The following is a 216526-nucleotide window of genomic DNA, read 5'->3' as shown; positions in this document are numbered from 1 at the left end:
GCGCGGCATCATCACCGTGGTCGATGGTTCGCAGGCCGTGCCGCACCGCAAGGTCGACGTGGCTGCGATCGGCTGCGACTTCTACGCCCTCACCGGCCACAAGATGTGCGGCCCGACCGGCACCGGCGTGCTGTGGGCACGCCGCGAGCACCTCGACGCCATGCCGCCGTTCCTCGGCGGTGGCGAGATGATCAAGGAAGTCAGCTTCGACGGCACCGTGTTCAACGATGCCCCGCACAAGTTCGAAGCCGGCACCCCGAACATCGCCGGCTTCATCGGCCTGGGCGTGGCCGTGGATTACCTGCAGGGCCTGGGCCTGGAGCACGTGGAAGCGCGTGAGGCCGAGCTGCTGGCGCACTTCACCGAAGAGCTGCGCAAGGTCGATGGCCTGCGCATCCTCGGCGAAGCACCGGAAAAGGCCGCCGTGGTGTCCTTCCTGATCGACGGCGCGCACGCGCACGACCTGGCCACCCTGCTGGACCTGGAAGGCGTGGCCGTGCGTTCAGGCCAGCACTGCGCACACCCGCTGCTGCAGTATTACGGCGTCGCCGCCACCTGCCGTGCCTCGCTGGCGTTCTACAACACGCACGCCGAGATCGAGCGCTTCATGGCTGCGCTGACCAAGGTACGGAAGCTGCTGGGCTGAGCCCGCAGACCGGGGTCAGATCCCTTTCGCACCGCGAAAGGGATCTGACCCCATCAACGTCCCAGCGATCCGCCGCTGCGACTGCACCGCCTTCCGTATCGAAGCGAGATCCTGCGCAGGAATGCCCTGCTCGATGAACTCGCCATAGCGCCTGCGCCGCTCATTCACATCAGTGGCAATCAGCTCAAATGCCGAGTGCGGCACGAGCAGCGCATTCGCCCTTCCGTTCGCATTCGCGCGATAGCTTGACCAGCGATAGTCCCCGGGATGCGCAACCATCCCCGCCCGCACCGGGTTCAGCTCGATATAGCGCTGGCAGGCCAGCAGATAGCGATCCGTATCCACCAACGTGGAATGGAAGCGCCCTTCCCACAGGGTTCCCGTGCGCTGCTGCCGTACGTTCACCCGTCGAACGTACGCACGGTTCACCGCCTGCATCATCCGTGACAAGCCAGCGGGAGCATCCGGTGTCACCAGTAGATGCACGTGATTGCCCATCAGGACATAGGCGTGAATCCGGCAGTGATGTTCGATCGCACAGTCGCGAAGCAGTCCCAGGTACAGCGCAGGATCAGCGCTACTGAAGAAAACTGCTTGCCGGTTGTTGCCACGCTGGACGACGTGTTGCGGGTAGCCAGGTGCATCGATACGACGCGGGCGAGGCATTGGCGTCTCCGGAAGCAAAGGGGGTCAGAGCCTTTGCTGCGCAAAGGGATCTGACCCCTAGCATCTGCCGGTGTCGCGTGCGCCGCAGTCGGGCTATTGCCTGGCGCTGGGTAGGTAGATGGGGTCAGAGCCCTTTCGCGTCGCGAAAGGGATCTGACCCCGCCCCCGCGCCTTCCCCACGCTGCCACGCTGCCACGCGCGTGGCGTGCAGCCCATCTGCGTACGGAACGCCTTGCTGAAGTGACTCAGGCTGGAAAAACCCACCGCCAGTGCGGTGTCGGTAACGCTGTGGCCGCCGTGCAGCATCCGGCCGGCGGCCTGCAGCCGCACTTCGCGCAGGTGGCCGTGCACCGACGTGCCCACCAGCGCGCGGAACCCCGCCTGCAACCGTTTCTCGCCGAGCCCCACTTCGCGCGCCAGCCGCTCCAGCGGCCACTCCTCGCCGAAGCGCGCATCCAGCAGGGCGCGCGCCTGCAGTACCCGCTGCCGCTCGCGCGCCGCTATGCGTGCAGGCCCCTGGCCCGCGGCCTGCAGCTGGCCCAGCACGATGGCCAGCGCCTCCAGCGCCTTCGCACGCAGGTACAACGTACGCACCACGTCGTCCTCGAAGCGGCAGCCCAGCACATCGGTGGCCACCCGCAGCAGCTCCGGCGGCGCCGGGAAACCGCCCATCAGGCTGTCCGAGCCCGGCACGCTGCAGTCCTGCAGGAAGCCGCCCTGCAGGGCCAGCAATGGTCGCCCACCCGCACGCTCCAGGCCTTCCAGGGTAAAGCGGATATCGACCAGGCGGATGGCACTGCCGCCGCGCATGCCGAAGCTGCCGGACACCGGCCGCTGCGCGGTCTGCACCACGGCGGTACCGGGCCCGGCCTGCAGCGGCGGGCCGCCATCGAGCGCCATCCACGCCTGCCCCTCCAGGAAGATGCCGATGCAGAACATCACCGGGCCCTGTGCGGTGACTTCCAGGTCGCGCTGCGGCCGCCCCTGCCAGCAGGCCAGGGTGATGTCGCCCAGATCGTCATGCACCTGCAGCAGCCGCGACCAGTCCTCCGGCAGCTGCACCACCGGCGACAGCGGATGGGCGTGCACAGCAGCAAGCGCGGGATCGTGATCGAGGGACATGGTGATTTGTTCCGGAAACCGCGCATCGGGGCGCGCGAACGACAGCAGGAGAATGCTTGTTTGGGAATAGTTCCCATTTGCATCCTAGAGACTTCCCCCCATGCCCACAATCCATGCCACCCGCGCGCCACTTGCCCTGGCCCTCGGCCTGGCGCTGTCCAGCACCGCCCTGGCCGGATCCACGCCCCTCGATGCACCGGCCACCGACCTGCCCAGCGTCGTGGTCAGCGCCAGCAAGCGCGAACAGTCGCTGGCCAGCGTCGATGGCAGCGTCCATGTGCTTGAGCGCAGCCAGCTGCAGGCCGCGCAGGTGCACGACACGCTGGATCTGGCGCGCCTGCTGCCCGGCGTGCAGGCGTCCTCCAGCGGCTCGCTGCTGTTCCCGATCTTCAGCGTGCGCGGCATCACCTCGGCGCAGGATTTCTACAACCCCGCCCTCACCGTCTACGTTGATGGCATTCCGCAGCTGCCGGTGTTCGCCAGCCAGGCCCTGCTCGGCGCCGAGCGCGTGGAGCTGCTGAAGGGCCCGCAGGGCACGCTGTACGGCAAGAGCGCGCAGGGCGGCATCATCAACGTCATCAGCGCTCCCGCCGACGACACCGCGCACCTGCGCCTGCGCGCGGGCGTGTCCAGCCGCGGCGGCGAACTGCTGCAGGTCGATGCCAATGCGCCATTGAAGGCCGATCTGCTGCAGGCCGACGTCGCCCTGCTGCACAACGATGCACCGGGCGACCTGCGCAATCCGGTCACCGGCCAGGACCACCAGGGCGGCACGAAGACCGACGCCGGCAAGCTTCGCCTGCACCTGGCCCCATCGGGCGCAGCGTGGTCGGCCGATGCCACCTTCGCGCGCGATTGCAGCACCAGCAGCCAGGATGCCTACGTGCCCTCCGATGATCCGGGTGCGGGTGACATCTTCCTCTCGCCGGGTACGCCGGCCGAGTACGCCGGTTTCCACCAGCGCCGCTGCGGCAACAGCAGTTCGCTCGGCCTGCGCATGGATATCGGCCAGTGGCAGCTGAGCGCGACCGGCGGCTGGCAGACCATCGACATCGAGCGTTCGTTCGCCTCCGGCCCGTATTTCTCGGTGCAGCCCGAGCAATGGCGGCAGAACACGCAGGAACTACGGCTGGCCTCGCAGGGCGCCAACCGCGCATGGGACGGCGTGTTCGGGCTCTACCGGCAGGACAGCACGCAGGCACGCGACTACCGCAATTTCCTGCCGATGTACGGCGTCGACGCCGTGCAATCGCATTCGGACAACCACAGCGTCGGCCAGGCCGCCTACGCCGATGTGACCTGGCACATGACATCGCGCTGGGACCTGTCCGGCGGCCTGCGCGCCTCGCGTGACCGTGCGCGCACGCAGTTCAACGGCTACGCCCTCGACTTCAGCGCGCTGCAGCCGCTGCCCTTTGCCGGCAGCGCGCGCACCGAAGGTGACCATGTGCTCGGCCGCGTGGCCCTCGGCTTCCAGGCCAGCGATGCCTGGCGCCTGTATGCACGCGTGTCGCAGGGCTACAAGCCCGGTGGCTTCAACCTGGCACCGACCAGCCTGGCCGACGCGGAAGCCTATGGCCGCGAGCGATCCACCAGCCTGGAACTGGGCGCGCGCGTGCAGGCCGGCACCGTGAGCGGCAGTGTGGCGGTGTACCAGATCGACCTGCGTGATGCACAGCTGTACAGCACCAACGAGGTCGGCTACGGCCACCTCGCCAACGTCGGCGATACCCGCTCGCGCGGCCTGGATGCGGATGTGCAATGGCAGTTCGTGCCGCAGTGGCGGCTCAGCGCGGCAGTGCAGTTGAACGACGCCACCTTCCGCCGCTACGCCAACCCGATCGGCTGCGGTGACTGCCAGGGCAACGATGTGCCGTTCGCACCGTCGTTCAGCGGTGACCTCGCGCTGGAAGGCGCGCTGGACAGCAGCATCGGCCAGTGGCGCCCGCGCCTGGCCGTGCGCCACATGGGCAGCCACTATTTCGATACCGCCAACCTGCTGCACCAGTCGGCCTACAGCGTGGTCGATGCCAGCCTGGCCTGGCAGCCGCGCGCAGGCTGGGAAGTGGCGGTGTACGCGCACAACCTGGGCGATCGCCACTACCGCACCTACGCCTTCAACGGCGGGCCGCTGGGCTATTACGCGCAGCCGGCGCTGGGCCGCACCGTCGGCATGACCTTCGGCGTGGAGTTCTGAGCATGGCCCCGCACACCCCACACGCGCTGATCAGCGGCGCCGGTATCGCCGGCCTGGCCGCCGCCTGGTGGCTGCAGCGCATCGGCTGGCGCTGCACCGTGATCGAACAGGCACCCGGCCTGCGCGATGGCGGCCACATGCTGGGGCTGTCCGGCCCCGGCCTGGCCACCGCGCGGCAGATGGACCTGGTCGATGCGCTGCAGGCCGTCGCCTTCCCCGACATGGGCCTGCACGTGTACCGCGACCGCAACGACCGCGAGATCCTGCGCATGGATTACCGCACCCTGCTGCGCGACATGCAGTGGATCACCCTGGGCCGCGGCGATCTGGTGCGCACCCTGTACCAGCGCGTGGCCGACACGGTCGAGATGCGCTTCGGCCAGCGCATCACCGCCGTCGCCCAGGATGCGCATGCCGTGCAGGCCACCCTGGACGATGGCAGCGTGCTGCACGCCGATCTGCTGCTGGCCGCCGATGGCGTGCATTCGTGGCTGCGCCAGCAGCTGTTTGCCGCCGATGCCCAGGCGCTGCAGCCACTGGGCTACCGCTATGCGTCCTACGAAATCGACGATCCACAACAGCTGGCCGAGCAGTTCGTCTCCTACCCCGAGCCGGCGCTGCAGAGCGAGTACTACGCACTCGGCCACGGCCGGCTGGCCGCGCTGCATGTGTGGCGCAGCGCGGACTGCGGTGAGGTGGCCAGCCCGGCGCGCGTGCCACTGCTGCAGCAGGTCACCGCACGCAGCAACCGCTTCGTGCGCTACGGCCTGCAGCACGCGGCCAGCGACAGCCCGGTGGTCATCGACGATCTTGCCCTGGTCACCCTGCCGCGCTGGCACAACGGACGCGTGCTGCTGATGGGCGATGCCGCGCACAGCCTGTCGCTGATCTCCGGCCAGGGCGCCGGCATGGCCCTGGCCTCGGCCAGCGTGCTCGCGCAGGAACTGCAGCGGGTGGCGGACCTGCCGCAGGCCGAAGCCATCGCCGCCGCGTTGGAACGGCATGACCAGCGCCTGCGGCCGACGGTCCTGCGCCTGCAGCAGCGCAGCCGCCGCCTGGCCCCGGCCTTCGTGCCGGCCAAGGCCTGGTCGTTCCACCTGCGCAACCTGGCGCTGCGGGCGATGCCCGACGCCATGCTGCGCCGGTTCTTCCTCAACGGGCTGAAATCCGAGGCCGAGGCGATGGCCGCACTGGCCTGAATCCAGCTGGGGTCAGATCCCTTTCGCACCGCGAAAGGGCTCTGACCCCATCACGTGCAGAACCCGGCCGCGCGCAATCGTCTTTCCCTCCCACAGCGAGACATCCGCGCCCACGTTCACCGTGGCAAGCGCCTCCTCCGGGCACAGGAACGCAACGGGAAGTTCGTAACTCTCCCCAAGCACGGCTCGTCCCTCCTGCAACAGCAGGCGGCACTCAAATGCACGGCCCGCCACGAACAGCGGGCAGGCGTATACCTGCCCCACGATGTCACCCTGCCTCCCACCCTCGACGCTCGACAGAAAGCGAACGGAGACAACGGCATCGAATCGCATGGTCATGCCCTCAAGATCCTCCCAGGTTCCACGTACCTGCAGTGGCGTCATTTTCCGGGAACGCCGCAGCAGGACGCAGCGGCATTGCACAGGCGTGCCGCTGGGCAACAAGGCTCGTCCGCCTAGGGCCCCAGGTCAACGCCTTCCATCAGCCCCATTCGATCCACATCCAACGGATCAATCTGCGGACGAACAGCACCATCGCGATTCCAGTGAAATCTGCCGGTAACCCGCATGAGTTGCCCGCCATCCCCAACTGAAGAATGCTTCTGAAAGGCAGCCGGACTCGATTGCGGGTACGCCACCAATGAGCTGAATGAATCTCGTGCTTCCAAGGCATCGGGCGATGGGAAGAACAACATGGCGCCGTTGATCTGATCCACCCTGGCGTAGAAAGAGACGAGGCGACCATCGAACCGCCCCGGCTGCGACAACAGCGCAGACATCGTGGTCATGCACGTTTCAGCTCCTGCCTGGTTGCCACGAAGCTTGCAGGCCCCCGCGATATCCGCCTGACCCTCATCCCGATTGGATGAAGTGCCCCCAACTTCCCTGATGCGACAAACGCCGCCCCCCACGTCTGCCTCGACCTTCACATAAAGGTTGTTCGTGAAATACACATCCCCGTCGCAAGCCACCTTCCCACCGTTCTCAACGTAGGTGATGCGCAGAGAGGAATCCATGGTGACTTCAGGACTGGCCCGTATCTTCTTCCCCGCGGAGATTGATTCGACCGCAATCACCCCGCCCCCGACCTCCAACGCGACATCATGGATCTCGGCAGCCCCGACATTTCTCACGACAATCACCGGGTCCGAGAACCACGTGCAACCCTGCAGCCCCACTCCAAGCACGAGAAACACCAGGCCAAAACAGGGGCGACGGCCCGGCATGCCTGATGGCCAGGCATCTGATTTCCCCGCGAGAATCAGCGCGTCGCGCGCTCTCCTACTCATATGAAGATCCTCCCTGGATCCACGCCCCTATGCTATAGCAACTTTCGCCCGGTCCCCATCTACGCTGCGCCGGCCGATGACCCCGAGGTCAAGCTGCTGGCCGTGGCTCACATCTCCAACACGCTGGACACGATCATCCCGGTGCGCGAGATCTGCCGTGAAGCGCGCATGCGCGGCATCATCACCGTGGTCGATGGTTCGCAGGCCGTGCCGCACCGCAAGGTCGACGTGGCTGCGATCGGCTGCGACTTCTACGCCCTCACCGGCCACAAGATGTGCGGCCCGACCGGCACCGGCGTGCTGTGGGCCCGCCGCGAGCACCTCGACGCCATGCCGCCGTTCCTCGGCGGTGGCGAGATGATCAAGGAAGTCAGCTTCGACGGCACCGTGTTCAACGATGCCCCGCACAAGTTCGAAGCCGGCACCCCGAACATCGCCGGCTTCATCGGCCTGGGCGTGGCCGTGGATTACCTGCAGGGCCTGGGCCTGGAGCACGTGGAAGCGCGTGAGGCCGAGCTGCTGGCGCACTTCACCAAGAGCTGCGCAAGGTCGATGGCCTGCGCATCCTCGGCGAAGCGCCGGAAAAGGCCGCCGTGGTGTCCTTCCTGATCGACGGCGCACATGCGCACGACCTGAACCCCGTGGCCCGAACCACCAGAACTAGAAAATATCTAACAACACCCGCAGATCCGGCCATACAAACCTCGAACTAGACAAAAATTTAGCTCAGGATAAAACAGATGAATCAACGACAACATCATCATAGTCTAGGCTGGCAAATTCAGCTGTTGAAATCTCCCCCTTAATCCGCAAAAATCCAATATAGGCCGCCTTGGCTTGGAGGGAATTCACATCACTCGAACCAATAACCGTCCTGAGCCAACTACCTATGGAAATTGCATCAAGCTTCCCTCGCAAGGTCGCTGATACTAGCGACTCCACCATAAGCCTCCGATTATCATCGACAGACTCCAGCCCCACTGTAATCGCGCCGATAAAGCAAGAAAGAATTAGCGGATCCGCCCAGCGCAATCCGCCTATGAATATAGCCCTCTCTCGAACATCCTGATCGCAATGAAATAATGCCCTAGATACCAACGCATAGCTCGAGGAATCAGGCTCAGCCGTAAGAATACCCGAGATCCTATAAAGTCTTTCGAGCAGCAATTTATCTTCCACCACCTAGAGTCTCCTACATTTTCCCAATATTCTCATCAGCCCTGTCAAGCGCCCTTTGAATCCTAGCACGCTGCCCCCTAGATAGACTCGGATTGCTCAAACTACCCCTCAGACTCTTCGCCGCGGAGCTCAGCCCTTTCAGTGAATTTTGCATTTCGGTCACATGATCAAAGCCCGTCTCAATCCCTCGAAGGTTCTTGGCGACCCCTTCAAAATCGTGCGGCTTTGCGTTGTTATCAACTATATTATTTATCTTTCTGATTGCTTGCTGCTGAGGACGCGTTAGGGCCGCGACGCGACTTGAGACATTGATGAAGGCGTTTTTTGCGCCTCCAACTGCCGCTGCGGTCGCTGCGGGAATGCGACTGGCGGATAAGATAGCCACGCCTGCCGCAGCCCCGGCCGCTCTTGCCTCCTGACGAGATCCGCGCTCGTCAAGCCCCATTTCGCCGTTAATCACAGCCAGATCATCTCTCATCATCTGGCACGTGGACACGCTTTCGCATCGACCGTCGGGGTCTACATGACCGTACGGATTTCCAAGTGCATACTTGTAACGATTAAAGTTGGATGAAGTGTGGCCGTTGGCCTCGACTGGATCAGCGCTTATAAAGGCGCCAATAGCCGGATCATAGTACCGCTGCTGCATGTAACTCAGCCCGGTCCCCGAGTCCGTCACATGCCCCGTGTATCCCGGCCCATCCTTCAGCGGCCGATTGACCACGGCCCCATAGGGCTCGTACACCGTGCGCTCGATGACATTGCCGCTGGCATCTGTAATCGCCACCGGCGAGCCAAGTGCGTCAGTATGAATGTACTCGTGGCATATACGACACACCAAGCAAAGCCAGTCGAATCCATGGCCTCCCCGCTCGCCCCCAGCCCGCCTAAAATGCGCCTATGAGCACCCTGACTTTCCGTGCCGCCACGTCGGCCGACATCCCTGCCCTGATCACCCTGGTCACCTCGGCCTACCGCGGCGACGCCAGCCGCGCCGGCTGGACCACCGAGGCCGACCTGCTGGACGGCGCCCGCATCGATGCCGAGGGCATCCAGGGCGACCTGGACCGCCCGCGCTCGACCATCCTGCTGGCTGAACGCGACGGCCGACTGGTCGCCTGCGCCCACGTTGCCGATGTCGACGGCAAGGGCTACTTCGGCATGTTCTCGGTCGACCCGGCCCAGCAGGGCGGTGGCGTCGGCAAGCAGCTGATGGATGCGGCCGAAGCCCATGCCGCGCGCGAGTGGAACGTGCCGGTCATGCAGATGACGGTGATCGACGTGCGCGACGAACTGATCGCCTTCTACGAGCGCCGCGGCTACCAGCGCACCGGCATCAAGAAGCCGTTCCCCTATGGCGACGAGCGCTTCGGCATCCCCAAGCGCGACGACCTGCGCTTTGAAATCCTGGAAAAGCCGCTGGCCGGGGCATCGGCATGAGCGAGGCCTGGACCTTCGTCTGCGCCGGCGCCGAGCTGCTGCCGGGCGAAATGAAGAGCGTGTTCGATGAAGTGACCGGCACGCCCATCGTGGTGTTCAACCTCGACGGCGAGCTGTATGCGCTGGAAGACCAGTGCACGCACGAGGAATTCGAGCTGTCCTCGGGCGAGTTCAACACCGCCGAAGGCAGCATCGAGTGCGTGCTGCACGGCGCGCGCTTCGATGTGCGTGATGGCCGCGCCCTGTGTGCCCCGGCCTATTCGCCGGCGCCCAAGTTCCCGGTGAAGCGCGAACACGACGCCATCTGGACCCGCGACGACCGCGAGTGATCCGAGCGGGGGCGTGGCCGCGCCCCCGCCCCGTCCACACCGACCTTCATCCACCCATGGGGTGGATCTACTGCAGATTGGCCACCCGCGCCCTTTGTGCGCCCTCCCAGCACCCCTGCGCGCCGCCCAGCCGCCCCTGCCAAGTGCGCAGATGCGAATCATTATCGTTGGTGTTATCCTGCGCGCCTGATTCGTAACGGTTTGTAACGGACCGCACCGTGGCTTCGCCCGCACCCATCGCCGCGTTGTGCCTGCTCGCCCGTCAGGGGTGGCCGCTGCTCGTGGCCGCGCTGCTGGCGCTGTGGCTGGGGTGGTCGGCGCTGCAGGAAGGCCGCCGTGTATCCGGGGATGCAACCCTGTCCCCGTCTGCAGCGGCGCTGGATGAACACGCCAGCGGGCGTGCCGGCGAATCACCACCACCCGAGCCCTTGGCCCCGCGCATCGAATCCGGCCCAGAAGGCAGCCACGGCGACAGCCCGCCCCTGCTGCACCGCCTGTGCCTGCTCGTCCCGCTGTCGGGCCCGCAGACCCTGCGCCTGTCTGTGCGCGCCGCAGCAGCGGTACGCCTGGCGGGCCGTCGTCAGCCGCCCTCGCACGCACCGCCAGCCCTGCTGAGCTGAGCCGCTGCGCCGACACCGGCGCCGCCCCCCGCGTTTCCGTACCGGATTCCCCCCGCGCCAACCGCCCTGCCGACCGCCGCGTCGACGGGGCCTTCCTGCCCCCGGCAAAGCCCATCCCATGACCTCGATCAAGAGCCGCAAGCACGCCTCCCCGCTTCGTTCACTGCCCCTGGCCACCGCCAGCCTGGCCGCCGGCCTTGGCCTGGCCGCGCTGCCCGCCGTGGCCCTGGCAGACGCCACCGACAATGCCCGTACGCTGGACAAGATCGACGTGCACGCCACCCGCGGCTACAAAGCCGACAAGGTCGCCTCGCCGAAGTTCACCCAGCGCCTGCAGGACACGCCGCAGACGATCCAGGTCATCACCAGCGACCTGTTCAACCAGCAGGGCGCCACCACCCTCACCGAAGCGCTGCGCAACAGCCCGGGCGTGGGTACTTTCTATGCCGGTGAGAACGGCAACACCACCACCGGCGATGCGCTGTTCATGCGCGGCTTCGACACCTCCAACAGCCTGTTCGTGGACGGTGTGCGCGATCTAGGCTCGATCTCGCGCGATGTCTTCAACATCGAACAGGTGGAAGTGACCAAGGGCCCGGCCGGCACCGACAACGGCCGCTCGGCGCCGACCGGCGCGATCAACCTGGTCAGCAAGCAGGCCAACCTGCAGGATGCGACCTCGGCCAGCGTGTCCGTCGGCAGCGACCAGCAGCGCCGCGCCACCGCCGACTGGAACCAGTCGCTGGGCGCAACCAGCGCGCTGCGCATCAATGGCATGTGGCAGGACAGCGACCAGCCTGGCCGCGACCACGTGCAGAACAAGCGCTGGGGCATCGCGCCGTCGCTGGCCTTCGGCCTGGGCACCGCAACCCGCTATTACCTCAACCTGCTCTATGTGAAGCAGGACAACGTGCCCGATGGCGGCGTGCCGACCCTGGGCCTGCCCGGCTGGACGCCACAGCCGACGCTGGAAGCGCTGGCCGGCCATCCGGTGGACCCGGAAAACTTCTACGGCACCCGCGCCGACCACGACGACGTCACCGCGAAGATGGCCACGTTCCGCTTCGAGCACGACTTCAACGACAACGTGCGCCTGACCAACACCGCCCGCTGGGGCCGTACCGAACAGGACTACCTGCTCACCGCCTTCATGGGCACCGGCGTGCGCGGCGCCAACGGCCGTCCGACCGGCAACATCACCTATACCAACGCAGCGGATCTTTCGACCTACGCGATCGCGCGCAGCCTGCCGACCTTCAAGGACCAGCGCAACACCATCCTGACCGACCAGCTGAACCTGCGCGCCGACTTCAACACCGGTGCGGTGGGCCACGCCCTCAGTGCCGGACTGGAGTTCACCCGGGAAGAACTGGACAGCTACGGCCAGGCCGCCACCGGTGGCAGCAGCTGGCCTGCCGCGAACCTGTACAACCCCGATTGGAACGTGGCTGGCCTGAGCTGGGCACACAACGGTGCCGACGCGCACGGCAAGACCACCACGTCCTCGGCCTACGTGTTCGATACGTTGTCGTTTGGCGAGAGCTTCCTGCTGACCGCAGGCGTACGTGCCGATCATTACAGGACCGAGTACGCCAGCGCCTCGGTGTGTGGCGGCCGTGGCGGCCCGGTGTGTGGCAGCAACCCCACCGGCACCGTACTGCGCAATCCCACGCTGGAAGCCTCCGATACGCTGCTGAACTGGAAGCTGGGTGCGCTGTACAAGGTCGGTGACACGGTCAGCGTCTACGCCAACTACGCCATTTCGCAGCAGCCTCCGGGCGGTGCCAACTTCCAGCTGAGCAGCTCGGCCAGCAGCGCCGACAACCCGAAGCTGGATCCGCAGAAGGCCAAGACCTTCGAGGTGGGCAGCAAGTGGGCCTTCATGGAAGATGCGCTGGCCGTGAACCTGGCGCTGTTCCAGACCGATGTGGAAAACGAAATCAACACCACCGTGTTGGACGACGCTGGCAACCCGACGCAGACCGGCAGCAAGCGGGTGAAGGGTGTTGAGCTGTCTGCCGTGGGCCGCGTGTCCGAGAACTGGTCGATCAGCGCAGGCTACAGCCACTTGAACACCGATGTGAAGGATGGTGCCAAGGTGGCCGCCGATGGCACGAACAACCTGGTCTATACCCCGGACGATACGTTCACCGGCTGGACCAGCTACGTGCTGCCGCATGGCATTACCGTGGGCGGCGGCGTCCGCTATGCCGCCGGCATGCACCGCGGTACCGACGGTGCCGTCGGCACGCCTGCGTTCACCAAGTCGTATGTGGTCTATGACGCGGTGGTGTCCTGGGCGATCAACGAGAACGTGTCGCTGCGCTTGAACGGCTACAACCTGTTCGACAAGCAGTACGTGGCCAGCATCAACAAGAGCGGCTACCGTTACACCCCGGGCGCCCCGCGTACCTTCCTGCTCAGCGCGGACGTCCGTTTCTGATGCACCTGCGCGGGGGAGCCTGACTCCCCCGCGTATCGACGAGGAACCGCCATGCTGCTGCATATACCCAACGTGCTTGCACCGGAAGAGGTGGCACAGATGCGCCAGCGGCTGGATGCGGCCGATTGGGCCGACGGTCGCGAGACCGTCGGCGCCCAGGGCGCGCTGGTGAAGCACAACGAGCAACTGCCCGATGCCTCGCCATTGAAGGCCGAGCTCGGCCAGGGCGTGCTGGCCGCGTTGCGGCGCAACCCGCTGTTCTTTGCGGCCACGCTCCCGCTGAAGATCCTGCCACCCCGCTTCAACCGCTACAGCGGCGGTGGCACCTACGGCTTCCACGTCGATGGCGCGGTGATGAACCTGGCCCACGGCGAACAGCTGCGCTCGGACATCTCCTGCACCCTGTTCCTGTCCGCGCCGGAGGAGTACGACGGCGGCGAGCTGGTGATCAGCGATACCTACGGCGAGCACGAAGTGAAGCTGCCCGCCGGCGACCTGATCGTGTACCCGTCCAGCAGCCTGCACCAGGTCAACCCGGTAACGCGCGGTGCCCGCGTGGCCTCGTTCTTCTGGGTGCAGAGCATGGTCCGCGACGATGTGCAGCGGCGCCTGCTGTGGGAGATGGACACTTCCATCGAACGCCTGCGGCAGACCGGCGGCGACGCTGCTGCGGTGCTGCAGCTGACCGGCGTGTACCACAACCTGCTGCGGCGCTGGAGCGAAGTCTGAGGCCGGCGCAGCGGCCCTGCGACACTTTGGCAATCATTCTCATTTGCAACCGCTAACAGCTCTCATTACAATCACGCCCCGTTGACGCCGGATGGTCCGGCGTACGCCCAGGGGTTGCCTGCCTTGCGTCGCCCGTTCCGCCCTCGCCCGCTTCGCCTCGTGCAGTTCGGTACCGCCATGCGCGGTCATCGCCCTGCACTGGCCAGCCTGTTGGCGTGGGTCGCGATGCTGGCGTTGCTGCTGGGCACGCTGCCGCTGCTGCCGCACGACGCGACTGATGCCGCCGCGCAGGCCTGGCAGCAGCCCCTCGAAGGCCGCGGTGGTGAAGTGCCGGTGGAAGAAGACGCGCCGGCCAAGCTGCGCCGTTGCGTCTGCACGCCGACCAAGGCCGCCGACAAGGCACCGCCGCCGCCGCTGCTGCTGGCCAGCCAATGGCTGCGCAGTGAACTGGATCTGATTCCCCTCGCCCCGGTCCACGCCGGGGCCCGTCCGCACTGGCCGCTGGCCACGCCGGACACGCCGTGGGCCGATGCGCCCGGGCGCCGCCAGCAACGCGGCCAGGCGCCGCCGCTGGCCTGATCTCCGGCCCTTCGTGACCGCGCCTGCGATCGCGCCTGCGCGCCGCTGCCTGCTTCATCCCCTGCTGCATCCCTGCTGCCCCTGACCGGGGCTCCCCGTGCATGCCACGCGTTCCGCGCTGGCATCGCACCACCCTGCATCCTTCGAGGTTACTGCCATGGCCCAGCGCCATCGTGTCCGTTCGTCCCTGTCCCGCCACCTGCTGACCAGCGCCGTGCTGGCCGCCTTCGCCAGCCCCGCCTTGGCCCACGGCGAAGCCGCCGCCCCGCAGACCCTGGACAAGGTGGTGGTCACCGCCTCCGGCTTCGAACAGAAGGTGGTCGATGCGCCGGCCAGCATCAGCGTGGTCAGCCGCGAGGAACTGAGCAAGCGCCCGTACACCAGCCTGGTCGATGCGCTGCGCGACGTCGAAGGCATCGACGTGGGCCTGGAAGCCACCGACAAGAACGGCCGCGCCACCATTTCCATGCGTGGCCTGCCCTCCGAATACACCCTGGTGCTGATCGACGGCCGCCGCCAGAGCAATGTCGGCCAGCTTTACCCGAACAACTTCGGCGGCGGCCAGTTCTCGTACCTGCCGCCGCTGGAGGCCATCGAGCGCATCGAAGTGGTGCGCGGCCCGATGTCCACCCTGTACGGCTCGGATGCCATGGGCGGCGTCATCAACATCATCACCCGCCGCAACCAGGACAGCTGGCACGGCTCGCTCAGCCAGGGCTTCACCGTGCAGCAGGACGATCAGTTCGGCGATGCGCGCACCACCGATGTCTACCTCAGCGGCCCGCTGCTGAAGGACCGCATCAGCATGGCCGTGCGCGGCAGCTACTACGATGCCAAGGCGTCCAATCCCGAATGGGATGCGCTGACCCTGCCCGATGGCACGCTGTGGGAGCGCAGCATCGGCTTCGGTGGCGGCGGCAAGTCGGTGGCCAACACCAACTGGAACACCGGCCTGCGCCTGGATTTCCGCATCAACGACGACCACGAGCTGTGGCTGGACTACGACGTCTCGCGGCAGAAGTACGACAACAGTGAAGGCCAGACCGGCACCCTGGACAGCCTGGCCAGCCTGTGGCGCGTCGGCAACGCGGTCATCCCCAACCCGAACGGCAGCGGCACGATCACCCGCCGCGTGGTGCAGCCGCGCGTGGGCTACACCGCCTACCAGCGCTACGAGCGCGACCAGCTGTCGCTGACCCACCAGGGCCGCTACAGCTTCGGCACGTGGCAGACCTCGCTGACCCACAGCAAGAGCAACAACCTCGGCCGCTCGCTGCCGCTCACCCTGGACGAGCGCGCCAACCTGCAGACCCTGTGGAACGACGTCTGCCAGCGCACCGGTGCCGCCAACAACTGCGCCGCCGGCCGCAGCAACGCACTGGGTGCGCTCAACGCCGAGGAGATGGCGCGCCTGCAGGCCTTCCTGCCGCGCCCGCTGCGCACCATGGAACTGGAAGGCTACGTGCTGGACACGATGCTCGACCTCGACTTCGGCGCGCACAAGCTGACCGTCGGCGGCCAGTACAACGACACCGACATGATCGACGGCGTGTTCGGCATGGACGGCGCCGGCTACCGCAGCAACACCAAACAGAAGCACCGCATGTGGGCGCTGTTCGCCGAGGACAACTGGTCGCTAACCGACACCCTGACCGCGACCTTCGGCCTGCGTTACGACGACCACAACGTGTTCGGCAGCCATGTCAGCCCGCGCGGCTACCTGGTGTGGAATGCCAGCGACGCCTGGACCCTCAAGGGCGGCGTCAGCACCGGCTACAAGACCCCGCGTCCGGACCAGCTGTTCCCCGGCATCAGCGGCTTCGGCGGCCAGGGCGTGCTGCCGCTGGTGGGCTCGCCCAACCTGAAGCCGGAAACCAGCACCAACTACGAGCTGGCCGCGTACTACGAAGGCCAGCGCTGGGGCATGAACGTCACCGGCTTCATCAACAAGTTCGATGACAAGATCGCCAGCGGCGGCACTTTCCCGAACTGCGAAGTGGCGCCGGCCGGCAGCGGCTACTGCGTGGACATCGGACCGGGCTGGGCGGAACTGGGCTACAGCACCTTCACCCAGAGCGTGAACATCGACAAGGCCGAAACGCGTGGCGTGGAAATGGCCGCGCACGTCGATCTGCTGCAGAACCTGCAGCTGCGCGGCAACTACACCTGGACCAGGAGCGAGCAGACCAGCGGCGCGCAGAAGGGCCTGCCGATCGCCGGCACCACCCCGGCCAAGCACATGGCCAACGCCAGCCTCAACTGGCAGCTCAACGATGCCATCAGCCTGTCGCTGATCGGCGAAGGCCGCTACGACCGCTACCGCGACACCATCCTCGATGCCAGCGGCGCCAGCCACAACCGCTACTACCAGGACTACACGATCTTCCACCTGGGCGGCAGCTGGGATGCCACGCCGTGGCTGACCCTCAATGCACGCGTCAACAACCTGCTGGACAAGGACTTCGTCTCGCAGTCGTGCCTGCTGATCAGCCAGAGCGAGTTCAACTGCGTGGATGACTATGCGACCAAGGACCAGCGCCGTAGTTACTGGATCTCGTTGAACGCGAAGTTCTGACCAGCATCCACGCATGGCGTGGATCTACTGCACACCGGTAGTGCCGGCCGCTGGCCGGCATTGCGCTGCTGTGGCATCCACGCATGGCGTGGATCTACTGCACACCGGTAGTGCCGGCCGCTGGCCGGCATTGCGCTGCTGTGCCATCCACGCATGGCGTGGATCTACTGCACACCGGTAGTGCCGGCCGCTGGCCGGCATTGCCCGGGTTCCTCCCACACGGGATACACAACGACACCTAATTGCGAGCCATTCTCATTAATGCTGTAATGGGTAGTCTTCACCCGCCCCGAAAAACACCGTGAGCCGTCCCGTGTCCTCCACCGTGCAGCAGCAACAGAGCCGTGGCTTCTGGCTGCGTACGCTGCACCAGTGGCACTGGATCAGCTCGGCGGTGTGCCTGATCGGCATGCTGCTGTTCGCGGCCACCGGCCTGACCCTGAACCACGCGGCGAAGATCGAAGCCAAACCGCAGGTGCAAAACCAGAAGCTGGAACTGCCGGCTGAGCTTATTGGCGCGCTGGGTGACCGCGAAGACGGCAACGCCCCCATTCCGCTGCCGGCCCGGCAATGGCTGGATGCGCAGCTGAACATCGGCATCGGCGGGCGCCCGGCCGAATGGTCGCCGGAAGAAATCTACCTGTCGCTGCCGCGCCCCGGTGGCGACGCCTGGCTGAGCATCGACCGCGAAAGCGGTGCAGTGGAATACGAATCGACCTCGCGCGGCGTGGTGTCCTACCTCAACGACCTGCACAAGGGCCGCAACGCGGGCCCGGCGTGGGGCTGGTTCCTGGACCTGTTCGCGGTGGCCTGCCTGGTGTTCTGCATCACCGGCCTGTTCCTGCTGCACCTGCATGCGCGGCAGCGGCGCATGACCTGGCCGCTGGTCGGCCTGGGCCTGATGATCCCGCTGCTGATCGCCCTGCTGCTGATCCACTGACTTCCATCCGTTCCCTCCGGAGCCGCCCCATGCGCGTCACCCTCACCATCGCCCTCAGCGGCCTGCTGGCCACCTCGCCGGCCTATGCCGCCACCCTCGACATCAACGTCGAAGTGCCCAAGCTCAACGTGGCCGAATACCACCGCCCGTATGTGGCCGTCTGGCTGGAAGGCGCCGACCAGAAGGTCGCCGCCAACCTGTCGGTCTGGTACCAGCAGACCAGCAACAGTGAAGGCCATGGCACCAAGTGGTTGCCCGACCTGCGCCAGTGGTGGCGCAAGAGCGGCCGCACGCTGCAGGTGCCGGTGGATGGCGTGACCGGTCCGACCCGCCCGGCGGGCAAGCACGCACTGTCGTTCAACGACCAGCAGCCGGCCCTGAAGCAGCTGGCCCCGGGCAGCTACACCCTGGTGGTGGAAGCGGTGCGCGAAGTCGGCGGCCGCGAACTGCTGAAGATCCCCTTCACCTGGCCGGCCACCGCCGCGCAGAACGGCAAGGCGCAGGGCGCCACCGAACTGGGCCAGGTCACCCTCGCCGTCAAACCGTAACTGCATGACCCCCGGGTCGGATCCCTTCCGCAGGAAGGGCTCTGGCCCCACCACCACCCCTGGAGTCTTCCGCATGAAGCGCACGCTCGTCCTAGCCGCCGCCCTGGCCGCTGCCCTTCCGTTCTCCGCCCTGGCCCACAAGGCCTGGCTGCTGCCCTCGCAGACCGTCATCGCCGGCAACGCGCCGTGGATCACCGTCGACGGTGCGGTCTCCAACGACCTGTTCTATTTCAACCACGTGCCGCTGCGCCTGGAATCGCTGGTGATCACCGCGCCGGACGGCAGCAGCGTACAGCCGCAGAACGCCGCCACCGGCAAGTACCGCAGCGTGTTCGACATCGAGCTGAAGCAGCAGGGCACCTACCGCATCGCCTCGGTCAATGACGGCCTGTTCGCCACCTACGAACAGAACGGCGAGCGCAAGCGCTGGCGTGGCACCGCCGCGACCTTCAGCGAACTGCCCAAGGATGCGAAGAAGCTGGAAGTGAGCCAGTCGGTGGGCCGCGTGGAAACCTTCGTCACCAACGGCGCGCCGAACGCCACCGCGCTGAAGCCGACCAACCGCGGCATCGAGCTGGTGGCCGTGGGCCATCCGAACGATCTGTTCGCTGGCGAGGAGTCCACCTTCCGCGTGCTGGTGGATGGCAAGCCGACCGCCGGCCTGGAATTCGAGATCGTGCGTGGCGCCACCCGCTACCGCAACGCGCAGGACGAGCTGAAGCTGACCAGCGATGCCAAGGGCGAGATCAAGGTGACCTGGCCCGAAGCCGGCATGTACTGGCTGGAAACCGGTACCGAAGACAACAAGACCTCGGTGAAGCAGGCCGCCAAGCGCCGCCTGAGCTACGTCGCCACCCTGGAAGTGCTGCCGCAGTAACGTGGACCGCGGTGCCGGGCCCGTCCCGGCACCGCGCCTGCAACGCCCCGCCATGACCGATTCCCTGCTCGACATCGCCCGCCTCGGCGGCACCACCATGGGCACCACCTGGAGTGTGTCGCTGGTGGCGCCTCGCCGGCGCGACCTGCACCCGCTGCACGCCGGCATCCAGGCGCGCCTGGATGAGGTGGTCGCGCAGATGAGCACCTGGGACGCCGGCTCGGACCTGGCCCGCTACAACCGCGCCGCCGCCGGCCAGTGGTGCCCGCTGCCGGCCGAAACCCGCCACGTGCTGGCCGCCGCGCAGGCGATTGCCGCCACCAGCGACGGCGCATTCGATCCCACCCTGGGCCCGCTGGTCGCGCTGTGGGGCTTCGGTGCACAGGCCGGCCCACGACGCGTGCCCGACGCTGCCACCCTGCAGGCCACGCGTGCGCGCTGTGGCTGGCAGCAGCTGCAGTGGCGCGCTGACACCCTGCTGCAACCTGGCGGCCTGGAACTCGATCTCTCTGCGATTGCCAAAGGCTTCGGTGTCGACCACGTCGCTGCCTGGCTGCGCGCGCAGGGCATCACCGCGGCACTGATCGAAGTGGGCGGCGAACTGGCCGGCTACGGCCGCAAGCCCGACGGACAGCCGTGGCGCGTCCTGGTGGAGTCGGCCCCGGAAGAAGACGCGCGCGGCGATACGCCACCGCGCGTGCTGGCGCTGGATGGCAAGGCCGTGGCCACCTCGGGCGACCGTTGGCACCAGTACCACGCCGATGGCCAGGCCTACAGCCACAGCCTGGACCCGCGCACCGGCATGCCCGTGCGCCAGGTGGCAGCGGCAGTGACCGTGGTCGCCGACGATGCGATGCACGCCGATGCCTGGGCCACCGCGCTGACCGTGCTCGGCCGCGAACAGGGCCTGGCCCTGGCCGAGCGCGAAGGCCTGGCCGCACGCTACCTGGAACGCGCGATCGACGGTCCGCGCGAACATCTCAGCAGCGCCTTCCAGCGCCTGCTGGACGAGCAGGCCGCATGAGCCGCCGGCCAACGCGCGCCGTGCTCGGCAACCTCATCGTGATGGTGCTGCTGGCCGTGGCCGGCTACGCCCTGCTGCGCCTGCACCTGGGCGAAGCCTGGTGGCAGGGTGCCCCGCCCACGCGCCACTGGCAGGGCGCCGTGCTGGCCATCGCGCTGTATGCGCTGGCTTGCACCGCAGTGTGGTGGCGTGGGCGCCCGCGCGATGACGCCGCCAGCGGTGATGTCGTACCGCTTCTGCTGGTGTGGTCCAGCCAGACCGGCTTCGCCCGCGAACTGGCCGAACGCAGCGCCGAGGCCCTGCGTGCCGCCAGCCTGCCGGTGCGCGTGCGTGGGCTGCATGAAGTCGACACCGCGCTGCTGGCGCAGAGCCAACGCGCACTGTTCATCGCCAGCACCACCGGCGAAGGTGATGCTCCCGATCACGCCCTGCCCTTCCTGCGCCGGGTGATGTGCACATCACCCTCGCTGGGCCACCTGCAGTTCGGCGTGCTCGCGCTGGGTGACCGCAGCTACGGCCATTTCTGCGCGTTCGGCCACCGGCTCGACGACTGGCTGCGCCAACACGGCGCGCACCCGATGTTCGATGCGATCGACGTCGACAACGCCGATCCGGCCGCGCTGCGCCACTGGCAGCAGCTGTTGGGACAGATCGGCGGCGGTGTGAGCGAGCTGCCTGACTGGAGCCCGGCGGAGTACCAGCCGTGGCCGCTGCTGCAGCGCGAACACCTCAACCCCGGCAGCCTCGGCGGGCCGGTGTACTGGCTGCGCCTGCAGCCACCGGCCGGCAGCGATGCGCAGTGGCAGGCCGGTGACATCGCCGAAATCGGCCCACAGCACGCTGCGCCAGCCACGCGCGCGTGGCTGCTGGAGCGCGGTTTCGATCCGGATATGCGGCTGGACGATGGCGTCGCCCTGCTGGATCGCGTCGTGCGCTCGCACCTGCCCAGCCTCGTCGCACCGGGCGACCTGCCCGGGTTGCTGGCGTCACTGCAGCCGCTGCCGCATCGCGAGTACTCGATTGCCTCGGTGATGGCCGATGGCGCGCTGGAACTGCTGCTTCGCCGCCAGCTACGTGCCGACGGCACGCCCGGCATCGGCAGCGGCTGGCTGTGCGACCACGCGGTGATGCAGGAGCCGGTGCAGCTGCGCCTGCGCCGCAACCAGAATTTCCATGGCGTGGCCGCCGAGGTACCGCTGCTGCTGATCGGCAACGGCACCGGCATTGCCGGCCTGCGCGCGCACCTGCACGAGCGCGCCCGCAGCGGTGCGCGCCGCACCTGGCTGCTGTTTGGCGAACGTTCGGCCGCGCACGATTTCCATTTCGGCGAGGAGCTGCAGACCCTGCTGGCCGACGGCACGCTGGCGCGGCTGGATGCGGTGTTCAGCCGCGATGGCGGCGCCCACCGCTACGTGCAGGACCGGCTGCTGGCCGAAGCAGCGACGCTGCGGCAGTGGGTGGAAGAAGGCGCCACGATCCTGGTCTGCGGCAGCCTGCAGGGCATGGCCCCGGCGGTGGATGCGGTGATCGAACAGGTGCTCGGTGCCGAGGGCAAGGAAGCACTGTTGATGGCCGGTCGTTACCGCCGCGACGTGTACTAGCGTGGATGGCGCCCCACCACGCCGGGCATGGCCCGGCGCTACCCGGCGCGCGTTACCCGTATCGCCAACAACTCACCGCCGCCCTGCGATGCATGGCGTTGCCTTATCCACGCATGGCGTGGATCTACTGCGCTGCTCGTTGCCCAGTAGATCCACGCCATGCGTGGATGACGCCCCATGACACCCCACCACGCCGGGCATGGCCCGGCGCTACCCGGCGCGCGTTACCCGTATCGCCAACAACTCACCGCCGCCCTGCACCGCCTGGCGTTGCCTTATCCACGCATGGCGTGGATCTACTGCGATGCTCGTTGCCCAGTAGATCCACGCCATGCGTGGATGACGCCCCATGGCGCCCCACGATGCCGGGCATGGCCCGGCGCTACCCGGCGCGCGTTACCCGTATCGCCAACAACTCACCGCCGCCCTGCACCGCCTGGCGTTGCCTTATCCACGCATGGCGTGGATCTACTGCGATGCTCGTTGCCCAGTAGATCCACGCCATGCGTGGATGACGCCCCATGGCGCCCCACGATGCCGGGCATGGCCCGGCGCTACCCGGCGCGCGTTACCCGTATCGCCAACAACTCACCGCCGCCCTGCAATGCATGCCGTTGCCTTTCACCAGCACCCAACCACGCGGTATCGCCGGCCTGCATCCGTGGCAGCCCGCTGTCCGCGCTGAATTCCGCATGCCCGGCCAGCAGGTACAGCGCCCAGGCCACGCCCGGCTCGCAGAAGAAGAACATCGACCCCACCAGCGGCCGGTGCAGCAGTTCGGCCTGCAGTAGCCCGCGCTTCCACATCAGGTTGAAATCGTGGGTGGTGCCATCGACCAGCTCGCCGTCCAGCGCTTCCTCACCGGCAAAGCGCACGCGCCCGTGCGGTGGCAGTACCTCGGCCACGCGGCCATCGGCGAAACGCAGGCGCACGCCATTGCCCTGCAGCAGCACCAGCTCGCGCTCCACGCCGGGGAACGCCGAAAACGCGGCGTCCTGCTCGATCTCGGCCACCGACAGGCGCAGCGCCCAGTGATCACCCTGCGCGGGCAGGCGCAGGATCTCGCGGGTCCAGCCCAGGCCGTTGCGCCAGCGTTCGCGGCGGTAATCCAGGCTGGAGATCACCTGGCTCGGGGTGCGCAGCAGAGCATCTATGTCCATGCGCGCATTGCATCATGCCGCGCGCGATCGCGCATCACCGCGCAGCAACGCCGCCCGCTTCGCCACACTGCGGCGACAGCAGCTGCGAATGCTGCAGCCATTGCGGGTCGGGATAGTAGGCGAACACCAGGGTGCCGCCACGCAGCGAATCGATCAGAGGCCGCGACACCGACAGGCGTACCGCCGGGCAGCCGAGGCTGCGGCCCAGCCGGCCCTGCAGGCGGGCCATCGTCGGGTTCACATAGGGCGCACCGTGGATGACGATCGCGCGGTCACGTGCCTTGTCGTTGAAGCCCGGCTCCAGCCCGTCCAGGCGCAGCGAATAGCCGTTGCCGCCCATGTAGGTTTCCTGCGCGGTGAACGCACCGATGCTGGACATGAAGCTGCCATCGCGGTTGGAGAAGTGCTCGGTGCGGTTGCCGCCACTGTTGCGGCCGTGCGCCACCCATTCCTCGAACAGCAGCCGCTGCCGCGCCAGGTCGAACACCCACAGGCGCTGCTCGGTGGACGGCCGCGAATAGTCGATCACGCCCAGCCGCTCGGCCTTGATGCCCAGCTCCGGCCGCTGCAGGGCGCAGCGCAACGCCGTCGCCGCCAGCTTCAATACGTGGCGGTCGGCGTTGGGTGCCGTGCGCGCCAGCAGCGCGGTCAGGTCGTCGGTGCTGGCGGTGGCGGGCGGCGCTGCGGCGACAGCGCTGCCGGCGGCGACCAGCGCGAGCAGGCCGCAGGCGGCCTGCCAGCGCGTGCGTGAAGCAATCATGGGCACACGGTATTCACTCAGGACTTCTTCGACGTGGGCGTGGCAGGTTCGGATTCCAAGACCGGCTGCAATCCCGATTCAGCCGCGCTTGGGCGCACCGCGGGCAGCGAGGTGACCAGCAGGGTCGTGCCCGGCACCAGCACCTGGTACAGCTGGCGGGCGAAATCGGCCGGCAGCGCCATCGGCAACGACGGCGTGGCCAGCAGGTCCGGGGTGGCCTGCGCGCGGTCCTGGCCCAGCAGCGGGTAGGCGGTCCACTGGTGCAGGCGCTGCTGCGTGTCCAGCGGGCTGGGCGTATCGCTGAAGCCCTGCCCCATCACGAACAACGTGGTGCCCTGGAACGCCGGCAGCGCATCGGCCCGCAGCGGCGATTCGCCGATCATCACGCCATCGCGCAGCACGTACAGGCGCTGGTCGTGCAGGCTGACCAGGATGCCGACCTGGCCGCTGGGGGCGACCGCATCGTCCCACCAGGCCTTGGCCGGGCTGGCGCCTTCAGTTTCCGGCAGAGCCTGGCCACGCGCGTTCACCGGTGCCAGCACCGCCGGGTAGGCCAGGGTCATCGGCGCACTCTTGGCGTCGGCCACCACCACCGTATCGCCGCGCTGGGTTGCGCTGAACAGCTTCTGCGCGAACGCCTGCGGCAGGCGCACGCAGCCGTGCGAGGCCGGGTGCCCGGGCAGGCTGCCGCCATGCAGGGCAATGCCATCCCAGGTCAGCCGCTGCATGTAGGGCATCGGTGCGCTGTTGTAGAGGTTGGATTTGTGGTCCTTGTCCTTCTGCAGGATCGTGAACACGCCCGTGGGGGTTTCGTGCCCGGCCTTGCCCGAACTGATCGTGCTCAGGCCGATGGCGATGCCGTTGCGGTACACGTAGGCGCGCTGCTCATCCAGGCTGACCACCAGCACGATCGGGCCGGCCGGCGATACTTCCGGGTGCCACAGGTACTCACCGGGCTTCAGATCGGTCGGGCCACGCACTTCGGCGGTAGCGGTGGCGGGCGTGGCGGCCTGGGCCGCCAACGGCAGGGCCAGGGCAAGGGCGAGCATCAGGGGCAGGCGGGGCAGGCGCATCCAGCAGGTTCCAATCCGTGGGGAACCTCCAACCTACACCATTGGCGGTGCAGCGCCGTGCCAGAACGTGCCCGCGCCAGAAAGCGAAATGCCCGGCGACACAACCATGTGTCGTACCGGGCACTCGTTACGTCCTTGTCGGCCTGCTGCCACCCCCTCGCATCCTGCGCTGTGGGGGCGGCGTTGCATCCTGCACGCGGCCGCGTTCGTCCTGCTTGTATCTCAGCCCCTTCCACAGGTCTGTGATGCCACCATCCTGGTGATTGGTGCCGCATCCCTGCGACGGTCGGTGGGCACGTCCTTCCTGTCCGTGTCCGATGAACCAGCCTCCTGCCGGTCCCGACGATCCTGCTGTCAACGCCTGGGTACGGAGCGCACCGGTACCGATCCGGGTACCGGATCCGCTGGCAACATCGTGTTGCCGACGGTGATCCGCTGTCGATTCCGTTCGACGATTGCTGTCCCTATCCCCTTCACCTGCGTCAGGTCCTCGACGCGATGAAATGGGCCGTGTCTGCGCCGGTGCTCGACGATTGCCGCTGCCTTTACGGCCCCGACCATCGTCAATCCCTGCTGCAGCGCCTGTGCATCGGCCCGGTTGATGTCAATCGGCTCGGCGGCTTGCGCCCCCACCATCCACATCCCCAGTACCAACACCCTGAACACGACTGACCAAGGCACGACGTGTATCTCCTTGTGGTTCTGGCCGTCCCTACCGGCAATCCCGTCGGTCGAAACAGTGTCCGTCACCACATGCACACAGACTATCGGTTTCCGGGATTTCTAAAAGCCAGCCAAATACCCGACGTGCTGTAGGAAAAACCCTACCCCCGGCACAGGCGTAGAATGGCCGCATCACACGCCCATGCAACCGGAGTTTCAGATGGACAGCGCCAAGCTCGGCCAATTCGTCAATGACAAGTGGGACAGCGAGATCGTCCCGCAGTTGGTCGACTACATCCGCATCCCCAACAAGTCGCCGATGTTCGACGCCAACTGGGTGCAGAACGGCTACATGGAACAGGCGGTCACCCTGATGGAAAACTGGGCCAAGGCCCAGGAACTGCCCGGCCTGAAGGTCGAGGTGGTCCGCCTGGAAGGCCGCACGCCGCTGATTTTCCTGGAAATTCCGGCCACCGGCGCCGAGACCGGCGACGACACCATCCTGCTCTACGGGCACCTGGACAAGCAGCCGGAAATGACCGGCTGGGACGAGGACCTCGGCCCGTGGATCCCGGTCCTGCGCGGCGACAAGCTGTATGGCCGCGGTGGCGCCGACGACGGTTACGCCATCTTCGGTTCGCTGGCGGCGGTGCTGGCCCTGCAGGCCCAGGGCCTGCCGCACGCCCGCTGCGTGGTGCTGATCGAAGCCTGTGAAGAATCCGGCAGCTACGACCTGCCCGCCTATGTCGACCACCTGGCCGACCGCATCGGCAAGCCGTCGCTGGTGGTCTGCCTGGATTCGGGCTGCGCCAACTACGACCAGCTGTGGTGCACCACCTCGCTGCGCGGCCTGACCGGCGGCAACTTCACCGTCAAGGTGCTCAATGAAGGCGTGCATTCCGGCGATGCCTCCGGCGTCATCCCGTCCAGCTTCCGCCTGCTGCGCCAGATCCTGTCGCGCATCGAGGACCAGGACACCGGCCGCATCCTGATCGACGGCATGAACGTGGAGATCCCGGCCGAGCGCCTGGCCCAGGCCAAGCGTGCCGCCGAAGTGGTCGATACCGAGATCTTCGAGAAGTTCCCGATGGTCGACGGCCTGCGCCCGATGAACGAAGACCTGACCGAGCTGGTGCTCAACCGCACCTGGCGCCCGGCACTGTCGGTGACCGGCGTGGGTGGCATGCCGCCGCTGGAATCGGCCGGCAACGTGCTGCGCCCGCAGACCTCGGTGAAGCTGTCGCTGCGCCTGCCGCCGACCGCCGACGGCAAGACCTGCGGCGAACTGCTGAAGGAAGCGCTGCTGCGCGATCCGCCGAACGGCGCCCAGGTCACCCTGGACCTGGAAAAGGCCTCCACCGGCTGGAACGCCCCGGCCATGGCGCCGTGGCTGACCCAGGCCATCGACGACGCCAGCCAGGCCTTCTTCGGCAAGCCGGCGATGTACATGGGCGAAGGCGGCTCGATCCCGTTCATGGGCATGCTGGGCGAGAAGTTCCCGGGCGCGCAGTTCATGATCACCGGCGTGCTCGGCCCGCACTCCAACGCGCACGGCCCGAACGAGTTCCTGCACATCCCGATGGGCAAGAAGGTCACCGCCTGCGTGTCCAAGGTCATCAGCGAGCACTACGCCGCCAGCCTGCGCGGCGAGACCAGCGGTTCGCCGGTGGCAGCCGACAGCGGCACCCGCCACGGCGACCACGGCTGCTGCTGATCGCACACCCGTGACGGACGCAGCCTGGCCTTGCTAGGCTGCGTCCACCCCAAGCGGAACGCATGCACATGAATGGTCTGTTCGGCAGCAGCAGCTGGCTGTACATCCTGCTGGTCGGCTTCTTCGTCGGCCTGCTCGGGCGTTTCTTCATGCCCGGCAACAACCGCATGGGCTGCCTGCTGACCATCGTGCTCGGCATCGTCGGCGCATTGGTGGCCGGCTGGTTCGGCCAGTACATGGGCTGGTACGCCCCCGGCGAGCCGGCCGGTTTCCTCGGCGCCGTGGTCGGCGCGGTGGCCGTGCTGGCGCTGATGCGGCTGTTCACCCCACGCCGCTGACACACCTCTTCCCTCTTTTCCCCCTGAGCGTGGCGCGCCTGTCGCGCCCGGAACTGCCTGCATGACCGAACCTGCCTCCGATCCCCAGCGCAGCGCGCAGCGCCTGCAGTGGGCCCGCACCCAGCTGGACGACGCCAACACGGTGGTCGAGCGCGCCTCGGTCGACGCCGGCCTGCGCAGCTATTGGCGTACCACCAGCCGCGGCGGCAGCCACATCGTGATGGATGCCCCGCCCGGCCTGGAAGATCCGCAGCCGTGGTTGCGCATGCGCGGCCTGCTGCACGACCACGGCCTGCGCGTGCCCGCCCTGCTCGCCCAGGATCTCGACGCCGGCTTCCTGCTGCTGGAGGACCTCGGTGGCCCGACCTTGGCCAAGGTGCTGGACGAACGCAATGCCGATGCCTGGTTTGGCCGCGCCATCGACCAGCTGCTGCGCCTGCAGGCGATTCCCGTGCCGGATGATTTCGGCCGCTTTGGCGAAGCCCTGCTGCAGCGCGACGCCGGCCTGTTCGACGAATGGTTCCTGCAACGCCACCTGGGCATCACCCTGGAAGCCGCCGAGGCCGAAGGCCTGCAGCAGGCGCAGCGCCTGCTGATGGACAACGCGCTGGGCCAGGCCCAGTTGATGACCCATCGCGACTACATGCCGCGCAACCTGATGCCGGTCGACGATGGTCCGGCCATCCTCGATTTCCAGGACCTGGTGCGTGGCCCGATCGCCTACGACGCGGTGAGCCTGTTCAAGGACGCGTTCCTGAGCTGGCCGCTGCCGCGCGTGGACGCATGGCTGGCGCAGTACCACCAGCGTGCGCTCGACGCCGGCCTGCCGGTGCCTGACCGCGCGACCTTCCTGCGCGACGCCGACTGGATGGGCATCCAGCGCCACCTGAAGTGCCTGGGCATCTTCAGCCGCCTGCGTTACCGCGACAACAAGGGCCACTACCTGGACGACGTGCCGCGCTTCATTGGCTACCTGGACGAAGTGCTGCCGCGCTACCCCGAACTGGCCCCGCTGCAGCAGCTGCTGGACGTGCGCATCAAGCCGGCTGTGGCCGAACTGGCCGCACCGATGCGCGTGGTGCGCTGATGAAAGCCCTGATCTTCGCCGCCGGCCTGGGCGAGCGCATGCGCCCGCTGACCCTGCACACGCCCAAGCCGTTGTTGGCGGTGGCCGGCAAGCCGCTGATCGTCTGGCACCTGGAGCGGCTGGCCGCACTGGGCGTGCGCGAGGTGGTCATCAACACCGCATGGCTGGCCGGGCAGTTCCCGGCCACGCTGGGCGATGGCAGCCACTGGGGCCTGCAGCTGCACTTCGTGCACGAAGGCGGGACCCCGCTGGAAACCGGCGGCGGCATCCTCAACGCGCTGCCGCAGCTGGGCGATGCGCCGTTCCTGGTGGTCAACGGCGATATCTGGACCGACTTCGATTTCGCCACCCTGCCCCGCGAGCCGCAGGGCCAGGCACACCTGGTACTGGTGGACAACCCGGCGCAGCACCCGGAGGGCGACTACCGCCTGGATGCGCAGGGCCTGCTGCACCACGACCGCGCAGGCCCGTGCCTGACCTATGCCGGCATCGGCGTGTACCGCCCGTCGATCGTGGCGGACTGGCGCGCAGTGATCGGCGATGCGCCGGGCAGCGAGCGAGACCCGCCGAAGTTCTCGGTGGTGCCGCTGCAGAAGCATTTCATGGCGCAGGGGTTGATGACCGGGCAGCACCATCGCGGGCGCTGGACCGATGTCGGGACGGTGGATCGGCTGCGTGCGCTGGACGCGGAGTTGGCAGCGAACGGCTGAGCCCCTCGTGGCTGGCAGCGTGGTCGGTAGAGTCGAGCTTGCTCGACTGCAAAGCCGTGCTTGGCCGGGCGGGATGGCTACACGGGGGACGCCGTGAATCCATCCATGGAGGCTTGTCCGCGGCATCCATGCCGCAGACACCCCCGCGTAGCCATCCCGCCCGGCCTCTGACAGTTTCCGTGCGCGTCCAGCCACGGAAAAGAAAAAGAAAAGCAAAAGCGGATCGCGTCGCTACGCTCGCTCACTTGCTCCTGTAGAGCCGAGCCCACGCTCGGCTGCCTTTGGCCGATTGCCCCCATGCAAGAAAGCCGAGCATAGGCTCGGCTCTACAGGAAATTCATTCCCGCGTGGTGTCGACCAACGGTCGACACCCACCAAGAGCCGCGGGAACCTGTCGAAGGCGGGGCGCTGTGGGCTTGCGGGGTGTGAGCCGCATGGATGCGGCGACCAAGCCCCCATGGATGGGTTTACGGCGTCCCCGCAAACCCACAGCGCCCCGCCTCCCCTCAGGAAGCCAGCACTTGATCTTGACGTTGCTCCAGCGGGTGCAGGGCGGCAGCCCTGCAAAGAAAAACCTACCCCTCAGTAGCGAGGGCGGCCTTCTTCCAGCACCTGGCGCAGGAACGGCACCGTGATCCGCCGCTTCGCCGCCAGCGATTCCCGGTCCAGCCAGTCCAGCAGCGTGATCAACCCACCCAGCTCGCGCCCGGTGTGCGACAGCAGCCACTCGATGGCCGCCTCGTCGATCGCCAGCCCGCGCCGCAGCGCGCGCTCGCGCAGCACCGCCGCGCGGCCTTCCTCGTCCAGCGGCTGCAGCAGCACGCGCACGCACTGGCCCAACCGCGAACGCAGGTCCGGCAGCACCAGACCCAGCTCGCCCGGCGCACGCTGCGCCGTGTACAGCACCGTCACCCCCGCCGCGCGCGCGCGGTTGTGGAAGTCGAACAGCGCGATCTCGTCCTCGCGATGGCCCGCCACCGCATCCAAGCCATCCAGCGCGACCAGCTCGCGCTGCTCCAGGCCATCCAGCGCCGCCGCCACCCGGCCGACCGCACCGGCCAGCGGCACGTAGGTCGGCAGGCGCCCGGCCTGCTGCGCGCTGGAACACATCGCCAGCGCCTGGTGGGTCTTACCCGTACCTGCCGCACCTTCCAGGTAGACCCAATCATGGCTGTCGCCCACCGCGATCGCACGCAGCTGCGCCAGCGCGCCATCCGGCGCGCCGATGAAGGTCTCCAGGCGCTGGTCCCGCGGGTAATGCAGGGCCAGCGGAAGTTGCGGCACACCAATCACTTCGGGTCCGGGCCGTTCTCGTAGGGGTCGAGGATGATATGGGGCGCATCGATCACGCCATCAAGCACGATCGCCGGCTTTTCGCCGACGTACAGCTCGCTCTGGCGGTAACGCTGGTGCGCATAGCGCAGCAGCACGTTGCTGACCGCCGCCACCGGCAGCGCCAGCAGCATGCCGAGGAAACCGAACAGTTGGCCACCGGCCATCACCGCGAAGATCACCGCCACCGGATGCAGGCCGATCTTGTCGCCGACGATGCGCGGGGTCAGCACGTAGCTCTCCAGCAGCTGGCCCACGGTGAACACCACGCCGACCAGGAGCAGCAGCTTCAGGTCGATGCCCTGTGCCTGCACCAGCGCTGCCACCACTGCCATCACGATGCCGGTGGTCGCGCCCAGGTAAGGGATGAAGCTGATCAGGCCAGCCACCAGGCCGATCAGCAGGCCCAGCTTCAGGCCGACCATCGACAGGCCGGCGGCGTAGATCACGCCCAGCGCCACCATCACCAGGAACTGGCCACGGATGAACGCGCCCAGCACCTCGTTGGATTCGCGGGCCAGGTTGGTGATCGTGCCGATGTGGTTGCGCGGGATCACCGAGGCCACGCGCTCGACCAGCTTGTCCCAGTCACGCAGGAAGTAGAACGCCAGGATCGGCAGCAGCGCCAGGTTGACCATCCAGGTCACCACCGTAAAGCCCGAGCGCGAGACATAGCCCATGAAGGTCGTGGCGAAGCCGCCGGCCTGCTGCCAGTGGCTGCGCACCCACTCGATCAGGCGGTCCGGGTCCATCCACTGCATCACTTCCAGGCCGGTCTTCTGCTCGAACCAGGGGATGCCGGTCTGCATCAGCCAGGCCTGGGCCTGCGGCACGGCGGCCATCAGCGTGGTGATCTGGCGCTCGATCATCGGCACCAGCACCAGCAGCAGCGCGGTGATGACCAGCACCATGGCCACGAACACCAGCACCACGCCGGTATTGCGCGAACGGCCCGTGGCCTCGATGCGGTCGACCAGCGGGTCGCCCAGCCAGGCCAGCGCCAGGGCCAGCACGAACGGGGTCAGGATGGGGGCCAGCAGCCACACCACCCAGCCGATCAGCAGGGCGACGGCCACGTACTTCAGCCGTCGCAGGAACTGCGCGATTTCCGCTTCCGGGGCCTGGATCATCGCAGTCGGTACTCGTTGCTGACCGGGGCCGGCTGCGGTGCGCCGGTGCTGTCATCGATCGGCGCCGGCAGGGCCGGCAGGGGCGCCGAAGGCACCAGTACACCGTTGTCACCCAGCATGCGGTTGAAGCCGGCCAGGCCGGTGGTCATTTCCAGGTTCAGCTCCAGGCGGTCGCCCGTCGCCCGCAGCGGGGTGACGTTGCGCACCACCGGCACCTCGCGCAGGCCGGCGGCCAGGCGCAGGTACTCATCGGCGCTGTTGATGCCGGTCACCACCACGCGGTAGGCACCGGCTGCACCGGTGGCCGCGCCGGCCTTGGCGTAGCGCTTGACCAGGGCATCGGCGGCGCCGTCGGCACCGGCCGCCATCGCGCGCATGGCGTTGGCGTCCTTGGTGGTCCACTTGTTCAGCTCGCGGCCGTTGTCGACGAACACCCAGTCCGCCTGCCAGCCGCCATTGGCGCGGTACAGCTTGCCGATCAGCTGCATCGGCGGCGAGTAGCGTGACGACGCGCGGGCCACCGCAGCGCTGTCCTGGCGCCAGATCGCGCCGGCCAGGGCCTGTTCGGCGGCGCCGCCACTGGGCAGGCCCAGCTTGTAGCCGCGCTCGATGGCCCGGTTCAGCAGCGGGCGCGCGGCATTGGCCTGCTGCACGCTGACCAGGCGCGGGCCACTGCCGTCGTCCACCGCCAGCCAGACCACCGGCTTCGGCCGCGGCTGCGGCCACAGCGGCAGCCCCAGGGCCGACACCAGCGCATCGACGTCATCTTCGCGGAAACGGGCCACCAGCAGGGTCCGGTAGCTGGGTGCGCCACTGGCGCCCACGCTCTGGTCCTGCTTGAAGTCATAGCTGGCCACGTAGTCCTTGGCGTTGCGCAGGGCCTGCGCGACGCCCGGACGCGACATGACGCTGCGGTCACCGGACAGCTTGCCCAGGACCACGCTCAGGGCACGGGCCAGGCCACCGTTGCGGTCGGCCTCGGCCTGGCTGTTGACGGGCACTTCGGCCTCGTAGGCACCACTGGCGGTGGCGACATCTCCCTCGGTGCGAAGGCCGCTCTGGGCCATCGTGGCCACCGGCAGGCACAGCGCAAGGAGCAGGGTGGGAATAAGGCTGCGGCGCATCAGGACATCCATTGGCTCGACGTATCCGGGGGGAATTGTTGCCCGAATACGGACTTTGCGCCAATGCGGCCTGTTAAAATCGCCCGTTCAACCCCTGCCAGCGCCGACGCCCGTGACCAACACCCCGTCTTCCGCCCCCTCCCCCCTCACCTACCGTGATGCGGGCGTCGACATCGACGCCGGCAACGAACTGGTCGAGCGGATCAAGCCCCTGGTCAAGCGCAGCTTCCGCCCGGAAGTGATGGGCGGCCTGGGCGGCTTCGGCGCCCTGTTCGACCTGTCCAACAAGTACCGCGAGCCGGTGCTGGTGTCGGGCACCGACGGCGTGGGCACCAAGCTGAAGCTGGCCCACCAGCTGAACCGCCACGATACGATCGGCATCGACCTGGTCGCCATGTGCGTCAACGACGTGCTGGTGCAGGGCGCCGAGCCGCTGTTCTTCCTGGACTATTTCGCCACCGGCAAGCTGGACATCGACACCGCCGCGGCGGTCGTGGGCGGCATCGCCAACGGCTGCACCGAGGCAGGCTGCGCGCTGATCGGCGGCGAAACCGCTGAAATGCCCGACATGTACGCCCCGGGCGAATACGACCTGGCCGGCTTCACCGTCGCTGCGGTCGAGAAGAGCGAACTGAAGGACGGCGCCAGCGTGGCCGCCGGCGACGTGCTGATCGGCATCGCCTCCTCCGGCCCGCATTCCAACGGCTACTCGCTGGTGCGCCGCATCTACGACCGCGCCGGCCAGCCGGCCGACCTGGAGCTGGAAGACGGGGTGAAGCTGGTCGATGCGCTGATGGCGCCGACCCGCCTGTACGTCAAGCCGATCCTGTCGCTGCTGAAGTCGCATGGCGCGGCCATCCACGGCATGGCCCACATCACCGGTGGCGGCCTGACCGAGAACATCATCCGCGTGGTGCCCGAAGGCCTGGGCCTGGACATCCAGGCCTCGGCCTGGCCGCTGCCGCCGGTGTTCCAGTGGCTGCAGAAGGAAGGCGCCGTCGTCGACAGCGAAATGTGGCGCACCTTCAACTGCGGCATCGGCTTCGTGCTGATCGTCGCCCCGGAGCAGGTCGCTGCCGTGTCCGAAGCCGTGCAGGCGCAGGGCCTGGCTCACTGGCCGATCGGCCAGGTGGTCACCGCCAGCGGCGCCGAGCGCGTCCGCATTGCCTGATACGCCCCCAGGAGCCCGCATGGACGCTACGCCCCCCCTGCCCACCGCACCGGTGCCGCCCCCGGCACCGGCCGTGCCCGGGCTGACCTCGCAGGACAACGACCACCTGCGCCTGCTCTCGATCTTCCACTACGTGGTGGCCGGGCTGGCGGCGGTGTTCGCCCTGATCTTCGTGTTCCACATCGTGATGGGCATCGCCATGCTCAACGGCACCCTGCCGATGAGCTCCAACGGCCAGCCCAGCTCGGCGCAGGAACAGCAGTTCGCGGGCTGGTTGTTCATCATCATGGGCAGCGGCGTCGTCTCGCTTGGCCTGGTGATGGCCGGCTTCATCGCCTATGCCGGGCGCTGCCTGAAGCAGCGGCGGCGCTACCTGCTGTGCCTGGTCGTGGCCGGCCTGTCGTGCCTGTTCACCCCGTTCGGCACCGTGCTGGGCGTGTTCACCCTGATCGTGCTGCTGCGGCCACAGGTGAAGGCCGCCTTTGCCGCCAACGTCCCTACCCGAAGCTGAGTTGCCGATGGCCGTCGCCCCGCCCCCGCTGAACCGGCCACGCGGCTGGACCGATCTGCAGGTCAACAGCCACCTGCATTCGCTGAAGATCCTGTTCTACATCTACGGCGGCCTGCAGCTGGTGCTGGCCGTCCTGCTGCTGCTCGCAGCCGCCGGCGGCTATGTCAGTGAGAGCCACAGCACCGATCCCGAGGCGTCTCCGGCCCTGCTGGCCGCGCTCTTCGTCGGTGCCAGCCTGGTCTTTGCCGCGCTGGGCGGCCTCAGCCTGACCGCGGCGCGCCGCCTGTCCCAGCGCCGCCAGCGCACGCTGTGCATGGTCGCCGCCGGCGCGGCCTGCCTGGGCGGTGCGCTGGGCATCGCGCTGGGCGTCTATGCACTGGTTGTGCTGCTGCGTGCCGAAGTCGTGGCCAGCTTCAGCGAACCGGGCAGCGCCGTCGTCGCATGACCGCCCGTATCGCCGTACTGGCTTCCGGCCGTGGCAGCAACCTGCAGGCCATCCTCGATGCGATCGCGGCCGGCCGCCTGCCGGCCGAGGTGGTGGGCGTGTTCTCCGACCGCCCCGATGCGGCCGCGCTGCAGCGGGTCGGGCCCGGACAGCGCTGGGCGCACGCGCCGAAGACCTTCAGCGACCGCGCTGCCTACGAACAGGCGCTTGGCGATGCCGTCCACGCCATGGCCCCGGACTGGATCGTCTGCGCCGGTTACATGCGCATCCTCGGTGCCGGCTTCGTGCAGCGCTTCAACGGCCGCCTGGTCAACATCCATCCTTCCCTGCTGCCGCTTTACAAGGGGCTGCACACCCACGCCCGTGCCCTGGATGCCGGCGACGCCGAGCATGGGGCCAGCGTGCACCTGGTGGTGCCGGAGCTGGATGCCGGCACCGTGCTGGCCCAGGCGCGCGTGCCGGTGCTGCCCGGCGATGACGCAACCCGCCTGGCCGATCGCGTGCTGGCGGTCGAGCATCCCCTGCTGATCGCCACCCTGCAGCTGCTGTGCGATGGCCGCCTGGCTGAACGGGAGGGCCGGCCGACACTCGACGGTCACCCCCTGTTTAGCCCATTGGCTCTAGATTCCGCCGGGAACCTGAACCGGTAACGCCCGTGCACACGCCCCGCTGACTGCGGGGCTGGCATCCTGCCACCTCCTGCGGTTCCTGCCTGCCATGAAGAACACGCCCCCGTTGCGCAAATTCCTGCTGCTGCCGTTCGCCGTGCTCGCCTGTGCCGCCTGGGCGCAGACCCCGCCGTCGGCCGAACCGGCGCCCGTGGTGGAGGCACCGGCCGAACCGCCCCTGCCCGCGCTGCCGGCCATGGCCTGGGAACCGCCGCCGCTGCAGCCGTTCAGTGCCACCTACCAGGCCTTCTACAAGGGCAAGGAGGCTGGCGACGCAACCATGCAGGTGACCCACACCGGCGGCAACCAGTGGCGGGTGGACATGCAGGTGGTCGGCCGCCGCGGCTTTGCCAGCGTGCTCGGCCTGAACCTGGAGCAGAGCACCGTGTTCGACGTGCGCAATGGCGTCTACGCGCCGTTGAGCCAGAGCACCGTCCGCAAAGGCCTGTTCCTGGGCAAGAAAGCGGTGGGCACCTACAACTGGGAAACCGGCACCGCGCAGTGGACCGGCGATGTGAAGAAGGACCGCGCCAAACCCATTCCGCTGCAGCCCGGCGACCAGAGCGCGCTGCTGCTGAACCTGTCGCTGATGCGCGACGCCCGCCCCGGCGTGGCCATGCACTACCGCTACGTTGAACTGGGCAAGGTGCGCCAGCACGATTACCAGGCGGCCGCGCAGACCGAGAACGTGGAGGTCGGCGACCTGTCCTACAACGCGCTGAAGGTGTACCGCACCAACGGCGGCAACAACGAAACCATTCTGTGGATCGCCAACGGTGTCCCCACGCCGGTGCGCATCCTGCAACGCGAAGATGGCGAGGACCGTGTCGACCTGCGCCTGATCGAATACCAAGGAGTATGAGCATGACGACCCTGACCCGCCCGCTGACCTGGATCGCCGCTGCCGCACTGTCGGTGGCCAGCCTGCCGGCCATGGCCCTGCAGCCGTTCAAGGCTGATTACCTGGCCAGCTACATGGGCATGCAGGCCAACGGCACCATGACCCTGGCCAGCGAAGGCAGCGGCAAGTGGCGCTACAACCTGCAGGTGAAGAACCAGCTGGCCGACCTCAGCCAGAGCACCGTGTTCGAGGAAGTACGTGGCCAGCTGCGCCCGCTCAGCAGCCAGGACCGCTCGGCGCTGCTGGTGAAGAAGCGCAACGTGCAGGCCAACTACAACTGGACCAGCAACCAGGCCACCTGGACCGGCGACATCAAGCCGGACCGCGCCGGACCGGTCGCGCTGAAGGCCGGTGACATGGATGCGCTGTTGATCAACCTGGCCATCGCCCGCGACCTGGCCGCCGGCAAGCCGCTGACCTACCGCATGGTCGACGAGGGCCGTATCAAGAACATGACCTACAAGGTCGTGGGCAAGGAAGCGGTAACCGTGGGCGGCAAGAGCTACCAGGCCACCAAGGTGTCGCGCGTGGATGGCGACAAGGAGCAGATCGCCTGGATCGTGCCCGAGTTCCCGGTGCCGACCCGCATCCTGCAGCGCGAAGGCGGCCGCGATGCGCTGGACCTGACCATCAAGGCGCTGAACTGACCCACCCTACCGCGGTAACGCCGGGCCATGCCCGGCGGCTTCTGCTTCCGCGCTGCGCGCTCGCCGGGCATGGCCCGGCGCTACCGTAAAGAAAACGCCCGCTTGCGCGGGCGTTCTCTTATTTCTTCTCTTCCGCTTCGGCCGGCTTGAACTCGGTACGGCAGTCCACCCGGATCTGCTGGCCACTGCTGCGCCAGACGAACGTGCGGCAATGGCGGTTGCCTTCCTGGCTGTCGTTCACCGCAACGGCATAGAACGACTGGATGATCTCGTCACGGCTGACCGTGCCATCGCCATTCCAGTCCATGTCCTTCTGCTCGATGCCCTTGGTGATGGCCAGGTTGGCGTACCAGGCATAGCCCAGCCACGCCAGCACGATCAGCACCAGCGCCAGCAGCGCCTTGCGGCGGGGGCTGAAGCGGCCGCGCAGGATCATGGCACGCGCCGGATGGTGGCACCGAGCGAAGACAGCTTCTCTTCGATGTTCTCGTAGCCACGGTCGAGGTGGTAGATGCGGTCGATGGTGGTCTCACCGTCGGCCATCAGGCCGGCCAGGATCAGCGACGCCGATGCGCGCAGGTCGGTGGCCATCACCGGCGCACCGCTCAGGCGCTCGTGGCCGCGGGCAATGGCGGTGTGGCCTTCCACCTGGATGTCCGCGCCGAGGCGCAGCAGTTCGTTGACGTGCATGAAACGGTTCTCGAAGATCGTTTCGTTGATCACGCCCACGCCATCGGCCACGCAGTTGAGCGCCATGAACTGCGCCTGCATGTCGGTCGGGAACGCCGGGTACGGCGCGGTGGTCAGGTTGACCGCCTTCGGCCGCTTGCCGTGCATGTCCAGGGTGATGCTGTCTTCGGTGGTCTCGATCGTCGCACCGGCCTCGACCAGCTTGGACAGCACCGCGTCCATGGTGTTCGGGCGCGCGCGGTTCACGGTCACCTTGCCGCCGGTCATCGCCGCGGCCACCAGGAAGGTGCCGGTCTCGATGCGGTCGGGCAGCACTTCGTGGCGGCCACCGGACAGGCGCTCGACGCCTTCGATGACCAGGCGGGCGGTGCCCAGGCCCTCGATCTTCGCGCCCAGCGCGATCAGGCAGTGCGCCAGATCGGTCACTTCCGGTTCCATCGCGGCGTTGTCGAGGATGGTGGTGCCCTCGGCCAGCACGGCCGCCATCAGCACGTTCTCGGTGCCGGTGACGCTGACCATGTCAAAGGTGAAGTGGCCACCCTTCAGGCGCTGGGCGGTGGCCTTGATGAAGCCGTTCTCGACCACGATGTCAGCACCCAGCGCCTGCAGGCCCTTGATGTGCTGGTCGACGGGGCGCGAACCGATCGCGCAGCCGCCGGGCAGCGACACTTCGGCCGCGCCGAAGCGGGCCAGCAGCGGGCCCAGCACCAGGATCGAGGCGCGCATGGTCTTGACCAGCTCGTAGGGGGCCACGTGCTGGTTGACCGGGCGCGGGTCGACCACGATCGCGCTGCCGCGCGACAGGGTGCCCTGGTCGATGGTGACCTTGGCGCCCAGTTCGCCCAGCAGCTTCACCGTGGTGACCACGTCGTGCAGGTGCGGCACGTTGGTGATCTCCACCGGCGCATCGGCCAGCAGCGTCGCGCAGAGGATGGGGAGGACGGCGTTCTTCGCGCCGGAGATGCTCACTTCACCGTGCAGCGCAGCGCCGCCGGTCACAACGATCTTGGCCATGTATTGGGAATCTTCTGCGGTTCAGCCGGCTTCGGCCGGGGTCACGGTTTTCAGCGCCAGCGCGTGGATCGCGCCGCCCATCAGGTCGCCCAGGGTGGCATAGACCATCCGGTGGCGGGCCAGCGGCATCTTGCCGGCAAAGGCCTCACAGACCACGGTCGCTTCGAAGTGCACGCCATCGTCACCGCGCACGTCGGCGCGGGCGCCCGGCAGGCCGGTTTCGATCAGGTTGCGGATGGTGTCGGCGTCCAACGGGCTTTCCTAATAAAATGAACCCTCATTCTACTTCCGCTGCGTGGCGTCCGCATGGCCGAGTCCTCCCTGCCCCCCCGTTCCGTCGATCCTGCCGCCCTGGTGGCCAGCGGCCGCCGCGTGTTCGAGATCGAGCAGCAGGCGCTGCAGGCCGTCGCCAGCGGGCTGGGCGAGGCATTCCAGCAGGCCTGCCAGGCCATCCTGGGCAGCCGCGGCCGGGTGGTCGCCACCGGCATGGGCAAGTCCGGCCATGTCGCCCGCAAGATCGCCGCCACCCTGGCCTCCACCGGTACCCCGGCCTTCTACGTGCACCCGGGCGAGGCCGGCCACGGCGACCTGGGCATGATCACCGAGGACGACGTGGTGCTGGCGCTGTCCTATTCGGGCGAATCGGACGAGGTGCTGATGCTGCTGCCGGTGCTCAAGCGCCAGGGCAATGTGTTGATTTCCATGACCGGACGGCCGCAGTCCAGCCTGGCCAAGGCCGCCGACGTGCACCTGGACGTGAGCGTGCCGGCCGAAGCCTGCCCGCTGGCGCTGGCGCCGACCTCCAGCACCACCGCCTCGCTGGCGATGGGCGATGCGCTGGCCGTCGCGCTGCTCGACGCGCGCGGCTTCACCGCGGACGACTTCGCCCGCTCGCACCCGGCCGGCAGCCTCGGCCGCCGCCTGCTGCTGCATATCACCGACGTGATGCACAGTGGCGACGACCTGCCCAAGGTCGATGCCGGCGCCAGCCTCAGCCAGGCGCTGGTGGAGATGAGCCGCAAGCGGCTGGGGATGACCGCCGTGGTCGATGCCCAGGGCGTGCTGATCGGCCTGTTCACCGACGGCGACCTGCGCCGTGCGCTGGACACCGAACTGGACGTGCGCACGGCGAAGATCGCCGAGGTGATGACCCGCAACCCGCGCACCATCGGTGCCGACCAGCTGGCGGTGGAAGCCGCCCGGCTGATGGAAACCCACAAGATCAACGGCCTGATCGTGGTCGACGGCGAGGGCCGGGCGGTCGGCGCGCTGAACATTCATGACCTGTTGCGGGCCCGGGTGGTTTAACCGAGAGTCCGTAGACCCCATTCAGACTGTAAACCGCACCCGCCCCGAACGAGCCTGATGCCCTGATGCCCTGGTCCCCCCTGCCCGCCTTCCCCGCCTACCTGCATGCCACCGCGGCCCGTATCCGCCTGGCCTGCTTCGACGTGGACGGCACCCTCACCGACGGTCGGCTGTACTACGACAAGGACGGCAACGAGAGCAAGGCGTACTTCGTGCAGGATGGTCTGGGCCTGAAACTGCTGCAGCAGCACGGTATCCACCCCGTGCTCATCACCGCGCGCAACAGCCAGTCCGCGCTGCGGCGCGGCGCCGACCTGGGCATCGACACCCAGATCGCGGTGGGCGACAAGCTGGCCAGCGTGCAGGCGCTGTGCGCCCAGCACGGCATCGGCCTGGACCAGGTGGCGTTCATGGGCGACGACCTGCCCGACCTGGCGCCGCTGGGCGCGGTCGGCCTGGCCGTGGCCCCGGCCAACGCGCACCCGTGGATCGCCGAACGCGTGCATTGGACCACCCGCAGCGACGGCGGTCGTGGCGCCGCCCGCGAACTGTGCGACGTGCTGTTGGCCGCGCAAGGGCATATCGATGCCGTACTGGCGAGGTTCGGCGCATGAATGCTCCGTCGCTGAACTGGCGCACCGTGCTCGGCATCGGCCTGCTGCTGGCGGCCCTGCTGAGCAGCTGGGCCGCCCTGCGCAACCGCGACAAGGGGCCGGTGCAGACCGGCCAGGACGTGGGCGTGGATTACATCCTGCACGACTTCCAGATCGTGGCGCTGGACGAACAGGGCAAGGAATCGACCACCCTGCGCGCACCGCTGCTGGAGCGCCAGCGCGGCGACCAGACCATCAACATCACCACCCCGCTGTTCGAGATGCCCGACAAGGACGGCCAGCACTGGACCCTGCGCGCGCAGACCGGCTGGCTCAGCGCCAAGGGCGACGAGATGAAGCTGCGCGGCGACGTTTCAGGCGACAGCCCGGCCGCCCCCGGCGTGGTGCCCACCACCTTCCGTACCGACCACCTGGACGTGTTCCCGAAGGAAAGCCGCGCCCGTACCGATGCCAAAGTGACCATGACCCGCCCGGGCATGGAACAGTCCGGCGTCGGGTTCGAGGTGGATTCGAAGAACAACACGTATCATTTCCTCAGCCAGTCCAAGGGCCGCTACACGCCCCAACGCTGATTCCGCCGCTGGCCCGCGACGTCGCCATGGCGACTGGCGCGAGGCCGCAGCCCCCACCCGCCGCCCGGCCTGACCGGGCAGCCTCACCGGTAGAACGGACCCCGATGAAGATTCCCTTTGCTGCCGTGCTCGCCCTTGGTCTCCTGGTTCCCGCCTTTGCGCAGGCCAAGTCCACCGACCGCAACGAGCCCATGAACATCGATGCCGGCGCACAGGCCGGCAACCTCACCGGTGATGGCAAGACCACCCTGTCGCAGGGCGTGATCATCACCCAGGGCACGCTGGACCTGCGCTCGTCCGAGGCCGAGATCTACATGAAGGACGGCGAAGCCGTGCGTGCCGTGTTCACCGGCAAGCAGGCCAAGATGAAGCAGCAGCTCGATGACGGCACCTGGATGGACGCGGTGGCCGACAAGATCGACTACGACATCAAGACCGAGATCATCACCCTCACCGGCAACTACAAGGTGACCAGCGCGCGCGGTACCAATGCCGGCCAGCGCATGGTCTACAACACCCGTACCGGCGAAATGAATTCCGGTGGCGACGGCAGCCGCGTGCGTACCGTCATTCCGCCCAAGAACAAGACGCCTGCGGCGCAGCCGGCGGCCGGGAGCAAGAAGTAATGCTTGTCGCCAAGGGCCTGCGCAAGAAGTACAAGCAGCGCGAAGTCGTCAAGGACTTCGGGCTGACCCTCGATGCCGGCGAAGTGGTCGGCCTGCTCGGCCCCAACGGCGCCGGCAAGACCACCTGCTTCTACATGATCGTGGGCCTGGTGGAGGCCGATGCCGGCAGCATCGTGCTCGACGGCCAGGACATCACCGGCGACCCGATGTATACGCGCGCCAAGCAGGGCGTGGGCTACCTGCCGCAGGAACCGTCGGTGTTCCGCAAGCTGACCGTGGCCGACAACCTGCGCCTGGTGCTGGAACTGCGCGACGACCTGGATGCGGCCGGCCGCGAGCGCGAACTCAACAGCCTGCTGGACGAACTGCAGCTGGGCCACGTGTCCGAGCAGCTCGGTGCCAGCCTGTCCGGTGGTGAACGCCGCCGCTGCGAGATCGCCCGCGCACTGGCCGCCAAGCCGCGCCTGATCCTGCTGGACGAACCCTTCGCCGGCGTCGATCCGATCTCGGTCGGCGAGATCCAGCGCATCGTCACCCACCTCAAGCAGCGCGGCATCGGTGTGCTCATCACCGACCACAACGTGCGCGAAACCTTGGGAATCTGCGACCGCGCGTATATCCTCGCTGAGGGCACCGTACTGGCCCAGGGCTCGCCGGAAGCGATCCTGGACAACGCCGACGTCCGTCGCGTCTACCTTGGAGACTCCTTCAAGCTGTGACCGCGGCCGCCGGGCCCTTCCCCTCCGTTTCGGCACAGGCATGAAGACTCGGCTGCAGACATCGTTGGGACAGCAGCTGGTGCTGACACCACAGCTGCAGCAGGCGATCAAGCTGCTGCAGATGTCCACCACCGAGCTGGAGCTGGAAATCGCCCAGGCGGTGGAAAGCAACCCCCTGCTGGACTGGGCCGACAGCAGCGATGACGGCGCCGGTGCGGGCAGCGATGCCGGCGACGACCACGGCGCCGACAGCGATGCACCGCCGGAGCCCGCGCAGGCCAGCGGCGACGACTGGGCCCCCGCCGAGCAGGACTGGAGCAATCCGGGCAGCAGCGGCAGTTTCGACGACGATGAAGACACCGGCAGCGCCGCCGAGCGCGTGGCCGAGGTCGAGACCCTGGCCGATCACCTGCTGTGGCAGCTGCACCTGTCGCATCTGTCGATGCGCGACCGCAGCATCGGGGCCGCGCTGATCGATGCGCTGGAAGAAGACGGTTACCTGCGCGAGCCGCTGGCGACCATCGCCGAGACCCTGCTGCCGGCCATCCACGCCGGTGAAGACGAGATCCTGACCGTGCTGCACCAGGTGCAGCGCTTCGACCCGGTGGGCGTGGCCGCGCGCTGCCTGGGCGAATGCCTGCAGCTGCAGCTGGACGTGCTGCCCGCCGACACCCCCGGCCTGGCGCTGGCCCGGCAGGTCGCCGCCGGCCCGCTGGAGCGCCTGCCGCGCAGCGGCGTGGCCGGCCTGGCCCAGGAACTGAAGCAGCCGCTCGCCGAGGTCGAGACCGCGGTCGCCCTGCTGCGCTCGCTGGACCCGCGCCCGGGCACCCAGATCGCGCCGCTGGCGCAGGACACCTACGTGGTGCCGGACGTGGTGGTATGGCGGCAGAACGGCCTCTGGCGCGCCGCGCTGGCCGCCCATGCCGGGCCCAAGGTGATCATCCACCGCGGCTACGAACAGATGATCCGCCGCTGCGGCGAAGCCGACGCCGGTTACCTGCGCGCCCAGCTGCAGGAAGCCCGCTGGCTGCTCAAGGGCCTGCAGGCGCGCGGCGAAACCCTGCTGCGCGTGGTGCGCAGCCTGATCCACCAGCAGGCCGGTTTCCTCGAATTCGGTGAACAGGCGCTGCGCCCGCTGACCCTGCGCGAGATCGCCGCCGAACTGGGCCTGCACGAATCCACCGTCTCGCGGGCGATCGCCCGCAAGCACGTGCGCACGCCGCGCGGCACCCTGCCGCTGCGCGCGTTCTTTGCATCGGGCATCGACACCGAAGGCGGTGGCGAAGCATCCAGTACCGCCATCCAGGCGATGATCCGCCGCCTGATCGATGACGAAAACCCACGCAAGCCGCTTTCTGACGCCAAGCTGGCTGACCTGCTCAAAACGTCGGGAATCCCAGTAGCGCGGCGCACCGTGGCGAAGTATCGTGAGGCCATGAACATCTCCGCCTCGCACGAAAGGGTCAGAATCGCTTGACGCGCCGCCGCGCCCGGCGGAGAGGTTCATTGGCACATCCGAACACAGGAGAAACCCGATGCGCATCGAAACGTTTGGCAAAGATGTCGAAGTCACCCCGGCCCTGCAGTCGTATGTTGAAGAAAAGCTGGCCCGGGTCGGAAAGCACTTCGACCAGCACTGCGAAGCGCGGGTAACCCTCAAGCTGCAGAAGACCGAACACCACGTCGACGCCAGCCTCAATATTCCCGGGCAGACCCTGCATGCCGAAGCCGGCGGCCAGACCATGTATGCCGCCATCGACGTGCTGGCGGACAAGCTCGACCGCCTGGTGATCAAGCACAAGGAGAAAAAACAGCAGCACGCACCACTGCCGGTGGGCGACAATGGCGGCTGATCGCCACCGTTCCCCGCAGACATGCCCCTGACTGACCTCCTGGCGGCCGTGCAGACCCAGCTCTGCACGGCCACCGACCGCGACAGCGTCCTGCAGGCCGCCGCCGGGTTGCTGGCCTGCCGCCAGGCCAACGCCGAACAGATCTACCTCAACCTGTGCCAGCGCGAAGCCCTGGGCAGTACGGCGATCGGTTGCGGCATCGCCATTCCCCATGGCCGGGCCCCTGCCCTGGACCGTCCCCGCGGCGCCCTGCTGCGGCTGCAGACCCCGGTCGATTTCGGCGGCGATGAACCGGTGGACCTGGTGTTCGCCATGGCCGTCCCCGCCCACTACACCCACCAGCACCTGATGCTGCTGTCGGAACTGGCCGAGCTGTTCTCGACGCCCTCGATCCGCGACGCCCTGCGCGCGGCGGGCGATGCGCGGGCACTGCGCGAGGCCCTGGACCTTCCCCCATCGGCGAGCGCCGCATGAATACCAGCATCACCGCACGCGAACTGTTCGACCAGCAGCGCGAGCGGCTGGGGCTGCGCTGGGCCGCCGGCAAGGCCGGTGAGAAACGCGAGCTGGAAGCCGGCAACACGGTCTCCCGCCGCCCCTCGCTGGCCGGCTACCTCAACGCGATCTACCCCAACAAGGTGCAGATCCTGGGGACCGAGGAGCTGTCCTGGCTGGACGCGCTGGAACCGCGCCAGCGCTGGGAAACGATCGAGAAGATCATGCAGTCGCACCCGCTGGCGCTGGTGCTGACCCGCAACCAGGCCTGCCCGGAAGACCTGCGCGCGGCCGCCGATGAATCCGGCACGCCGCTGTGGCTGTCGCCCAAGCGCGGCCACGAACTGCTCAACCACCTGTCCTACCACCTGGCGCGCACGCTGGCGCCGCGGGTGATCCTGCATGGCGTGTTCATGGAGATCTACTCCATCGGCGTGCTCATCACCGGCGAGGCCGGCTCGGGCAAGAGCGAGCTGGCGCTGGAACTGCTCAGCCGCGGTCACCGCCTGGTGGCCGACGACGCCCCCGAATTCACCCAGATCGCCCCCGACGTGCTCGACGGCACCTGCCCCGAACTGCTGCAGGACCTGCTGGAAGTGCGCGGCCTGGGCGTGCTGAACGTGCGCGAGATGTTCGGTGATACGGCGGTAAAGAAGAACAAGTACCTTCGGCTGATCGTCCACCTGACCAAGCCCATGACCGAACCCACCCCGCACGGCTACGAGCGCCTGACCGGCGATTCGGGCACCCGCCACGTGCTGGACCTGGACGTGCCGCTGATCACCCTGCCGGTGATGCCCGGCCGCAACCTGGCCGTGCTGACCGAGGCGGCCACCCGGCTGCACATTCTGCGTACCAAGGGTATCGACCCGGCGGCGATGTTCATCGCCCGCCACAGCAACCTGCTGGAACGACGAACACCCTGAGCCCCACCACCAAGAGCCTGTCCATGAGTACCGTCACCCCCACCGCCCCGACCCTGATCATCGTCAGCGGCCTGTCCGGCTCGGGTAAATCCGTCGCCCTGAAGACCTTCGAGGATCAGGACTACTACTGTTCGGACAACCTGCCGATCCAGCTGCTGCCCGATTTCGTACGCAGCGTGCTGGAAAACCACGACGGTGGCGCGCCGCGCCGGCTGGCGGTGGGCATCGACGTGCGTGGCCAGGCCGACCTGAGCCAGCTGTCCAACTGGCGCAAGCTGGCCACCGATGCCGGCGTGGAAGCGAAGGTGCTGTACTTCGAGGCGAGCGACGAGACGATGCTCAAGCGCTATGCCGACACCCGTCGCCGGCATCCGCTGAGCCAGCTGGGCCTGTCCCTGCCCGAAGCGATCGCCCGCGAGCGCGAGCTGATCGCACCGCTGCGCCGCGAGGCCGACGTGGTCATCGATACCAGCGCGTTGAACGTCCACCAGCTGCGCCGGCGCATCATCACCGAGTTCGCGATGGGGCACGCCACGCGCCTGTCGCTGCTGTTCGAATCGTTTGCCTACAAGCGCGGCGTGCCGGCCGAGGCCGACTTCGTGTTCGATGCACGCGTGCTGCCCAACCCGCACTGGGACCCGGACCTGCGCGCGCTGAGCGGCCGCGAGCCGGGCGTGCGCGATTACCTGGAAGCGCAGCCGGACGTGCAGCGCTACCTGGGCCAGCTGATGGATTTCCTCGACACCTGGCTGCCCAAGCTGGGCGATGGCACCCGCAGCTACGTGACCGTGGCCTTCGGCTGCACCGGCGGCAAGCACCGCTCGGTGTACCTGGCCGAGCGCATGGCGCGGCATGCCCGCGAGATGGGCTGGGATGACGTGGCGACCTACCACCGCGAACAGGATTGACCTTCGAGCGAAGACGGAACAATGGGCGTAGATCCACGCCATGCGTGGAGACCGCCCGCAGGGCGGCACAAGCATCCGTAGCCGGCCGCTGACCAGGACCACTTTCGTCCGAAGTTGAACGCCTGCCGAAGCTGCTCCGGCGCATTTGGACCCTGCGCGCAGGGTCCATCCACGCATGGCGTGGATCTACTGGGCGTAATACATGAATACGGGACACAGTGCCCCTCTCCTGCTGCTATCGCCGATTCACCTTGACCTGTTAACGTGCAGTAATGACCTGTGGCATTCTCCTCGTAACACATCCTGGGATCGGGACCGCCCTGCTTGACGTGGCGACCCGGCTCCTGCGGCATTTGCCGCTGAAAACCGAAGCTTTCGAAGTACCGTTCGACGCAGACCTGGATGCCCTTCTCCCGCTCGCCTCGGCTGCCTTGCGCCGGGTCGACGGTGGGGATGGCGTGCTGATCCTGACCGACCTGTACGGCGCCAGCCCCGCCAACCTTGCCGGGCAGCTGGCCCGGTTGGGGACCCCGGTTCGCCGGGTGTCGGCGCTGAGTCTGCCGATGTTGCTGCGGGTGATGAATTATCCGGAACAGGGACTGGATCAACTGCCCGCCACAGCCGCGGCGGGCACCCGTAATGGAGCGATAGTCGACGATGCTTGAACGAGAACTCACCGTGAGCAACCGCCTGGGCCTGCACGCCCGGGCCACCGCCAAGCTGGTGCAGACGCTGGCCCCATTCCGCTGCAACGTGACCATGGCCGCCAAGGGCCGTGAGATCAACGCCAAGAGCATCATGGGCGTGATGCTGCTGGCCGCCGCCCAAGGCACGCCGGTCACCATCCGCATCAACGGCGAAGATGAAGCGGCGGCGATGGACGCGGTGGTCGACCTGTTCGAGCGCCGCTTCGACGAGGACAGCTGAGCGTGCCACGCGCACGCGCCGGCCAACCTGCCACCGGCCAACGGCCGGTACAGCTGCTGGCCGGCCACGGCGCTGCACGCGGTTCGGCGATGGGACGGGCGCGGGTTCGCCTGCCGCACGCCCTGGAAGTGGCCGTACAACGCGTCGCGCCGCAGCAGGTGGAGGCCGAACTGGTCCGCCTGCATCGCGCGGTGGATGCCGCCCGCACGGAAATGCACGAACTGCGCCAGCGCCTGCACGGCGCACTGAGCCAGGACGTCGGCGAGTTCCTCGACCTGCATGCCCTGCTGCTGGACGACCCCGAGCTGCTGCACGGCCTGGACGAACTGATACGCAGTGGTCCGTACAGTGCAGGCTATGCGCTGCGCCTGCAGCGTGACCGCCTGGCCAAGGTCTTCGATGGCATGGACGATGCCTACCTGAAGAGCCGCATGGACGACCTGGACCATGTGATCGGCCGCATCCACGCCTTCCTGCAGCCGGAGCGACCGCCCGTGGTGAAGGGCCTGGCCGGCGAGATCCTGGTCTGCGACAACATCGCCCCGTCCGAACTGGCCCAGCTGCAGTCGCAGGGCGTGGTCGGCATCGTCACCGCCGCCGGCAGCGCGCTGTCGCACAGCGCGATCCTCGCCCGCAGCCTGCACCTGCCGCTCATCGTCAACGTGCAGCAGGTGCTCAGCCGCATCGTCGACGGCGACGTGCTCATCATCGACGGCGCCGACGGCAGCATCACGGTCAACCCGCAGGCCGACAACCTGCGCGACTACCGCGTGCGCCTGAAGGAACACGCGCGCGAGCAGCGTGAGCTCGGCCGCCTGCGCAGCAAGCCCAGCCGTACCCGCGACCAGGTCGACATCGCCCTGCTGGCCAATGCCGAATCGCTTGAGGACGTGACCCAGGCGCATGCGCTGGGCGCACAGGGGCTGGGCCTGTACCGCACCGAATTCCTGTTCCTGCAGCGCAACGAGCTGCCGGACGAGGAAGAACAGTTCCAGACCTACCGCGATGCCGCCCTGGGCATGAGCGGGCGACCGGTGACCATCCGCACCCTCGATCTGGGCGCGGACAAGGCAGACCGCACCGGCCTGACCCTGAGCAACGAGGAAAACCCGGCGCTGGGCCTGCGTGGCGTGCGCCTGTCGCTGGCGCGGCCGAAGGTGTCCGACACCCAGCTGCGCGCGATCCTGCGCGCCTCGGCCTACGGCAAGCTGCGCGTGCTGGTGCCGATGGTCAGCACCCGCGAGGAACTGCTGGCCGTGCGCCGGCGCATGCTCAAGCTGACCGAGCAGCTGCGCGACGAAGGCCACGTGGTGGCCGAGCACGTGCCGCTGGGCGCGATGATCGAAGTGCCAGCCGCCGCGCTGGCGCTGGAGAGTTTCATCGATCTGGTCGACTTCCTGTCGATCGGCACCAATGACCTGGTGCAGTACCTGCTGGCCGCCGACCGTAACAACGAGGCGCTCGGCGAGCTGTATTCGCCGCTGCACCCGGCGGTACTGCGCCTGTTGCAGATGGTCATCGATACCGGCGCACGCCATCGCATCCCGGTGGCGGTGTGTGGCGAGATGGCCGGCGACGCGCGCATGACCCCGCTGCTGCTGGCGCTGGGCTTGACCGAGTTCAGCCTGCACCCGGGCACGTTGCTGGAAGTCCGCCGCGCGATCCGCGAGGCCGACCTGGCCACCCTGCGCGCACGTGCGCCGAAGCTGCTGGCCGCGCGCGATCGGCGGGGTATCGAACGCTGGCTGGCACTGGTGGCCGAGGCACCCTGACTGCCGCGCTACGCGCTCGCCGGGCACGGCCCGGCGCTACCAACACAACGTGTCCCCATGAAAACCGCACCACTCGCAGCGCTCCTGATCCTTGCGGCATTTCCCTCGTGGGGAAAAGATTGCCCGGCGGAGACTACGGATACGCCGGCCCATCGGCTCACATCTGACCTTCAACAGGAGCATCCGGTCATCATCGCTGGCTGCTATCGCGGCACCCGGCACGGGCTATCCCTGCATGACTGCAGCAGCGGTTTTGGATCGGGTGTCTGGCTGGAGCTTGCAGATGGTTTGGACAAGGATCCGTACGTGGATTCGTTCATGACCACCGCTTTCAGGATGCAGGCCCAGAAGGGACTGCCTCCATTGCATGTTCGAGTCAGCGGACAGCTCGAACGGAGTGACGCCTACGTGCCCGGCGGGGTGGTATTCCGTGCGACCGCGCTGCATTGCTTCGAGTCGCCCCCCGACATAAGGGCCGGCAAACGCCTCCACCGAAGCCCTTGAGGTTGCCGGCCAGCGGCCGGCACTACCAGCACCCGGCGGCTATGCGTTGAAACATCCGCTTGCGATAATGACGCGCTGAACACCCCTGTTGCCGCATCCTTGCCGGGATCGCGGCTTTTCTCTTCCCGCGGGAGCTGTGATGGCTGAAGCCGTACGCCACGACAAGACTGCACGCCAGCTGCGGATGCTGTCCGATGCACTGGACAGCGGCCGGCTGGGGCCAGTACGTCGGCTCGTCAACACGCTGGCACCTGCCGAGATCGGCAACCTGCTCGAATCGCTGCCCCCGGGCAAGCGCGAAGTGGTGTGGGGGCTGGTCGATCCCGAGGACGATGGCGAGGTGCTGGTCCACGTCGGCGAGGAAGTGCGCGAGAGCCTGCTCGCGGACATGGACCCGGACGAAATCATCGCCGCGGTCGAAGACCTAGACATCGATGACTTGGCCGACCTGGTCGAGGACCTGCCCGATACGGTCATCGACGAGGTCCTCAAGTCGATGGACCGCGAGAACCGCGAGCGCCTGGAACAGGTGCTGTCGTATCCCGAGGACAGCGCCGGCCGACTGATGAACCCGGACGTGGTGACCGTGCGCGCCGACGTCAACGTCGACGTGGTGCTGCGCTACCTGCGCCTGCGCGGCGAACTGCCCGACCACACCGATCACCTGTTCGTGGTCAGCCGCCGCCACCAGTACCTGGGCCGCGTGTCGCTGGCCGCGCTGGTCACCCACGAAGACACCACGCCGATCAACCGCCTGATCGACGACGAACAGCCGGCCATCGACGTCGGCGAGAGCGACCAGGAAGTCGCCCGGCAGTTCTCCGACCATGACTGGGTGTCCGCGCCGGTGGTGGACGACAACAACATCCTGCTCGGCCGCATCACCATCGATGACGTGGTGGACATCATCCGTTCGCAGGCCGAGCACCAGGCACTGGGCGCGGCCGGCCTGGACGAGGAAGAGGATCTGTTCTCGCCGATCAAGCGTGCCGTGCGCGGCCGCGTGGTCTGGCTGGGCATCAACCTGTGCACGGCGTTCCTCGCCGCCAGCGTGATTGGCCAGTTCGAACTGACCCTGCAGAAGGTGGTGGCGCTGGCGGTGCTGATGCCGATCGTCGCCGGCGTCGGCGGCAACGCGGCGGTGCAGGTGCTGACCCTGATGGTGCGCGGCATCGCGCTGGGCCAGGTGGGCCAGAGCAATGCGCGCATCCTGCTGTGGAAGGAAGCGCGCGTGGCGCTGATCAACGGCACGCTGATCGGCCTGCTGGTCGGCCTGATTGCGTTCCTGTGGTTCCACAGCCTGCTGCTGTCGCTGGTGATCACCCTGGCGCTGATCATCAACTTCCTGGCCGCAGCGCTGGCCGGCGTGCTGTTGCCGCTGCTGCTCAAGCGCATGAACGTGGACCCGGCCGTGGCCGGCACCGTGGTGGTGACCGCGGTGACCGACGTGATGGGTTTCTTCAGCTTCCTCGGCCTGGCCACCCTCATCCTGCTGCACTGAAACTGCATGGGGTCGGATCCCGCGAAGCGGGCTCCGACCCCGTCTGCATCAACTCCGGACGCCCCCATGGCCACCACGATTGAAAACTACTTCCAGCCCGGCTGGCGCGACCAGATGCACACCTGTGCCGCCTGCGAATGGAAAGGCAACTCGCGCGCGATGGTGATGGAGCTGGACGAGGACGCCACCGAGTACGACTGCCCGGTGTGCGAGAACCCGCTGCTGGTGGTGATGCACCCGGACATGGCACAGGTGCAGGCGGCGGCGGCCGAAGGCAACGCCGAGGCGCAGGAACAGCTGGACATCATCGCCAGTTTCCCGCCCCCGCAGTGACGCGCTGCACGATGCCCGGCGCACGCCGAGCGACTACCATGAAAACGCTTCCAACCCTTGGGAAAACGTCATGGTCCGTCCGTTGCTGCGCTGGCTGCCGCTGCTGTCCCTGCTGATGCTGGCCGCCTGCGCCAGCACGCCCGACAGCGCGCGTGGCCACTTCGAATCCCGTGCGGTGAAGGTGGACGGGCAGACCGCCTACTACCAGGTCTTCATTCCGGCGGTGGCGGCACGCACGCCCGGCTCGCTGCCGGTGGTGCTGTTCCTGCACGGTTCGGGTGAGCGTGGTAGCGACGGCGTCAAGCAGACCCATGCCGGCCTGGGCCCCTACCTGCGCGAGCATGCAACCGACTTCCCGGCGCTGGCGGTGTTCCCGCAGGTGCCCGGCGAAGAGGAATGGAGCGGCCACAACAACCGCGTGGCACTGGCTGCGCTGGATGCGGCGATCGCCGAGTTTGGTGCCGACCCGGCGCGGCAGTACCTGACCGGCATGTCGATGGGCGGCTACGGCAGCTGGAACATCGCCCTGGACGAACCGCAGCGCTTCGCCGCCATCGTGCCGGTATGCGGCGCCGTGCTGGCCCCGCGCGCGGTGCGCCCCACCCTGTTCGTCGAACAGGTGGCGCACGAAGCTGATCCTTACGCTGCCATCGCCCAGCGCCTGCGGCAGACGCCCATCTGGATCTTCCACGGCGCGCAGGATGACGTGGTGCCGCCGGCCGATGACCGCCGCCTGCATGCCGCTTTCGAGGCCGCCGGCGCGGGCGACGTGCGCTACACCGAATACCCCGACGGCAACCACAACGCCTGGGACGCAACCTACGCCGACCCGGCGATGTGGGCGTGGCTGTTCGCGCAGAAGCGCTGAACCCCAGACTCTGGTCTGCTGTGGGTGGGTGCCGGCCGTTGGTCGGCACTCGGCTTCGGTAGGTGCCGACCGTTGGTCGGCACTGCCCTTACCTGCATCAAGGTAATTACCCGATAGCAACAAACAGTCGGCGCGCACACGCTGGTGTTCATGAACCGTGCACGCCTGCGCCTTGGCCGCCATTCCCGCATCGGGCAGTCCTACCTCCTGACTACCGTAACGCATGGGCGTCATCGCTACTTCGATGATCCCAATGCGGCGCAGTTGGTGATGGATGTTCTCCATCGGATCGACACTGAGGGCCTCACGCACTCACTTGCCTACGTGGTCATGCCGGACCACATCCATTGGCTCGTGGAGCTTCGTGCGTTCTCGCTGGACTACCTCATGCAGCGATTCAAATCGAGCAGTGCATTGCAGGTCAATCGCATGCTCGGCCTATCAGGACGTTTCTGGCAATCGAGCTATCACGATCATGCGATCCGCTCGGATGAATCGCTGTTTCGTCATGCCATGTACGTGGTGGCAAATCCGATCAGAGCAGGATTGACCACGCAGCTTGGCGAGTATCCCCACGCGTGGTGTCGATGGGAGATGGCTGGGTAATTACAGGCAATGGGGCATTCTGGATCGACGAGATAGTGCCGACCAACGGTCGGCACCCACCAAAGCAGTTCAGTGCCGACCAACGGTCGGCACCCACCGGGGCAGTTCAGTGCCAACCAACGGTTGGCACCCACCGGGGCAGTTCAGTGCCAACCAACGGTTGGCACCCACCAAGGCAGTTCAGTGCCAACCAACGGTTGGCACCCACCCAGCAGTTCAGTGCCAACCAACGGTTGGCACCCACCAGGGCAGTTCAGTGCCAACCAACGGTTGGCACCCACCAGGGCAGTTCAGTGCCAACCAACTGTTGGCATCCACCCAGCAGTTCAGTGTCGACCAACGGTCGGCACCCACCAGGCACCCACCCAGGCACCCACCCAGGCAGATCAGCCCAGGAGGGTTTCCAGCACGGCCATGCGCACGGCGACGCCGTTGGCGACCTGGCGCAGCACCCACGACTGCGGGCCGTCGGCCACTTCGTCGGTCACTTCCACGCCACGGTTGATCGGGCCCGGGTGCAGCACCGCTGCATCCTTGCCGGCACGGGCCAGGCGTTCGGCGTTCAGGCCGTACTGGGCGTGGTACTGCTCCAGCGACGGCACCAGGCCTTCTTCCATGCGCTCGCGCTGCAGGCGCAGCATCATCAGCGCGTCCACGCCTTCCAGCATCGCGTCGAAATCATCGCCGACCACGCAGCCCTTCAGGGTCTCGTCGTCAGGCAGCAGCGACTGCGGGCCGCACACGCGGATCTCGCCAACGCCCAGCGTGCGCAGTGCATGCAGGTCGGTGCGGGCCACGCGCGAGTGCTTCACGTCGCCGACGATCACGACCTTCAGCTTCGAAAAATCCGGACCCTTGGCCTGACGCAGGGTCAGCATGTCCAGCAGGCCCTGGGTCGGGTGCGAGCTGCGGCCGTCGCCGGCGTTGACCAGGGCGGTGCCCTCGCCTGCCGCTGCGGCCAGCGCGGCGACCGCGCCGTCATCGGGGTGGCGCACGACGAAGCCGCGCACGCCCATCGCTTCCAGGTTCTTCAGCGTGTCGCAGGCGGTCTCGCCCTTGCGCGTCGAAGAGGTGGAAGCGTCGAAGTTCAGCACGTCCGCGCCCAGGCGCTGGGCGGCCAGCTGGAACGAGCTGCGGGTGCGGGTGGAGGGTTCGAAGAACAGCGTGCACACCGCCGAACCGGCCAGCACCTGGCGCTTGTTGCCGACGCGGCCGACGGCGGCATCGCGGATCTGCCCTGCCCGGTCGAGCAGCTGCAGCAGGGTTTCGCGCGGCAGGCCCTCAAGGGTCAGCAGGTGGCGCAGGCGTCCGGAAGCATCAAGTTGCTGGGCAGTCATGGCGGGAGTCGTGCAGTCAGGGAATGGGGGTGGCGTCGTCGGGGGACGACAGCCAGCGATCGATGATCACCGCCGCGGCCACGGCGTCGAGGGCGGCCGCATCACGGCGGCGCTTGCGCCCTTCGGCGCGCTCGACGGCGAAGCGGCGGGCGGCCTCGACCGAGCTGGAACGCTCGTCGATCATCGCCACCGGCAGCTTGAAGCGTTCCCGCAGCTGGCGGGCGAAGCCCTGCGCGCGCTTGCGGTTGGGCTGGTCCTGGCCATCCAGGGTGAGCGGATCGCCCACCACCAGGCCGTCGGGCTTCCATTCCTTCAGCAGGCGCTCGATCGCGGTCCAGTCCGGGCCGTTGCCATGCACATCGACCACGGCCACCGCGCGCGCATGCGCCGCAAAAGCACTGCCGATGGCCACGCCGATACGGCGCGAGCCGACATCGAACCCCAGCACGGTGCCATCACGGCGGATGGCCGGGGCGGCAGGAACCGGGGCGGGGGCGGCCGGCTCAGACATGGCCGCTGTAATCGGTCAGCCGGAACAGGTCCACGCCGATGCGCGAGGCCGCACCCTGCCAGCGCTGCTCCAGTGGCAGCTGGAACACCAGTTCGGCATCGGCCGGCACGGTCAGCCAGCTGTTCTCGGACAGCTCGCTTTCCAGCTGCCCGGCGCCCCAGCCGGCACAGCCCAGGGTGACCACGGCATTGGCCGGGCCTTCACCGCGGGCCATGGCCTCGAGGATGTCGCGCGAAGTGGTCAGGTACAGGCCCTCGCCCACGCGCAGGCTGGAATCCCAGTCGCGCGCGTCGTCGTGGATGACGAAGCCGCGCTCGGGATGCACCGGGCCGCCGTTGAGCACCGTGCGCGCCTGCAGCTCGCCATCACCGGTGGTGATGTCCATCTGCGAAAGCACTTCGCCCAGCGTGTATTCGGAGGGCTGGTTGACCAGCACGCCCATCGCCCCGTTCTCGTCGTGCTGGCAGATCAGCGCGACGCTGCGGGCAAAGGTGGCGTCGATCAGCGACGGCAGCGCGACGAGCAGGTGATCGGCAAGGGAGGTAGGCGTTACAGGCATGGCGCCATTCTAGCCGGTGGGCGCCTCCGGCGCCTGCACGCCGCGCATAATGGGGCGCCCGCCCGCCAGGAGAACACCTTGTCCGGATACTGCCGCATCGCCCCGGGCCACCCGGTGCATGAGTTCTACCACGCCAATGAATACGGCTTCCCGCAGCGTGACGAGCGCGAGCTGTTCGAGCGGCTGGTGCTGGAAATCAACCAGGCCGGGCTGAGCTGGGAAACCATCCTGAAGAAGCGCGAGGGTTTCCGCGCGGCCTACGACGGCTTCGACGTGGACCGCGTGGCGGCCTATGCCGAGCAGGACATCGAGCGCCTGCTGTCCGACGCCGGCATCATCCGCAACCGGCTGAAGGTGCTGGCCGCGATCCACAACGCGCAGGTGATCCAGCAGCTGCGGGCCAGCCACGGCAGCTTCGCCGCGTGGCTGGACGCGCACCACCCACGCAGCAAGGCCGACTGGGTGAAGCTGTTCAAGAAGACGTTCCGCTTCACCGGCGGCGAGATCACCGGCGAGTTCCTGATGAGCCTGGGCTACCTGCCCGGCGCGCATGCCGAGGACTGCCCGGTGCATGCGCAGCTGTTGAAGCTGGCGCCGCCGTGGGTGAAGGCGGCGGGCCGCTGACGCACATCCGCCGGGCATGGCCCGGCGCTACCACGTGGTGGTTCTGGTAGCGCCGGGCCATGCCCGGCGAACGCGGCGTAGGGGTTTACACGCCCATGTAGCGGCCGGGGCGGTGGTTGAACATCAGCACCAGGCTGAGCACCACCGCGCCGATCGCCGAGTACATCACCTTCGACGGTGACAGCACGAAGAACGCGGCCACCATCAGGCAGGCATCGAAGGACATCTGCACCTTGCCGGCACTCCAGCCACGGGTGCGCTGCAGGTACACCGCCAGGATGCCGATGCCGCCCAGGCTGGCGCGGTGGCGGATGAAGAACAGGATGCCCAGGCCGGACAGAGCGCCGCCGACCAGCGCCGAGTACAGCGGCGCGATGTGCGAGAAATCGGCCCAGCGCGGCAGGATGTCGGTCAGCACGCCGCAGGCGGTGACCGCCGCGAAGGTCTTGAGCGTGAACTCCCAGCCCATGCGGCGCACGGCCACCCAGTAGAACGGCAGGTTGACCAGCACGAACACCAGGCCGAAGTTCCAGCCCATGGCATAGTGCAGCAGGAAGGCCGCGCCGGCCATGCCGCCGATCATCAGCCCGCCCTTGGCGAAGATGGCCAGGCCCAGCGAGGCCACCAGCATGGCCAGCACCATGCCCTGCACATCCTCGGCGACCGAGTGGCGCAGCGCTTTTTCGTCGGCGGGGGTGCCGGCGCTGTCCGGGGGCGGGGTGAGCGGACCTGCGGTGACGAGGTGGCCGTCAGCGTCGTCGCACGGCGCCGGGCCATGGGATTGGAGGGACATTCGGGTGGGGACCGCAGGTGGGGAGCGGTATTAGACACGATCCGGGTGACAGTTGCAGATGAAATCGTTCAGTCAGCGAACGGCGCAGCCCCTCGTGGCTGGCTCGGCTGCGTAGAGTCGAGCTTGCTCGACTGCGGGTATCCGCGCTTGGCCGGGCGGGGTGGGTGCGCGGGGGACGCCGTGACCCCCCTCCGGGGCCCGGCCCAGCTGCTGGCGGCTGTGCGTTCGGGCGCTTGCGAAGCAGTGCTTCGCAAGCAAAGCGCCCTCACCCTTGGGGGCTTGGCCGCGGCATCCATGCCGCGGACACCCCGCGCCCCCACCCCGCCCGGCCTTTGACACTTTCCGGGTGCGTCCAGGCACGTAAGAGAAAAAGAAGAGCAAGAGCGAAAGCGGGTCGCTTCGCTCGGTTGCGGTGGGTCAGCGCTGGGCGTTGAGGTGGTGGGCGACCAGGGCGTTGGCGTGGCCGTGGCCCAGGCCGTGCTCGCTCTTCAGGTAGCTGACCAGTTCCATGTGCTTCAGGCCCGGCTTCTTCGCCAGCAGGCCCAGCCAGTGCGCCACCGGCTGGCCGTAGGTCTTCTCGATGGAGGGAAAGTACGAGGCCGGGCCTTTCGGCTTGGTGTCAGTGCTCATGTGCAGCTCCCGTTGAAAGTCATTCATTCGACGAACCACAGACGTGGAAATCGACATACCCACACATCCGACCCCGTGCCGACCAACGGTCGGCACCCACCAACAGCAGCGACCCACCCCGCCATCGCGCCGATCGACAGCTTTTGGCGTTGATTTGCAGGTTGCCGGCCAGCGGCCGGCACTACCGCAGGTGCCGGGCGCAGCCCGGCCGTATCATCCCCCCATGCCCCGCGAAAACCTCAACGACCTGCAGGCCTTCGTCCACGTTGCCCGCCAGGGCAGCTTCACCAAGGCCGCCGCCCAGCTCGGCGTCTCCCAGTCGGCCCTCAGCCACGCCATGCGCGGCCTGGAGGAGCGCCTCGGCGTGCGCCTGCTGACCCGCACCACCCGCAGCGTCTCCACCACCGAAGCCGGCGCCCGCCTGCTCGATACCCTCGCCCCGCGCCTGGCCGAGATCGAGAAGGAACTGGCTGCCCTGGCCAAGTACCGCGAACGCCCCGCCGGCACCATCCGCATCAACGCCACCGGCCACGCCGCCGAGTACCTGGCCTGGCCACGGCTGGCGCCGCTGCTGCAGCAATACCCCGATCTGAATGTCGAACTGACCGCCGATTACGCGCTGGCCGACATCGTTGCCGAGCGCTACGACATCGGCATCCGCCTTGGTGAACGCCTGGCCCTGGACATGGTGGCGGTGCCGATCAGCCCGCCGTTGCGCATGCGCGTGGTCGGCGCGCCCAGCTACTTCCGCCAGCACGCCATGCCCCGCCATCCGCAGGAGCTGGCAGCGCACAACTGCATCACCCTGCGCCTGCCTACCCACGGCGGGCTGATGCCGTGGGATTTCGGCCAGGATGGCAACGAACTCAGCGTGCGCGTCAGCGGCCAGTGGACCTTCAACACCATGGGCATGACCCGCGAAGCCGCGCTGGCCGGCAGCGGCCTGGCCTGGCTGCCCGAGGACCAGGTGCTGGCGCTGCTGGAACAGGGGCGGTTGCAGTCGGTGCTGGATGACTGGTGCCCGACGTTTGATGGCTACTACGCGTATTACCCCTCGCGCCGCCATGTCAGCGTGGCGATGCGCACGGTGCTGGATGCACTGCGTGGGCCGATGGGGTGAAAGCCAGGGAGTGCGGACCAACGGTCCGCACCCACCACCAACAGTCCGCACCCACCACCAACGGTGCGCACCCACAAAGGGCAGATCAGCCCTTGGCCTGTGCGGCACGCTGCGCGTTGTAGCGCTCGCCGACAATCGATACCTCTTCCAGCACCTGGGCAATGCGCTGCAGTTCGTCGGCCGACAGCACCAGCTCGGTCGCGGCCAGGTTTTCCTCCAGGCGGTGCACCTTGGTGGTGCCCGGAATCGGCACGATCCACGGTGCCTGCGCCAGCAGCCAGGCCAGTGCCACCTGCGCCGGGGTGGCGCCACGGGCCGCGGCAATGGTGCCGATGCGATCCACCAGCGCCTGGTTGGCGCGTCGGGCCTCCACTTCGAAGCGCGGCACGCTGTTGCGGAAATCGTTGTCGCTGAAGGTGGTATCGGCGGTGATGGTGCCGGTGAGGAAACCGCGGCCGAGCGGGCTGAACGGCACGAAGCCGATGCCCAGTTCCTGCAGGGTCGGCAGCAGCTCGCGCTCCGGCTCGCGCCACCACAGCGAGTACTCGCTCTGCACTGCGGCCACCGGCTGCACCGCATGCGCGCGGCGCACCGTCGCGGCACTGGCCTCGGACAGGCCGAAGTGGCCGACCTTGCCTTCGGCAATCAGGTCACGCACGGTGCCGGCCACATCCTCGATCGGCACGTTCGGGTCCACGCGGTGCTGGTAGAACAGGTCGATGTGGTCGGTGCGCAGGCGCTTGAGGCTGGCCTCGGCCACTGCGCGGATGTTCTCCGGGCGGCTGTCCAGGCCGGTATCGGTGCGGGCGTCCTTGAAGCCGAACTTGGTGGCGATCACCAGCTTGTCGCGGTACGGCACCAGCGCCTCGCCGACCAGTGCTTCATTGGTGTAAGGGCCATAGACCTCGGCGGTATCGAAGAACGTCACGCCGCGTTCGACCGCGGCGTGCAGCAGGGCGATGCCCTGGCGCTGCTCGACCGGCGGGCCATAGCTGTGGCTCAGGCCCATGCAGCCCAGGCCAAGGGCGGAAACCTTCAGGCCGCTGCGGCCGAGTTCACGTGTCTGCATCGTCATGCTCCAGAGGGGGAACGACGATGATACGCCCCTCCCCCCGCTGGATTGAACGACCTGGATGGCAGTCGGTCATGACTGGATTTCATCAATCCACCGCCGTGCCGGTCACTCCATGGCCTGCAGGGCGTCGGCACATCCGGCCAGTTCGGCCATCATCCTGCCGGCGGTGCGGAACGCCACATCCTGCGGCACCCACCGCGCGAACCAGCGCTGCTCACCGTCCACCACGGACTCGAACGTCCACGTTGAGCCATCCAGCCCCGCGTTCGAATCTTCGCCCTGCAGGCGCGCGAACGCGGCGGTGACGGTCTTCCATTGCTGCGCACTCAACGCGCGTGGCGGAGGGCACGTCCAACCGTTGATGATGCTGGAGGGCTGCCCGGGCGAGGATCCGGGAATCTCCCACGCGCGCGCACTGCGGCCGACAATCCACGCCTGGCCGGCGGCATCGCGCTGCGCGCGTATCACCACGCCCGGGAAGAAGGAGGGCGACCAGACGAAACGATAGGCCTGGACCGGAACGTGGCCACAGCGGAAGGACGGCTCAGGCAGGCCCGGCAGATCCCGCAGATGGACAGCGTAGGTCGCCCTCGCAAACCCGGTGAAATCACGGAACGGCAGCGGGTCGCGGCTTTGCGCCTGTGCAGGCGGAGGCAGCAGGTACCAGGCGTGCGCCAGCGGATCGCCGCAGCTTTCGGCCGCGGCTGGCGCGGCGGGCCCGGACGTGCGGGCACACCCGGCCTGCAGCACCACGATTGCCAGCACCACGCTCGTCGTCACACGCATGCAGGCCTCCCTGGCCGGTTCATGGCGGTCATCCCGAAGCAGAGGGCGCCCGCAGGCGCCCAGCGGTCAACGGACCTCGGAAATCTCCACGCCATCCAGGCCCTGCGACAGCGTGCGGGCATCGCCGCCCTGGCTGAGCTTGATGCGCAGGCGCACTTCGTTCTGCGAATCGGCGTAACGCAGCGCGTCCTCGTAGCTGATCTCGCCGGCCTGGTACAGCTCGAACAGGCTCTGGTCGAAGGTCTTCATGCCCAGCTGCACGGACTCCTTCATCAGCTCCTTGAGCTTGTGGATCTCGCCTTCGCGGATGTAATCCTGCACCAGCGGCGTGCCCAGCAGGATTTCCATCGCCACCTTGCGCGAGCGCCCATCGGGCGAAGGAATCAGCTGCTGCGCGACCACGCCCTTGAGGTTCAGCGACAGATCCATCAGCAGCTGGTTGCGGCGGTCTTCCGGGAAGAAGTTGATGATGCGGTCCATCGCCTGGTTGGCGTTGTTGGCGTGCAGCGTGCACAGCACCAGGTGGCCGGTTTCAGCGAAGGCGATGGCGTGGTCCATGCCCTCGCGGGTACGCACCTCGCCGATCATGATCACGTCCGGCGCCTGGCGCAGGGTGTTCTTCAGGGCGGCTTCCCAGCTGTCGGTATCGATGCCGACTTCGCGCTGGGTGATGATGCAGCCCTCGTGCTTGTGCACGAACTCGATCGGGTCTTCGATGGTGATGATGTGGCCGGTCGAGTTCTGGTTGCGGTAACCGATCATCGCTGCCAGCGAGGTCGACTTGCCGGTACCGGTGGCACCGACGAAGAGGATGATGCCGCGCTTGGTCATCGCCAGCGTCTTGATGATCGGCGGCAGGCTCAGTTCTTCCACGGTCGGGATGCGCGTCTCGATGCGACGCAGCACCATGCCCACCTGGTTGCGCTGGTAGAAGCAGCTCACGCGGAAACGGCCGACACCGGCCAGGCCGATGGCGAAGTTGCACTCGTGGGTCTTCTCGAATTCCTCGCGCTGCGCCGGGGTCATCACGTTGAGGACCAGGTCGCGGCTCTGCTGCGGGGTCAGCGGCGTCTGCGTGATGGGCGAGATCTTGCCGTTGACCTTGATCGCCGGCGGCATGCCCGCGGTGATGAACAGGTCCGAGGCGCGCTGGTGCGCCATCAGCTTGAGGAAGGAGGTGAAATCGATGGTGCTGGCGGTACTGGCGGTGCTGTTCATGGCGGGCTCCCAATGGGCATGTGCCAGAGATCGGTCGGTGGACAGGACATCGCGGGACGGCGGCATGGATGCGCACCGCCCCACCGTTGCCTCGCCTTACTCGAACAGACGCTTGTCCTTGGCGTACTCGCGCGCCTGGTTGCGGGTGATCAGGCTGCGCTTGACCAGGTCCTGCAGATGCTGGTCCAGGGTCATCATTCCGTACTGCTGGCCGGTCTGGATGGCCGAGTACATCTGCGCGACCTTGTCCTCGCGGATCAGGTTGCGGATGGCCGGGGTGCCGACCATGATTTCCCACGCCGCCGTACGGCCGCCGCCCACCTTCTTCAGCAGCGCCTGCGAAATGACCGCGCGCAGCGATTCGGACAGCATCGAGCGCACCATCGGCTTTTCGCCGGCGGGGAACACGTCGATGATGCGGTCGATGGTCTTGGCCGCCGAACTGGTATGCAGGGTGCCGAACACCAGGTGGCCGGTTTCCGCGGCGGTCAGCGCCAGGCGGATGGTTTCCAGGTCACGCAGTTCGCCCACCAGGATGATGTCCGGATCCTCACGCAGCGCCGAGCGCAGTGCTTCGTTGAAGCCGTGCGTATCGCGGTGCACTTCGCGCTGGTTGATCAGGCACTTCTGCGAGGTGTGCACGAATTCGATCGGATCCTCGACGGTGAGGATGTGGCCGTATTCGTTCTTGTTGATGTAGTCGATCATCGCCGCCAGCGTGGTCGACTTGCCCGAACCGGTCGGGCCGGTCACCAGGATCAGGCCCTGCGGCTGCTGGATCACCTCGCGGAACAGCGGCGGGCAGGCCAGGTCCTCCAGGGTCAGCACCTCGGAGGGAATGGTACGGAACACCGCACCGGCGCCGCGGTTCTGGTTGAAGGCGTTGACACGGAAGCGCGCCAGCGACGGGATCTCGAAGGAGAAGTCGACTTCGAGGAATTCCTCGTAATCGCGCCGCTGCTTGTCGGACATGATGTCGTACACCAGCGCATGGACCTGCTTGTGGTCCAGGGCCGGGATGTTGATCCGGCGAACATCGCCGTCCACGCGGATCATCGGCGGCAGGCCTGCAGACAGGTGCAGGTCGGACGCTTTGTTCTTTACGGAAAACGCCAACAGCTCGGCGATATCCATGAGCGGCTACTCCCCAATAACGGCTTCGACTGGAAGGATCTTTCCCCTGGCGGCAGTATAGCCTCCTGTCACACTGGAACGCGTTACGTGGCCACTGCCCTGCCCGAGATCCTGAGCAATCTGCACAACGCCGCCGAGGCCGCCGGGCGGCCACCGCCGCGCCTGCTGGCGGTTTCCAAGACCCAGCCGGCCGAGGCCGTGGCGGCCCTGGCTGCGCAGGGCCAGCGCGCCTTCGGCGAAAACTACGTGCAGGAAGCCCTGGCCAAGATGCAGGCGCTGCAGGCGCTGGGGCTGGAATGGCACCTGATCGGCCACCTGCAGTCGAACAAGGCCGAAGCCGTGGCCAGCCATTTCGACTGGGTGCAGAGCGTGGACCGGCCCAAGCTGGTAAGCGCCCTGGCCCGGTACCGCCCGGCTGGCCGCGGGCCGCTGAACGTGCTCATCCAGGTCAACATCGACGATGAAGGCAGCAAGCACGGCTGCGCACCGCAGGACGTGGACGCACTGGCCGCGGCCATCAGCGCCGAGCCTGCGCTGTGCCTGCGCGGGCTGATGGCCATTCCGGCACCGTGGCCGGAGGCCGGGCGCCGCCGCGATGCCTTCGTGCGCATGCATGCCCTTTTCCAGACGCTGGCCGCGCGCCATCCGCAGGTGGACACCCTGTCGATGGGCATGAGCAGCGATTACGCCGAGGCCATTGCCGAAGGTGCCACCCTGGTGCGCATCGGCACCGCCCTGTTCGGTGCGCGTCCGCGCCCGGCCTGAACCAAGGAATCCCGCATGACAGTTGAATCGATCACCTTCATCGGCGGCGGCAACATGGCCCGCAGCCTCATTGCCGGGCTGGTCCGCCAGGGCGTGCCGCCGGCGCAGATCCACGTGGCCGAGCCGGCGGCCGTGCTGCGCGAGGCCCTGGCCGCCGATTTCGGCGTGCAGACCCACGACAACGCCGCCGATGCCGCCGCCCAGGGCCAGACCTGGCTGCTGGCGGTGAAGCCGCAGGTGCTGCGCGAGGTCTGCCAATCGCTGCAGGCGCTGGCGCAGGCGCAGGCGCCGCTGGTGGTGTCCATCGCTGCGGGCATCACCAGCGCGCAGCTGCAACGCTGGCTGGGCGGTGCGCTGCCGGTGGTGCGCGCGATGCCCAACACCCCTGCCCTGCTGGGCGCCGGGGTGACCGGCCTGTACGCCACGCCTGCCGTGGATGCGCAGCAGCATGCGCAGGCCGAACGCGTGCTGGCCAGCGCCGGGCGCAATGTGTGGATCGAGGACGAAGCGCTGATGGATTCGGTCACGGCCGTGTCCGGCAGCGGCCCGGCCTATGTGTTCCTGCTGGCCGAAGCGATGGAAGCAGCCGGCATTGCCCAGGGCCTGCCGGCCGATGCGGCCCGCGCGCTGACGGTGCAGACCCTGCTGGGCGCCTCGCGCATGCTGGACGAAGCCGGTGAAAGCCCGGCCGAACTGCGGCGCCGGGTGACCTCGCCCAACGGCACCACCCAGGCCGCCATCGAGAGTTTCCAGGCCGATGGTTTCGAGGCCCTGGTGGCCAAGGCCCTGCGCGCGGCGCAGCAGCGCGGGCGGGAGTTGTCGGCGGCGAATGACTGACCGCGATCTGTGATGTCGTGCCGACCAACGGTCGGCACCTACCGCAATGCCTCGTCAACGCGCCAATGTGGCCTCGGTCCACCGGCCAGTAGATCCACGCCGTGCGTGGATGGAGCCTTCCCGGTGCACCGACACGCCGGCATCGACGCATGGCATCGATCTACCCAACGTGCTGCAGCACGTACTCCACGAAACACTGCAGCCGCGGGCGCGGGCGCCGGTCCGGCAGGTAGATCAGATGCATCGGCCGCGGCGCCGGCACGTAATCGCGCAACAGCGGCTTCAGACGCCCGGCTGCGATATCCGCGGCCAGCAGCGCGGTCGGCTGCAGGATCAGGCCGGCCCCGGCCACCGCCGCTTCGCGCAGCGCATAGCCATCGTTGCTGGACAGCCGCGCATCCCAGTCCACCTGTTCGCCATTGGCCAGCTGCCAGCCATGGCCGCCACGCCACGCCAGGTGGCTCAGGCAGTCATGCCCGGCCAGGTCGGCCGGCGTGCGCGGCGTGCCGCGTTGGCGCAGGTAGGCCGGCGATGCGCACAGGCTCATCGCATACGGCGGCAGCGGGCGCGCCACCAGTTCCTGCGACGGCAGCGGCCCGACCCGGATCGCCGCATCGAAGCCATCCTCGATCAGGTCCACGCGGCGGTTGCTCAGGTCCAGCTCGATGTTGAGCAGCGGCTGCGCGCGCAACAGCCCCGACAGCAACGGCGCCAGTACGCAGCTGCCCCAGGTGGTGGGCGCGCTGATGCGCAGCAGGCCCTGCGGCTGCCGTTGCAACCCAGCGACGTCAGCCTCGGCCTGCTGCACCTGCTCCAGTACCTGGCGGCAGCCGGCCAGGTAAGCCGCGCCCGCTTCGGTCAGGCGCTGGTGGCGGGTGTTCCGCTGCAGCAGCGCAGTGCCCAGGTGTGCCTCCAGCTGCTGGATGTACTTGCCGACCATCACCGCCGACACCTGCAGCTGCACGGCGGCGGCCGCGAAGCTGCCGTGCTCGGCCACGGCCACGAAGGCCTGCATGCAGCGCAACGTATCCATTGCTAACCCCGGGTTAGGAATATGCGAATCATACGCCGCTTACCAAACCCGCAACCGGCGGCGCAGACTGGAGCCCTTCCCCTTGAGGACGCCACCATGAAGATCCTGCTTGTCGGTGCCAGCGGCACCCTCGGCCAGGCGGTCGCCCGCCACCTTGGCCAGCACCACGAAATCCTCGCCGCCGGCCGCCGCAGCGGAGCGCTGCGCGTGGACCTGGCCGACGACGCCAGCGTCTCGGCGCTGTTCGCCCAGACCGGCCCGGTCGATGCGGTGATCTCCACCACCGGCAACGTGCATTTCGGCCCGCTGCAGACGATGACCGCCGCGCAGTTCAACAGTGGCCTGCAGGACAAGCTGCTCGGCCAGGTGCGGCTGGCGCTGGCGGCGCAGCATCACCTCAATCCGGGCGGCTCGATCACCCTCACCACCGGCATCATCAGCGCGCAGCCGATCCGCGACGGCGTCAATGCCACGGCGGTCAACCAGGCGCTGGAAGGTTTCGTGCGCGCCGCGGCGCTGGAACTGCTGCCGCGCGGCCTGCGCATCAACGCGGTCAGCCCGAACGTGCTGGCCGAATCGCTGGATTCCTACGGCCCTTATTTCCCCGGCTTTGAAGCGGTGCCAGCGCAGCGCGCGGCACTGGCCTTCCAGCGCGCGGTGGAAGGCATCCAGAGCGGCGAAACCCTCACCGTCTGGTAACTGCTGCAACCGACGCCGGGCATGGCCCGGCGCTACCCGGCGCCGCTCAGCCCCAGCGCATGGGGCCGTCGCCGCGCTCGCCAAGCACGTCGTCGGGGTTGGCCAGGCGGCAGCGTTTCAGCGACAGGCAACCACAGCCGATGCAGCCGGTCAGTTCATCGCGCAGCAGCTGCAGCATGTGGATGCGTTCTTCCAGTTCCTGCTGCCAGCGCGCGGACAGCCGCGCCCAGTCGGCCTTGGTCGGTGCGCGGCCCTGCGGCAGGGTCTCAAACGCGCGTGCCACCGCCTCCAGCGGCATGCCGACCCGCTGCGCCACGCGGATCACCGCCAGCCGGCGCAGCACGTCGCGCGCATAGCGGCGCTGGTTGCCCGCCGTGCGCAGGCTGCTGATCAGGCCCTTGCGCTCGTAGAAGTGCAGCGCCGATACCGCGACACCGCTGCGGCGGGCCACGTCACCCACGCTCAGTTCCTGTTCCTGCATCGCTTGACCTCAACCATGGTTCGGGTGTCATGCTGCGTCCTTCGCCGCCGGATGACAAGCGCGGCCCGAGTACCCGTCTCCGCATGAACACCCCCACCACCGCGCCGGCGACGGCCTCCGCCGCGCCCGACTCCATTCTCTCGCCCGCCCACCGCGGCACCACCATCGGCATGGTCGTACTGGTCGCCCTGCTCGCCTTCGAAGCGCTGGCCGTGGCCGCAGCCATGCCTACCGTGGCCGAGGCACTGGATGGCCTGCGCCTGTACGCACTGGCCTTCGGCGGCACCCTGGCCACCAGCGTGGTGGGCATGACCGTAGCCGGGCGCTGGACCGACCGCAGCGGCCCGGCGCGACCGCTGTGGTGGGGCCTTGCCTGCTTCGTGCTGGGCCTGCTGCTGGCCGGCCTGGCCACGCGCATGGGCATGCTGGTGGCCGGGCGGCTGCTGCAGGGCCTGGGCAGCGGCGCGATTTCGGTGGCGCTGTACGTGATGGTCGGCCGCAATTACCCCGAGGCGCTGCGGCCGAAGGTGTTCGCCGCGTTCTCGGCCGGCTGGGTCGTGCCGTCCATGGTGGGACCGGCGCTCAGCGGCATGATCGTGCAGCACCTGGGGTGGCGCTGGGTGTTCTTGGTCGTGCCCCTGCTGGCGATACCGGCGGCGCTGATGCTGCGCCCGGCGCTGGCCCGGCAGGCACCCGTCGAAACCCGCGAGGGGGACGATGGCGGCGACGTCGTGCGCTGGGCCGCCGGTGCATCGCTGGCGGCGCTGCTGCTGTACTTCGGTGGGCAGCAACAAGGCGTGCCCGCGCTGGCCTGCATGGCCGTGGCCGTGGCCGGCCTGCTGCTGTGCGGGCACCGCCTGCTGCCACCGGGCACGCTGCGCCTGCGCCACGGGCTGCCCAGCGTGATTGCACTGCGTGGCGTGGCGGCCGCCGCGTTCTTCGCCTGCGAAGCTTATCTGCCGCTGCTGCTGCAGCGCGAACGTGGCCTGTCGCCGAGCTGGGCCGGCGCGGTGCTCAGCCTGGGCGCGCTGGGCTGGTTCAGCGGCTCCTGGCTGCAGGGCCACCAGCAGCGCGGCTGGTCACGGCAGCAGCTGCTGCGCGTAGGCACGGTGCTGATGACCCTCGGCATCACCGCCACCCTGGCGGTGCTGTTCAACGCGGTGCCGCTGCCGGTCGCGCTGGCCGGCTGGACCCTCACCGGCTTCGGCATGGGCATGATCTACGCCAGCCTGTCGGTGCTTACCCTGTCGCTGTCCGCACCGCAGGAACAGGGCCGCAACAGTTCGGCCCTGCAGCTGAGCGAAGCGCTGTGCGTGGCCACCGCGCTGGCGCTGTCCGGTGCGCTGTTCGCGTTGTTCGTGGAAACCGCGCCGCATACCGGCTATGTGCTGTGCCTGGCCATCACCGTGGGCCTGGCCGTGCTGGCCACCGTGGTGGCGCGGCGGGTGTGAGGCCGCCGCATGCAGGTTGCCGGCCAGCGGCCGGCACTACCGGGTAGCGGCCCCCACTTCGTCGATGTCACGGTGCAGGATGCGCCGCACTTCCAGCACCGCCTGCGGGCTTTCCTGCACGCTGTGGCCGGAGATGATCACCTTCTCCGACTGCGCGCCCGGCAGGTGCGCGCTCCAGTACGGCACCAGGCCATCGTCGGATTTCTCCAGCGGCAGTTCCGGTTTGCGCTGGGCGATGATCGAGTGGTACTTCAGGCCCGGTTTGATCGGCAGCTGCGCGGCCGCCTTCACGAACGGATCGCTGGCCTTGAGGTTGTCGATGCTGTTGGGGATCTTCGGCTTGGCGGTGCCATCGACCTGCTGCTCGGCCTGCGCCAGCGCCAGGAACACATCCTCGAACTTGCCCAGGATGGTCAGCGGCAGGCGCACCAGCCGCCCGATCAGGCGGCCGACCTTGTTGCCGGCGATATCGGTGCCCTGGTGCGGGGCGGCGATGAAGATCGCGCGCTCCACCTCCGGCTGTGCCTTGAAGTGCAGCAGCGGCCCCAGCTTGCTCTGCACGCGTTTCAGGCGCTCCCCTTTCAGGTCGTAGTTGGCCAGCAGGTCGTTCCACAGCACATCACCCGAATCGCTCACCAGCAGCCGCGCCAGCACGCCGCCCATGCTGTGGCCGATGTAGACCATGTCCTTCGACGCACGCGTGCTGCCGTTGGCATCGAAGTGCTTCAACGTATCGTTGAAGGCAGTGGCGATCTCGTAGCGGTTCAAGGCGATGGGCGCGTTGGTGGGGTAATAGACCTGCCACACCTGGAACTGCCGGCGCAGCTCGGGGTCGCCCATGATCTCGTTGGCCAGGTTCACCCAGGCCTCCGGGCTGCTGGCCAGGCCGTGCAGCATGAAGATGATGCGGCGGTTCGGGTCCCACGGCTGCATCAGGTAGATGTGCGGTTCGCCGATGCCTTCGCTCAGGCCGAACAGCGTGCGCAGCGACTGCGTGGCGAACCCGCTCTGCGCCAGCCACAGGCCGTAGGCCGCGGTGAAGTTGCCGGCCAGCGGCACCTGCTCGCCATGCAGGGTGATGCGTTCGGTGGCTTCCGGCGAATAGGCATCCAGTTCGACCCGCCGCGTGCGCATCACATCGTCCAGGCTGTCACCTTCGAAGCGCAGCAGCGCGGTGACGTTGATCGAGGACATCTCGCTGAACTCGGGCACGCCGTCGTCATGCCGATGGCGGCGGCCGCGTGCCGCGTCATCGTCGTCCACCGCGGGTTCGGCCTTGGGGCCATCGGCTGCCACCACCGGCACCACCAGCTTCGGCGGGTCCATCACCATCACCAGCTCGGCACCAAAGCCATCGCGGCGGTAGGTGCTGCGCAGGCCGACGAAGCTGACCGTACCGGCCGGCACCAGCTGCGACGGGATGCTTTTCAGCGCCAGCTGCTGGTAGTTGGCGGCCAACGTCCAGCTGCCGGCAGACATCGGCCGGGTGTAATCCTCGCCAGCCAGCGCCGCCGCACGCGCCCGCGCGAACAGCACCACCGCGGCCTTTTCCGCCGCGTAGTTGTAGTAGTCGCGTACCTGCGTCTGCCGGTCTTCGAACGCGCGGTCGGAGGGCGAGCGACCGCTGAAGAACAGGTAGGCGTAGCCGTAACGCGCCGCCTCCAGCCACGCGTCGAGCGCGGCATCGCTCATCGGCGGCTCGCCGGCGGCATGCTTCTTCGGGGTCAGCGCCAGTGCGGCCTTGACCCACAGTTCGGACAGCGTCGACAGCCGCTGCTCGACATTGAGGTCGTCGGTCATCAGCAGCGTGCTGCGGCAGACCAGGAAGTCCTTCTCGCACTGCGATTCATCCAGGCCGGCAGCGCTGAGCGTTTCGCGCGAGGCCGGGCTGAGCTTGCCGGTATTGAGCACGTCGGCGCGCTTGTTCACCAGCGAATCGCTGGAGGCCACCTGCTTGACCGTGACCATGGCACAGCCGCTGCTTGCCAGCAGGACGCACGCCGCCAGCAGCGCCGGCAGCACGCGCTGCCAGCGGATCGGGAAAACGAAGGTCATGGCTGCGGATCCTGCCCGGTGCCGGGAATGCCGCGACGGATCACGGCGGAGAAGTTGTCGCCCGGCGCCATCTGCAGCGCGCGTTCGGTGATGCGGCCCTTGGCCTGCAGTTCGGCATACGGCACGCCGGGCGCCAGCGCACCGACATCCTGTGCGTACTCGGCCAGGTAGCCGGACAGCAGCAGGCGATAGTCCAGCGGCAGGCCCGGGGCGATGTGCCGGGCCAGGTCGAAGACGATCGTGGTGCAGTTGCTGGTGGCCGTGTTGTAGAAGGCCGGCGCGGCATCCAGCTGCCTGGCCTCATCGAGGTAGGCGGCGAACAGCGCCTTCAGCTGGCCGCGGTCCAGGCCATGCAGGCGGTACAGGTAGACATCCTCGCCCCGCGCATTGGTGCGCGTGCGCAGGATGTCGGTCTCTTCCGAGGCCACCAGGGTCATCTCGAAGCGGCGGAAGAAGCCTCCCAGCGCCGAGAACGATTCGCCGCGCTCCTTGCGGATCTCCAGCGAGAACACCAGGTGGCGGCCATCGTCGAAACCGAACGAGACCAGCGTATGGGCGATGGCTGGGCCCATCCAGTAGGACAGCGCCAGATCGGCCGAGCGCAGCTGGTCCAGGTCGTACTCGCGGCGCACCCAGCGCGCGTCGTAGTCGGTCTCGCTGCGCCAGGTGAAGTCGCGCACATTGTCCAGCACCACGTGGCGGCCATCGAAGGACGCCACGTGCAGGCGCTGCGCCACATCGTCGGCCCAGTCGCGGTCCTGGCGCGGGGTCAGCAGCAGCCACCACAGGCCGGCCAGCACCACCGAGGCCACGTAGAAGCCGATCCAGCGGCGGGCCTGTACACCGCGCGCCACTGTCCAGCTGGTCCACAGCGCCGCCAGCAGCCACAGCCCGGCCACGCCCGCCGACAGCCAGCCCGGCCCGGGCAGCTGGTAGGCAAACAAGCCGGCCATCCACAGCGCCAGCAGCGCCATGGCACATCCTGTCATCCAACGTCCTGCGGCTCTCACGGGCATCCTGTCGCGTTCGGGGGGCGGCATAGTTAGCCACAAGCGAGCTGACGCTGGCATCACCGGCCCATTCAGCAACGGGCGCCGGCCGCCGGGGCAGCGCATACTGGCCGGGTCACCACCTTCGGGAACAGCGATGGGAATCACCTCTGTAGCCGGTGTTGCGGTACAGCCCCGGCACCGCGCCACCTGCCATTGCGGCGCGGTCGAGCTGCTGCTGGACCTGCCCGACGGCATCGTCGACCCGCGCCGCTGCGACTGCTCGATGTGCCGGCGCCGTGGCGCCATCGCCGCCAGCGTCACCCGCGAGGGGCTGCAGGTGGTGCGCGGCCAGGACCACCTGCGCCTCTACCAGTTCAACACCCACGTGGCCGAGCATTACTTCTGCGGTGTCTGCGGCATCTACACCCATCACCGGCGCCGCTCCAACCCGGACCAGTACGGCTACAACGTGGCCTGCCTGGAAGGCATCGATCCCTTCGCGCTGGGCATCATCCCGGTCAACGACGGGGTCAACCACCCGGCCGACCAGACTGCCTAGTGGCGCGTGCGGCGCATGGCCGGGGTGACCTTCTGCCACGGTGCCATGCCGCTGCGCCCTGCCCGTACGGGGCGTTTCAGCCAGGGCCTGCGCGGCGGCGGCGGCGGGTCGACCGCCATCGGCGGCGGCAGCGGACGACGGCTGGGCCAGAGATGATCAAGCAGCCACATGGCGGATCTCCGTGGGGGACGGGGATGATCGACTCTAGCCCTGCGGCGGCATGGACCGCGTGAGTCCCTGACGACACGACGATGACATGCCGGGGGACTTACGCGCGTTCCGGATTGGTTTCGTGCAACGCCTCGCTGCGCCCCAGCAGCAGCTGCCCAGCGCGCGGCTGCGGGTGTTCATCGATTACCTGGTCGAACACCTGTTCCGTGCTCGATAGACTGGGCAGCCGTATTGGAAGCAGTTGCGCACATGGCGATCAAACACCTGGACGTACTGAAACTGCTTGCCGCCGCCGGGCTGGTCGAGGCCATCGACGGCGACGTCAAGCGCTGCGCGCACTGGGCGCGACTCCCCCCTGAAGCCGCCGAGCGCGAACCTGCGCAGATCGGTGCAGAGGTGATGGGGAACGTACTGCTGCGCTGGAACTGCATCCTGCAGGCCGATCCGGCCGAGGTCGCGCCGCTGTATGTCCACAAGACCGCGTTGGCGCTGGCGGTGTGCCTGCATCGCCAGGGCTTCGCCGATGCGAAGCTCACCGACGCAGCGATTGCGGCGATCGCCGCCTTGAATGCCGCCGTGGCATTGAAGGACACCTTCCATCGCCGCAGTGCGGACATCGAAACCCTGCTGCGCAGCCCCGCGTTGATGCCTGCACGCCGCCCCTCGCAGGCGAAAGCGCACACCGCGTGGCGCACCGGTGACGTGGTCGGCATGCAGGTGGGCGACCGCCACCATGCCTTCCATGTACGGGAGGTCAGCCAGGGTGCGCCCATCGTGGAGTTCTACGACATCGTGCAGGACACACCGCTGGCATGGGAACACCTGCAGGGCGTCATCGCCCGTGGCGAACGGCTGAACGACGGCCGGGCGTACGTGGACCGGCATGCACTGTATGGGCTGCAGTACCAGCCCGACCCCGCCCACCAGTTCCGCCTGCTGGCCAGCGGCATTGCGCAGGGGCCGGACAACGCGCACCTTGCCCGGCACAGCGGCCTGTACGCGGTCACCGATGTCTTCCGCATGGCGCGTGACCTGCTGCCATAGTCCAGGCCTGCGAAGAGTGCACCGCCCGCCGCCACTCCCCAGATGAGGTGCGCTCCGCCTGCGCAGAGCTGCAGCGCTCACACCCACGCTGCGGCGTGGATGGGCGGCGGGCGATGCGGGTTGGCGTACCGGAAGACTCTGGAGCGGACCGGCGGATCGGGATGATCCCCACGCATCACCCGCCACGGACCAGCGGGCCGCGCCGTCCGGAAGCCGTCCTCCCTGGACAGCTTCCGGACACGCGCCAGAGTTTTTTGGGACGCCAATCCCAGCCAGCCACGAAGGCCGGCGAAGGGATGCTGACGGCGCGTGCCGACGCTGGCTGTAGGGGTTACCCGCAGCCACCCCTCAGGAATATGCGGATCGCCAACGCAGCGCGCTGAAACCTTTGTTCTGCGGTGCCCGTGCGCCGGCGTCGCAACGTGCTGCAACTGGTATTTCAGGCACCACCGGCGCGGCAGAGACACGCCGCAATGTCGATCACGACAGATCCTGCTGGGCGGCCAGTGCCAGGAAGTGCTGCAGCACCGGCCCAGCCACGCCCGGCCGCGTGCAGAACTGCAGCTCGAAGCCCGCCTCGGCGCCGTCAATGACGCGGTAAACGACTTCCTGCGGACGGAAGCTGGCCATGCTGGCCGGCACGATCGCCACGCCCGCATCCACCGCCACCAGCGACAGCACCGCGTGCATGCCCTGCGCCTCCTGCACCACGCGCGGGGTGAAGCCGGCCGTGGTGCACAGGCCCAGCACCTGGGCGTGGAAGCCAATGCCCTCGCCCGCCGGCCAGGACACGAACGGCTGCTCGGCCAGCATCGCCACGGTAAGCGCCGGGCACGCCGCCAGGGCGTGCGTGCGCGGCAGGGCAATGGCCAGGCGATCCTGGTCGAACCCCTGCAGCGCCAGCTCGGTGGACGGAATGGGTGGGATCAGCACACCCAGGTCGATGCGTTCTTCGCGCAGCCACTGCTGCTGTTGCCGCGAGGTGGCCTCATGCAGGTGCAGCTGCACCTGCGGGAACGCCTGGCGGAACTGCCGGATCAGGCCTGGCAGGCGACCGTACAGGGCGCTGCCGACGTACCCCACGCGCAGGCTGCCGATCTGCCCGGCCGCCGCTTCACGGGTACGCTGCAGCGCCTGCCCGGCCTGTTGCAGCGTGGCACGGGCTTCCACCAGCAGGGTCTGCCCGGCGGCGGTCAGCCCCAGCGTGCGGTTGCCGCGCACGATCAGGCGCGTGCCCACGTCATCCTCCAGCCGCCGCATCGCCGCCGTCAGCGGTGGCTGCGACATGTGCAGGCGCGCGGCGGCGCGATGGAAATGCAGTTCTTCGGCCACCGCCACGAACTGGCGGAGCAGGCGCAGATCGATCATCTCGGCACGGGCAGCGGGGGGCTGCCTAGGGTACGCGCTCAGCCGCGTGCGTCGACACTCGGCCGTGCGATCACCGGCCACTGCAGGGCCACCGCTTCGATGCTGTCGGCCGCCACCGCGCGCAGGTCGCGCGGGTAGCCCACATGTTCGGCTTCCTGCAGGCGCAGGGCATGGAACTGGCCGTTGCTGGCACGCAGCACCCAGCCCCCTTCGTAGCACCGCGTCGATGCCAGGAAGGCCACGCCACTGGCCACCGCATCGGGGTGCAGCTCGTCGGGCTCGCCGTCGATGCCCCACATGCGCGTCTTTGCCACCGGCGAAACGGCGTTGACCACGATGCCGTGCTCGGCGCCCTCCAGTGCCAGCACGTTGACCAGCCCCAGCGCGGCCATCTTCGCCATCGCGTAGCCCGCCAGGCCTTTCTGCGCGTATTGCGGGTACAGCGCGCGGTCGGAGGTGGTCACCACGATGCGGCCGCCGCCGGCGTCGCACATCGCCGGCCAGGCGGCCTGGGCCAGCCACAGTGGCGTCTTGGCGGCCAGCCGCAGCATCTGCTCCAAGGCATCGTCATCCACCGCCTCAAGCAGTTCGTACGCGACCCAGCCGGCGTTGTGCACGATGAAATCGATGCGGCCATGCCGTTGCAGCAGTTCGCGCACCAGCGCGTGGCAGCACACGCGCGCATTGATCGCGCCCGAGGCCGCCTCCACTGACAGACCCTGTGCCTGCAGGGCGGCCACGGCGTCGCCGATGCGATTGGGGTCGCTGCCGCGGCCGTCGAGGCCGGCGCCCACGTCATGCATCACCACGTGTGCGCCGCGCTGCGCCAACAGGCGGCTGTAGGCCAGGCCAAGACCGCCGGCCGCGCCGGTCACCAGGCCGACCTGGCCTTCAAAGGATACGAGGGAAGGTTTCATCCGCCGCAGCATGGGCGATGCGCCCGCGCTGCGGCCAATACCGATTGTCCACGCGCACGATAGCCGTTGCGTATCAGCCACGGGCTCAGGCTTCCGAATCGCTGCGGCTGATGCGCGACACGCGCCAGCCACCATGCGAGGTGAAGCGCCCGCTGTCCCCCCACACCGCAAACCGCAGCCCAACCACCGATGCGCGCAGGCGCGAGCAGTGCCACTCGCGCGCTTTGCCGTAGGCCTTGGCAAAGCGGTGCAGCAGCCCGCGGTTGGTTTTCTCCGGGCGCTGGGCCAGTCGATCATTGCGCATGTTGCGTTTCCCCTGTTGTCCATGCAGTGCGGATGCCTGTCATGGAACAACCGGAGAAACCGCGCGGAACCTATCGCGCCCGGGCAACCTTTGTGTCGGCCAGCTGCGCGTCCAGGGCCGCCGCGCGCAGCAGGAACTCCGAATGCGGCGACAGCCCGACCAGCTGCGGGCGGGCGCGCTGCAGCTGGGCCGCAGCCGATGCCGCGTTGCCGGACTGCAGCAGGCTTTCCGCATACGGAATGCGCCACTTCGCCGTGGCGGTGGAGTCGGCACCGTAGAAGCTCTCGAAGGTGGCCACGACGGTCGCCCAGCGCGCAGCGGCATCACCGGCACCACTCCGCTGTGCCAACAGCGCGGACTGCATCTGCTGGCGCAGCGCCAGGCTCGGCACCGGCGCAGGATGCTGCCGATCGAATGCGGCCAGCGCTTCCCGCGCCTGGGCGATGCGGCCGGCACGGGTCAGCCACTCCAGTTCCACCAGTTCCAGCGTCACCAGCTGCTGGGAATCGGCCGCCAGGGTACGCCGCCACACCACGCCCACTTCGCGCAGCAGCGGCTCGGCTTCGGCGGTACGGTCCGCACGCATCAGCAGACGCGCCAGCACCATCTGCACGTCCAGGCTGCGCGGGTGCTGCGTGCCCAGCAGCCGCTGGTGCAGGGCCAGCGTCTGCCGGTAGCCCTGCTCGGCCAGGGCGAGGTCGCCGCGCGCCTCTTCCATGATCGCCCGGCCGTACACCATGCCGGCGTACGCCAGGCTGTCGGCCCCATCCGCCCGCGCGCTGGTGGCGATGGCCGCATCGAAGTGCTGCTGCGATTCGCCATAGCGGCCAAGATCGAGATACTGGCCGGCCAGCGCGGCTTCGGCCGAGGCCGTATAACTGCTGTCGATGCCGAACAACTGGCGGGTGATGGCGAAGGTCTGCTCGGCCAGCCGCATCGCTTCGTCGGCACGCCCCTGCGCCAGCAGCGTGTAGACCAGCGAGCGCAGCACGCGCAGGCGCGCCGGCCCGTGCAGGGGCGAGGCATCGCCTCCGATGGCCGCCGCTTCGCGCAGCGTCTCCTCGGACAGCGGCAACCTGCCCTGCGACCGGTACAGCGTGCCCAGGTTGGACAGCGTGGTCATCCGGCCCGCATCGAACGCCGCGCCCGTGCCACCGCGGGCCAGGGCCAGTGCTTCGGCATAGGCCGCGTTGGCCTCGTCGAAGTGCTCGCGGCTGGCGTGGGCACGCCCCATCGCATTGAGCAGGTCGATACGCACGCCGACGTCGTCATCCTGTTCCAGCAGCGCCAGCCCGCGGCGCGCCCCTTGCAGGGCGGCATCCTGCTGGCCGTCCTCCACCTGCAGCAGGGCCCGTGCGGCTTCCACCGCAGCAATCTCGTGCGCCGGTGCACCGGCCTCGCGCAGGCCCTGCACGGCGCCCTGCAGCAGCGCGCCGGCTTCGCGCGGCTGGCCCAGGTTGCGGTAGGCACGGCCGAGCGCGGCCTGCAGGCGGGCGCGCACCAGCGGCGAGGCGGACAGATCCTGCTCGATCCGCAGCGCACCGAGATCAAGCACCTCCCGCGCAGTCATCGGGCGGTCGCCGCGGATGCCCGGCTCGGCCGAATCGAAGGCCGCCACCAGCACGTCGGCGATGCTGGACGCGGCCGCGGCGTGTTCTTCCGCGCGTGCCCGCGCATCGCCGATGCGCTGCACGAAACCCACCGCCACCAGCAGCGCACAGGCCGCCAGCGCCGAGGCGCGCCACTGCCGGCGCAGGAACAGGCGCGCGCGCTGCACGCGGCTGGGCCGCCGCGCGCGCACCGGACGATGCTGCTGGAACCGGACCACGTCCTCGGCCAGCGCATCCACCGATGCGTAACGATCGGCGGCAACCGGCGCGCGTGCACGGGCGGCCACGGCCATCAGGTCGGCGTGCAGGCGCACCGCCGGCCCACCCAGCGCCAGCAGTTCGTCGAGCATCACCCCGAGGCTGTAGATGTCATCGGCCACCGCCGCCGGGCGCCCCGAGCGCCGCTCCGGGCTGGTATAGCGCGGCGTGGCGTAGGCACCGGCCTCGCTGCTGCCGTCATTCATCAGCCGCGAGATGCCGAAATCCAGCAGCACCGGTTCGTCATCGCTGCGCACCAGCACGTTGGCCGGCTTGATGTCGCAGTGGATCACGCCCTGCGCATGCGCAGCCTGCACCGCGCGGCAGACCTTGCAGAACAGGCCCAGCACCCGTGCCAGGGTGATGTCCGGCGCGCGGCAGGCTTCGTCCAGGCGCTGCCCGTCGATGAATTCCATCACCAGGTAGGGCTGGTCGGCGGCCGCACGGCCGACGTCATACAGGCGGGCAATGTTGGGATGCTGCAGGTCGGCCAGGATCTGGCTTTCGGCCTGCAGCCGCTGCGCCAGTGCCGGATCGAAGCTGCGTCGCATCACCTTGATCGCCACCTGGCGGCGGTACAGCTGGTCGGCGCGCTCGGCCAGGAACACCCGGCCCATGCCGCCGGCCGCGAGCAGGCGCACCAGCCGCCACGGTCCGATCAGCTGCCCCACCTGGGTATCGCCCGCATCCAGCGAAGCGAGCACCGTATCGATCGAACGCTGCATGCCGCCCAGCGCCTGGGTCTGTGCACGCAGCAAGGCCAGCGTCTCGTGCACCAGCGTTGCGTCGCCGGTCAATGCATGCAGCTCGCGCTCCCACTGCGGCTCGGGCAGTTCGCAGACCGAATCGAACAGCGCGCGCACCGCGCCCCAGTCCACCGCGCTGCTCATGTGCCGGCATTCCCCGCAGGCGTGCCACCGAGGTGACGCTTGAGCCAGGCCTTGGCGAAGCGCAGGTCGCGATCGACGGTCGGCACCGACACGCCCTGTGCCGCGGCGATTTCCTCGCGGCGCATGCCGCCGAAGTACATCCACTCGACCGTGGAACTGGCGCGCGCATCCACATCGGCCAAGGCCAGCAGCGCCGCATCCAGCGCCAGCACGTCCACGGCGTCCTGGTCCTCCACGCCTTCGCGATCGGCGTGGCCCAGAGTGAGATGCAGCTGATCGCCGCCCCGCTTGGCCGCGCCCATCGCACGTGCGTGGTCGACCATCACGCTGCGCATCTTCAATGCGGCCAGGGCCAGGAAGTGCACGCGATCGTTGTAGGCCGTACCGGGGTCGAGCATCCGCATCAGCGCCTCGTTCACCAGCATGGTGGGCTGCAGCAGGCCGGGCGCATCGCCACTCAGCCGGACTGCCGCCATGCCGCGCAGCTGGGCGTACAGCATCTGCAGCAGGCGGTCGCGCGCGGACAGATCGTTGCCCGTGCTCCAGCGCCGCAGCAGCGTGGTGGCGCCATCGTCAGCGGGCGATCCGGAGGCCGTCATCTACATCGCGATCCATGCTCAGGCAGAGACCGCATTATTGCCCATGGCAGGTGCCAGGCGACATCGCAGGCCGGCACACAGCGTGCCACGGGCCCCGCGCCGCCGTCAGCGGCTGAAGCGGCGTGCCCCTGCCACGCAGGCCACGGCGGCCAGGGTCACCAGCAGCATGCCGGCGCTGACCGTTTCATGCAGCAGCAGCGCCGCCAGCGCCAGGCCGAAGAATGGCTGCAGCAACTGCAGCTGGCCGACGGCGGCAATGCCGCCCTGGGCCAGGCCGCGGTACCAGAACAGGAAGCCGACCAGCATGCTGAATACCGCCACGTAGCCCAGTGCCCACCACGCCGGTGCACCGATGGCCGCCATCGACGGCGGGCGCATCATCACCGTCAGCGGCAGCATCACCGGCAGGGCCAGCAGCAGCGCCCAGCTGATCACCTGCCAACCGCCGAGGTGCCGCGCCAGGCGCCCGCCCTCGGCGTAGCCCAGGCCGCACACCACGATCGCCGCCAGCATCAGCAGGTCGGCCTGCAGCGACGCTTCGATGCCGTTGCGTGCCGCGTACCCGACCACGCAGGCGCTGCCCAGCAGCGAGAACAGCCAGAACGCCGGTCGTGGCCGCTCACCGCCGCGCAGCACGCCGAACAACGCGGTACTCAGTGGCAACAGGCCGACGAAGACGATGGTGTGCGCGGACGACGCCTGGCGCAGGGCCAGCGCGGTCAGCAGCGGAAAGCCCACCACCACGCCCAGGCTGACCATGGCCAGGCCGGGCAGGTCCGCGCGCGCCGGCCGGGGCTGGCGCAGGGCCAGCAGCAGGGCGAGGCCGAGCAGTGCGGCGATGCTGGCGCGCGCGGCGGTCACGAAGCCGGCATCCAGCTCCAGCACCGCCAGCCGCGTAGCGGGCAGCGAGCCGGCAAAGATCACCACACCGATGAAGCCGTTGATCCACCCGCTTGCCGACCGTTCCACGCTGACATCCGTTTGCGAAGGGCCACGCGTGGCCCGGGCCGCCATTGGGCCATTGCCACGCCCAGCCACCCAGCTACAATCCAGTACAGTCGCAAGTAACTGTACTGGTCACACTTCCCACACAGTCGCCGCCATGTCCCGATCGCCCAGCCGTATCGACAGCGTCATCCATGCGGTGCGCACGCGCATCGCCGCCCGCCAGGATGGCCCCGGTGCGCGCCTGCCTTCGGTACGTGCACAGGCAGCGGCCATGGGGGTTTCGGTATCCACGGTGGTCGAGGCCTACGAGCGGCTCGCTGCCGAAGGCGTGATCGCCGCGCGTGCCGGCTCCGGTTTCTACGTGGCCGGGCCGCTGCCGCCGCTGGCCCTGGCGGCCATCGAGCCGCGCCTGGACCGCGCGGTGGATCCGCTGTGGGTCTCGCGGCAGTCGCTGGAAACCCCCGCCGAACACCTCAAGCCCGGCTGCGGCTGGATGCCCAGCGAGTGGTTGTACCAGGATGGCCTGCGCCGCGGCCTGCGGCGCATGGCGCGCGCCGAGCCTTCCGCACTCACCGACTACGCCAGCCCGCTCGGCCTGCCGGCGCTGCGCCAGTCGCTGCAGCGGCGAGCGGCCGGCTTCGGTATCGAAGTGCCGCTGGACCAGGTGCTGCTGGCCGAATCGGGCACGCACGCGGTGGATCTGGTCTGCCGGCTGCTGCTGAAGCCGGGCGACAGCGTGCTGGTCGACGACCCCAGCTACTTCAACTACCACGCGCTGCTGAAGGCGCACCAGGTGCAGGCCATCGGCGTGCCCTACACGCACAGCGGCCCGGATCTGGAAGCCTTCGCGGCGGCCCTGCAGGCACACGCGCCGCGGCTGTACATCACCAATTCCGGCCTGCACAACCCGACCGGCGCGGTGCTGTCGGCGGCCACCGCGCACCGGCTGCTGGGCCTGGCCGAGCGCAGCGGGCTGACCATCGTCGAGGACGACATCTTCGCCGACTTCGAGCTGCGCCCTGCCCCGCGCCTGGCCGCGCTGGACGGGCTGTCACGGGTGATCCATGTCGGCAGCTTCTCCAAGACCGTGTCGGCCGCTTCGCGCTGTGGCTACATCGCGGCGCGTGCGGACTGGATCGACGCGCTGGTCGACCTGAAGCTGGCCACCAGCTTCGGCGGCGGCCACATGGCTGCACACCTGATGCAGATCGCGCTGACCGACAGCGGCTACCGCCGGCACATGCAGGCCATCCGTGCGCGCCTGGCCGATGCCCGCAAGCACACCCTGCGGCAGGTGCAGCGCCTGGGCATCACGCCCTGGCTGCTGCCCGAAGCCGGGTTGTTCCTGTGGTGCCAGCTGCCCGATGGCCGCGATGCCGCCGCGCTGGCCCGGCAGTGCCTGCGCGAAGGCGTGGTGCTGGCACCGGGCAATGCCTTCAGCCAGTCGCAGCGCGTGGCCGACTATGTGCGCTTCAATGTCTCGCAATGCCAGGACCCGCGCATCTGGCAGGTACTGGCGCGGGCGCTGCGCTGAAACGCTTGACGTTTTCCAGGCGTGTCGGCTTGACGAGCACGCTACAGTGGAATGTCCCCCCTGCCACAGGAACGCCCCATGTCGACCTTCAATGATCCGCAGGCCGTCGCCCGCTACGCCGAGGGTCCGCTGCGGCAGGTGCCGGGCTTCCTCGCCCTGCAGCAGATGAGCCAGCTGCTGCTGGCCGAACATGTGCCCCGCGAGGGACGCGTGCTGGTGCTGGGCGCCGGGGGCGGCCTGGAGCTGAAGACCTTTGCTGAAGCCCATCCGGGCTGGCAGCTGCTGGGCGTGGACCCGGCCGCACCGATGCTGGCGCTTGCCGAGCAGACGCTGGGGCCGCTGATGGCGCAGGTCGAGCTGCTGGAAGGCTATATCGACGATGCACCCGACGTGCGTTTTGATGGCGCCAGTTGCCTGCTGACACTGCACTTCCTCGATGCCGCGCAGCGGCTGCACACGCTGCGCGAGCTGCACCGGCGCCTGCGTCCGGGTGCGCCGCTGGTGGTAGCCCACCACAGCGTGCCCGCCGATGAAGCAGGCAAGCGCCGCTGGCTGCAGCGCTACCTGGCCTTCGCCGAGGCGTCCGGGGTGAACCACGCCGATGCCCAGCGCACGATCGAGGTCATGATCGAGCGGCTGCCGCTGCAGTCACCCGAGCAGGAGGTGGCGTTGCTGCAACAGGCCGGCTTCGACGGCGTGGAGCTGTTCTATGCCGGCTTCAGTTTCAAGGGCTGGGTGGCGTACGCATCGTAGAGTCGAGCTTGCTCGATTGATCGCTACCGCAGTCGAGCAAGCTCGACTCTACGGCACCACGGTGATGCCGATGCGCTGCATCAGCAATGCCACCTGCTGCACATCCAGCCGCGCCCCCCGCAGGTTGACCACGCGCAGGTCCAGGTCGCCCAGTTCCGAACCGGTCAGGTCGCAATCGGTGAAGTTGGCACTGCTCCAGTCGATGCCCTCGAACTGCCCGGCCGACAGATCCGAGCCGGCGAAACTGGCGCCGCTGAGGTTGGCGCCATCCCAGCGGTTCTCCCGCAGCTCGCACTTTTCCAGCGTCACCCGCGAGAAATTGGCGTAGCGCAGGTTCGATTTCTTGATGAAGGCGCTGCAGAACCAGGTGCGCGTGGTGATCTGGTTGATGAAGCTGGCGTTGCTGAAATCCGCGCCCTGCGCACGGCACTCGCTGATTTCCAGGCCCAGGGCCTTGATGAAGTTGAAGTGGCACATGCTGATATCACAGCCGCGGAAGCTGGCTTCCTTCAGCGTGGCGCCATTGAAACGGCAACCGGTGCGGCTTTCGGCATCGTAGAAGCTGCAGTTCACGAATTCGGTGGCAGTGAGGTCCGCACCGGAAAAATCACATTCGTAGAACTGCTGGTCGACCACTTTCTGGCCGGTGTACTGGTCGCCGGCAATACGCAGGCGGTGATGGACAGCGGGGGACATCAGGGATTCCATGCCAGGGAGCGCGGCCATGATGCCGGACAGGCTCGCTATTCCCAACCCTCTGCCGCGCCACGCAGCCTTCTGCACGATATTGCACGCTCATACATGATCGTGCGCACTTTCAACCATGAGCTCCGATCCCAGCCCCCTGCCCGCCCAACGCAACTAGCAGATCCTTGAGGAACTGCGCCAGCAGGGTCGCGTGATCGCCGCCGAACTGCCGCGCCGCTATGCCCTTCTGCGTGAATGCTTGACCCATGACCGTGGCGACAAGGCCGAATTGGCCGCCCGCGTGTGCACCCTGCTGTTACCCGGCCAGGTGGTGCTGCTCGATGCCGGCTCGACCAATCTGGCCATCGCCCAGCAGCTGCCCGCGTTGATCGGACTGACGATGATCACCAATGCGCCGTAGATTGCGGCCGCCGCCAGATACCACGAAGGCACCGCCGTGCAGCTGAACGGCGGGCGCCTGGCCAATGGAGGCTGCGCGGTGGGCGCTAAAGCGCTCGCCCAGGTGCAGCGTCTTCGCGCCGATGTCCATCTACCCGGCCCCTGCGCAGTGGACGGCGACACCGGCATGTGGTCGATGCTGGTGATCACTGCGGTATCGACGCTGGGGTTTGCAGGCATCCTTGCCGGCCCGGCACTGATCGGCTTCGCCGCCAACCATTTCGGCCTGATCGCCGCGTCCATTGCTGTGGCGACCGCACTGTTGCTGGTGGCGGTGTCCACGCGCTGGCTGCGGGTGTAAAGCCCGGCGCCGAAAAGAACCGCGCGCCCTGAGGCGCGCGGTTCAACAACGTTGCATCAGCGGCAGCAGGCCTCAGTACGAGGAGAACTCCCAACGCTGATTGTCGCCACCATGGCACATCCACATATGCACCTTGGAGCCGTTGGTGTTGCCCAGGCCTGGGTCATCCAGGCACATGTTGGTCTGCGGATTGCGGATCTCGCCAACCAGTCGCCAGGACTGATGCGCACCGCCATTGCAGGACCACATGCGGATCGCATTGCCGTCATGGCTTGCGCCATCGGCCGCCTCCAGGCACTTCCCGCCCAGCCCACGGATCGATCCATCCGAACCCAGTTCGAATCGCTGTTGCGGCACGCCAGAGCAATCCCAAAGCTGCACGCGCGTGCCGTCTGCCGTGTTGGCACCTTCCACGTCCAGACACTTGCCGCCGACACCGACAATCGTGCCGTTGGCCGGGTTGAATTCCCACTTCTGGTTGCTGGTCAGTGCGTTGCTGTAGAGCTGGATCTTGGTGCCGTTGCCACTGGACGCACCGATGGCGTCGAGCACCTTGTCACCCACGCCGACGATGGAGGTGTTGGTGAACTTCCACGACTGGTTCCATTCACCGTGCGCGTCATACAGCTGCAAACGGCTGCCATCGCTGGTGCCATGGCCCACGATGTCGAGCGCGCGGTTGCTGGGCACGCCAGTGATGGTCGATGTGTTGGGCTTCACCGTCCACAGCTGCTGCGGAGTGCCCGGAGTGCAGTCCCATACCTGGATGGCGGTGCCAGGCCCGGTGTTGGCTCCTTCGGCATCCAGGCACTTGTTGCCCGCACCGCGAATCTCGCCGAATGTCGGAATGTTGCGCAGGTTGATCGGTGCTGACACCGACCCCTGCGTGAACTGTCCGTCACCACTGAACGTCGCGGTGATCGAGGCGGTCGTGAAGCCTGCCGGAACCGTATAGTTGATTGAGACTTTGGCCGGGCTGCCATACGCATAGCGGTGCGTACAGAACTGGACATTGCCCGTGGCCCCATAGCACGCCTGATCAAGCTGGGATACCAGGCCAGCCATCGGCGTGTTGGCGGTGCTGACCTGCACCTTGCCCACTGCCTGGCCATTCACCTTGAACTCGACGAATCCGCCGATCTGCTCATTGCCCGGGATGTGATAGAGCCCCAACGCCTGCCCATTGACCTGTGCGGAAAGCTGGATCACTTGTCCCGGAGCCGGCAGTGCGTTTGAGACCGAAGCCGTCGTCGTGGTCGGGAAGTTGTAGAGGCGCGGCAACGATTTGGCCTGCGCGCCGGAAGAAGCAACCGCAATTCCAATTGCGAGAACACCCATAGAAACGTAATTCATCCTTGCTCCATTTACGCTGTGTGGAAATCCTATCCAGGGACTACCGTCAAAGTACCGCAAGCATCAAGCCCCTGTACTTTCCTGGCCACCAACATCGGCTGCGTTTCATAACCATTCATGGCCAGGAACCTTGGATGGTCTCACAGGACTCGGGTCAGCGTCAGCGCCAATGTACTAATGCCGCCGGCGCCGGAACTTCACCCGCAAGCGCCGATAGCCGATCACCGTGGCGGTCATGCACAACGCCGTGCCCGCCACGCTCAGCAGCAACAGCACGCCCAGCCGTGTGTTCTCCTGCCGCAGCATGCCCGGCAGGTCCCAGCTGTGCAGGAAGTAGAACAGCCAGCGGCCGACGCGTTCGCGATGGCCCAGGGTCAGCAGCGGATCGCCGGTGGCCAGATCGATGTACACCCGTGTGGCGTGTTCATCGCCGAAGTCGGCCACCGCCACCGGGAAGCGCCGCACCGCTGCACCGTTCATCGCCTCGGGCGCGCGGGGATAGAACCAGGCATCGGGCGCGTGCAGGATCGTGAATGCACGCAGCGGTGCCGTGCCGAATGCTTGTGCGCGCTGCTGCAGCCACGCCACCGGCAGTTGCTTCGCAAGCTGCAGCTGCCCATCCACGCGCGAGACGATGCGCGTACCGCCCTGCCCGTCCAGCAGCACCGCAAACAGCTGGCCATCGATGCGCCGCCACTGGATCTCCACCGGCGCAAACCCCGCCTGCGCCGCTGCGGTCAGCAACGCCTGTGGCTGGGCCAGCGCATCATCCAGCGGCACCGGCGCGCCTCGATAACGCTCGGCATTCGTCGCATCGGCCGGGCTGCTGAACACCTGCAGCGGGTTCATCGACATCAGCCCGCTGAAGATCCAGGTGAACACGAACGCCGAGGCCACCAGGCCGACCAGGTGGTGCCAGCGCATCCACGGTTCCACGTAGGGTGTTTTCGCACCGGAGCGATACCGGCCACGGAAACGCCAACGCCACACGCCCACCACGATGCCGCTGATGGCCGCCACCGTGCACAGCCCGGACAACACGATCACCACCCACGTCCACACCGGGTCCACCGACTGCATGCGCAGGAAGTACAACCAGTGCAGCCACGCGCCCACGTAGTTCCAGCGCTGCTGGTGGTACGGCGCATCCAGCACCACTTCGCCGGTATGCGAGGAAACGTACACGCTGCCCGGCTGTCGGCCGCCCACCTCCACCTTGTACAGCGGCCGGTGCGCATCCAATCCGCGCGAATGCGTCCAGCGATCCTCGTCCACGCGCACCGCATCGGGGAACGCCGGGCCAGCGGCAAACGCGGCGGCCGACAGCTCGGCGCGCTGCGCGGACACCGGCAGCAGCGCGTGGCCGCTGCCGGCCGACCACGCGCCGACGTTCGCACCGCTGCGCACTACATAGGCCGGCTCACCGCGCAGCGTGGTCAGCGCCACGCGTTCCGGTTCGGCCTGCACAGCGTCGGGCAGGACCGGCAGCCCCTGCAGCGCACGCGTGCCATCAAGCACCGGCAACGCGGCCAGCCGCTCGCCCGGGGTCAACTTCGGGTAACCGATGAACAGCATCACCATGCCGCTGACGAACCACAGCAGCATCAGCAGGCAGCCACCAATACCCAGCCAGCGATGCAGCAGGTAAGTCCAACGCTTGGCGGTGGATCGCAGCGACATGGCCAGCGCCCTCAGAAGCGATGGTCGAGGGTGAACTCGACGCGGCGGTCCGCACCCAGCAGCCACTGCGTGCTGGTGTAGTACGCCGTTGCGTAGTACGCCTTGTCGAACACGTTGAACAGGCGCGCGGTCACCCGCGTGCGCGCCGCCGCCTGCCAGGTCAGCGCCAGATCGGTGGTGCTGTAGCCGGGAAGCTCCAGCGTGTTGGCGTTGTCCGCGTAACGCTTGCCCACATAGCGCGCGCCGCCGGCCACGGTCCAGTCCGGCAGGAACTGCCAGCTCAGCCACACGTTCGCCATCCGCTCGGCCACGTTCGGCGGCACGTTGCCATCGCGCGAGACCACCACCGCCGGCGAGCCGGTGGTTTCCAGGAAGTCCTCGAACTCGGCCTTCAGCACCGTGGCATTCGCATCCAGCGACCACTGCGGTGCGAACGCCCAGTTCAACGAGGCCTCGATGCCGCGCGAGGTCTGCGCGCCCACCTGCACGCGGCGATCGGGCTGCAGCGGATCACGGCTGAGCAGGCCGGTCTTGCGGATGCGGTACGCCGCCAGCGTCCACTCGCCGCCGTCGAACGCCTGCTTCATGCCCACTTCGAACTGCCGCCCCTTGGCCAGATCGAACGCACCGTTGGCCGGGCTGATCATCAGCAGGCCACTGACCGGGTCCGCCGCCTGCGAGTACTGCGCGTACAGGCTCAGCGTCGGCCGCAGCGCGAACACCGTGCCCGCACGCCAACCGGTGCTGCTGTAGGTTTTGGAGAATGCTGCCGCGCCACTGATCAGATCGGTGCGGTCGATGGTCGCGCGGTCATGGCGCAGCCCAGCCAGCACCGACCAGCGCTCGCTCAGCGTCAGGTGGTCTTCGGCAAACAGGGCGTACTGCTCGGCACTGTTGCGGTAGCGCGGCAGGTTGGGGGCATCGCTGGCGAACTGCCCCGGCACCGGATGGAACGGATCGACCGGCCCGGAACTGCCGGCGTAGGTGTTGTTGGTGTGCTTGAAGTGCGCGCGGTTGGCATCCAGGCCCACCGCGAAGCTGTTGGCCAGCCCGCCCACCTGCCCCTGCACGCGCAGCGTCGAGGTCAGCCCGGTCTGGTCCTGGTTGTGGGTGATCTGCGTATTGTCCGAGCGATCGATCAGCCCCGTGGCATCGTTGTAGACGTAGGCCTCGGCATTGCGCCAGTCGCGCTGGCTGTCGATCTGGTAGACGCGCGTGCGCCATTCCACGTTCGCGGTCGGCGTCCACAGCGCATCGAGCTGGGTCCAGCGGTCGCGGAAGCGGATCTCGCTGTCGGCCACGTTGTAGTTGCGGTGGCGCAGCGCATCCAGCTGTCGGCCGTCCACCAGCGGCGTGCCGAAGTAGCGCATCGGCTGCTGGTAGCCCTGCGCATGGGTCAGGGTCAGCTGCAGGTCCGTGCGCGGCTGCCACAGCAGCGCGCCGGAGAACGTCGCATCGTTGTTGCGGCCACGGTCGACCCAGCCGCCGCTGTAATTGCCGCTCACGTCCACACGGTAGGCCAGCTCCGGCGTCAGCGCACCGCCGCTGCCGAAGCCCAGGCGCGCGGTGTCCTCGCTGCCCACGGTCACGCTGATCTCGTTCTCGATGGCACCGCGCGTCGGCTTCTTCGGCACGATATTGATGACCCCGCCAAGGGCACCGTCGCCATGGATGACCGAAGCCGGGCCGCGCAGCACTTCGATGCGCTCGATGGACCAGGTATCGAACGGGAAGGTGACGCCCACCCCGCCGTACTGGCGCAGGCCGTCGTACAGGCGCATCACCGATGCACCATCGGTGAAGCCGCGGCTGGACAGCGCACTCAGGCCATTGCCCGGGTGCGGCAACGCGCTGATCGCACCGGCACGGCTGATCGCATCGTTGAGGTTGCTGTCGCCACGCTGTTCCAGCTGGTCGCGGTCGATGACGGTGAGCGCGGCCGGCGTCTGCAGCACGCTCAGGCCGAGCGCCGAGCCCGCGCTGGGCACGGCCGACAGTTCGCCATGGCGGGTATCGACCACGCGCACGGTGTCCAGGGTGGTGGGGTCTGCCGCATCGGCATGGGCCGGTGCGGTGTACAGGGCGCAGGCGCACAGCGCCGGCAGCGTCGCCCAGCGCAGGGCAACGACATTCGGGTTGGTTTTCATGTTTCCACGGCATGCAATGCCGCCCCATCAGACAGGGCAGCAGAAAAGAAAAGCGCACGCGCTAACGCCGGGCGATGCCCAGCAGCTTCAAGAAAATCGGTAGCGCCGGGCCATGCCCGGCGGCCTTTCGCGTGCGCGGCTCAGCCAGCGAACGCCACCGGTGGCCCACGCGCACCCAGTGTTCCGCGCAGCCGCGAGGGCAGCGCCCTGACAGATCCCGCCAATGCCCTGCACACCGGCGCCAGAGGCACCAGCAGCAGAAACGCCGCCACCAGCAAGGTGATCAGGCGCGCCGCGATCAGGCAGTACTCGCAGTCCACGCCCATCTCGTGCTCGGCATGGAGATCGACGGCCGGCTTGGAGGCGGTCTCGTCGTGCGCCATCGCGTGGTGGTCGTGGTGCCCTTCCATCGCGTGCTGCGCGTGTTCCGCGTGCGCGCCGTGGCCCATCGCGCTGTGGTCCATCGCGCCATGATCCATGCCCGCCATCACCGGCGCGGCGGCTGGTGCCGGCCCATGGGCCATCCAGCGGCTGACCAGCGGGGCAAGCAGCACCAGCAGCATGGCAAGCCATGCCAGGGTCTGGAACCGGCGGTGGAATCGGGGGCGACGCACCCCGCCATTCTACGGCGCGGCGGCCAACCCTGGACCACGTTCAGGGTTTTGCCCCTGCGACACGGTGACGCAGGGGCACAACCCGGGCCACGCCGATGAACCCGCACTCCCGGCGTGCGCGCACTTCGCCCATCAACCAATGACATGCCGCGAATGCAGTAGATCCACGCCATGCGTGGATGCTTCTGCTCCCCGCCCATCAACTCACGCGCCGCGCCACCTCATCAACCAATGACACGCCGCGAATGCAGTAGATCCACGCCATGCGTGGATGCTTCTGCTCCTTGCCCATCAACTCACGTACTGCGCCACCCCATTACCGAACGACCAATTCTCCGGCTTCACTTCCACCAGATTGATGAATACGTCCTCGCGGCGGATACCCACCGCCTCATGCAGGCCATTGGCAATACCGAGGTACAACGCCTTTTTCTGCTCCTGCGTGCGCCCCTCGCTCCAGGTGATCTGCACGCAGATGAAGTCATCGGTGCGGGCCACGCCCAGATAGCCGGGATCGAAGACGAGCGTACCCGCCTCGTGTTCCTGGAAGACCTGGAAACGATCGTTTTCCGGCACACCCACCGCGCGCAGGGCCTGGTAGATGGCCTCCCCCACGCGCTGCAGATAATCGGCGGATTTACCTTTGCGAAGATCGATACGGGCGAGCGGCATGGTGGAACTCCAGAGCCAGAGGCGACAACCGTGGGCCGAGACTACGCCCGCTGCGGTCGGCGACACAGCGCATGGATGGAACGTCTGCTTTCATCCATGGCACGCTCGCGCGGGCTGCGCCGGGTGACGTGATTGGCTCCCACTGGGGTTGTGTAGCGGCACTGCCCGGTTCAGATAAGGCGGGGGATCGGGCCATGGGTGGTGGAACACCGTCATGGTGGGCGTTGTTACAACTTTCCTCACTGACTTCCGTGTTTGCGCGGATCGATGATCGCCCCGCCAAGGCAGCACGCCTTGGTCGGGATTGGCGTCTCGAACAAATGAACAGGCTCACAGGAAGTTGCGGTCTTGATCGCAGCAAAGAGAATGCACCGACTGCCTTCCATGGCGGGCGGTGCGTGGGGATCGCGAGATCCGCCAGGCTTTTTCTCCCTGTGAGCCTTTCTGCCTAGGTACGCCAACCCGCACCGTCCGCCACCTTCATTCCGAAGGTGGCCTTACGCCAGTGAGGGTTTTGCCATGACCAACCGAGCCGCATCGCTTCCCCGCCTGTACGCGTTGATTGCCGACATCGCCAACCAGGTTCCCGACGACATCGCACGCGAGATCGAGTGCGCGTTGGACGAACAGAATCTGCCCCTGCAGGCCCCCACGTTCTTCGCCTGCCTGGACGCCATCCGGCGAGCCGACGGCGCAAACGGGCAGCCCTGCAGCCCGCGCAGGCTGGCGGCCAGCGAGCACGCCTCACTCAGCCGTTCGCTGGCAGGACTCTCCGCGCTGCTAGACATTCTGCAGGCCGCCGAGCGCGCGCGTGTCGAAGGCGGCCCGGACGAACAGATGGGCAGCTTCCACACCGATGGCCTGATCGTGGCCGCGCGGCAGCTGGTGTGCGAGGCCACCCATTGCCTGGAAAGCGGAACGCCCTGAGCGCCTTGGCTACAATCGCGCAGGGAATCGCAGGAAACCGCAATGGACGCCGAACATCTGGAGTACTTCAAGGCCGCGCTGGAAGGCCGCGCAACCATCGGCTGGAACGTGTGGTTTGCCGCCAACCAGCAGGCGCTGTCACAGCAGTTGAGCCGCCCTGCCCTGCTGCGGTTGAAGTTCAATCAGCTGGATGAAGCCGAACGCCTGCTGGCCGAGGCGGGCATCGTGCCCGCCAGCACGGCGGGCAAGCGCTACGAGATGTACTGCGCGCAGTTCGCATTGGATGTGCTGGATGAGAAAGGCCGGCCGCTGCCGGCCATCTGGCGCGCCGCGCACGGCGGTGCCATCGGCCTGCTTGCCGATGGCGAACACAAAGCGGGCCAGGCGAAGCTGCTGGCGGAATTCCGCCGTGCCCGCAAGCGCGGTCTGCCGCAGGCGCACGAATGGCTGGGCGATCTGTGCTTCGAGGGAGAGATGGAACTGCGCGGCGGCAATGCCGAGGTGGGCCGCCAGTTGCTGGCGGTGGTGGTGCAGGCCGGCAGCGGCCACGACCTGCTGGACGGCACGGCGATGATCGCGCGCGAGTTGCTGGGGGATCTCGGCTGAGGCAATGCGACTGCGCCACATCACAGCCAACAAGAAAGCCTCCATTGCTGGAGGCTTCTTTCGTTCTGCAACATGGTGGGCGGTACAGGGATCGAACCTGCCGCGCTGAACACCGCAATCGCCCAAGCGTTCGCCAAGGAAATCGACCGCGCTTCCCTGATGGGCAGCGGCGCCGAGCCGGAAATCCCTGGGCTGCGGAACATTCCCAGCATCAACAAATTGTCGATGGGCGCAAACGGCGGGCCCATCACCGAATGGCGGCCGTTCGTGCGTGCCCGCCGCCTGATTACCGAGGCCAATGCCCCGGCGCCGCTGGTGGACACCACCGGCCAGCCGCTGCGCCGCCCCGAAGCCCTGAGCGACTGGAAGTTCCTCACCACCAGCCAGATCCCGACCAACGAGGAAGCGGGAACCGCCCAGAACGCGGCGGCCATCTACGTTGGTGGCTTCCACATGTTTACCGTCTACATGCGCGAATCGGTGTCGATTCAGCTGTTGAAGGAACTGTATGCCGAGACGGGCGAAGTCGGCTTCATCTGCCACACCCGCCTCGATGTGGCATCCGCCTACCCCAAGGCATTCACCGTCATTGATGGCGTGACCGATCCCGAATGAAAGGCGGGGCCAGCCGGCGGTGCCCCCTAACAACACCGGCAGCGCGGGCGGCGTAGACGCGAGTCATTCCTTACCGCCGTGACCGCACAGTGGCCGGTGGAGGTCGGAAGTTGAGCGACCTCCACCGCCGATACGTGCCCCCCCCCCTATCGGCGCACATCCGCATAATTCTATTTTCAGGGGCAGCCATGTAGCTCTGTACCCTCACCGTCGACCTGCTGATGATGTCGGGCTCTTTTGAAAAGGGCATGACCCGGGCCGAGCACGGCACAACGGTGCACCGCAATCCAGCGAGCCATGACCGGCATTCCTACTACAGAGGGGACCCCGTCGGCACTGCACCGGCAGATGCCGACACGGCAGTGGTCAGGCGGGGCCTTCGGGTCGCAGAGGTGGATGCGCGCAGGGATATGGCGAAGATCTTGTTGTTCCACTTCCGCACGCGCTCAGCGCGATGCTTTCCGAACTGCGGGCGATGCCAGCCACGAATCCAATGTGCCACATCATCAGGTTGATGGTGATCATTATCAGCGCTTACGCGACTAGGCGCACCCACACGCCCTGGATCAGCGCGTGAAGCCAAAGCAATGACAAGCGATGGGGAAGCCGTTGACGCTCCGCAACATGCTTTGCGCCCACGCTGATCAGGTGAGCTGGCGGCGTGAAACACCTTTGTCGAACTGCCGGCGGAACGGAAAGAAGGGGCAGCGAACAAGGTGAGGACGAACATACTCAGGCACTGCACTCGAAGTCCTTGCGCGTGGAGAAACGGCAACAAGCACCAAGAAACTGCAGTAAGCGTAGGCGCATCAAGTAGAGAAAGCGGAAATGCGCTACTAAGCTAAGCACAATTCTATGCAACGCCTCATGAGAATTTTAAATCGGCACCTAATCAAGCCCCAAATCCTTGGCGATTCTTCGAAGCCGAGCCCTTGTCTTTGCAGGAGAACTACTCAATGCTTGGTCCAAGAATTGACTCAACTGATCACGCTGCCTATCAGTGACGGCTAGAGTTTCAACCATTTCCGCCTGGGTACGAGCGTGATCGTCAATGATCGCTTGAACGGGCTTGGCGAACGAATACCCAGCAGAGTGCGCTACTTCCAGCGTGCGCATTGCAACCTGCGAACTTTTATGCGGCGCATCCTCATCTTCCGACGATACAGCGGCCTCCAGATCAGCGAGAGAATCGCGCAGGCTACCCCTCAGGTCCCACTCGAGTTGGTCGAGATCGACTTCTGATAGATCAACGCCGATCGCCGCAAGCGCTTCGATCTCTTCTGACATCTCGCTAGCTGCAAGTACAGTCAGGTCATGAAAAAGAAAATCGACTGCGCTTAGGTCGTCTAGCGTCGTGCCAGCAACGAAAGACACCAGCTGAGGGAGTGCAAGAGTCGCTAACGAAACGGTCGTTCGGCCTTTCCATTCTTCCTGACGTTCCAGAAATCTAAAAAGACCATCTGAAGACACTACGTATGCCCTCACATTTCCGCCTACAGCAGTGTCAACGCGCTCCGAGGCATTCACGGCCATACAGACATCAAGTCGGACCCGTGCAGCCTGGCTCCACTCGTCTCTGTAGAGAGCCTTCTTTCGCATGGACTCTTTTAGCTCCACTGCTTTCAACGCAAGTTGTTCGGCAATCTCAGAAACCTCGGGGCGTATGGAAGCAAGATCCTCAATATGTAAGGCTAAACGTCGTGAAAGCACGTTTTCTATGTAGCTCTGTGAACTCTCCGCATTCCAGTAACGTCGCCAATAGTCATTGAAATCGGAAACCACGCCCTTCCCTTTGGACGCGTGATAATAACCCCGGACAACCGCATTTCCGACGCGATCATTCACCGCTTCGACAGGCATTCGCAGAAGCTGATTTCTGAAGTAGACGAAAGTCCTGTCAGCACGACCGACATGATCTATCACCTCATCTTTGATGTGGTCCGGCAGAACCAGCTTTACCGACTCCCCAGAAAGCGCATTTAGTGCCGCCAATACCGCACCGTGCTCGGGCAATTCCTTAATCAGAACAGCAAGTACAACATCCGTGTCCAGCGCGAGTGTGTTCCTCGAAAGAACACTCTGCTGCCATCCCTTCCCTAATGGATCCAGATTTCGAATGGCGAGAGCACCGTAGGATCGAACCAATGGCGCCAGAGCGGATGCACCAGCAGGACTACCTACAAATCCCGCCACCGCGGCCATAGCTGTTTTCACTAACTCGGGAGGTAGGTTCTTGCCCAGAATCAACTTGAGATCTTCATTGCCTTGACGATTCAGCGCATTCGCGAGCCCGTCGTTCTTGAACGCAACCGGCCCAGAAATTCTCAAGAGCCTAAGAACGAGTTGTCTTAAGTTTCGCTCTAGAAAGCCTTCCTGCCCCTGAGAAAGTGACTGAACTTTTTTGCAGGCTAGCGTTACATGCTTTACGAATTGACTAAAGCCAAGCTTTGATGCCCCTGCAACGGCCACGAATCTCTGAACAACTTCTTTACTGCATCTAACTAGCTCGCCATGAGACTCACAAGAGCCGGCTTTCTCTAACCTACGTATAGCTCTTCGCACTCTTTCGGCGTACACATCTTCGCCAGGACATAGCTTTTGGACATCTGCAATCAACTGATCCACATCGGATCCGTCGCGCGACGAAATTGCTGCCAGCACCGTGTTATCGAAAAGCGTCTTGCGAGCTACGCGTGCGTGAGGTGAAAGGACGAAGGCGCCCAATGTTGCGAGCAGCGCATGCTGCAAATTATCAGGAGCGAGCTGCAGGGCGTCCGAATGACCAAACAAAACGTCTCTTTGCTTTTCAATCGACGCGAAGAACCTGGAAAATATTGGGGAGCCTGTTTTTGAAAGCTGGGCTACAAGATAGCTTTGATCCCTGACTTCGACATCAAGATCCAATTCATCTGCGAGCGCGGAAATGGATCTCCGAGTTTCTGCCCCGACTGGAATGTTTGTGACATAGATCAGTTTGACAAAGGGCACGGAGTGAGCCCTAAGCTTGGTAATCGTATCCTTTACTTTTTGGCGCTGCGCAGCAGTTGACGACACTTGCACAACCGTACGGCGAGTTCTGTTCAGGACATCGTAGAACACGCTCTCAGCGTCGATTCCGTAATCGCCGCCTCCTCCAATCTTGCTCAAATCAGGCAGATCATCGTTCACCAGCACGGCATGCACCAGGGACTCCAACCGCGCCCAATCTATTGGACCTGAGAGAGAAGCCTCGACCAGATCAACACTGACCACCGAATCGCGCCCAGCCATCGCAGACCATCTCCCTGATGTACTCATCTTCTCGACGAAGGGCCAAGGGCGGTCCAAAAAAAAACCGGCCCTAGGCCGGTTTCTTAGCAGTACTCCTAGACCTATGCCTAGTGACCGGCTAGTTTTCCGCGCCATAACCTCTTACTAGAGGTAGACCAACGCTTTTCTGCCGACTGCTGTTACCAAGCAGTTACCGAAAATCACTATTCCACTGAAATCTTCGTAACAGCCTGATTTTTATGGTGGGCGGTACAGGGATCGAACCTGTGACCCTTGCCGTGTGAAGGCAATGCTCTACCGCTGAGCTAACCGCCCGGTGTGTTGCTGAGCCGCTCATTATAGGGGCTTTTCAGAGGCCGTCAACAGTTTTTCACATTCGTGTTCACGGGTGTTTCGAAGGGCGCCGCCGGGCATGGCCCGGCGCTACCAGGGGCGGCGATCGCGCCCCGTTACATCGTGTGCGTCGGCTTGTCCGAGCTGGTCAGGCCAGCCAGCAGGGTCTCGATCTTGTGGCGCACGTTCTCGCCTTCCTGGCCGTCGGCCAGCTGCACGCCGATGCCGGCCACGCGGTTGCCCTGTGCGCCGGCCGGGGTCACCCAGATCACCTTGCCGGCCACCGGCAGGCGCTCGCTGGAATCGGGCAGGGTCAGCAGCAGGAACACCTCGTCGCCCAGGAAGTAACGCTTGGGCGTGGGCACGAAGATGCCGCCATTCTTCACGAACGGCATGTACGCGCTGTACAGCGCGGCTTTGTCCTTTACAGCCAGGGACAGGATGCCCTGGCGGGCGTTGCTGGCACTCATCGATTTCCCCTTGCGGCAGGCCGCTCGTTCACCTTGTTCCAGGCCAGCAGCAACTCGACCACCGCAAGGTCTGCACGCACGGTGGTGCGCAGCAGGTCGCGGGTACGGTTGGCAGCATCGAACCACGCTGCAAGCTTGTGCAATCGGTCCGGCGCGGTCAAGGCGTCGGTGCTGGCCTGGGCCAGCGCCAGATCGGCGGCAAAGCGCAGGCGCAGCGCCGCGTTTTCATCGCCGCACCACTTCTGCGCCAGCTCCACCGCACCGGCCTTGCCGGCGGCCAGTTGTTCCAGCTCGCGGCCCACGTCGCGGCGCAGGCTCAGGCCGTCTTCGCGCAGCCAGTTGTCGGCCTGGCCGGGGTGGCCGCGCGCCGCATCCAGCGCTTCGCGCGCGGAGGCTTCGCTGTGGCCCTGCTGCTGCAGCCACGCCATGGCTTCATCGCGCGTCGGCAGCTTGAATTCCAGGCGCTGGCAGCGGCTGCGCACGGTCTGCGGCAGGCGCGCCGGGTCGCTGCTGATCAGCCACAGGTAGCGGCCCGGCTGCGGTTCTTCCAGGGTCTTCAGCAGGGCGTTGGCGGCCGAGCGGTTGATGGCGTCGGCCGGGTCGACGATCACCACCTGGGCCACGCCGTACTGCGGGGTCAGCGCCAGCTTGTTGGTGATCTCGCGCACTTGCTCGATGACGATCTCGGTGCGCAGCTTGTCGCCGCTCTTGTTCGGGATGAAGCTGACCAGCTGCAGGTCCGGATGGGTACCGGCGGCAATCAGCTGGCGCGTGCGCGTGGCGTGCGCGGCATCGCCACGGGCCAGCACGTGGTCGGCCAGGGCCAGCGCCACCTCACGCTTGCCCAGCCCGGCCGGGCCGCAGATCAGCAGGCCATGGCCCAGCCGGTCGGCATCCAGTGCGGCCACGGTCTGGTCGAAGGCGCGCTGCTGCCAGGGCGAGAAGCTGCTCATGCGCCCTCCCCGGCCTGCAGCCAGCGCTCGACGCTGGCCACCACATCGGCGGCCACGCGTTCCTGCACCTGGCCAGCATCGATCAGCGCAAAGCGCTGCGGATCCTGCTGGGCGCGGCTGCGGAACACCTCGCGCACGCGCTGGAAGAAATCGTCCTGCTCGCTTTCAATGCGGTCCGGCCACAGGTCGCGGCCATTGGCGCGGGCGCGGCCCACGGCCACGTCCACATCCAGCAGCAGGGTCAGGCCTGGCAGCAGGCCGACGGCGCGGCGTTCCAGGTCGGCAATCCACTGCGGGTCCAGGCCACGGCCACCGCCCTGGTAGGCATAGCTGGAATCGGTGAAGCGGTCGCTCAGTACGTAGGCACCGCGTTGCAGTGCCGGCTGGATGACCTGGCGCACGTGCTGGGCGCGTGCGGCGAACACCAGCAGCAGCTCGGCTTCGGCGCTCAACGGTTCGGCGGCGATCTCCGCATCGGGCTTCAGCACCAGGCCGCGGATGCGCTCGGCCAGTGGCGTACCGCCCGGCTCGCGGGTCAGCACGACCTCATGGCCGTGGCTGCGCAGGCAATCGCGGATGGCGTTGATGGCGGTGGTCTTGCCCGCGCCCTCGCCGCCTTCCAGGCTGACGAAACGCGGGTGGCGAAGCAGCGCGGAACTCATTGCGCCGGGGTCTCCTTGGTACGTTGCTGGCGCAGCTGCTGCAGGTAGCGGGCTACGGCGGCGTTGTGCTGGTCCAGGCTGGGCGAGAACACGTGCGCGCCACTGCCATCGCCTACTGCGACGAAGTACAGCGCATCGCCCGCCGCCGGCTGGGCGGCGGCCATCAGTGCATCGCGGCTGGGCATGGCGATCGGGGTCGGGGTCAAGCCCGCACGGGTGTACGTGTTGTACGGCGTATCGGTGGTCAGGTCGCGGCGGCGGATGTTGCCGTCGTAGGCCGCGCCGATGCCGTAGATGACGGTGGGATCGGTCTGCAGGCGCATGCCGATCTTCAGGCGGCGCATGAACACCCCGGCAATCTGCGGGCGCTCGCTGGCCAGCGCGGTTTCCTTTTCGATGATCGAGGCGATCGTCAGCAGTTCATACGGGCTGTTGATCGGCAGGTCGGCGGCGCGGCTTTCCCAGGCCTCGTCCAGCGCCTTTTCCATCGCGGCATGGGCGCGCTTGAGCACGTCCATGTCACTGTCGCCGCGCTGGTAGACGTAGGTTTCCGGCAGGAAGCGGCCTTCCGGGTGCTGGCCGCCGAAGCCCAGGCGCTGCATCAGTGCGGCGTCATCCAAGGTATCGGTGGTGTGCAGCAGCGGCTCGGCGCGCTTCAGCGCAGCGCGTACCTGGCGGATGTTCCAGCCTTCGACAATGGTGACGCGGTGCTGCAGCACCTTGCCGGCGCGCATGCGCAGCAGCAGCTCGCGCGGGGTCAGGCTGCTGTCCAGCGCGTACTCGCCCACCTTCAGCTTGCCGGCGGCATCGAGCTGGCGGGCCAGCAGCTGCCACTGGGTGTCCTGGCCTTCATCCACACCGGCATCGCGCAGTTTGCGCAGCACGGTGTTCATGCCATCGCCGCTGGCGATGACCACGCTCTCGGCGGACGGGGTGATGTGGCGGTCGGCGAACTGGCCCTGCTGGTAGAAGAACCACGCGCCCACGCCGGCGAGGACGGCGCCCAGCACCACCACCAGCATGACCACGAACAGACACCCGCGCTTGGCTCCCGCCATGGACTACCTCTGAATGCGATTCCGCCGTGCAGGATACCGTGCCGGGTGGCGTGGGGTCATGACCGGGGTGGCGTCTGCGTGCCGACCAACGGTCGGCACCTACCAGTAGATCCACGCCATGCGTGGATGACCGGCCGTGGGGGCGTCCGTGCCGACCAACGGTCGGCACCCACCACAAGCCATGCCAGGCGTCCGTGCCGACCAACGGTCGGCACCCACCGGGACCATGGGGCGTCTGTGCCGACCAACGGTCGGCACCCACCAGCCATGCCCGGCGGGGGGGCGATCGATTACCCCTGCTGGCCCAGCGCCCGCAGCAGGCCGCGCGCCTTGGCGCGGGTCTCGTCCAGTTCCTTTTCCGGGTCGGAGTCGACCACGATGCCGGCACCGGTGCGGAAGCTCACCTCATGCCCATCCACTTCGGCGGTGCGGATGAGGATGTTCAGGTCCAGGTCGCCATCGCGGTTCAGCCAGCCGAATGCGCCGGTATAGGCCCCGCGCGGCACCTGCTCCAGTTCGCTGATGATCTGCATGCAGCGCACCTTGGGGCAGCCGGTGATGGTGCCGCCCGGGAAGGTCGCGGCGATCACCTCGCCCGGGGTCACCTCGGGACGCAGGTGGCCGCTGACATTACTGACGATGTGATGCACGTGGGCATAGCTTTCCACGGTCATCAGTTCATCGACTACCACGGTGCCGGGCAGGCAGATGCGGCCCAGGTCGTTGCGCTCCAGGTCGATCAGCATCACGTGCTCGGCACGCTCCTTGGGGTGGCCGACCAGTTCCTGGATGCGCGCGGCATCATCGTCGCCTTCAAAGCGCGGGCGGGTGCCGGCAATCGGCCGGGTCTGCGCGTGGCCGGCATGCACCGACACCAGCCGCTCCGGCGAGGAGCTGACCACGTGGCGGCCATGCGCGGTGAACAGGCCGGCGAACGGTGCGGGATTGGCGCGGCGCAACTGCGCGTACAGCGCCTGCGGGCTGACCGGCGCGGCGAACTGCGCGCTCCAGCGCCGCGACAGGTTCACCTGGAACACATCACCCGCGCGCAGGTACTCGATCACCCGGCGCACGCCGTCGGTGAAGCGCTGCGGCGCGTCCTCGCCCACCGACTGCGGTGGCTGCCAGCCCTGCCCGGCGTCTGGCAACGCAGCCGAGGCCTGTGCCAGCAGTGCATCCAGCAGCGCCTGTTCGCCCGCTTCGGCGATGACGAAGCTCGCATCGTTCTCGTGGTCGTGCAGCACGGCCGCCGGGCAGCGCAGGGCCAGTGCGGTCGGGCGGCCGTCGTCGCGCGCACGCGCCGACAGCACGGTTTCAATCTGGCTGGCCACTTCGTAATCGAGCATCAGCGCCCAGCCGCCGCGGAACGGCAGGCTGTGGCTGCCGTCGTGCGGCAGGCGCGCGGCCTGCCAGGCACGGTCCAGCGCCTGCAGGAAGCTGCCGGCGTGCACGGCATCGTGCTGGTCGCGCACCTGGCCGTCGGCGTCCAGCCGCAGGCTGTCGCCCTGCGCGGCCAGCAGCAGGCTCCAGCGGCCCTGGGCAGTGCCCGAGGCGGTGGATTCCATCAGCAGCGGGAAGCGCGCCGGGTCGTGCTGCTGCAGGGCCAGCAGGTCGATCGGGTGCGGCAGCGGTTGGATCAGCGGGGCGTGGGTCATGGCGGCCAGTTCGGGGTTCAGATGCACGGAAGCCGCCTTGCGGCGGCTCCGTGGTGCACGGCGTTGATCCGTTTGTCGGATTGCCGATAGGTAGAGTCGACTGTCAGTCGACTGCTTTCCCATCAACGATCAGCGCGGCGGATCGAAAGGCAGTCGACTGTCAGTCGACTCTACCAAGGCGGTGCCGGGCAATGGCCCGGCGCCACACGTTGGTCAGACGCGCTTGAAGATCAGCGTGCCGTTGGTGCCGCCGAAGCCGAAGCCATTGGACATCACCACGTCGACCTTGGCCTGGCGTGCTTCGTTGGGCACGTAGTCCAGGTCGCAGCCTTCGCCCGGCTGTTCCAGATTGATGGTCGGCGGGATGACGTTGTCCTGCAGCGCCATCACCGAGAAGATCGCTTCCACGCCGCCAGCGGCACCCAGCAGGTGGCCGGTCATCGACTTGGTGGAGCTGACCATCATCTTGTAGGCGTGGTCGCCGAAGGCGGCCTTCATGGCCATGGTTTCGCCCAGGTCGCCCAGCGGCGTGGAGGTGCCGTGTGCGTTGAGGTAACCGACCTGTTCCGGGGTCACGCCGGCGTCGCGCATGGCCATGGCCATGCAGCGGGCGGCGCCTTCGCCGTTCTCGCTCGGCGCGGTCATGTGGTACGCGTCGGAGCTCGCGCCGAAGCCGGCCAGTTCGCAGTAGATCTTCGCGCCACGGGCCTTGGCGTGTTCGTACTCTTCCAGCACCAGGATGCCGGCGCCGTCACCCAGCACGAAGCCGTCACGGTCCTTGTCCCACGGGCGCGAGGCCTGTTCCGGAGCGTCGTTGCGGGTGCTCATGGCCTTCATCGCGCAGAAGCCGCCCAGGGCGGTCGGCGAGGAACCGCGCTCGGCGCCACCGGCCACCATCACGTCGGCATCGCCGTACTGGATCATGCGCATCGCGGTACCGATCGAATGGTTCGAGGTCGCGCACGCCGAGACCGCCGAGAACGACGGACCCTTCAGGCCGGTGATGATGCTCAGCTGGCCCGGCAGCATGTTGATGATGGTCTTGGGCACGTAGAAGGGCGAGATCTTCTTGCCCTCGTGGAAATCGATGGTCTGCTCTTCGATACCCAGCAGGCCGCCGATGCCGGCGCCGACGATCGCGCCGATGCGCTCGGCGTTGGCTTCGGTGATCTCCAGGCCTGCATCATGCAGGGCCATGAAGGAGGCACCGAGGCCGTAATGGATGAACGGGTCCATCTTCTTGGCATCCTTGCCGCCGACCCGGTACTTGCCGAACAGTTCGTTGTCGGCGGTGATGTCAAAGCCTTTGACCTCACCTGCAATCTTGGTGGTGAACCGATCCAGGTAGGCATCAGAAACGTTGGTCAGCGGACCGATGCCCGAACGACCCTGGGTGATGCCTTCCCAGCTGCTGGCCAGATCATTGCCCAACGGCGAGACGATACCCAGGCCGGTTACGACGACGCGACGCTTCATTGCTGATTCTCCTGACCCGATGATGTCAACGGGCAACTCGGTTCTACTGCGGTGTGATGCTCAAACACACGGGGCCGCAACTGCGGCCCCATGGGGTGCGGTGCGCGGCGAGCGGAACCCGCGCGCGCACTGCCGTCTGACATCAGGCCTTGACGTGGGCCTTGATGTAGTCGATGGCGGCCTGCACGGTGCTGATCTTCTCGGCTTCTTCGTCCGGGATCTCGCACTCGAACTCTTCTTCCAGGGCCATCACCAGCTCAACGGTGTCCAGCGAGTCAGCGCCCAGGTCATCGACGAACGATGCGCTGTTGGTGACTTCTTCTTCCTTGACGCCAAGCTGTTCGACGACGATTTTCTTGACGCGTTCTTCGATGGTGCTCATGGGGTATCGCTCCAGATGGAGTAGTGGTTCAAAAGTGGTCGCCATCGGATGGCGATGGCCGTGGGATAGTGTAGTGGAAACCGGCGGGGCCTTGCATAGGTGCAAAAAACCCAGCAGATCAACCACTTGCGGCGCAATCCGTGCGCCCCTTGCTTACGGCATGTACATGCCGCCGTTCACATGGAGGGTTTCGCCGGTGATGTAGCCGGCCGCCGGGCTGGCCAGGAAGGCCACCGCATGGGCGATGTCTTCCGGCGAACCGAGGCGTTCGAGGGCGATGTCGTTGATCAGGGCGGTGCGGGCTTCTTCCGGCAGCGCCTTGGTCATGTCGGTGTCGATGAAGCCGGGGGCGACGACATTGACGGTGACGCCGCGTGAGCCGATTTCCTTGGCCAGCGACTTGCTGAAACCGATGATGCCGGCCTTGGCGGCGGCGTAGTTGGCCTGGCCGGCATTGCCGGTCACGCCCACCACCGATGCGATGTTGATGATGCGGCCCTTGCGCGCCTTCATCATGCCGCGCATGACGGCCTTGCTGGTGCGGAACACGCTGGTCAGGTTGGTGTCGATGATCGACGCCCAATCGTCTTCCTTCATGCGCATCAGCAGGTTGTCGCGGGTGATGCCGGCGTTGTTGACCAGGATCGAGATGGCGCCGAATTCCTTGGCGATGCCGTCCAGCACGCTTTCCAGGGCGGCAGCGTCGGTGACGTTCAGCGCGCGGCCGTGGCCGCCGTGGGCCGCCAGGCGCTCGCCGATCGCGGCAGCGCCGGATTCGGTGGTGGCGGTACCGATGACGGTGGCGCCCTGGGCGGCCAGCAGATCGGCGATGGCGGCACCAATGCCACGGCTGGCGCCAGTGACCAGTGCGATTTCACCCTGCAGGGGCTTGCTCATGATGTTGTCCTCAAACGTGGGCAGCGACCGCGCCCGTGCCGCTTGCAGCGGCCACCGGCACGGTCGGCAGGAACAGGGGGATCAGGCCGACCACGCCTCGCGGGCGCCTTCGAAGTCGCCCGGGGTGGCCAGGGAACGGCCGTCGATGGACTTGTCGATGCGCTTGACCAGGCCGGTAAGCACCTTGCCCGGGCCGCATTCGGCGATCTGGGTGATGCCACGGGCGGCCAGGGCCTGCACGCAACCGGTCCACTGCACCGGCTGGTACAGCTGCTGCACCAGCGCGGTACGGATGGCATCGACGCCGTCATGCACCTTGGCATCGACGTTCTGCACCACCGGCAGCTGCGGTGCCTGCCAGGACAGGCCGGCCATCACTTCGGCCAGGCGGTTGGCGGCTTCGCGCATCAGCGGGGTGTGCGAGGGCACGCTGACGGCCAGCTTCACCGCCTTGCGCACGCCCTTTTCAGCCAGCAGCGCCAGCGCGCGGTCGACCGCGGCAGCGTCGCCACCGATGACGATCTGGCCCGGCGAGTTGAAGTTGGCCGGCACCACGATCTGGCTGCCCGCCGCTTCGGCGCAGACGTCCAGCACCAGCTGGTCCTCGGCGCCAAGCACGGCGGCCATGGCACCGACGCCGGCCGGCGCAGCTTCCTGCATCAGCTGGCCGCGCAGGCGCACCAGGTGCGCACCGTCATGCAGGCTCAGCGCGCCGGCAGCGACCAGCGCGGTGTATTCGCCCAGGCTGTGGCCAGCCAGGACCGACGGGCGCGGACCGCCTGCGGCGTTCCAGGCGCGCCATGCGCCGATGCTTGCGGCCAGCACGGCCGGCTGGGTGTATTCGGTACGGTTGAGCATTTCCTCCGGGCCACCCTGGGACAGCGCCCACAGGTCGACGCCGGCACCATCGGATGCTTCGGTGAAGGCTTCACGCACCTGCGGGTGCAGCTCGGCCAGCTCGGCCAGCATGCCCACGGACTGCGAGCCCTGACCAGGGAAGACAAATGCGAGGGTGGATACGGTCACGCGGTCATCCGCTTGTTGCAATCGAAGCGGGCCATGATAAGGGCGAATCCCCCGTGTCGTCTGTACGTGCGCGTATGCAGGGCGTATGGAGTCCGCCGGGCATGGCCCGGCGATACCCGTAGTGCCGGGCCATGCCCGGCGGATGCAATCAGCAGAACAGCTGCAGGACGTCCAGCTCGCCATCGGCGAACCAGTCCACGCACAGCCCCACCACCATGAGCAGGCCCAGCGTGGTGGCGCCGTGGGTGATGAAGATCGACTGCGCCAGCGCGCGGGCCGAGCGGCCCAGCTTCATGCAGACCCGGGCCAGGCCCTGCAGCCGGCCACTGACCGAATGCACGTGCGCGCGCACCGGCGCCTGCACGCCATTCATGGCCTCGGCCATCATCGCCTGCAGGTGCTGCGGCCGGTCGGCATAATACTTGGCCACGCCATAGCCGAACATCAGCCAGTCGCGCGCCTGCGCCTCGGCCAGGTCCATCACTTCCAGCGGGTCTTCCTCGAAATCGATGAAGCCCACGTTCTGCCCGTCCCAGGTGAGGTTGCGTGGCACCGGCTGGCCGAAATACGCGCCACGGCCATGGGCCTCGGCGAGCGCCTTCATGGCCGCCGCCACCAGCCGGTCACGACCTGCGTCATCGGCTTCGCGCAGGCAGGTATTGAAGGACCCGCCGTTGTCGCCGATCACCAGCGCGGCGTGGCCGCTGCCGATCACTTCGGGCACGTTGACGCCCTGCGCGTGCAGCTCGCCCAGGCGGCGCGCCTCGGTTTTGCACGCAGCATCTCCCCCGCGGTGCGGCGGCGGACGCAGGGCATCGAGGTGGAAGCGGCGGGCGATGAAATTGAGCAGGCCCAAGGCGAATGCGCGGCTTCCCTTGCCGTACTGCTTCAGCCAGGCGCGCTGCCCTTCAATGACGATGGGCTCAACCATGACGGATCTCCTGAAACGCGTTACGGCCCCATAGGGCCGTAACGACAGACTTCACGTTGTCGTAACTACGCTATCAATAGCGCAGCAGGGCCGAACCCCACGTGAAGCCGCCACCGAAGGCTTCCAGCAGCAGCAGCTGGCCGCGCTCGACCTTGCCCGAACGCACCGCGGCGTCCAGCGCCAGCGGCACCGAGCCGGAGGAGGTGTTGCCATGGCGGTCGACGGTGACCACGACCTGGTCCATCGACATGTCCAGCCGCTTGGCGGTGGCTTCGATGATGCGCAGGTTGGCCTGGTGCGGGATCAGCCAATCCAGGTCGGACTTGCCCAGGCCATTGGCCTCCAGGGTTTCGTCCACGACCGAGTCCAGCGCCTTGACGGCGTACTTGAACACGTCGTTGCCCTTCATGTTGATGGTGCCGCCGCCGTTGCCGCTGCCATCCTTGAAACCGACCGACACGCCGACCGGGTTCCACAGCAGCTCTTTCTTGCTGCCATCGGAATGCAGGTGGGTGCTGAGGATGCCGGTTTCTTCGTCGGCCTTGAGCACGACCGCGCCGGCACCGTCGCCGAACAGCACGCAGGTGGTGCGGTCTTCCCAGTCGACGATGCGGGTCAGCGTTTCGGCGCCGATCACCAGCACATGGCGGGCGTCACCGGAACGGATGAACTTGTCGGCCACGCTGAGCGCGAACACGAAGCCCGAGCAGGCCGCGTTGACGTCGAAGGCGGGGCAGCCCGACGCACCGAGCTTGGCCTGGATCAGGCACGCGGTGGACGGGAAAATAAGGTCAGGGGTGGTCGTACCGACCACGATCATGTCGAGCTGGGAAGCGTCGATACCGGCCGCTTCAAGCGCACGCACCGCGGCGCGGTAGCCGAGGTCGCTGGTGGTTTCGCCTTCGGCCGCGATGTGCCGTTCACGAATACCGGTGCGCGACTGGATCCACTCATCCGAGGTTTCGACCATTTTTTCCAGGTCGGCGTTGGTCAGGACTTTTTCCGGCAAATAGCTACCGGTGCCCGCGATCCTCGAGTAGATCCGCTTGCTCATCATGTTTCCTGTTGCGCAGGCTGCCGATCACCGGCATGCCCGGGGAAGAAGGCAAAGGCCGCTGCCCTGGGGCAGCGGCCTTCCGGCACATCAATCTTCTTCGACGGCCGAGGTCTTGGTCTGGATGACCTTCTTGCCGCGGTAGAAACCGTCAGCAGTGATGTGGTGACGCAGGTGCACTTCGCCGGTGGTCGGGTCGGTCGACAGCTGCTTGGCGCTCAGGGCGTCATGCGCACGGCGCATACCGCGGCGGGACGGGGTGACACGGGATTTCTGGACAGCCATGGGATTGCTCCAAACTCGGTTCGATTTGCTTCGTCGTATCGTCGCGCAGGACGCCAGCGCCCAGCACACTTTCGCTTTCGCCGCAGCCGCCGACGACAATCCGGCTGCTAATGCTTTTACTCTTTCTTCAGTGCCGCCAACGCCGCAAACGGGTTGGCCTGCTTTGTTTCTTCTTCGGTCGGTGCCCAGTCCTTGTTGACTGCCTCACCGTCCGGCGACAGCGGTACCACCGGTACTGCCAGCACCAATTCATCTTCGACCAGGTCCAGCGGACGCAGCTGCCCATCTTCCGGCACCAGCAACGCCTCGTACTCCTCGGGCAGGGACGATTCCTCGTCCTCGTCGCGGATCAGGCCAAGCCTCTGGGTCATCTTCACCGGCAACAGGAATCGCTGCATGCTGCGCTGACAGGTCAGCGGCAACGCGGTATCGATGGTCAGTTCCACATAGGATACCCGCAAGATGTCGTCGCGACCGAATTCAAGCGAGTAATTGCACTCACCGTCGGTATCGGCGACCAACCCTTGCAGGCGAGTCAAATCAGCCAAAGAGACCTGGCCGTCGAAGCGCCTTCGCGCTACGACCATCCGCCAAGCATCCAGCGTTTCGGGCACGTTCGCGGACATAAGCCGCTGAATACTAAGGAGCGGGACCGCCGCTGTCAAATGCCCGCCATACAGGGGCTTGCTGGCAGCGCCGATGCCGGGCCAGACTGCCGCGCCCTGCCCCGGAATTGTCGCATGTCTGCCCTGCTCCTGGCCTCCACCTCCCGCTACCGCCGCGAGCTGCTGCAGCGCCTCGGCCTGCCCTTCGACTGCGCACGCCCGGAGGTGGACGAGACCCCGCAGGCCGGCGAGGCCCCGCTTGCCCTGGCCGGACGGTTGGCGGCCGCGAAGGCTGCCGAGGTCGCCGCACGGCACCCCGGCGCGTGGGTGATCGGCTCGGACCAGGTGGCGGACCTGAATGGACAGCCGCTGGGCAAGCCCGGCACGGTCGAGGCCGCCTGCGCGCAGCTGGCGGCGATGGCCGGGCAGACGGTGCGCTTCCATACGGCCATCAGTCTCACGCGCGATGGAGAATCGTTTGCGGCGATGGACCTGACCGAAGTGCGCTTCCGCCCGCTGCAGGCCGAGGAAATTGCCCGCTACGTGGCCGCCGAACAACCGCTGGACTGCGCCGGCAGCTTCAAGTGCGAAGGCCTCGGCATCAGCCTGTTCGAGGCGATCGACAACCGCGATCCCACCGCCCTGATCGGCCTGCCGCTGATTGCCCTGTGTGCGCTGCTGCGCAGGGCCGGGTTCGCAGTGCCGTAGAGGCGAGCCCATGCTCGGCTACCTCTTCGTAGAGTCGAGCTTGCTCGACTGGATGTTCAAGGCAGTCGAGCAAGCTCGACTCTACAAGAGCTACCGCCCCACCTCGAACGGCTGTTCCTGCCAGTCCTCCACGCTGCCATCGCGGCCGTGCAGGCGCAGTCCCAGCCAATGCCGGCCGGGTGACAGCCCCAGCGTCTCCACGCTGGCATCGAAGCCGGCATTCGGGTGCTGCGGGTCGTTGGACATCGGCCACATCGGCCGGATGTCGAGCTCGCGGCCGTACTGGGCATCGCCCACCGGCTGCCCGTCCACCAGCACTTCCACGCGCGCCAGGCCGACGCCGTCCTTGAACGCCCACCCCTTCACCGCCAACGTGCCCGACACCGCTTCGCCATTGCCCGGCGAATCGAGATAGGCCACCGCCGGCGTCACGCACTCGCCCTCGGCACGCTGCGCAGGCAGGCGGAACAGCAGGAAGCGCTGGAAACCGTGATCGTTGCTGACCACCCGCGGCGGCGGCAGCGGCCCGACCTGCGCGCACACCGCGTGGTAGCGCGGCACCAGATCGCGGAAGCGCTGGTCGCTGGGCGACAGCACCAGCAGCATCGGCCCGCTGCGCTCGCCTTCGTGCACCTGGCCCCACTGCGCCAGCTGCGCGGTGCGCCCGTGCTTGTCGTTCAGCGGGTGCGGCAGCACCAGGATGTCAGCGTCGCCCAGCTGGAAGCCGAGCTCGGCACCCACCTTGAAGTTGCCGGCCAGCACGCGCGTACCTTCCGGCATCTGTGCCAGTTCGTCGCGCACGGCGGCGGCCAGCGGCTCCCAGCCGGCGAAGTTGCGCGGGTAGTACTTGTCACCGGCCAGCTGCTCGCGCAGCGAGGGCGTGGATGCCATCAGGTAATAGCCGAAGGACAGCGCCATGCCGATGCCGGCCAGCCACCAGCCGGTACGGCGCAGCCAGCGCGGCCAACCGTTGAGCACCACCGGCACCGCCACCAGCAGCGCCAGGTAGCCGGGCAGCGGCCAGTGGAAGCTGATGCGCTCGACATCGGTGAAGAAGCCCAGCAGGAAGATGCCCAGGGTGGACACGCCACCGACCAGGCCGAAGTAGCGCCACTGCACGCGCGCGCCACCACCACTGCGCGTACCGGCCAGCGCCACCTTCCACATCGCGATGCACAGAATGGGCGTGACCAGCATCGGCTGGATGACCAGGAACCACAGACCCCGCCACTCGAACGCCCAGGGATGGCGCTCGACCACCTGGAATTTCAGGCCGGCATCATGGTTGTCGGCATTCCAGGCCAGCAGCGGCAACCAGGCCAGCACGCCCACCGCCAGCGCCACCCACACGCGCGGGTCGGTCAGCATCTGCCGGCCCTGCGGCAGTGCCAGCAGCGCGATGAAGCCGACGCCGATCACGCCGATGAAGCGGTAATGGCTGAGCGCGCCGATCAGCAGGCCAAGGCCCAGCATGATGGCCGAGGACGCATCGACGTTGCGCAGCAGGCGCGCGCCGGCATCCAGGCACAGCACCGCGGCCAGTGCCATCGGCACATCGGGCACGGCCAGCAGGCCCAGCGTGGCCGACAACGGCATCAGCAGGGTCAGGCTGCCCGCCTGCCAGCCAGCCACGTTGCCGAACCAGCGCGTGGCGATGCGCATGACCAGCAGTGGCAACAGGGCGCCGATGGCCAGGAACGGAAGACGCAGCGCCAGCACGTGATGGCCGCCGATCTCCACGCCCAGGCGCGCCAGCCACGCGGTCAGCCCGGGCAGGTCGGAGTACGCCGCCGCCAGGTGCTGGCCTTCCTGCCAGTAGAACGCTTCGTCCACGAACAAAGGCAGACGTGCGGCCACAAGCAGCTTGGCCGCTGTGACCAGCGTCCACAACCAGAGAAAAATCGTGCGTGCGCGTTGTTCGCCCTGCATTGCTCTATGGATAGAATCGAATGGTTCCCGAACGTGAGACGACCATGCCAGCTCCGTCCCCCATGCCCAGCATGCTAACCGATCAACTGTGCCAGGCCCTGCGGGAGGCACAGGATCAGGTCAATGCACTGGTGCTCGGCAAGGTGCCGGAAGTCAGGCTGGCTTTCGTCGCCCTGCTTTCCGGTGGCCATCTGCTCATCGAAGATCTGCCCGGCCTGGGCAAGACAACGCTGGCCCATGCACTGGCCAGCAGCCTGGGCTTGAGCTTCCAGCGCGTGCAGTTCACTTCAGACCTGCTGCCGGCCGATGTGCTGGGCGTATCGGTCTACGACGCCGGTACGCGCCAGTTCCAGTTCCACCCCGGCCCGGTGTTCTCGCACGTGCTGCTGGCCGACGAGATCAACCGCGCGCCGCCGCGCACGCAGAGCGCACTGCTGGAGGCGATGGCCGAACAGCAGGTGACCCTGGACGGGCAGACCCATCCGCTGCCCGATCCGTTCTTCGTGATCGCCACGCAGAATCCGGTCGATCTCTCCGGCACGTTCCCGCTGCCCGATTCGCAGCTGGACCGCTTCCTGCTGCGGCTGGCCATGGGCTACCCCAGCCCGCAGGCCGAGCGCGAGCTGCTGCGCGGCACCGACCGCCGCGACCTGATCGCGCGTGCCGTGCCGCAGCTGGATGACAACCAGGTGCGCGAACTGCGCGCTGCAGTCAGCCAGATCCACGTCAGCGACGCCCTGGTGGATTACGTGCAGGCCCTGCTGACCCGCAGCCGCCAGCATGCCGGCGTGCGCGTGGGCCTGTCGCCACGTGCCGGCCTGGCCCTGCTGCGCGCCGCCAAGGCGCACGCGCTGCTGCTCGGCCGCGGCCACGTGGTGCCCGAAGACGTGCAGACCCTGTTCGTCGCCGTGGCCGGCCACCGCCTGGTCGGCGAGTCCGAGTCGAACACGGGGCCGGCGCTGGCGCGCGCGATCCTGCAGACCGTCGCGGTGGATTGAGGATGCCTGCACGCGGCTCACGCCTGCTGCGCCTGGCGCGCCCGCGCACGCCCGAAGCATTGCCGCAGCGGCTCCACCGCCGACGCATCTATGTGCTGCCCACGCGCTTCGGGCTGTTCGTGGCCGTGTTGCTGTCGGCCATGCTGCTTGGCGCACTGAACTACAACAACAACCCGGCCCTGCTGCTGGCGTTGCTGTTGGCGGCAGCCGCCATCGCCAGCACCATCGCCGCCCACCTGCAGCTGTCGGGCGTGCAGGTCGATGCGATCTCGGCCGAACCGGTGCCTGCCGGCCAGCCGCTGCGCCTGCGCGTGGACCTGTCGCTGCGCGATCCGCGGCCACGGCACGGCCTGGAACTGCAGGTCGGCGACAGCCAGGCCTGGACCGACCTTCCCGCACACGGCCGGGGCGAAGTGGAACTGGACGTGCCCACCGAACGCCGTGGCTGGCTCGACCTGCCACGCATCCGCCTGTCCAGCACGCAGCCGCTGGGCCTGGTGCGCGCATGGTCCTGGGTGTGGCCGGAACAACCGCTGCTGGTGCACCCGGTGGCCGAAGCGGTGGCGCAGCCCCTGCCCGAACAGGGCAGCGACCCGCTGCACACCCGCGCCCATGCCAGCGGCGAAGAACTGCACCAGCTGCGCCCTTACCGCGCCGGCGACCCGCCGCGCAGCATCGCCTGGAAACACTCGGCACGGCGCGACACCCTGCTGGTGCGCGAATACGAGAAGCCGGTCGGCATCGAAGTGGTGCTGGACTGGCGTGCACTGGCCACGCTGCCGACGGAAGTGCGCATTTCGCGCCTGGCGCGCTGGGTCGACAGCGCCGAACGCGAAGGGCGCCGCTACACGCTGCTGCTGCCCGGCCAGCCCGCGCTCGGCCCCGGCCAGGGCGCGAGCCACCATCAAGCGTGCCTGCGCGCACTGGCACTGATGCCCCATGACTGAGCCCGCCCTCCTGCTGGATCGCAATGCACGTGGCTGGACCCTGGCCAGCGCTGCGCTGGCACTGCTGCCCCTGCTGCTGCAGCTGCCCGGGCCGCTGGCGGCACTGATCGCGGTGGCGGGCGTGGCCACCGCTGCGCTGTCGCTGCGAGGCGTACTGCCCATACCGGTGCGCCTGCTGCTGGTGCTGGCCATGCTGGGTGCCATCGTCTGGCAGATGGGCGCGGTGCGCCCGGGGCGTGACACCGGCTGCGCATTGCTGGCAGCGATGCTGGCGATCAAATCCAGCGAGCTGCGCAGCGTACGCGATGCACGCAGCCTGCTCGGCTTCGCCCTGTTCGCGCCGTTTGCCGCCTTCCTGCTCGACCAGGGGCCGCTGACCACCCTGCTGGCCGTACTGGCCGGCGTCACCGCCCTGCTCGCCCTGCAGCGGCTGGCCCACAACGAAGGCCGCAGCGCGCCGCTGCCGCTCACTGGCCAGGTGCGCGGCGTCGGCCGCCTGCTGCTGATCGGCCTGCCGCTGGCGCTGGCCTGCTTCTGGCTGTTCCCGCGGCTGACCTCGCCGCTGTGGGGCGTGCCCGAGCGCGCGGTCGGCACGCCGGGCCTGTCCGAATCGATGGAGCCGGACCAGTGGCTGGACCTGATGGCCGACGACACCCCGGCACTGCGCGTGCAGTTCTTCGGTGCCGCGCCCCAACCCGAGCAGCGCTACTGGCGCGGACCGGTGCTGAGCCGGTTCGATGGCCACGTCTGGACGCGCGACCGCAACGCCGATTACCGGCCCATGCCGCAGGTGGCGCATGAAGGCCAGGGCTGGGACTACCAGATCGACTACGAGCCGACGGACCGCCGCCTGCTGGTTGCGCTGGACCTGCCCACTGCAGCGCCGGAAGGCGCGATGCTCAATGCCGAGATGAGCCTGGCCAGCCAGCGCACGCTGTCGGCGCTGAGCCGCTGGCGCCTGCACTCGGCACCCGCAGCACGCTTCGATGCCGACCTGCCGGACAACCAGCGGCGGGCGGCGCTGCAGCTGCCGGCCAACTTCAACCCGCGCACCGCGGCGCTGGTTCGGCAGTGGCGGCAGGAAGCCGGCACCGACGATGCCGCCGTGGTCCGCCGCGCGCTGGACTGGATCAAGGCTGATTTCTCCTACACGCTGGTGACGCCGCCGCCCGGGCACGATCCGGTGGATGAGTTCCTGTTCGGCTACAAGGCCGGCTTCTGCCAGCACTTCAGTTCGGCCTTCGTGGTGCTGATGCGCAATGCCGGCGTTCCCGCGCGCGTGGTGACCGGCTTCGCCGGCGGCACCCGCAACCGGGTGGGCGATTACTGGGTGGTGCGGCGCATGGATGCCCATGCCTGGGCCGAGGTCTGGCTGCCCCAGCGTGGCTGGGTGCGGGTGGACCCGACCGCAGCGGTGGCACCCGAGCGCATCCTCGATACGCTGGAAGACCGCCTTCCCGAAGGGGGCGACCTCAATCTGCAGCAGCGCTGGCTGCAGGCTGGCCAGCTCGGCGACTGGCTGCGCCGGGGCTGGAACGACCTGGTGCTGTCCTTCGACGCGCGCCGCCAACAGCAGCTGCTGCAGCCGCTGGGCCTGGATGACCTGGGCCCGGGCCAGCTGCTGGCCGGGTTCGTGGCGGCCGCCGTGCTGGCGCTGGGCTGGATGGCCTGGCTGCTGGCCCGTGGCGAACGCGAGCGCGACCCCTTGCTGCGCGCCTGGCACCGGCTGGGCCGTCGCTACGCACGGCTGGGGCTGGCCCGCGAGGCGCACGAACCGGCCCTGGCCTGGGCCCAGCGGGTGCACGCCCAGCGCCCCGATCCGGCCCTCATCGCACTCAGCCAGCGTTTCGCCGAAGCGCGCTACGCTGGTACTCGAACCGAGCTCGTCCCATTATTGCGGGACCTGCGCAGGCATCGCCCGACTTCCGGAGCTACTTCATGAACACCAAGTTCCTTCTCACCGCCGTGGCCGCCCTGGCCCTGTCGGCCTGCGCCACGGCCCCCAAGCCGCTGCAGGGTCAGTTCAGCGTGGTTTCCCCGCGCGACTCGGTTGCCACCCAGCAGGTCGGCACCCCCGTTCGCTGGGGTGGCCGCATCATTGAAACCCAGCCTGGCCAGGGCGAGACCTGCTTCCAGATCATCTCGCGCCCGCTCAATGGCAGTGGCCGCCCGAACACCACCTCGTCCGACGCCAGCGACGGCCGCTTCATCGCCTGCCGCGCCGGCTTCTACGACCCGGCCGTCTTCGAGGAAGGCCGTGACGTGACCTTCATCGGCAAGATCGATGGTTACGCCAACACCCGCATCGGCGAGTACGACTACCGCCTGCCCAAGCTCTCCGCCGACGTCATCTACCTGTGGCCGGAACAGCGCCAGGTCGATGTGGTGCCCTACCCGTACAGCCCGTGGGGCCCGGGTCCGTGGGGCCCGTACTGGGGCGGCTACCGTGGCTGGGGCTGGTGGTAAGCCCGCGACGGTTGACGTGATGCAGAAGGCCGCCCTCGGGCGGCCTTTTTTGTTGGCGCCATCCACGCATGGTGTGGATCTACTGAAAACCCGCCATCTACGGTGGGTGCCGACCGTTGGTCGGCACGGAAACCATGGATGCGACTACCTCAACGCCCCGGCGTACCGAAATGGCCCAGCGGCGCACCGGCCAGCAGGTGCATGTGGATATGGAACACGGTCTGCCCGGCATCCTCGCGGCAGTTCATCACGATGCGGTAGCCCTCTTCTGCAAAGCCTTCACTGCGCGCATACGCGGCGGCGGCCAGGGCCAGCTTGCCGATCAGGTGCGCCTGCGAGGGCTGCAGGTCGTCCAGGGTCGGGATGATCTCGTTCTTCGGAATGAACAGCACGTGCACCGGCGCCTGCGGCGCGATGTCCTTGAAGCCCAGCACCTCGTCATCCTCGTAGACGATGGTGGCCGGGATCTCGCGACGGATGATCTTGCTGAAGAGGGTTTCGGTGCTCATGGTCGGCCTCGGCGGGATGTCTTCCGCATTGTAGGCCGGCCACGCCACGCGCGGCCGCGGTCAATCGCGGAATTCGCTGCGCGTCCCGAACGCATGCGACAGCGTGCCGCGATCAACGTACTCCAGTTCGCCACCCAGCGGCAGGCCCTGCGCCAGGCGGCTCGGCTGCACCTGGCGCGCACGCGCCAGCTGGGCGAGGTAATGCGCGGTGGCTTCGCCTTCAACGGTGGCGCTGGTGGCGATGATCAGCTCCTGCACTTCGCCCTGCGCCAGCCGCTGTTCCAGCTGCTCCAGGCCCAGCTCGCGCGGGCCGACGCCATCGAGTGGCGACAGCCGGCCCTGCAGCACGAAGTAGACGCCACGGAAGCCGGTGGCGTTCTCGATGGCCAGGCGATCGGCCGGTGATTCGACCACGCACAACTGGCTGCGTTCGCGACTGTTGTTGGCGCAGGTCGGGCACAGCTCGGTTTCGCTGAAATCGCGGCACTGCGCGCAATGGCCGATGCGTTCGACCGCCAGCGCCAGCGCATCGGCGAGGCGCTGCCCGCCTTCGCGTTCGCGCTCGAGCAGGTGGTAGGCCATGCGCTGCGCGGTCTTCTGGCCGACGCCAGGCAGCACCCGCAATGCATCGATCAGTTGTTCAAGCAGGGGTGCGGACACGGCGACAGGCTTTGTAGAGTCGAGCCATGCTCGACTGATGTGCTTGGTAGAGTCGAGCTTGCTCGACTGATGGTTGGAACAGTCGAGCAAGCTCGACTCTACGCGGTCGATGGCACCCGGTTGCACGGGTGCCACGCTGAACATCAGAACGGCAGCTTCATGCCCGGCGGCAGCTGCATGCCAGCGGTGGCCGAACCCATCTTCGACTTCGATTCGGCGTCGATCTTGTTGGACGCATCGTTGAAGGCGGCGGCGATCAGGTCTTCCAGCATTTCCGGATCGCTGGCCAGCGACGGGTCGATGCGCACCTTGCGGCATTCCTTGGCGCCGGTCAGGGTCACGCTGACCATGCCGCCACCGGCGCTGCCGGTCACTTCGATCTTGGCGATTTCTTCCTGGGCCTTCTGCAGGTTTTCCTGCATCTTCTGGGCCTGCTGCATCAGTTGGGCGATGTTGCCGCGCATAGTGTCTTACTCGTCAAAAGAACGGATGGAATCGGAAACAACCCGGGCGCCATGCTGCTGGATCAGCAGCTGCACTTCCGGATCGTCCATGAAAATGGCCTCGGCGGCCTGTTGCCGCTCGCCACGCTGGCGGTCGGCACGCTGGTGCAGGGTCTCGGCCGGTACGTGTTCGGTTTCCACGGTCTCGACCACGATCCTCGGCGCCTGGCCCAAGGCCTTTTCCAGCATTTCGCCCAGGGCGGACAGCGCGCGTTCGGAACGCAGGTATTCAAATCCGGGCGAAAGGCCCAGTTTCAAGGTACCGCCCTGGCAGCTGATGAAGGCGGCATTGGCCGCCAGCTGCCGCGAGGGGCCACTCAGGCCACTGTTGGCCACCAGATCCAGCCAGTCCTCGGCGCTGGCCAGATCGGACACGCCCTCCTGCGCCAGCGGCGCGGGTGCCGCTTTCGGTGCGGCCGGGGCAATCGCGATGCCTTCGGCCTGGAACGTGCGTTCAGGCTCGGTCGTCACAGCAACCGGTGCCGGGGCCGGCGGCTCCTGCCACGGCGCGACCATGGCCGCTTCCGGGGTGGCCATCACGACCGGCACGTCGATCTCCTCGGCCAGCGCCTGATCGCGCGCCTCGGCCTCATCCGTGGCCCACGGCGGCAGATCGTCGGCGGCCGCCTGCGGCGCCGCTTCGGCCTTCACCGGCGGCGGCGACTCGGGTTCCTGCACCGGGACCGGTTCAGGCTCGGGCGTCGGGTCCGGCTCAGGTTGCGGAGCCGGCTCAGGTTCGGGGTCAGGCTCGCGCGGCGCGGCCTGCACCGGCGCGGTCACCTCGGCCACGGCCACAGGGCCCGCCGCGGCGGCCGCAGCCACAGGCGCGGCATCCTGGCTGCCGGCACCGGCATGGCCACCGCCGGCATTGCCGCCGCTGGCGCCGCCACCAACAGCCCCTTCGACCGTCTTCGGTACCGGCGGCACCGCAGCAGCCGGGCGGAACGCCAGCATGCGCAGCACCGCCATCTCGAAGCCGGCACGCGGGCTGGGGGCCAGCGGCAGGTCACGACGACCGTTCAGGGCCATCTGGTACCAGAGCTGCACCACTTCCGGGCGCAGGCGCTCGGCGAAGGCGGCGGCATCCAGTCCCTCGGCAGGGGCGGCGGCGCCGGGCACCAGCTGCTGCACCTGGATGCGGTGCAGGCCTTCGGCCAGCGCTTCCAGCACGCCACTCCAGTCCGGCGAGAATTCGGCCAGGGCGGCCACCACCTGCAGCAGGCACGGGCCATCGCCCTCGGCCAGTGCATCGAGCATGGCGGCCACCTGGGTACGGTCGACCGTGCCCAGCATGGTGCGCACCACGTCCTCGCGCAGCGCGCCGCCGGCGTAGGCGATCGCCTGGTCCAGCAGCGACAGGCCGTCGCGCAGGCTGCCATCGGCGGCCTTGGCCAGCTGCACGATGGCGCTGCCGTCGGCCTCGATCTCCTCGGCGGCGAGGATGCGGGTCATCTGCCCCTGGATCTGGTCCTCGTCCAGGCGCTTGAGGTTGAACTGCAGGCAGCGGCTGAGCACGGTGACCGGCAGCTTCTGCGGGTCGGTGGTGGCCAGCAGGAACTTCACGTGCTCCGGCGGTTCTTCCAGCGTCTTCAGCAGCGCGTTGAACGCCGCCTTGGAAAGCATGTGCACTTCGTCGATCAGGTAGACCTTGTACTTGCCGCGGGAAGGCATGTACTGGGCGTTCTCGATCACCTCGCGCACGTCATCCACGCCGGTGTTGGACGCGGCATCGATTTCCAGCAGGTCGATGTAGCGGCCGGCGTCGATGTCCAGGCAGGCCGCACACTGGCCGCACGGGTCGGCGCTGGTGCCCTGTTCGCAGTTAAGCGATTTGGCGAAGATGCGCGCGATGGTGGTCTTGCCCACGCCGCGGGTACCGGTGAACAGGAACGCGTGGTGGACCCGGCCGCTGTCCAGCGCATTGCTGAGCGCACGGACCACGTGTTCCTGGCCCACCAGCTCGGCAAAACGCTTCGGACGCCACTTGCGGGCAAGCACGAGATAGGACATCAGGCCACCGTCTTCCATCGGATGTTCCATTGTGCCATGCCTGTCCAGCCCCCTCGCCTCCGGCACGCCCACTGCACATCGATGACTGGGGGTGCTTGTGTATGGCCGCGCCGCCCGCTAGAATCTGCGCCCCTGCTGAGGCGTTTGCCGATGGCAGGGATCCGGAGAGGTGTCCGAGTGGTTGAAGGAGCACGCCTGGAAAGTGTGTAAGCGTCTAAACCGCGCTTCGGGGGTTCGAATCCCCCTCTCTCCGCCAGATTACGCAAACCCCTGTTTACGCAGGGGTTTTTGCTTTTCTGAGGCGACCTTCGGCGGGACACAAATCGGGACACATCTCTCGATGCGCATCCCACACCACCTCGTTCGCGCGCCCTCAGGGCTCTGGTCTTTCCGGCAACGGGTCCCCACCGATCTCCAGGCCATCGTTGGCCGACGCATCTTCAAGCGCACCCTGCGCACGTCCGAGCTGGCCGTGGCCCAGTTGCGCGCCCTGCAACTGGCGGCGCGCTATGCTCAAGCCTTCGACGTGTTGAGGGAGCAACGCATGGGAATCAAGGAAGAGGACATCGACGCGCTGCTCAGGCGCCTGACCGATGGCGACCCGCTACAGCAGTTGATCTTGAACCGGACCAAGACAGCAGACGGGACGGTGACCGAGCACTGGCAAATCGACACGCCAGACGATGTCAGGCTCTATCAGCAGATGATGGAGCTCTCTGCCTCTCAGCCCAGTGAGCTGAGCGAGTTGATCCGTGAGGGCGTGCCGCCCATGCCCGTGGCCCGTCGCGTGACCAAGCCTGCCGTGGAGACCATCACCCTGGGCAAGGCCCGCGACGCTTGGCTGGCCAGCATCCAGCCCGGCTGCCTCCCCAAAACGTTCACCATTAAAAAGACCGCCATCGAGGCACTGGTGTCCTTCCTGGGGGAAAAGGCCAAACTCCACTCGGTCACCCGGTCCGACTTGGCTCGGTGGTATCAGTTCATGCGGGACGGGGGCGCAGCCACCCCCACCCTTACGAACAAGCAAAGTTATGTCGGCGGCCGCGGAGGGTTTTTCGAATGGGCGATTGCATCCGGCCACTACCCCAAAGGCGACAACCCAGCGGCCGGCCATATCACTTACTCCACTAGGGAGAAGCGGGCGCGGAAGAAGTTCGGCTTCAAAGCCTATGACAGTCATCAGGTCCAAGCGCTGTTCGCACCGGCCGCGTTCCAAGACCTGGCCCTGTCCGCCCGTTGGGCCTCGTTGCTGGGCCTCTACACGGGTGCCCGGGCATCAGAGGTCGGTCAGCTCTTGGTCGAGGATGTCTTGACGGTGGACGGACTGCCCTGCATCCGTATTTCTGACGAGGGGGAGCACCAGAAGGTCAAAACCGAGGTGAGCCTGCGCACCATCCCCGTGCATCCCGACCTCATTGAGCTGGGCTTCTTGGACTGGGTGGGCACCCTTCGAGCGCAGAAGGCACCACGGCTCTTCCCCGCCGCCAAGGCGAACGCCAAAAACGGTGCGGGCAACTGGATCACGAAGGCGTTTGGCCGACACCTGGAACAGGTCGGGGCAAACTGGCCGGAAGCCAAAAGGGGCTTCCATTCGTTGCGCAAGACCTTCATCCAAGAGCTTCAGGGCGCTGGCGTAGTGTCCGAACTCCGGGCCCAACTGGTGGGCCATGAGCTGGACGACGAGCACCATGCGACCTACAGCAGGACCTTCACGGTCCGGGAAAAGCTGGAAGGCCTTAAAGGCGTCTCGCCGGGGCTGGCGGTGCTTTCGTATGGGTTGACTCTGCCGGTCCTCAGGAGTCTCCTGACCGGTTAAAGCGCTAAACACCCCGCGACGGCGGGTGAAGCGGTTTGTCTTTTTAGCTTTTCAACATCAGGAGGATGTATGGGACGGCGAAGCGGCTTAGAAGGGTTTTTGCGGGCAGCCGGCCGGGCAGCGGCAGCGGCAGAGCGGGAGACCAAACGCCAGCAGAGGATGCAAGCCACTCAACAGAGGCAGTTGGAGCGCCAAGAGCGCATGGCGGCCGCACAGCTGTTGCGAGAGATTCGCGCCTACGAGCTGTCGGAACGTGAAGCCGCTCGCCAAGCCAAAGCGGGATACCTAGAAGATCGACAGGGCGAGGTCGACGATCTCAACGCCGAGTTGAAGGACCGCCTGGAGGAGCTCGAGGGGTTGCTGGTGCACACCCTGTCGGTGAACGACACCATCCGCTTTGACAGCCTACGTCACACCGCCCCCCACCCTGCCTTTGAGGTGCCGAAGGAGTTGGTGCCCGGCTTCGCACCAGCCGCTGCGGAGATCGTCCCACCGACGGGCCTTGCCCGCTTTTGGCCGGGAGCCGGGAAGAAGCACGCGGCTGCATTGGCGGCGGCGCAACAGGCCCACCAGCAAATCCTCGACCAGTTCCAACGGGCAGAGACGCTAAAGAAGCAGAAGCTGGCTGACCTGCGTGCTCAACACGAGGCTGCTCGCGCCCTCTACGAGGCCGACGTGGCCCGCCGAAACGGGGAAGTTGACGAGTTCCAACGCGCCTACTTGGCCCATGAGCCTGATGCCATCGTGGCCTACAACGACATGGTCTTGGCACGCTCGGAATACCCGGCCCAAGGCTTTCCCCAGCGATACAAGCTCGCGTATGCGGACGCGTCCAAGGAACTGATCATCGAATACGACCTTCCAGAGCTTTCGGTCGTTCCCACGGAGGCCGACTACCGCTACGTCAAGACCCGGGATGCTATCGACGCCAAGGCGCGTAAGGCAAGCGACATCAAAGCGCTCTACCAGGACATCATCGCCTCGATCACCTTGCGCACACTGCACGAGGTGTTTGAAGCCGACCAAGCGGATGCCTTAGCGTTGGTGACCTTCAATGGCGTGGTCGATGCACACGACCCCACCACTGGGCAAGAGGTCCGCGTCCCTGTGGTCTCGGTCCGCGCGACCAAGGCCTCCTTCCTGCAACTACGGCTGGACCGAGTAGAAAAGATCCCATGCCTCCGAAACTTGGGCGCTCAAGTATCCAGCCGGCCGGATGAGCTACAAGCCATCAAGCCGATTGTTGAGTTCAACATGGTCGATAAGCGCTTCATTGCCCAGACAGACGTGCTCTCGGGCCTGGAGTCGCGGCCCAACCTGCTGGAGCTGACCCCTGGTGAGTTCGAAGCGCTGGTATCGAATCTCTTTAGTCAAATGGGGTTGGATACAAAGCTGACACGCAGCTCCCGCGACGGCGGCGTGGATGCGGTGGCCTTCGACACCCGGCCGGTGCTTGGTGGAAAGGTCGTCATTCAAGCCAAGCGCTATAAGGACACAGTTGGCGTCAGCGCGGTTCGGGACCTCTACGGAACCATGCTCAACGAAGGTGCCAGCAAAGGCATCCTAGTTTGCACCAGCGGCTACGGCACTGCGGCGTTCGAGTTCGCAAAGGATAAGCCCATCGAGTTGATCGATGGAGGCGGCCTGCTCTACCTCTTAAGGGAGCATGCAGGCCTTGATGCACGTATCGCAGCGTAAGGACCAACAAAATGGCAAACGGATCCGCCGCTCACGATAGCAAAGTGGCTGTGTTGGTCGATTGCGACAATGTAAACCCTGAGATCGTTGACCATGCCCTACTGATGGGAGCGCAGTTCGGCCGGGTGGTGGTTCGGAGGGGTTACGGCAACCACTCCACGCTGACCAAGCGTTGGCAGGAAACACTCGTCCGGCAAGCGTTTACCCCATGCCTGCAATACCAATACGCCGCTGGCAAGAACACGGCGGACATCGCGTTGGCGCTGGACGCCTTAGAAGCCATGTTCGACCAGCGCGCAGACACCTTCTGTTTGGTCACCAGTGACTCTGACTTCGCCTACCTGTGTCGTAAGCTTCGAGAACGAGGAGCCACGGTTTGCATCGTGGGTGAAGCTAAGACGCCAGAGGCGTTGCGTAACGCCTGCGACCAGTTTTTTGAGTGGCAACCAACGGAGTCGAATGCGACCTGCGAAGAGTCGCCTGCTCCGACTGCTAAAGTCGCGCCCAGCAAAGCCGAAGTGGCCAAGCCGATTCCCAAACGCCGCCCTCGCTTCCTTGTCGACGCGGTTGCCTTACTAGCCGATGGGACCACGGACGGGGAAGTGGTGCTAGGGACACTCGGCCACTATCTGAAGCGGACTGACCCATCCTTCTCGCCGAAGGCCTACGGCCACTCCGGCCTCCTGGACATGATCCAGACATATGACCTGCTGACAGCCACACAAGCGCCCGGCGGGCATTGGCTAGTCAGACTGGCACCACAACCCGAATCGACAGCTGCATGACTTTGTTACCGGCAGGCTTCTGTCATCCCTAGGCATTGAGAGTCAACTTCAATATTTGTGAACCAGCGCAGATTCCGTCTCTTGCCAAACTGGGACGAAGTGCTTCGATGTGAAGACCCTTCATACTGAGAGCTTCAGAGATCCAATGCCTGCCAACGTAGAACTTCGCATCGCCAGCCGCCTTCTGCCCGCCCTCATGGCGCAAAGCGGGACCAGAGACGTCGCCGAACGCGAAGCCGATATTCAACACGCTCTGGATGTAGCCGCCGCTCTGATGCGCCGGTTCGCAGCATCACCTGCCGGACAAGCGCAGCAAGCCTATGTGCCCAGCGCCGGGGCGCGACCTGCCCCACGGGCGGCGACTGTAAGCCGAGATCAGGTGCCGCCAACGTTCATTTCGCCCGACGAATGGCGCAAGGCACGCGGGCTGGCTCCCGCGCCGGCTCCTCGAAAGCCTTCTGGACCGACGATTCACTGAAAGGCAAAGCCCCGCATCTGCGGGGCTCTTTCGTTCAATGGAGGGTGGGCGGCCGTGGCTTCAAAACTGGCACCGGGGAGTCGGCGACAACCGGAGCCATGGTCTGGCACTCAAGGACGAACTGTGACGGCGAAGGCATGGCCTCCAGTTCGGTCGCTCTACGAAGAACATCCGCATCGACCTCCGCCAATGCCTCGGCGGAGCCCCGCGACCGCGCCTTCTCCAGCTCCTTGGTCCGTTGCTCCAGCGCAGACAGGCGGCGCTCCCGGCGCTGCGTCCATTCGGGGCGCGAGTAGCCGTTGGTTCCCATGGGGTAGTCGGTGTTGAAGCGCTCCCATTCGTGCTGAGCCAGGTGATGTAGGCGTTCAGCCCTGCCCAGCGACACCAATCGCAAGGCACGCCCCAGGATTGCCGCTCGCAGTGCCCGGACCTGGAGAACCGCCTTGGTGATCCACTGCCGTAACGGGACGGTCTCCCCAGCCCGCCCAAGTTCGGCTTGAGCCCATTCGAGACCAGCACGGATGCGCTGGGTCGCCAGGTCTGCCCTGGCGCGCGCGATGTCCTGAAGGTCTCGCAGGGCCTGAGCCACGCGCTCGGCGAGGCTGATGGGCCGCTGATCTTCGTTCGCTTCGCGCTGGCGGCCCAAGACCTGAGGCAGCCGCATTCCGGACACGCCTCGAATCTCCAAGCCAGGAGCCAAGCCTCGCATGGAGGACGGCCGGCCACCTTGGCCATGACCGACTGACGGATGCATGGGCACGGCCCTGCCCTCACGCCCAGCTTGAATGGTGAGATGATCCAGATGTTCGGCGTTGCCGGCCTCAATGGCGTCATTCTCTGCTACCAGCCGGCTGTCCATGCCCTTTCGGGACAGCGCGGCAGCCGCCTTGCCCAGGTGCTTGGTCGGCTCTCGAGACAATGCCACCGCCTGGAGTTCGTCTCCCCGGTCCGACGCCGCCCGAGCCTGCTCTGCCAAGCTGCGGTGGTCAATCGTGACCGTCAGGCCAGCGGCTTCAAGATGTGCGTTGGTCGTTTCAGCGACCATTTCCCGGACCCATTGAACCTGCACTTTCCCCGACACGCCCCCATCGAGCTCGCGCGTTTTCTGTCCAAACCCATCCGGACCAATGCGCCTGGTGCTGGCAAGCAGGTGCACGTGATGGTTGAGCCCGTCCGGGGTTCCAGGGGAGTGAATGCTGGCTTGAATGGCGAACTGGTAGCGGTCTACCAACGCCTCGGCAATGGAAAACGCCAAGTGTGCGCGCTGTTCGTCCGAAAGCTCATGGGGCAACGACAGCTCGAACTCGCGAGCCACCGTAGCGTCCTTACGGCGCTCGGCGGCTTCGGCCACGGCCCAAAGCTCGCCGGGCACCAGCGCCCAGTCGGGTGCATCTGGCGGCGCGAGGCAAAAGGTTTCGACAACGCCGCTCCTACGGCGGTAGTCGTGCTGTTGCCCGGTCGCGAAATCGGACAGCAGTAGACCGCCCCGGTAGGCGGCTGCGGCGACGGCGGACTGGCCCTTGCCTCGGCTGAAGGTTTTGACTGATGTGTGGAAGATGGCCATAAAGACTCCTGTGAAAACAGGTTCTTTATGGATCAGCTTTTGCCGTTGGCAAGCCTCGCAGAGGCTTGGGGTCCCAGGGGCGAAGCCCTTGGCGCGCGCATCCGCCAGGATGCCTAAGTGCGCTCTTGCTCAACTTGAAGCAGGACCTGTGACCGTGATGCCCCCAAGAAAATAGCCCACCAACTGTAGCCTTCTTTTCATCCGCCTTGATTTGGCGGCACCGGGGCACTAAGTTTGTCCGACCAGATCACAAAAAGATCACCGAGACCTCATGGCCTATTCAAAATCATGGAAGAGCTACCAAGAGCAGCTGGACCAACTAAAATCAAGGAACATGACGGTCAGCGATGATGCGAGAGCACTTAGCTATTTGGAAAAGATTGGATACTACCGACTCAGCGGCTACTGGTATCCTTTCCGCGTCCGCGCAGATTATATGGAGCTAACCAGCGATGGCACCCCTCCAGTCAACCCGAAAAAGAAAAGTCTGGCTACCGATTGGTTTCATTCAAATACAAGATTTAGTGACGTAGTAGATCTTTATGTATTTGACAAACGACTTCGACACCTTGTGGGCGATGCTCTGGAGCGCATAGAGATCGCCTTACGCGTTGACATTTCCCACACTCTAGGAAATCTGGATACATTCGCCTATGCAAACCCAACTCTTCTGCACGAGAAGTTCGCTAAGGATTACGACCCCCAAAAGGGCGTAACCCCTCATCATGCGTGGCTGGGAAAAAACGGTCAGTTGGTGGCTAGATCAAAAGAAGAGTTCGTTCGCCACAACAAAGAAAAATACGGACTTCCTCTGGCGATTTGGGTAGTTTGCGAAGTTTGGGACTTTGGCGCGATGTCGACGCTATTTAATGGGATGCGAGAGACAGAGCAAGACTGCATTTCAAAGAAATACGGGGTGTCCAATGGGCGAGTTTTCGCGACATGGCTTCGAAGCCTCAACTATCTTCGAAATGTTTGCGCCCACCATAGCCGACTATGGAATAGGAACATTGTCGATCAGCCAAAACTGCCTAGCGAACAAGAGCTGGCATGGACTGCTCATTTTCATACCACCCCGCTTGCTCGAGCGCGGTGCTTCTTGCTGCTAAAGATGGTCAAGCAGCTCACAAGCGTCATCAGTCCAGGCTCTACTTGGGGAGACAGAATGAAAGCTCACCTGAATGCATTCCCTGCTCTGCCTCAATCCGGCTTAGGGATTCAGGACATGGGAGCGCCAGCACACTGGGAGCAAATCTGGTAGGACCCAAATAAAGAACCCCTCAGCACCAAGCGCGTTGAGCTATGCGCATTGGCGAGAGGGGCCGTGTTGTAGTAATCATATGGGAGCATTACGCTTCTGTCAACTACATAGATCTGCGCACTTGTTACGCTGCGGCTGTGCCTGCCTCTATTAGTCAGACTTACTTAGCATTCGTTCAGGAATGAAACGCGTGACACGGTGACTCGCCGGGCATTATCAGGATGGCCGGCCACAGGCTATTGTGTCCCCTGCCTGTCAGCCAAGGCAAAGCTTGCGAAGTTCAGCAGGGAAACCGCCCTCAATGCGTTCGTCTCCGATCCATAGTTGTAGTCCATCCCATGAAGAACTTTGTGCCGGTTGAGACCTGAGAAGTCCGCAGGAAGGCTATCAGTGGAGGATGAAAGGGGAGACTGGGTGCGAAACACCTCCCAAAGGTGTCGGTTCAGATCACTCGCCTCCAGGCCGTCGATCAGCCCGCCGATTCCCTTGGTCTGTCGAGCACTGTACAACTGCCTCCCGCGCATATCTTGCGCGATGCCATCGGCCTGGGTGAGCATTACTGGGATGCTCAGCAGGTAGTTCCCCAAACGGTGCGCGTTGAACGCTGCCGCTAAGACGTGCGCCCTCTTTGGGTGGAGGCCGAGAAGACGCTCCTCGATCACATCGAGGTTCTGCCGAAAATATTCTTCAAACTCCGCACTGGCTTGATCAGCTGCTCCGCTCTCGAACGCATCATTAAGCGAGCGAATGCCCGCCAGTGGCATCTCGGGATCGATATACCAGCCATGCTGAGCCAGTCCCAACAGCTGGGTCTGGAACCGATTAGGGAACTCCGCAACCGAGATGAGCGTCTTACGCAGGCTCTCGACCATCTCCTTAGTCGCAGGGCTCTCAGACCAGGCGATGAATCCAGCTCGAAAACGCTCCAGATGATCGTGAAGTTGTTTCTGAACCAGCAGCGCCGGTTCAGTAGCCTTCTTCAGCTCCTCGGTCCAGCCTCGGTAAGCGCTGAACAAATCGTCAAAACCGTCGAATGGGCTTTTCGGCGACTCCTTCATCATCTTTACTCTGCACTGAGGGGAAACGGTCGCACAGATGCAAAATCGCCACCCGTTGCAAGAACCCAAGCCCAAGCTTTCACTGGCTCTCTCCAAACATTCGAGAGACCCAGCTCATCCATCCCGACTCCGAGTAACCGGCAAACGCCGTGAGAGTGCTGCCACCCTGGCGAACCGCCAACGAAGCCAGCTCTTCTTGGGACTGGAAAAAGAACGGGCCATCTACGCCCATCACGAAGTGGTCCCCTTGAAGGGCGTCACAGTGAGAACAATGGTTGGCCCAATAGTTGACGCCGGCAGTCTGCGACCGTCCGATGCGCAGGAGTGGCGCGGACTGGACGACGAACGTCTCCACGGAGGCGTCCAAGGACTCGACATATTGCAGGACGGCAGCATCGGCAATCTCCAGTTCGCCTTCCTCATCGAACTCTGTGAGGCGGGGGACCCAGATGGCAGTGACTAGGGTAGGTAAACCACATTTCCAACAGCCCATGGGAGCTTGGAGTAAAGCAAAGCTAGGCGCTTTAAGATTGAAGTCAGTCACGACCAGAATCCAGATAGTCTCCACGGTCCCAAGATCGGTAGCGCCAAGGGAGGACCTCCTCCAAGGCCGTTATCCGCGGCTCTGGCATCAGTGATAGCGCACTTGCATCCAAACGCAAGCGATCCACGCGGTCATTGGGAACGAATAGCCATGGCTGAAGCGTCCAATCGAGAGGGATACCACAGTCCCTGGCTAACGCCCCCTTCAATCCAAGCCAATGCTGGTCCCAGCTCTTCAGGCGGTTCAATAATGCAGGCAAGCGGACCGCATAAGAGATTTCGCAAAGGTAAGCCGCTCGGTCTCGAACACTCACAGCCACCGCGTCGCAATACCAGTGAGGCCCACTGGTATCAGGATTGCTGCCAGGGTTCAGCTGGATGCAACACTGTGCATTGATGAACAACCTTCGGTCTGCCCGCAGGAAGTCCAGCACTACGCCCTCAAAATGATCCACCACCCCTCCTACCCCAAGCGACCTTGACAGCAATCTCTTGCGACGCAAACGCAGTGAACTGTATTGGACGCCGACGGCAGACCACTTCGCTCTTTGAGCGGGCTAGGGCCTCCGCTGGACCACAAAGACCAGTCCAGCACTCTTCAGCCTGCGCCGCAGCTCCTCCACCTCTTCAAGACTAGGCTTGTTAGCGAACTCCAAGCGAATATCAGCGTCCTCAAGCCCTGGAATGGTCAAGTATTCCTCGAACGCGATGTATGGGGTCGTGCCCGACTCGGGATTCCCCTCGCACACCTTTAGGTGGGGCGCATCCTTGTGCACTGAAACGCTCATCTAAACCTCCATCGTGAGGGGGTTGGAAATCTCTTTATACCTTGGCAAGGCCTACCAGGGAATGTCGTCGTCAAGTTCGACGATGTTAACCGACGCGGCCTCGGGCCCCGCTGCGGGGGACAACATTTCCAACAACCGCTCCCCTTGCGCCAGTAGATGGTCATAGGTCATGACGGTGATACCGTTCATCCGCCGATTGAGCCCATGGAGCGCGCGTTGCCGCTCATCGCTCCAGTCATGGGAGCGACCAATAACGATCGTGGCACGCGGGTGATAGGCCACGACCTCCTTGTGGTCCTGCAGTCCTTTGTCAGCAAACTCGTAAAGCATGTCTAGGTATCGGTGGCATTGACCGATGGCTTTCGATACCTCGGCGGAAAAATAGTGGTTCTTGTGGGCCTTGTCATACAGAAGCACCTCCATGTCGGGCCGCTTCAGCTCAACGATATCTCGATAGCCCGCAATGACGTTAGGCAACATCAGATCAATGTTGTCCCCAGTGGTGATTGCACGCACCTCGTCCCGGACCACGTAAGCATTGCCGAAGGCCCAGCAGTGTTTCTCGCACCATGACTGGTAGACCTGCTCAGCCGACTCCCCGCGCCCCAGGCTGGAACGCAGCTCAGCAACTGCGGAGCGCATCTCACTAAGACGAATAGATCCCCGGAGCGCGGTGGTCAGCTCATGAGTCAGCTCCGTGTTGGCCAGATGCTGGACCAAATCCGAATGAGAAAGCACTTTGGTCAGCGCGCCAACCAGGGACTGGGGATCGTGCCCGGTAAGATCGGCGGCCCCGTTCGCCACCTTGATCAGGATGAACTCACCAGCCTCTGGCTGATCGGTCAACGGAAGATGAGTCTGAAGGTATTTGAAGAGCTTGAGCGTGGACACCTCGGTCAGATTGATGGTCTTTTCCCTGTCCTCTACCCAAGATGCCCCCTTCGTCTTTGTGAAGCCCTCGAGCTTGACCTTGAACCCGGTGTGGTCGCTGTGAGGGATCAAGAATCCCAAGATGTGAAGCTTCGTCTTCGACGTCTCGTTGAGCACGACGACGGGGACGTAGTCCAGCTTACCGCTGCTCGCCGTCTTCCTAAAAACCTTGGTGAGTTCCTCAGTCCCGCTCATTGAACAACCCCTTGCCCACTGTGCTCCGATGTTCTCAGCTCTCTTTCGCAAGCGCCACAAGGTGACCCAACGCTCCCGCGCGATCCTGCCACGTGTCTATGTTCCATGATGGATGGTAGACCCACGTCATCAGCGCGGAGCCTCCCCGGTAATCGAGCGACCAGATTTCACGGGACTCAATGTAGCGCCGCTTTCGCTCCCCTCGTTTCACATCCTTGGCTGAGAAGGGCTCTAACCCCGGCTGGGGCTTACCATGACTGAAGAGTCGCCAAGCTGTCCGGCCCAGAACAAGCACGACGTTAGGCTTCAGCACCGGCAGGATTTCCTCCCACAGAACATCGCCACCGTCGCGAAGAGCCTGATTCCGCGGCCGATGACTTGCCTGCGAACCCGCGAACGCCTGGGAAAGGTTCAAGAATGCCACGCGCCTCCACGCTTCGGCGGCTTCCTGGAGTTGGAAGTCCTGTCGACCAGTGAGGACCAGGTCGAGCGCCCTAAAGAAGGGGCCGTCCCGGCCGCTCCGGATCGGGGTGGCCATCTCGCGGAAATGATCTTGAGTGAACGGTCGGGTCACTTCGAGCGAATCGCTCAGCCCCTCTCGCCTGTAGTGCGACTCACCCAGTAAGAGCACCCGTTGACCGTTTACCCCCTCCCAGTAAAGGTCACCCCAATACGGTATGAAACGGACTGCCTCGGGCCATTGGTAGCCGTCTAGCGCCGGGCCGGCTGAACTAGTCGAGCCCTGCGCTACTGGACTATTCCCTGTCATCTTCGCTCCTTGGGAAAACACCTCAAAGAGGCCGGCACCGCGCGGCACCGGCCAATGAAAACTACTTCTTGGTCTTCTTGCCCTTGTCGGGGGCTTGGCTCAGGGCAGAGCCTGCCGCCGTCTTGGACTTGCTGCCGGTTCGATCGTCACGCAAAACACCACTCGCGGCCTTCGCCGCTTTCGGGCTCGTCTGCTCGTTCTTTGCCATGCCGTCTCTCCTTACCACCACGTGGTGGCAGCCAAAGCATATTCAAAGCAGCAATAAACCCTAACAAGAACGCCGGGCCATTTATCAACCATTCATACTTTAAAATGGATTTGTTAGCTTACTTAAGTTAAACAGTACGGTAATGACTCCGAAAATGGGCTGACCTGACCAGCGCAAGTTATTGATTCTAATGTAAACGCCACCGTGTTTTAGGGCGGTACGATTGGCTAGGCAGACTTGCAAAATGGCACCTCTCAGACGATGCCTAAGGCCGTGAATAAAAAGCCGATTTTTCGTTGACGATTTTTAGGCCCGCAGTATCTGTACTTCCATCCTTCAGATGGAAGCAACGCAGTGACCTCCCCCACCTCGAAACACCTCAACTCCTACCTCGCAGACCCGACGGGCACTCTCAAACTGACAAACGTGCGCATTGGCCGCGTCCGCATCGGTGAAATGATCGTCACTGGCCGAGAAGCAGCCATCCATGCTCAAGAGATCATCAACGACGCCTGCGAGCGGACCCGTCGAGCGCTCCTTGGAAAGAATGGCACGCGCCACCCTGAGCCTCTCCCCGTCGCCGCACCCGCCCGATTGCTGTCTATCGAGATCCGGGACTACCTGGCTGACCGCGAGCGCATGGGCCTGACACGCAACACCATCGAGGCCACGGCGCGGTCACTGAAGATGCTCCTTATGGCCTGTGGGGATATTCCCGTGTCGCGGGTCGACCATGTGCATATCTACCGACTCTGGGAACTGATGCGTTGGGCTCCACCTCTTCTCCAGTCGGACCCTCAGTATCGGAACTTCACGTATGAGCAGGCGGTGGCTCAGGGGAAGGCGCTCCGCGTCCAGCCGCCCGCACCGGCCACCGTAGAAAAGCATCGACGGTTCCTGGTCACCTTCTTTGGCCGGCTGGACAAGGCAAAAGCCATTGTGGGCTCCCCCATGCACTTTTTCCCAGAGGCGAAGAAGGACCTGGTCATTGACCCCGACAAGGCCGAGCGTTTGTTTGACGAAGAAGATCTGCGTCGCATCTTTGCCCCCAACACATTCATCCCCTGGGCCATGAAAGCGCCCCACCGGTGGTGGGTGCCGATGATTGGACTCCACACGGGAGCGCGCATCAATGAAGTCGCTCAGCTGAAGTTGAACGACATCGTCCAAGAGGCTGGTGTGTGGTGCATCAAGATCCAGAAGACGGTAGACGCGGACCTGAGCCACAGAGACAGGAACCGGAGCCGCCAAAGCCTAAAAGGCAAAGCAGCCGTTCGGACGCTCCCCATTCCCCAACCGCTGCTCGATGCTGGTTTCCTGGCGTTCGTGGAGGACATCCGAGCTTGTGGCCATCCTCGCCTCTTCCCCCACTTGTCTGCCGGCGTGCGACGCGACAATGGCGACACCAACGCCCGTTACAGCCAAGGCGTCCTCAACCAGTTCAGCCGATACATGAAGGATCTCGGCTTTCCTAAAGGCGTCGGGTTCCACGCTTTCCGGCATACTCTTGCCACGGAGCTGCATCACATGGGGGTGGCCGACGAGGACATTGCCCTGGTCACCGGCCACTCCATCAGCAAGCGGGTCCCTGTGCTGCACGAGGCCTATTTCCACAAGAAGCCAGCGCAGGCACGAACGAAGCAGATCGCAGTCCTGGAGAAGTATCGCCCTGATGTGGCACTTCCGGTCTACCAAGCGGGGCAGTTCAAGGGGGCGTTGTCCGACCCCCGGAAGTTCTACCCTTGATAGCCTCGCGCAGAAGCGGGCCCGGGCGACATGTCGGCAGCGGCGTCCGCCAGGCCTGCTTTAGGGTTGATAATGGGCCTCCTCATCGGAAGAGGCCTCAACGTGACCTACGATCAACTCGCAAAGATCGCTGCCAGCTTTGGTCTGCGAGACTCCATGGTTCATATCTGGGCCTACAGCCTGCACATCGGCCATGGGTATGGCCTGCCCATCGAATATTCCCACTCTCGCCCAGGGCTGCCGGATCAGATCAGACCGTATGTCTTTGAGTTCTACTTGGATCTCTACGTAAGAGAAATCCTACAACATGCGGGGCCTTCAAAAGGGGCGCGCCGGTCGTTACGCAACTGGACTGACCTCGGCACCTTGCACAATGCCATTCGAGGCTACAGCGAGTTCAAGGCAAAGTGCGACCTCGACATCTGGACAACGATGCATCGAATCGGGCACCAGCAGTTGCCTCATTTCGATCGCTCTAGCGCTGCCTACTTCGGCCGTTACTGGTCGCTCTATAAGCGCGGCCGCCTTTCAAACATTGTATTTAATGCCCTAGGGCTGACCGCTGAGGATTACTTCCTCCTGGCTGGGGCTACCCAGGCGCTGTTTATGCGGAACTACGAAGTGGCGCTGATGCCGCAACTGGCTATGCTTGGGCTGGACTCGTCCGCGGTGGCGGCAAGGGTGGCCGCCATCAGCGGCACGCCTAAGCTACTGCGGAACCGCTGTGCTCTGGATGCTCGTTACGACTCATCTTGGGACTACACTCCGAATCCTATCGTCGTGAAGCCCCTGATCCAGCTTCGCTCTGACGCTCCCGATCGCCTGACATGTCCACGGCCTTCCTTATTAGGTAAGCGCCTTCTGGCTGGGCTCTTCTATGACTTAGCAGATGCAGACGGCTTCGCCCAAGCGTATGGCGAAGCCTTTGAGGAACTAGTAGGCGATTGCTTTAGCCACCTAACCGGTAAGGCGACAGCTGAGCGTCCTGCACCGTATTTTGTTGGCAAGATGCAGCACCACGGAAGCGACTGGCTGCTTAGGGACACATCCACAAGTCTTTTTGTGGAGTGCAAGACCATGCGCATTCCCGTCCCAGCAAGGCTTGCGGCGGATCCCGGCGATCTGGAGTCCGGACTGGCGCGCCTGGCAAAGGCGGTCGTTCAGAACTATCGCAACATATTGGATGCAACATCAGGGCGTGCCGGCATCAGGCTGCCGGATGGAGCTATCTACTCCCTGATAGTGACTCTGGAGGACTGGATTCTCTTTAGCCATAAGTCTGTGGATGCGCTCACCGGCCTCGTGAAGAAGGAGCTGGAGGCACGAGGGATGGATAGGGACCTCCAGGAGCAGTATCCCTTCTCCATTGTCTGCTACGCTGCGCTGCCAGAAGTGGTTGACTCCATCAGTGAGCATGGCCTGCGCATCTTTACCGAAAAGTCCAGCCACCGATTCAAGGGCTACCTCTTTCCTCAGTTCTTAAAGGATGCCGAGCTCAGTAAAGATGGCGCGGCAGCCTCCATGTTTGACCGTGAATGGGAGGATTTGATGGGACGACTCAACTCTAGGTTCCCAACGGCTTCCATCACGTAACTATGTCAAGGCTTCGCTTTGTGGCGAGTATGACCAGTGGCCGCACTCTTGTAGACCATCGGTCTGGCGCTCCGTCTTGCACTCAAGGCCGCGAGATAGGCCGTCCCTTCCGCAAACCGCTCTTCTCCCAATGACATGAGATGGATGGACGGGTTCGGCGTCTGCCGTTGAACTGTCAGACGCCCAAGAAGACACGCGATGCCGTCGTTGTCTTCGAACTCCCCTCTCAGGACCCTACGCCATGCAGACGCCAATAGGTCGGCCACCTGCACGCCAGGAACATCATGCGAGCGGACGAACTTCGAATCCCGCATGACAGCTCCCAAGTTCACCGCTGACTTGATGGTGTGGCCAGCCGCCTCTTGCAGGTAGGCTGGAATGTCTTCGGGGGCATTTCTAAAACGCTTCTGAAAGTGGGAGTAGTCGAACCCTTCCACATGGATTCCAGGCTCCCTCAAAGATTTCGCCTGGATAAGGGCAGGTGCCATGTGGGTTAGCGTTTGCTCAAACAGAGGGCGGGCCGAGTTCTTTTCATCCATGCGCCACTTGAAGCTGCTCAGCGTGGCCGGAATGCGCTGGGCATAGTAGAGCGTAGTCATCCGAAAGACCTGATCCAGCAGGTCGATTTGCGCCACCATCTGGGTGTATAGCTGCGGAGACAGGCGCTCCAACCTGCCCGATAGATCATCGATGGAAGCACGCCCCTCTTCGTAGAGCATGTTTGGACGATTGGCTCTCACGCTCTCGACCTGCTTTGCTTGATGGGCCACCACCACTTCGGGGTCTTGATGGCCCAGGTCAATCGCAGAGATGAAGAGCGTTGCTTCGAGCTTACCGAGCTCGCCCAGGAAGCGCCTCAGGTTTGCTTCTGATAGGTCTTTCAGTTTGACCTCATTTTGGATACCGCGCCCCAAACGCCGTTTGAGCAGTGCCAGCGACTGCTCTACCCGCTTCCTGGCCACCTCCGGCACGACATAACCCGCAACGACGCACCAACTGTCGTTCCTCGTCGCAGGAACGAAGCTGCCGGACTCATCTACGTAGATGAACATCCCCCCTCCCAGTTCGAAAGCAGCGGCCATGGTCTTCACTCTCTTCACTCATGGCAATCTTCTATGCGCCGCTACGAGCACGCCATCTCGCAGACACGGCCCTCCTTCCGACTACTATCCGATTTTCAGAAGGGGACAGTGTTCGGCTTCAGCACGGGAGTGTTCGAGCTACCGCTCTCAGGTGCCCCGCCTCCGAACTCACCCGTCAGTCGATAGACGAAGCTTGGATGACCGTTTCGGTTGCTCTCTGTGGGACGATGCCTAACCAGCCCCCACTCGACCAAGTGCGAGATCCCAGCACTAACATGTTCGGGTCGCACGCGTGAGTAGCGCTGGAGCGTCTCATGCATGGCCAGCGCGTCACCTGTTTTGCCATCTCGCAAGAAGAGCAGGACGGGCAGAAGCTTCCAAGCTGCCAAGACAGTCACTCCTCTATTGAACTTGAACTTCAGCGCTTGGCTAGTCACAAACCTCGGGACCTGCCTAAAGGCGTTCGGCGCGTGTAGAAGCTGCGTGTAGCGGTTCCGATAGCCGTCACGCTCTACTTGCAACACGCCAGCCTGCTCCAAGGCCGACAAGGCTCTGCCCAACATCGGCCTAGCAAGGGCGGTGCGATCCTGCAGGAATGACATCCCCATCTCGACCTGGCGAGTATGGAAGTTCACCTCTAGCGCGAGCGCCAAATAGACCTTATGGGCGGCGATGTGCGTGCCCACCTCCCCATTGGCCCCGGTGAGGGAGGCCAACTTTCCAGAGTCCACTGCCGCCTTCGGGAAGCTTCCCCACTTGGTGCTCATTCTTTCCGCTTCCTGATTGCGGCCAAGACTACGTAAAGGGACATCCCCACCAGAGAAAGAGCCATTACGACGAGGAGCAACGCGGCAGCAAAGACCGGGTCCGTCTGGGAGGCCATGCGTTCAAAGAAATCGAGGATGGACTGGATAAGTGTCATAACTTGCCGCTCGGAGATCGATGCTGGAAGTTTTTCTCATCCTCAACGACAGTATCTAGATAGAGCTACACCATTTCAAAGCCAAAAATTCACTACAAATTATTGATATTAAAGGATTCATGGCCTCACGATAGCGCATTCAACATGGTTCATGAGAAGGCGCGTCTTGGCCGCTCCCGTGAACCATGTTGGTCGTGGCTAGACAGCTTCTTGCGCCTCTAGGTCAGTCTTGGGTTGACGGAGCGGGCGCTTCAATCAGTGCTCGCAGGGCGCGCACTCGCTCCTTACGGCTCATCCGGGACAGAGCCAAAATGGCGTCCGCAATGACCTCATCTTCGGCAACCAAATAAGCCATCGGCAAGCCCAGCACGTCGGCCAGCTTCCCCAGTCCATCCAGGTCAATACCACTGACCTCGGTCTCGTATCTGTTAACCCGGCTACTGGCCAGCTTCTTATCAAGCCCCATCAGAACCCCCAGCGCTCGCTGGCTGGCGATGCCGCGCAGCTCCCTGGCCTGCTTGAGGCGGGCGGCGAACAAAGAGCGGGCGGAGGTGCTGGGCAAGTGAACGGATGTTGAAAACTTGGGTAGACAGCATGACGCGGTCCCTCGTTGCATGGCAGACTCTTCATGAAATGTAGCACTCTCCCGACCAACCACAGGGGTTTTCATGAAGAAGAACCAGACAAGGATGGCCACCGCCTTGGCGGCCACGCTGCTGTTGAGTGCCCACGTCGCTTCCGCCCAAGAAGCCAGCCAGTCCAACCCGGAGTCAGAGAAGCCGGGCTTCTTTCGACAGCTGGGCAAGAGCCTGAAAGATGCTGGCGGCCAGATGATTGGAGTGAAGCCCACCGGGGCCAGCGGAACTCAGTCTGCCGGCAATGAAGCGATCTACACCCCGGTCAGCGGGGCCGGAAAGATCCGGGGGCTGTTCAAATCCGATAACCACCAGCTCGCACAACAAGGCCGGCTGGACTGGCCCCGCGTGGCGTTGACGTTCCAGGAATGGGGGGCGTCCCTGCCTTGCTGGACCGTCGAGGCAAAAATCTGGACCAGCGCCACCTCGTCTACGACGGAGGTCTTCCAGACCTGCGCCAATGCAGCCCTGACGGAGACCGACGACCTGGGCGACATGGCTGAGCTCAACACGGCGGCGCTCTGGAAAGGCCGCGACAGCCTCACCGGCGTTCGGGTGCCGTCCAACAAGGCCAATACCGGGGCCAGCCGGTCTACCGGTCCTAACCCGCCCGCCCAACCGTTTGTCGTCAACGTCAGCCGCCCTGGCGTTTCGGACAAGGCGGTCGACGTGGCCCTGAGGGTGGCGTGGGTTTCTGGATTCATCCAGACCGCTGACCTGCACCCGGGCGCGTCGGGGATGCTGACCCCGTTCAAGGACAGTCGGATGTGGATTGCGGGGTTCAAGCCGGAAGGCAATCGAGACCGGTAAGCCCTCTCTTTCTCTACCCGTCCGGGGCGGCCTACCGCCGCCCCATCATCATCCTCAAGGATTGACCCATGAACGCAAGGTTTCCCCTGGCCGGCTTGGCCGTTGCACTGACCCTCTCTGCTTGCGGCGGCCCGCCGTCTACTAACGAGGCCGAAAGGGCACTCGCCACCCTTCTGGAGGAAAGCGGGGCTGGACGGGTTGGCGACATCCGCGACTTCGAACTGACCGGATGCGTCGAGGCCCAAGACGTGGAGGGCTACCGCTGCGACACCAAGGGGAAAGTCTCCATCGATATCGGCGGCCGTCAGGTGCCCATTCCGGTCAGCAAGAACCTTAGGTATGCGAAGGAGTCAGGGAGCTGGAGGGCCTACGCCAAATGAGCGCGCCCCCTCCCCTGCTTGACCAGGGCAAACCCACCCGGCGGAAGTTGCTGACACCCCGCGACAGATTTTTCTGGTGGTATTCGGGAACCTTGCTCTTCCTGGGACCTTTCGGGTTCGTCGTCGGGCCGCTTATGGCCCGGCGAGGAACACGGAAGGTAGGACACCTCTACCCGGCCGAAGCTCGAGTGGCTCAGGCCCGGGACAAGGGCTTCGCTTGGTGGCAGTGGTGGGTCATGACACTGCTGACCCTGATTGGCGCGGTGGGGGTCTTCGCTGTCCTGAGCGGACTGCCTATGTTTCTCTTCGTCATGTATGCCAGGTTGATTGAGTAGCACCGCGTAACGCAGATTTCGGATATCTAGCCATCTGCGTACAACCGGACAACGGCCCCAAATCCCAACCTTCTTTCAACTGAAAAGCCAAGGTCCCACGCTCGGAGGGGACCTTGGCTTTTTTATGACCTATTTCGGAACAACTGGGACGAGGGCGTCGCATCTCCGCTTGACACCTTCTCGCGCTTTGATAGAAACCTACAACATTTCAAAAGAATCTCGCATATGAATATTGAAGATTTTTGGAACAGCGCATTTCTCGCGGCCCTAAGCAGACTCCCAGCAGCCCTGGCCAAAGAAGAAGCCGATGTTGCCACAGAACTCTGCATTCAACATTGGCAAGCCAACCATCATCGCTCAGCACCGCAGTATAGGACGCGCTGGAAGGATCAAAACATCGCCAATGTTCCCGGCAGTCTTAAGCCGTCCGTGAAACTGGTCAAAGGGGAGCCACAAGCCAAGAATCGCAAGATCAACTAAAAGGGCTTAGGACTACGCCTCGCCGGCGCGGATTTAGGGGTCAGAGGAAGAACATCTTCCAATCGAACCCTCATTTCGCTGACGCCGCCGACTTCAAAGCGGATATGCCCTACTGTCTTAGCGTCTAGTCGACCGGCCACATACTTCACGAGCTTTCTAACCGACGTTCCAGTGCTCGGATCGTAGAAGCAACTCACTGGATCGAATGCTTCAAATTCAGACTCGAGCCACGCTTCGGCCACATCAGTGACGACAGCAGAATCGTCGTTGATGTCAAACGCTTCTGAGATTTCATCCAAACAGTCTTGGAAATCGCCCAATACTGCTTCAACGTCCAAGCGATCGTCGTTGGTCACTGCAATGGCACCAACAGGCTTATCATCTTCATCGAGGACCCCCAACACGATCGCTTTCGGCTTCTCATCTGCCATATCAACTCCTTGAAGTAAAGCATTTGACGGAATCAGCTCCGCCAGAGGCGCAGCTTTGCTCGACTAGATCAGACACCACATCCACGCCTTCGGCTTTACCTTTGGCTGCTTCTTATACCTCCCGAGAGTAATGCCTAAGGTGCATCGCCTACAACCAATCCCTCAACGTAGAACGGTCATGCCCCAGCCAGCCATGACGACAAGCCGGAATCTGTTTAGTCCGGTTACAATCATGGGACACAACACAGGACACACGTCCGGTTTGCGATCTGCTGCAGGGTCAAAGGGTTAGGGTCGGGTTGATCCGATCCCCCTCTCTCCGCCAGACAAACGCAAAAGGGCCGCCCATAGGGTGGCCCTTTTGCGTTTGTCTGGCGGATGGGATGGGTGGTGAGAAGCCCCGCTGGGGTTCGACGGTTCTGCAGGAGCAGAACCGGACAGCCGCAGGCTGGTCCCGAGGCGCAACGCGCATCGGGATCGGGTGCATGGATGCACCCGACAATCCCCCTCTCTCCGCCAGATAAATAAAAAAGGCTGCCCTTCGGGCGGCCTTTTTTATTTATCTGGCGCGGGACGCGAAGTGCGCTGCGCGCGCTTCGCCCCATGCGTTGCTGCGCAACGAATGGGCCCCTCCCTTTGCCTGCCTCTCCCCGCCCCTGTCGGGGCAGCCCCTCAACAGAGGGGCTTGTGCCTCCAGACAGATCAGTAGATCCACGCCATGCGTGGATGGCACGCCGTCCGATGCCCCTCATCTGGCAGGCGCTTTTCCTGTTTATCTGGCGCGGGACGCGAAGTGCGCTGCGCGCGCTTCGCCCCATGCGTTGCTGCGCAACGAATGGGCCCCTCCCTTTGCCTGCCTCTCCCCCGAAGGCAGTAGATCCACGCCATGCGTGGATGGCGCGCCACGCCGCGCCCGCACACCCATAAACACCCCTGACCCAAAAGCTGAACGAAACCTGAAAAATCGCTATCGTAGGCGCCTTCAACCAATACCCGGCCCTTCGCCCGATGAACTCGACCGAAAGCGTGCACGCCGCCCTGCCCGACGCCGGTTCCCCGGCACATGGCACCTGCGAGAACTGCGACACCGCCCTGCATGGCCACTACTGCCACCAGTGCGGGCAGTCCGCGCACAACCCGCTCAAGCATGTCGGCCACGCCATCGAGGAAGTCTTCGAATCGTTCTGGCACCTGGACGGGCGCATCTTCCGCACGCTGCGCGACCTGTGGGTGCCCGGCCGCATTGCACTGAACTATCTCAAGGGCCGCCGGGTGGGCTACGTGCAGCCGTTGCGGCTGTTCGTCATCCTCACGCTGTTCACGTTCTTCATCGGCAAGATGTTCGTGCACGTTGACGATTTCAACGTGGGTGCCAGCGGCAATTCGCTGTTCGGCAAAGCCACCACCGCCGAGCAGGTCGAGGCGGTGCGCGCGCAGCAGATGGCACTGATCGACCAGCAGGCCGGCACGGCCAATGCCGGCAACCCCGGCCTGGCCATTGCCAGGGCTGCCGTCAATGCAGCGGCGGCGCAGCGCAAGGCCGAACTCGGCACGCCCGCTGACGCCACCGCACCCACGGTCGGCGATGACCCTGGCACGTTCTTCAACTACAGCATCAACGGCAAGCCCTGGGATGCAGACAGCAACCCCATCGTGCTGGCCGGCCTGCCGCAGTTCGCCAACAACTGGCTCAACCGGCGCCTGCAGAACGGCAACGCCAACATCCAGCGCATGGGCGGCAAGACCGATCTGTACATGCAGGCGATCCTCACCGCCCTGCCCGGTGCGCTGTTCTTCCTGATGCCGGTGTTCGCGCTGGTCCTGCGCATCGCCTACATCCCGCGCCTGATGGGCTACCTCGAACACCTGGTGGTGGCGCTGTACAGCCACTGCTGGCTGATGATGGTGGTGCTGGCGACCTTCCTGGTCGCCAGCATCAGCAACGCGCTGGCCTCGCCCCTGTTCGCCACGCTCAGCCCATGGCTGCTTGCGCTGCTGTGGCTGTCGGTGCCGGTCTACCTGCTGTGGATGCAGCAGCGCGTCTATGGCGGCAACAAGCTGCTGACCGTGCTGCGCTACACCCTCATCGGCGGCGTCTACTTCTTCCTGGTCAACGTAGTGGTGATGTATGCGGCACTGGCAGGCATTTCCGCCTGACCGCCGCAGCTTCAACTACTGGAGAGCTTCATCAGCACCAGGCCGGAAACAATCAGCACGGCCGCACCGATGCGCATCGCGCTGACCTGCTCGCCGAGGAACACGATGCCGACCACGAAGGCACCGACCGCGCCGATGCCCGTCCAGATCGTGTAGGCGGTACCCAGTGGCAGCGTGCGCATGGCCACGGCCAGCAGCCAGAAGCTGGCGATCATGCCGACAAGGGTGATCACGCTGGGAGCAAGACGGGTGAAGCCCTCGGACTGCTTCATCGCCACGGCCCAGACAATTTCAAGCAGGCCGGCAAACAACAGATAGATCCAGGCCATGACGGCCCTCCTCTTGGTAGGGCCAGGCCGTCCTGGTCATTGATTCCCGATGCGGGGGAGGTCGTTTCTCCTGCGGCCGCATTCTAGCAACGCCGGATGCGCGGGGCCGTGCTGCACGCACCGTGATTACACAGGGTTCAGGCGGAGCGGCCATGCCATGATGGCGCTTTGGTCCGGGGTGCTGCATGAGCGTTGAAGAGGATCTGACGACGTGGCTGGCTGCAACGTTGCGCGAACCACGCCCGGCATCGCTGCGCAGCTACTGCTTCAACCTGGTGGACGGTGCGGCCGCCGACGAGGCCAGCTTTACCCTTGAACTGGTCGGCTGCGAGCGCTTCGATGCCAATGACCCGGACTGGCCATGCGACGAGTGCTGGCGCCCCAGCCATCCGCCACTGGAAATCGCCACCGCGTTCACCGGACCGGACTGGGAAAGCTGCCTGGAAAACATGCGCGGGCTGCTGTTGCCGCTGGTGCAGGAAGGCACGCCCGGCGCGCCACTGCGCATGGCCCAGGGCGTCGGCCTGGGCTTCGTGGACGGCGACCTGCACCTGCTGTGGCAACGCGGGGACTGAAAACCGCGCGTGACGCTGGCGCGCACCTGCCCGCCTGCGCTAGAATGCGCGCCTGCCATCGGCCAGCCGATGTGCAGTCCGGCTGTGGTCTCCGGCGCGCGACGCGCTGCTTCCCCTGATCCGTGAACCGGCCGCCCTTGGGCGGCCAACGTCTCTATGGTGGCCCCGTCGGCCCCTCGCGACGCTAGGTCGAAAATCCCGCCAGGGCCGGAAGGCAGCAACGGTATCGATCGACGCGGGCGCCGAGGTCAGCCGGCGGGGCCACCGCCTTTTTGGGCGATGCCCCGCCCGCGCCTCGCCATGAATGGCCCGGCGCTACCGGGCACTCGTTCTGATGCATTCCAGACAGGTGGACTGGCCCATGGCCGTCACGGCGGATCCTGCGCCAGCACGTGCGGCGCCGTCGGGGTCGCCAGCGGCACGCGCTGCCCCGGCTGCGCCACGCGGTGCCCACGCGCAGCCAGCGCCTGGCCATCGGCCGCGCTGGCGTAGTGGTAGAGCATCATCCGCGACTGCAGCTCGGCGCTGTACTCGCGCTCCAGGTCATCCACGCCGGTGTGCGAAGGATTGCCATGCAGTCCGCAGTCGTGGGCGATCAGTTCGTTGTCGTTGGCAAAGCGCGCCAGCATCTCCGGAATCGGCCGGGTATCGCCGCTCCAGGTCAACGCGCCCTGCAGGCGCAGGCCATAGGCAGTCTCCGGCCAGTGGTGGCGTGCCGGGAACACTTCCAGGCGCACGCCCTCATGCCAGAACGCATCGCCCACCACGACCAGCTGGAAGGCATCCCAGAAGTTGGCGCCGCCTTCGGCCAGCACGTTGGGGTAATCGCCCACGCGCTTGTGCAGCAGCGGCACCACGGTGGCCGGCACGTACAGGCGCACTTTGCCGCGCCGGTGCGTGTTGAAGAAGGTATCCACGAACAGCCGCTCGAAGCCGGCCACGTGGTCCAGGTGCACGTGGGTGACGAACAGCGCCTGCGGCAGGTGCCCGTAGTGCGCCTTGAAGGCGGTCAGGCCCTCGCCACCGCAATCGATGGTCAGCCACGGGCGGCCATCACGCTCGATGACCGACATGGGGGAACCCAGCTCGACCGCCGACGCATTGCCGACGCCGAGAAAACGCAACGACCAGTCCATCAGGTGCCCCGGTTCCAGGCCATGTCATAGGCGCGACGCAGCCGCGCGTAGTCCTTCTGCACGTCTTCCACGCTGCGCTCGCCACGCAGCTTGACCAGCGAACGCAGCAGGCGCTTGAGGTTGCGCTCGCGCCAGGCCGTGGCCGGGATGCGGATGACCCCGCGGTCGAAGTCGATCAGCCAGCCGTGGCCATTGCCATCGAACAGGATGTTGTGGGCGTTGAGGTCGGCATGGTCCAGGCCGGCGCGATGGAAGCGCGCGATCAGCCGGCCCGCCTCTTCCCATGGCGCGCCACGGCCGGCCACCAGCGCGCGGTCGGCCAGCGAGCGCACGCCTTCGATGCGTTCCATCAGGATGGCCGCGCGGTAGCGCATGCCTTCACGCATGTAGAAGGCCGCTACTGGCCGGGGCACCGGCAGCTTCTGCGCGCGCAGGGCGCGCATCAGCCGGAATTCGGCAAAACTACGGGTACGGTCGGCGCCGCGCCAGATGTACTGGTCCCGGCTGAGCTTGGCTGCCAGGCCGCCGCGCAGGTAGTGGCGCAGCACCCCGGGACCAAAGGAGGCATCGACGAACCAGGCACTGCCCCGCCCGCCTTCACCCACCGGCCGGGCCTTGCTGCCCCAGTGCTGGGGCGAGAACAGGCCGACGTCGGCTTGCCGCAGCCGCTCGCGGTCGAACAGAATGGCCCCGATGCCGCGACCCTCGCGGCATGGCGTCAGCGCTTCATTGGCGTCAAATACGACCATTCCATTGAGTCTAACAACACATGGCATCAGCGTCCTCATCCTTGTGCCTCCTGCGCCTGTCTGCTCTGGGGGATGTCACCCACGTTGTTCCCCTGGTGCGCACCCTGCAGGCCGCGCGCCCGGACACGCCGATCCACTGGATCATCGACAAGGTTGGCCACAAGCTGCTGGATGGCCTGCCTGGCGTGGTGTTCCACCCATACGACAAGAAGACCGGCATGGCCGGGGTCAAGGAGCTGCGCACGCAGCTGCCGCCGGGCCGCTTCGAAGCGCTGCTGCAGATGCAGGTCGCTTTCCGCGCGAACCTGCTGTCGGCCTTCATTCCGGCCGAGCGCCGCATCGGCTACGACCGCAGCCGTTCCAAGGACCTGCACGGACTGTTCATCAACGAACGCATTCCCGATCGCCCGGGCATCCACGTGCTCGATGCCATCGGCAGCTTCTGCGAACCGCTGGGCCTGCGCCAGACCGAAGTGAGCTGGGATCTGGCCATTCCGCCGTCGGCCTACGAATGGGCGGCAGCGCAGTGGGCCGATGATGGCCGCCCGGTGCTGATGATCTCGCCGTGCTCCAGCCACGTCATGCGCAACTGGTACGCCGACCGCTATGCCGCCGTGGCCAACCATGCCAGCGCGCGTGGCTGGCAGGTGGTGCTGTGTGGCGGCCGCAGCGAACTGGAGCGCAGCATGGCCGATGCCATCCTCACCCAGCTGACGACGCCGGCGCTGGACCTGGTGGGCAGGGATACGCTGAAGCAGCTGCCGGCCCTGCTGGCCCGCGCCAATCTGGTGATGACGCCTGATTCGGGCCCGATGCATATCGCCAACGCGATGGGCGCCAAGGTGCTGGGCCTGCATGCGGCCAGCAACCCGCACCGCAGCGGCCCCTATTCCGACCGGCGCTACTGCGTGGACCGTTACGACGATGCCGCGCGCAAGTACCTGGGCAAGACCGCCGCCGATCTCAAGTGGGGCACCAAGATCGAGTTCGACGATGTGATGGAACTGATCACCGTCGAAGACGGCATCGCCGCCTTCGAACGCTACGTGGCCGATCACCTCGGCTGAGCGACCGGTGCGGGCCGCCCATGGCCCGCACCCTCCACGCAGGGCGTGGGATTACTTGTAGGACTTCTCTTCCACGTACGCCGAGCCCAGCGCCAGGTTGATCGCCTTCTTGATGCGCGCGCGCTCGTCATTGCGCAGGTAGACGCTGCGGGCCAGGTCGACGAACGCCTGGTCGAAGGCCTGGGCCTTCTCTTTCAGGCGGACCTCGTCCTCGATGTCCCACAGCTGCTCGTTGACCGCCTTCAGATCGGCACGCAGCTTGGCGATGTCCTTCACCGCCGCCGGGTGACCCATCCAGGTGGTATCCAGCGCGGACAGCTCGCGGCGCACGTTGGCCAGCTTGCCTTCATCGCTGATGCGCTCGGACTTGATCTGCAGGATCGAGATCTTGTCGAGCAGCTCGCCAAAGGAAACAGGCACAAGGATTTCAGCGGTCATGGCAGCGCTCCAGCAGGTGATGCGTACATGGTAACCCGCAGTGTGCGAACGGCATCCACGCAATGCACCCGTTCCAGCAAGACATCGGGTGGAACAAGCCCCTCTGTTGAGGGGCTGCCCCGACAGGGGCGGGGAGAGGCAGGCAAAGGGAGGGGCCCATGCGTTGCGCAGCAATGCATGGGGCGAAGCGCGCAAAGCGCGTTTCGCGTCCCGCGCCAGATTAAAAAAGAAGGGCTGCCTTTCGGCAGCCCTTCTTTTTTAATCTGGCGGAGAGGGGGGGATTCGAACCCCCGAGGCGCTATAAACGCCTGCCTGATTTCGAGTCAGGTACATTCAACCGCTCTGCCACCTCTCCAGGTGTTCCCCGGCGAACCGGGGACGCGCATCATACGAGGAAGCGCGGCAGACCACAAGCCATTGCGGCCCATCATGTGAAAATTTTCTGACTGAACGCCTTGCCGGATGTCCGCTTGGCCGTGATGATGCCGTTCTCCCCGGCATGACCCCGCCCAGCAACCACCATGATTGAATTCGGACACCTCACCCACCCTGGCCTGCGCCGCGAGCTCAACGAGGACACCTATTACGGTGACAGCGAGCTGGCCCTGTGGCTGGTGGCCGACGGCATGGGCGGGCACGCCTGCGGTGAGGTGGCCAGCGCCCTGGCACGCGAGACCATCGTCCGCGAGATCCGCCGCGGCGCGCCGCTGGCGCACGCCATCCGCACCGCCGACGAAGAGATCATCCGTGCGTCGCGGCGGCGCAACGACACCCTGCCGATGGGCACCACCGTGGTCGCCGCACGCGTGCAGGGCAACCGTTATGAAGTGGCCTGGGTGGGCGACAGCCGCGCCTACCTGTGGCGCGACGGCCAGCTGGCCCAGCTCAGCCAGGACCACAGCGTGGTGCAGGAACTGGTGGCGCAGGGCAACCTGACCGCCGAACAGGCGCGCGCCCACCCGCACCGCAACGTGGTCACCCAGGCCCTGGGCGTGACCGACCCGAACCATCTGAACGTGGCCACCACCAGCGGCGAACTGCGCCCGGGCATGCAGCTGCTGCTGTGCAGCGACGGCCTGACCGAAGACGTCGACGACCGCGACATCGCCCGTACCCTGGCCTACGACGATGCCAGCGCCCAGGAATGCGTGGACAGCCTGGTGGCCTCGGCCCTCGACGGCGGCGGGTCGGACAACATCACGGTGATCCTGGTGCGCTGCCATTAACCGGTAGATCCACGCCATGCGTGGATGACGCGTCGTGGATGCCGGTCCATGCCCGGCCCCCCCCGACCACTTACGCGCTTGCAGCCTCTTCCACCTTCGGGCCATCCCACAATGCGTGGCCAGCCTTCTTGCGCAGGCGCTCCAGGCGCGCGGTGTGCGCCTCCAGCTCCGATGCCGTGGCCACCACGCGCGGGCGCGGCAGCAGCGTGCTGGTATCGAAGGCCAGCAGCGTGGCACCGTCGGCCCCGCTGTCGTCTTCCAGGCCGAAGCCGATCTCTTCCTGCCCCGAGGTCAGCGCGATGTAGACATCGCCCAGGATCTGCGCATCGAGCAGGCCGCCGTGCAGCGCACGGTGCGAGTTGTCCACGCCCAGGCGCCGGCACAGGGCGTCCAGCGAATTGCGCTGGCCGGGGAAGCGCTCGCGCGCCATCGCCAGGGTATCGATCACCGTGCAGCGGTCGGTGATCTTGCCGTACTGCGGCCCCAGCAGGGACAGCTCGTAATCCAGGAAGCCCAGGTCGAACGCCGCGTTGTGGATGATCAGCTCGGCGCCATCGATGAACGCCAGGAACTCATCGGCGATCTGCGCGAACTCGGGCTTGTCGGCCAGGAAATCCAGGCTCAGCCCGGTGACTTCCTGCGCGCCCTGCTCGAAGTCGACGTCGGGCCTGATGTACTGGTGGTAGTTGTTGTTGGTCGGGCGGCGCTTGAACAGCTCCACGCAGCCGATTTCAACGATGCGGTTGCCCTTCTTCCATTCCAGGCCGGTGGTTTCGGTATCGAGGATGATCTGACGCATGGGCTCAGTTTACCGGGCTGCCGTCGCGGATCTGGATCGCGGCATTGCGCGCCAGGGTGTCGACCCGCTCATTGTCCGGGTCGCCGGAGTGGCCCTTCACCCAGCGCCAGTCGATCTGGTGCCGCAGCGTGGCCGCATGCAGGCGCTCCCACAGCTCGCGGTTCTTCACCGGGTCGCCGCCGGCCGTCTTCCAGTTCTTGCGGATCCAGCCCGGCATCCACTGGGTCAGGCCCTGCCGCACGTACTGCGAATCGGTGTAGAGCACGATGTCGCACGGCTCGGTCAGCGTCTCCAGCCCGGAAATGGCCGCCATCAGTTCCATCCGGTTGTTGGTGGTGTGCGCTTCGCCCCCGCTCAGTTCGCGCTCGTGGCCCTTGTAGCGCAGCAGAGCGGCCCAGCCACCGGGGCCGGGATTGCCGAGGCAGGAACCGTCGGTGTGGATTTCAATGGTTTTCAATACAACTCCAGATCAGGTAGCAACGGTGCCGTGCCAGCGCACCGGCAGCGGGGTCGGCCCGGGCAGGGCCAGCGTACGTTTTTCGGCATGGAACAGGCAGGCCGCGCGCAGCGGCGCCCAGCCCGCGCGACGGCGGCTGCCAGCCCCCTGCCACAGCGGCCCCAGGTAGCGGGTGTCATCGCATTCCAGCCCATGGCGGGCCAGCAGCAGGCGCAGCCGCTGCGGCGTGCGCACCACCAGCCCATGCTGGCGCCAGCGGGTGCGGTACGGGCTGAACGGGTTGAGGCTGCTCAGCCACAGCTGGCCGCCGGGCATCAGCACGCGCGAGCACTCATCCAGCAGGTAATCGGCATCGGCGGCGGTCACGTGCTGCAGCACGATGGCGTTGACGCTCTCGTTGGCCAGCGGCAGCGGCAGCGCGCAGCGGGTATCACCGGCATAGCCGGTGCCGTCGCGGTACAGGCGCAGGCCGCGGCCGCCCAGCTGCGCATCCTCCAGCCAGGATGCCGTGGGGGCGATCCACAGCCAGGGCTGGGACGGCAGGGTGGCCAGCCGTGGCAGCAGCAGCTGGCGCTCGAGCACGCGCAGGGCCGCCGCCGGCTCGCTGTCGAACCACGGCACCAGGCTCGCTTGACGGTGGCTCTGCAGCAGGGGCATGGTCCAATTCTATGCGACTGACTGCCCTGCCCGCATTTGCGGATAACTACATCTGGATGCTGATCGCCGACGATGGCGCCGCCGTGGTCGTCGACCCCGGCGATGCCGCGCCCGTGCTGGCCCTGGCCGACCAAGGCCTGCGCGTGGACACCATCCTGCTGACCCACCACCACGACGACCACATCGGCGGCGTACCCGCGCTGCAGGCGCGTTTTCCCAGCGCACGGGTCATCGCTCCGGTCGAGGAGCGGATCCCGACGGCCACCGAGCGGGTGGGCGAAGGTGAACGCGTTCAGGCACTGGGCCGGATGTTCCACGTACTATCCGTGCCCGGGCATACCCGCAGCCACATCGCGTTTCACACCGCTGAACATCTTTTCAGCGGAGATTCGTTGTTCAGCCTGGGCTGTGGACGCCTGTTCGAAGGTACGCCGTCCCAGCTGCTGGCGTCGATGCGCAAGCTGGGTACCTTGCCCGTGCAACTGCTGCTTTGTTGCGCCCATGAGTACACCGTGTCAAATGCCGTCTTCGCGCGGCATGTCGACCCCGCCAACGCTGCCCTGTGGCAGCGCCAAGAGGAGGCTTTGGCCATGCGCCGCGATGACCGTTCCACCCTGCCGGTAACCCTGGCCAACGAACTGGACTGCAATCCGTTCCTGCGTGTGCACACCGCGCCGATCCGCGCGGCGGTGTCGGCGCACCTGGGGCGCGATGTCGTTGACGACGTCGATGTCATGGCCGGTCTCCGGCACTGGAAAGACGGCTTCCGCGCATGATGCGCCGAAGTCTGCCGCTGGCCCTGGGCCTTGTCCTGGGGCTGGCCGGAAACGCGGGCGCGCAGTCGCTGGGTGCCGGCATCAGCCAGAACCTGACCGCCGCGTCGGCCGTGCCGATGGACCCGGCCCTGCTGCCGGCCGCGTCGGTCCGCAACGGCCAGGAGATCTTCGCCAGCTTCCGCGAGGGCCTGGCCGAACCGACCTGTGACGCTGACGCAACCAGCCCGCGCTGGCAGAAGCAGTTTGCCCACGCCCCCTCACGCCTGGCCAACCAGGATGACGATGCGCTGGTGCTGTTCGGCTATGTGGTCGAAGAACTGCGCAAGGCCAGCCTGCCCACCGAATTCGCGCTCATCCCGTTCGTGGAGAGCGGCTACCGCCCCAACGCCCGCAACGGCAGCGGCCCGACCGGCCTGTGGCAGTTCATCGCCACCACCGCGCGCAACCACCGCGTGCCGATGGCCAACGGCTACGACGGCCGCCTCTCGGCGGTCGATTCCACCCAGGCCGCGGTGCGCTACCTGAAGACCCTGCACGGCATGTTCGGCGGCGATTGGCGCCTGGCGACCATGGCCTACAACGCCGGCGAGTACCGCGTGCTGCAGTCGATGCGCAAGGCGGGGATGAACGCCCAGAACGCCAAGCCGGCCGCCCTGCCCGGCCTGTCGCCGGTCACCCATGCCTACGTCGAAAAGCTGCATGCCCTGGCCTGCGTGCTGGAGGATGCCGAAGACGAACCCGGCGTGATGGCCTCGCTGGACCGTACCGTGCCCGTACTGAAGGGCCACACCCTGCCAGCGGGCACCAGCGTGCAGCAGTGGGCCGCGCAGCGTGCGCTGGACCCGAACCGCATTGCCCGCCTGAACCCGGCCCTGGCCGGCAGCAGCCGCCCGTCAGGCACCACCCGCGTGCTGGCCCCGGTCGCCGCGGCCTCCGCGCCGGTGTCCGATATTGCCTCGGTGGCCACCGCCGCGGGCGCGGCCACCGCCACTGCAAGCCTGCAGCCGGCCCCTCAGGTCGCCAAGGTCGTGGCCAGCGCCGCTGACCGCCCGCGCAACCGCCGCCACACCGTGCGCAATGGCGAATCGGCGTGGACCATCGCCCGCCGCTACGGCATGCCGGTCAAGGCACTGCTGTCGTTGAACGGCCTGAGCGGCAGCGCCGTACTGAAGCCCGGCGCCGTGCTGCGCATCGAAGACTGATCGCGGCGCTCCGCTGTCTGTAGAGGTCGAGCCTGCTCGACCGCTCTTCCGCTCTCCGTAGAGTCGAGCTTGCTCGACTGCTCTTCCGCTCTCCGTAGAGTCGAGCTTGCTCGACTGCTTCTGCATGTCCAGTCGAGCAAGCTCGACTCTACAAAAGCAGTCGAGCAAGCTCGACTCTACATACAGCGGACGCGCCAACAAAAAAGGCCCGGCATTGCCGGGCCTTTTTCGTCCTGCTCGCCGTGTGGCTTACAGGTTCGCTTCGGTGGTCTGCACCAGGAACTTCTTGCGCATCGCATCGATGTAGGCCTTGGCCGCAGCCATGCCGTCGATCTGGCTCAGCTGGTCCTTCAGCTGCTTCTGCTGTTCCGGCGTCACTTCCTTGATGTTGCCCGGGGTGACCTTGTTCACCACGAAGACCAGTGCGTGACCGTTGACGTCAACCTTGCCGTAGCTCGGCTTGCCTTCGGCCGGCACCGGCGCACCGAAGATGGCGCGGTTGATTTCCGGGGTCGGCACCGGCTGGCTGCGCGGCAGGCCCGGCATCGGGCTGACCTGCAGCTTGTCGCTGGCCACCAGCGACTGCAGGCTGGCACCGCCCTTCAGCTTGGCCAGCAGGGCATCAGCGGCCTTGTCGCTGGCCTGGCGCTGGCGGTCGGCACGGATCGCGGCGATGACCTGCTCGCGGGCCTTGTCCAGCGGCAGCGCCTGTTCCGGGGTGTGCGCGGCCACGCGGATCACGACACTGTGGTTGGTGCTGCCGCCCAGGGCGATCGGATCGCTGGAGGTACCGTCCTGCACCATCACGTCGGAGAAGGCCGAACGCAGCACCGCCGGGTCAGCAGCGATGCCGCTGGCGGTGGCACGGGTGATCGGGCCCAGGGTCTGCACCGGCAGGTCCACCGACTTGGCCGCGGCAACCAGGTCGCTCGGGCTCTTGTTGATGGCGTCGACCAGGCGGCCGGCCAGATCGTTGAAGCCACGCTCGCCGTCGGCCTTCAGCTGTTCGGCGGCCAGCGTGTCGCGCACTTCCTCGAACGACTTGCCTTCGCCACCGCGCACGGCCGCGACCTTGATGATGTGGTAGCCGAAGTCGGTCTTGACCGGGCCGATCACGTCACCCGCCTTGGCAGCGAACAGCGCGTCTTCGAACGGCTTGACCATCGCGCCACGCTCGACCCAGCCCAGGTCACCACCCTGGTCCTTGGAACCCGGATCTTCCGAGTTGGCCTTGGCCAGTGCGGCAAAGTCGGCACCGGCCGCCTTGGCTTCGGTCGCCAGCTTGGCGGCCTTGGCTTCGGCACCGTCGCCGGTGATCAGGATGTGCGAGGCCTGGCGCTGTTCCGGGGTCGCGAACTTCGCCTTCTCTTCCTCGTAGCGCTTGCGCAGGGTCGCCTCATCGGCCGGCACCGGCGCCGGCAGGTTGGCGCCGTTGAGCTCGACGTATTCCAGCGTGACCGACTCGGCCTGGCGGAAATCCTTGCCGTGGCTGTCATACCACTGCTTGATCTGCGCATCGGTGACCGGCGCGGTATCGGCCGGCACTTCCGGCAGCGCGACCAGCTCGACGTCACGGGTTTCGCCGAGCAGCTTCAGCAGGCGCTCGGTCTCGGCCTGGGTGACGAAGCCGGAGTTCTGCAGGCCGGCCGGGATCACCGACTGCTGCAGGCTGGCACGCACTTCTTCCTGGAACTGCGCCGGGGTACGCGGCGGATTGCCACCGCCCAGCGCCAGCCGGTAGTTGTTTTCATTGAACTTGCCATCGCTGCCGAGGAAGGCCGGGATGGTCAGGATGTAATCGCGCACGGCACCGTCGCCGACAACCACGCCGGCCTGTTCGCCCACCAGGCGCACGACCTGCTCGTCGACCAGCTGGTCAAGCACGGCCAGCTTGTTCTCGGTGCTCTCGAACGCGCGCGGGTCGAAGTTCTCGCCCTGCTGCTGGCGCTCACGCATGCGCTCCTGCTCGAAGCGGGTACGGAAATCCTGCGCGCTGATCTCGTGGTGCTGCCACAGCATGCGCACCGGCCACCACGACGGCGCCGAGCGCCACCAGGTCGGCGGTGCCGAAACCTTGGCCACGTTCTGTGCGCCGACACCACCGAGGTAGCTGTTGTCGATCACGAACAGGAACGGAATCATCAGCAGCCCCAGGATCACGGTGACGATCCAGCCTGAGGTCTTGTCGCGGAGTTTCTGCAGCATGGTGAGGAATCACATGGCCTGATTGGCGAGCCCGGCAGTGTAACCCGCTTCGCGGCCCGCACCAAAAACGGCGCGGAGGCAGGCAGGGCAAGGATCTGCGCCCCATGCGCACTGTCCACGCCGTGCCTGCGATGGCCGCACGCGCGGCAGCCGGCGCATACTGGGCGGTCATCTGGGCGGCCCGTCCCGGCTGCGGCGCGTCACCGGCACAAGGAGGAATACGTCCATGCGCATCCTGGTCACCGGCGCCTCCGGCTTCGTGGGGGGCGCTCTGCTGCGCCGCCTCGCCGACGTGCCCGGGGTGGAGGCGCTGGGTGTCGCCCGCCGGCCGCTGCCCCTGCCCCACTACGCCGCGCTGGACCTGTCGCAGCCGTTTGAGCTGGCGTTCCGGCCTGACGTGGTGGTCCATGCCGCCGCGCGGGTCACCCCCTGGGGCAGCCCCGCGCAGTTCCAGCAGCAGAACGTGGACACCACCGCGCAAGTAATCGACTTCTGCCGCCGCGCCGGCCATCCGCGCCTGTTGCTGGTGTCCAGCACGGCCGTGTTCTACCGCGAGGCGCACCAGTACGATCTGGACGAAGACAGCCCGATCGGCCCCGCCTTCCTGAATGAATACGCGCGCAGCAAGGCCGCCGCCGAACGCCTGCTGGCCGGCTACGAGGGCCCGTCGTGCATCCTGCGCCCGCGCGCCGTCTTCGGCCCGGGCGATACGGTGCTGCTGCCGCGCCTGCTGGCGGCCGCGCGTCGCGGCGGCGTGCCGCTGCTGGTCAGCCCCGGCGGTCCGCCGCAGATGGACCTGATCCACATCGACACCCTGGTGGAGTACCTGCTGCGCGCCGCCCAGGCGCCGCAGCTGCGGCCGGCCTACAACCTGACCAGCGCGCAGCCGGTGGACCTGCATGCCCTGCTGCAGCGGTTGCTGGCCGCCCTGCAGCTGCCACCACCGCACCGCCGCGTACCGACCGCTCTGGCCCTGCGTGCCGCCAGCGTGGTCGAAGCCGGTTGGCGCGCCCTGCGCCTGCGCAGCGAGCCGCCGATCACCCGCTTCGGGGTGGCCGCCTTCGCCTATTCAAAGACCTTCAATCCGCAGCGCATGCTGGCCGACCTGGGGCCGCCACGGGTGTCGATGGAAGACGGTATCGAACGTTTCATCGACGAGCAGCGTGCGGAATGGGCGGCCTGAGCCTGAACGGGGTTCAGCTGGCCAGCCTGGTGCTGGCGGCCCTGTACCTGCTGCTGATGGGCCTGAAGGCAGCCGGCGCGCTGCGCATCCTGGGCCAGCGCCCGCCCCGGCCGCTGGCACCGGCCGGGTACGGCGGCAGCGGCGTGGCCATCCTGCAGCCCATCCTCGGCGGCGACCCGCTGCTGGCGCAGGTGCTGCAGCACAACCTGCGGGCCCTGCCCGGCGCGCATTTCCACTGGCTGCTGGACGACGCCGACAGCACCGGGCTGGCCACCGCCGCAGCGCTGTGCGCGGCGCATCCCGGCCACCACATCACCCGCCTGCGCTGCCCGGCCGCGCCGGAGGGCACCAACCCGAAGACCTTCAAGCTGGATGCCGTGCTGCCGCAGGTGCGCGAGCCGCTGCTGCTGGTGCTGGACGACGACGCGCGCCTGTCAGCGGCGGCGCTGGCGCAGCTGGTCGATGAACTGGACGCGGCCGACGCCGATCTGGTCACCGCCCTGCCGTGCTACCGCGATGACGGCGCCGCCGGTGCGCGCTTGATGGCGCAGTTCGTCAACAACAATGCCGTGCTGACCTACCTCGGCCTGCTGCCGTGGCTGGCACCGCTGTCGATCAACGGCATGTGCTACGCGCTGCGCAGCGAGCGACTGCGCGCGCTGGGAGGATTCACCCCGTTGCTGCGGATGCTGGCCGATGACCTGGCGCTGGCCCGCGCGCTGCGCCGGCAGGGTGCTCGCCTGTTCCAGTCCACCGCGCCGGTGGAGGTGCAGACGCATGTGCCCACCCTGCAGCGCTATCGCCAGCAGATGCACCGCTGGATGCTGTTCGCCGTGCTGCTGCTGCGCGATGAGTCACCACGCCTGCGCCTGCTGATCGGCGTACTGCATGGTCTTCCGCCGCTGCTGCTGTGGGCGCTGCTGGTACTGGCCGCAGTGCCGCCGATCGGACTGCCGGCCCTCGTGGCCGCGCTGGTCGTGCTGCTGCGCACCTGCCTGCTGTTGCAACTGCAGCGCCGCGCCGGTGGGCGCGCCCGGCATCGCCCGCTGGGCTCGCTGCTGGCCGAACTGCTGCAGCCCCTGCACCTGCTGCACGCTGCCTGCGTGCGTCGCATCCGCTGGCGTACCCGGCTGTACCAGGTGCGCGCCAACGATGATTTCCAGGGGGGCTGAGTCGATGCCAGGCACCCGCACGCGGCTGCAGCTGGCCTTCCTGACCGGGCAGAGCGATCCGGCGTGCTGCGCGCTGAGTCCGCAGCAGCGCGCCTTCGGCAAGGCCCTGCTGGCGCCGGGGCGGGTGCTGCACCCCTGCAATTTCCCCTACGACGCCGCCACGCCCGATCACCAGCCGGCCGCCCTGCTGGCCGCCAGCTGGCACAACACCCGCCATTACCTGCGCTCGCGCCGCCCAGGCTTCGCAGCGGCCCACGGCCCCGCGCTGGCCCAGCTGCTGCAGGCCGCGCCGCACACCCTGCTGCTGGCCGGCAGCTGCGGGCTGGAACTGCTGGCCAACCTGGAGCTGCCGCCGGCCCTGGCGCAGCGCTGCAGCGTGCTGGCCTACGGGCCGGTGGCGCGCCGTGCACCGCGGGTGGCGCAGCTGCAGGTGCTGGTCGGGCGGCAGGACTGGGTCTCGCGGCTGGGCTGGCGCGGCGCGCGGCAGTGGATCGACAGCGGCCACATGGACTACCTGCAACAGCCAGCGGTGCTCGCCATCGCCCGCGAACTAGCTGCGCGCCTGCAGCAGGAACAGGCATGAAGATCGAACTGCTCGCCCCGCCCTACAGCGGCCACCTGCACCCGATCCTCGCCATCGCCCGCCAGCTGCAGCCGCAGCATGAGGTGACCGTCCTGAGTACGCCGGGCGCGCAGACCGCGATCTCCGCCAGCGGACTCAACGGTGGCGTGCTGCTGTCGGCAGACCAGGAAGCGGCGCTGTGGCAGATCGCCAACCCACCCACGCCGGTCAAGGCCAACCCGCTGCGGCTGCACGCCCAGCTGACCCAGGCGCTGCGCCTGATGGAACAGATGCGGCAGGCGCTGCAGGAGCGCTGGCAGCACGCGCGCCCGGACCTGGTCATTGTTGATTTCACCCTGCCACCGGCAGGCCTGCTGGCAGCCGAGCTCGGCATCCGCTGGTGGACCAGCCTGCCCTCGCCCTGCGTGCTGGACTGCAGTGACGGTCCGCCGCCGTACCTGGGCGGCCTCAGCCCCGCGCGCAATGGCTGGCAGGCACTGCAACACGCCTGCGGCCGGCAGCTGACCCGCGTGTTCAAGCGCGGCGTACACGCGTGGCAGCGCTCGGCCATGCAGCGGCTGGGGGTGGCGTCGATCTATCGCGCCGATGGCAGCGAGCGGGTCTATTCAGATGACTGCATCCTCGCACTGGGCGTGCCGGAACTGGAATTCCCCCGCACCTGGCCACGGGCGCTGCAGTTCATCGGGCCGATGCTGCACACCCCACCCGGCCCCCATGCGCCGCCGCCATTCGTGCAGGGAGCGCGGCATCTGCTGGTCACCGCCGGCACCCACCAGGACTGGATCAAACCGCGCCTGGCCGAGGCGGCGGCGACGCTGGCGGCGCTGCACCCGCAGTGGCAGATCCACGTCAGTGATGGGCACGCGGATGAAACGCGCAGCGCGCTGCCGCCGTTGCCGAACCTGCACCGGCTGCCCTTCGTCGATTACGCGCGCCACCTGCACCGCTATGACCGGGTGCTGCACCACGGCGGCGCCGGCGTGATGTACCACGCGCTGCGCGCGGGCGTGCCGTCGCTGGTATTTCCGCTGGATTACGACCAGTTCGACCACGCCGCACGCCTGCAGGCCGCAGGCGCGGGGCTGTGGCTGCGTGATCTGGACCAGCTGCCGGCGCTGTTCGCGCGCGCGCTGCAGGCCGATGCGTTCCCGGGGCTGGCGGCCCTGCAGGCGTCGGTGCAGCGGCATCTGGCGGTGGAAGCGGTGCTCGACCGCGTCGCTTCGCTTGAACGGTAGCGCCGGACCGCGCCCGGCAGATCGGGGCATGCACGCACCCCGAAAAAGCAAAATGCCCGCAGGTCCAGGACCGACGGGCATCTTCGTTGACACTTCAAACTCTGCTGGCGGAGCGGACGGGACTCGAACCCGCGACCTCCGGCGTGACAGGCCAGCATTCTAACCAGCTGAACTACCGCTCCACGTTTGCTGCAAACCTTTCTGTTTCTTCCGGCCGAGGCCGGTTGAAACAAGGCGCCCGGTTGCCCGGAAGCCTTTGAAACTGGCGGAGCGGACGGGACTCGAACCCGCGACCTCCGGCGTGACAGGCCAGCATTCTAACCAGCTGAACTACCGCTCCACGTTTGCTGCAAACCTTTCTGTTTCTTCCGGCCGAGGCCGGTTGAAACAAGGCGCCCGGTTGCCCGGAAGCCTTTGAAAGTGGCGGAGCGGACGGGACTCGAACCCGCGACCTCCGGCGTGACAGGCCAGCATTCTAACCAGCTGAACTACCGCTCCACACTTAACTTTTACTGCGGTGCTGTGGTGGGTGCTGAGGGTTTCGAACCCCCGACCCTCTCCGTGTAAAGGAGACGCTCTACCGCTGAGCTAAGCACCCCAGCGAGCCGCTTAGTTTACAGCATCCTTCAGGGCCTTACCAGCCTTGAACGACGGATTCTTCGAAGCAGCGATCTTGATGGTGTCGCCGGTCTTCGGGTTGCGGCCGGTGCGGGCAGCACGGTCGCGGACCTGGAAGGTACCGAAGCCAACCAGGGTGACCGCATCGCCGTCCTTCAGCGCCTTGGTGACGGCAGCAACGACGGCATCGACAGCGCGGCTGGACTCGGCCTTGGTCAGGTCGGCGGCTTCAGCAACGGCATCGATCAATTCGGTCTTGTTCATTCTCTACAACTCCTTTGGCGGTGGGTTCCGCTTATTCGACAGGGAAGCAACCGCACGCGATGCGCGCACGGCCGCCATGTGGAAACTGTTCGCCGAATTCAGTGATCACCAGACTGCGATCACTCATTCGCGGGTGCTGCTTTTATACCAGCGCCCCTACCCCCACGCAAGGTGGAAAGCCAGCAACGACGCGGGTTTCAGGCATTTCGACAGCGCGCGTCAATGCTTGACGCGCGCGTTTCCACTCGGTTTGGCCTTGCTGCGCACCGTGACGCGCTGCGCACTCTTGCGCGCCTTCTTCGGTGCCAACGGACGCTCCAGCGCCAGGTCCAGCACTTCCTCGATGTACTTCACCGGCACGATCTGCAGATCACGGGTGACGTTGGCCGGAATGTCAGCCAGGTCCTTGCGGTTCTCCTCGGGGATGATGACCGTGCGGATGCCGCCACGCAGTGCCGCCAGCAGCTTTTCCTTCAGGCCACCGATGGCGGTGACGCGACCGCGCAGGGTGATCTCGCCGGTCATCGCCACGTCGGCACGCACCGGCACCTTGCTCAGCATCGACACCAGCGAGGTGACCATCGCCGCACCGGCACTGGGGCCGTCCTTCGGCGTGGCGCCATCGGGCACGTGCACGTGCACGTCGTGCTTCTGCAGGAAATCCGCATCGATACCGAAGCCGACAGCGCGCGAACGCACCACCGACAGCGCTGCCGACGCCGATTCCTTCATCACGTTGCCGAGCTGGCCGGTCAGGATCAGCTGGCCCTTGCCCGGCACCAGGGTCGATTCGATCTGCAGCAGGTCGCCGCCCACCTCGGTCCAGGCCAGGCCGGTGACCAGGCCGATCTCGTTGGCTTCTTCGGCGCGGCCGAAATCGAAGCGGCGCACGCCCAGGTACTTGTCCAGGTTCTTGCTGGTGACACTGACCAGGGCCTTGGACTTCTTCGCGCCCTTCTTCGCCTTCACCGGCTGCGGGCCGGCCAGGGCGATTTCCTTCACCACCTTGCGGCAGATCTTGGCGATCTCGCGTTCCAGGTTGCGCACGCCGGATTCGCGCGTGTAGTAGCGCACGATGTCCTGGATGGCATCGCTGCCGATTTCCAGTTCTTCCGGCTTCAGGCCATTGGCCTTGATCTGCTTCGGCGACAGGTAACGGGTGGCGATGTTGAGCTTCTCATCCTCGGTGTAGCCGGGGATGCGGATCACTTCCATGCGGTCCAGCAGCGGACCCGGAATGTTGAGCGAGTTGGAGGTCGCCACGAACATCACTTCGGACAGGTCCAGGTCCACTTCCAGGTAGTGGTCGTTGAACGCGTTGTTCTGCTCGGGGTCGAGCACTTCCAGCAGCGCCGAGGACGGATCGCCACGGAAGTCCATCGACATCTTGTCGATCTCATCGAGCACGAACAGCGCGTTCTTGCTGCCGACCTTGTTGAGGTTCTGCACGATGCGGCCCGGCATCGAACCGACGTAGGTACGGCGGTGGCCACGGATCTCGGCCTCGTCGCGCACGCCTCCCAGCGACATGCGCACGAACTTGCGGTTGGTGGCCTTGGCGATGGACTGGCCCAGCGAGGTCTTGCCCACGCCCGGCGGCCCGACCAGGCACAGGATCGGGCCCTTCATCTGCTTCACGCGCGACTGCACCGCCAGGTATTCCAGGATGCGGTCCTTGACCTTGTCCAGGCCGTAGTGATCGGCGTCCAGGGTGTCCTGCGCGGCCTTCAGGTCCTTGCGCACCTTGGTGCGCTTCTTCCACGGCACGCCCAGCAGCCACTCGAGGTAGTTGCGCACGACGGCAGCCTCGGCCGACATCGGCGACATCTGCTTGAGCTTGTTCAGCTCGTTGCGTGCCTTGGTTTCCACCGGCTTGGGCATGCCGGCTTCGGCGATCTTGCGGGCCAGTTCTTCCAGCTCGCCCGGCGCGTCGTCGAGGTCACCCAGTTCTTTCTGGATGGCCTTCATCTGTTCGTTGAGGTAGTACTCGCGCTGGCTCTTTTCCATCTGCGACTTCACGCGGCCGCGGATGCGCTTTTCCATCTGCTGCACGTCGATCTCGCCGTCCACCAGGCCGACCAGCATCTCCAGGCGCTCGCCCACCGCCAGCGTTTCCAGCAGGCGCTGCTTGTCGGCCAGGCGCACGCTGATGTGCGCGGCAATGGTATCGGCCAGGCGTGCCGGCTCGTCGATGCCGGCCAGGGTCTGCAGCAGCTCCGGCGGCAGCTTGCGGTTGGTCTTGACGTACTGCTCGAACAGCGACATCAGCGAGCGGGCGATGGCCTCGATCTCGCGCGGCTCGCGCGGGTCGGCCGCGTCGATCTCCACGGCCTGGCCGTGCAGCGAGCCATCACGCTCGTCGACCTGGGTGACCTGCACGCGCGACAGGCCTTCGACCAGCACCTTGATGGTGCCGTCGGGCAGCTTCAGCAGCTGCAGCACCTGCGCCAGCGTACCGACCTGGTAGAGGTCGGCCGCATGCGGGTCATCGGTCTCGGCCGACTTCTGCGCCAGCAGCAGGATGCGCTTGTCTGCCTCCATTGCCTGTTCGAGCGCGTGCATGGACTTGTCACGGCCGACGAACAGCGGGATGACCATGTGCGGGAACACCACTACGTCGCGCAGCGGCAGGACCGGCAGGTCGAGGGTTTCACTTGGGGAACGGGCCATGGGGGCTCCAGGGAAGGGGAAAACCGCCTCCGGGAGGGCATCTTCCGGAGACAAAAAAAGCCGATGGCCCCGTTATGGGGCCATCGGCTTTCAGATGCAAGGCGTTCGTTTAAATTCCTTTCAAATCAAGGATTTGAAAGGATCACTCGGCGCCTGCGGCCTTCTGTTCAGGGGCCGCCGGGGTCTGGTAGATCAGGTACGGCTCGGACTTGTGCTCGATCACCGATTCATCCACGACCACCTTGCTGACGTTTTCCTGCGAAGGAAGGTCGTACATGGTGTCCAGCAGGACCGATTCGACGATGGTGCGCAGGCCACGGGCGCCGGTCTTGCGCTTGAGCGCCTTCCTGGCGATGGCCGACAGCGCGTCCGGACGGAACTCCAGCTCGACGTTCTCCATCTCGAACAGCTTCTTGAACTGCTTGGTGATGGCGTTCTTCGGCTCGGTCAGGATCTTGATCAGGGCCGGCTCGTCCAGCTCCTCCAGGGTCGCCACCACCGGCAGGCGGCCGACGAACTCGGGGATCAGGCCGAACTTGATCAGGTCTTCCGGCTCGACTTCGGCCAGCACCTTGCCCACTTCCACCTTGCGCTCGGCGCTCTTGACCTTGGCACCGAAGCCGATGCCGCCAGCGTCGTTGGAACGCTGCTGGATCACCTTGTCCAGGCCGGCAAACGCGCCGCCACAGATGAACAGGATGTTCTTGGTGTCCACCTGCAGGAATTCCTGCTGCGGGTGCTTGCGGCCGCCCTGCGGCGGAACGCTGGCCACGGTGCCTTCGATCAGCTTCAGCAGGGCCTGCTGCACGCCTTCGCCGGACACATCGCGGGTGATCGACGGGTTCTCGCTCTTGCGCGAGATCTTGTCGATTTCATCGATGTAGACGATGCCCTGCTGCGCCTTCTCGACGTCGTAGTCGCACTTCTGCAGCAGCTTCTGGATGATGTTCTCCACGTCCTCGCCCACGTAACCGGCTTCGGTCAGCGTGGTGGCGTCGGCCATGGTGAACGGCACGTTGAGCAGGCGGGCCAGGGTTTCGGCCAGCAGGGTCTTGCCCGAACCGGTCGGGCCGACCAGCAGGATGTTCGACTTGGCCAGTTCGACCTCATCGTTCTTCTGCCGGCTCTCGATGCGCTTGTAGTGGTTGTAGACAGCCACGGCCAGGGTGCGCTTGGCCCGGTTCTGACCAATCACGTACTGGTCGAGCACCTCGAGGATCTCGCGCGGCTTGGGCAGCGAACTGCGCGCCGACTGCGCCTTTTCCTCGAGTTCTTCACGGATGATGTCGTTGCACAGCTCCACGCACTCATCGCAGATGAACACGCTCGGACCGGCAATCAGCTTGCGCACTTCATGCTGGCTCTTTCCGCAGAAAGAGCAGTAGAGGATCTTGCCGGTGTCCGTGGAACGACCTTGGCGGTCTTCGCTCATGCTTCGCTTACCCAGTTACCCCACCCGCTGAACGGGGGTTCGATTCGAGAATAGCACAGGGCCGGAGGGACACCAGTCCCGGTCCGACCCTGCAGGAACGGGGCCTCCCTGGCCCCGTGAAGGCCGATCAACCGGCCTGGATCGACTCTTCCGGACGACGCTCCAGCACCTGGTCGACCAGGCCGTAGGCCACCGAGTCGACCGCGCTCTTGAAGTTGTCGCGCTCGGTGTCGCGGGCAATCGTTTCCAGCGACTGGCCGGTGTGCTTGGCCAGCACTTCGTTCAGGCGCGAACGCAGGGTCAGGATTTCACGGGCATGGATGTCGATGTCCGTGGCCTGGCCCTGGAAGCCGCCCAGCGGCTGGTGGATCATCACGCGCGAGTTCGGCAGCGCATAACGCTTTCCGGCAGCGCCCGAAGCCAGCAGCAGTGCGCCCATCGAGGCGGCCTGGCCGACGCAGATGGTGCTCACGTCCGGCTTGATGTACTGCATGGTGTCGTAGATCGCCATGCCGGCGGTGACCACGCCACCCGGCGAGTTGATGTAGATGCTGATGTCCTTTTCCGGGTTTTCCGCTTCCAGGAACAGCAGCTGCGCCACCACCACGTTGGCCATGTGATCATCGATCGGGCCCACGAGGAAGATCAGGCGCTCCTTCAACAGGCGCGAATAGATGTCGTAGGCACGCTCGCCGCGGCTGGTCTGCTCGACCACCATGGGAACCATGTTCAGGGCTTTGGTCCGGTTGTCCATTTCGTGAGGTACCTGTCTTGGGGGAAACACCCCCGCGCCAGGGCAGGCGCGGGGTATGGGGAGATCCGCCCCGTATTACTGGCGGATCGCGTCCTGGAACGACAGCTTTTCTTCGGTGTGCTGGGCACGCTCGGCGATCCAGTCGATCACCTGCTCTTCCATCACGCGGTTCTGCAGGCCAGACATCAGCTGGGGGTCGTTGCGGTACATCTCAATGACCTGCTCCGGCTCTTCGTAGGTCGAAGCGATCAGACGCATCGTTTCATTCAGGCGCTTGGGCTCCAGGCGCAGGTCGTTGGTGCGGGCCACTTCGCCCACCACCAGGCCGACCAGCACGCGCTTGGCAGCGGCATCCTTGAAGCCTTCGTGGGCATCGGCCGGGACGTCACCGACGTTCTGGCCGTTGCGGCGGGCCTGCTCGACCTGCTGGGCCAGCATGGCGCGGGCTTCGTTCTCGACCAGGCGCGGCGGCATTTCCACCGACGCGTAAGCGGCGATCAGCTGCTCGCCCACTTCGCGGCGCAGGCGGTTCATCAGGGCGCCCTTCAGCTCGCGCTCCAGGTTGGCGCGGATGTCGCTGCGGAACTGCTCGACGTCGCCGCCCTTCACGCCGAAGCTCTTGATGAAGGCTTCATCGACGGCCGGCACGACCGGCTCGGACAGCTCGACGACCTTGACGGTGACCTGCACGGTCTTGCCCGCCAGCACCGGCACGCGCCAGTCAGCCGGGAACTCGACGTCCAGGGTCTTTTCTTCGCCCTTGGCCAGGCCGACCAGGCCCTTTTCGATGGTTTCGAACATCATGCCCTGGCCGAGCACGATCGAACCCTTCTCGGTGCCTTCGGCCGGCAGGCGCTCTTCGCCGGCCTGCGACCAGGTTTCCAGCGCGACCAGGTCGCCGTCCTGCGCGCCACGGGTGACCGGGGCCCAGGTGCGACGCTGGTTCTGCAGGTTCTCGATCATCTGGTCGATGTCGGCGTCGGTGATTTCAGCGGTGTGGCGCACCACGGTCAGCTTGCTGACGTCGATGTCGCCGAAGTCCGGCACCACTTCGACGGTGGCCACGAAGGAGAATTCACCTTCCTCGCCCTTGTCGATGCGCGGGCTGCCGACGATGCGCAGGTCGTGCTCGCGCACGGCGGCATCGAAGGTTTCGCGCAGCAGGCCGTCCAGCGCCTCGCCACGGACCTGCGCGCCGAAGCGCTGCTCGATCACCTTGGCCGGCACCTTGCCCGGACGGAAGCCCTTGATGCGGGTGGTACGGGCGATTTCGCCCAGGCGGCCGTTGATGTGGCTCTGCAGACGGTCTTCCGGCAGCGAGAAGCTCAGGCGGCGTTCCAGGTTGCCGATGGTTTCGATCGAAGCTTGCATGTTGACTCCTGCCACCGGTGGCCCACGCCCCCGGCTCGATGATTGGGATGAAACGGTTGTAAGGACACGACGTCTGGGACGCGCCTGCTTGCCGCAGCCCTTTAGTTTCGCCCAATTCGGCCTGCACTGCCAGCGCGTGGCGGTCAAGGGGCCGCAGGGAGCCCGATCAGGGCGGGGACAGGCCGGCACTGGTGCGAAAGGGGGGACTCGAACCCCCACGCCTTGCGACACTGGAACCTAAATCCAGGGCGTCTACCAATTCCGCCACTTTCGCGTGGCCGGCACAGGGGTTCATTGTCGCAGGCGGGGCTGGAAAGCGAAAGGCGTGACAAAGCTGAATGTGCGGATCAACGCATTTCGCGCAGACTCGCCAGACTGCCCTGGCCGGACATCCCGATGGAGCACATCAGCACTGCCGCGCCCTCCCCGCGCACCTGGAACGCCTGGTGGAAGGCCACCTTCTGGCTTCTGGGCCTGGCCGTGGCCGGGCACTTCCTGTGGGCCACCGCGCAGCGCTATGTGCAGGTGACGCCCGAGGCCTACGGCATGTTCTGGGACCGGCGCAGCTGGCTGTGGCTGCACATCACCGGCGGCAGCCTGGCCATGCTGGCGGGGGCCAGCCAGTTCGTGGCGGCGTTGCGCCGGCGCTGGCCCGCCCTGCACCGCTGGCTGGGGCGCACCTACCTGCTGGGCATCCTGCTGGGCAGTGCCGCCGTGGTCGGGCTGCTCATCACGACCCAGGGCTGGCTGGCACTGAAACTCGCGTTTGCTGCCACCGGCCTTGCCTGGCTGATCACGTCATTGCGCGGCTACCGCACGATCCGCCGCGGCGAGATCGACGCCCATCGGCGCTGGATGCTGCGCAGCTACCTGGTGACCCTGTCGCCGGCGGTCTTCCGCTTGTTCCTGCTGGTACCGCCGCTGATGCAGCTGGCATCGCCGCTGGTGATGGTGCCCAGCCTGCTGGTGCTGAGCTGGGCGCTGCCGCTGCTGGCCTACGAAACGGGACGCCGCCTGCCGCGACTGCGTGCGGTGCCGGCGCGGGCCCGGATGGCCTGAGCCACCGCGGGCCCGGTGGGATTACTGCGCTGGCTGGGCCGGTGCAGACGAGGACGGCGCCGCTGCAGGATCGGCTTTGCGCAGCTCGGCCGAGGAACCGTCCGCTGCGCGGGTGACCTCGACCGCCTCGGGCATTGCGCCGTCTTCTTCCGATGGCACTGCCGGCTTCCCCGGCACCATGTCCGTACCCGCACCGCGCTCCACCGTCTGCGCGTGATCTTCGGCGGTCGCAGGCGGCTCGCCCGCCGTGCAGCCCACCAGCGCGAGCAGCAGCGCGCCAGACACGATCAGCCCTGCATTCGGTTTCATTGCAATCATCAACGCTCACTCCACCTGCATGCGCCACTGGCGCGGAACATTCATTGGGAATGATGCGAAGTGCGATCGGTGAGATGCAGTGCACAGCATTGAAAACACTGATGACGCATGTAACCCAGTTTCAAGCGTGGATGCGCGACTACCGCCGATCACCTGATCGCAGGCAAGAAAAAAGCCACTTGGCGAACCAAGTGGCTTTCGTCTGGTGGGCTGTCAAGGATTCGAACCTTGGACCTATTGATTAAGAGTCAACTGCTCTACCAACTGAGCTAACAGCCCGAAATCGGGGCGCGAATTATGACCCCATCCGCCTGGGGGATGCAAGCACTTCGTTCAACATCGTTGACGTCCGCACTGCTCCGGGTACCGCACTATCTGAAGAAAAAAGCCACCTGGCATACCAGGTGGCTTCCGTCTTGGTGGGCTGTCAAGGATTCGAACCTTGGACCTATTGATTAAGAGTCAACTGCTCTACCAACTGAGCTAACAGCCCTTGAAACTCAGACGCACATTATAGCGTGCATTCTGTTTATTGCAATACCGTGTCGGCGCTGCCGATGCGGTTGAAACAGTGGGGTGGCTGAGGGGATTCGAACCCCCGACCACCGGAATCACAATCCGGTACTCTAACCAACTGAGCTACAGCCACCACTGAAACTTTGCTTCATCGCCGATGCGGCTGGCGCTGGAGCCTGATACGTTGCCTTGGTTGGGCGGAAGCAGAAGTTCCGTCCCCCGAAGCGAGTCCGGCATTTTCCGGGAGTCGCGCGGGAATTGCAAGCACTTCTTCACATTGATGTGCAGGGGCCTGCCCGGGGCCGACGGCACCTGCCACTCAGGGATCGCTGGCCGAGATGACCCGGGTCGTTTCGCCTGCTTCATCCAGGAACGCCAGCGTCGCCTCGCCCTTCGGCGTGACCTGCAACTGCAGGCGCGGATTCCCCTTTGCATCCAGCAACTGCAGCATCGCGTTGCGCGAACCGGACTTGCCGAGGAATACGCGACGGGTGATTGCCTCCTCGCCCGCCTTGGCCAGGCGCTCGTCATCGGCCGAAAAAATCGGGCGTCTCAGGCCATCGGCCACGTCGTTGAACATCAACCCCGCGAAACTGCCCTCCGGACCGTCCAGCCCCAGCAACTGCAGCTGCTGGTCCTGCTGGTAACGATCAAAGGTGAGGCTCATCCCGCTGTCCGGGCGCCCGTCCTTGCCCAGCGCACCGTTGAAGATCAGGCCACCGTTCTCGGTGCCCTCGTCATTGAGGAACAGCATGCCGGCCATGGGCCGCTTGTGCGCGGTGATCTCCTCGCCCTTCATGAAGCCACCGGGGAAACGCGCGCGATTGGACACGACCAGGCGCAGGGTGCCGTCAGGTTCGCGGATGTTGATGCGCTGCGCATCGATGACATCGAACGAGGCATCGCGATGGGCACTGGCCCCCATCAGCAGGCCGGCCACCGCCAGCAGGGTGACGCCGCCGCAGTACAGCGAAAGCCGCCGCTGGCTGCTGCGCAGGCGCTGCACTTCCGCGGCGAGGTCGTTGTCCCGGGCTGCCTGTTCCGTCATGCGTCTCACTCCTTTGATGGGGCACGAAATGCGGACAACGCGCTGCCCCGGACGGCCTTGTCCGAGCAATGAGTGTAACGGGCGGGCATGAAGAGGGCCATGCGCCGGAAGTCAGGAAAGCTTTCCTGCAATGGCGCGCCCGACAGGAATCGAACCTGTAACCGCCGGCTTAGAAGGCCGGTGCTCTATCCAGTTGAGCTACGGGCGCCCGAACCGGAACGGCGTCCAATCCGACGTAGTGGGATTGGTCGGGGTAGAGGGATTCGAACCCCCGACATCCTGCTCCCAAAGCAGGCGCGCTACCAGACTGCGCTATACCCCGGCACTGCAATCCCCTCGGGCAGGGCCCGGGGAGCTGGTCATTGTGAACAAGCGCAGCGCAGCCTGTCAACGCGGCCGGCCCGGCCACGTGCCGCCGCTACGCCACCCTGCCCGGCCATGGGCTATGCTCGCGGCAATCGGCCGGATGGCCGTAACCACCCCTTTCGCACGGAGATCTCGCATGCGCAGCGGCAACCCGGCTCTTTCCGAGTCGACTTTCCTCGATCTGGCCAGCGGCTCGGTGGTGACCCACCCCGACCAGGCGATGACCCTCAACGGCACCGTCAACAAGACCGGCATCCTGTTGCTGCTGACCGTGCTGACCGCCGCCTTCGCCTGGAACCAGTCGATCAACCCGCTCGGCGAGGTGATGCCCAGCGCCAAGCTGTACGCCATGGGCGGCGCGATCGGCGGCCTGGTGCTGGCACTGGTGACCATCTTCAAGAAGGAATGGTCGCCGGTCACCGCGCCGATGTACGCGCTGGTGGAAGGCCTGTTCCTGGGCGCCATCTCGGCCCTGTTCAACATGAAGTTCCCGGGCATCGTGTTCCAGGCGGTGCTGCTGACTTTCGGCACCCTGTTCGCCCTGCTGTTCGCCTACCGCAGCGGCCTGATCAAGGTCACCGAGAACTTCAAGCTGGGCGTGGTCGCCGCCACCGGTGGCATCGCCCTGCTCTACCTGGCCTCGTTCGTGCTGGGCTTCTTCAACATCAACGTGCCGATGATCCATGACGCCAGCCTGCTGGGCATCGCCTTCAGCCTGTTCGTGGTGGTGGTGGCCGCGCTGAACCTGGTGCTGGATTTCGATTTCATCGAGACCGGCGTGGCCCAGCGCGCGCCGAAGTACATGGAGTGGTATGGCGCATTCGGCCTGATGGTGACCCTGGTCTGGCTGTACGTGGAATTCCTGCGCCTGCTGTCGAAGATCCAGCAGCGCTGAGTCCAATCAAGCCGTAAACGACAAGCCGCGATCCGCAAGGGTCGCGGCTTTTTCTTGGAGCGGAGGGGTGGTAGAGCCGAGCCCATGCTCGGCTGCTCCAGGCGCAAATGCAGCCGAGCATGGGCTCGGCTCTACAGAAAACCCGTCGAGCAAGCTCGACTCTACGGAACCCCCACCCCATGTCCGACACTTTCCACAGCTACCGCCCGGCCGACGGCCACCGCCTGCCGCACGATCCGTTCAACGCCATCATCGGCCCGCGCCCGATCGGCTGGATCTCCAGCTGCGATGCCGAGGGCGCCCTGAACCTGGCGCCGTACAGCTTCTTCAACGCATTCAACTACACCCCGCCGATCATCGGCTTCTCCAGCCAGGGCCGCAAAGACTCGCTGCACAACATCGAGGCCACCGGCGAATTCGTCTGGAACCTGGCCACCTTCGACCTGGCCGAGGCGATGAACGAAAGCTGCCGCGCGGTCGCGCCGGAGGTCGATGAGTTCAGCCTGGCGGGACTGGCGCCGCTGGCGTCCACCCAGGTACGCCCGCCGCGCGTGGCGCAGAGCCCGGTCAGCATGGAATGCCGCTGCACGCAGATCGTGCGCCTGCGCGATGCCGCCGGCCAGGACACCAACGGCTGGCTGGTGCTGGGCGAGGTAGTGGCGGTGCATATCGATGCGCGGCTGCTGGTCGATGGCATCTATGACACCGCCGCTGCCGACCCGATCCTGCGCGGTGGCGGCCCGGCCGATTACTTCCGGGTCAGCGCCGAACAGCGTTTCCGCATGTTCCGCCCGGCCTGAGCCTCAGCGCGACAGCAACACCGGCAGCGCCGAGCACAGCAGGGCGATGCCGGAGGCGGTCAGCAGGCCCAGCACGATCTGCCGGAAGCGCGCTTCACTGATGCCGATGTACAGGCGCGCGCCCAGCAGGGTCGGCACCAGCATGGCCGGGGCCACGATGGCGAAGTACGGCAGCATCTGCCGGGTGACCATGCCATTGCCCACGTAGGTGGCCATGGTCACCGCCAGCATGGCCAGGTTGAAGTTCTGGATGACCGCGCGCTGCTCGTCCTTGCCGAAGCCGCGCAGCGTGCTCCACAGCGTCGGCACCGGCCCGGCGAACCCGCCGATGCCACTGAGCACGCCACCGGCCATGCCAGCCACCGCGTCGCCGATGCGCCCACCGACCGTGATCGGCGGCAGCCGGCGCACCACCAGCATCACCGGGCACCAGACCGCCAGAAAACCACCCAGCAACGCCTTGAACCAGGCCATGTCCAGATGCGGCAGCACCAGCACGCCCAGCGGAATGCCGGCCAGGCCACCCAGCACGAACGGCAGCAGCAGGCGCAGGTTGAAGCCGCGCCGCACGGTGAACACTGCCAGCAGCTGGCCGGTGAGCGCACCGAATACCGACAGCGCCGCAGCCAGGCGCGGGTCCAATCCCCACGCCCAGAAGGACATCGCCACCATCCCGAAGGCGAACCCGGACAGCCCCTGTACGAAACCCGCGACGATCGCGCCGACCGCCACCAGCAGATAGACCGGATCCATCACCTTCCTCGTTGCTGCGGCGTGGCTACTCTGCCGCGCCCGTCCATGCAGCGTAGTGCGCCGCCAGGTGATCGACCAGCGCGCGCACTTTCGGTGCGAGTGCACGGGCATGCGGGTACAGCGCGAAGTAGCAGCGCTGGCCGGCATTCCAGGCCGGCAGCACGCGGATCAGGCGGCCGGCGCGCAGATCCTCCTGCACGGTCAACGCCGTGAACAGGCTGATGCCCATGCCGGCCATCACCGCTGCGTGCAGGGCCGGCGTGGCATCCACGCGCAGGCGCTGGCCGGCCTCGATGCTGGCGCTGGCACCGCGCGCCCCCTGCAGCTGCCACGGCGCACTGGCAGCGGTCGGGCTGAAACCCAGCAGCGTGTGCTGCTGAAGATCCGCCGCCTGACGCGGCAGGCCATGCCGGGCCACATAGGCCGGTGCGGCAACCAGGATGCGCGGGCAACGGGCCAGCTCACGCGCTACCAGCTGGCTGTCCGGCAGTGACGGCGCAATGCGCAGGGCCAGGTCGAAGCCACCGCCGACCACGTCGACCAGTTGATCGTCGGCGGACAGATCCAGCGAGACCTGCGGATAGCGGGCGAGGAATCCGGGCAGCCAGTGCGGCAGTTCCTGGCTGGCCACCACCTGCGGCACGCTGATGCGCAGGCGGCCGCTGGGCTCGGCCTGCCCAGCGCGCGCGCGGTCATCGGCGGCCTGCAGGCGATCAAGCAGGCCCACGGCATCGCGGTAGTAGTCACGCCCGGCTTCCGTCAGCGACAGGCGGCGGCTGTTGCGGTCGAGCAGGCGTACCTGCAGGTGTTCTTCCAGTTGCCGCAGCTGCCGCGACATCGCCGAATGGGTGGTGCCCAGGCGCTCGGCAGCGGCCGTGAAGCTGCCCGCTTCGACGATGGTGCGCAGCGCGCGCAGGGCGGCGAAGTGATCCATCGAGGGCAGCTCCCGGTAGCGGAGCCCGCGATCTGCGGGCCCCGCCAGCTTATCAAGCGCCGTCGCCGGCCCTGCGCACCGGCAGCGCCAGCAGCGCCTCGGTGCTGATGACCTCACCAAAGGCATCTTCGATCTGTGCCAGCGATGCTTCGTGCAGCGCGCGATGACCGATGCGCTGGCCGCCGGCCAGATCCAGGTCGCGGCTGGCGGTGGCATCGCCGGCCACGATCACCCGGTAACCGCGCGGCGCCGCAGCGGCATCGCGCGCTGCACCCACCACGCAGGCATGGGTCTGCAGGCCGGTAACCAGCAGGGTATCGATGCCGGCGTCCTGCAGCACCGTGTCGAGCACGGCGGCCGAAGCCCCGGCGAACACGCTGACATTGTCCTTCTGCACCACCGTCTCGCCCTGGCGCGGCTGCAGATCGCGATGGAAGGCGGCATTGACGCTGTCCTGCGCGAACAGCGGCGCGCCGGCCGGCAGCACGTGCTGTACGTGGATCACCCGGATGCCATGGGCGTCGGCGAACTGCACCACGCGCGCGGCCTGGTGCAGTGCAGCCACGCCATCGGGAATGACCATGCGGCCACCGGCGAAGCCCGGCGCGGCGCTGGCATCGAAGTATTCGTTCTGGAAATCGATGACCAGCAGCGCGGTCTTCGCGGCATCGAGAGATGTGGCCGAGGGGGCACCGGCCATGTGGCGGATGGTGGGATGGGCCGGCTCGGCGGCGGCGACCGGTGCGGCGGCGGCCATGCCGATCAGGCTGGCCAGGCCGAAGGCGGAAAGGTTCATGGGGCAACTCCTGTGCGATGGGATGTGGCACAGGATGCGGAGCGTATGGCGCACGAACCAGCCGCCTCCGGGCACATGATCTGTGCGAAAAACGCACCGTTGCCCATAAACGCAACGGGGCGCCCGAAGGCGCCCCGCTGTGGATCAACCGAGGTTGGCCGGCCGCTTACAGGCGGCTGGCGATGGCCTGGGCGAAGCTCATGGTGGTACCGGTGCCGCCGAGGTCGCCGGTCAGCGAATCCTTGGCTTCCATGGTGGCCACGATGGCCTTGCGCAGGCGCTCGGCGTTTTCCGGCTGGCCGATATGGTCCAGCATCTGTGCGGCCGCCAGCAGCAGCGCGCACGGGTTGGCCTTGCCCTGGCCGGCGATGTCCGGCGCGGTGCCGTGCACGGCTTCGAAGATCGCCGCGTCCTTGCCGATGTTGGCACCCGGAGCCAGGCCCAGGCCGCCGACGAGGCCGGCGCACAGGTCGGAGATGATGTCGCCGAACAGGTTGGTGGTCACGATCACGTCGAACTGTTCCGGACGCATCACCAGCTGCATGCAGCAGTTGTCGACGATCATTTCCTGGAACTCGATCTCCGGGTACTGCGCGGCCACTTCACGGGCGACGTTCAGGAACAGGCCCGAGGTCGACTTGATGATGTTGGCCTTGTGCACGGCGGTGACCTTCTTGCGGCCGACGCTGCGGGCCAGCTCGAAGGCGTAGCGCACGATGCGCTCGGAGCCCTTGCGGGTGATGCGGGTGCCGGAGAAGGCGGTCTCGCCGTCAGCCGAGACTTCCTGGCCTTCGGCCAGGTACGCACCTTCGGTGTTCTCACGAACGGTGATCAGGTCGACGTTGTTGAAACGCGACTTGGTGTTCGGGAAGGTGTGGGCCGGACGCACGTTGGCGTACAGGTCGAAGTGGCGGCGCAGGCTGACGTTGATCGAGGTGAAGCCACCACCGACCGGGGTGGTCAGCGGGCTCTTCAGCGCGACCTTGTTGCGCGCGATCGATTCCAGGGTCACCGCCGGCATCAGGTCGCCGTGCTTTTCCAGGGCCACCAGGCCGGCGTCCGCATCTTCGTACTCCAGGCCAGCGTTGAGCTGGTCGAGGACGAACAGGGTGGCGTCCATGATTTCCGGGCCGATGCCGTCGCCGCGGATGACCGTAATTTTCTGCGTCATTGATCGATGTTCCGAACAGGGGGGAATACGCCGTCCGGACGTGCCCGGAAACGCCGGCGCTAAGGAAGTTTCACCCGCAATTATGCCTGAGCCGGGGCCGAGGTCCCAAATAGACCATGGTCCCACTCCCCGGCTCAGGCAGAATTGCCCGCGCATTCCTCCTCTACCCCCGCCTGTCGGCGCGCCCCTTCAACAAGAAGGGGCTCCTGGGCTGAGAGATCGCGGTAAAGGCCCCTGCGCGCGTCCGGCAGCGCCGGGCCATGTCCGGCGGCCGTTTGTTCAGGTGTCCGCCGGCCGGCGCTGCCTCAGTGCTCGTGCGCTTCCGGGGCGGCGGCGCCGCCTTCGAGCTGGTCGAGGAAGTCGACCGCGCGGCGCAGGTGGGGGATCACGATGGAACCGCCGACCACCAGGCCGACCGAGAAGGTCTCGAAGAACTCCTCGCGGGTCACCCCGGCGTCCTTGCACTGGGCCACGTGGTAGCTGATGCAGTCGTCGCAGCGCAGCACCATCGAGGCCACCAGGCCCAGCAGCTCCTTGGTCTTCACGTCCAGCGCGCCGGCCTGGTAGGTCTGCGTGTCCAGGGCGAAGAAGCGCCGCACCACCTGGTTCGGCTCGCCCAGGATGCGCTCGTTCATGCGCTTGCGGAAATCGGTGAATTCGGCGATGCGGTCCTTGCTGCCGTCGTCGGCCGCGCTCATGCCTGGCCCTGCCCGGCCAGCAGCGGCTCGAGCTTGCCTTCACGGTGCAGGGCCATCATGTCGTCGTAGCCGCCGACATGGACGTCACCGACGAAGATCTGCGGCACGCTGGTGCGGCGGGTCAGGGACATCATCTTCTCGCGCTCGACCGGGTCCAGGTCGATGCGGACCTCGGTCCACTGCTGGCCCTTGCTCTTGAGGAAGTTCTTGGCGGCCACGCAGTACGGGCAGACGGCGGTGGAATAGATGGTGATGGCGGGCGAACCGCCAGCGGGCTGGGCTGTCACGGGAAACTCCACGATGGATCGACGGTCCATATATGGTACCGGTGTGCTGGAATTTCCACGCCACGACCGCAACACTGTGGATTAACGAATGGTTGCCCCCTGCCCTGCCACGCTTGGCGCGCCCTGCCCGAGGACCTCCCGCTTGCGAGCCCTGCTGCTGTCTACCGCCGTCACCCTGGCCCTGGCCATGCCGTTGGCCCAGGCCCAGGAGAAGCTGCCGGACATCGGCTCGTCGGCCGGCGAGCTGCTGACCCCGGCACGGCAGGCCGAGTACGGCGCGATGATGCTGCGCGAGCTGCGCAACTACGGCTACCTGCTGGACGACCCGCTGGTCAACGACTGGCTGCAGACCATGGGTACCCGGCTGGGTTCCAACAGCGACCAGCCCCGCCAGCCCTATACGTTCTTCATCATGAAGGACCGCCAGATCAACGCCTTCGCGACCCTGGGCGGCTACATCGGGGTCAACGCCGGCCTGATGCTGACCGCCGAGCGCGAGGACGAGGTGGCAGCGGTGCTGTCCCACGAAATCGCCCACGTCACCCAGCAGCACGTGCTGCGCGGGGTCGAGCGCGCCCAGCGCGACCAGATTCCGATCCTGCTGGGCATGCTGGCGGCAGTGGTCGCCGCCCAGGCCAGCAACAGCACCTCCTCCGGCAACGCGACCATGGCCGCGATCAGCTCGGGCATGGGCCTGATGCAGCAGCGGCAGATCAATTACACCCGCTCCAACGAATCGGAGGCCGACCGGCTGGGCATCCGTACCCTGTCCCGCAGCGGCTACGACGTGGACGCCATGGCCGGCTTCTTCGAGCGGATGTCGGCGGCCATGCGCGGCAACGACGGCGGCTACCAGGCCCCGGACTTCCTGCAGACCCACCCGGTCAACACCACCCGCATCAGCGAGGCCAAGGCGCGCGCACAGCAGATGAAGAAGGACACGGTGCTGCTGACCACCAGCACCCCCACCGGCGAGCGCAAGGAGCGGGTGAACCCGGCCGACCCCAGCCTGGGCGAGCCGCTGCTGCGTGGCAGCAACCCGCTGCTGCCCAGCACCGTGCTGCGCCTGCCGATCGGCCAGCTCAGCCGCGGCGCCAGCGGTGATTTCGACTGGGCCCGCGAGCGCCTGCGGGTTCTCAGCGCGGACACCACGCCGGACCTGGAGCGCGAGTACGCCGACTTGGCCCGGCGCCAGAAGGACGGCCTGACCGACGCCCAGCGCTATGGCCAGGCCCTGGCCGCCATGCGCGGCGGCCGCAGCGGCGCCAACCAGGCCCGGCAGGCCCTGGCCAGCCTGCTGCAGACCCATCCGGACAGCCTGTTCGTGGCCCTGGCCCTGGGTGAAGCCGAATCCCGTGCCGGTCAGCCGGTCCAGGCCAACGCGCGTTTCGAACAGATGCTGCGCGAGCACCCCAACAGCCGCCCGGTGGCGCTGACCTATGCCGAGATCCTGAATGAACAGGGCGGTCGCGAGGCCGGCCAGCGCGCGCAGGCGATGCTGCGGCCGCTGCTGTCGCAAAGCGGTAACGATCCGGTATTCCAGCAGCGTTACGCCCGCGCCAGCGAGCTGGCCGGGGACAGCGTGCGGGCCAGCGAGGCGTATGCCGAGGCGGCCTTCCTCGGCGGCCGCCCGGAGCAGGCGCTGATGCAGCTGCAGGCGCTCAAGCGCAATCCCGAGCTGGACTATGTCGGCCGCGCGCGGGTGGACGCCCGCATCGAGACGATCACCCCGACCGTACTGGAGCTGCGCCGCCAGGGCGTGCAGGACCCGGAGCTGGACCGGCGCTGAGCGCCGCATGACCGGGGCATGGCAATCAGCGCCGATCCCGGCCGGGTAGTCACAAACATGTCATCAAACCGTAGTCTACTGGCACCACTCCAGTAACCGAGCCCTACGGTGTCCTCGTGCAGAAACGCATCCTGATCGTCGATGACGAGCCCGCGATCCGCGAAATGGTCGCCTTCGCCCTGCGCAAGGGCGATTACGAACCTGTCCACGCCGGCGATGCCCGCGAGGCCCAGACCGCGATCGCCGACCGCGTCCCCGACCTGATCCTGCTGGACTGGATGCTGCCCGGCACCAGTGGCCTGGACCTGGCCCGCCGCTGGCGCAAGGAAACCCTGACCCGCGAAGTGCCGATCATCATGCTGACCGCGCGCGGCGAAGAGAATGATCGCGTCGGCGGCCTCGAAGCCGGTGTCGACGACTATGTGGTCAAGCCCTTCTCGGCACGCGAACTGCTGGCCCGCATCCGCGCCGTCATGCGCCGCGCCCGTGACGATGACGAGGACGGCAGCGTAGCGGTCGGCCCGATCCGCATCGACGGCGCCGCCCACCGCGTGTTCGCCAACGACCAGCCGGTGCCGATCGGCCCGACCGAATACCGCCTGCTGCACTTCTTCATGACCCACCCCGAGCGCGTCTACACCCGCGCCCAGCTGCTGGACCATGTGTGGGGCGGCAGCGTGTACGTGGAAGAACGCACCATCGACGTGCACATCCGCCGCCTGCGCAAGACGCTGGAACCGTTCAATGCCGAGAACATGGTGCAGACCGTGCGCGGCGCCGGTTACCGCTTCTCCACCGCAACCTGAGCCTCGTCGTGCCGGCGCCGCGCACCTGCCGGTGCCGGTGTCGGCAACTCTGCTATAACCCTCGGTTCACCGCGTGAACCGCCGCCTCCAACGACGAGACCGCAATGCCCCGCCACATCCGCTCCGCCTGGTTGAAGACGCTGGCCTCCGTGGCAGCGGTATTGGTGCTGGCCGGCGTGGTCGGGTGGTTCAGTGGGCACCTGTGGCTGTGCATCGCGCTGGCCGCACTGGGCACGCTGACCTGGCATTACTGGCGCCTGCGCCGCGTGCTGCGCCGGCTGACCGCGCGCCAGCGCTGGGAAACCGCCGAGGAAGGATCCGGCGTGTGGAACGAGCTGGACCGCCTGCTGTACCGCAACCAGGTGGAAATGCGCGTGCGCAAGCGCCGCCTGCTGGACATGCTGCGCAGCTACCGCGCCGCCGCTGCGGCCCTGCCCGATGCGGTGGTGGTGCTGGACCGCAACAGCCAGCGCGTGCAGTGGTTCAACGAAGCGGCCACCGCCCTGCTCGGCCTGCATCATCCCGGCGATCTGGGTGAAGCCCTGGTCGAGCGCCTGCAGCCGATGCCGCTGGCGCACTGGCTGGCCGGCGGCCGCAATGCCGAACCGATCCTGGACGTGCCCTCGCCGGTGGATCCGGCAATCCGGCTGAACCTGCGCCTGATTCCGTATTCCTCCGATTACTGGCTGCTGATCGCCCGCGATGTCAGCAAGCTGCTGCGCCTGGAACAGGTGCGCCGCGACTTCGTCGCCAACGTGTCCCACGAACTGCGGACCCCGCTCACCGTGGTGCACGGCTACCTGGACATGATGGATCCGGAAGACTTCCCCGGCACCGGCCCGATGCTGGAAGAAATGCGCAAGCAGAGCCAGCGCATGGCCCAGCTGGTGGAAGACCTGCTGACCCTGTCGCGGCTGGAATCGCAGGAACACAGCGAAGCGGAGACCGTGGCGATGCAGCCGATGCTGGCCACCCTGCGCCGCGAAGCCGAAGCGCACAGCCAGGGCCGCCACCAGATCAGCATCGACGACCTGGCCGGCGTGGACCTGCTGGGCTCGACCAAGGAACTGCACAGCGCGTTTTCCAACCTGGTCACCAACGCCGTGCGCTATACCCCGGCCGATGGCCGCATCGCCGTGGAGTTCCGCCGCGAAGGCGACGGCGTCGTGCTGGCCGTGCGTGACAGCGGCTACGGCATTCCCGCCACCCACCTGCCGCGCCTGACCGAACGTTTCTACCGGGTATCCAGCAGCCGCTCGCGCGAGAGCGGTGGCACCGGACTGGGCCTGTCCATCGTCAAGCACATCCTCGGCCTGCACCACGCACGGCTGGAGATTGAAAGCGAAGTGGGCAAGGGCTCGGTGTTCTCCTGTCATTTCGATGCCGACCACGTGCGCCCGCGCGAGTCCGCCCCCCTGACCTCCATCGAAGAATGAAGCCATGAGCAGCCTCGGATCCCTCCCCCTCCCCGTGAGCCCGGACAACGATCCACTGCGTGACCCGGCGCTCTACATCAACCGCGAACTGTCCCAGCTGGATTTCAACTTCCGCGTGCTGGCACAGGCGAAGGATCCGCAGGTGCCGCTGCTGGAGCGCCTGCGCTTCATGTGCATCTCCTGCACCAACCTGGACGAGTTCTTCGAGATCCGCGCCGCCGCCGTGCGCCACGCGCAGGAATTCGGCCTGCCGCCGGCCCCGGACGGCATGAGCCCGCAGGCCATTCTCAACGCCATCCACGACCGCGCCGCCGAACTGGTGGACCAGCAGTACCGCTGCTGGAACGAGACGCTGCGCCCGGCGCTGGCCGAGGCCGGCATCGGCGTGCTCGGCCGCCATTCCTGGAACCACCGGCAGAAGCGCTGGCTGCGCGCGTACTTCCGCAACGAGATCATGCCGGTGCTGTCGCCGCTGGGCCTGGACCCGGTGCATCCGTTCCCGAAGATCCTCAACAAGTCGCTGAACATCGTCGTCGTGCTGAAGGGCACCGATGCGTTCGGCCGCGCCGGCCACCTGGCCATCGTGCGCGCGCCGCGTTCGCTGCCGCGCATCATCCAGCTGCCGGAAAGCCTGGGCGGCGGGCAGAACTTCGTGTTCCTGTCCTCGGTGCTGTCGGCCTTCGTCGACGAGCTGTTCCCCGGCATGGAAGTCCAGGGCGCCTACCAGTTCCGCGTCACCCGCAATTCCGAGCTGGTGGTGGACGAGGAAGAAGTGGAGAACCTGGCCCTGGCCCTGCGCGATGAACTGGTCGACCGCGGCTACCGGCCGGCGGTGCGCCTGGAGATCGCCGAGGACACGCCGAAGGACATCGTGCGTACCCTGCTGCAGAACTTCGGCCTGACCGAAAACGCGGTGTACCGCATCGATGGCCCGGTCAACCTCAACCGCATCATCCAACTGTACGACCTGGTGCCGCAGCCGGACCTGAAGTACCCGCCGATGAACCCGCGCACGCTGCGCGACAGCGACGGCATCTTCGAGATCACCCGCCGCCAGGACCTGCTGCTGCACCATCCGTTCGATGCCTTCACCGCCGTGCTGGACCTGATCAAGCAGGCGGCGGTGGACCCGAACGTGCTGGCCATCAAGCAGACCCTGTACCGTACCGGCAAGGATTCGCTGATTGTCGATGCGCTGATCCAGGCCGCACGCAACGGCAAGGACGTGACGGTGGTGGTCGAGCTTCGCGCGCGCTTCGACGAAGAAGCCAACCTGGGCCTGGCCGACCGCCTGCAGGAAGCCGGCGTGCAGGTGGTCTATGGCGTGGTCGGGTTCAAGACCCACGCCAAGATGCTGCTGATCGTGCGCCGCGAGGGCCGCAAGCTGCGCCGCTACGTGCACCTGGGCACCGGCAATTACCACAGCGGCACCGCCCGCGCGTACACCGACATCAGCCTGATCACCGCCGATGCGGACATCGGCAATGACGTGCACCTGCTGTTCCAGCAGTTGTCCGGGCTGGCCTCGAAGATGAAGCTCAAGCGCCTGCTGCAGTCGCCCTTCACCCTGCACACCGGCATCCTCGCGCGCATCGAACGCGAGACGCGCATCGCCGCTGCCGGCCGCCCGGCGCGCATCATCGCCAAGATGAACGCACTGAACGAGCCGCAGGTGATCCGCGCGCTGTACGCCGCCTCGCAGGCAGGGGTGCAGATCGACCTGATCATCCGCGGCGCCTGCACCCTGCGCCCGGGCGTGCCGGGCGTCTCGGACAACATCCGCGTGCGCTCGATCGTCGGCCGCTTCCTGGAACACAGCCGCGTGTACTGGTTCGGCAACGACGGTGCGCCGGAGCTGTACTGCGCCAGCGCCGACTGGCTGGAACGCAACCTGCTGCGCCGGGTCGAGACCTGCTTCCCGATCCTCGACCCGGATCTGGCCAAGCGCGTGTACCGCGAAGTGCTGCAGAACTACCTGGACGACAACCTCAACGCCTGGGAGCTGGATGCCGAGGGCATCTACCACAAGCGCACCCCGGCCCACGACGAAGCGCCGCATTCGGCCCAGATGGCGTTGATGCAGGGCCTGTAGCCCGCCCCGGTGGGTCCCGGCCGTGGGTCGGGACTCGAGTCGTGCCGACCAACGGTCGGCACCCACCAACGGAAGCGGCCCACTCCGCCCCCCGCGGAACTCCCCCTACAAAATGTGAAGGCGATGCGGTGACGAGCACACCGCCCCTTCGGCTAACATTCGTCCATGCCGCATACCACCACGACTCCGCCCGCATTGCAGGATGGCGACCTGCTGGCCGCCATCGACCTTGGCTCCAACAGCTTCCACATGGTCATCGCGCGCTACACGCTCGGCCAGTTGCGGGTCATCGACCGCCTGCGCGAAACGGTACGCATGGCCGATGGCCTGGATGGCAAGGGCGGCCTGTCCACCGCCGCACGGCAGCGCGCGCTGGAATGCCTGGCCCGCTTCGGCCAGCGCATCCGCAACGTGCCCCCGCACCGCGTGCGCGCCCTGGCCACCAACACCGTGCGCCAGCTGCGTTCGCCGCAATCCTTCCTGGTGCCGGCTGAAACCGCGCTGGGCCACGCCATCGAAGTGGTCAGCGGCCGTGAAGAAGCGCGACTGATCTACCTCGGCGTGGCCCATGCACAGCCGCCCAAGGCCGACCAGCGCCGCCTGGTGATCGACATCGGTGGCGGCTCCACCGAATTCATCATCGGCAAGGGCATGCAGACGCTGGAGCGCGAAAGCCTGCAGGCCGGCTGCATTGCCAGCACACGCCGCTTCTTCCCTGGCGGCAAGCTCAGCCGCAAGCGCTGGAAGGACGCACTGGCCGAGATCGGCCGTGAGTTCCAGCCGTTTGCCAGCAAGTACCGCGCGCTGGGCTGGCAGGAAGCCCTTGGCTCATCCGGCACGCACAAGGCGATCAGCGAAATCTGCGCCACGATGAAGCTGAGCAAGGGCGCGATCACCGCCGAGGCCCTGCCGCAGCTGCGCGACGAACTGCTGAAGGCCAAGAAGATCGACGACATCGTGCTGCCCGGCCTGTCCGCCGACCGCCGCCCGATCATCGCCGGTGGCATCCTGGTGCTGGAAGCCGCCTTCCAGGCCCTGGGCCTGGAGAAGCTGCTGGTCAGCAAGGCAGCCATGCGCGAGGGCATCCTGTATGACATCGTCGGCCGCGCCGGCGAGAACGACCCGCGCGACGAGTCGGTGGCGGCGCTGACCCAGCGCTATGGCATCGACACCGTGCAGGCCGACCGCGTGCAGGACACCGCCCTGTCCCTGCTGGAGCAGGTGCAGGAGCGCTGGAAACTGGATGCCGACGATGCCCGCATGCTCGGCTGGGCCGCGCGCCTGCACGAGCTGGGCCTGATGATCGCCCACAGCGGTTACCACGTGCACGGCAGCTATGTGCTGGAGAACTCCGACATCGCCGGTTTCTCGCGGCAGGAACAGCAGATGCTGGCCGCACTGGTGCGAAGCCATCGGCGCAGCGTGGGCAAGTCGGCCTTCGATGCCCTGCCCGAGCGCCTGCTGCTGACCGCGCGTCGCCTGACCGCCCTGCTGCGGCTGGCCGTGCTGCTCAACCGCGCGCATGAAGACGCGCCGCTGCCGGCGCTGGAACTGACCGCCGGCGACACCCGCCTGTCGCTGATCGTGCCGCAGGCGTTCATCGACCCGCGGCCGCTGCTGCGCGCCGACCTGATCGGCGAGACCGAGGGCCTGGCCGGGCTGGGCATCCAGTTCCGCCCCTTCGTGGCCTGATCCGCGCTGCCGGGAGTCCCCGGCCAGCCGCCGCTGCCTGCCCTGACGACGGCCCCTGACGGGGCCGTCTTCGTGTGCGCGTTTGCGCACTTTCAAAACTGAATGGGCATTCAGGCTTCCACACTGTGCCGAATCTGGCGATTGCGACATGACCCTAAGGTCTTGCTTTTATTAAGTTTAGATGAAATTCAATCGACAACCTTTGACACATTTCGCCACATCCTCTTTACATCGGATTAACGAACGAGAATAAATCGAAGTCACCGGCTCAGTCTTTTCGACCCGAGCCGACATTTGCCGGGGCTCCTTTGGCCCCGCACCCGAAGCTTCTGAGAGAGAGAGACGCGATGACTTCACGCACCACCGTGCTGGGCAAGGCGATCCGCCACGCCCTGATCGTCGGCACCGCAACGATTGCGCTGCCCGCATTCGCCCAGGAAGGCGCACCCACCACCCTGGACCGCATCGAGATCACGGGCTCGCGCATCCGCCAGGTCGACGTGGAAACCGCCCAGCCGGTGCTGGCCCTGAGCCGCATGGACATCGAGCGCCAGGGCTTCAGTTCGGTGCAGGACATCCTGCAGAACGTCACCGCCATGGGCAGCCCGACCATCAGCCGCGCCAACGTGCTGACCGCAGGCGAAAACGCCGGCGGCAGCTACGTCGACATGCGAGGCCTGGGCACCCAGCGCACGCTGGTGCTGGTCAATGGCAAGCGCCTGGGCATCAGCACCTCCGGTTACCAGGATCTGTCCGTGCTGCCGGTGTCGGCGATCGAGCGCGTGGAAATCCTGAAGGACGGCGCGTCGGCCATCTACGGCTCCGATGCCATGGCCGGTGTGGTCAACATCATCACCCGCAGCAACGTCAACGGCATCACCGCCAACGTCTACCACGGCCAGTTCAGCGAGGGTGACGGCGCCCGTGACCGCGTTGACGTCGTGGCCGGTTGGTCCAACGATCGCTTCTCGACCACCCTGGCCATCGAGCACTCCGAAGAAAAGGCTGTGTGGGCACGCGATCGCGGCTTCAGCCAGTACAGCAACACCGACCGCCACCCGACCGAAGGCTGGACCACCACCAGCCAGTGGGGCCAGTTCACCGGCCTGCGCGGTCCGGGCTGCACGGCGACCGCCGGCTGCGGCTACTCGTTGAACCGTGGCGCTGACCCGACCAAGCCGGGCAACTACCATCTGACCGACTCGACCGCTTTCACCGGCGACGTCAGCAACACCAATGATCAGATGCACCTGAGCTATCCGATCAAGCGTGATTCGGTGTTCTTCTCCGGCTCGGCCAACATCACCGACGACGTCCGTTTCAAGACCGAACTGGGCTACAACAAGCGCGAATCGACCCGCGTGACCGCCGGCTACCCGCTGTCGTCCAGCACGCTGGGCGCAACCGGTGCTGCGGGCAACATGTCCATTGACAGCTACTTCAATCCGTTCGGCAACAAGAACGGCTATGCCACCCCGACCTCGGTGGCCTGGAACCGTCGTACCTGGGAACTGCCGCGCGAAAGCACCAGCGAGCTGAAGACCTACCGTGCCGTTGCCGGCTTCGAGGGCAGCTTCGAGCTGGGCGAGCGCTACTTCGACTGGGACGTGGGTTACCAGTACAGCAAGAATGAACTGACCCAGCACACCACCGGCAACCTGCACAAGCAGCGCGTCATTGATGCCGTGGGCCCGTCCTATCTGAATACCGCCACGGGCAAGGTCGAGTGCGGCAGTGCTGCTGCACCGAAGGCCAACTGCATGGTGTGGAACCCGCTGGTTCCCTACGGCGTGCAGAATCCGTACGGGCTGGATGGCAACCAGGCACTGCAGGACTGGCTGTTCCCCGAGGAAAACGCAACTGGCCAGACGACGACCAAGAACTGGTTCGCCAACCTGAGCGGCAGCCTGTTCACCCTGCCGGCCGGCGATCTGGGCTTTGCATTCGGCGTGGAAAACCGCGAAGAAACCGGCAAGTTCATCCCCGATGCCCTGGCCCAGACCGGCGCGACCACCAACCTCGCCGCAGGCCCGACCGGTGGCGCGTACAAGGTGAAGGAAGCGTACCTGGAGCTGAACGTGCCGGTGCTGGCGGACCTGCCGGGTGCTCGTGAGCTGAGCTTGAACGCAGCCACCCGCTTCTCCGACTACAACACCTTCGGCAACACCCTCAACAGCAAGTTCGGTTTCAAGTGGAAGCCGATCGACCAGCTGCTGGTGCGTGGTACCTGGGCCGAAGGCTTCCGTGCGCCGACCATCAACGACCTGTTCGGTGGCGGCTCGGAAACCTTCCCGACCTTCAGCGATCCCTGCGACAGCGTCTACGGTTCGGCACGTTCCAACGCCGCCGTGCGTGCACGCTGCGCCCAGGACATCGCCAACGTCGCGGCCTTCCGCCAGCTGGACAGCACCAACAGGCCGACCAGCGGTTCGAGCGCCGCCAGCCCGGTGGCGTTCACCTCGGGCTCCAACCCGAGCCTGCTGCCGGAAACCTCCACCAGCCGCACGCTGGGCGTGGTGTGGAGCCCCACCTTCATCAGCAACTTCAACGTGTCGCTGGACTGGTGGAAGATCCGCATCGACAACACCATCGTGTCGGACAGCCCGAACCAGATCCTGATCGACTGCTACGAGCAGAACATCGAATCGCGCTGCTCGCGCTTCTCGCGTGACCCGGTTACCGGCATCGTCACCGGCCTGCGCTTCGGCAACCGCAATGCGGGCTTTGCCGAAACCGAAGGCTACGACATGGACGTCAGCTACCGCCTGGATACCGCCTACGGCAAGCTGGGTGCCTCGTGGTCGACCACCTATGTCAGCTCGAACATCTACCGTTCGTCCAATGACGTTGCCACCGTGCCGACCACGATCAACGGCATCGCAGCCAATACCGGCATCGGCTTCCGGGTGCGTTCCAACGCAACCCTCAGCTGGGATCTGGAGAACTTCGGCGTCAGCTGGACCGCGCGTTACTTCTCCGGCGTCAAGGAACAGTGCCTGAGCCTGCCGAACCATCCTGACGAGTGCTCCGATCCGGGCGTGTATGCCCCCTGGTACAAGGGCGCACGCAACTACAACGAACGCGGCTCGGTCACCTTCAATGACGTGCAGGTGCGCTACACCCTGCCGTGGAACGCAACCGTCTCGGTCGGCGCCAACAACGTGTTCAACCGCCTGGGTCCGGTGATGTACACCAAGCCGAACTCGGTCTACTCGTACTACGGCGGCTTCGACATCGGTCGCTTCGTGTACATGCAGTACAAGCAGAGCTTCTGATCCATCGGATCAACCCCGCACTGCAACCACGGCCCTTCGGGGCCGTGGTTTTTTCATTCCGGGCGGCCGTCATCCCACGGTCGCAAAGCGGTAACAGGCACTACATGGGCAGGCCCGAGCATGCCGGAAAACCGGAGGCCCGCCATGCGCCATGCCATTGTCACCGAGACCTATCCGCCGGAAGTCAACGGCGTCGCACTCACCGTGCAGGGCCTGGAACTGGGACTGCGCGCGGCCGGCCATGAGGTCGACCTGATCCGTCCACGACAGGCCAGTGAAGCACTGGACTCGGCGCCCGGCACGCTGCTGGTGCCGGGCGCCGCCCTGCCCCGCTACCCGGGCCTGCGCTTCGGCCTGCCCGCGCCGATCCGCCTGGGCCGCCACTGGCAGAAGCAGCGCCCTGACGCGGTGTACATCGCCACCGAAGGCCCGCTGGGCTGGTCGGCGCTGCGCACCGCCCGCCGCCTCGGCATTCCGGTGGCGACCGGCTTCCACACCCGCTTCGACGAATACCTGCCCGACTACGGCGTTGCCTGGCTGCAGACGGCGGCGATGCGCTGGATGCGCCGCTTCCACAACCAGGCCGATGCCACTCTGGTGCCGACCCGCGAACTGCAGCACTTCCTCACCGACCAGGGCTTCGAGCGCGTGCGGCTGCTGGCGCGCGCGGTGGACAGCCAGCAGTTCGATCCCAGCCGGCGCGATCCCGCATTGCGCGAGGAATGGGGCGTGGACGGCAACGGACTGGTCGCCATCTACGTGGGCCGCATCGCTGCCGAGAAGAACCTCGGGCTGGCGGTGAAGGCCTTCCGCCGCCTGCAGCAGGTGCGGCCGAAGGCACGCTTCGTGTGGGTCGGCGACGGCCCCGCACGGGAGAAGCTGGCCCACGAGAATCCCGATTTCATTTTCTGCGGCATCCAGCGCGGCGACGCCCTGGCCCGCCATTTCGCCAGCGGCGACCTGTTCCTGTTCCCCAGCCGCAGCGAGACGTTCGGCAACGTGACCCTTGAAAGCATGGCCTGCGGCCTGGCCACCGTGGCCTTCGACTACGGCGCTGCGCGCGAGTACCTGCGCAACGGCGAGAACGGGGCCGCCGTGGACACCGACGAACAGTTCATCGAAGCGGCCGTGCAGCTGGCCAGCGACGATGCACTCCGCCGCGAGCTGGGCAGCAACGCCGCCCGCGCGATGAAGCGCCTGCACCCGCAGCAGGTGGTGGCCGAATTCGAAACGCTGCTGGCCGAACTGGCCCAGGCACGGAGGACCGGACATGCGCACAACGCCGCTTGAAGGACTGGCTGGCCGCGAAGCGCGGCTGTGCCGCCGGGCCAACCACTACTGCCGGCGACGCCGCGTGCGTCGCCTGTTCTCGATCATCAGCCGCCTGGGTGATGGCGTCTTCTGGTACGTGCTGATGGGCGCGCTGGTACTGGTCGATGGTTTCGACGGCCTGCGCGCATCGGTGCACATGGCCGCCACCGGCCTGGCCGCACTGCTGCTCTACAAGGGCCTGAAGCGCTGGACCCGGCGCCCGCGGCCATATGCGGCCGACCTGCGCATCCGCGCCTGGGTGGCACCGCTGGACGAGTTCAGCTTCCCCTCCGGCCACACCCTGCATGCGGTGTCCTTCACCATCGTGGCGCTGGCGTACTACCCGTGGCTGGCACCGCTGCTGGTGCCGTTCACCTTCGGCGTGGGCCTGTCGCGCGTGGTGCTGGGCCTGCACTACCCCAGCGACGTGCTGGCGGCCACCGGCATCGCCGCGCTGCTGGCCTCGGCCAGCCTGGCCTGGCTGCCGCTGCCGGTTTGACGCGGTCGCGCCCGCCAGGCCGTGCCCGGCGAGCCGATGCCCTAGAATGCCCGCATGACGACGCTGTTCATTTCCGATCTGCACCTGGACCCCAGCCGTCCAGCCATCACCGACCTGTTCCTGCGCTTCCTGCGCGAGGACGCGCCCGGCGCGGACGCGCTGTACATCCTCGGCGATCTGTTCGAAGCCTGGATTGGCGATGACACGCCCTCGCCGGCCGCCGATGCGGTGGCCGATGCGCTGAAGGTGCTGTCCGACAGTGGCGTGCCGGTGTTCTTCATGCGCGGCAACCGCGATTTCCTGCTGGGCGAGGACTATGCGCGCCGTGCCGGCCTGCGCATCCTGCCCGACCCCTGCGTGATCGAGCTGTACGGCCGCCCGGTGATGCTGCAGCACGGCGACCTGCTGTGCACCGACGACATCCCCTACCAGCAGTTCCGCGCGCAGACCCGCGACCCGGTGTTCCAGGCCCAGTTCCTGTCGCAGCCGTTGGCCGCACGCATTGCGTTCGCGCAGAAGGCGCGCGATGCCAGCCAGGCACGCCAGTCGGAAATGAAACAGGGTGACCGCGCGCAGTTCGAAACGGTGACCGATGTGGCCCCGGCCGAAGTCGAGGCCACCTTCGTGCGCCACGGCGTGGACACGATGATCCACGGCCACACCCACCGCCCGGCCATCCACACGCTGCAGGCCGGTGGCCGCAGCTGCACCCGCATCGTGCTGGGCGACTGGTACGAGCAGGGTTCGGTGCTGCGCGTGGATGCCGGCGGCTGGCGCCTGGATTCGCTCAAGCGCGAATGACGGATTGCCGGGTGCCAACCAAGGTTGGCATCTACCAGAGCGCGCAGGCCGGTAGACGCCGCCCCTGGTCGGCGGGTGCCATCCGGTAACCGCCTCAGCGGAAGCCGGCCACCGTGTGCTTGGTGGTGACCAGCACGCGCTGGTTGTCGGCTGAACTGGCAATGCCCATCGGAATGCCGTTGTAGCTGATGTTCGGGTTGGACCAGTAGTTCAGGCGCGGGCAACCGCGGGTGCAGTCATAGGCCATGATCGTGCGCCAGCCGGTACCGGTGGACGGCTCGTAGCGGTAGCCGTGGCCGAAGGCATACGGCGAGGTGCTCGGATCGTTGGCGATGTCATGCCGGGCACTCTGCAGGTGGCCGATCTCGTGGGCGAAGGAGTAGTACCCGGTCGCGCAGTCCCAGTACACCGCTGCGAACGCCGTGGCCGCCGTCGAGCCGATGCCCGAGGCCAGGCCGCAGTAGCTGGTGTTGTTGATCAGCAGGACGCCGACATCGGCCGTCGTGCTGTTGCGGCTGGCATGGATGCTGTCCATGTAGCCGTCACTGGTCGTGCGGAAACGGGTCAGGTCGGTGGTGAAGTTGCCCGACTCGGTATAACTGGTGGTTTCATACCCGGCCAGCTGCATGGTGATGCCGACGTTGCTGTTGGCATACCCCTGGTTGGATTCGGCCACCGCCAGCTGCACCAGCGATTGCATGTTGCCGCCATAGGCCGCCACCGCGGCATTGGTGGCCACCACCAGCACGCGGATGGTCGCGGGCGTGCCCGACGATGCCTGGGCGATGCCGATGCGATCCTGGGCCGCCATCGGAATCTTCGGCAGCTGGTTGTAGTCGGCCGGGTGGTCGGCAGGCATCCGCGTTTCGTCCACCGCCACCAGGATGTGGCGATCACCCAGCGGGCGCAGCCGGTACAGCTTGCCGTCCTTGCGGATCGAGCCGGTGAGCGTGTTGCCCGAGCGCACCACGATCAGTGAATTGCCCGGATCGTCCTGGCCATTGGAGGTCGCCTTCTGCAGGCGGTCCGACGGCGCGCGGATCTGCCCGTACCAGATGCTGCCACCGTCAGGCAGCGCCTCGACCCTGCTGCGGATCGCCTGCACCTGCTGCCCCAGCAGTTCAAATTCCAGCTGCGGCTGCGCGATGGCGGCCGCGTCGATGCGCACTTCCTGTACCGTGGCCGTGGACGGTGTGGACAGCAGCCGGGCCAGTGCGGGATCGCTGCCGGCCGAAGCGCGGCTGAGGATGGTCACCGGTTCAAACAACGGCGCGGCACTGGCCGCCGCCGCCACCGAAAGGCCCAACAACACGCCAACCGCCGTTCTACCCATCGATCTGGACATCATTCTGGTCGCTCCTGGAAGTGAGGTGGACAGCCTTGATGCATCACGACCCGGTTTGCCGGGTCTGGCCATTCGGCCTGTCCAGCGCGTGTGAATTCAATAGAGGACAGGCGTCAGCATCCGGATCTGTGATCCACGGCCTCGGCGTTCAGGCAGGTCAAAAACGCCAGTACACTTCGCCAACACATGGCGTTCGCGCCACCGTGACGCGGCCACGACGGGGAACGCACATGGCACCAGGACAGCACCAGGCAGATGCGGACGCCGATCCCGGCGTGCTGCGCATTGGCCTGTTCTTCGACGGCACCCGCAACAACGCGCACAACCTCGCGCGCGGCCGGCCGCAGTCGCCGCAGCCACGCCCTGCCCTGCTGCGCGCCGACGATGACTCGACTTACCAGAGCCGGCTGACCAGCAGCTACGACAACGGCACGACCAACATCACGCGGCTGTACCAGCTGTACCCGGACAGCCGGCGCACGCCCGGCGTCGGTGCGTCGCTGGCGATCTACATCGAAGGTGTCGGCACCCGCGATGACGCCGAGGACGACCTGATCGGGCTGGCCTTCGGCGTGGGTGCCAGCGGCGTGCGCGCCAAGGTCCAGCGCGCGCTGCAGGTGCTGCTGCCGGCGGCCCTGGCCGCGCTTGCCGCGCAGCGGCGTACCCCGCTGCACAGCGTGCAGGTGGACCTGTTCGGTTACTCGCGTGGCGCGGCGGCCGCACGCGATGTCGCCAACCAGCTGCACGGCTGGGACGGCGCGCGCTGGCGACAGCTGCTGCAGCAGGCGGGCCTCGTGTGCGCGGTGGATTTCGCGGTACAGCGCCCGGCGCTGCGCTTCATCGGCCTGTTCGACACCGTGGTGGCGGTCAACGGTGGCCGTGCCGATGAGCGGCCGCAGCTGGCCCTGCCTGCCGGCATCGCCGGCCGCGTGGTGCAGCTGGTGGCCCGCGATGAACACCGCCAGCACTACCCGCTGACCACGGTGGCACCGACGCATGCCGAGATCGTGCTGCCCGGCGTGCATGCCAACATCGGCGGCGGCTACGACCAGACCGAGGAAGGGCCGAAACTGCTGAGCCGGCCGCACCGGCAGCAGCTGCGACGCCCACCGGTGCCCGACTACCAGACGCCCTCGCTGGCGCAGCTGCAGGCGACCACGGTCTACGCCGAAGCGCAGGCCGATGCCGAACGCTGGCGGCAGCAGCTGGGCCTGGACGAGAAAGAGGTGTGGGTGGATGTCTGGCACCAGTGGCAGCAGCAGCGCCGTGCCGGCAGCCGCAGCGTATTGCTGAGCCCCGTGCTGTACGTGACCGCAGCGGTGGTGCTGCGCCGGCCCATCGACTGGCGCTACCAGCTGATCGGCCTGCAGGTGATGCAGCGGCAGGCCAGAGAAGCCGGCGTGCAGTGGACGGCCGAGGCGGCCGACGTGGCGGACTGGGCGCTGCCTGCCAACCTGCAGCCGATCGCACGGCGCTTGCTGGAGGGACAGGCACTGACCCCGACCCAGGAAGCACTGCTGCGCCGCCGCTACCTGATGCAGTCGGCGCACTGGAACTTCGATGCACTGGGCGACACCGCGCTGACCTACGCGGCCGATGCCGGCGTGAGCGAGTTGCCATACCGGCCCGGGCCCGGCCTGTTCTACATCAACCGGCCGACGGTAGACGGCAAGCGCGTGGTGTTGCCCAACGCGTGACGTGCATCCACGCATGGCGTGGATCTACCCGCGACCCGGTGCGTGGCGTGTATCCACGCATGGCGTGGATCTACCCGCGGCCCGGCGCGTGACGTGCATCCACGCATGGCGTGGATCGACCCGCGACCCGGTGCGTGGCGTGTATCCACACATGGCGTGGATCTACCCGCGACCCGGCGCGTTACGTGCATCCACGCATGGCGTGGATCGACCCGCGACCCGGCGCGTGACGCGCATCCACGCATTGCGTGGATCGACCCGCGGCCCGGCGCGTTACGTGCATCCACGCATGGCGTGGATCGACCCGCGGCCCGGCGCGTGACGTGTATCCACGCGTGGCGTGGATCTACCCGCGACCCGGTGCGTGGCGTGTATCCACACATGGCGTGGATCTACCCGCGGCCCGGCGCGTGACGTGTATCCACGCATGGCGTGGATCGACCCGCGACCCGGCGCGTGACGTGCATCCACGCATGGCGTGGATCTACCCGCGGCCCGGCGCGTGACGTGTATCCACGCGTGGCGTGGATCTACCCGCGACCCGGCGCGTGACGTGTATCCACGCATGGCGTGGATCTACCCGCGACCCGGCGCTTCACGTGCATCGCGGCCCGGTGCCTGAAGTAGATCCACGCCATGCGTGGATGGCACCAGCCGCGTGGATCAACCCGCCTGTTCGATCAGGTTGGCCAACTCGTCGGCGTCGAAGCCTGCCAGCAGGCGCGCTTCCAGATTGAAGGGACCGTGCAGGTAGCCGCCGGCATATTCCAGCAGCAGTTCCTTGAAGCGTGCGCGCGGCTCGACGCCGGCGCGTTCGCAGTACCAGCGGTACCAGCGCGAACCGGCAGCAACATGCGCGACTTCCTCGCGCAGGATCACTTCCAGCACATCGGCGGTTTCAGCGTCGCCGACATTGCGCAGCTTCTCGATCATGCCGGGCGTCACGTCCAACCCACGCGCTTCCAGTACGCGCGGCACCAGCGCCATGCGCGCCAGGCCGTCATGCGCGGTCTTCTCGCACATCTCCCACAGGCCGTTGTGCGCGGGGAAATCGGCGTACTCGTGACCATGCACCTGCAACCGCTCGCGCAGCAGCAGGAAGTGCCGCGACTCATCGTCGGCGCAGCTCACCCAGTCGGCATGGAACGCCGCGGGCAGGCCGCGGAAGCGATACACCGCATCCCAGGCCAGGTCGATCGCGTTCAGTTCGATGTGGGCAATGGCGTGGATGAAGGCGGCGCGGCCTTCCACCCCGCCCAGCCCACGCCGCGGCACCTGCCGCGGGTGCACCAGCACCAGCCGCGCGGGGCGGCCGGGCATGCGGATCGCTTCAGGCGGCGGCGCATCGGCGGCCACCTTCAGGCGCCCGGCGCGGAACGCCGCCGCGTAGGCCTGGGTCAGCGCCACCTTGCGCAGCGGGTCGGCTTCGGCCAGGCACTGCTGCGCAGCGCGCAGCAGGTCGCCACCGACGTCGGGCACATCGACCACGGCTGGACCTCAGGCGCGGCGCTTGTGCTTGGCGTCGTCCGAACGCAGCTGCTGGATGCGTTCGAAGTAGCCCGGCTCGATGCCCGTCGGGTAATGGCCGTTGAAGCAGGACGAATCGAAATTGCGCAGCGCCGGATTGCCCTCGCTCACCGCCGCTTCCATGTCCTCGATGTCCTGGTAGATCAGCCAGTCGCAGCCCAGGTGGGCTTCGATCTCTTCCACCGTGCGGTTGTGCGCCACCAGCTCCTCGGCTGCCGGCATGTCGATGCCGTAGATGTTGGGGAAGCGCACCGGCGGCGCGGCGCTGGCCAGGTAGACCTTGCGCGCGCCCGCATCGCGGGCCATCTGCACGATCTGCTGGCTGGTGGTGCCGCGCACGATCGAGTCGTCCACCAGCAGCACCACGCGGTTGCGGAACTCCAGGTGGATCGGGTTGAGCTTGCGGCGCACCGACTTCACCCGCTCGCCCTGCCCCGGCATGATGAAGGTGCGGCCGATGTAGCGGTTCTTGATGAAGCCTTCGCGGTACTTCACGCCGAGCACGTTGGAGATTTCCAGCGCGGCATCGCGCGAGGTGTCCGGGATCGGGATGATGGTGTCGATGTCGTGGTCCGGGCGCAGGCGCAGGATCTTCTCGCCCAGCTTGATGCCCATGCGCATGCGCGCCTTGTGCACCGAGACGTTGTCGATCATCGAATCCGGGCGTGCGAAGTACACGTATTCGAAGATGCACGGGGTGTGCTCGGCCGGCTCGGCGCAGATTTCCGAGAACAGCTCGCCGCGCGCGGTGATCACCAGCGCTTCGCCCGGCTGCACGTCGCGCACGCGCTGGAAGCCCAGCACGTCCAGCGCCGCCGATTCGGAGGCCACGATGTATTCATCGCCTTCGGCGTGGCTGCGCTTGCCCAGCACCAGCGGGCGGATGCCATGCGGGTCGCGGAAGGCGACCAGGCCCAGGCCCAGCACCACGCTGACCACCGCATAGCCGCCCTTGCAGCGGCGGTGCACGCCGGCCACGGCACGGATCGCCGCTTCCGGGCTGAGCTGGCGCTGCTGTTCCAGTTCGTAGGCAAACACGTTCAGCAGCACTTCGCTGTCCGAATCGGTGTTGACGTTGCGGCGGTCCTGCTCGAACACCTGGCGCCGCAGGTCTTCGGTGTTGATCAGGTTGCCGTTGTGGGCCAGCGCGATGCCGTAGGGCGAATTGACGTAGAACGGCTGCGCTTCGTCCATGCCTTCCGAACCCGCGGTCGGGTAACGCACGTGGGCGATGCCGATGTTGCCTTCCAGGGTGGACATGGTGCGGGCGTCGAACACGTCGCGGACCAGGCCGGTGGCCTTCTGCACCCGCAGGCGGCTGCCGCTGGCGGTGGCGATGCCTGCCGCGTCCTGGCCGCGATGCTGGAGGACGGTCAAGCCGTCATACAACTGCCCGGCGACGTTCTGGTTGCCGACGATTCCGACGATGCCACACATGGTGCGAGGTCTCCGCTGGGCCGTGCCCAGTTACAAGGAAGGTGGCCGTACCTGGCCTGGGGTTCCGCCCGCAGCGGGCGCGGGCCGTGCCGGACGCTCGGGCGCCGGCTCGATGCTGCTGGGCAGTGCCGAAGCCGCGACGGGCTCCTGCTGTGCGTCCACGGGCCGCGGCCATCCGCCGCCCGCCACTACCTCGTTGAGGACGCCATTATCGCCTGTGATGACCGGCTTGCCCAACACCTGCACAGCAGATGGGGCGTTTTCCGGCAGGGGCAAGGGCAGATGGTCGGGCAGCAGGCCATCCAGCGGCAGGCCCTCCCCCAAGGCCGGCAGCTGCGCCTGCATCCAGGCGACGGCCGGCTGCAGCAGCGGCCGCAGCTGCGACTGCTGCCACGACGGCTCGCCCGGCAACGCAGTGAAGCCCGCCAGCAGCAGCAGCACGCTGGCCAGCAGCAGCCCGCGCAGCAGGCCCAGCGCGCCGCCGAGCAGGCGATCCACGCCCCCCAGCAGGGTCAGCTTGATGGCGGCCTTGAGCAGCAGGCCCAGCAGGCCGACCACCACCACCGTTGCGATGAAGACGCCCAGGTAACCGGCCAGGTAGTGGCCACTGCCGGGCGGCTGCGGCGCGGCCCAGGCGTGTGCGGCCTCACTGCCGAAGGTGAAGGCCGCCCAGGCGGCAAGCAGCCAGGACAGCAGGGCGACGACGGTGCCGATGAAGCCACGCATCAGGCCGAACAGCACCGAGGCGGCAATCAGCACGCCCAGCACGATGTCGATCACCTCGCCCCCTCCTGCTTACGGCGGGCGATCGGCCGGATCATGGGTGTGGTCGGACCATGCCGGCCACGCCGACCTTGGCGGCGACCTGTGCCTTCAGCTGTTCGGCGTCTGCGCGATTGGCCACCGGCCCGACGCGCACGCGGTGCAGGGTGCCCTTCTCGGTGCGGACCTGCTCGACGAAGGCGCTGAAACCGGCGGCGCGGACCTTGTCGCGCAGCGCATTGGCATCGTTGGCCTGGCCAAATGCACCCAGCTGCACGGCAAAGCCGATGCCGCTGGCAGCCGGGGCTGCTGGCGTGGCCGGGGCCTCGGGCTTGCTGGCCGTTGCTTCCGGCTTCGGCTGCGGCTTGGCCGGTTCAGGCTTGGGCTGCTGCTTGGGGGCTTCCGGCTTGGGGGCCGGCGGCGTGGCGGCGGCCGGGGTGCTGGCCGGCAGGCTTTCGCTGCGTACCGGGTTGGCGGCAGCCGACGGCGACGGTGCAGCAACCGGCGTGCTCGCGCTGGGCGCGGCCGGGGTGGCAGCCACGGCCGAAGACGGCGCGGTGCTGGCATCCAGGGTGATGACTTCTGCCTTGACGTCACCGCGGACCTTCACCGCCTGCAGGCGCGCGGCTTCGGCCTGCGCGCGGTCGGCATACGGCCCCACGCGCACGCGCCAGGCCGGGCGACCATTGATCGATGCGGTTTCGGTGAAGCCCGGCAGCTGCGAACGCTTCAGGTAGGCGATCACGGCATCCGCATCGGCCTGGCTGCCGTAGGCACCGAAGGTGACGGCGTAGTTGCCGGCGGCGACGGCCGGCGAGGTATCCACGGTGGGCGGGGTCGCCGGCGCAGCGGCGTCCTCGACCGGCTTGGCCTGGCCGCTCTGCAGGCCGGTGGCGCCACCGGCCGGGGCGACCAGCGGCAGCTCACGGGTTTCGAACTGGCCATCGGCCGGCGCGTCGGGCGCGGCGATGGGCACATTGGCCACGCCGCTGTCCGGGGCAGGCCCCTTGACCAGCATCGGCAGGAAGATCACGGCCAAGGCCACCAGGACGATGGCACCAATCAGACGCTGTTTCAGGGGCGTATCCACGTGAGGCAGGCGACAGGCTGGAGATGGGTCGATTATACGGGTGCCGGGACGAACGGCGTCGGCGCTGACTGAACGTGGATCAGGGGTGGTCCTGCAGCCACTGCAACGCCGCCGCTGCGGTGTGGAACGAACCGAACACCAGCACCCGGTCGCCGCGCTGGGCCTGGGCCAACGCCTGCTGCAGCGCCTGCTCGACGCTGTCGGCCAGCGCGGCCGTCGCGGCCGGGGTATCGGCTAGGCGTGCCTGCAACTGCTGCGCGCTCTGCCCACGCGGGCCTTCCAGCCCCGCCAGGGTCCACTGCGCGACGCTGTCCTGCAGCGCCTGCACCACGCCTGCGGCGTCCTTGTCCTGCAGCGCCGCGTACACCGCCAGGGTGCGGCCCGGCGCCACTTCGGCGTTCAGCGCGCGGGCCAGCTGGCCTGCGGCCTGCGGGTTGTGGCCGACGTCCACGCGGATCTGCACGCCATCACGCTCGAAGGCCTGCATGCGGCCAGCGATGCGCGCGGCGGCGATGCCGGCGGCCCAGGCCGCACGCGGCACCGGCCGGTCCAGCGCGCGCAGTGCGGCGATGGCAGCACCGGCATTGGCCAGCTGGATCGGAGCGGCCAGCGACGGGGTCGGCAGTTCCATGCGCAGGCCGACATCGCGCCAGCGCCAGCGCTGGGCATCGATCGGCTCGTAGAAATAATCGCTGCCGCCGCGGATGGCGTTGGCACCCAGCCGATAGGCCCGATCCAGCACGCTGGACGGCGGGTCGGTCTCGCCCAGGATCACCGGCTTCCAGCCGCGGATGATGCCGGCCTTCTCGGCGCCGATCGCCTCGCGGTCCTCGCCCAGCCACTCGGCATGGTCGATGTCCACGGTGGTGATGACCGAAACATCGGCATCGATGATGTTGACCGCATCCAGGCGCCCGCCCAGGCCTACTTCCAGCACGGCCAGGTCCAGCCCGGCATCGGCAAACAGCTGCAGCGCGGCCAGGGTGCCGTACTCGAAATAGGTCAGGGTGATTCCACCGCGCGCGGCTTCCACCGTGTTGAACGCCGCGACCAGCGCGGCGTCCTCCACGTCCTGGCCATCGATGCGCACCCGCTCGTTGTAGCGCAGCAGGTGCGGCGAGGTGTACGCGCCGACCTTCCAGCCGGCGGCACGGCCGATGGCCTCGATGAACGCCACCGTGGAACCCTTGCCGTTGGTGCCCCCGACCACGATGGTGCGCTTGGCCGGCGCGCCCAGGCCCATCGCGGTGGCCACGGCGCGCACGCGCTCCAGGCCCATGTCGATGGTCGCCGGGTGCTGGCGTTCGATGTAGTCCAGCCAGTCGGCCAGGGTGGTCGGGGTGTTCGTCACGGCAGGGGTTCCAGCAGAAGCAGGTGGTTCGGGATCAGAGCGCGCGGTGCTTGGCTTCGCCGAAGAACGGCGTGTGGTGGGCGCAGTCGTTCAGGCGCACCACTTCCAGGCTGTCCAGGTCGGCGCCTTCGAGCAGGTTCAGGGTGGTCGGGGCCTGGCGGAAGGTCCACAGGCGGGAAATCGGCAGGCCCAGCACCTTGCACAGGATCACCCGGTTGACCGCGTCATGGGCGACCACCAGCAGGGTGTCATGCTCGCCGAGGCCTTCGGCGGCACGCGCCAGGCCGCGCCAGCTGCGCTCGAGCACCAGGCGCAGCGATTCGCCACCGGGCATCAGCACGGTATCGGGTTCCTCGCGCCAGGCCTTCAGGCGCGACGGGTCTTTTTCGTTGATCTCGCTGGCCAGCAGGCCTTCCCACTCACCGTGGGCGATTTCCTGCAGGTCCGGCTCGGTCTGCAGCATGCCGGCGCGGTCGGCGCCGAGGGCGAGCTGGGCGGTCAGCTGGGCGCGCGACAGCGGCGACGCCACGGCACGGGTGATGTCCACCGAAGCGAGACGGGCGCCCAGGGCCTGGGCCTGGGCTTCGCCGATGGGCGAAAGCGGGATGTCGATCTGGCCCTGGTAGCGGCCTTCGGCGTTCCACGGCGTTTCGCCGTGACGGGCAAGCAGGATGCGCATGCGAACAAGGGGTCCTGGGGGGAGGAGGCTTCCGCGTTTCGTTCACATCCTGTGAAGTACGCGGAACAGGGATGATACCTGTTCGGCGGACCCGGCCGGTCGGGGCATGAAAAAACCCCGCGACCGGGGTCGCGGGGTTTCAGGTTGCAGACGGTTCCGCCAGCGTTGCCGGCCAGCGGCCGGCACTACCTTATTTGGCCAGGTCAGTAGATCCACGCCATGCGTGGATGATCCGCCCGGTGGAGTTGCCGGCCAGCGGCCTGCACTACCTTATTTTGCCAGGTCAGTAGATCCACGCCATGCGTGGATGATCCGCCCGGTGGAGTTGCCGGCCAGCGGCCGGCACTACCTTATTTGGCCAGGTTCAGTTCCTTCAGCAGCTGCGGCGCCGGCGCCACTTCCTGCATGATCCACTGCATGTAACGGCTGTCCACGGCGATCATGCGGGTCATCACCGGGTCGAACACCCAGTTGGAGCTGACCGATTCCCAGTTGCCGTCGAAGGCCAGGCCGACCAGCTTGCCGTGCGCGTCCAGCACCGGCGAACCGGAGTTGCCGCCGGTGATGTCCAGGTTGGACAGGAAGTTCACCGGCACCGAACCGATGCGCTTGTCTTCCAGGCCGCCGTAACGCTTGGCCTTGACCGCATCCAGCAGCGCCTTCGGCGAGTCGAACGGGTCTTCGCCGGTTTCCTTGGCCGCCACGCCTTCCAGGGTGGTGAACGGGGTGTACTGCACGCCGTCCTTGCCATAGCCCATGACGTTGCCGAAGGTGATGCGCAGCGACAGGTTGGCGTCCGGGTAGACGAACTCGCCCTTGCTCTTCTTGTAGTCGGCCACGGCCTGCAGGTACAGCGGACGCGCGGTCAGCGATTCGCCTTCGCGGATCTTGCGCTGCTCTTCCTGCTTCAGCAGTGCCGGCATGACGGCCACCGCGTACTGGATCGCCGGATCGGTGCTGGCTTCGAAGGCGGCGCGGTCGGCGTTGAACCACTTCAGGCGCGTGTCGAGGTTGCCCAGCTGGGTGCCCGACAGCTTGCCCACCAGCGACTTCACGGCGGCCTCGTTGCTGCCGCCCAGCCAGGTGTTCAGCACTTCGTTGTCACGCTGCGCGGCCGGCAGGGCCACGTACTGGTCCAGCCAGTAGGTCTGCAGCTGCTGGTCCATCTTCGCCACGTAGCGGCGGTCCATCTGCTTCAGGCCACCTTCGATGGTGGTCAGGTCGCGCTGCTGGTAGCCCGCTTCGCGCTCGGCGTCCGGCTTGGCGCGCTCGATCGACAGGCGGTACAGGGTGATGGCGGCGCTGACCGCCGAGGTGTTGTTGAACTGCGACACGAACAGGTCGCGCTCGCGCGTGGCCTTGCTGGTGTCCAGGTGCTGGAGCAGCTGCGCGTGCGCGGCCAGGGCCGGCTTGCCGGCGGTGCCCTGCTTCTTCAGCCAGGCCAGCACGGCCGCTTCCTCGGCCTGCTTCTGGCCTGCGGCATCGATGCGCTTGAAGCCTTCCAGCTGGCCCAGGTAGTTCTTGGCCACGTTGTTCATGCTGGCAGCGGTGGCGGCGTACTTCACCTTCACGTCCGGGTCGGCCTTGCCGGCCTCGTCGATCATCTTCAGCACCGCGTTGTAATGGCGGGCGATGGTCGGGTAGGTGAAGCTGGCGGTCTCGTTGAACTCACCGGCCAGGGCATAGCGGTTGGTGCGGCCCGGGTAGCCGGCCACCATCACGAAGTCGTCGGCGCCCAGCGGCTGGTCGGCGAACTTCAGGAAGTGCTTGGGCTGGTAGGGCACGTTGTCGGCCGAGAACGCCGCCGGCTTGCCGTCCTTGCCGACGTAGGCGCGGTAGAACGAGAAATCGCCGGTGTGGCGCGGCCACATCCAGTTGTCGATGTCGCCGCCGAACTTGCCGACGCTGCCCGGGGGCGCGTAGACCAGGCGCACGTCCTTGATTTCCATGTTGCGGAACAGGCGGTAGGTGTTGCCGCCGCTGAACGAGTACAGGCGGCAGCGGAAGCCGGCGTCGGCTTCACAGGCGGCCACCTGGGCCTTGTCGAAGGCATCCAGGGCGCGGCTGCGGGCCAGCGGATCCTTGCCGGCGGCCGCGATGGCGGCCTTGGCCTGGGCCGTGACGTCGGTGATCTGGTCGAGCACGAACACGCGGGCGTTCGGGCCGGCGCTCAGTTCGTCCTTCTGGGTCGGCGCGTTGAAGCCGTCCTTGATCAGGTTCTTCTGCGCGGTCGAATTGAGCTGGATGGCGCCGTAGGCACAGTGGTGGTTGGTGACCACCAGGCCCTGCGGGGAGACGAAGCTGGCGGTGCAGCCACCCAGCGCAACCACCGCACCCATCGGGTCGCCGGTCAGGTCGGCCAGCTGTTCAGGGGACAGCTTCAGGCCGGCCTTCTGCAGCGGGCCGGCAATCTCCGGCAGCTGCTGCGGCACCCACATGCCTTCGGCGGCATGGGCGACCTGGACCAGCCCGAGGCTGGCGACGACGGAGAATGCAAGCAGGTTCGAGCGCATCGAGCGGCCCCTGGTGAAAGAACCGCCGAGTGTAGCCCAGCCCCCTGCCCCGCCCCGATGCCCGGAAGTCATGGGCCGCGCCACTGCTTCCGCCGGGCATGGCCCGGCGCTACCGGGGGCTCAATGCACCCGCAGCGCAACATGGGAATTCCGCGCAGCCCTCTATAATCCGCGTTTTCCCCCTGATGAGTTCCACCCGATGGCGCAGCAAACGATGAAGGCCCTGGTCAAGCGCGAAGCAGCCAAGGGCATCTGGCTCGAAGAGGTTCCGGTGCCGACCCCGGGCCCGAACGAGGTCCTGATCAAGCTGGAAAAGACCGCCATCTGCGGTACCGACCTGCACATCTACCTGTGGGACGACTGGAGCCAGCGCACCATCAAGCCGGGCCTGACCATCGGCCACGAGTTCGTGGGCCGCATCGCCGAACTCGGCTCGGCCGTCACCGGCTATGAAGTCGGCCAGCGCGTCTCGGCCGAAGGCCACATCGTCTGCGGCCACTGCCGCAACTGCCGCGGCGGCCGCCCGCACCTGTGCCCGAACACCGTCGGCATCGGCGTCAACGTCAACGGCGCCTTCGCCGAATACATGGTGATGCCGGCCAGCAACCTGTGGCCGATCCCCGACCAGATCCCGTCCGAGCTGGCCGCCTTCTTCGACCCGTACGGCAATGCCGCGCACTGCGCGCTGGAATTCGACGTCATCGGAGAGGACGTGCTGATCACCGGCGCAGGCCCGATCGGCATCATCGCCGCCGGCATCTGCAAGCACATCGGCGCACGCAACGTGGTGGTCACCGACGTCAACGACTTCCGCCTGAAGCTGGCCGCCGACATGGGTGCCACCCGCGTGGTCAACGTCGCCAACCAGTCGCTGAAGGACGTGATGAAGGAACTGCACATGGAGGGCTTCGACGTGGGCCTGGAAATGAGCGGCAACCCGCGGGCCTTCAACGACATGCTCGACTGCATGTACCACGGCGGCAAGATCGCCATGCTGGGCATCATGCCCAGGGGCGCCGGCTGCGACTGGGACAAGATCATCTTCAAGGGCCTGACCGTGCAGGGCATCTACGGCCGCAAGATGTACGAGACCTGGTACAAGATGACCCAGCTGGTGCTGTCCGGTTTCCCGCTTGGCAAGGTGATGACCCACCAGCTGCCGATCGACGATTTCCAGAAGGGCTTCGACCTGATGGAAGAAGGCAAGGCCGGCAAGGTCGTGCTCAGCTGGAACTGAGCGGCACACGGTAGCGCCGGGCCATGCCCGGCGTTGCGGGAAAGAAAAAGGCGCCCAACGGGCGCCTTTTTCGTGCGCGGGGGGCTGCACGGGAACCAACCGCACTACCGGCCGGTCCATCGAGCACGACCCGACCGCGAGGCAAATGGATGTACCTGCCGGCTCTGATCTCTGTACTGCTGTCCGCCCCCGCTGCAGCGCCCCCCTGCCCAGCCCCACCCGGCCCCGTACCGCTGGCCTGCGTGGCCACGGCCGAGGGCTGGTTCTACGGTGCCGATGATGACAGCGCACGCAAGGCCGCCGGCGATGCCGCCACAGCCGTCTCCGCGTTCCAGCGCCATTTCAGCCCCGAGGTTCCCTTCGGCGCGGTGATCCTGTCCGCCGCGCTGCCCCGGCAGGCGAGTGACACGTTCAAGAGCGGGCACGGACTGGCGTGGGTGCGCGTCTGGGCCTCGCCGGCGGAAAAGAGCACACTGCTGCGGGAAAACCTGCGCCGCACCCAGCCCGAGCTGTCGGCGGCGGCCGTCGAACAACTGGTCGCACGGGTCTCCCGCAGCACGGGGGACGTGCTGCCGCACGAAATCGGTCATTCGCTGTACCAGGCGCGGTTCTGGCCGGGGCAGACCGCCGATGGCAGCCTCCATTACGCCACGCCTGCGCCGGATTGGCTGGACGAAGCCGCTGCCATCCTGATGGAGCCGCCCTCGATGCTGGCCGAACGCCGCCGGCAGTACCGCGCCCTGCTCAATGCTCCTTCGCCCCACGTCCAGGATCTGCCCCGCTTCCTGCAGGCCCCGCATCCGATGGACGCCGCACGCCGCGCGGCACTGTCCGCTAACGGCAGCAGCAGTGCATCGGGGCTGACCGTCATGACTGCCCGTGGAGATACGGGGGCAGCATTGGCGGCGTTCTACCTTCAGAGCCTGGCGCTGGCCGACTTTCTCATTGAGCGCAGCGGCCGCCAGGACGTACTGGGCCAGATCAGCCTGGCCCTGGCCAACGGCCAGTCGTTCGACGACTGGCTGGCACAGTCAGGCCCGCCGCTGCAGTTGGGCAGCGATGTTGCCACGCTCACGCAGCACTGGCAGGCGTGGGTGAATGCACTGACCCTACCTACGGAGCAAGCGCCGGCCCAATGAAAAAGGCGCCCATCGGGCGCCTTTTTCGTAAAGCGTGCCAGGCAAGCCTGGCACCTGCCGTAGCACTTGCGGCGTCAGTTGCCGATCGCCACGCTCAGCATCACGCGGCTGTGCGCCAGCTTGCCGGAGTTGTAGCGGCCATCGCTGTCGGTGCCGTAGTAACCCAGGCCCACGTTGAACAGGCCGAACTGGCGGCTGACGCCGACGTTCCAGTCGGTGTAGTCCTTGGCGATGTCCTTCTCGAAGGTGCTGCGGCCGATGTTGGCGCTCAGCGTGAAGTCCTGCGGCAGCGCCCATTCGCCGCCCACGGCGAAGTACCAGCCGTCGGTGCCGGAATTCCACACGTCGTTGCTGTAGGCCACGGTGGCCTTGTACTGCTTGGCGAAGGTGGTGGTGGTGATCAGTTCGTTGTAGTTCTGATCGCTGGCACCGATGTAGGTGTAGCGGTTGATCAGCACGTCGAAGTTGACGTTGTCGCTGACGTCGACGCCGTAGCCGATCAGGTAGTCCAGCTCGGTGTTCGGGTCGCCGGCGCCGAAGTCGACACCCGAACCCCACACGCCGGCATACAGGCCGACCGGGCTGGTGTAGGTGAAACCGGCCTGCAGGGTCGGCTTTTCATCGGTCTGGGAAACACCGCGGAACAGGTAGTCGGAAACACCGGTAACGTTCCAGCTGTACGGCGACTCGCTCTCCTGGGCGCTGGCAGCGAACGGGGCCAGGGCGAGGGCGGCAGCGAGGGTCAGGCAGGCACGGGCGTGCTTCATGGGCGTCTCCGGTGGGGGCGGTGGCGTGGAAGGCGGAAGCGGGAACCGGACCAGAACGGACCGGTTCACGAATTTTTAACCCGTTTGCTATTGCGATGCAACATGTGCCGGCCATGGCGATGGCCCGCCGCGGACGGCTGCCGGCCACCGTTGCCCGGTAGAATCAGCGGTTTCCCGTGCTGAGCCGTGCCCACGCCATGACCGAGACCTCCTCTGCCCTGACCCGCCACTACGCCGAGGAACTGGACGCGATCCGCGCCCAGGGCCTGTTCAAGTCCGAGCGGATCATCACCAGCCCGCAGTCGGCCGAGATCACCCTCGACGATGGCCGCACCGTGCTCAACTTCTGCGCCAACAACTACCTGGGCCTGGCCGACCACCCGGACCTGATCCAGGCGGCCAAGGACGCCCTGGATACCCACGGCTTCGGCATGGCCTCGGTACGCTTCATCTGCGGCACCCAGGACCTGCACAAGCAGCTGGAAAAGCAGATCGCCGACTTCTTCGGCAAGCAGGACACCATCCTGTATGCGGCCTGCTTCGATGCCAACGGCGGCCTGTTCGAGCCGCTGCTGGGCGAGAACGACGCGATCATTTCCGACGCACTGAACCACGCCTCGATCATCGATGGCGTGCGCCTGTGCAAGGCCAAGCGCTTCCGCTACGCCAACTGCGACATGGCCGATCTGGAGGCGCAGCTGCAGGCCGCTGACGCCGCCGGCTGCAAGACCAAGCTGATCACCACCGACGGCGTGTTCTCGATGGACGGCTTCATCGCCCCGCTGGACGAGATCACCGCGCTGGCGAAGAAGTACAACGCCCTGGTGCACATCGACGAATGCCACGCCACCGGCTTCCTCGGTGCCAGTGGCCGCGGCTCGGCCGAAGTGAAGGGCGTGCTGGAGAAGATCGACATCATCACCGGCACCCTGGGCAAGGCCATGGGCGGCGCGCTGGGTGGCTTCACCTGCGCCAGCGCCGAGGTGATCGAACTGCTGCGCCAGCGCTCGCGCCCGTACCTGTTCTCCAACTCGCTGCCGCCGCACGTGGTCGCCGCCGGCATCAAGGCCTTCGAGATGCTGGCCGCCGCCGATGACCTGCGCGACACCCTGGTGGAAAACACCCGCTACTTCCGCGAGAAGATGGTTGCCGCCGGTTTCGACGTGAAGCCGGGCGTGCACCCGATCAGCCCGGTGATGCTGTACGACGCACCGCTGGCGCAGAAGTTCGCCCAGCGCCTGCTGGAAGAAGGCATCTATGCGATCGGCTTCTTCTTCCCGGTCGTGCCCAAGGGCCAGGCACGCATCCGTACCCAGATCAGCGCCGCACACACGCGCGAACACCTGGACCGCGCCATCGATGCGTTCACCCGCATCGGCCTGGAACTGGGCGTCATCAAGGGCTGATCAGAACCGGGGGCGGATCGCCACAGGGTAGCGCCGGGCCATGCCCGGCGGTTTCCCGATGTCCGCGCTACGCGCTCGCCGGGCACGGCCCGGCGCTACCGGCGCAGCGCGCAACGCGCGTCACTTCTTCTTTTACTTCTTGTCCTTGGGCTCGTCCTTGCTGGCCACCACCACCGGCTTGGCGGCGGCGTCCTGCGCATTGCCCTTGGCCACGCGGATGCCGTTGGCCTTCATCCAGGCATCGAACTCATCGGCGGTCATCTTGTGGTCGCCGTCGCTCATCATGAAGCGGTAACTGCCGCGGCCGTCCAGTTCCGGGGTTTTCACTTCCACCACCGGCGTTTCCACCGGGACTTCGGCCTTGGCCACTTTCTTGTGGCCACTGCAGGCGGCCAGCAGCGCAAGCGGCAGCAACAGGCTGGCGCAGCGCAGGGTTCGGTCGAGGGTCGGGTACATGGGCACGCTCCGTTCAAGTAAATCGAAAACCAGGCGCCCCCTACGCCTGGAACGGTGGCCGGCGGCTGCCGGCCGTGGGCCGGACATCAGCCCGGTGCAGCGGCCCCCAGCCGCTGCTGGTCGCTGACCTCCAGCACCCGCCACTGGCCCTTGCCGAGATCGCCGAGCGCCAGCCCGCCGATCGCAACCCGGACCAGGCGCAGCACCTGCAGGTCGAAGGCCGCCAGCAGGCGGCGGATATGGCGGTTGCGTCCCTCTTCGAGGACCACCTCCAGCCATGCGGTCTTGTCGCCGCTGCGCAGCACGCGCACGGCCCGGGCGACCAGGAACTCGCCCTCGTCGTCGATGCCGGCCTGCAGCGCGGCCAGCGTGGCCTCGTCCGGCAGGCGGTCGATCTGTACGTGGTAGGTCTTGTCCGGCCCGGTCTGCGGGTCGGTGAGGCGCGCGGCCCACTGCGGGTCGTTGCTGAACAGCAGCAGGCCCTCGCTGGCCTTGTCCAGCCGCCCGACGGGTGCGATCCAGGGCAGCCCGGCGCCATCGAAGCAGCGGTAGACGGTATCGCGGCCGCGCTCGTCCTGCGCGGTGGTCACCACGCCGCGCGGCTTGTTGAGCATCAGGTACAGGCGCTTCGGCGCGCCCAGCGGCTGGCCGTCCACTTCAATCGGCGGTGCAGGCTGCGCGATCGGGAATTCGGGATCGCGGACGATGCGCCCGGACACCCGCACGCGGCCATCGGCGATCCAGCGTGCGGCTTCGGTACGCGAGCAGACGCCTGCCTTGGACAGCACGCGCGCCAGGCCATGGCGGACACCGGCGGGTGCGGCAGCGGGCTTCGCACGCCCACGCGGGGCGTGGGAGCGGGCGGCGGGGGTGGCAGGAGGGCGGCGCGTGCGCAAGCCTCTGCTCCCCGCGCGGCTTACTTCTTTTCGCCCGGCTTGGTCTCAGCCGGTGCTTCGGTGGTGGCCGGGACGGCAGCGGCAGCCGGCGCCGGGCGCGCCTTGACCACGCGCACGCCACGCGCCTTCATCCAGGCGTCGAACTCTTCAGCGGTCATGCGCTTGCCGTTCTGGCTCATGTCGAAGCGCCACGGCGTGTTGTCGAACTCGGTCTGCGGCTTGTAGGCGGCCGGATCGTTGGGCTTCACCGCCGGTGCGCTGGGGATGGCCTTGGCGATGTTCTGGCAACCATCGATGCGCAGGCGCTGCAGCACCTGGTCCAGCGACTGCGAGGGATCGTAGCTGCTGCCCAGCACGCCGGCAGACATGCCCAGCTGGGTACCGCGGATGTACAGCTCATCAGCCACCGGCGCGATGGCCGTGGCCGGCAGGGGCAGCGGCGAGGCGCTGGTGTTGACCGAGCAATCGACCGCCGCGTGGGCGACGGGAACCAGGGCCAGCGCCAGGACGGCGGCCGATGCAGAGCGCAGCATGAGGGGCATCCACGAAAGGAAGTGACGCGGCGAGTTTAGCAATGCCGCGACAGCTTTCAAGCGCCACTTTCAATGAATACGACAACTCATTGGTTTTACGAGCAAAACGCCGACGAACGGTTGGCGAAAGCGGGGGCGAGCCACGTTCCAGGGCCCACAAACAACAAGACCCGGCCGAAGCCGGGTCCTGCTGTGTCTTACTGGCAGAGCGTCAGAACTTAGTTCTGGACGTTCAGCTCGGTACGACGGTTCTTGGCGCGACCTTCCGGGTTATCCGAACCATCCGGGTTGGTGTTCGGGGCAATCGGACGGCTCTCGCCGTAGCCGATCGGGCCCTGCAGACGGCCAGCGTCCACACCGTTCTGGGTCAGGTAGTTGTACACGGCGGTGGCGCGACGCTCGGACAGCTTCTGGTTGTAAGCGTCGGTACCCTTCGAGTCGGTGTGACCGGCGACTTCAACGCGCAGGTCCGGGTAACGCTTCAGGATTTCCGAAGCTTCCGACAGGATGGCCACAGCGTCCGGACGCAGGTTCGACTTGTCGAAGTCGAAGTTCACGCCCTTCAGGTCGATCGACACCGGCACCGGGCAACCGTCCGGACCGATGGTCTGGCCCGGCTGCGAGTTCGGGCACTTGTCGTCGCAGTTGTTGACGCCGTCACCGTCGTCATCCAGGTCGGCGCAGCTCGGGGCAACCGGAGCCGGAGCCGGGGCAACAGCAGCCACCGGGGCCGGGCCCAGCGGGATCACGACGCCGACCGAAGCCAGCACGTCGCCGAACCAGTCTTCGTTCGGAGCAGCAACGCTCTGGTCGTCGAAGACAGCGCGGTAGGCCACTTCGGCGCGGACAGCAACGCGCTTTTCGAAGGTGGTCTGCAGGCCGAAGCCCAGCTTGGCAGCGGCATTGCCATCCTTACGCTCACGCGGGCCGTTCAGGCTGTTGGCCGGGTACTCTTCTTCCGACTTCTGGTAGCCCAGGCCACCGACGATGTACGGGTTCCAGCCGCGGCCTTCCTTGATGAAGTGGCGACGCAGGTCGAACGAGATGCCGTACTGCGACCAGTTCAGATCCTGGTTGGCATCGAAATTCGGGTTCTGGTAGTTCAGCTCACCGTCCAGCGACCACTCCGGGCTGATGAACTTACCCAGGCCCAGGGTGACGAACGGAGCATCGTTGGTCAGGCGGTCGCTGTCCTGGAAGTTGAAGCCGGCCGAACCGGTCAGGTACCAGCGGTCATCGAACTCCTGCGCGGACGCAGCCTGGGCGAAAGCCAGACCACCCAGCAGCGCGGCAGTAAGGATCTTCTTGTTCATTGAGTACAGCTCCTATTTCGGGGGTATGAAACCGGTAGAGGCATGGGCCAGCACTACTGCGTCGATGTTCGACAGCCGATTCAGCACGCCACCGCCGCGAACATTATGCTCAGGCGGGTGAAGGTCATGTTAACAGTCCCGTAACATGTGAAGCGTCGCACCCGACCAGCCACCGGTCCGACATTGAAACCCTATACAGGATCATGAAAATCCGCAAGACCCCCGTGCGACAAGGGTTTGGAGCGGATTAAGGGGAGTAAGCGACGGGTTTGCCGGAGCGCTGCGTCGGGAGATTCAGCGCGCGCCCATTGTCGTGAGGAACCGAATGAGACGGGCACGTACTTCGCCGGCCAAGGGGTGAATGCCCCGGCGTCGAGCGATTTTCTTCTTTCCCGACTCTGCCTTTGCAGCATGGTGAACCGCGGCCCCGGGTTAACGCCATTCACATCACTGGCCGCGTTGCCGCTGTACATGCGCATTGCCCCGCATCTGTATCTATAACGACGGCCAAAGCGGGACTACGGTGGAAACAGATTTCCCCTCCCCCGGAACCCCCATGCCCACCGCCCTCCCCCTGCGCCTGCTCCAGCTTGTCACCGGCCTGTTCCTGTATGGATTCGGCATCGCCCTGATGGTGCGTGCGGCCATCGGCGTGGCGCCGTGGGACGTGCTTTCACAGGGGATTACCCTGCATTCGCCGCTTTCGTTCGGCCTGGTCACCAACCTCGTCGGCCTGGCGGTGCTGCTGTTGTGGTGGCCGCTGCGGCAGAAACCCGGCGTGGGCACCGTGCTCAATGTGCTGCTGATCGGCCCGTCCGCGCAGTTCGGCCTGTGGTTGCTGCCACCGGCATCCGGCCTGGCCTGGCAGCTGCTGCTGTTCTGCGCCGGCCTGCTGCTGATCGCACTGGCCACCGGCCTGTATATCGGCGCACGCCTCGGCCCCGGTCCACGCGACGGGCTGATGACCGGCCTGCACGCGCGCACCGGCCGGCCGATCTGGCAGGTCCGCACCCTCATCGAAGGCAGTGCCCTGGCGGTGGGCTGGTGGCTGGGCGGCAACATCGGCCTGGGCACGCTGGCCTTCGCCGTGCTGATCGGCCCGCTGTGCGGCCTGACCCTGGGCTGGTTCGGCATTGGCCGCCCGGTGGGGGGTAGCGCCGGGCCACGCCCGGCGAGCGCGCAGCGCGGCCACGGATGACCGCGCCGCCGGGCATGGCCCGGCGCTACCCGACGCTGCGGCAGCCCTTGCCCCGGCCGCAGTTTCGCGGCACCCTGCGCGCTTCCGTACGCAAGCGTATCGACCATGTCGCCAGCCAACGAAACTGCCTATCCGCACCTGTTCTCCCCGCTGGACCTGGGCTTTACCCAGCTGCGCAACCGGGTGCTGATGGGCTCGATGCACACCGGCCTGGAAGATCGCGCGCGCGACTTCCCGCGCCTGGCCGCCTATTTCGCCGAGCGCGCCGAAGGTGGCGTCGGCCTGATCGTCACCGGTGGCTTCGCCCCCAATGTGGTTGGCTGGCTGAAGCCGTTCGGCGGCAAGCTGTCGTGGCCCTGGGAAGTGCGCCCGCACAAGCAGCTCACCGCCGCCGCGCACCAGCACGGCGCAAAGATCTGCCTGCAGCTGCTGCATGCCGGCCGCTATGCCTATCACCCGCTGTCGGTAGCGCCGTCCAAGCTGAAGGCGCCGATCAACCCGTTCACTCCGCGCGCGCTGTCGGCCAGCGGCGTCGAACGCCATATCGCCGATTACGCCCGCAGCGCGAAGCTGGCCCGCGAGGCCGGCTACGACGGCGTCGAAGTGATGGGCTCGGAGGGCTACCTCATCAACGAGTTCATCGCCCCGCGCACCAACACGCGCACCGATGCCTGGGGCGGCGACGCGCGCCAGCGCATGCGCTTCGCAGTGGAGATCGTGCGCCGCATCCGTGAGGCCTGCGGCCCGGACTTCATCATCATCTACCGGCTCTCGCTGGTCGACCTGGTCGATGACGGCAGCAACTGGGAAGAGATCGTGCAGCAGGCACAGGCCATCGAAGCCGCCGGCGCGACCATCATCAATTCCGGCATCGGCTGGCACGAGGCGCGCATCCCGACCATCGCCACGTCGGTGCCACGCGCGGCCTTCGCCGGGGTCACCGCCAAGCTCAAGCCGCACGTGAAGGTGCCGCTGGTCGCCACCAACCGCATCAACATGCCCGAAGTGGCCGAGCGCATCCTGGCCGGTGGTGGCGCCGACATGGTGTCGCTGGCGCGCCCGCTGCTGGCCGACCCGCAGTGGCCGAACAAGGCCCGCGCCGGCCGCGCCGATGCGATCAACACGTGCATCGCCTGCAACCAGGCCTGCCTGGACCACGTGTTCGAGAACAAGCTGGCCAGCTGCCTGGTCAACCCGCGTGCCGCGCACGAGACCGAGCTGGTCTACCACCCCACCAACGCGCCGAAGAAGATCGCGGTGGTCGGCGCAGGCCCGGCCGGCCTGGCCTGCGCCACGGTGGCCGCCGAGCGTGGCCACCAGGTCACCCTGTTCGATGCCGGCGCGGAGATCGGCGGCCAGTTCAACGTGGCCAAGCGCATCCCGGGCAAGGAGGAATTCCACGAGACCCTGCGCTACTTCCGCCACAAGCTGCAGGAAACCGGCGTGCAGCTGCGCCTGGATACCCGCGCCGATGCGGCTGCCCTGGCCGGCTTCGACGAGGTGGTGCTGGCCACCGGCATCACCCCGCGCAAGGTCGATTTCCCCGGTGCCGACCACGCCAAGGTGGTCACCTACCTGGACGTGCTGCTGGGGCGGGTCGACGTCGGCGCCAGCGCGGCGATCATCGGTGCCGGCGGCATCGGCTTCGATGTCGGCGAGTTCCTCAGCCATGCCGGCCCCTCGCCCTCGCTGGACCCGCAGCGCTGGATGGCCGAATGGGGCGTGGACCGCCATTTCGAGGCCCGCGGCGCGCTGGCCAGCCCGCAGGTGGAAGCCTCGCCGCGCCGGCTGTGGCTGCTGCAGCGAAGCGCCGGCAAGCCCGGTGCGCGCCTGGGCAAGACTACCGGCTGGATCCACCGCGCCACGTTGAAGGCCAAGGGCGTGCGCATGCTCGGCGGCGTGGAGTACCTGGGCGTGGATGACGATGGCCTGCGCATCCGTGTGGATGGCAGTGAGCAGCTGCTGCCGGTCGACCATGTGGTGGTCTGCGCCGGGCAGGAACCGAACCGCGCACTGCAGGCCGAACTGCAGGCCGCCGGCATCGCTGCACAGGTGATCGGCGGTGCCGATGTTGCGGCTGAGCTGGATGCAAAACGAGCAATCGATCAGGGCAGTCGCGTCGCTGCTGCGCTGTAGTACGGGGCTGAATGGGGGACAAAATGTGATTTCCGTCCCCTCGCCCTAACCTGAATGTCAAGCAAGCCGATTCAGGATGCGTTCGGCAATCCCCCCCTACCTTGCGCCAACTTTCTGCTCACCAGCCAGTTCCCGGTGAGCCGGCGCGGCCCCCTCGATCGGATGATCGTTTCTTTTGGGGCCGCCCACGGGGCGGCCCCGATGGCCGCCTCCCCATGACGCCAAGTCGTATCCCGGCCCGCAGCCCCCGCTGCTGGAACCCCGGGCTGCGGCCCACACGGAGCAAGGAGTTATATGAAACTGGCCTGGATTCTCTGGCTGTCGCAGTTGTTGCCGCAGCCGGCCGCTGATTCATTGTGTTTGAGCACCACCGTTTACCTGGAAGCCCGCGACCAGACCCTGCGCGGCCAGCAGGCCGTCGCCGAAGTCGCATTGCGCCGCCTCGACAGCGGCCTGTGGGGCGATTCGATGTGCCAGGTGGTCACCGCGCGCAAGCAGTTCGCCCCGACCATCGTCTCCCCCGGCACCCAGCTGGGCAACGACGCGGCCTGGAGCGAAGCGATGAACGTGGCCTTCGACGCCGAGCGCAACTGGGCGCTGCCGGCCGGCGAACGCCGCGAGATCGTCCCCGGTGCCAGCCACTTCGCCGCGCTGTCCATTGCCAGCCCGAACTGGCGCAATGCCTACCAGGTGGCGACCATCGGCGACCACACCTTCTATAAGGTGCAGAACCTCAAGCCTCGCCAGTCGTAACGATCTGTTGCCGGCGGCAGCGTTGCCGCACGCCGGCAGGCTCTGGGATAGTGGACGTTTCCCGCCACACCCGCCTGGAGTCCCCATGAAGCTGTACAGCAAGCCTGGTGCCTGTTCCACCGCCGACCACATCGCCCTGCAGTGGACCGGCCAGCCCTATGAAGTGGAACTGCTGGACAAGGACACCCTGAAGGGTCCGGACTTCCTCAAGATCAACCCGGCCGGCGCGGTGCCTGCGCTGGTCGATGGCGATTTCATCCTGCTGCAGAACGCAGCCATCATGGGCTACATCGCCGACACCTTCCCGCAGGCCGGCCTGGGCGGCGATGGCAGCGCGCAGCAGCGCGCCGAAGCCACCCGCTGGCTGTCCTTCGTCAATTCGGACGTGCACCCGGCGTTCTCGCCGCTGTTCGGGCCGGCCAAGTTCATCGCCGATGAAGGCCAGTTCGACGCCATCCGCGCCGCCGCGCGCAAGCGCCTGCGCGGCCTGTTCGAAACCGCCGACAAGCAGCTGGCCGACAAGCCGTGGCTGGCCGGTTTCCGCAGCTTCGCCGATCCCTACTTCTACATCACCCTGCGCTGGGCGGCGGCCGCCAAGGTCGACCTCGTCGGCCTGGACAACGTGGCTGCATTCAAGACCCGCATGGAAGCCGACGCGGGCGTGCAGGCCGTGCTGAAGGCCGAAGGCCTGGCCTGAGGCCGGGACGGGGCCAGACGCGGGGTCGGATCCGTCTGCGCAGCAGACGGCTCCGACCCCAACGACCACGGGTCAATCAGTCGAGCAAGCTCGACTCTACGCGTCTGCCGCGTTCGTCGCGCTCAGCCGATCTCGCGGATGACGGCACCCTTGCCGTCGCGCAGCTGGGTCGGCACCACCTCGATGCGCAGCCTTGACCCCACCGGGTACAGGCCGCGTTCGGCCGGCACCGCTGCCATCGCCTGCAGCCCCGCCTCATCCAGCAGCCAGCGCGCGCTGTCGCCTTCTACCTCTTCAACGCTGTCGCCATCGGCCGGGACGAACGTCCACTGCCGCTCACGGCTGACCAGCTCCAGCGGCTTGCCATGGCGCAGGCGCAGGCCCAGCAGCTCGGACACGCTGGGAACCTGGCCGGCGCCCAGCACCAGCGTGGTCACGCCCGCCTCCTGCCGCCACCCCAGGCTCTCGATGAACAGCATGCCGGTGGTCGAGCCTTCACGCTCACTGCCCTCCCGTGCCTGCGCGGCCAACGCGGGGTCATCGAGCAGGTTGCCGCGGTGCAGGTCGGTGATCCACAGCGGCATCGCCGGCTGCAGGGCCTGCAGCACGCCGCGGGTCGACCAGCGCCGGATCGCCTCCATTTCTTCATCGGTCAAGCCGACCAGCTGCAGGAACTGCAGGTGCCCGTTGGCGGTATCGCGCGCCGGCAGCTGCGGATCGGCGATGAAGGCCAGATGGCAGAGCCGGGTGTCCGTCTCCAGCGCGATCGGGCCGTTGGCGTCGAGATGGTGGCCATCTTCGAACACGTTGCCGCTGCCGAACACATAGCGCGCCAGGTTCTGCAGCAGGTTCAACGGCCACACCGGCGGCGTGCTGCCGGCATCCTCGCCGACGCTGGCCGCCAGGCGGAAGGTCAGCTCGAAGCCGTAACCGCTGGTGTCGGCATCACTGCTTTCCTTCGCATACAGCTCGGAGAAGCCGTAGGTGATGTAGTGCCAGTGCGGCACGGGGGCGTCGGCCCAGTACACGCTGATGCCGTCCAGCGGATCCTGGCCACCCAGCGTGTAGGGCAACGCGGTGCCGTAGTGGCGCGGCTCCTGGCCGGCATACAGCGGTGCCAGCGCCGCATTGATGGCGTCCCAACCGGGCGTGTCGGTGGTGTCGTGTTCGTCCTGCACGCAGGCATCCTCGAGGGCAGTGGAATCCACCGCCCACTTTACCCGCCACGTCAGGCCTGCACGACCTCGCCCGCCGCCGGCGACAGCAGCACCTGGGTTTCCTGCCACCAGCGCTGGGCCAGTGCCGGGCTGCGTGCCTTCGCCACCGCATCCAGCAGTTCCGGGCACAGCCGCTCCAGCGACAGCGCATCCTTGCAGCGCTCGATCTTCAGCTGCATGAAATAGCCCTTCAGGCCCAGGTGGCGGCGTACTGCCTCGCTCATCGCCTCGTACAACTGCTGGTACAGCGCCGGGTCCTGTTCGCGGCCGCTGCTGAGGGCACGCGCGGCCACCGGCTCGACCGCGCCGCCGACCACTTCGATCAGCTCAAGTGCCGCCAGTTGCTGCAGCGCATCCGGCGGCGCGCGCAGGCCCTCGAGCAGGCCACGCAGTTCGTTGTCATCGCGGCGGCCATCGACCATCAACAGGATCGAACGCAATCCGGCCGGCAGGCGCCGGCCACGGTCTTCGATTTCCTGGCGGCCAGCGGCCGTCTTGGCGTGCAGCAGTGCCATGCATCCCCCCAATCCTTGATGCGCTTCATCTGCGCGCCCGGGCGGGCGCGCCCCCTTTGGTCGCCATCGTCAGCGCCGGCGCAGCTTCCCCGAAGCGCAGGCTCTGTTGCAGATCGATGACAGGGCGAGCTTAGCGCATGTGCTGGCCGGCTTGGGTAGCGCCAGGCCATGCCTGGCGTCTTTTCCCCACCAGGCAAACGCAGCCGAGCGCGGGCTCGGCTCTACAGAATCGGCTTACCGCCCCAGCGCGCGGCGGATTTCCTCCAATGCCCCGGGGTCATCCAGGGTCGACAGGTCGCCCGGGTCGCGCTGCTCGGCCAGCGCCTGCAGCGAGCGCCGCAGCAGCTTGCCCGAGCGGGTCTTGGGCAGCGCGTTGACCACGTGCACGTGTGCCGGCCGGGCCACCGCCCCGAGCGAGGCGGTCACCGCCGCCATCATCTCGGCCACTACCGGCGCCGGGTCCTCGCCGTTGAGCCCCTGCTTGAGGGTGACGAACACCAGTGGCACCTGCCCTTTCAGCTCGTCCCTGACCCCGATCACCGCCGCCTCGGCCACGCGCGGGTGGCCGGAGATGGCTTCCTCGATCTCGCGCGTGCCCAGGCGGTGCCCGGCCACGTTGATCACATCATCGGTGCGGCCGAGGATGAAGGTGTAGCCGTCGTCATCGCGGATGGCCCAGTCCAGCGAGCTGTACAGCAGTTCCTTGAAGTGGCTGAAGTAGCTCTGCATGAAACGCGCATCGTCGTTCCACACCGTGCTCATGCAGCCCGGCGGCAGCGGCGGGGTCACCACCAGCACGCCCTTCTGCCCGGCCGCGACTTCCTCGCCGGTGTTCTCGTCGATCACCTTCATGCGATAGCCGAGGTTGGGGAAGCCCGGCGAACCGAAGCGCACCGGCTTCATGTCCAGCCCCGGCAACAACGTCAGCGCCGGCCAGCCGGTTTCGGTCTGCCAGTAGTTGTCGATGATCGGCTTGCCCAGCGCCTCGCTGATCCAGTGCGCGGTGGGTTCATCCAACGGCTCGCCCGCCAGGAACAGGTACTTCAGCGCGTCCAGGTCGTGGCGGTGGATGAAGTCGGCATCGTGCTTCTTCAGCACGCGGATGGCGGTGGGCGAGGAGAACATCGTGCGCACGTTGTACTGCTCGCACAGCGCCCACCAGATACCCGGGTCCGGGTTGGTCGGCAGTCCTTCATAGAGCAGCGAGGTGCAGCCACCGATCAGCGGCCCATACACGTTGTAGGAGTGGCCGACGGCCCAGCCCACGTCCGAGGTGGAGAACATCACCCGGCCCGGCTGGCAGTCGAACACCGTCTGCATCGACTGCGCCATCGCCACGGCATAGCCGCCCACGTCGCGCTGCACGCCCTTGGGCTTGCCGGTGGTGCCGGAGGTATAGAGCAGGTAGCTGGGTTCGCTGGACTCGAGCCACTTCACCGGCACGTCCACCTCACCCACCTGCGCGCGCAGTGCGGCGTAGTCGACATCGCGGCCGGGCACGCGCGGCTCGGCCGGATCCAGGCCGCGCGAAACGATCAGCACGTGCGGCGGCGGGCTGGTCGCCTCGGCGCAGGCGGCGTCCACCATGGCCTTGTACGGGATGACCTTGCCACCGCGCATGCCGGCATCGGCGGCGATCAGCAGCTTCGGCCTGGCGTCGTCGATGCGCAGCGCCAGGTTGTGCGCGGCGAAGCCACCGAACACCACCGAATGCACCGCACCGATGCGCGCGCACGCCAGCATGGCGAACACGGCTTCGGCCATGTTGGGCATGTAGATGACCACGCGATCACCGTGGCCCACGCCCAGGCGCTGCAGCACCGCGGCGAAGTCGTTCACCTCGCGGTACAGCTGGCGGTAGGTGATTTCGCGGGTGATGTTGGTTTCGGTGGAGACCGCCACCAGCGCGAGCTGGTCGGGCCGATCAACGAGGTGGCGATCGACGGCGTTGTAGCAGAGGTTGGTTTCGCCCCCGACGTACCAGCGGCGGAACGGCGGATTGCTGTAGTCCAGCACCTGCTTCGGCGGCACATGCCAGTAGATGCGCTTGGCTTCCTCGCCCCAGAACGCCTCCGGCTCGTCGATCGAGCGGCGGTAGGTTTCCTCGTAATTCATGACGCAGCCCTCCCAGACAAAGTCATGCATTCGAGGATAGTCCCGCGCTGGCACGCGGGCCGCCCTACCTTGGTAGGGGGTGGGGTTTTTCATGCAGGGCTGCCGCCCTGCACCCGCAGAAGCAACGTCAACGTCAAAAGCGGGGCCGCTGAGGGATGGCGGGGCGGGTCCGGTCGAGGGGGACGCCGTAAATACGTCCATGTAGCAACTGTGTTGCCGGAGGGGCGCCAGCCCTTCCGGCAGACGGACACGGTAGTGCCGGCCGCT

General features: G+C 66.6%; 211 protein-coding genes, 13 tRNA genes, 1 other RNA gene and 2 pseudogenes. 106 read left to right on the top strand and 121 right to left on the bottom strand.

What is annotated here, in order from left to right; all coding sequences use genetic code 11:
• A partial coding sequence (locus QMZ26_RS04940) for an aminotransferase class V-fold PLP-dependent enzyme (protein ID WP_283220739.1) occupies positions 1 to 646 on the top strand: 646 nt, incomplete at its 5' end.
• A 15-nt stretch (positions 647 to 661) separates the two neighbouring features.
• On the opposite strand, the gene QMZ26_RS04935 is transcribed toward QMZ26_RS04940, so the two are convergent.
• Positions 662 to 1312 (bottom strand): transposase, encoded by a 651-nt coding sequence (locus tag QMZ26_RS04935; RefSeq protein ID WP_283220738.1) that lies wholly within the window; start codon positions 1310 to 1312, stop codon positions 662 to 664.
• Positions 1313 to 1405: 93 nt separating this feature from the next.
• The gene (locus tag QMZ26_RS04930) at positions 1406 to 2434 is read right to left on the bottom strand and encodes an AraC family transcriptional regulator (RefSeq protein ID WP_283220737.1); all 1029 of its coding nucleotides are present in this window, start codon (positions 2432 to 2434) and stop codon (positions 1406 to 1408) included.
• A 100-nt stretch (positions 2435 to 2534) separates the two neighbouring features.
• Here QMZ26_RS04930 and QMZ26_RS04925 point away from each other — a divergent pair, with 100 nt between their 5' ends.
• A complete protein-coding gene (locus QMZ26_RS04925; protein ID WP_283220736.1) occupies positions 2535 to 4631 on the top strand; it encodes a TonB-dependent receptor in 2097 nt (698 codons plus the stop codon).
• A 2-nt stretch (positions 4632 to 4633) separates the two neighbouring features.
• The gene (locus QMZ26_RS04920) at positions 4634 to 5830 is read left to right on the top strand and encodes an FAD-dependent monooxygenase (protein ID WP_283220735.1); all 1197 of its coding nucleotides are present in this window, start codon (positions 4634 to 4636) and stop codon (positions 5828 to 5830) included.
• A gap of 12 nt (positions 5831 to 5842) precedes the next feature.
• On the opposite strand, the gene QMZ26_RS04915 is transcribed toward QMZ26_RS04920, so the two are convergent.
• Both QMZ26_RS04915 and QMZ26_RS04910 read right to left on the bottom strand, forming a co-directional pair.
• Entirely contained in the window at positions 5843 to 6169 is a 327-nt protein-coding gene (locus tag QMZ26_RS04915; RefSeq protein ID WP_283220734.1) for a hypothetical protein, read from the bottom strand.
• Between the two features lie 116 nt (positions 6170 to 6285).
• Positions 6286 to 7119 carry a hypothetical protein gene (locus tag QMZ26_RS04910; protein WP_283220733.1) on the bottom strand — a complete coding sequence of 278 codons (834 nt, stop codon included), beginning with the start codon at positions 7117 to 7119 and terminating at the stop codon, positions 6286 to 6288.
• A gap of 81 nt (positions 7120 to 7200) precedes the next feature.
• Between QMZ26_RS04910 and QMZ26_RS04905 the strand changes: the two are divergent.
• Positions 7201 to 7754: pseudogene (locus QMZ26_RS04905) on the top strand (aminotransferase class V-fold PLP-dependent enzyme); the annotation flags it as partial.
• Between the two features lie 91 nt (positions 7755 to 7845).
• Here the strand turns inward: QMZ26_RS04905 and QMZ26_RS04900 are convergent.
• Positions 7846 to 8298 (bottom strand): hypothetical protein, encoded by a 453-nt coding sequence (locus tag QMZ26_RS04900; protein WP_283220732.1) that lies wholly within the window; start codon positions 8296 to 8298, stop codon positions 7846 to 7848.
• Positions 8299 to 8311: 13 nt separating this feature from the next.
• Positions 8312 to 9085: an RHS repeat-associated core domain-containing protein gene (locus QMZ26_RS21285; protein ID WP_345782657.1), complete on the bottom strand. Its 774-nt coding sequence runs from the start codon at positions 9083 to 9085 to the stop codon at positions 8312 to 8314.
• Between the two features lie 113 nt (positions 9086 to 9198).
• Here QMZ26_RS21285 and QMZ26_RS04885 point away from each other — a divergent pair, with 113 nt between their 5' ends.
• The 12 genes from QMZ26_RS04885 (at position 9199) to QMZ26_RS04830 (ending at position 22003) form a co-directional block, all read left to right on the top strand.
• Complete coding sequence (locus tag QMZ26_RS04885) at positions 9199 to 9738, top strand: GNAT family N-acetyltransferase (protein WP_283220731.1); 540 nt, start codon at positions 9199 to 9201, stop codon at positions 9736 to 9738.
• A complete protein-coding gene (locus QMZ26_RS04880) occupies positions 9735 to 10067 on the top strand; it encodes a non-heme iron oxygenase ferredoxin subunit (protein WP_108760232.1) in 333 nt (110 codons plus the stop codon). The genes QMZ26_RS04885 and QMZ26_RS04880 overlap by 4 nt, the downstream gene beginning before the upstream one ends.
• A 218-nt stretch (positions 10068 to 10285) precedes the next feature.
• Positions 10286 to 10687, top strand: coding sequence for a hypothetical protein (locus tag QMZ26_RS04875; RefSeq protein WP_283220730.1), 402 nt, complete (start codon positions 10286 to 10288; stop codon positions 10685 to 10687).
• Positions 10688 to 10805: 118 nt separating this feature from the next.
• Complete coding sequence (locus QMZ26_RS04870) at positions 10806 to 13130, top strand: catecholate siderophore receptor Fiu (RefSeq protein WP_283220729.1); 2325 nt, start codon at positions 10806 to 10808, stop codon at positions 13128 to 13130.
• A gap of 51 nt (positions 13131 to 13181) precedes the next feature.
• Positions 13182 to 13859, top strand: coding sequence for a Fe2+-dependent dioxygenase (locus QMZ26_RS04865; RefSeq protein ID WP_283220728.1), 678 nt, complete (start codon positions 13182 to 13184; stop codon positions 13857 to 13859).
• Positions 13860 to 14036: 177 nt separating this feature from the next.
• Positions 14037 to 14438 (top strand): hypothetical protein, encoded by a 402-nt coding sequence (locus QMZ26_RS04860; RefSeq protein ID WP_283220727.1) that lies wholly within the window; start codon positions 14037 to 14039, stop codon positions 14436 to 14438.
• A gap of 157 nt (positions 14439 to 14595) precedes the next feature.
• Complete coding sequence (locus QMZ26_RS04855; RefSeq protein ID WP_283220726.1) at positions 14596 to 17013, top strand: TonB-dependent receptor; 2418 nt, start codon at positions 14596 to 14598, stop codon at positions 17011 to 17013.
• Positions 17014 to 17314: 301 nt separating this feature from the next.
• On the top strand, positions 17315 to 17953 hold the full coding sequence (locus tag QMZ26_RS04850) for a PepSY-associated TM helix domain-containing protein (protein ID WP_283220725.1): 639 nt from the start codon (positions 17315 to 17317) through the stop codon (positions 17951 to 17953).
• A gap of 29 nt (positions 17954 to 17982) precedes the next feature.
• A complete protein-coding gene (locus QMZ26_RS04845) occupies positions 17983 to 18501 on the top strand; it encodes a DUF2271 domain-containing protein (RefSeq protein ID WP_108760238.1) in 519 nt (172 codons plus the stop codon).
• 73 nt (positions 18502 to 18574) lie between these two features.
• On the top strand, positions 18575 to 19378 hold the full coding sequence (locus QMZ26_RS04840; protein WP_283220724.1) for a DUF4198 domain-containing protein: 804 nt from the start codon (positions 18575 to 18577) through the stop codon (positions 19376 to 19378).
• 52 nt (positions 19379 to 19430) lie between these two features.
• Positions 19431 to 20402 (top strand): FAD:protein FMN transferase, encoded by a 972-nt coding sequence (locus QMZ26_RS04835; RefSeq protein WP_283220723.1) that lies wholly within the window; start codon positions 19431 to 19433, stop codon positions 20400 to 20402.
• Positions 20399 to 22003 carry a sulfite reductase subunit alpha gene (locus QMZ26_RS04830; protein WP_283220722.1) on the top strand — a complete coding sequence of 535 codons (1605 nt, stop codon included), beginning with the start codon at positions 20399 to 20401 and terminating at the stop codon, positions 22001 to 22003. The genes QMZ26_RS04835 and QMZ26_RS04830 overlap by 4 nt, the downstream gene beginning before the upstream one ends.
• Before the next feature lie 554 nt (positions 22004 to 22557).
• On the opposite strand, the gene QMZ26_RS04825 is transcribed toward QMZ26_RS04830, so the two are convergent.
• The 4 genes from QMZ26_RS04825 to QMZ26_RS04810 form a co-directional block, all read right to left on the bottom strand.
• Positions 22558 to 23163 carry a HutD family protein gene (locus tag QMZ26_RS04825; RefSeq protein WP_283220721.1) on the bottom strand — a complete coding sequence of 202 codons (606 nt, stop codon included), beginning with the start codon at positions 23161 to 23163 and terminating at the stop codon, positions 22558 to 22560.
• Between the two features lie 34 nt (positions 23164 to 23197).
• Positions 23198 to 23923 carry a murein L,D-transpeptidase catalytic domain family protein gene (locus QMZ26_RS04820; protein WP_079220931.1) on the bottom strand — a complete coding sequence of 242 codons (726 nt, stop codon included), beginning with the start codon at positions 23921 to 23923 and terminating at the stop codon, positions 23198 to 23200.
• A 17-nt stretch (positions 23924 to 23940) separates the two neighbouring features.
• The gene (locus QMZ26_RS04815; RefSeq protein WP_283220720.1) at positions 23941 to 24996 is read right to left on the bottom strand and encodes a L,D-transpeptidase; all 1056 of its coding nucleotides are present in this window, start codon (positions 24994 to 24996) and stop codon (positions 23941 to 23943) included.
• A 354-nt stretch (positions 24997 to 25350) separates the two neighbouring features.
• Positions 25351 to 25638: a helix-hairpin-helix domain-containing protein gene (locus tag QMZ26_RS04810; RefSeq protein ID WP_234458503.1), complete on the bottom strand. Its 288-nt coding sequence runs from the start codon at positions 25636 to 25638 to the stop codon at positions 25351 to 25353.
• A gap of 241 nt (positions 25639 to 25879) precedes the next feature.
• Between QMZ26_RS04810 and QMZ26_RS04805 the strand changes: the two genes are divergently transcribed.
• From QMZ26_RS04805 to murU, 4 genes are all read left to right on the top strand, one after another.
• A complete protein-coding gene (locus QMZ26_RS04805) occupies positions 25880 to 27373 on the top strand; it encodes a M20 family metallopeptidase (RefSeq protein WP_079220928.1) in 1494 nt (497 codons plus the stop codon).
• 68 nt (positions 27374 to 27441) lie between these two features.
• Positions 27442 to 27711 (top strand): GlsB/YeaQ/YmgE family stress response membrane protein, encoded by a 270-nt coding sequence (locus tag QMZ26_RS04800; RefSeq protein ID WP_108764310.1) that lies wholly within the window; start codon positions 27442 to 27444, stop codon positions 27709 to 27711.
• A 61-nt stretch (positions 27712 to 27772) separates the two neighbouring features.
• On the top strand, positions 27773 to 28798 hold the full coding sequence (locus QMZ26_RS04795; RefSeq protein WP_200733404.1) for a phosphotransferase: 1026 nt from the start codon (positions 27773 to 27775) through the stop codon (positions 28796 to 28798).
• A complete protein-coding gene (gene murU / locus QMZ26_RS04790; protein WP_283220718.1) occupies positions 28798 to 29508 on the top strand; it encodes an N-acetylmuramate alpha-1-phosphate uridylyltransferase MurU in 711 nt (236 codons plus the stop codon). The genes QMZ26_RS04795 and murU overlap by 1 nt, the downstream gene beginning before the upstream one ends.
• 582 nt (positions 29509 to 30090) lie before the next feature.
• Here murU and hda read toward each other — a convergent pair.
• Genes hda through QMZ26_RS04775 form a run of 3 tightly spaced genes read right to left on the bottom strand, consistent with a single transcriptional unit; the run spans position 30091 to position 33094 of the window.
• Positions 30091 to 30798, bottom strand: coding sequence for a DnaA regulatory inactivator Hda (gene hda / locus QMZ26_RS04785; RefSeq protein WP_283220744.1), 708 nt, complete (start codon positions 30796 to 30798; stop codon positions 30091 to 30093).
• Positions 30798 to 31970, bottom strand: coding sequence for an AI-2E family transporter (locus QMZ26_RS04780; RefSeq protein ID WP_079220921.1), 1173 nt, complete (start codon positions 31968 to 31970; stop codon positions 30798 to 30800). Before QMZ26_RS04780 ends, hda begins: the two co-directional genes overlap by 1 nt.
• On the bottom strand, positions 31967 to 33094 hold the full coding sequence (locus QMZ26_RS04775) for a DUF2066 domain-containing protein (protein ID WP_283220717.1): 1128 nt from the start codon (positions 33092 to 33094) through the stop codon (positions 31967 to 31969). Before QMZ26_RS04775 ends, QMZ26_RS04780 begins: the two co-directional genes overlap by 4 nt.
• 112 nt (positions 33095 to 33206) lie before the next feature.
• On the opposite strand from QMZ26_RS04775, the gene purM reads away from it, so the two are divergent.
• The 6 genes from purM (at position 33207) to QMZ26_RS04745 (ending at position 37437) form a co-directional block, all read left to right on the top strand.
• Complete coding sequence (gene purM, locus QMZ26_RS04770) at positions 33207 to 34265, top strand: phosphoribosylformylglycinamidine cyclo-ligase (RefSeq protein ID WP_079220917.1); 1059 nt, start codon at positions 33207 to 33209, stop codon at positions 34263 to 34265.
• 19 nt (positions 34266 to 34284) lie between these two features.
• The gene (locus tag QMZ26_RS04765) at positions 34285 to 34776 is read left to right on the top strand and encodes a hypothetical protein (protein WP_079220916.1); all 492 of its coding nucleotides are present in this window, start codon (positions 34285 to 34287) and stop codon (positions 34774 to 34776) included.
• A gap of 7 nt (positions 34777 to 34783) precedes the next feature.
• Complete coding sequence (locus QMZ26_RS04760) at positions 34784 to 35221, top strand: hypothetical protein (protein ID WP_200733406.1); 438 nt, start codon at positions 34784 to 34786, stop codon at positions 35219 to 35221.
• Positions 35218 to 35871 (top strand): phosphoribosylglycinamide formyltransferase, encoded by a 654-nt coding sequence (gene purN, locus QMZ26_RS04755; protein WP_283220716.1) that lies wholly within the window; start codon positions 35218 to 35220, stop codon positions 35869 to 35871. Before QMZ26_RS04760 ends, purN begins: the two co-directional genes overlap by 4 nt.
• A gap of 67 nt (positions 35872 to 35938) precedes the next feature.
• Entirely contained in the window at positions 35939 to 36751 is an 813-nt protein-coding gene (locus QMZ26_RS04750; protein WP_108746101.1) for a DUF3108 domain-containing protein, read from the top strand.
• Positions 36752 to 36753: 2 nt separating this feature from the next.
• Entirely contained in the window at positions 36754 to 37437 is a 684-nt protein-coding gene (locus tag QMZ26_RS04745; protein ID WP_200733409.1) for a DUF3108 domain-containing protein, read from the top strand.
• 118 nt (positions 37438 to 37555) lie between these two features.
• Here QMZ26_RS04745 and QMZ26_RS04740 read toward each other — a convergent pair whose 3' ends face one another.
• From QMZ26_RS04740 to QMZ26_RS04730, 3 genes are read right to left on the bottom strand one after another with little or no spacing between them, the layout of a single operon-like run.
• On the bottom strand, positions 37556 to 37873 hold the full coding sequence (locus tag QMZ26_RS04740) for a hypothetical protein (protein WP_079220907.1): 318 nt from the start codon (positions 37871 to 37873) through the stop codon (positions 37556 to 37558).
• Positions 37870 to 39141, bottom strand: coding sequence for a UDP-N-acetylglucosamine 1-carboxyvinyltransferase (gene murA, locus QMZ26_RS04735; protein WP_200733410.1), 1272 nt, complete (start codon positions 39139 to 39141; stop codon positions 37870 to 37872). The genes QMZ26_RS04740 and murA overlap by 4 nt, the downstream gene beginning before the upstream one ends.
• A 21-nt stretch (positions 39142 to 39162) precedes the next feature.
• Positions 39163 to 39393, bottom strand: a complete 231-nt coding sequence (locus tag QMZ26_RS04730) for a BolA family protein (protein ID WP_021202589.1) — start codon at positions 39391 to 39393, stop codon at positions 39163 to 39165.
• Positions 39394 to 39447: 54 nt separating this feature from the next.
• Between QMZ26_RS04730 and QMZ26_RS04725 the strand changes: the two genes are divergently transcribed.
• From QMZ26_RS04725 to QMZ26_RS04640, 18 genes are all read left to right on the top strand, one after another.
• A complete protein-coding gene (locus QMZ26_RS04725; RefSeq protein ID WP_283220715.1) occupies positions 39448 to 40449 on the top strand; it encodes a KpsF/GutQ family sugar-phosphate isomerase in 1002 nt (333 codons plus the stop codon).
• Between the two features lie 65 nt (positions 40450 to 40514).
• The gene (locus QMZ26_RS04720) at positions 40515 to 41063 is read left to right on the top strand and encodes an HAD hydrolase family protein (RefSeq protein WP_283220714.1); all 549 of its coding nucleotides are present in this window, start codon (positions 40515 to 40517) and stop codon (positions 41061 to 41063) included.
• Positions 41060 to 41635 carry an LPS export ABC transporter periplasmic protein LptC gene (lptC, locus tag QMZ26_RS04715; protein ID WP_200733413.1) on the top strand — a complete coding sequence of 192 codons (576 nt, stop codon included), beginning with the start codon at positions 41060 to 41062 and terminating at the stop codon, positions 41633 to 41635. The genes QMZ26_RS04720 and lptC overlap by 4 nt, the downstream gene beginning before the upstream one ends.
• A 104-nt stretch (positions 41636 to 41739) precedes the next feature.
• Entirely contained in the window at positions 41740 to 42261 is a 522-nt protein-coding gene (lptA, locus tag QMZ26_RS04710; RefSeq protein WP_200733414.1) for a lipopolysaccharide transport periplasmic protein LptA, read from the top strand.
• Positions 42261 to 42980, top strand: coding sequence for an LPS export ABC transporter ATP-binding protein (lptB, locus tag QMZ26_RS04705; RefSeq protein ID WP_079220900.1), 720 nt, complete (start codon positions 42261 to 42263; stop codon positions 42978 to 42980). Before lptA ends, lptB begins: the two co-directional genes overlap by 1 nt.
• A gap of 40 nt (positions 42981 to 43020) precedes the next feature.
• Positions 43021 to 44457 (top strand): RNA polymerase factor sigma-54, encoded by a 1437-nt coding sequence (locus QMZ26_RS04700; protein WP_283220713.1) that lies wholly within the window; start codon positions 43021 to 43023, stop codon positions 44455 to 44457.
• 58 nt (positions 44458 to 44515) lie between these two features.
• A complete protein-coding gene (gene raiA, locus QMZ26_RS04695) occupies positions 44516 to 44833 on the top strand; it encodes a ribosome-associated translation inhibitor RaiA (RefSeq protein WP_079220898.1) in 318 nt (105 codons plus the stop codon).
• A gap of 21 nt (positions 44834 to 44854) precedes the next feature.
• Positions 44855 to 45307 (top strand): PTS sugar transporter subunit IIA, encoded by a 453-nt coding sequence (locus tag QMZ26_RS04690; RefSeq protein ID WP_079220897.1) that lies wholly within the window; start codon positions 44855 to 44857, stop codon positions 45305 to 45307.
• Positions 45304 to 46254, top strand: coding sequence for an HPr(Ser) kinase/phosphatase (gene hprK, locus QMZ26_RS04685; RefSeq protein ID WP_079220896.1), 951 nt, complete (start codon positions 45304 to 45306; stop codon positions 46252 to 46254). Before QMZ26_RS04690 ends, hprK begins: the two co-directional genes overlap by 4 nt.
• Before the next feature lie 23 nt (positions 46255 to 46277).
• A complete protein-coding gene (gene rapZ / locus QMZ26_RS04680) occupies positions 46278 to 47162 on the top strand; it encodes an RNase adapter RapZ (protein ID WP_079220895.1) in 885 nt (294 codons plus the stop codon).
• Between the two features lie 272 nt (positions 47163 to 47434).
• Positions 47435 to 47827 (top strand): PTS fructose IIA subunit family protein, encoded by a 393-nt coding sequence (locus tag QMZ26_RS04675; RefSeq protein ID WP_283220712.1) that lies wholly within the window; start codon positions 47435 to 47437, stop codon positions 47825 to 47827.
• Complete coding sequence (locus QMZ26_RS04670) at positions 47820 to 48089, top strand: HPr family phosphocarrier protein (RefSeq protein ID WP_079220894.1); 270 nt, start codon at positions 47820 to 47822, stop codon at positions 48087 to 48089. Before QMZ26_RS04675 ends, QMZ26_RS04670 begins: the two co-directional genes overlap by 8 nt.
• Before the next feature lie 2 nt (positions 48090 to 48091).
• Positions 48092 to 49861: a phosphoenolpyruvate--protein phosphotransferase gene (ptsP, locus tag QMZ26_RS04665; protein WP_283220711.1), complete on the top strand. Its 1770-nt coding sequence runs from the start codon at positions 48092 to 48094 to the stop codon at positions 49859 to 49861.
• Between the two features lie 57 nt (positions 49862 to 49918).
• Positions 49919 to 50365: a hypothetical protein gene (locus tag QMZ26_RS04660; protein ID WP_283220710.1), complete on the top strand. Its 447-nt coding sequence runs from the start codon at positions 49919 to 49921 to the stop codon at positions 50363 to 50365.
• Between the two features lie 139 nt (positions 50366 to 50504).
• On the top strand, positions 50505 to 51866 hold the full coding sequence (gene mgtE / locus QMZ26_RS04655) for a magnesium transporter (protein ID WP_079220892.1): 1362 nt from the start codon (positions 50505 to 50507) through the stop codon (positions 51864 to 51866).
• Between the two features lie 66 nt (positions 51867 to 51932).
• A complete protein-coding gene (locus tag QMZ26_RS04650) occupies positions 51933 to 52199 on the top strand; it encodes a hypothetical protein (RefSeq protein WP_200733418.1) in 267 nt (88 codons plus the stop codon).
• Between the two features lie 70 nt (positions 52200 to 52269).
• Entirely contained in the window at positions 52270 to 53067 is a 798-nt protein-coding gene (locus QMZ26_RS04645; RefSeq protein ID WP_283220709.1) for a prolyl oligopeptidase family serine peptidase, read from the top strand.
• Positions 53068 to 53217: 150 nt separating this feature from the next.
• Positions 53218 to 53673 carry a transposase gene (locus QMZ26_RS04640; RefSeq protein ID WP_283220708.1) on the top strand — a complete coding sequence of 152 codons (456 nt, stop codon included), beginning with the start codon at positions 53218 to 53220 and terminating at the stop codon, positions 53671 to 53673.
• Between the two features lie 386 nt (positions 53674 to 54059).
• On the opposite strand, the gene QMZ26_RS04635 is transcribed toward QMZ26_RS04640, so the two are convergent.
• Genes QMZ26_RS04635 through QMZ26_RS04625 form a run of 3 tightly spaced genes read right to left on the bottom strand, consistent with a single transcriptional unit; the run spans position 54060 to position 56080 of the window.
• Positions 54060 to 55010, bottom strand: coding sequence for an aspartate carbamoyltransferase catalytic subunit (locus tag QMZ26_RS04635; RefSeq protein ID WP_079220888.1), 951 nt, complete (start codon positions 55008 to 55010; stop codon positions 54060 to 54062).
• 16 nt (positions 55011 to 55026) lie between these two features.
• Positions 55027 to 55521: a Holliday junction resolvase RuvX gene (gene ruvX, locus QMZ26_RS04630; RefSeq protein WP_079220887.1), complete on the bottom strand. Its 495-nt coding sequence runs from the start codon at positions 55519 to 55521 to the stop codon at positions 55027 to 55029.
• The gene (locus QMZ26_RS04625) at positions 55514 to 56080 is read right to left on the bottom strand and encodes a YqgE/AlgH family protein (RefSeq protein WP_079220886.1); all 567 of its coding nucleotides are present in this window, start codon (positions 56078 to 56080) and stop codon (positions 55514 to 55516) included. Before QMZ26_RS04625 ends, ruvX begins: the two co-directional genes overlap by 8 nt.
• Positions 56081 to 56158: 78 nt before the next feature.
• On the opposite strand from QMZ26_RS04625, the gene QMZ26_RS04620 reads away from it, so the two are divergent.
• Positions 56159 to 56704 carry a DNA-3-methyladenine glycosylase I gene (locus QMZ26_RS04620; protein WP_283220707.1) on the top strand — a complete coding sequence of 182 codons (546 nt, stop codon included), beginning with the start codon at positions 56159 to 56161 and terminating at the stop codon, positions 56702 to 56704.
• Between the two features lie 85 nt (positions 56705 to 56789).
• Here the strand turns inward: QMZ26_RS04620 and QMZ26_RS04615 are convergent, their stop codons facing one another.
• On the bottom strand, positions 56790 to 57497 hold the full coding sequence (locus QMZ26_RS04615; RefSeq protein WP_200733422.1) for a YitT family protein: 708 nt from the start codon (positions 57495 to 57497) through the stop codon (positions 56790 to 56792).
• 417 nt (positions 57498 to 57914) lie between these two features.
• Complete coding sequence (locus tag QMZ26_RS04610) at positions 57915 to 58127, bottom strand: DUF4287 domain-containing protein (protein ID WP_283220706.1); 213 nt, start codon at positions 58125 to 58127, stop codon at positions 57915 to 57917.
• A 223-nt stretch (positions 58128 to 58350) separates the two neighbouring features.
• Here QMZ26_RS04610 and QMZ26_RS04605 point away from each other — a divergent pair, with 223 nt between their 5' ends.
• A complete protein-coding gene (locus QMZ26_RS04605; RefSeq protein ID WP_283220705.1) occupies positions 58351 to 59247 on the top strand; it encodes a LysR family transcriptional regulator in 897 nt (298 codons plus the stop codon).
• Between the two features lie 85 nt (positions 59248 to 59332).
• Here the strand turns inward: QMZ26_RS04605 and QMZ26_RS04600 are convergent, their stop codons facing one another.
• The 4 genes from QMZ26_RS04600 to QMZ26_RS04585 form a co-directional block, all read right to left on the bottom strand.
• Positions 59333 to 60316, bottom strand: coding sequence for an aldo/keto reductase (locus QMZ26_RS04600; protein ID WP_200733277.1), 984 nt, complete (start codon positions 60314 to 60316; stop codon positions 59333 to 59335).
• A gap of 111 nt (positions 60317 to 60427) precedes the next feature.
• Positions 60428 to 61108, bottom strand: coding sequence for a hypothetical protein (locus tag QMZ26_RS04595; protein WP_283220704.1), 681 nt, complete (start codon positions 61106 to 61108; stop codon positions 60428 to 60430).
• A gap of 66 nt (positions 61109 to 61174) precedes the next feature.
• Entirely contained in the window at positions 61175 to 62326 is a 1152-nt protein-coding gene (locus QMZ26_RS04590; RefSeq protein WP_079220879.1) for a PilT/PilU family type 4a pilus ATPase, read from the bottom strand.
• A 96-nt stretch (positions 62327 to 62422) separates the two neighbouring features.
• The gene (locus tag QMZ26_RS04585) at positions 62423 to 63460 is read right to left on the bottom strand and encodes a type IV pilus twitching motility protein PilT (protein WP_004147099.1); all 1038 of its coding nucleotides are present in this window, start codon (positions 63458 to 63460) and stop codon (positions 62423 to 62425) included.
• Between the two features lie 87 nt (positions 63461 to 63547).
• On the opposite strand from QMZ26_RS04585, the gene QMZ26_RS04580 reads away from it, so the two are divergent.
• Together QMZ26_RS04580 and proC are read left to right on the top strand one after the other, a co-directional pair.
• Complete coding sequence (locus tag QMZ26_RS04580) at positions 63548 to 64225, top strand: YggS family pyridoxal phosphate-dependent enzyme (RefSeq protein WP_283220703.1); 678 nt, start codon at positions 63548 to 63550, stop codon at positions 64223 to 64225.
• A gap of 15 nt (positions 64226 to 64240) precedes the next feature.
• Positions 64241 to 65062 (top strand): pyrroline-5-carboxylate reductase, encoded by an 822-nt coding sequence (gene proC / locus QMZ26_RS04575; protein WP_283220702.1) that lies wholly within the window; start codon positions 64241 to 64243, stop codon positions 65060 to 65062.
• Between the two features lie 160 nt (positions 65063 to 65222).
• On the opposite strand, the gene QMZ26_RS04570 is transcribed toward proC, so the two are convergent.
• Positions 65223 to 66095: a LysR family transcriptional regulator gene (locus tag QMZ26_RS04570; protein ID WP_283220701.1), complete on the bottom strand. Its 873-nt coding sequence runs from the start codon at positions 66093 to 66095 to the stop codon at positions 65223 to 65225.
• 96 nt (positions 66096 to 66191) lie between these two features.
• On the opposite strand from QMZ26_RS04570, the gene QMZ26_RS04565 reads away from it, so the two are divergent.
• Positions 66192 to 66794: a short chain dehydrogenase gene (locus QMZ26_RS04565; RefSeq protein ID WP_079220875.1), complete on the top strand. Its 603-nt coding sequence runs from the start codon at positions 66192 to 66194 to the stop codon at positions 66792 to 66794.
• 46 nt (positions 66795 to 66840) lie between these two features.
• On the opposite strand, the gene soxR is transcribed toward QMZ26_RS04565, so the two are convergent.
• Positions 66841 to 67275 carry a redox-sensitive transcriptional activator SoxR gene (soxR, locus tag QMZ26_RS04560; protein ID WP_079220874.1) on the bottom strand — a complete coding sequence of 145 codons (435 nt, stop codon included), beginning with the start codon at positions 67273 to 67275 and terminating at the stop codon, positions 66841 to 66843.
• A 29-nt stretch (positions 67276 to 67304) separates the two neighbouring features.
• Here soxR and QMZ26_RS04555 point away from each other — a divergent pair, with 29 nt between their 5' ends.
• Positions 67305 to 68726, top strand: coding sequence for an MFS transporter (locus tag QMZ26_RS04555; RefSeq protein WP_283220700.1), 1422 nt, complete (start codon positions 67305 to 67307; stop codon positions 68724 to 68726).
• Positions 68727 to 68762: 36 nt separating this feature from the next.
• On the opposite strand, the gene QMZ26_RS04550 is transcribed toward QMZ26_RS04555, so the two are convergent.
• Together QMZ26_RS04550 and QMZ26_RS04545 are read right to left on the bottom strand one after the other, a co-directional pair.
• Positions 68763 to 70781, bottom strand: coding sequence for an alpha/beta fold hydrolase (locus QMZ26_RS04550; protein ID WP_283220699.1), 2019 nt, complete (start codon positions 70779 to 70781; stop codon positions 68763 to 68765).
• On the bottom strand, positions 70778 to 71755 hold the full coding sequence (locus QMZ26_RS04545; protein ID WP_200733300.1) for a DUF4105 domain-containing protein: 978 nt from the start codon (positions 71753 to 71755) through the stop codon (positions 70778 to 70780). The genes QMZ26_RS04550 and QMZ26_RS04545 overlap by 4 nt, the downstream gene beginning before the upstream one ends.
• Positions 71756 to 71927: 172 nt before the next feature.
• On the opposite strand from QMZ26_RS04545, the gene QMZ26_RS04540 reads away from it, so the two are divergent.
• Positions 71928 to 72332 (top strand): GFA family protein, encoded by a 405-nt coding sequence (locus QMZ26_RS04540; RefSeq protein ID WP_079220870.1) that lies wholly within the window; start codon positions 71928 to 71930, stop codon positions 72330 to 72332.
• Here the strand turns inward: QMZ26_RS04540 and QMZ26_RS04535 are convergent.
• Positions 72329 to 72502, bottom strand: coding sequence for a hypothetical protein (locus QMZ26_RS04535; protein WP_159095296.1), 174 nt, complete (start codon positions 72500 to 72502; stop codon positions 72329 to 72331). The two genes, QMZ26_RS04540 and QMZ26_RS04535, sit on opposite strands and share 4 nt — an antisense overlap.
• 250 nt (positions 72503 to 72752) lie before the next feature.
• On the opposite strand from QMZ26_RS04535, the gene QMZ26_RS04530 reads away from it, so the two are divergent.
• Positions 72753 to 73547 (top strand): hypothetical protein, encoded by a 795-nt coding sequence (locus QMZ26_RS04530; protein WP_283220698.1) that lies wholly within the window; start codon positions 72753 to 72755, stop codon positions 73545 to 73547.
• Between the two features lie 480 nt (positions 73548 to 74027).
• On the opposite strand, the gene QMZ26_RS04525 is transcribed toward QMZ26_RS04530, so the two are convergent.
• From QMZ26_RS04525 to QMZ26_RS04500, 6 genes are all read right to left on the bottom strand, one after another.
• Positions 74028 to 74915: a LysR family transcriptional regulator gene (locus tag QMZ26_RS04525; RefSeq protein ID WP_283220697.1), complete on the bottom strand. Its 888-nt coding sequence runs from the start codon at positions 74913 to 74915 to the stop codon at positions 74028 to 74030.
• A gap of 38 nt (positions 74916 to 74953) precedes the next feature.
• Positions 74954 to 75832 (bottom strand): SDR family NAD(P)-dependent oxidoreductase, encoded by an 879-nt coding sequence (locus tag QMZ26_RS04520; RefSeq protein ID WP_283220696.1) that lies wholly within the window; start codon positions 75830 to 75832, stop codon positions 74954 to 74956.
• 85 nt (positions 75833 to 75917) lie between these two features.
• Positions 75918 to 76136: a hypothetical protein gene (locus QMZ26_RS04515; protein WP_079220866.1), complete on the bottom strand. Its 219-nt coding sequence runs from the start codon at positions 76134 to 76136 to the stop codon at positions 75918 to 75920.
• A gap of 70 nt (positions 76137 to 76206) precedes the next feature.
• Entirely contained in the window at positions 76207 to 78894 is a 2688-nt protein-coding gene (locus QMZ26_RS04510; RefSeq protein ID WP_283220695.1) for a protein kinase, read from the bottom strand.
• Positions 78891 to 79493, bottom strand: a complete 603-nt coding sequence (locus QMZ26_RS04505; protein WP_283220694.1) for an ECF-type sigma factor — start codon at positions 79491 to 79493, stop codon at positions 78891 to 78893. The genes QMZ26_RS04510 and QMZ26_RS04505 overlap by 4 nt, the downstream gene beginning before the upstream one ends.
• Positions 79494 to 79598: 105 nt before the next feature.
• The gene (locus tag QMZ26_RS04500; RefSeq protein ID WP_079225111.1) at positions 79599 to 80462 is read right to left on the bottom strand and encodes a DMT family transporter; all 864 of its coding nucleotides are present in this window, start codon (positions 80460 to 80462) and stop codon (positions 79599 to 79601) included.
• Positions 80463 to 80595: 133 nt separating this feature from the next.
• Between QMZ26_RS04500 and QMZ26_RS04495 the strand changes: the two genes are divergently transcribed.
• Together QMZ26_RS04495 and QMZ26_RS04490 are read left to right on the top strand one after the other, a co-directional pair.
• Positions 80596 to 81975 (top strand): PLP-dependent aminotransferase family protein, encoded by a 1380-nt coding sequence (locus QMZ26_RS04495; protein ID WP_283220693.1) that lies wholly within the window; start codon positions 80596 to 80598, stop codon positions 81973 to 81975.
• 78 nt (positions 81976 to 82053) lie between these two features.
• Positions 82054 to 82728 (top strand): class I SAM-dependent methyltransferase, encoded by a 675-nt coding sequence (locus QMZ26_RS04490; protein WP_283220692.1) that lies wholly within the window; start codon positions 82054 to 82056, stop codon positions 82726 to 82728.
• Positions 82729 to 82776: 48 nt separating this feature from the next.
• Here the strand turns inward: QMZ26_RS04490 and smqnr are convergent, their stop codons facing one another.
• A complete protein-coding gene (gene smqnr / locus QMZ26_RS04485; RefSeq protein WP_283220691.1) occupies positions 82777 to 83424 on the bottom strand; it encodes a SmQnr family pentapeptide repeat protein in 648 nt (215 codons plus the stop codon).
• Between the two features lie 202 nt (positions 83425 to 83626).
• Here smqnr and QMZ26_RS04480 point away from each other — a divergent pair, with 202 nt between their 5' ends.
• Both QMZ26_RS04480 and QMZ26_RS21280 read left to right on the top strand, forming a co-directional pair.
• Entirely contained in the window at positions 83627 to 83836 is a 210-nt protein-coding gene (locus QMZ26_RS04480) for a hypothetical protein (protein ID WP_283220690.1), read from the top strand.
• A gap of 183 nt (positions 83837 to 84019) precedes the next feature.
• Positions 84020 to 84175: pseudogene (locus QMZ26_RS21280) on the top strand (MFS transporter); the annotation flags it as partial.
• 72 nt (positions 84176 to 84247) lie between these two features.
• On the opposite strand, the gene QMZ26_RS04470 reads toward QMZ26_RS21280, so the two are convergent.
• The 5 genes from QMZ26_RS04470 to QMZ26_RS04450 all read right to left on the bottom strand — a co-directional run bounded on the left by QMZ26_RS04470 (position 84248) and on the right by QMZ26_RS04450 (position 90641).
• Complete coding sequence (locus QMZ26_RS04470; RefSeq protein ID WP_283220688.1) at positions 84248 to 85528, bottom strand: ricin-type beta-trefoil lectin domain protein; 1281 nt, start codon at positions 85526 to 85528, stop codon at positions 84248 to 84250.
• A gap of 174 nt (positions 85529 to 85702) precedes the next feature.
• On the bottom strand, positions 85703 to 87208 hold the full coding sequence (locus QMZ26_RS04465; protein WP_283220687.1) for a PepSY-associated TM helix domain-containing protein: 1506 nt from the start codon (positions 87206 to 87208) through the stop codon (positions 85703 to 85705).
• Between the two features lie 11 nt (positions 87209 to 87219).
• Positions 87220 to 89355 carry a TonB-dependent receptor gene (locus QMZ26_RS04460; protein ID WP_283220686.1) on the bottom strand — a complete coding sequence of 712 codons (2136 nt, stop codon included), beginning with the start codon at positions 89353 to 89355 and terminating at the stop codon, positions 87220 to 87222.
• A gap of 140 nt (positions 89356 to 89495) precedes the next feature.
• The gene (locus tag QMZ26_RS04455; RefSeq protein WP_283220743.1) at positions 89496 to 89918 is read right to left on the bottom strand and encodes a DUF2946 family protein; all 423 of its coding nucleotides are present in this window, start codon (positions 89916 to 89918) and stop codon (positions 89496 to 89498) included.
• Between the two features lie 342 nt (positions 89919 to 90260).
• A complete protein-coding gene (locus tag QMZ26_RS04450) occupies positions 90261 to 90641 on the bottom strand; it encodes a tautomerase family protein (RefSeq protein ID WP_108760295.1) in 381 nt (126 codons plus the stop codon).
• A 519-nt stretch (positions 90642 to 91160) separates the two neighbouring features.
• Between QMZ26_RS04450 and QMZ26_RS04445 the strand changes: the two genes are divergently transcribed.
• From QMZ26_RS04445 to QMZ26_RS04435, 3 genes are all read left to right on the top strand, one after another.
• Entirely contained in the window at positions 91161 to 91568 is a 408-nt protein-coding gene (locus QMZ26_RS04445; protein WP_079220851.1) for a hypothetical protein, read from the top strand.
• Positions 91569 to 91610: 42 nt separating this feature from the next.
• Positions 91611 to 92174, top strand: a complete 564-nt coding sequence (locus tag QMZ26_RS04440; protein ID WP_283220685.1) for a hypothetical protein — start codon at positions 91611 to 91613, stop codon at positions 92172 to 92174.
• Between the two features lie 72 nt (positions 92175 to 92246).
• The gene (locus QMZ26_RS04435; RefSeq protein WP_283220684.1) at positions 92247 to 92789 is read left to right on the top strand and encodes a phage major capsid protein; all 543 of its coding nucleotides are present in this window, start codon (positions 92247 to 92249) and stop codon (positions 92787 to 92789) included.
• A gap of 888 nt (positions 92790 to 93677) precedes the next feature.
• On the opposite strand, the gene QMZ26_RS04430 is transcribed toward QMZ26_RS04435, so the two are convergent.
• The 15 genes from QMZ26_RS04430 to QMZ26_RS04360 all read right to left on the bottom strand — a co-directional run bounded on the left by QMZ26_RS04430 (position 93678) and on the right by QMZ26_RS04360 (position 107867).
• Positions 93678 to 96059, bottom strand: a complete 2382-nt coding sequence (locus tag QMZ26_RS04430; RefSeq protein ID WP_283220683.1) for a hypothetical protein — start codon at positions 96057 to 96059, stop codon at positions 93678 to 93680.
• A gap of 240 nt (positions 96060 to 96299) precedes the next feature.
• Positions 96300 to 96374 (bottom strand) — tRNA-Val (locus QMZ26_RS04425).
• 134 nt (positions 96375 to 96508) lie between these two features.
• Positions 96509 to 96862, bottom strand: coding sequence for a PilZ domain-containing protein (locus QMZ26_RS04420; protein WP_079220849.1), 354 nt, complete (start codon positions 96860 to 96862; stop codon positions 96509 to 96511).
• The gene (locus tag QMZ26_RS04415) at positions 96859 to 97815 is read right to left on the bottom strand and encodes a DNA polymerase III subunit delta' (RefSeq protein WP_283220682.1); all 957 of its coding nucleotides are present in this window, start codon (positions 97813 to 97815) and stop codon (positions 96859 to 96861) included. Before QMZ26_RS04415 ends, QMZ26_RS04420 begins: the two co-directional genes overlap by 4 nt.
• A complete protein-coding gene (tmk, locus tag QMZ26_RS04410; RefSeq protein WP_108760000.1) occupies positions 97812 to 98477 on the bottom strand; it encodes a dTMP kinase in 666 nt (221 codons plus the stop codon). Before tmk ends, QMZ26_RS04415 begins: the two co-directional genes overlap by 4 nt.
• Complete coding sequence (mltG, locus tag QMZ26_RS04405) at positions 98474 to 99535, bottom strand: endolytic transglycosylase MltG (protein ID WP_283220681.1); 1062 nt, start codon at positions 99533 to 99535, stop codon at positions 98474 to 98476. Before mltG ends, tmk begins: the two co-directional genes overlap by 4 nt.
• Positions 99536 to 99825: 290 nt before the next feature.
• Positions 99826 to 101190 carry an aminodeoxychorismate synthase component I gene (locus tag QMZ26_RS04400; RefSeq protein WP_283220742.1) on the bottom strand — a complete coding sequence of 455 codons (1365 nt, stop codon included), beginning with the start codon at positions 101188 to 101190 and terminating at the stop codon, positions 99826 to 99828.
• Positions 101191 to 101403: 213 nt separating this feature from the next.
• Complete coding sequence (gene fabF / locus QMZ26_RS04395) at positions 101404 to 102666, bottom strand: beta-ketoacyl-ACP synthase II (protein WP_283220680.1); 1263 nt, start codon at positions 102664 to 102666, stop codon at positions 101404 to 101406.
• Positions 102667 to 102808: 142 nt separating this feature from the next.
• Positions 102809 to 103048, bottom strand: coding sequence for an acyl carrier protein (acpP, locus tag QMZ26_RS04390; protein ID WP_005415509.1), 240 nt, complete (start codon positions 103046 to 103048; stop codon positions 102809 to 102811).
• Positions 103049 to 103201: 153 nt separating this feature from the next.
• On the bottom strand, positions 103202 to 103945 hold the full coding sequence (gene fabG, locus QMZ26_RS04385; RefSeq protein ID WP_108746060.1) for a 3-oxoacyl-ACP reductase FabG: 744 nt from the start codon (positions 103943 to 103945) through the stop codon (positions 103202 to 103204).
• Positions 103946 to 104026: 81 nt separating this feature from the next.
• Positions 104027 to 104971: an ACP S-malonyltransferase gene (gene fabD / locus QMZ26_RS04380; RefSeq protein WP_283220679.1), complete on the bottom strand. Its 945-nt coding sequence runs from the start codon at positions 104969 to 104971 to the stop codon at positions 104027 to 104029.
• Between the two features lie 148 nt (positions 104972 to 105119).
• Positions 105120 to 105902 carry a serine/threonine protein phosphatase gene (locus QMZ26_RS04375; RefSeq protein WP_200732942.1) on the bottom strand — a complete coding sequence of 261 codons (783 nt, stop codon included), beginning with the start codon at positions 105900 to 105902 and terminating at the stop codon, positions 105120 to 105122.
• A gap of 73 nt (positions 105903 to 105975) precedes the next feature.
• Entirely contained in the window at positions 105976 to 106956 is a 981-nt protein-coding gene (locus tag QMZ26_RS04370; protein WP_283220678.1) for a beta-ketoacyl-ACP synthase III, read from the bottom strand.
• Between the two features lie 90 nt (positions 106957 to 107046).
• Positions 107047 to 107241, bottom strand: a complete 195-nt coding sequence (rpmF, locus tag QMZ26_RS04365; RefSeq protein WP_004154640.1) for a 50S ribosomal protein L32 — start codon at positions 107239 to 107241, stop codon at positions 107047 to 107049.
• A gap of 116 nt (positions 107242 to 107357) precedes the next feature.
• Positions 107358 to 107867 carry a YceD family protein gene (locus QMZ26_RS04360; protein WP_079220840.1) on the bottom strand — a complete coding sequence of 170 codons (510 nt, stop codon included), beginning with the start codon at positions 107865 to 107867 and terminating at the stop codon, positions 107358 to 107360.
• 114 nt (positions 107868 to 107981) lie between these two features.
• Here QMZ26_RS04360 and QMZ26_RS04355 point away from each other — a divergent pair, with 114 nt between their 5' ends.
• On the top strand, positions 107982 to 108554 hold the full coding sequence (locus QMZ26_RS04355) for a Maf family nucleotide pyrophosphatase (RefSeq protein WP_283220677.1): 573 nt from the start codon (positions 107982 to 107984) through the stop codon (positions 108552 to 108554).
• Positions 108555 to 108644: 90 nt separating this feature from the next.
• On the opposite strand, the gene QMZ26_RS04350 is transcribed toward QMZ26_RS04355, so the two are convergent.
• On the bottom strand, positions 108645 to 110483 hold the full coding sequence (locus QMZ26_RS04350; RefSeq protein ID WP_283220676.1) for a glycosyltransferase family 39 protein: 1839 nt from the start codon (positions 110481 to 110483) through the stop codon (positions 108645 to 108647).
• A gap of 44 nt (positions 110484 to 110527) precedes the next feature.
• Here QMZ26_RS04350 and QMZ26_RS04345 point away from each other — a divergent pair, with 44 nt between their 5' ends.
• The 4 genes from QMZ26_RS04345 to QMZ26_RS04330 are packed head-to-tail and all read left to right on the top strand — an operon-like array spanning position 110528 to position 114894.
• Complete coding sequence (locus QMZ26_RS04345; protein WP_283220675.1) at positions 110528 to 111481, top strand: MoxR family ATPase; 954 nt, start codon at positions 110528 to 110530, stop codon at positions 111479 to 111481.
• A 2-nt stretch (positions 111482 to 111483) separates the two neighbouring features.
• Complete coding sequence (locus QMZ26_RS04340; protein ID WP_108760007.1) at positions 111484 to 112428, top strand: DUF58 domain-containing protein; 945 nt, start codon at positions 111484 to 111486, stop codon at positions 112426 to 112428.
• Positions 112421 to 114370, top strand: a complete 1950-nt coding sequence (locus QMZ26_RS04335; protein WP_283220674.1) for a DUF3488 and transglutaminase-like domain-containing protein — start codon at positions 112421 to 112423, stop codon at positions 114368 to 114370. Before QMZ26_RS04340 ends, QMZ26_RS04335 begins: the two co-directional genes overlap by 8 nt.
• Positions 114367 to 114894, top strand: coding sequence for a Slp family lipoprotein (locus QMZ26_RS04330; protein WP_079220835.1), 528 nt, complete (start codon positions 114367 to 114369; stop codon positions 114892 to 114894). The genes QMZ26_RS04335 and QMZ26_RS04330 overlap by 4 nt, the downstream gene beginning before the upstream one ends.
• 149 nt (positions 114895 to 115043) lie before the next feature.
• On the opposite strand, the gene QMZ26_RS04325 is transcribed toward QMZ26_RS04330, so the two are convergent.
• From QMZ26_RS04325 to dnaX, 4 genes are all read right to left on the bottom strand, one after another.
• The gene (locus tag QMZ26_RS04325; RefSeq protein WP_108747771.1) at positions 115044 to 115403 is read right to left on the bottom strand and encodes a histidine triad nucleotide-binding protein; all 360 of its coding nucleotides are present in this window, start codon (positions 115401 to 115403) and stop codon (positions 115044 to 115046) included.
• Positions 115404 to 115463: 60 nt separating this feature from the next.
• Entirely contained in the window at positions 115464 to 116063 is a 600-nt protein-coding gene (recR, locus tag QMZ26_RS04320; protein WP_079220834.1) for a recombination mediator RecR, read from the bottom strand.
• A gap of 143 nt (positions 116064 to 116206) precedes the next feature.
• A complete protein-coding gene (locus QMZ26_RS04315) occupies positions 116207 to 116527 on the bottom strand; it encodes a YbaB/EbfC family nucleoid-associated protein (protein WP_004154630.1) in 321 nt (106 codons plus the stop codon).
• A gap of 6 nt (positions 116528 to 116533) precedes the next feature.
• Positions 116534 to 118576: a DNA polymerase III subunit gamma/tau gene (gene dnaX, locus QMZ26_RS04310; RefSeq protein ID WP_283220741.1), complete on the bottom strand. Its 2043-nt coding sequence runs from the start codon at positions 118574 to 118576 to the stop codon at positions 116534 to 116536.
• A gap of 163 nt (positions 118577 to 118739) precedes the next feature.
• Between dnaX and QMZ26_RS04305 the strand changes: the two genes are divergently transcribed.
• From QMZ26_RS04305 to QMZ26_RS04290, 4 genes are all read left to right on the top strand, one after another.
• Positions 118740 to 118832 (top strand) — tRNA-Ser (locus tag QMZ26_RS04305).
• A gap of 84 nt (positions 118833 to 118916) precedes the next feature.
• The gene (locus tag QMZ26_RS04300) at positions 118917 to 120392 is read left to right on the top strand and encodes a DUF6538 domain-containing protein (RefSeq protein WP_197633394.1); all 1476 of its coding nucleotides are present in this window, start codon (positions 118917 to 118919) and stop codon (positions 120390 to 120392) included.
• Positions 120393 to 120593: 201 nt separating this feature from the next.
• Positions 120594 to 122090 carry a restriction endonuclease gene (locus QMZ26_RS04295; RefSeq protein WP_204314520.1) on the top strand — a complete coding sequence of 499 codons (1497 nt, stop codon included), beginning with the start codon at positions 120594 to 120596 and terminating at the stop codon, positions 122088 to 122090.
• 11 nt (positions 122091 to 122101) lie between these two features.
• The gene (locus tag QMZ26_RS04290; protein ID WP_049450268.1) at positions 122102 to 122875 is read left to right on the top strand and encodes an NYN domain-containing protein; all 774 of its coding nucleotides are present in this window, start codon (positions 122102 to 122104) and stop codon (positions 122873 to 122875) included.
• A 512-nt stretch (positions 122876 to 123387) separates the two neighbouring features.
• Here the strand turns inward: QMZ26_RS04290 and QMZ26_RS04285 are convergent.
• Positions 123388 to 124917, bottom strand: coding sequence for a MobA/MobL family protein (locus QMZ26_RS04285; RefSeq protein ID WP_283220673.1), 1530 nt, complete (start codon positions 124915 to 124917; stop codon positions 123388 to 123390).
• 271 nt (positions 124918 to 125188) lie between these two features.
• Between QMZ26_RS04285 and QMZ26_RS04280 the strand changes: the two genes are divergently transcribed.
• Positions 125189 to 126178, top strand: coding sequence for an Abi family protein (locus QMZ26_RS04280; protein ID WP_154267714.1), 990 nt, complete (start codon positions 125189 to 125191; stop codon positions 126176 to 126178).
• A gap of 236 nt (positions 126179 to 126414) precedes the next feature.
• Here the strand turns inward: QMZ26_RS04280 and QMZ26_RS04275 are convergent, their stop codons facing one another.
• From QMZ26_RS04275 to QMZ26_RS04250, 6 genes are all read right to left on the bottom strand, one after another.
• Positions 126415 to 127236, bottom strand: coding sequence for a hypothetical protein (locus tag QMZ26_RS04275; protein ID WP_283220672.1), 822 nt, complete (start codon positions 127234 to 127236; stop codon positions 126415 to 126417).
• Positions 127237 to 127315: 79 nt separating this feature from the next.
• The gene (locus tag QMZ26_RS04270) at positions 127316 to 127780 is read right to left on the bottom strand and encodes a hypothetical protein (RefSeq protein WP_229297688.1); all 465 of its coding nucleotides are present in this window, start codon (positions 127778 to 127780) and stop codon (positions 127316 to 127318) included.
• Positions 127781 to 128336: 556 nt separating this feature from the next.
• A complete protein-coding gene (locus QMZ26_RS04265; protein WP_099524413.1) occupies positions 128337 to 128567 on the bottom strand; it encodes a hypothetical protein in 231 nt (76 codons plus the stop codon).
• Between the two features lie 51 nt (positions 128568 to 128618).
• Entirely contained in the window at positions 128619 to 129692 is a 1074-nt protein-coding gene (locus QMZ26_RS04260) for a Shedu anti-phage system protein SduA domain-containing protein (RefSeq protein ID WP_283220671.1), read from the bottom strand.
• A gap of 34 nt (positions 129693 to 129726) precedes the next feature.
• Positions 129727 to 130461 carry a uracil-DNA glycosylase family protein gene (locus QMZ26_RS04255; RefSeq protein ID WP_099524412.1) on the bottom strand — a complete coding sequence of 245 codons (735 nt, stop codon included), beginning with the start codon at positions 130459 to 130461 and terminating at the stop codon, positions 129727 to 129729.
• A 61-nt stretch (positions 130462 to 130522) separates the two neighbouring features.
• Positions 130523 to 130669 (bottom strand): hypothetical protein, encoded by a 147-nt coding sequence (locus QMZ26_RS04250; protein ID WP_195763102.1) that lies wholly within the window; start codon positions 130667 to 130669, stop codon positions 130523 to 130525.
• Positions 130670 to 131023: 354 nt separating this feature from the next.
• On the opposite strand from QMZ26_RS04250, the gene QMZ26_RS04245 reads away from it, so the two are divergent.
• Positions 131024 to 132415, top strand: a complete 1392-nt coding sequence (locus QMZ26_RS04245; RefSeq protein WP_283220670.1) for a site-specific integrase — start codon at positions 131024 to 131026, stop codon at positions 132413 to 132415.
• Between the two features lie 102 nt (positions 132416 to 132517).
• Positions 132518 to 134008: a hypothetical protein gene (locus QMZ26_RS04240; protein WP_283220669.1), complete on the top strand. Its 1491-nt coding sequence runs from the start codon at positions 132518 to 132520 to the stop codon at positions 134006 to 134008.
• Positions 134009 to 134013: 5 nt separating this feature from the next.
• Here the strand turns inward: QMZ26_RS04240 and QMZ26_RS04235 are convergent, their stop codons facing one another.
• The 3 genes from QMZ26_RS04235 to QMZ26_RS04225 form a co-directional block, all read right to left on the bottom strand.
• Positions 134014 to 135090, bottom strand: coding sequence for a DUF3800 domain-containing protein (locus QMZ26_RS04235; protein WP_239499520.1), 1077 nt, complete (start codon positions 135088 to 135090; stop codon positions 134014 to 134016).
• 95 nt (positions 135091 to 135185) lie between these two features.
• Positions 135186 to 135857, bottom strand: coding sequence for a hypothetical protein (locus QMZ26_RS04230; protein WP_239499518.1), 672 nt, complete (start codon positions 135855 to 135857; stop codon positions 135186 to 135188).
• A 378-nt stretch (positions 135858 to 136235) separates the two neighbouring features.
• The gene (locus QMZ26_RS04225; RefSeq protein ID WP_072168244.1) at positions 136236 to 136550 is read right to left on the bottom strand and encodes a helix-turn-helix transcriptional regulator; all 315 of its coding nucleotides are present in this window, start codon (positions 136548 to 136550) and stop codon (positions 136236 to 136238) included.
• Positions 136551 to 136680: 130 nt separating this feature from the next.
• On the opposite strand from QMZ26_RS04225, the gene QMZ26_RS04220 reads away from it, so the two are divergent.
• From QMZ26_RS04220 to QMZ26_RS04205, 4 genes are all read left to right on the top strand, one after another.
• Positions 136681 to 137457: a hypothetical protein gene (locus QMZ26_RS04220; protein WP_199161072.1), complete on the top strand. Its 777-nt coding sequence runs from the start codon at positions 136681 to 136683 to the stop codon at positions 137455 to 137457.
• Between the two features lie 68 nt (positions 137458 to 137525).
• Positions 137526 to 137837 carry a hypothetical protein gene (locus QMZ26_RS04215; protein ID WP_072168246.1) on the top strand — a complete coding sequence of 104 codons (312 nt, stop codon included), beginning with the start codon at positions 137526 to 137528 and terminating at the stop codon, positions 137835 to 137837.
• Positions 137834 to 138172 (top strand): hypothetical protein, encoded by a 339-nt coding sequence (locus QMZ26_RS04210; protein WP_283220668.1) that lies wholly within the window; start codon positions 137834 to 137836, stop codon positions 138170 to 138172. Before QMZ26_RS04215 ends, QMZ26_RS04210 begins: the two co-directional genes overlap by 4 nt.
• 225 nt (positions 138173 to 138397) lie before the next feature.
• Positions 138398 to 138652, top strand: a complete 255-nt coding sequence (locus QMZ26_RS04205; RefSeq protein WP_283220667.1) for a hypothetical protein — start codon at positions 138398 to 138400, stop codon at positions 138650 to 138652.
• Here QMZ26_RS04205 and QMZ26_RS04200 read toward each other — a convergent pair.
• Positions 138649 to 139083, bottom strand: coding sequence for a hypothetical protein (locus tag QMZ26_RS04200; protein WP_283220666.1), 435 nt, complete (start codon positions 139081 to 139083; stop codon positions 138649 to 138651). The two genes, QMZ26_RS04205 and QMZ26_RS04200, sit on opposite strands and share 4 nt — an antisense overlap.
• Before the next feature lie 1008 nt (positions 139084 to 140091).
• Here QMZ26_RS04200 and QMZ26_RS04195 point away from each other — a divergent pair.
• A complete protein-coding gene (locus QMZ26_RS04195; protein ID WP_283220665.1) occupies positions 140092 to 141240 on the top strand; it encodes a DUF3667 domain-containing protein in 1149 nt (382 codons plus the stop codon).
• A gap of 11 nt (positions 141241 to 141251) precedes the next feature.
• Here the strand turns inward: QMZ26_RS04195 and sugE are convergent, their stop codons facing one another.
• The gene (sugE, locus tag QMZ26_RS04190) at positions 141252 to 141569 is read right to left on the bottom strand and encodes a quaternary ammonium compound efflux SMR transporter SugE (protein WP_079220830.1); all 318 of its coding nucleotides are present in this window, start codon (positions 141567 to 141569) and stop codon (positions 141252 to 141254) included.
• A 185-nt stretch (positions 141570 to 141754) separates the two neighbouring features.
• Between sugE and QMZ26_RS04185 the strand changes: the two genes are divergently transcribed.
• Positions 141755 to 142144 carry a hypothetical protein gene (locus QMZ26_RS04185; protein WP_108746055.1) on the top strand — a complete coding sequence of 130 codons (390 nt, stop codon included), beginning with the start codon at positions 141755 to 141757 and terminating at the stop codon, positions 142142 to 142144.
• A 165-nt stretch (positions 142145 to 142309) separates the two neighbouring features.
• An RNA gene (ffs, locus tag QMZ26_RS04180) (signal recognition particle sRNA small type) lies at positions 142310 to 142406 on the top strand.
• A 106-nt stretch (positions 142407 to 142512) separates the two neighbouring features.
• On the opposite strand, the gene QMZ26_RS04175 is transcribed toward ffs, so the two are convergent.
• Together QMZ26_RS04175 and QMZ26_RS04170 are read right to left on the bottom strand one after the other, a co-directional pair.
• A complete protein-coding gene (locus QMZ26_RS04175; RefSeq protein WP_283220664.1) occupies positions 142513 to 143280 on the bottom strand; it encodes an MBL fold metallo-hydrolase in 768 nt (255 codons plus the stop codon).
• The gene (locus tag QMZ26_RS04170) at positions 143280 to 144029 is read right to left on the bottom strand and encodes a 3-deoxy-D-manno-octulosonic acid kinase (RefSeq protein ID WP_200732967.1); all 750 of its coding nucleotides are present in this window, start codon (positions 144027 to 144029) and stop codon (positions 143280 to 143282) included. The genes QMZ26_RS04175 and QMZ26_RS04170 overlap by 1 nt, the downstream gene beginning before the upstream one ends.
• 20 nt (positions 144030 to 144049) lie before the next feature.
• Here QMZ26_RS04170 and QMZ26_RS04165 point away from each other — a divergent pair, with 20 nt between their 5' ends.
• The gene (locus tag QMZ26_RS04165; RefSeq protein ID WP_283220663.1) at positions 144050 to 145096 is read left to right on the top strand and encodes a glycosyltransferase family 9 protein; all 1047 of its coding nucleotides are present in this window, start codon (positions 144050 to 144052) and stop codon (positions 145094 to 145096) included.
• A gap of 51 nt (positions 145097 to 145147) precedes the next feature.
• Here the strand turns inward: QMZ26_RS04165 and QMZ26_RS04160 are convergent, their stop codons facing one another.
• Together QMZ26_RS04160 and QMZ26_RS04155 are read right to left on the bottom strand one after the other, a co-directional pair.
• Positions 145148 to 145534, bottom strand: a complete 387-nt coding sequence (locus tag QMZ26_RS04160; protein WP_079220825.1) for a DUF6165 family protein — start codon at positions 145532 to 145534, stop codon at positions 145148 to 145150.
• A gap of 264 nt (positions 145535 to 145798) precedes the next feature.
• Positions 145799 to 145889 (bottom strand) — tRNA-Ser (locus tag QMZ26_RS04155).
• A gap of 166 nt (positions 145890 to 146055) precedes the next feature.
• Between QMZ26_RS04155 and QMZ26_RS04150 the strand changes: the two genes are divergently transcribed.
• On the top strand, positions 146056 to 146760 hold the full coding sequence (locus QMZ26_RS04150) for a protein phosphatase 2C domain-containing protein (RefSeq protein ID WP_079220824.1): 705 nt from the start codon (positions 146056 to 146058) through the stop codon (positions 146758 to 146760).
• 70 nt (positions 146761 to 146830) lie between these two features.
• Here QMZ26_RS04150 and dnaQ read toward each other — a convergent pair whose 3' ends face one another.
• The 3 genes from dnaQ to QMZ26_RS04135 are packed head-to-tail and all read right to left on the bottom strand — an operon-like array spanning position 146831 to position 148673.
• Positions 146831 to 147559 carry a DNA polymerase III subunit epsilon gene (gene dnaQ, locus QMZ26_RS04145; RefSeq protein WP_283220662.1) on the bottom strand — a complete coding sequence of 243 codons (729 nt, stop codon included), beginning with the start codon at positions 147557 to 147559 and terminating at the stop codon, positions 146831 to 146833.
• A gap of 4 nt (positions 147560 to 147563) precedes the next feature.
• Positions 147564 to 148016, bottom strand: coding sequence for a ribonuclease HI (gene rnhA, locus QMZ26_RS04140; RefSeq protein ID WP_079220822.1), 453 nt, complete (start codon positions 148014 to 148016; stop codon positions 147564 to 147566).
• Between the two features lie 12 nt (positions 148017 to 148028).
• Positions 148029 to 148673: a class I SAM-dependent methyltransferase gene (locus QMZ26_RS04135; RefSeq protein WP_283220661.1), complete on the bottom strand. Its 645-nt coding sequence runs from the start codon at positions 148671 to 148673 to the stop codon at positions 148029 to 148031.
• A gap of 11 nt (positions 148674 to 148684) precedes the next feature.
• Between QMZ26_RS04135 and gloB the strand changes: the two genes are divergently transcribed.
• Together gloB and QMZ26_RS04125 are read left to right on the top strand one after the other, a co-directional pair.
• Positions 148685 to 149449, top strand: a complete 765-nt coding sequence (gloB, locus tag QMZ26_RS04130) for a hydroxyacylglutathione hydrolase (RefSeq protein WP_283220660.1) — start codon at positions 148685 to 148687, stop codon at positions 149447 to 149449.
• Positions 149446 to 150651, top strand: a complete 1206-nt coding sequence (locus QMZ26_RS04125; protein WP_200732971.1) for a lytic transglycosylase domain-containing protein — start codon at positions 149446 to 149448, stop codon at positions 150649 to 150651. The genes gloB and QMZ26_RS04125 overlap by 4 nt, the downstream gene beginning before the upstream one ends.
• Positions 150652 to 150900: 249 nt before the next feature.
• Here QMZ26_RS04125 and QMZ26_RS04120 read toward each other — a convergent pair whose 3' ends face one another.
• The gene (locus QMZ26_RS04120; protein ID WP_108746052.1) at positions 150901 to 152856 is read right to left on the bottom strand and encodes a peptidyl-prolyl cis-trans isomerase; all 1956 of its coding nucleotides are present in this window, start codon (positions 152854 to 152856) and stop codon (positions 150901 to 150903) included.
• Between the two features lie 226 nt (positions 152857 to 153082).
• On the opposite strand from QMZ26_RS04120, the gene QMZ26_RS04115 reads away from it, so the two are divergent.
• Genes QMZ26_RS04115 through QMZ26_RS04100 form a run of 4 tightly spaced genes read left to right on the top strand, consistent with a single transcriptional unit; the run spans position 153083 to position 157029 of the window.
• Positions 153083 to 154039: an NAD(P)-dependent oxidoreductase gene (locus tag QMZ26_RS04115; RefSeq protein ID WP_283220659.1), complete on the top strand. Its 957-nt coding sequence runs from the start codon at positions 153083 to 153085 to the stop codon at positions 154037 to 154039.
• Entirely contained in the window at positions 154027 to 155211 is a 1185-nt protein-coding gene (locus tag QMZ26_RS04110) for a glycosyltransferase (RefSeq protein WP_283220658.1), read from the top strand. The genes QMZ26_RS04115 and QMZ26_RS04110 overlap by 13 nt, the downstream gene beginning before the upstream one ends.
• Positions 155212 to 155215: 4 nt before the next feature.
• Positions 155216 to 155794, top strand: a complete 579-nt coding sequence (locus QMZ26_RS04105; protein ID WP_283220657.1) for a hypothetical protein — start codon at positions 155216 to 155218, stop codon at positions 155792 to 155794.
• A complete protein-coding gene (locus tag QMZ26_RS04100; protein WP_283220656.1) occupies positions 155791 to 157029 on the top strand; it encodes a nucleotide disphospho-sugar-binding domain-containing protein in 1239 nt (412 codons plus the stop codon). Before QMZ26_RS04105 ends, QMZ26_RS04100 begins: the two co-directional genes overlap by 4 nt.
• 105 nt (positions 157030 to 157134) lie before the next feature.
• Here QMZ26_RS04100 and QMZ26_RS04095 read toward each other — a convergent pair.
• From QMZ26_RS04095 to QMZ26_RS04050, 10 genes are all read right to left on the bottom strand, one after another.
• Positions 157135 to 157211 (bottom strand) — tRNA-Asp (locus tag QMZ26_RS04095).
• A gap of 81 nt (positions 157212 to 157292) precedes the next feature.
• Positions 157293 to 157369 (bottom strand) — tRNA-Asp (locus QMZ26_RS04090).
• Between the two features lie 81 nt (positions 157370 to 157450).
• A tRNA-Asp gene (locus QMZ26_RS04085) sits at positions 157451 to 157527 on the bottom strand.
• A 25-nt stretch (positions 157528 to 157552) separates the two neighbouring features.
• Positions 157553 to 157627: transfer RNA gene (locus QMZ26_RS04080), tRNA-Val, on the bottom strand.
• Between the two features lie 11 nt (positions 157628 to 157638).
• Positions 157639 to 157911, bottom strand: a complete 273-nt coding sequence (locus tag QMZ26_RS04075; RefSeq protein WP_004146343.1) for an HU family DNA-binding protein — start codon at positions 157909 to 157911, stop codon at positions 157639 to 157641.
• Between the two features lie 219 nt (positions 157912 to 158130).
• Positions 158131 to 160581, bottom strand: a complete 2451-nt coding sequence (gene lon / locus QMZ26_RS04070) for an endopeptidase La (protein ID WP_079220813.1) — start codon at positions 160579 to 160581, stop codon at positions 158131 to 158133.
• Between the two features lie 142 nt (positions 160582 to 160723).
• The gene (gene clpX / locus QMZ26_RS04065) at positions 160724 to 162013 is read right to left on the bottom strand and encodes an ATP-dependent Clp protease ATP-binding subunit ClpX (protein ID WP_108758290.1); all 1290 of its coding nucleotides are present in this window, start codon (positions 162011 to 162013) and stop codon (positions 160724 to 160726) included.
• A 127-nt stretch (positions 162014 to 162140) separates the two neighbouring features.
• On the bottom strand, positions 162141 to 162767 hold the full coding sequence (gene clpP, locus QMZ26_RS04060) for an ATP-dependent Clp endopeptidase proteolytic subunit ClpP (protein WP_079220811.1): 627 nt from the start codon (positions 162765 to 162767) through the stop codon (positions 162141 to 162143).
• A 75-nt stretch (positions 162768 to 162842) separates the two neighbouring features.
• On the bottom strand, positions 162843 to 164138 hold the full coding sequence (tig, locus tag QMZ26_RS04055; protein ID WP_079220810.1) for a trigger factor: 1296 nt from the start codon (positions 164136 to 164138) through the stop codon (positions 162843 to 162845).
• A gap of 189 nt (positions 164139 to 164327) precedes the next feature.
• A tRNA-Leu gene (locus tag QMZ26_RS04050) sits at positions 164328 to 164412 on the bottom strand.
• Between the two features lie 122 nt (positions 164413 to 164534).
• Between QMZ26_RS04050 and QMZ26_RS04045 the strand changes: the two genes are divergently transcribed.
• Positions 164535 to 165197, top strand: coding sequence for a DUF2306 domain-containing protein (locus QMZ26_RS04045; RefSeq protein WP_283220655.1), 663 nt, complete (start codon positions 164535 to 164537; stop codon positions 165195 to 165197).
• 21 nt (positions 165198 to 165218) lie between these two features.
• On the opposite strand, the gene QMZ26_RS04040 is transcribed toward QMZ26_RS04045, so the two are convergent.
• From QMZ26_RS04040 to QMZ26_RS04010, 7 genes are all read right to left on the bottom strand, one after another.
• The gene (locus QMZ26_RS04040) at positions 165219 to 165506 is read right to left on the bottom strand and encodes a hypothetical protein (protein WP_283220654.1); all 288 of its coding nucleotides are present in this window, start codon (positions 165504 to 165506) and stop codon (positions 165219 to 165221) included.
• A gap of 212 nt (positions 165507 to 165718) precedes the next feature.
• Positions 165719 to 165794: transfer RNA gene (locus tag QMZ26_RS04035), tRNA-Lys, on the bottom strand.
• A 138-nt stretch (positions 165795 to 165932) separates the two neighbouring features.
• A tRNA-Lys gene (locus QMZ26_RS04030) sits at positions 165933 to 166008 on the bottom strand.
• A gap of 79 nt (positions 166009 to 166087) precedes the next feature.
• Positions 166088 to 166164, bottom strand: a tRNA-His gene (locus QMZ26_RS04025).
• Between the two features lie 186 nt (positions 166165 to 166350).
• A complete protein-coding gene (locus QMZ26_RS04020) occupies positions 166351 to 167079 on the bottom strand; it encodes a hypothetical protein (RefSeq protein WP_283220653.1) in 729 nt (242 codons plus the stop codon).
• 131 nt (positions 167080 to 167210) lie between these two features.
• Positions 167211 to 167287: transfer RNA gene (locus tag QMZ26_RS04015), tRNA-Arg, on the bottom strand.
• Positions 167288 to 167324: 37 nt separating this feature from the next.
• A tRNA-Pro gene (locus QMZ26_RS04010) sits at positions 167325 to 167401 on the bottom strand.
• 180 nt (positions 167402 to 167581) lie between these two features.
• Here QMZ26_RS04010 and QMZ26_RS04005 point away from each other — a divergent pair.
• Entirely contained in the window at positions 167582 to 168340 is a 759-nt protein-coding gene (locus QMZ26_RS04005) for a Bax inhibitor-1/YccA family protein (protein WP_200733273.1), read from the top strand.
• Between the two features lie 179 nt (positions 168341 to 168519).
• Complete coding sequence (locus QMZ26_RS04000) at positions 168520 to 169140, top strand: flavin reductase family protein (protein ID WP_283220652.1); 621 nt, start codon at positions 168520 to 168522, stop codon at positions 169138 to 169140.
• A gap of 3 nt (positions 169141 to 169143) precedes the next feature.
• Here QMZ26_RS04000 and QMZ26_RS03995 read toward each other — a convergent pair whose 3' ends face one another.
• The 6 genes from QMZ26_RS03995 to grxC all read right to left on the bottom strand — a co-directional run bounded on the left by QMZ26_RS03995 (position 169144) and on the right by grxC (position 173779).
• On the bottom strand, positions 169144 to 169893 hold the full coding sequence (locus QMZ26_RS03995; protein WP_283220651.1) for a sulfite exporter TauE/SafE family protein: 750 nt from the start codon (positions 169891 to 169893) through the stop codon (positions 169144 to 169146).
• A gap of 25 nt (positions 169894 to 169918) precedes the next feature.
• The gene (locus tag QMZ26_RS03990) at positions 169919 to 170827 is read right to left on the bottom strand and encodes a LysR family transcriptional regulator (RefSeq protein WP_283220650.1); all 909 of its coding nucleotides are present in this window, start codon (positions 170825 to 170827) and stop codon (positions 169919 to 169921) included.
• A 52-nt stretch (positions 170828 to 170879) separates the two neighbouring features.
• Positions 170880 to 171623, bottom strand: coding sequence for a cysteine hydrolase (locus tag QMZ26_RS03985; RefSeq protein WP_283220649.1), 744 nt, complete (start codon positions 171621 to 171623; stop codon positions 170880 to 170882).
• 166 nt (positions 171624 to 171789) lie between these two features.
• A complete protein-coding gene (locus QMZ26_RS03980; RefSeq protein ID WP_283220648.1) occupies positions 171790 to 172794 on the bottom strand; it encodes an isocitrate dehydrogenase in 1005 nt (334 codons plus the stop codon).
• Between the two features lie 305 nt (positions 172795 to 173099).
• Positions 173100 to 173492 (bottom strand): carboxymuconolactone decarboxylase family protein, encoded by a 393-nt coding sequence (locus QMZ26_RS03975; protein ID WP_046986956.1) that lies wholly within the window; start codon positions 173490 to 173492, stop codon positions 173100 to 173102.
• Positions 173489 to 173779 carry a glutaredoxin 3 gene (gene grxC / locus QMZ26_RS03970; protein WP_079225103.1) on the bottom strand — a complete coding sequence of 97 codons (291 nt, stop codon included), beginning with the start codon at positions 173777 to 173779 and terminating at the stop codon, positions 173489 to 173491. Before grxC ends, QMZ26_RS03975 begins: the two co-directional genes overlap by 4 nt.
• Before the next feature lie 88 nt (positions 173780 to 173867).
• Here grxC and QMZ26_RS03965 point away from each other — a divergent pair, with 88 nt between their 5' ends.
• The 9 genes from QMZ26_RS03965 (at position 173868) to lpxH (ending at position 187480) form a co-directional block, all read left to right on the top strand.
• A complete protein-coding gene (locus QMZ26_RS03965; RefSeq protein WP_283220647.1) occupies positions 173868 to 175568 on the top strand; it encodes a M48 family metalloprotease in 1701 nt (566 codons plus the stop codon).
• 116 nt (positions 175569 to 175684) lie between these two features.
• Positions 175685 to 176374, top strand: a complete 690-nt coding sequence (gene phoB, locus QMZ26_RS03960; protein ID WP_079220798.1) for a phosphate regulon transcriptional regulator PhoB — start codon at positions 175685 to 175687, stop codon at positions 176372 to 176374.
• Between the two features lie 104 nt (positions 176375 to 176478).
• Positions 176479 to 177810: a phosphate regulon sensor histidine kinase PhoR gene (gene phoR / locus QMZ26_RS03955; protein WP_200733267.1), complete on the top strand. Its 1332-nt coding sequence runs from the start codon at positions 176479 to 176481 to the stop codon at positions 177808 to 177810.
• A gap of 4 nt (positions 177811 to 177814) precedes the next feature.
• A complete protein-coding gene (gene ppk1, locus QMZ26_RS03950; protein ID WP_283220646.1) occupies positions 177815 to 179902 on the top strand; it encodes a polyphosphate kinase 1 in 2088 nt (695 codons plus the stop codon).
• Between the two features lie 165 nt (positions 179903 to 180067).
• Positions 180068 to 181594, top strand: a complete 1527-nt coding sequence (gene ppx, locus QMZ26_RS03945) for an exopolyphosphatase (RefSeq protein WP_283220645.1) — start codon at positions 180068 to 180070, stop codon at positions 181592 to 181594.
• A gap of 347 nt (positions 181595 to 181941) precedes the next feature.
• Positions 181942 to 184869: a TonB-dependent receptor gene (locus tag QMZ26_RS03940; protein ID WP_283220644.1), complete on the top strand. Its 2928-nt coding sequence runs from the start codon at positions 181942 to 181944 to the stop codon at positions 184867 to 184869.
• 144 nt (positions 184870 to 185013) lie between these two features.
• Complete coding sequence (locus QMZ26_RS03935) at positions 185014 to 186159, top strand: glycosyltransferase family 1 protein (RefSeq protein WP_200733265.1); 1146 nt, start codon at positions 185014 to 185016, stop codon at positions 186157 to 186159.
• Positions 186140 to 186679, top strand: a complete 540-nt coding sequence (locus QMZ26_RS03930; protein WP_079220791.1) for a phosphatase PAP2 family protein — start codon at positions 186140 to 186142, stop codon at positions 186677 to 186679. Before QMZ26_RS03935 ends, QMZ26_RS03930 begins: the two co-directional genes overlap by 20 nt.
• Positions 186680 to 186733: 54 nt before the next feature.
• Entirely contained in the window at positions 186734 to 187480 is a 747-nt protein-coding gene (gene lpxH / locus QMZ26_RS03925) for a UDP-2,3-diacylglucosamine diphosphatase (protein WP_283220643.1), read from the top strand.
• A 94-nt stretch (positions 187481 to 187574) separates the two neighbouring features.
• Here the strand turns inward: lpxH and QMZ26_RS03920 are convergent, their stop codons facing one another.
• Positions 187575 to 188828, bottom strand: a complete 1254-nt coding sequence (locus tag QMZ26_RS03920; RefSeq protein WP_283220642.1) for a zinc-dependent metalloprotease — start codon at positions 188826 to 188828, stop codon at positions 187575 to 187577.
• Between the two features lie 227 nt (positions 188829 to 189055).
• Between QMZ26_RS03920 and QMZ26_RS03915 the strand changes: the two genes are divergently transcribed.
• The gene (locus QMZ26_RS03915) at positions 189056 to 190522 is read left to right on the top strand and encodes a DUF2235 domain-containing protein (protein ID WP_200733262.1); all 1467 of its coding nucleotides are present in this window, start codon (positions 189056 to 189058) and stop codon (positions 190520 to 190522) included.
• A gap of 663 nt (positions 190523 to 191185) precedes the next feature.
• On the opposite strand, the gene QMZ26_RS03910 is transcribed toward QMZ26_RS03915, so the two are convergent.
• From QMZ26_RS03910 to QMZ26_RS03880, 7 genes are all read right to left on the bottom strand, one after another.
• Entirely contained in the window at positions 191186 to 192010 is an 825-nt protein-coding gene (locus QMZ26_RS03910) for a ferritin-like domain-containing protein (RefSeq protein ID WP_079220787.1), read from the bottom strand.
• A 9-nt stretch (positions 192011 to 192019) separates the two neighbouring features.
• A complete protein-coding gene (gene purF / locus QMZ26_RS03905) occupies positions 192020 to 193486 on the bottom strand; it encodes an amidophosphoribosyltransferase (RefSeq protein WP_079220786.1) in 1467 nt (488 codons plus the stop codon).
• Positions 193487 to 193516: 30 nt separating this feature from the next.
• Positions 193517 to 194266, bottom strand: coding sequence for a CvpA family protein (locus tag QMZ26_RS03900; protein WP_283220641.1), 750 nt, complete (start codon positions 194264 to 194266; stop codon positions 193517 to 193519).
• Between the two features lie 37 nt (positions 194267 to 194303).
• Positions 194304 to 195338: an SPOR domain-containing protein gene (locus QMZ26_RS03895; RefSeq protein ID WP_283220640.1), complete on the bottom strand. Its 1035-nt coding sequence runs from the start codon at positions 195336 to 195338 to the stop codon at positions 194304 to 194306.
• Between the two features lie 79 nt (positions 195339 to 195417).
• The gene (gene folC / locus QMZ26_RS03890; RefSeq protein ID WP_200733260.1) at positions 195418 to 196689 is read right to left on the bottom strand and encodes a bifunctional tetrahydrofolate synthase/dihydrofolate synthase; all 1272 of its coding nucleotides are present in this window, start codon (positions 196687 to 196689) and stop codon (positions 195418 to 195420) included.
• A 34-nt stretch (positions 196690 to 196723) separates the two neighbouring features.
• Complete coding sequence (locus QMZ26_RS03885) at positions 196724 to 197368, bottom strand: histidine phosphatase family protein (protein WP_079220782.1); 645 nt, start codon at positions 197366 to 197368, stop codon at positions 196724 to 196726.
• A gap of 350 nt (positions 197369 to 197718) precedes the next feature.
• A complete protein-coding gene (locus tag QMZ26_RS03880) occupies positions 197719 to 199881 on the bottom strand; it encodes a S46 family peptidase (RefSeq protein ID WP_108746031.1) in 2163 nt (720 codons plus the stop codon).
• Positions 199882 to 200095: 214 nt separating this feature from the next.
• Between QMZ26_RS03880 and tdh the strand changes: the two genes are divergently transcribed.
• The gene (tdh, locus tag QMZ26_RS03875; RefSeq protein ID WP_079225101.1) at positions 200096 to 201118 is read left to right on the top strand and encodes an L-threonine 3-dehydrogenase; all 1023 of its coding nucleotides are present in this window, start codon (positions 200096 to 200098) and stop codon (positions 201116 to 201118) included.
• A gap of 242 nt (positions 201119 to 201360) precedes the next feature.
• A complete protein-coding gene (locus QMZ26_RS03870; protein ID WP_283220639.1) occupies positions 201361 to 202257 on the top strand; it encodes a hypothetical protein in 897 nt (298 codons plus the stop codon).
• A gap of 74 nt (positions 202258 to 202331) precedes the next feature.
• Here QMZ26_RS03870 and QMZ26_RS03865 read toward each other — a convergent pair whose 3' ends face one another.
• Complete coding sequence (locus QMZ26_RS03865; protein ID WP_283220638.1) at positions 202332 to 203024, bottom strand: TorF family putative porin; 693 nt, start codon at positions 203022 to 203024, stop codon at positions 202332 to 202334.
• Positions 203025 to 203221: 197 nt separating this feature from the next.
• On the opposite strand from QMZ26_RS03865, the gene kbl reads away from it, so the two are divergent.
• The gene (kbl, locus tag QMZ26_RS03860) at positions 203222 to 204430 is read left to right on the top strand and encodes a glycine C-acetyltransferase (RefSeq protein WP_108758314.1); all 1209 of its coding nucleotides are present in this window, start codon (positions 203222 to 203224) and stop codon (positions 204428 to 204430) included.
• Positions 204431 to 204562: 132 nt separating this feature from the next.
• Here kbl and QMZ26_RS03855 read toward each other — a convergent pair whose 3' ends face one another.
• The 4 genes from QMZ26_RS03855 to QMZ26_RS03840 form a co-directional block, all read right to left on the bottom strand.
• Positions 204563 to 204886: a hypothetical protein gene (locus QMZ26_RS03855; RefSeq protein ID WP_283220637.1), complete on the bottom strand. Its 324-nt coding sequence runs from the start codon at positions 204884 to 204886 to the stop codon at positions 204563 to 204565.
• A gap of 86 nt (positions 204887 to 204972) precedes the next feature.
• Positions 204973 to 205782, bottom strand: coding sequence for a pseudouridine synthase (locus tag QMZ26_RS03850; RefSeq protein ID WP_079220777.1), 810 nt, complete (start codon positions 205780 to 205782; stop codon positions 204973 to 204975).
• Between the two features lie 20 nt (positions 205783 to 205802).
• A complete protein-coding gene (locus QMZ26_RS03845; RefSeq protein ID WP_079220776.1) occupies positions 205803 to 206315 on the bottom strand; it encodes a hypothetical protein in 513 nt (170 codons plus the stop codon).
• 218 nt (positions 206316 to 206533) lie between these two features.
• Positions 206534 to 207628, bottom strand: a complete 1095-nt coding sequence (locus QMZ26_RS03840) for an OmpA family protein (protein ID WP_200734586.1) — start codon at positions 207626 to 207628, stop codon at positions 206534 to 206536.
• 556 nt (positions 207629 to 208184) lie between these two features.
• Between QMZ26_RS03840 and QMZ26_RS03835 the strand changes: the two genes are divergently transcribed.
• The 4 genes from QMZ26_RS03835 to QMZ26_RS03820 all read left to right on the top strand — a co-directional run bounded on the left by QMZ26_RS03835 (position 208185) and on the right by QMZ26_RS03820 (position 212412).
• Positions 208185 to 208826, top strand: a complete 642-nt coding sequence (locus QMZ26_RS03835) for a hypothetical protein (protein ID WP_283220636.1) — start codon at positions 208185 to 208187, stop codon at positions 208824 to 208826.
• A 105-nt stretch (positions 208827 to 208931) separates the two neighbouring features.
• Positions 208932 to 210962: an NADPH-dependent 2,4-dienoyl-CoA reductase gene (locus tag QMZ26_RS03830; RefSeq protein ID WP_283220635.1), complete on the top strand. Its 2031-nt coding sequence runs from the start codon at positions 208932 to 208934 to the stop codon at positions 210960 to 210962.
• A 294-nt stretch (positions 210963 to 211256) separates the two neighbouring features.
• Positions 211257 to 211715 (top strand): cell wall hydrolase, encoded by a 459-nt coding sequence (locus tag QMZ26_RS03825; RefSeq protein WP_004154513.1) that lies wholly within the window; start codon positions 211257 to 211259, stop codon positions 211713 to 211715.
• An 85-nt stretch (positions 211716 to 211800) separates the two neighbouring features.
• A complete protein-coding gene (locus QMZ26_RS03820) occupies positions 211801 to 212412 on the top strand; it encodes a glutathione S-transferase N-terminal domain-containing protein (protein WP_108758318.1) in 612 nt (203 codons plus the stop codon).
• Positions 212413 to 212534: 122 nt separating this feature from the next.
• On the opposite strand, the gene QMZ26_RS03815 is transcribed toward QMZ26_RS03820, so the two are convergent.
• The 3 genes from QMZ26_RS03815 to prpE all read right to left on the bottom strand — a co-directional run bounded on the left by QMZ26_RS03815 (position 212535) and on the right by prpE (position 216259).
• Positions 212535 to 213590, bottom strand: a complete 1056-nt coding sequence (locus QMZ26_RS03815) for a suppressor of fused domain protein (protein WP_283220740.1) — start codon at positions 213588 to 213590, stop codon at positions 212535 to 212537.
• Between the two features lie 50 nt (positions 213591 to 213640).
• Complete coding sequence (locus QMZ26_RS03810; RefSeq protein WP_079220773.1) at positions 213641 to 214144, bottom strand: hypothetical protein; 504 nt, start codon at positions 214142 to 214144, stop codon at positions 213641 to 213643.
• Between the two features lie 234 nt (positions 214145 to 214378).
• On the bottom strand, positions 214379 to 216259 hold the full coding sequence (gene prpE, locus QMZ26_RS03805; RefSeq protein ID WP_283220634.1) for a propionate--CoA ligase: 1881 nt from the start codon (positions 216257 to 216259) through the stop codon (positions 214379 to 214381).
• Positions 216260 to 216526: the final 267 nt, after the last annotated feature.

Source organism: Stenotrophomonas sp. PFBMAA-4, assembly GCF_030053215.1.
Lineage (GTDB): Bacteria > Pseudomonadota > Gammaproteobacteria > Xanthomonadales > Xanthomonadaceae > Stenotrophomonas.
This window is presented reverse-complemented; position numbering and strand designations above follow the sequence as displayed.

Coding starts and splice junctions, on each gene's coding strand:
- QMZ26_RS04725 (WP_283220715.1), top strand. CDS start 39,448: ATGGCCGAGTCCTCCCTGCCCCCCCGTTCCGTCGATCCTGCCGCCCTG.
- QMZ26_RS03990 (WP_283220650.1), bottom strand. CDS start 170,827: ATGGATCACTTCGCCGCCCTGCGCGCGCTGCGCACCATCGTCGAAGCG.
- QMZ26_RS04845 (WP_108760238.1), top strand. CDS start 17,983: ATGCGCGTCACCCTCACCATCGCCCTCAGCGGCCTGCTGGCCACCTCG.
- QMZ26_RS04800 (WP_108764310.1), top strand. CDS start 27,442: ATGAATGGTCTGTTCGGCAGCAGCAGCTGGCTGTACATCCTGCTGGTC.
- QMZ26_RS03830 (WP_283220635.1), top strand. CDS start 208,932: ATGTCGCCAGCCAACGAAACTGCCTATCCGCACCTGTTCTCCCCGCTG.
- QMZ26_RS04720 (WP_283220714.1), top strand. CDS start 40,515: ATGCCCTGGTCCCCCCTGCCCGCCTTCCCCGCCTACCTGCATGCCACC.
- QMZ26_RS04805 (WP_079220928.1), top strand. CDS start 25,880: ATGGACAGCGCCAAGCTCGGCCAATTCGTCAATGACAAGTGGGACAGC.
- QMZ26_RS04355 (WP_283220677.1), top strand. CDS start 107,982: ATGTCTGCCCTGCTCCTGGCCTCCACCTCCCGCTACCGCCGCGAGCTG.
- QMZ26_RS04765 (WP_079220916.1), top strand. CDS start 34,285: ATGGACGCTACGCCCCCCCTGCCCACCGCACCGGTGCCGCCCCCGGCA.
- QMZ26_RS04265 (WP_099524413.1), bottom strand. CDS start 128,567: ATGAGCGTTTCAGTGCACAAGGATGCGCCCCACCTAAAGGTGTGCGAG.
- QMZ26_RS04440 (WP_283220685.1), top strand. CDS start 91,611: ATGGACGCCGAACATCTGGAGTACTTCAAGGCCGCGCTGGAAGGCCGC.
- soxR (WP_079220874.1), bottom strand. CDS start 67,275: ATGCAGGAACAGGAACTGAGCGTGGGTGACGTGGCCCGCCGCAGCGGT.
- QMZ26_RS04935 (WP_283220738.1), bottom strand. CDS start 1,312: ATGCCTCGCCCGCGTCGTATCGATGCACCTGGCTACCCGCAACACGTC.
- QMZ26_RS04235 (WP_239499520.1), bottom strand. CDS start 135,090: ATGGCCGCTGCTTTCGAACTGGGAGGGGGGATGTTCATCTACGTAGAT.
- QMZ26_RS04285 (WP_283220673.1), bottom strand. CDS start 124,917: ATGGCCATCTTCCACACATCAGTCAAAACCTTCAGCCGAGGCAAGGGC.
- QMZ26_RS04020 (WP_283220653.1), bottom strand. CDS start 167,079: ATGACGGAACAGGCAGCCCGGGACAACGACCTCGCCGCGGAAGTGCAG.
- QMZ26_RS04220 (WP_199161072.1), top strand. CDS start 136,681: ATGAAGAAGAACCAGACAAGGATGGCCACCGCCTTGGCGGCCACGCTG.
- purN (WP_283220716.1), top strand. CDS start 35,218: ATGACCGCCCGTATCGCCGTACTGGCTTCCGGCCGTGGCAGCAACCTG.
- QMZ26_RS04450 (WP_108760295.1), bottom strand. CDS start 90,641: ATGCCGCTCGCCCGTATCGATCTTCGCAAAGGTAAATCCGCCGATTAT.
- QMZ26_RS03915 (WP_200733262.1), top strand. CDS start 189,056: ATGGCACCAGGACAGCACCAGGCAGATGCGGACGCCGATCCCGGCGTG.
- QMZ26_RS04400 (WP_283220742.1), bottom strand. CDS start 101,190: ATGACCCACGCCCCGCTGATCCAACCGCTGCCGCACCCGATCGACCTG.
- QMZ26_RS04255 (WP_099524412.1), bottom strand. CDS start 130,461: ATGACAGGGAATAGTCCAGTAGCGCAGGGCTCGACTAGTTCAGCCGGC.
- rapZ (WP_079220895.1), top strand. CDS start 46,278: ATGAGTACCGTCACCCCCACCGCCCCGACCCTGATCATCGTCAGCGGC.
- QMZ26_RS04505 (WP_283220694.1), bottom strand. CDS start 79,493: ATGACGGCCTCCGGATCGCCCGCTGACGATGGCGCCACCACGCTGCTG.
- gloB (WP_283220660.1), top strand. CDS start 148,685: ATGCGACTGACTGCCCTGCCCGCATTTGCGGATAACTACATCTGGATG.
- QMZ26_RS04540 (WP_079220870.1), top strand. CDS start 71,928: ATGGGAATCACCTCTGTAGCCGGTGTTGCGGTACAGCCCCGGCACCGC.
- QMZ26_RS04345 (WP_283220675.1), top strand. CDS start 110,528: ATGCCAGCTCCGTCCCCCATGCCCAGCATGCTAACCGATCAACTGTGC.
- sugE (WP_079220830.1), bottom strand. CDS start 141,569: ATGGCCTGGATCTATCTGTTGTTTGCCGGCCTGCTTGAAATTGTCTGG.
- QMZ26_RS04870 (WP_283220729.1), top strand. CDS start 10,806: ATGACCTCGATCAAGAGCCGCAAGCACGCCTCCCCGCTTCGTTCACTG.
- QMZ26_RS04420 (WP_079220849.1), bottom strand. CDS start 96,862: ATGAGTGCCAGCAACGCCCGCCAGGGCATCCTGTCCCTGGCTGTAAAG.
- QMZ26_RS04160 (WP_079220825.1), bottom strand. CDS start 145,534: ATGACCGCTGAAATCCTTGTGCCTGTTTCCTTTGGCGAGCTGCTCGAC.
- QMZ26_RS04290 (WP_049450268.1), top strand. CDS start 122,102: ATGGCAAACGGATCCGCCGCTCACGATAGCAAAGTGGCTGTGTTGGTC.
- phoR (WP_200733267.1), top strand. CDS start 176,479: ATGCCCCGCCACATCCGCTCCGCCTGGTTGAAGACGCTGGCCTCCGTG.
- QMZ26_RS04885 (WP_283220731.1), top strand. CDS start 9,199: ATGAGCACCCTGACTTTCCGTGCCGCCACGTCGGCCGACATCCCTGCC.
- QMZ26_RS04200 (WP_283220666.1), bottom strand. CDS start 139,083: ATGGCAGATGAGAAGCCGAAAGCGATCGTGTTGGGGGTCCTCGATGAA.
- QMZ26_RS03835 (WP_283220636.1), top strand. CDS start 208,185: ATGCCCACCGCCCTCCCCCTGCGCCTGCTCCAGCTTGTCACCGGCCTG.
- tmk (WP_108760000.1), bottom strand. CDS start 98,477: ATGAGTTCCGCGCTGCTTCGCCACCCGCGTTTCGTCAGCCTGGAAGGC.
- kbl (WP_108758314.1), top strand. CDS start 203,222: ATGACCGAGACCTCCTCTGCCCTGACCCGCCACTACGCCGAGGAACTG.
- QMZ26_RS04315 (WP_004154630.1), bottom strand. CDS start 116,527: ATGCGCGGCAACATCGCCCAACTGATGCAGCAGGCCCAGAAGATGCAG.
- QMZ26_RS04495 (WP_283220693.1), top strand. CDS start 80,596: ATGTCCCGATCGCCCAGCCGTATCGACAGCGTCATCCATGCGGTGCGC.
- QMZ26_RS04445 (WP_079220851.1), top strand. CDS start 91,161: ATGACCAACCGAGCCGCATCGCTTCCCCGCCTGTACGCGTTGATTGCC.
- QMZ26_RS04865 (WP_283220728.1), top strand. CDS start 13,182: ATGCTGCTGCATATACCCAACGTGCTTGCACCGGAAGAGGTGGCACAG.
- QMZ26_RS04375 (WP_200732942.1), bottom strand. CDS start 105,902: ATGGTTGAGCCCATCGTCATTGAAGGGCAGCGCGCCTGGCTGAAGCAG.
- QMZ26_RS03855 (WP_283220637.1), bottom strand. CDS start 204,886: ATGTACCCGACCCTCGACCGAACCCTGCGCTGCGCCAGCCTGTTGCTG.
- QMZ26_RS04810 (WP_234458503.1), bottom strand. CDS start 25,638: ATGTGGATGGTGGGGGCGCAAGCCGCCGAGCCGATTGACATCAACCGG.
- QMZ26_RS04565 (WP_079220875.1), top strand. CDS start 66,192: ATGAAGATCCTGCTTGTCGGTGCCAGCGGCACCCTCGGCCAGGCGGTC.
- lptC (WP_200733413.1), top strand. CDS start 41,060: ATGAATGCTCCGTCGCTGAACTGGCGCACCGTGCTCGGCATCGGCCTG.
- QMZ26_RS04830 (WP_283220722.1), top strand. CDS start 20,399: ATGAGCCGCCGGCCAACGCGCGCCGTGCTCGGCAACCTCATCGTGATG.
- rpmF (WP_004154640.1), bottom strand. CDS start 107,241: ATGGCTGTCCAGAAATCCCGTGTCACCCCGTCCCGCCGCGGTATGCGC.
- lon (WP_079220813.1), bottom strand. CDS start 160,581: ATGGCCCGTTCCCCAAGTGAAACCCTCGACCTGCCGGTCCTGCCGCTG.
- clpP (WP_079220811.1), bottom strand. CDS start 162,767: ATGGACAACCGGACCAAAGCCCTGAACATGGTTCCCATGGTGGTCGAG.
- QMZ26_RS04115 (WP_283220659.1), top strand. CDS start 153,083: ATGCGCATCCTGGTCACCGGCGCCTCCGGCTTCGTGGGGGGCGCTCTG.
- QMZ26_RS04125 (WP_200732971.1), top strand. CDS start 149,446: ATGATGCGCCGAAGTCTGCCGCTGGCCCTGGGCCTTGTCCTGGGGCTG.
- QMZ26_RS04175 (WP_283220664.1), bottom strand. CDS start 143,280: ATGGACTGGTCGTTGCGTTTTCTCGGCGTCGGCAATGCGTCGGCGGTC.
- QMZ26_RS04750 (WP_108746101.1), top strand. CDS start 35,939: ATGAAGAACACGCCCCCGTTGCGCAAATTCCTGCTGCTGCCGTTCGCC.
- QMZ26_RS04455 (WP_283220743.1), bottom strand. CDS start 89,918: ATGCTGCTGGTGCTGCTTGCCCCGCTGGTCAGCCGCTGGATGGCCCAT.
- QMZ26_RS04215 (WP_072168246.1), top strand. CDS start 137,526: ATGAACGCAAGGTTTCCCCTGGCCGGCTTGGCCGTTGCACTGACCCTC.
- QMZ26_RS04340 (WP_108760007.1), top strand. CDS start 111,484: ATGCCTGCACGCGGCTCACGCCTGCTGCGCCTGGCGCGCCCGCGCACG.
- QMZ26_RS04105 (WP_283220657.1), top strand. CDS start 155,216: ATGCCAGGCACCCGCACGCGGCTGCAGCTGGCCTTCCTGACCGGGCAG.
- QMZ26_RS04370 (WP_283220678.1), bottom strand. CDS start 106,956: ATGAGCAAGCGGATCTACTCGAGGATCGCGGGCACCGGTAGCTATTTG.
- QMZ26_RS04825 (WP_283220721.1), bottom strand. CDS start 23,163: ATGGACATAGATGCTCTGCTGCGCACCCCGAGCCAGGTGATCTCCAGC.
- QMZ26_RS04250 (WP_195763102.1), bottom strand. CDS start 130,669: ATGGCAAAGAACGAGCAGACGAGCCCGAAAGCGGCGAAGGCCGCGAGT.
- raiA (WP_079220898.1), top strand. CDS start 44,516: ATGCGCATCGAAACGTTTGGCAAAGATGTCGAAGTCACCCCGGCCCTG.
- QMZ26_RS03975 (WP_046986956.1), bottom strand. CDS start 173,492: ATGAGCGCGGCCGACGACGGCAGCAAGGACCGCATCGCCGAATTCACC.
- QMZ26_RS04555 (WP_283220700.1), top strand. CDS start 67,305: ATGCTGCGTCCTTCGCCGCCGGATGACAAGCGCGGCCCGAGTACCCGT.
- QMZ26_RS04000 (WP_283220652.1), top strand. CDS start 168,520: ATGTCCGACACTTTCCACAGCTACCGCCCGGCCGACGGCCACCGCCTG.
- QMZ26_RS04700 (WP_283220713.1), top strand. CDS start 43,021: ATGAAGACTCGGCTGCAGACATCGTTGGGACAGCAGCTGGTGCTGACA.
- QMZ26_RS04930 (WP_283220737.1), bottom strand. CDS start 2,434: ATGTCCCTCGATCACGATCCCGCGCTTGCTGCTGTGCACGCCCATCCG.
- QMZ26_RS04590 (WP_079220879.1), bottom strand. CDS start 62,326: ATGAACAGCACCGCCAGTACCGCCAGCACCATCGATTTCACCTCCTTC.
- ruvX (WP_079220887.1), bottom strand. CDS start 55,521: ATGTCTGAGCCGGCCGCCCCCGCCCCGGTTCCTGCCGCCCCGGCCATC.
- hprK (WP_079220896.1), top strand. CDS start 45,304: ATGAATACCAGCATCACCGCACGCGAACTGTTCGACCAGCAGCGCGAG.
- QMZ26_RS04760 (WP_200733406.1), top strand. CDS start 34,784: ATGGCCGTCGCCCCGCCCCCGCTGAACCGGCCACGCGGCTGGACCGAT.
- QMZ26_RS04550 (WP_283220699.1), bottom strand. CDS start 70,781: ATGACCTTCGTTTTCCCGATCCGCTGGCAGCGCGTGCTGCCGGCGCTG.
- QMZ26_RS04675 (WP_283220712.1), top strand. CDS start 47,435: ATGACCTGTGGCATTCTCCTCGTAACACATCCTGGGATCGGGACCGCC.
- QMZ26_RS04150 (WP_079220824.1), top strand. CDS start 146,056: ATGATTGAATTCGGACACCTCACCCACCCTGGCCTGCGCCGCGAGCTC.
- purF (WP_079220786.1), bottom strand. CDS start 193,486: ATGTGTGGCATCGTCGGAATCGTCGGCAACCAGAACGTCGCCGGGCAG.
- QMZ26_RS04350 (WP_283220676.1), bottom strand. CDS start 110,483: ATGCAGGGCGAACAACGCGCACGCACGATTTTTCTCTGGTTGTGGACG.
- QMZ26_RS04260 (WP_283220671.1), bottom strand. CDS start 129,692: ATGAGCGGGACTGAGGAACTCACCAAGGTTTTTAGGAAGACGGCGAGC.
- lptA (WP_200733414.1), top strand. CDS start 41,740: ATGAAGATTCCCTTTGCTGCCGTGCTCGCCCTTGGTCTCCTGGTTCCC.
- QMZ26_RS04745 (WP_200733409.1), top strand. CDS start 36,754: ATGACGACCCTGACCCGCCCGCTGACCTGGATCGCCGCTGCCGCACTG.
- ppk1 (WP_283220646.1), top strand. CDS start 177,815: ATGAGCAGCCTCGGATCCCTCCCCCTCCCCGTGAGCCCGGACAACGAT.
- QMZ26_RS03935 (WP_200733265.1), top strand. CDS start 185,014: ATGCGCCATGCCATTGTCACCGAGACCTATCCGCCGGAAGTCAACGGC.
- QMZ26_RS04185 (WP_108746055.1), top strand. CDS start 141,755: ATGAGCGTTGAAGAGGATCTGACGACGTGGCTGGCTGCAACGTTGCGC.
- QMZ26_RS04100 (WP_283220656.1), top strand. CDS start 155,791: ATGAAGATCGAACTGCTCGCCCCGCCCTACAGCGGCCACCTGCACCCG.
- QMZ26_RS04775 (WP_283220717.1), bottom strand. CDS start 33,094: ATGCGCCGCAGCCTTATTCCCACCCTGCTCCTTGCGCTGTGCCTGCCG.
- dnaX (WP_283220741.1), bottom strand. CDS start 118,576: ATGTCCTATCTCGTGCTTGCCCGCAAGTGGCGTCCGAAGCGTTTTGCC.
- QMZ26_RS04545 (WP_200733300.1), bottom strand. CDS start 71,755: ATGGCGCTGCTGGCGCTGTGGATGGCCGGCTTGTTTGCCTACCAGCTG.
- QMZ26_RS04490 (WP_283220692.1), top strand. CDS start 82,054: ATGTCGACCTTCAATGATCCGCAGGCCGTCGCCCGCTACGCCGAGGGT.
- QMZ26_RS04780 (WP_079220921.1), bottom strand. CDS start 31,970: ATGATCCAGGCCCCGGAAGCGGAAATCGCGCAGTTCCTGCGACGGCTG.
- QMZ26_RS03930 (WP_079220791.1), top strand. CDS start 186,140: ATGCGCACAACGCCGCTTGAAGGACTGGCTGGCCGCGAAGCGCGGCTG.
- prpE (WP_283220634.1), bottom strand. CDS start 216,259: ATGAATTACGAGGAAACCTACCGCCGCTCGATCGACGAGCCGGAGGCG.
- murU (WP_283220718.1), top strand. CDS start 28,798: ATGAAAGCCCTGATCTTCGCCGCCGGCCTGGGCGAGCGCATGCGCCCG.
- QMZ26_RS04205 (WP_283220667.1), top strand. CDS start 138,398: ATGAATATTGAAGATTTTTGGAACAGCGCATTTCTCGCGGCCCTAAGC.
- QMZ26_RS04510 (WP_283220695.1), bottom strand. CDS start 78,894: ATGAGCAGCGCGGTGGACTGGGGCGCGGTGCGCGCGCTGTTCGATTCG.
- QMZ26_RS04625 (WP_079220886.1), bottom strand. CDS start 56,080: ATGCCTGTAACGCCTACCTCCCTTGCCGATCACCTGCTCGTCGCGCTG.
- QMZ26_RS04530 (WP_283220698.1), top strand. CDS start 72,753: ATGGCGATCAAACACCTGGACGTACTGAAACTGCTTGCCGCCGCCGGG.
- QMZ26_RS04855 (WP_283220726.1), top strand. CDS start 14,596: ATGGCCCAGCGCCATCGTGTCCGTTCGTCCCTGTCCCGCCACCTGCTG.
- QMZ26_RS03845 (WP_079220776.1), bottom strand. CDS start 206,315: ATGCTGCGCTCTGCATCGGCCGCCGTCCTGGCGCTGGCCCTGGTTCCC.
- smqnr (WP_283220691.1), bottom strand. CDS start 83,424: ATGTCCCCCGCTGTCCATCACCGCCTGCGTATTGCCGGCGACCAGTAC.
- QMZ26_RS04815 (WP_283220720.1), bottom strand. CDS start 24,996: ATGCGCCTGCCCCGCCTGCCCCTGATGCTCGCCCTTGCCCTGGCCCTG.
- QMZ26_RS03880 (WP_108746031.1), bottom strand. CDS start 199,881: ATGCGCTCGAACCTGCTTGCATTCTCCGTCGTCGCCAGCCTCGGGCTG.
- mltG (WP_283220681.1), bottom strand. CDS start 99,535: ATGGCGGGAGCCAAGCGCGGGTGTCTGTTCGTGGTCATGCTGGTGGTG.
- QMZ26_RS04230 (WP_239499518.1), bottom strand. CDS start 135,857: ATGAGCACCAAGTGGGGAAGCTTCCCGAAGGCGGCAGTGGACTCTGGA.
- QMZ26_RS04195 (WP_283220665.1), top strand. CDS start 140,092: ATGAACTCGACCGAAAGCGTGCACGCCGCCCTGCCCGACGCCGGTTCC.
- QMZ26_RS03920 (WP_283220642.1), bottom strand. CDS start 188,828: ATGATGTCCAGATCGATGGGTAGAACGGCGGTTGGCGTGTTGTTGGGC.
- QMZ26_RS04740 (WP_079220907.1), bottom strand. CDS start 37,873: ATGATCCTGCGCGGCCGCTTCAGCCCCCGCCGCAAGGCGCTGCTGGCG.
- QMZ26_RS03995 (WP_283220651.1), bottom strand. CDS start 169,893: ATGGATCCGGTCTATCTGCTGGTGGCGGTCGGCGCGATCGTCGCGGGT.
- murA (WP_200733410.1), bottom strand. CDS start 39,141: ATGGCCAAGATCGTTGTGACCGGCGGCGCTGCGCTGCACGGTGAAGTG.
- QMZ26_RS04045 (WP_283220655.1), top strand. CDS start 164,535: ATGGAGCACATCAGCACTGCCGCGCCCTCCCCGCGCACCTGGAACGCC.
- QMZ26_RS04515 (WP_079220866.1), bottom strand. CDS start 76,136: ATGCGCAATGATCGACTGGCCCAGCGCCCGGAGAAAACCAACCGCGGG.
- QMZ26_RS03810 (WP_079220773.1), bottom strand. CDS start 214,144: ATGGCACTGCTGCACGCCAAGACGGCCGCTGGCCGCCAGGAAATCGAA.
- QMZ26_RS04615 (WP_200733422.1), bottom strand. CDS start 57,497: ATGTCCCTCCAATCCCATGGCCCGGCGCCGTGCGACGACGCTGACGGC.
- QMZ26_RS04925 (WP_283220736.1), top strand. CDS start 2,535: ATGCCCACAATCCATGCCACCCGCGCGCCACTTGCCCTGGCCCTCGGC.
- QMZ26_RS04330 (WP_079220835.1), top strand. CDS start 114,367: ATGAACACCAAGTTCCTTCTCACCGCCGTGGCCGCCCTGGCCCTGTCG.
- dnaQ (WP_283220662.1), bottom strand. CDS start 147,559: ATGCGTCAGATCATCCTCGATACCGAAACCACCGGCCTGGAATGGAAG.
- QMZ26_RS04075 (WP_004146343.1), bottom strand. CDS start 157,911: ATGAACAAGACCGAATTGATCGATGCCGTTGCTGAAGCCGCCGACCTG.
- QMZ26_RS03820 (WP_108758318.1), top strand. CDS start 211,801: ATGAAGCTGTACAGCAAGCCTGGTGCCTGTTCCACCGCCGACCACATC.
- ppx (WP_283220645.1), top strand. CDS start 180,068: ATGCCGCATACCACCACGACTCCGCCCGCATTGCAGGATGGCGACCTG.
- QMZ26_RS04645 (WP_283220709.1), top strand. CDS start 52,270: ATGGTCCGTCCGTTGCTGCGCTGGCTGCCGCTGCTGTCCCTGCTGATG.
- QMZ26_RS04595 (WP_283220704.1), bottom strand. CDS start 61,108: ATGCGTGTGACGACGAGCGTGGTGCTGGCAATCGTGGTGCTGCAGGCC.
- QMZ26_RS04795 (WP_200733404.1), top strand. CDS start 27,773: ATGACCGAACCTGCCTCCGATCCCCAGCGCAGCGCGCAGCGCCTGCAG.
- QMZ26_RS04570 (WP_283220701.1), bottom strand. CDS start 66,095: ATGGATACGTTGCGCTGCATGCAGGCCTTCGTGGCCGTGGCCGAGCAC.
- QMZ26_RS04535 (WP_159095296.1), bottom strand. CDS start 72,502: ATGTGGCTGCTTGATCATCTCTGGCCCAGCCGTCGTCCGCTGCCGCCG.
- acpP (WP_005415509.1), bottom strand. CDS start 103,048: ATGAGCACCATCGAAGAACGCGTCAAGAAAATCGTCGTCGAACAGCTT.
- QMZ26_RS04460 (WP_283220686.1), bottom strand. CDS start 89,355: ATGAAAACCAACCCGAATGTCGTTGCCCTGCGCTGGGCGACGCTGCCG.
- QMZ26_RS04165 (WP_283220663.1), top strand. CDS start 144,050: ATGGCATCAGCGTCCTCATCCTTGTGCCTCCTGCGCCTGTCTGCTCTG.
- QMZ26_RS04110 (WP_283220658.1), top strand. CDS start 154,027: ATGGGCGGCCTGAGCCTGAACGGGGTTCAGCTGGCCAGCCTGGTGCTG.
- QMZ26_RS03940 (WP_283220644.1), top strand. CDS start 181,942: ATGACTTCACGCACCACCGTGCTGGGCAAGGCGATCCGCCACGCCCTG.
- QMZ26_RS03985 (WP_283220649.1), bottom strand. CDS start 171,623: ATGAACCTTTCCGCCTTCGGCCTGGCCAGCCTGATCGGCATGGCCGCC.
- QMZ26_RS04605 (WP_283220705.1), top strand. CDS start 58,351: ATGCCCCGCGAAAACCTCAACGACCTGCAGGCCTTCGTCCACGTTGCC.
- QMZ26_RS04335 (WP_283220674.1), top strand. CDS start 112,421: ATGACTGAGCCCGCCCTCCTGCTGGATCGCAATGCACGTGGCTGGACC.
- QMZ26_RS04210 (WP_283220668.1), top strand. CDS start 137,834: ATGAGCGCGCCCCCTCCCCTGCTTGACCAGGGCAAACCCACCCGGCGG.
- fabG (WP_108746060.1), bottom strand. CDS start 103,945: ATGAGCAAGCCCCTGCAGGGTGAAATCGCACTGGTCACTGGCGCCAGC.
- QMZ26_RS04465 (WP_283220687.1), bottom strand. CDS start 87,208: ATGTCGCTGCGATCCACCGCCAAGCGTTGGACTTACCTGCTGCATCGC.
- QMZ26_RS04360 (WP_079220840.1), bottom strand. CDS start 107,867: ATGTCCGCGAACGTGCCCGAAACGCTGGATGCTTGGCGGATGGTCGTA.
- QMZ26_RS03865 (WP_283220638.1), bottom strand. CDS start 203,024: ATGAAGCACGCCCGTGCCTGCCTGACCCTCGCTGCCGCCCTCGCCCTG.
- QMZ26_RS03840 (WP_200734586.1), bottom strand. CDS start 207,628: ATGAACAAGAAGATCCTTACTGCCGCGCTGCTGGGTGGTCTGGCTTTC.
- QMZ26_RS04635 (WP_079220888.1), bottom strand. CDS start 55,010: ATGACTGCCCAGCAACTTGATGCTTCCGGACGCCTGCGCCACCTGCTG.
- QMZ26_RS03980 (WP_283220648.1), bottom strand. CDS start 172,794: ATGACGCAGAAAATTACGGTCATCCGCGGCGACGGCATCGGCCCGGAA.
- QMZ26_RS04640 (WP_283220708.1), top strand. CDS start 53,218: ATGAACCGTGCACGCCTGCGCCTTGGCCGCCATTCCCGCATCGGGCAG.
- QMZ26_RS04840 (WP_283220724.1), top strand. CDS start 18,575: ATGAAGCGCACGCTCGTCCTAGCCGCCGCCCTGGCCGCTGCCCTTCCG.
- proC (WP_283220702.1), top strand. CDS start 64,241: ATGACAGTTGAATCGATCACCTTCATCGGCGGCGGCAACATGGCCCGC.
- QMZ26_RS04910 (WP_283220733.1), bottom strand. CDS start 7,119: ATGAGTAGGAGAGCGCGCGACGCGCTGATTCTCGCGGGGAAATCAGAT.
- fabF (WP_283220680.1), bottom strand. CDS start 102,666: ATGAAGCGTCGCGTCGTCGTAACCGGCCTGGGTATCGTCTCGCCGTTG.
- QMZ26_RS04670 (WP_079220894.1), top strand. CDS start 47,820: ATGCTTGAACGAGAACTCACCGTGAGCAACCGCCTGGGCCTGCACGCC.
- QMZ26_RS04275 (WP_283220672.1), bottom strand. CDS start 127,236: ATGAAGGAGTCGCCGAAAAGCCCATTCGACGGTTTTGACGATTTGTTC.
- QMZ26_RS04585 (WP_004147099.1), bottom strand. CDS start 63,460: ATGGATATCGCCGAGCTGTTGGCGTTTTCCGTAAAGAACAAAGCGTCC.
- QMZ26_RS04690 (WP_079220897.1), top strand. CDS start 44,855: ATGCCCCTGACTGACCTCCTGGCGGCCGTGCAGACCCAGCTCTGCACG.
- lpxH (WP_283220643.1), top strand. CDS start 186,734: ATGACGACGCTGTTCATTTCCGATCTGCACCTGGACCCCAGCCGTCCA.
- QMZ26_RS04915 (WP_283220734.1), bottom strand. CDS start 6,169: ATGACCATGCGATTCGATGCCGTTGTCTCCGTTCGCTTTCTGTCGAGC.
- QMZ26_RS04300 (WP_197633394.1), top strand. CDS start 118,917: ATGCGCATCCCACACCACCTCGTTCGCGCGCCCTCAGGGCTCTGGTCT.
- QMZ26_RS04860 (WP_283220727.1), top strand. CDS start 14,037: ATGCGCGGTCATCGCCCTGCACTGGCCAGCCTGTTGGCGTGGGTCGCG.
- QMZ26_RS03825 (WP_004154513.1), top strand. CDS start 211,257: ATGAAACTGGCCTGGATTCTCTGGCTGTCGCAGTTGTTGCCGCAGCCG.
- QMZ26_RS04325 (WP_108747771.1), bottom strand. CDS start 115,403: ATGAGCACCGAAACCCTCTTCAGCAAGATCATCCGTCGCGAGATCCCG.
- QMZ26_RS04920 (WP_283220735.1), top strand. CDS start 4,634: ATGGCCCCGCACACCCCACACGCGCTGATCAGCGGCGCCGGTATCGCC.
- QMZ26_RS03885 (WP_079220782.1), bottom strand. CDS start 197,368: ATGCGCATCCTGCTTGCCCGTCACGGCGAAACGCCGTGGAACGCCGAA.
- QMZ26_RS04525 (WP_283220697.1), bottom strand. CDS start 74,915: ATGATCGATCTGCGCCTGCTCCGCCAGTTCGTGGCGGTGGCCGAAGAA.
- QMZ26_RS04650 (WP_200733418.1), top strand. CDS start 51,933: ATGGCCACCACGATTGAAAACTACTTCCAGCCCGGCTGGCGCGACCAG.
- QMZ26_RS04005 (WP_200733273.1), top strand. CDS start 167,582: ATGCGCAGCGGCAACCCGGCTCTTTCCGAGTCGACTTTCCTCGATCTG.
- QMZ26_RS04600 (WP_200733277.1), bottom strand. CDS start 60,316: ATGCAGACACGTGAACTCGGCCGCAGCGGCCTGAAGGTTTCCGCCCTT.
- clpX (WP_108758290.1), bottom strand. CDS start 162,013: ATGAGCGAAGACCGCCAAGGTCGTTCCACGGACACCGGCAAGATCCTC.
- QMZ26_RS03965 (WP_283220647.1), top strand. CDS start 173,868: ATGGTTGCCCCCTGCCCTGCCACGCTTGGCGCGCCCTGCCCGAGGACC.
- QMZ26_RS04520 (WP_283220696.1), bottom strand. CDS start 75,832: ATGAAACCTTCCCTCGTATCCTTTGAAGGCCAGGTCGGCCTGGTGACC.
- tig (WP_079220810.1), bottom strand. CDS start 164,138: ATGCAAGCTTCGATCGAAACCATCGGCAACCTGGAACGCCGCCTGAGC.
- lptB (WP_079220900.1), top strand. CDS start 42,261: ATGCTTGTCGCCAAGGGCCTGCGCAAGAAGTACAAGCAGCGCGAAGTC.
- QMZ26_RS04295 (WP_204314520.1), top strand. CDS start 120,594: ATGGCGGCCGCACAGCTGTTGCGAGAGATTCGCGCCTACGAGCTGTCG.
- QMZ26_RS04835 (WP_283220723.1), top strand. CDS start 19,431: ATGACCGATTCCCTGCTCGACATCGCCCGCCTCGGCGGCACCACCATG.
- QMZ26_RS04660 (WP_283220710.1), top strand. CDS start 49,919: ATGAAAACCGCACCACTCGCAGCGCTCCTGATCCTTGCGGCATTTCCC.
- QMZ26_RS04430 (WP_283220683.1), bottom strand. CDS start 96,059: ATGGCTGGGCGCGATTCGGTGGTCAGTGTTGATCTGGTCGAGGCTTCT.
- QMZ26_RS04120 (WP_108746052.1), bottom strand. CDS start 152,856: ATGCTGCAGAAACTCCGCGACAAGACCTCAGGCTGGATCGTCACCGTG.
- QMZ26_RS04040 (WP_283220654.1), bottom strand. CDS start 165,506: ATGAAACCGAATGCAGGGCTGATCGTGTCTGGCGCGCTGCTGCTCGCG.
- QMZ26_RS04880 (WP_108760232.1), top strand. CDS start 9,735: ATGAGCGAGGCCTGGACCTTCGTCTGCGCCGGCGCCGAGCTGCTGCCG.
- QMZ26_RS04610 (WP_283220706.1), bottom strand. CDS start 58,127: ATGAGCACTGACACCAAGCCGAAAGGCCCGGCCTCGTACTTTCCCTCC.
- QMZ26_RS04280 (WP_154267714.1), top strand. CDS start 125,189: ATGGCCTATTCAAAATCATGGAAGAGCTACCAAGAGCAGCTGGACCAA.
- QMZ26_RS04135 (WP_283220661.1), bottom strand. CDS start 148,673: ATGCCCCTGCTGCAGAGCCACCGTCAAGCGAGCCTGGTGCCGTGGTTC.
- QMZ26_RS04470 (WP_283220688.1), bottom strand. CDS start 85,528: ATGAATTACGTTTCTATGGGTGTTCTCGCAATTGGAATTGCGGTTGCT.
- mgtE (WP_079220892.1), top strand. CDS start 50,505: ATGGCTGAAGCCGTACGCCACGACAAGACTGCACGCCAGCTGCGGATG.
- QMZ26_RS04435 (WP_283220684.1), top strand. CDS start 92,247: ATGGTGGGCGGTACAGGGATCGAACCTGCCGCGCTGAACACCGCAATC.
- QMZ26_RS04170 (WP_200732967.1), bottom strand. CDS start 144,029: ATGGTCGTATTTGACGCCAATGAAGCGCTGACGCCATGCCGCGAGGGT.
- tdh (WP_079225101.1), top strand. CDS start 200,096: ATGAAGGCCCTGGTCAAGCGCGAAGCAGCCAAGGGCATCTGGCTCGAA.
- QMZ26_RS04820 (WP_079220931.1), bottom strand. CDS start 23,923: ATGATTGCTTCACGCACGCGCTGGCAGGCCGCCTGCGGCCTGCTCGCG.
- QMZ26_RS04415 (WP_283220682.1), bottom strand. CDS start 97,815: ATGAGCAGCTTCTCGCCCTGGCAGCAGCGCGCCTTCGACCAGACCGTG.